The sequence below is a fragment of the Rhizobium sp. CFBP 13726 genome, from assembly GCF_014841925.1.
In the GTDB taxonomy this organism is placed as follows: Bacteria; Pseudomonadota; Alphaproteobacteria; order Rhizobiales; family Rhizobiaceae; genus Neorhizobium; species Neorhizobium soli.
In genome coordinates this window covers 173,015-379,257 of the sequence record NZ_JACYUU010000005.1, presented here as the reverse complement: position 1 = coordinate 379,257, position 206,243 = coordinate 173,015, and the positions used below count along the sequence as shown (strand labels likewise).

Genomic DNA, 206,243 nt, shown 5'->3' with positions numbered 1-206,243 from the left:
GTTTTCACCGAAACAAAGAAGTCCGTCGCTAGCAGCGCCGCCGCCCTCGTTCAGTGAGCGGGTTATAGATCCGACCCCCAGAACAAGTCAACAGGGGGCGTCGCAAAAACTTCAAGAAAACGGTAAGGTGCTGATATAGCGTGATAAAATCAGGATCTTCTGGAAAGAGGCCCCGGAACGGGGTATTTGGCGCTAGGTTTATGTGTGCAATCCACCCTGTCTTTGGCCCCGCCTTGAAACCGCCCCGACATCTTCACAATCGCATGGGAAGAGCTTTGCATATGAAGAGTGATTTCGCCCTTATAGAGTACGCGCGAAGGCCATGGGCTTCGACCCGCGAGCCGAGTTTGACTCATGTCGCTAGAACGGGCACATGTTTGGCCCAAGGTACTGCAGGCAGCATTCCCTTGCTGTCTATGGAAGAACACGCATCACGGGACTGGCAAAGACTGGCATGATGACGGCCCGCAGCATGATACGCACGCTCGGCAACGAACCGCCGATCCTCGCCGATGGCCGTCGCGCGCCGGACCGGCGCGAAATTTCCATGCGCTGGCTTTCCGGAACGTTCCTGACCGGCATTACATCGTCTCTCCTGATGGGCGTCGCGCTGTTTGCAGCGCTCGATGGCCGCCAGCAGCTTGCCACGCCTGCCGAAGCCTCTGCCGCGATCCCCTCGGATCATGACGACGACATCACGTCGCGCGGCAAGCGTCTGCTCGGTGGCAATATCGTCGCCATGCCCACCGACCGGCGGATCATGGAAGTGTCCACCGTCGTTCACGAGGGCAATAAGGAAGTCGTGCGCCGCCGGCCCTTCGCGCATGTGAAGATGAACCTTGCGGTCAACAACGTCGCGCCGGAAGCCTATCCGAAATTCGATCCGCTCAGCATCTTCTCTTCCAGCGAAGCGCCGCCGCCGCCCAACAGCCGCACCGGCGTGATCTACGGATCCAACGTGGAATCCGATGTCAGCCTGCAGACGGTGCCCTTCCCGGTCAAGGGCGGCACCTATGCCTATGCGGCGCCGATGACGCTCGAGGAAGTGGAAGAAAACGTCCGATCCAACGGCTCCGTGCTAACGTCAGGCAATACCCAGCTCTCGGCACTCTATTATGTCGACCCGCAGCGCTTCTCCTCCGAAGATGAGGATGTCGACCTGACATCGGGTCTGGCGGCCCGCATTGTCGAGCAGAACATGTCGGTCTCGACGCCCGAACCGTTTACGGCGCGCAGCCGCGAATATGCAGATGATATCATCCCGGTCCGTCAGCCGACCACGATCGCCCAGGCGATGACCTCCGTCGGCTACCCCGATACAAAGGCCCGCGAAATCGCCGGCTACCTCAAGTCGCGGATCGGCAGCGAGGATGTGGCCGCCGGCGACGTGATCCGCATCGGCGTGATCCAGGAGGGCCAGATGGTCCTCGTCGTGCGCGCTAGCATCTATCGCCGCGGCAATCACCAGATCACGGTTGCCGCCGACGACAAGGGCCATTTCATCGACGGCAAGGAACCGCAGATGCTGGATGCGGTCGCATCCGCGTTCAGCGAGCAACCGGCCATCGTCGCCGGCCGCGAATTGCCCGACGTCTATGACGGCATCTATCGCGCTGCCCTCTCCTACGGCATGAACAGTGACATGACGTCCCTGCTCGTCAAGCTTCTGGCTAGCAATGTGGATCTTCAGGCGCAGCTGCGCCCCTCCGACATGATCGAAGCCTTCTTCTCCGTCGCGGACGAAAAGGGCCAGGCCAGCCGGGATTCGGAACTTCTCTATGTAAACGCCCGGTTCGGCGACACGACCACCCGGTTTTACCGGTTCCAGGATCAGGATGACGGTTCGGTCGATTACTTCGATCAGGACGGCCGCAGTGTCCGTCAGTTCCTGTTGCGCAATCCCGTCCCGAACGGACGGTTCACGTCAGGCTTCGGCATGCGCAACCATCCGATCCTTGGCCGTGCCTTGATGCATACCGGTTCCGACTGGGCGGCCCCGCGCGGCACGCCGATCATCGCCACCGGCAACGGCACCGTCGAAAAGGCGGGCTGGGACAGCGGCGGTTACGGCAACCAGACGCTTGTGCGCCATGCCAATGGTTACGTCTCGTCCTACAATCACCAGAGCGCGATCGCCAAGGGTGTGCGCGAAGGCGCCAAGGTCACGCAGGGTCAGGTAATCGGCTATGTCGGCTCGACCGGCCAGTCGACCGGCGCCCATCTCCATTACGAACTCGTGGTCAACGGCACCAAGGTCGATCCGATGAAGGTGCGCCTGCCCGGCGGCAAGTCGCTCGACGGCAAGGCGCTGGCGCGGTTCGAGGAAGAGCGCACCCGCATCGATGCGCTGCTGAAGAGCACATCGAAGCCGGCCGAAGTCGCCAGCCGCTAATCTTGCCCCGATACGAAAAAGGCCGCCCCGTTTCCGGTGCGGCCTCATTTTTCGATCGCGGTTTGCGTTTATGCCGCTTCGCTCATGCTGCCCTTGATGCGAAACAGCAAGCGGTCTGAGCCTGATGTCACGTTGATCGTTGATCCGTCCGGGATCTGTCCGGCGAGGATCTGCTCGGCGAGTGGATCCTGCACGAACTTCTGGATCACCCGCTTTAGCGGCCGGGCGCCATAGACAGGGTCGTAACCCTTGTTCGCCAGCCATTCGCGGGCATCGCTGTCCAGGTCCAGTTCGACCTTGCGATCGGCCAGAAGCTTCAGCAGGCGCTGCAGCTGGATATCGACGATCGCACCCATCTCGTTGCGCTTCAGCCTGTGGAACAGGATGATTTCGTCAACGCGGTTGAGGAACTCCGGCCGGAACGAGGCCTTCACCACGCCCATCACCTGTTCGCGCACGCTTTCGGAATCCTCGTCCTCGCGAAGACCGGTCAGATATTCGGCTCCGAGATTGGAGGTCATGATAATCATCGTGTTCTTGAAGTCGACCGTGCGGCCCTGCCCGTCTGTCAGGCGCCCGTCGTCGAGAACCTGCAGGAGAACATTGAAGACATCGGGATGCGCCTTTTCGATCTCGTCGAACAGAACGATCTGGTAGGGCTTGCGCCTGATGGCTTCGGTCAGCGCACCGCCTTCGTCATAACCGACATAGCCCGGAGGCGCGCCGATCAGCCGCGAGACGGAATGCTTCTCCATGTATTCCGACATGTCCAAGCGCACCATCGCGGTTTCGTCGTCGAACATGAAGCGTGCGAGCGACTTGCTAAGCTCGGTCTTGCCGACCCCGGTTGGGCCGAGGAAGATGAACGAGCCGATCGGCCGGTTCGGATCCTGCAGGCCGGCACGCGAACGGCGCACGGCGCGCGACACGGCCTGCACCGCATCGCCCTGGCCGACGACTGATTTCGCCAACTCGTCTTCCATCCGCAGCAGCTTGTCGCGCTCGCCTTCAAGCATCTTGTCGACGGGAATACCGGTCCAGCGGGACACCACATGCGCGATCGCATCCGGATTGACCACTTCCTGCACCATCGCGTTGCTGGAACTGTCCTGTGCTTCCGCCTGTGCGAGCTCCTTTTCGAGATCGGGAATGACGCCGTAGGTCAGCTCGCCGGCACGCTGGTACTCACCCTTGCGCTGGGCAGTGGCCAGTTCGTTGCGTGCTTCGTCGAGCTTGCCCTTGAGATCGGCGGCAAGTCCGAGCTTCTGCTTCTCAGCCTGCCAGCGCGCGGTCAGCGCATCCGCCTGCTCTTCAAGCGACGTCACTTCGGACTCGAGACGGACCAGCCGGTCGGCCGAGGCTGTGTCGGTTTCCTTCTTCAGCGCCTCACGCTCGATCTTCAGCTGCATGATACGGCGATCGAGTTCGTCCAGCTCTTCGGGCTTGGAATCCACCTGCATCCGCAACCGCGATGCGGCTTCGTCCATCAGGTCGATTGCCTTGTCCGGCAGGAACCGGTCGGCAATGTAGCGGCTCGACAGGGTTGCAGCAGCAACCAGCGCCGAATCCGAGATGCGGACCTTGTGGTGCTGCTCGTATTTTTCCTTGAGACCGCGCAGGATCGAGATCGTATCCTCGACCGTCGGCTCCTCGACCATGACCGGCTGGAAACGACGGGCAAGAGCCGGATCCTTTTCCACATGCTTGCGGTATTCGTCGAGCGTCGTCGCGCCGACGCAATGCAGCTCGCCGCGGGCAAGAGCGGGCTTCAGAAGGTTGGACGCGTCCATCGCGCCATCCGCCTTGCCGGCTCCGACAAGCGTGTGCATCTCGTCGATGAACAGGATGATCTCGCCGTTTTCCGACTGCACCTCGTTCAGCACGCTCTTCAGCCGCTCTTCGAACTCGCCGCGATATTTGGCACCCGCAATCAGCGCGCCCATGTCGAGCGCCATCAGCTTCTTGTCTTTGAGGCTTTCCGGCACGTCGCCATTGACGATACGGAGCGCCAGTCCTTCGGCGATCGCCGTCTTGCCGACGCCGGGTTCACCGATCAGGACGGGATTGTTCTTGGTGCGGCGCGACAGAACCTGGATCGTGCGGCGAATTTCGTCGTCACGGCCGATCACCGGATCTAGCCGGCCATCGCGCGCTTCGGTCGTCAGGTCGCGGGCATATTTCTTCAGCGCCTCAAAGCCCTGTTCGGCGGTGGCGCTATCGGCGGTGCGGCCCTTGCGCAGGTCGTTGATGACCTGGTTGAGACCCTGCGCCGTCAGCCCCGCCTTCTTCAGGCTGGCCGATGTCGAGGCCGAGCTTTCGATCAAAAGCGCCAGCAGCAGGCGTTCGACCGTGACAAAGCTGTCGCCGGCCTTCTTGGCGGCTTCTTCCGCTGTTGAAAACACCTTTGCCAGCGGCTGCGAAAGATAGATCTCGCCATTGCCGCCCGATACCTTCGGAAGCTTGGAAAGTGCAGCGTCGTTTGCGATGCGCGCATCCTTGGCGCTGCCGCCAGCGCGTTCGATCAATGCGGAAGCCATGCCCTGGTCGTCGTCGAGCAGAACCTTGAGCAGGTGCTCTGGCGTAAACTGCTGATGACCAGCGGACAGGGCCTGGGTCTGGGCAGACTGAAGGAAGCCCCGTACCCGCTCGGAATATTTTTCGATGTTCATAAGATAAACCTCCTGAATCGCCCCGCCCTCCATGGAGGCACGGACCGATGATTGAGATGGGGCTCCCTTTAAAGGCGAACCCGGCCGGCCAACCGGCCTTGGTGAAGATATGGGAGCGCGATTTTGTGATTTAAAGACGCGGAGAAGAGGATTTAGGCGATATTGGCGCGGCGTCGATCGAGCCGGGATCGCGCGATGTCGTCGAGCCGACAACTCGCCGCCGCACCCGGGTAAGACCGGCAAGGTAACAGGTGCAAAACGTGCAAGGGACAGGATCCAAGACGAGCCAGGTGCAGCATGGCGATCTCCCGCACGAGCATTCGGCTACCCCTCAAAGAAAAACTCCGGCCTTTCGACCGGAGTTTTCATATCAATCGTAGTGTCAGACCGGCTTATTCGCCAGCTTCTGCCAGGGCCGGCTTGTCGTCACCGTCGCCGGCATCGCCGCCGTCTGCCGCATCGGCATCCTTGCGGGTCTGGCGACGTGGACGGTTGCCTGCCGTGCGGCGACGGCGTGGCGTGGCTTCCGTCTGCGATTCCTCTTCGACCGAAACCTCGACCGGAGTGCCCTCGATATCAGGCTGCGGGCCGGATCCATCGACCACAGGCGCAACGGCTACCGGAGCTTCCGTGACCTGAGGCGCGCGCTGTCTGGTCCGTGTCGGAGCGACCGGCTGTTCGGCAGCAGGTGCAGCAGGCTGCTCCATCGGCTGCTCGCTGCCCTGTTCAGGTGCGCGCTCTGCACGGTCCTGACGCTCTGGGCGGTCGGGACGTTCCGGTCGACGCTCGCGGCGCTCGTTTCGGTCACGCCGGTTTTCGCGCGGCTGCTGGTCCTGGCCGGACTGGCTGCCTTGGTTGTGCCCAGAGTTTTGACCCGGGTTCTGTCCAGAGTTTTGACCCGGGTTCTGTCCAGAGTTTTGACCGGAATTCTGGCCTGAGTGCTGTCCAGAGTTCTGGCTGGAGTTATGCTCGCGGCGTGGCTGCTCGTCCATCATCGGCTGTGGTGCGTAGCCCATATCGTCGCCGTCACCCTGATCCATATCGTCTTGATCGATCGAGTTGCCGTCGCGGTCCTGGTATTCGCCACGCTCCTGATGCTGGAAACGGTCCTGCATCTGTGCCTGCGCTGCAGCAATGATGCGGTAGTAGTGTTCCGCATGCTGCAGGTAGTTTTCGGCCATGACACGGTCGCCTGCGCTTTGCGCATCACGAGCAAGCGTCGAGTATTTTTCGGCGATGTGCTGAGCGGTGCCGCGGATTTTTACATCCGGGCCGGAGCTGTCATAGGACCGGCTGAGCGGATTGCCGCCCTTGCGATTGAAATTGTTGTTTCCACCGCCGCTGCCGCCGCCGCCATTGCTGCTGCCGCCATTGTTGCTGCCACGCCCCCGACCGCGCTTGTTTTGCTGTCCTGGCCTCATATATCGTTCACCAACTCTCTGTCTTCGCTGATAAAAGGCCACGCGGCCCGCCGGTCATCGCCGGAACAGGACTTCGCGTGCCATGCGCAGGTCGACCAAGGCGGCCTGCCGCTTTCAAAGTCAAATTACCTGATCACGCACTGGATCTGCTCAACCTGCTCGGTCTTCGAAAAGAGCCGGTTCTATGGTTGACCTTTTAGCGAGAACGAATCGTTGTTCACTCCCAGCCGCCCCGATGCGTGATTTACGCTAACTCGCTTCCTGAAGGATTCCAAGCCCTTTCTTTTGCTTTGCAACATCGAAAGCCTGGATAATCAAGGGCCACCTCTCGTAAAGACAAGCACGCGATCGTTGTTACCATAATCACGTCTTGCTTGCGTCAAGATGAAGCCTGCGTCCTCGAAGATACGCGTCACGGTGTCTCGCTGATCGAACCCGATCTCGACGCCGATCGACCCTTCGTCCTTGGGAAACGAGCCGTCTTCCTGTGGACCACGCAGTTCGAGAAAGTGCTCGGCCTGCGATGCGATTGCCCGGTAGGCATCCAGGCCATCGGGTCCGCCGTCCAACGCTGCCGGCGGATCGAAATCGCGAACTTCCGGCTCCAGGTCAGGAATGACATCGCTTCTGATATAGGGCGGGTTTGACACGATTATGTCGAAACGCCCGTCAATTGCGTCAAACCAGTGACTTCTGATGCCCTGAAACCGCTCGCCAAGAACAAGACGTTGCGCATTGCGCGTCGCCGTCAAAAGCGCATCGTCAGAGATATCGGAGCCGACGCCCGTCGCTTGCGGAACCTCGCTCAGCAGTGCCAGAATGATGGCGCCGGTCCCGGTGCCAAGATCGAGCACGCGGGCATGGCCCTTATCCGCAACGATCCGTCTGAGCACGGGCAGCATGCATTCGACCAGGAGTTCGGTATCCGGCCGCGGCTCCAGCGTCTCCTTGGACAGCAACAGATCCAGCCCGTGAAACGCCCGCATGCCGAGAATGCGGTGAACCGGCTCGTGGCCCAGGCGGCGCGCCACCGCGTCCGCAATCCGGGCCATGTCGAGGGCATCGACCACCCGGTCTCCGTCGACGAACACCTCGGTCGAGGAAAGTCCCAGCAAGCCGCCGATCAGAAGCCTTGCCTCGATGGCCGCATCGGCGATGCCTGCTGCGGCAAACTGCGCCCTTGCATCCGCCACCACCGCCTTCAACACAGACGCCGGTTGCTGGCTCATCCGTGCTGCTCGCCGAGCTGCGCCAGCTGTCCCGCCTGATAATCCGAGATCAGCGCATCGACGACTTCGTCGATCTCGCCGATCATCATCCGGTCGAGCTTGTAGAGTGTCAGGTTGATACGGTGGTCGGTCACGCGCCCTTGAGGGAAATTGTAGGTGCGGATGCGCTCCGACCGGTCGCCGGAACCGACCTGGCTCTTGCGGTCCGCAGAGCGTTCGCTGTCGGCTTTCTGGCGCTCCATGTCGTAGAGCCTCGAGCGCAGGACCTGCATGGCTTTCGCGCGGTTCTGGTGCTGCGATTTTTCCGAACTGGTGACGACCAGCCCCGTCGGCAGGTGGGTGATGCGCACAGCGGAATCGGTGGTGTTGACGTGCTGGCCGCCGGCGCCCGATGCCCGCATTGTATCGATGCGGATGTCGTCCGCCTTGATCTCGATATCGATCTCTTCCGCTTCGGGCAAAACCGCGACCGTCGCTGCCGACGTATGGATGCGCCCCTGCGTTTCCGTATCGGGCACGCGCTGCACCCGGTGCACGCCGCTTTCGAATTTCAGCTTGGAAAACACGCCGCGGCCAGTGACGGTGGCGATGACTTCGCGAAACCCGCCCGCTTCGCCGTCGCTGGCAGACAGCACTTCCACCTTCCAGCCATGGGCGCTGGCGTAGCGCTCGTACATCCGAAACAGGTCGCCGGCAAACAGCGCCGCCTCGTTGCCGCCGGTGCCGGCGCGGATTTCCAGGATAGCGCTGCGCTCGTCGGCTGCATCCTTGGGAAGGAGCAGGATCTGCATGTCCTTTTCCAGCTGCTCGATGCGCTCTTCCGCATCCGGCAGCTCCATCTCGGCCAGTTCGCGCATCTCGCGGTCGGTCGCCTTGTCGACAAGCATCGCACGCAGGTCTGCGACCTCAGCCAGTGTCTTTTCATATTCACGGATCTTGGTGACCACCGGCTGAAGTTCGGAATATTCCGACGCCAGTTTCACATAGACATCGGCAGCCGGACCCTCCGACATGCGCGCCTCGATCTCGCCGAACCGGCGTTCCAGTTCGCGCATCTTTTCGACAGGAAGCTTCGCCACCCAATCACTCCACTCTTGTTCTTTGTGTTTTTCTATACGGGAATGTTGTTGGTTTCCGCAAACCGCAACAGCAAATTGCGGATCGGCTCGTCCGAGCGCACGTCGTCGAGCGCGGCGTTCAGCTCCTCGGCCAACTGCCCTGCATCGAGACCAAGCAGCATCGCCTTGACCGGCCCGATCGAGGTTGCCGCCATCGAGACCGAGCGGAAACCGACGCCGATCAGCGCCATGGCCGAAAGCGGCTTGCCGGCCATCTCGCCGCACAAGGTCACCGGCGTGCGGTTCTTATCCCCGGCACGCGCGATGTCGCGCAGAATGCGCAGGAACGGCTTGCCCAGAATATCGAACCGGTCGGAGACGCGGGCATTGCCCCGGTCGGCGGCCATGGCGAACTGGAACAGATCGTTCGAGCCGACAGAGACGAAATCCACTTCCGCCATCAGTTCATCCAGCTGCCACATCAGCGACGGCACTTCCAGCATCGCGCCGAACTGCAGCTTGCGCGGCAGGCTGTGGCCGAATTTGGAAAGATGCTGGACTTCCTTCTGGAACAGCTCGCGCACCGCGCGGATTTCTGAAACCTCGGTGATCATCGGCAGCATCATGCGCAGCTCGGAACCCGCCGATGCCCGCAGCAGCGCGCGCATCTGGGTGCGCAGCAGGCCCGGCCGATCGAGAGACAGGCGGATCGCCCGCCATCCCAGCGCCGGGTTTTCCTCTTCCTGGCTACGAAGGTAGGACACGACCTTGTCGCCACCGATATCGAGCGTGCGGAACGTCACCGGAAGGCCAGCCGCCTGGCGGATCACGGCGCGATAGAACGCCTCCTGTTCCTCAAGCTTCGGCATGGTCGAGGCGATCATGAACTGCAGCTCGGTGCGGAACAGGCCGATACCCTGCGCACCGGATTCGGCAAGCTGCGGCAGATCCACCAGCAGGCCGGCATTCATGTTGAGGCTGATCGCCTTGCCATCCTTGGTCACCGGCTCGACCGAGCGCAGTGCCTTGAACTGCTCCTGGCGCCGGGCCCGCAGCTTGACCTTTTCCTCATAGGCCTTCTGCAGATCCGCCATCGGGCGCACATGCACCTGGCCGTCGTCACCGTCGATGATGATGGGATCGCCGTTTTCGGCAAGCGCAACCAAGCCCGTCGCCTGGCCGACAACCGGAATACCCATGGCGCGGGCCACGATCACCACATGGCTGGTGACCGCACCTTCTTCCAGCACCAGCCCGCGCAGGTTCTCGCGCGGATAATCGAGCAGTTCAGCAGCGCCCATGGCGCGCGCAAGAATGATCGCATCGAGCGGGAAGTTCTCGTCCGTTGCTCGGCCGGAATAGCCGGTCAGCTGGCGCAGCAACCGGTTGGCCAGATCGTCGAAATCATGCATCCGCTCGCGCAGATAAGGGTCGGTCAGGCGCATCATCCGCGCCTTGGTGTCGCTCTGCACCTTTTCGACCGCAGCTTCCGCCGTCAGACCGTTGTGGATCGCCTCTTCCATGCGGCGCACCCATCCCTGGTCGTGCGCAAACATGCGGTAGGTCTCGAGAACCTCGCGGTGCTCGCCCTCCTGCGCCACGTCGCGGCGCTGCAGCATGTCGTCGATCGAGATCCGGAGCGATCCGAGCGCTTCGGCCAGACGGAGGATTTCCTTGTCCGAATCCTCGTTGAGAAGATTGGTAACGACGATACGAGGCTCGTGCAGAACCACATGGCCAAGCCCGATGCCCTCGTTATAGCCGTTGGCCGCGATCGTGACGGCGCGGGTAAGGTCCAGCTCAAGCCCCGGTGCCGTGATCTTCTTCAGGTCGCCGGTCGCGATCATCTCGGCGATCACCATCGCCGTCGTCTCGAGCGCCTCCACCTCGTCTTCGCGGTAGTTGCGGCTGGCCTTGTTCTGCACGACGAGAACGCCAAGCGTGCGGCCGGCGCGCAGGATCGGCACGCCGAGGAAGGAATGGTAGATCTCTTCGCCGGTTTCCGGCAGGTAGCGGAACGCGGGATGCGCCTGCGCATCGGACAGATTGAGCGGCTGTGCCGAGGCGGCAATCGTGCCGACCAGACCCTGCCCCATCTTCAGCTGCGATGTATGGACAGCCTCCTTGTTGAGGCCCTCGGTGGCATAAAGCTCGAGCACACCATCGGAGCGCAATACATAGACGGAGCAAACCTCCGCCACCATGTTGCTGGCGATCTGGCGCACGATCCGGTCAAGCCGCTCCTGCGGCTCAAGTGGCTCGGCCATCAACTCGCGGAGCCGCTTCAGAAGAACGCGCGGCCCGGCCGACATGTCTCTCATCGGCATCATTGCTCCCGAATGCATCTTTAATCCGGAAGTGGCCGCGCGAGTTTCACACCCACGCGGCGAACCGGTTGACGATCAAGTCTTATCGAGACCGTAGGCGGAATGCAAAGACCGAACTGCAAGTTCCGAGTAGTCGCCGGCGATCAGGATCGAAATCTTGATTTCCGAGGTGGTGATCGCCTTGATGTTGATCGACTTTTCGGCAAGTGCCTTGAAAGCGGTCGCCGCAACGCCGGCATGGCTGCGCATGCCGATGCCGATCACCGACACCTTGGCGAGACCCGATTCGCTCTGCACGACGTCGAAGCCGATCTTGTCCTTGTTGTCTTCGAGAACGCTGATGGCCTTGGCCACGTCCCCGTAAGGCACGGTGAAGGTCATGTCGGTCTTTGATCCGTCCTCGGAAATGTTCTGGACGATCATGTCGACATTGATGTGATTTTCGGCCAGCGGGCCGAAGATGGCGGCAGAAACGCCTGGCCGGTCGGAGAGACGACGCAGGGAGATCTGCGCTTCATCCTTGGCGTAGGCGATGCCGGTGACGACTTCCTGTTCCACGATCTCTTCCTCGTCGCAAATCAAAGTACCGGGCGGGTTGATGAGGTCGCCCATGCCCGGTGCATCGGGATCCTCGAAACTGGAGCGCACGAAGGTGCGGACCTTGTGAACCATGGCAAGTTCCACAGAACGCACCTGCAACACCTTGGCGCCGAGCGATGCCATTTCGAGCATTTCCTCGAACGAAATCTTCTTCAGGCGCCGCGCCTTGGGCACGATGCGCGGGTCCGTCGTATAGACGCCATCGACATCCGTATAGATGTCGCAACGATCGGCCTTGAGAGCGGCAGCAATCGCCACCGCCGAAGTGTCGGAACCGCCGCGACCGAGCGTCGCGATCCGGTTGTCCGGGCCGATGCCCTGGAAGCCGGCAACGACGGCCACCTGGCCCTCGCCCATCCGCTTGATGATGTCGGAACCGTCGATTTCCTGAATGCGTGCCGCGCCGTGCGCATTGTCGGTGCGGATCGGCAACTGCCAGCCCTGCCAGGAACGCGCGTTGATCCCCATCGACTGAAGCGCGATCGCAAGCAGACCTGATGTCACCTGCTCGCCGGAGGCAACAACGGCATCGTATTCGCGCGCGTCGTAAAAGGGAGAGTCAGCACCATTGACCTTCGGCGTGTCCTGTACCCAGCCCACCAGCTCGTTGGTCTTGCCCGACATGGCGGAAACGACGACGGCCACTTCATGGCCCGCGTCGACCTCGCGTTTCACATGGCGTGCCACATTGTGGATACGGTCAAGATTGGCGACGGACGTGCCGCCGAACTTCATCACGATGCGAGCCATTCGACAAAAACCACTGTTTCGTCCCGGCACCATACGCTGGAACGTCTGCTTCCCGTTTCTCTGCTCTCCGGGCATGAACGCCTGGAGTCACAAAGTTGCGGGGGTCTCATAACGAAAAGGGGCTGGCGGTGCAATGGCCGGAACAGGCCAGAACGGTACGCCCGGCAAAAACCGGAGGCAGTATTTCGCGATTATCCGCGGAAAATCGCCGAACATGAAAAGGGCCGCTTTCGCGGCCCCCGACTATCATCAACTGTAACCGTTCACGGCGGAGCTCGTCCACCGTTATCGCCTTAGCGATTGCGGCAACCCGGGCCGACGCACTGCTCAGTTTCACCCTGCGGGGCGCGACGGTCGTTATTACGCTCTGCACGCGGTTCCTGACGACGTTCTTCTCTGCGTTCGTCATTGCGCTCGGCACGCGGCGGCGGGCGGCGATCGTCCCTGCGGTCATCGCCACGATCCATGCGCGGCGGTGGTGGGCGACGGTCGTCGTCGCGATCAATCCGCGGTGGTGGACGGCGGTCATCCCGGTCGCGGTCGATACGCGGTGGTGGAGGACGACGGTCGTCGTCACGATCGATACGCGGCGGTGGGCGACGATCGTCCCGGTCTCGGTCGACGCGTGGCGGGTCACGGCGGTCGCCGCGATCACGGTCCCAACCGGGACGGTTGTCCCAGCGGTCACGATCGCGGTCGCGGTCCCAACCCGGAGGCGGTGGCGGCGGACGTCTGTCACGATCCCAACGCGGCGGTGGCGGCGGCTGACGATCGGCGCGCCAATTGTAATCGCGCCAGCGATCACGTTCGCGATAGAAATTGCGCTCTCTGTAATGGCGGCCCCAGTAGTCGTTGACTTCGAAGGTCACCGTCGGGATGCCGAGACCCTGATAGTAGTCGGGCGCGACATAGACGCGGTTCGAACGGTACGCCGCCTGGACATAGTTTCCCGACACCCAGCCACGACCGCCGTAGAACGAAACGTCGCACCAGTTCACGCTGCTCATGCAGCCGTTGATGGTAACGGTCGCGCTGACCGGGATCACTGTAACCGCCGGATAGGCGGTGCTCGGACCAGACCGCATGTTCACGTTCGCGGTTGCGAATCCCTGCACGGCAGCCGAAGCAATCGACGGCGCCAGCATCAAGGCGCCGAGAGCGGCTACCCGTAAAAGTAACTTTTTCACCTGTTTCCTCCTGGAAAACATAAGCGGTCGGAATTGCTTCCGTTTTGCGCCCCGTAATTTTCAGCCTAAATGCTCGGAACGACCTATTGTTCCAGTTGTCGGCTGAATGGCGAATGAATGATGTATTTGACTGTCATTCACCCTTTTTCTCCTCGCCGTAAGCAACGGTTCATCCCGCCCGCTCACTGGAAAACAATGACTAAGCTGTCGCGCGACCTCCGCGGCGATGTCACCCCTTGACATCAACCCGGGATCGTCCGACTTCAGGCCCTAGTACGAGAGGATGACGATATGACCGAAACCACACGCAGCACAGTCGATAAGGACCAGGTTGAATGGTTCTCGAAAATGGCAGCCGAGTGGTGGAACCCGACAGGGAAGTTTCGGCCTCTCCACAAGTTCAATCCGGTCCGCCTCTCCTATCTTCGCGACCGGATCTGCGAGCATTTCGGCCGTGACCCCAACGGTCACCAGCCCCTTGCCGGTCTTCGCATCCTCGATATCGGATGTGGCGGCGGTCTGTTGTCGGAGCCGATGGCCCGCATGGGTGCGACCGTTGTCGGCGCGGACCCGTCTGAAAAGAACATCGGCATCGCTTCCACCCATGCCGCTGAAACCGGCGTTAGCGTCGATTATCGCGCAGTCACCGCCGAAGACCTGGCCGCATCGGGCGAGATGTTCGACGTGGTCATGAACATGGAAGTAGTCGAACACGTCGCTGACGTCGATTTTTTCATCACGACCTGCGCGTCGCTGGTGAAGCCGGGCGGCCTGATGTTCGTCGCGACTATCAACCGCACGCTGAAGGCCGGCGCGCTGGCGATCTTTGCTGCGGAAAACATTCTCCGCTGGTTGCCGCGCGGCACCCACCAGTACGACAAGCTTGTGCGCCCGGAAGAGATCGAAAAGCCGCTGTCAAAAAGCGGCATGGAGATCATTCACCGCACCGGCGTGTTCTTCAACCCGCTCAGCGACCGCTGGAACCTGTCATCCGACATGGACGTCAATTACATGCTTCTGGCGCGGCGTCCGGGCTGAGCTTCAGTTCTTGACGACAGCCGTGACGGGTGTTGCGGCGTCGACGGATCCACCCTTCCGGTGCAAAAGCGTGGCCCAACGGGGCCGCTCGAACAGGAAGTTGCCGATCCCTGTCGCCCTGACAATCGCGTAGAGGATGAGCGAGCTCACGATCGACACGATCATCACCGAAACGCTCAGCAGTCCTGTATCGGTAATCAGTCCGGTCTTGAGCGCTACTGCCCTGAACAGAGACATCGGGATGGTAAAGGCGAGGTAGACAACCAGCGAATGCTTGCCGAGCCAGACCAGCCAGCGCGAGAACGGCAGTTGGACGACGAGGCCGCAAGCGATGCAAAGCGCCAGCGTTCCAGCGACAGCAAGTACGAAATGCATCCCTGGCAACACCGCAGACCCCATCTGCATCCCGACCGGTTGAACCTCATAGCCGGGTGAAAACACGAGCACTCCGTTGACCAGCGCCCAGACGCACAGCGCAGCCCAGGCTCTCGCCGAATAGCGCTGGCAGAGATCGACCAGCTTCAAAATTGCGGGACCCGTCCGGAAGCCGAGGTAGAAGAAGATAAAATACGCGGCAAACTGCGTCACCACATAGCTCGCCGAATGGGGCGACAGGACCTCGAGGCCGATCGCGACCGGAAGAACCACCCAGGCCTGAACAGACAGCTGGTACAACAGCTTCGTCACCAGTCCGAAAATGGCAAGCAGATAGACGAACCACAAAACGCCGTAGGGCTGGACCATCGCAAACGCCAGCTCCTTCAGCATCTTGCTGAGATCGATTTCGTAGACCCCGATCTTGAGGCCAAGCATGATCGTGACCCAGAGCACGTAGAAATAAAGGTAATGGACCACCCGGCGGTCGACGAACTGCAACCACGGGCGGGCGATAACCTGCGACAGGAACAGACCCGAGATCAGGAAGAATTCCGGCATCCGGAATGGCGTGGCGAAACCGATGACATAGTGCAGAAAGCCGACCTGCCCGGTATATTCGCCGGTATTGTAGGCCGCGTACATCATCACAACCAGGATGATCGAGACACCTTTGGCGGCGTCGACCCACGCTAAACGATCAATCTTTTCCATGCTGCAGAGCACTTTCTGTCTGATCAAGGTTACGGGGACGCCCTTGCGCTGCGATCGCAACGATCCGGCCTGTTTGGTCTAAATCCAGAGGGTCATGTCGAATGCGATGTTGGTGTCGACGTCTGCCAATTCGTCGCCGGAGTGTGGTCCTTGGAGAACTGGGCAGGATTTGAACCTGCATGTACGGGCTTGCGGGCCCGCTCCATTTCAGTCTGGCACCAGTTCATCACGGACGGCTTTCGGCAGCCCGTCCGCAGAGATAGCGCAGTCAGGTTAGAGTTCGGTAAACCGGCATGGTAAAGATGCATGTCTTGGAAGAAATACTTACAAGATACTTCCGACATCGCTAATGAACTTGAAGACCGGCGTCAGTTGCCGTCTTCCGGGAGCGTCGGCAAGGGGGCGATGTCGATGCCCTCATCAATCAGCTCGCGCACGTCGTCGAAACTTGCCTTGCCGATAATCCCGCGCGCATCGGCCTCGCCGTAATGGATCTTGCGCGCCTCTTCCGGAAATTTCTCGCCGACATCTTCGGAACTGGCGCGGATACCGGCGACGGCTTCCTTGAGCTTCGCCATCACCTCATGGCGCGCCATATTCATCGCCAACTCCTGCTTGGCTTCCTTCTTCCGTGCTGTCGAAACGGAGGGCGCCATCAGGGATTTTGAGATCGCGGTGGAATTGCAGACCGGACAGGTTAAAAAGCCGCTTTCCACCTGGCGGTCGAAATCGGCGCTTTGGGCAAACCAGCCTTCAAACGCATGTCCGTTCTCGCAGCCGAGCGAATATTTGATCACGCCGCCTCTTCCCCGTCACCGCGGTCGGGGACGATCGCCACGGAAAACTCCCGGGCATTCTTGAGGTTGGGGATCTTCTGGCGTGCCGCCCGGACCTGGTCGAGATCGATCTCGGCGATCAGGACCTCTTCGCCGGTGCCGCCAGCCATCGCCAGAACCTTGCCCCAGGGATCGACGATCATCGAATGACCGAAGGTTTCGCGGCCATCTTCGTGGGTGCCGCCCTGTGCCGCAGCAATCAGGAACGTCCCGTTCTCGATGGCGCGGGCCCGAAGCAGGATTTCCCAATGCGCCTCGCCCGTCTGGCGGGTAAAGGCAGCCGGAACCGTGAGAATTTCGGCGCCGGCCAAGGCCTCGGCCCGGAACAGCTGCGGAAACCGCACATCGTAGCAGATCGCGAAACCGAGCCTGCCGAAACCGAGGTCGGCGACCCGCGCTTCGTTGCCGGGTTCATAGGCCGAACTTTCGCGCCAGCTTTCGCCATTGTCGAGATCGACATCGAACATGTGGATCTTGTCGTAGCTGCAGACGGTTGCGCCGTCTGGCGAAAACAGGAAAGCGCGGTTGGCGATCTTTCCGTCGTCGCGGGCAATGGCGGTCGAGCCGATATGCAGGAAGACACCAAGCTCTTTTGCGAGATCGCGCGCAGTCGAGACGATCACATCATCCGCCTCGCCCCGCAAGACCTCGCGGGCCGCCTTGCGGTCACGCTGCAGCATGCCGGTCATTTCGGGCGTCTGGATATAGGTCGCGCCATTGGCTGCAGCGTCACGGACAAGACGCGCCATGTCGGCCGCATTCCTGACCGGATCGACGCCCGAACACATCTGGATCGCTGCAACCTTGACCGCGGTCATCGAAAAATCTCCTCAGGCCGCCAGAAGCGGATCGAGCTTGCCGGCACGGTCGAGCGCATGCAGGTCGTCGCAACCGCCGACATGCCGACCATCGATGAAGATCTGCGGGAATGTCGAACCGCCGTTCGACTTCTGCACCATTTCGGCGCGCAGTTCCTTGGAATAGGTCGCGTCATGCTCGGTAAAGGCAACGCCCTTGGATTCGAGCAGCGCCTTGGCGCGGGCGCAGTAACCGCAATATTCGCGGGTGTAAATGATCACATCTGCCATGATTTTCTCCACGTACTGTCAGGACTTTGTGCAGCGCGTCACAATTGCCGTCTCTGTCATATAGGCCCGGCAATGGCCATTGCAAAGGTCAAAACCGTCACCTCGGCAGCCCCTGCCCGCTTCAGCGCCCGGGTTGCGGAAGACACTGTCGCGCCGGTCGTGAACACGTCGTCGACCAGTACGATATGCTTGCCGAACACGTCCTGTTCGCGACCCGCGGCCACCTTGAACGCGGCGCGGACGTTCTCCTCGCGGCCCCGCGCCGTCAGCCCCACCTGGCGCCGCGTGCTCTTCGTGCGCAGCAATGTTGCGGCAAGAAAGGGCTTTTCGGATTGAGCGGCGAGATGCCGCCCGAGCTCGGCTGCCTGATTGAACCGGCGCCAGAGCATCCGCCAGCGATGAAGCGGCACAGGGAGAATAGCGTCGCAATCGGCCACATGGGTCTCGCTCGCGCGCAGCATCCACCCGGCCATCATTGCGGCGAGGTCGGCGCGATCCCTATATTTCAGCGCATGGACGAGCGAGCGTGCCGCACCTTCGTGGATTGCCACAGCCCGCAGGCGGTCGAACACCGGGGGATTGGCGATCGCTTCCGGCGAGATCAGTAATTGCTCATCCAGAGCGGGATCGGAAGGATCATAGGAGAACGGAAGGCCTAGAACCTCGCAGTAAGGACGTTCGATGAAGCGCAGACCGCGCCAGCACTGTGCACAGAAACCGCGATGGCTGCCGGTGATCACCCCGCATCCGGGACAGGCTGGCGGGTAGACGACGTCGCCTATCCGGCGTGTCCAGACGGACGCGGCCGATACCATGCTCCTCAGCGATCGCAAGGCGGGGGACGAAGACATGCTTGACATTAATCGACGGAGAGCGACTTTGCGACCCGCGGAAATTGAGTGGAAAACATGGACATCATTTTTGACGCCGAACTGGTCGAAGCACGGCGCCGGCGTGCGATTACCGCTGGCGACCACAACGCGGCGTTCCTACTGGATATAGCCGGACGCGAACTGGCCGAGCGGCTGTCCGTGGTCGAGCGGCAGTTCGAACAGGGTGTCGAGTTGCATGGCGGTACGGGGACTGCAGCCCGCGAAGCGAAAGCAACCGGCAAGGTCGCCAACATGGTCCGGATCGAGAGCGATCCTACCTTCGCCGTCTCGGGCGAAGACATCACGGTCGCACCGCTCGACGATGTGCCGCTCGAGCCGGATACGGTCAACCTCGTCGTCTCGCCGCTTGCCCTCCACCTGATCAACGATCTTCCCGGCACGCTGGTCCGCATCCGCCGGGCGCTGAAGCCGGACGGGCTGTTCCTTGCCGCCATTCCCGGATCCGGCACGCTTGCCGAGCTGCGCGATGTCCTTCTGTCGTCCGAGGTGGAATTGACCGGTGGTGCTAGCCCGCGGGTCATTCCGTTTGCGGATGTGCGGGACGTTGGTGGGCTTTTGCAGCGGACGGGTTTCGCGCTGCCAGTAATCGATGCGGAAACCTACACGGTGCGCTACGACAACCTGTTTGCGCTGATGCGGGACCTGCGCGGCATGGGCATGACCAACGCGCTTGCAGGCCGCAGCCGCAAGCCGCTGACGAAGACCTTCTTCCTGAAAGCCGCCGAGCTTTATGCCGAGCGCTATTCGGATCCGGATGGCCGAATCCGGGCCACGTTTTCGATCATCTACGCATCGGGATGGGCGCCGCACGAAAGCCAGCAAAAGCCCCTGAAGCCGGGATCTGCCAAGATGCGGCTGGAAGATGCGCTGCGCGGATCGCAGAACGAAAACTGACAGGTCAGGGTAACGATCGGGGGAGGCTCAGGTAATCGGCTTGTCGACCTTGCCGCCGAGGAAGCTGAACATATTGCTGAGCGCCGAGGAAAAAGCGCCGAAACCGGCGAGCAAGGCGGCCGATATGATTGCAATGATCAGGCCGTACTCGACAGCCGTCGCCCCACATTCGTCGCGCATGAAGGAACGCAGGAGACGCATGACTTGCCCTTTATCCGGTAAACCGCTGATCTGTCGCCCGACTATAGTGACTAATCGTTAATTAGCAGCCATCGTTTGCGCCGTAGCCCTGTACGATGCAGACGGAGCCCGGCGTGTCCTGAAGGACGCTACGGCGGATCGTGTAGGTTTTCGTGCCCTTCTCGACCGGCTTGATCGAGCCGGTGGTGATCATGTCGAAGTCCTGCTTGACCGTTGCCAGCCGCTGCTGGTCATCGTGACCGGCGAGCATCGGCGTCACGATCAGCGCAAGCGCAACCGCAGCGGTGCCAAACAGCAGAGCAATATTGAGGGCGCCGGTCCTACCGGATCTGTGCTTTGCCCCCTGGCGGGCCTGCACAGTTTTCCAGAATTCGTCTTCCATCGCTGAAAAGCCTCGTCAACGCAGTCACTGATCCCCCTGACGATGCCACGATGGGCTGAATTAAAGGTTAACAGGCTCTGAATTCGACTGCGCTAATTCGATTGATCTCGATCAGACAAGATCCTGAATGATCGGGATCAGAGGCTCGTCGGCGGGCGGCATCGGATAGTCCCGAAGCGCGTTCGGCTTGACCCACTTGATCTCCTGCCCCTCGCGCCCGTGCGGAATGCCCTCGAAACGGCGACAGACATAGAGCGGCATCAACAGATGGAAGGTTTCATAAGTGTGGCTCGCAAATGTCAGCGGCGCAAGGCAGGCTTCCTTCGTCTGGATCCCGAGCTCCTCGTCGAGTTCACGAATCAACGTCTCCTCGGGCGTTTCGCCAGGCTCCACCTTACCCCCCGGAAACTCCCAGAGCCCGGCCAGCGACTTGCCCTCAGGGCGCTGCGCAAGCAGGATGCGGCCATCGGCATCGATCAGCGCGCAGGCTGCAACGAGAAGAATTTTCCTCGACATGAGATCGGTCACCCTTTGCGCCAGTAGTGGTATTCATAGACCTTGCGAAAGCCGAACTGGCGATAGAGGGCAATCGCCGGTTCGTTGTCTGCCTCCACCTGCAGCCATGCCGAACGGGCGCCGCTGACGCGGGCCCAGCGCAGTGCCGAGGCAAGTATTTCCGAGCCGATGCCCTGCCGCCGAACCGTTTGCGACACGGCAAACGACATGACGCCCGCAAGATCGTTGTCCTGCACGCAAAGCGCCACGGCGACGGCGCCGTGACGTGGGCTTTCCTTGATGAAGAAGCCCGATTGCGGCTTGATGGAACTGAGGATCTCCGCCAGTGCCGGCTTCAGCGCTGCGTCGTCCTGCCCCACTGCAATGCAGGCATCGACGAAACGGCCGATATCGTGGCTGGGAAGATGACCAAGCGTCGGCGGCAGCGGAAGGTGGGCGAGATCGCCGATCATCACATCTGCGGTCTCGAACATCTGCCAGCCATCATCCTCCAGATGACGGATCAGGTGGGGCGGTGCGAGCGGCGTTTCGCGCACCACCAGCGATCGTCCGTAATCGGCAAAACGCTTGCGGGCCTTCGACAACCGCAGGTCCATGTCCCGGTAATCCGACGGATCGAGCGGCACGATGCAGTTGAGACGCTTCGACGGATGGCTACCCGTCAACCGAACCTGCCAGCTGCCGTCATAGACCACGGAAGCCGCGGGCCAGGCCCGGAAGCCGACCGCTTCCAGTCTCCGAACCAGCGGCAGGTCGCCTTGCGCGAGAGATGCGGTCATATCCGTCATCAGCTCCGGTAATCGCCGTTGATGGCAACATATTCCTTGGTGAGGTCGCAGGTCCAGACGGTGGCCGTGCCGGAGCCGAGGCCGAGTTCGACCTTGACCGGAATGTCCTGCCCCTTCATCACGTTGGACGCGGCCTCTTCCGAATAGGAAGGATCGCGTTCGCCATTGACGGCAACGCGGACATCGCCGAACCAGATCGCCAGCTTGTCGCGGTCCGCCGCTTCGCCGGCCTTGCCGACGGCCATGACGATACGGCCCCAGTTGGCGTCTTCGCCGGCGGCGGCGGTCTTGACCAGCGGCGAATTGGCGATCGACAGCGCGATCGTCTTGGCGCTAGCATCGCTTTCAGCGCCCGTGACCGTGATCTTGAGCATCTTGGTGGCGCCTTCGCCATCGCGCGCAACCTGGATCGCCAGGTCCTTCAGAAGCGCGTTCAACGCATCCCGGAAAGACGACAGCGCCGGATCGGCGGGATCGGTGATCTGCGCCTGGCCGTCTGCAGCAGCAGCCCCCGTTGCAAACAGCATCAGCGTATCGGACGTGGACGTATCGCTATCGACCGTCATGGAATTGAAGCTTGGCTCGACGCCTGCAGAGAGAAGCGACTGCAGCACCGAAGACGAGATATCGGCGTCGGTGACGACGAAAGACAGCATCGTCGCCATGTCAGGCGCGATCATGCCAGCACCCTTGGCAATGCCGTTGATCGTAACCGCGACGCCGCCGATCTCCGCCATGCGGGTCGCGACCTTCGGATAGGTATCCGTGGTCATGATCGCCTTGGCAGCCTCCTGCCAGAAATCGCCCGTGGCCGACCCGTGCATATCGCCAAGCACGCCTGCAAATTTCGTGGCATCGAGCGGTTCGCCGATGACGCCTGTCGATGCGAGGTAAATTTCATTCTCGCTGCATCCGACAGCAGCCGCTGCCGATTGTGCGGTAAGTTCCGTTGCCTGGCGGCCCTTGGCGCCGGTAAACGCGTTGGCATTGCCGGAATTGACCACCACGGCCCGCGCAGTGCCATGGGCTAAGTTCGCGCGGCAGAAATCCACCGGTGCCGACGGGCATTTCGACTTGGTGAACACGCCGGCCACCGCTGCCGGTGCGTCGAACACCATCAACAGCACGTCGGTACGGTTCTTGTATTTGATGCCGGCGGCAGCTGTCGCCATGCGGACGCCGCGCAGGGCCGGCATTTCGGGATAGGACTTCGGGGCGAGCGGCGAGACGGAAGAGGACATCTGAACAACCTGGCTGAATAGGAAAGGGCCCGGATATACCGGGCCCAGATGCGAATTTTACTGCTGTGCCGGTGCCGGCGCTTCTGCACCGTCCTGCATCTTGCTCACGTCCTCGTAGCCCTTCTTCAGGCCCTCATCCATGATCTCGATCTTCTGGTCGGCCTTCGCCTTTTCGATAATGGCGACATACTTGTCGCGCATCACGAGCTGCTTGACCTGGTCCTCGACCTGGTCGAGTGCCGGCGGAGCGGCTTCGCGCTTGTCGAGAAGCTTGATGACGTGGAAACCGAACTGGGTCTTGACCGGGGTCTTGGTGTAGGCGCCCTTTTCGAGGGCAAACGCGGCCTGCTCGAATTCCGGAACCATGCGGCCCTGGGCAAACCAGCCGAGATCGCCACCTTCGTCCTTGTTCGAATCCTGCGACTTTTCCTTGGCAATGGCTGCGAAATCGCCACCCTTGTCGAGGTCGGCAATCACGGCCTTTGCTTCATCCTCGGTCTTTACCAGGATATGGGCAGCATTGACCTCTTCCTGCTTCGGGATCGACGCGATTTCCTTGTCGTAGCGTGCCTTTACTTCTTCGGGCGTCGTGGCATTGACCACGTGCTTGCGGAAGTAGGCGTTGTGCAGCTCGCGATCGCCGATATAGGCCATGCGCTTCTTGTAGTCCTCGGTGTTACCAAGGCCTTCGGCGGCAGCACCGCTTGCCAGAAGCTTCACGTCGATTGCGCCGGAAAGGGCCGCAACCTTCTTCTGTTCTTCGGGAAGCTGGGCCAGCTGCGGGTCGAGGTTCTGGACCGCGACGTCGAGTTCGGCCTGAGTGATGTTCAGGCTGCCCACCTTGGCGACGACCGTATCGTCAGCGGCGAAAGCCGGGGCCTGGACGAAGATCGCAGCGGCAAGAGCAGCCGATACGAGAAGTTTGTGGCGCAGCATCGAGTTACCTTTCGATTGGTGAACCGGATCCAGAACGTCTGGCACCGGCCGGAAAACCTTCACAAACACCGGATTGTGGCCATTCTGTATCGGCCGTCACCGTTGACATAATTCGGACCCCCTCTTATCTGTCACGCAACTTCGCGTCCAGAAGCTTTGCGGGCGCCACGGGTTGAATTGTCAGAGGCGCCGCCGGCCGACAAGCTCAATCGTGGTCTCGACGAGTGACATCAGGGACTGACATCAGAAAGGGCCATTCGTATGGTCAGCTTTGGCGGCATTGCCCGCAAACTGTTCGGATCTGCAAACGAGCGCCGCGTGCGGGGCTACAAGCCGATGCTCGAGAAGATCAATGCAATCGAGGAAGCCACCAAGGCGCTCACCGATGAGCAGCTCGCCAACAAGACGGCGGAGTTCCGCCAGATGCTGGCAGACGGCAAGACCCTGGAGGATATCCAGATCCCTGCCTTTGCGGTGCTTCGCGAAGCGGCCCTCCGCGTTCTCGGCATGCGACCCTTCGACGTCCAGCTGACCGGCGGCATGATCCTTCACGACGGCGCAATCGCCGAGATGAAGACCGGCGAAGGCAAGACGCTGGTGGGAACCCTGCCCGTCTACCTCAATGCACTGTCGGGCAAGGGCGTGCATGTGGTGACCGTCAACGATTATCTCGCACAGCGCGACGCCAGCATCATGAGCCGCCTCTACGGGTTCCTTGGCCTGTCGACCGGTGTCATCGTCCACGGCCTGTCGGACGACGAACGCCGCGAGGCCTATGCCTGCGACATCACCTATGCGACGAACAACGAGCTCGGCTTCGATTATCTTCGCGATAACATGAAATACGAGCGCGGCCAGATGGTGCAGCGCGGCCACAACTTCGCGATCGTCGACGAAGTCGATTCGATCCTGGTCGACGAAGCCCGCACCCCGCTGATCATCTCAGGCCCGCTGGACGACCGTTCCGATCTCTACAACACGATCGACGCCTACATTCCGTTGCTGTCTCCGGAAGATTACGAAATCGACGAAAAGCAGCGCTCGGCCAACTTCTCCGAAGAGGGAACCGAAAAGCTCGAAGGCCTGCTGCGTCAGGCCGGCCTGCTGAAGGGCGAATCGCTCTACGACGTCGAGAACGTGGCGATCGTGCACCACATCAACAACGCGCTGAAGGCCCACAAGCTCTTCACCCGCGACAAGGACTATATCGTCCGCAACGACGAGATCGTCATCATCGACGAGTTTACCGGCCGCATGATGCCGGGCCGCCGCTATTCCGAAGGTCAGCATCAGGCGCTGGAAGCCAAGGAAAAGGTGCAGATCCAGCCGGAGAACCAGACGCTCTCCTCGATTACCTTCCAGAATTACTTCCGCATGTACGACAAGCTTGCCGGTATGACCGGTACGGCGCAGACGGAAGCGGAAGAATTCGGCAACATCTACAAGCTGGAAGTGGTGGAGGTTCCGACCAACCTGCCGATCCAGCGTATCGACGAGGACGACGAAGTCTATCGGACGTTTGAGGAAAAGTTCAAAGCGATCATCGTGGAGATCAAGGCCGCCAGCGAACGCAACCAGCCGGTTCTGGTCGGTACGACCTCGATCGAAAAGTCCGAACTTCTGGCAACCATGCTGCGCGAGTCCGGTTTTGAGAAATTCCACGTTCTGAACGCCCGCTACCACGAGCAGGAAGCCTATATCGTGTCGCAGGCCGGCGTGCCCGGTGCCGTCACGATCGCCACCAACATGGCCGGTCGCGGTACCGACATTCAGCTCGGCGGCAATATCGACATGCGCCTTGAGCGCGAGCTCGAAGGCATCGAGGACGAGGGCGAACGCGCTGCCAAGGAGGCTGCCGTCCGTGCCGAGGTGAAGGTCCTGAAGGGCAAGGCTCTGGAAGCCGGTGGCCTTTACGTCATCGCCACGGAACGTCACGAAAGCCGCCGCATCGACAACCAGCTGCGTGGCCGTTCCGGCCGGCAGGGTGACCCGGGCCGCTCGAAATTCTACCTGTCGCTCCAGGACGATCTGATGCGCATCTTCGGTTCCGACCGGATGGATTCGATGCTGCAAAAGCTTGGTCTCAAGGACGGCGAAGCGATCGTCCACCCCTGGATCAACAAGGCGCTCGAGCGGGCCCAGAAAAAGGTCGAGGCGCGCAACTTCGACATCCGCAAGAACCTTCTGAAATACGACGACGTCACCAACGACCAGCGCAAGGTGATCTTCGAGCAGCGCATCGAGATGATGGATTCGGAAGACGTGTCCGAGACCATCGAGGACATGCGCAACGAAGTGATCGAGGTTCTCGTTGCCAAGCACATCCCTGAGCGGGCCTATGCCGAACAGTGGAGCGTCAAGGAACTGCGCGCAGACGTTGATCGCCTGCTGAACCTTGATCTTCCGATCGAGGACTGGGCGACCGAAGAGGGTATCGGCGAAACCGATATCCGCGAGCGGATCACTGCCGCCGCTGAAGCTTCCGTCAAGGATCGCCGAGAGCGGTTTGGTGCCGACGTGATGAACTACGTCGAACGCTCCGTGGTGTTGCAGACGCTGGACGCCCTGTGGCGCGAGCATATCGTCAATCTCGACCACCTGCGCTCCGTCATCGGGTTCCGCGGCTATGCGCAGCGCGATCCGTTGCAGGAATACAAGGCGGAAGCCTTCGAGCTGTTCCAGGCGCTGCTTGCGAACCTGCGCGAAGCCGTGACCGCCCAGATGATGCGCGTCGAGCTTGTGCAGAACCCCGAGCCGCCGGTACCGCCATCGGTGTTCGAGGAGCATCATTTCGACCCGACGACCGGCGAAGACCAGGTGTCGGGCGCAGACGGCAGCGACTTCATCGCAGCGCCTGCCGATCGTCATCCCGAAGACCAGTCTACCTGGGGGCGCGTCGGCCGCAACGAGGCTTGCCCCTGTGGTTCGGGCAAGAAATACAAGCACTGCCACGGCGCCTTCGAACAGGCCTGATCGGGCAACACCAGTGTTATCGATAGAACGCCGCCTTCGGGCGGCGTTTTTCGTTTGCGGGATCGTCGCCGTCTTAACGTTCGGGTCGGCTGAGCCAACCGTTTCTTAACCCTGCTGTGGCAGATTTGCGAGCATGGCTCCTGTAGCGTAACGAGTATTGCGTGCCCATCATGGCGGTGATCGAAACAGCGGAAAGACTGCTTCCGGCCGGTTTGCGTGCCAGAGTAGCACCGCTGACGGGCAGGATCAGAGCCACTGTGACCGAAAACAGCGATACGGCGCGGGCGCAACGCCAGGCCATGACCGCGTTTGCGATCCGCATTTTCAGCGCCGCTATCGCCTTCCTGTCCCAGATCGTCATGGCCAGGCTGATGGGCGAGTTCGAATACGGGTTGTTCGCCTTCGTCTGGGTGATTGTCATCCTCGTCGGCAATCTCTCCTGCCTCGGCTTTCACACCTCGATCATCCGCTTCATCCACCAGCATTCAGCAGAGGGTGAAAACGGCGAGATCCGCGGCTTGAGCCTTGCCGCCTGCCTTGTCGCGCTCGTCACCTCGACCGTGATCGGCGGCCTCGGCTTTGCCTTTCTCTGGGCGTTCGGCAGCAGCATCGAGCCCTACTACATCGTGCCGGTTTCGATCGCTCTTTTCATCATTCCGATGATCGGCATCGGCGACATCCTCGACGGGATTGCCCGTACCCATGGCTGGACGATATCGGCGCTGGCGCCAACCTACATCCTCAGGCCCATCCTGATCCTCACTTTCATGACGGCAGCCGTCCTGTCCGATGCGCCGCGCGATGCGCAGACCGCCATGCTGGCGGCGCTTGCCGCCACATACGCCACAACGTTTGCGCATCTGACGCAGCTCATACTTCGGCTGAAAGGCAGCTACGGCAATGCATCGCGGCGCTACCGGCTTGGCTCCTGGATCCGATACTCGATCCCGCTATTTGTAGTCGACGGCATCGGCTTCCTGCTGACCAATGCGGACGTGGTCGTGGTCGGCATCTTTCTGCCGCCGGACGATGTCGGGATCTATTTTGCGGCGTCGAAAACGATCGTCCTTGTGCAGTTCGTCTACTTCTCCATCAAGGCGGCCGCCGCTCCCCGTTTCGCCGCCATCATGGCGGAAGGCGACATGACGGCGTTGGCCACATTCGCGGGCCAGGCCGTCCGCTGGACCTTCTGGCCCTCGCTCGTCGTCGGGTTGACGACGCTTGCTGCGGGTGAACTGCTTCTGTCGCTGTTCGGCGACGCTTTCACTTCAGGCTATATCCTGATGGTGATCCTTTTTGCTGGCATTCTGTCCAAGTCGCTCGTCGGTCCCGGAGAAGTGCTGCTCAGCATGGCGGGCAGGCAAAAGCTCTGCGTTGCAGTCTATACGGCAACGCTTGCCGGCAGCATCGCTCTCAATGTCGTGCTGATATCACATTATGGGCTGGTCGGTGCGGCGATGGCGACCGCCGGCGCCATGATGATCGAGGCGACGTTGCTGCACATAGCAGTACGCCGCACGCTCGGAATCGTGCTATTCGCTTTTTCCGATCCACTGCCCAGACCCTCGTTCAAGGTTCGATAGACACAATGGCTCTTCCCCCGAACAGGAGCGAGAAGGAATACGACGACGTCACAATGCCGAACGTCGCGTCGCGTCTTCGTGCAGACCGCCCGGATGCCGATACACGGGTAGAAATCGGCCGGCCCGGCCGCGAATTTTGCCTCTATCCGGCAGGTCTCGGTTACGATCTGCAGGAAGAACTCGAATTTTTGTCTCACCGCGCGATGGAACCCAACATCTTCTTCTCGGCGCGGCTTCTTGCCCCCGCCATGCCGCGCATCGATGACCGCCAGGTGCGACTGGCGCTTATCCGTGACGAAGGCGAAAGCCATAGCCGCCTTCGCCTTTTGATGCCGTTTACCGTGGAGAAACCAGGCTTTGCCATGGGTGCCCCGATCATCCGCGTCTGGTCCAATCCGTTCGGCCCGCTCGGTACGCCACTGGTGGATGCCGAAGATGCGGCCGAAACCATCGACAACCTCCTGGAGGCCCTGACTGCCCGGGAAGCAAAACTTCCCTCCGTTCTCGTTCTGCCCGATGTGCGCTTAGGCGGCCGCTTTGCCCAGCTTGCGCGCGCCGTTGCCATCGGCCGCGACCTGCCCGTTGCCGTCACCGACAGCTTCCGCCGGCCGATGCTGGAAAGCCTTCAGGACGGCGAAACCTATATGAAGGCCTCCGTCTCGCCGCACCACTACCGCGAGATGCAGCGCCAGTGGCGAAAGCTCGGACAGCTGGGAAGGCTTGAATACGCCGTCGCCCGTCAGCCGGAAGAGGTGCGCCAGCGGATGGAGGAATTCCTGGCTCTTGAATCGACAGGCTGGAAAGGCCGCAAGCGTTCGGCCCTGATCAACGACCGTTACCGCGCAGCCTTTGCTCGCGAAGCGATCACCAATCTTGCCGAAGTGGACGCCGTGCGCATCCACACGATCAATCTCGACGGCCGCGCGATCGCCTCGATCGTGATCTTCTTGATGGCCGGCGAGGCCTATACCTGGAAGACCGCCTATGACGAGAGCCTCAGCCGCTATTCGCCCGGCAAGCTGTTGGTCATGAAGCTGACCGACTGGCACTTGGACGATGCCAACATCCTTCGCACCGACAGCTGCGCCGTGCCCGACCATCCGATCATGAGCAGGCTATGGGAAGAGCGCGAGGAAATGGGAACGCTGGTGATCGGCCTTGCCCGCAACAGCGACCGCGATGTGAGACAGGTCGCGACACAGCTTCACCTCTACCGCAACACCCGCAACATGGCGCGTCTGCTGCGTGAAAAGATCCTGGCGATTGCCGGACGCAATGCCTGACATCGCGGTTTGCAGCGATCCGAATAGTTCTTCTTGCATCCGCCGCCGAGGCCATGTTAGAGGCCTTCACCATACCCTCCGTGCCCCATTGGCGGAACTGGTAGACGCGCTCGACTCAAAATCGAGTTCCGAAAGGAGTGCTGGTTCGATTCCGGCATGGGGCACCACTCGCTCTAAAGAGCGTTGATTTCGTTTAGCTTTTCGCAATTTTCCCCGCACTCGGATCTAGGTGCGGGGAAAATTCGACCTTGATTTGTTCTGAAACCATTTTCGAAGCTCTGACTCCAAGACGCTTTCGATCCGCCTACTTTGTGTAGGTTCTAGCCTGGCGGGATGTTGCCCATCCATATTGTGCCATCAGCTCATGAGACGATGCGCCGGCATTGGCGGCCAAGGTTGCCGATAGTTTGCGCACTCCGTAAGCGCTCTTTTCGACGCCTGCTTTAGTGCAATGTTTCCGGAACCAGTTTCCGAACGACTCCGTCGTAGACGGTTGACCGTTCTCCCCACCGATAAAGGCGAGATCGCCAGTCTGTGTCTGAGCGATGACGCTCATCAGCCGGTCGGGAGACTCTACGGTTATCTCAGCACCCGTCTTCTGCGTTCGCATGCTGAAGGTATTGCCAACCATGTGCTGGCGCCCTGCCCTGACGATGTCCGATCGCCGGAGGCCCGAACACAGCAGTGGCTCGAAGGCCAGTCGCTGGCGGGTGCCTATCTGCCATGTGGTGCAGAACTTCGCAACGTCTTCCGCCACCCAAGGTTCGAAGGCATCCGACTTGTACTTGACTGCTTCAACACCGTGCGTCGGATCCTCGACGTTACGACGCGGCAAGGCTACTAAAGCTGATGTATGACGATCTGTCGAATACACAAGTCGCCGGCTCCCGCAAAGTGGGTTCGAATCTCCACGGGCATCAAGCTGTGATCGCTTGACAAGGTAAAATGGCCTCGGGCGGTCGACAGTCTTGCATCGTTGGCGGGCAAATCACCTGCCGCAATGACATTGCTCACCCCAACGCATACGTCCCATCGATCCGGCGTCCTTTCCATGTCCCCCCAGCTCCGATAGATGATTTCAAATGCGTAATCGCCGGAAGCCAAGCGAAGATAGGGCCCAAAGGTAAGGCAGCCCTTTGACTCCTTTCCGACCTCTGCAAACCGTTCAAGCCCGTCGATGATCTTACCGCCACGGGCTGGCAATTCGGACGCCCAGTAACGATAGAGCCGGTTGGCGCCATCGGCAGTCGTGCCGGCTTGCTTGTTGCGTACATCCATCAGGTCGGACGCACATTGGTCAATCAGACCCGAATGCACTTCTCCGCTGAATGGCCTTTTTGCATTGAACACAATAACGCGCCGCTGCGAACGACCGTCTCTGACAAAGAATTCGTCGGCAACTGGGTCCTCCGACAAATCGAGTTTAACATCGCGGAGGATTTGAGGGTGCAGGCAGTCCAGAACCAGTTTCCACGTCAGCGCGGATGGGACATATTGCGGCAGTTCGATGACGCACGCTTTTGCGTTCCCCATAATCTGGAGCATGCCCTTAAGCTCTGCACGGTAGACTTGGGTACTGTGGATATCGGCACTGATGTCCAAGCCAAGCCAGACGACATTATAGGCTCCGATATTGTCGATTTCCTCAATTGCCTGGGAAATCGGCCGCGATGAGAACATGAAGGCCATATCCTTACCAGCTGCCGTCTTGCTCACGCGCTCGATGTAATCAGCCGGTGTATAAGGATCAAACGCGATCACACGACGCGATTTGTCTAGAAAATCGACAACCGAGTTCGGAAAACCGCCGACTTCGATTACGGTCGCGCCCGGCTCATCGATGAGGTCCGCGGCGATCAGATAGCGGATACGGTATGCTGCGGTGCTGAGGTAATGCCAGCGCTCGAAGCTTGATTTCCTCCGACTAGCCTGAATCGCTTCGTCGACTTCCTCGGGCTTGCGGAACAGGACCTGCCGGTTTGTATCTGAAAAGGCTGCTCGGTTCTCAGCCAGCCGCGTAGGCGCGACTGTCGTTCGCCTTCGCATGAATGCGGTTCCCACGCCGACCTCTCCAAGCGTAAAGTATTCCCACTCCGGGTTGCGCAACCGAATTACGTCCATCGCTGCGGTAACACTTGGCATTGTCGTATCGTGAAGGCTCACGATCGCACGGGGGGACAAAACTGGAGCGAAGTCCTCGAAGTCGGCGATGACTCCCCGCTTCGAATGGTCCCCGTCGATGTGGAGATAGTCGATCAGCACGCCCTGATTAAAAAACAGGGCCGCGGCGTCCGTAGACAGCATCTTGAGGATGATAACGTCCCCTGCGCGCTTGGTGAAATCGTTGTTGACGTCGAGCCAGCCGCCACTCTGGCTGGGGCTGCCAAAGCCAAGGTCTGAAAGGTTTGCATCGATCAGATAGGTTGCGGCCGTGTCGATACCGTGATCGCGCTGGGCTTGCTTTAGGATTTCCGGCACAAACCCGCCACCGGATCCAATGCAAACGCTGACCTGACTGCGGATGGCGGCGGCGAGACCGTAATAAATGTATCCACAACCCAAAAAGCCGTCGAAAGCGCCATGGCTGTCACAAAAAATCGTACTTGTGAGCTGTGTCGCTCGCAGTTTGGAAAATAGCTCGCCAAGCGAGGTCGATAGAGCAGATGATGTGAGAGGCTCGCTCTCGTCGCTGGCGGAGATAGTCATCGGCTAGCTTCCGTTTTCGAGCATGCCGAGTTTGCGATCTCGCCTCGGATCGTCATGTCGATCGCGCCTAATATCGCCAGCTTCGCTGCCGACGCGCAAGCATTTTCACCGATCCGTTCCCATTTTGTTAACCGAGACAGGATCGCGTTTTGTTGTGAAATATCCTAAGCAGCCGCGCGATACCAATCGTCGTTGATCCTCGCTCTTGAGTTGTTCGAACATCTTCCAAAAAAACGTTATGCGTGTGCAGGCGAAAACTTGTCCAGATGCTCGCTGAAATCGTTGTCTCTCTTGGCTTCAGGTGCGCCAGCATGTGGCACCGCTCGCTCTCGAGAAAGTTGCTTTCGCCTCCTCTTTCATCACCTGCATTCCGGCGCGAAAAGTACTGTCGATTGACGTCAAGCTGTCTCGAACGTGAACGAACGCGCTGTTTCACTCGTCAAATCGAGCTAGCCTGAGCTTGCCCTTGCCAGCGTCCAGTCGGCATCTCTGCCTGTTTCCACTGCGTCGATACCGATCCCGGACCTTCATTCCGCTCTGGGTCGCCTATCCCGCCGCTTCTCAGGCAGCAGCAGCAAGCATCGCCTTCGCGGAAGCCGGGATGGCGAGGTGTTCGAAGCTTGGCTTGGCGAGCAGGTAGCCCTGGATGAGGGACACGCCCAGGTCCCGCAGGGCCGACATTTCGCCGACGGTTTCGACGCCTTCGCAGAGCGGCACGATGTTGAGTTCTTCGAGCATCCGCAACGTGTGCTTGACGATGGTGCGCCGGACCGGATCGGTGTCGATCCCTCTGATCATGTCCATATCCAGCTTGACGATATCGGGCTGGAAATGACTGAGGAGGCCGAGGCCGGAGTGGCCTGAACCGAAGTCGTCGATCGCAGTTTTGAAGCCCATATCCCGGTATGTCCGCAGGATGTGAAGGACGTGCTTGGTATCCAACTCCTCGTTCTCGGTGAACTCGAAGATGATGCGATCAAGCGGAAAACCCGTCTTCATGGCCGTGGCAAGCGTCAGGCGGATACACGCCCGCGGTTCGTAGACGGCGTTCGGCATGAAGTTGATCGACAGTTTCACGTCGTCAGCGGGGTCGTAGAGCTGCGCGGCAAGTTCGATCGCCTTGACCCGGCACTGCTGATCGAACGCATAGCGGTTGTCGGCCTGCACCTGCAATAGAACTGACCCGGCACCTTCTCCGTTTAGACCGCGAACAAGCGCTTCGTGGGCGAAAATCTTGCCTGTTGCGATGTCGACGATCGGCTGGAATGCCATCGAGAACGGTAGTTCGAATGCTGCGCCGTCGCGGCAGCCTTGGCAACTCGTCGTCATTATGGAAAAATCTCCGTTTGCATCAGACTTAAGGCTCATCGATTAAACTTCCGTTTCCCGCATGCGTCGAAACCAAAGCGCTTTTCTTGCGTCACACACCCCTGCGGTGATATCCGGGCGGTGCCGTTTTGCGGCCTCCCGCACCCAACTCTGGATCCGGCAGCCTCTTCAATCGCGTGCGGCTCTTGAACGAAACTGTTTGAAGGTCGCAGACCGGGGGTATCCCCAAGACGCAGGAAGCGTATCGCAAGAATGACACCAGCCATTGTCGAGGGCCGCGCGTGCGGAACCTGCACCCTTTGCTGCCGGTTGCCGGACATTGATGATCTCAACAAGCCTGCGGACGAGTGGTGCAGGCACTGCGTTGCCGGACAAGGCTGTTCCATCTACCAAGATCGACCGATGCTTTGCCGCGACTTCGTGTGCCATTGGCTAACGCGCGAAGGACTGGGCGACGAGTGGGCTCCTCAAAGATCCCACCTGATGGTCTATGGGGAAGGACAGCAGATTACGGTCCTTGCCGATCCCGACTATCCCGATCTGTGGCGTCATCCGCCCTATATGCCGCAGTTCAAGGCATGGGCATCCAACGCTGAAGCACGCGGCGGCTATGTTATCGTCTTCTGGCGCGACGAGGTTCTAAAAATATAAGGCCGGAGCATCTGTGGATGCTCCGGCCAGAGTTTTGCATAACGATGCCGAGCGGATCAGCCGACCTGCGGCATGTCCCGCAGCAGCTTGTCGAGCGTGACAGGGTAATCACGGATACGCACGCCGGTTGCGTTGTGCACGGCGTTCGAAAGCGCTGCCGCCACACCGCAAAGGCCGAGTTCGCCAACACCCTTTGCCTTCATCGGCGAGGTGGTCGGATCCGTCTCATCGAGGAAGATGACATCCTGATGCGGAATATCGGCATGGACAGGAACTTCGTAGCCGGCGAGATCATGGTTGACGAAGAAGCCGCGACGCTTGTCGACGGCCAGTTCTTCCATGAAGGCGCCGCCGACGCCCATCGTCATCGCACCGATGACCTGGCTGCGGGCCGTGATCGGGTTGAGAATGCGCCCTGCTGCACAGACGCTCAGCATGCGCCGAACGCGGATTTCAGCCGTGTACATGTCGACGCCGACCTCGACGAAATGGGCACCGAATGTCGATTGCTGCATCTCTTCTGCAAGATCGCCATACTCGATCGTATCTTCCGCAACGACACCATCCTTGCCAGCAGCCTCAGCGAGAGCAATGCTGCGGTTGCCGGAACGGATCTGGCCGTCGGCAAACGTGACATCTGCGGAGTTGAAACCGACCTTTTGCGAGATCGCATCCCGCAGCGCCACGCATGCGGCGTAGACGCCGGCGGTGGAGCTGTTTCCGCCCCACTGTCCGCCCGATCCCGACGACGCCGGGAAGCGGGAATCGCCGAGTTCTACGGCAACCTTGTCGATCGTTACGCCCATCATTTCGGCCGCGGTCTGGGCGATGATCGTGTAGCTACCCGTACCGATATCCGTCATGTCGGTTTCGACAGTCACGACGCCTTCGGAATCGAGCCGCACGCGGGCGCCAGACTTCATGTTCATGTTGTTGCGGAACGCTGCCGCAACACCCATGCCAACCATCCAGCGTCCGTCCTTGACGCGACCCGTCTCGGCGTTGCGCTTGTCCCAGCCGAAGGTTTCAGCACCCCGGCGAAGACATTCGACCAGCTGACGGTGCGAGAACTTCCGTTCAGGCTTTTCCGGATCAACCTGCGTGTCGTTGATGATCCGCAATTCGACGGGGTCGAGGTTGAGCTGCTCGGCCAGTTCGTCCATGGCGATTTCAAGCGCCATGAGGCCAGGCGCTTCGCCCGGTGCGCGCATTGCATTGCCTTCGGGCAGATCGAGCGCCGCAAGCCGCATGGAGGTCATCCGGTTTTCGCCGGCGTAGAGAAGGCGAGTCTGCGCCACGGCTGTCTCCAGGCTGCCACCCGGCAGGTTGCCGTTCCAGCTTTCATGGGCAATCGCGGTGATCTTGCCTTCCTGCGTCGTTCCGATGCGAATGCGCTGGATCGTAGCCGGGCGGTGCGTCGTGTTGTTCATCACGAACGGACGCGGAAGCGCGAGCTTGACGGGGCGTCCCGCCGCTTTCGCACCAAGCGCTGCAAGCACCGCATCCGACCGGAGGAAAAGCTTTGAGCCGAAACCACCGCCGACAAACGGCGACATGATATGGACCTTTTCCGGATCGATGCCGAGCGTGATCGCCATTTCGGACTTGTTCCATGCAATCATCTGGTTAGAGGTCCAGACCGTAACTTCGTCCCCGTCCCAAATGGCGAGAGACGAATGCGGCTCCATCATCGCATGTGACTGGTCGGGTGTCGTGTAGGTCTGGTCGAACTTGACCGCTGCCTCGGCGAACGCCTTGTCGAAGTTGCCGGCAGAAGTGTCTGCGTCTTCGCCTTCGGAGCCCTCCGGCTTCTTGGCCGTGTCCTTCGCTGCTTCCAGATCGTAGGAGCCGGGAGCGCGAACGTAATCCACCTTGATGAGGCTCGCTGCGGCGCGAGCCTGCTCAAAGGTTTCAGCGACGACGACGGCGATGGCCTGGTGATAATGCGAGATCTCGGGGCCACCGAGAAGCTTGGCCGCATTCATTTTGCCCTTGGAGAGCTTGCCAGCCGTTTCCGCCGTGACGACAGCCAGAACGCCCGGAGCGTTGCGGGCCGCCTGGATATCCATCGAGCTGATCCGACCCTTTGCGATGCCGGCGCCTACGGGATAGCCGTAGGCAACATTGAGGTTGGCGTGGTTCCATTCATAGGCATAGGTCGCCGTGCCGGTGACCTTCTTAGGGCCGTCGATACGCGTGATGTGCTGGCCGACCACCTTCATCTGGTCGATGGGATTGGTCGTGGCGGGACGATCGAATAGCATGGCTTACCCCTTTGTTTCTTCAAGGATGCCGGCGAGCGTGCGCTCCGCCAGTGTCACCTTGAATGAATTTTCTTCTGTTGGCTTTGCGCCTGCAAAGACCTTGGCCATCACGGCCTTGGACCCCTGCGGCAAGTCGGCTTCCGCCTCTTCGACGCGCCATGGTTTGGGAGCCACACCGCCGACCGCAACGCGACCGGTGCCATCCGGCTGGATGATCGCGGCAACCGACACAAGAGCGAACGCATAGGACGCACGGTCTCTCACCTTGCGATACACGTGCTTTCCACCCACAGGCGCCGGCAGCGTAACGGCCGTGATGATCTCGCCGCGCTCAAGCGTGGTTTCGATCTCGGGCGTATCGCCGGGCAGTTTATGGAAGTCGGCAATCGGGATCGCGCGTGTTGCGCCATCGGGCTTGACCGTCTCAACGGTTGCATCGAGGGCACGCATGGCAATTGCCATGTCGCCGGGGTGGGTGGCGATACAGGCATCGCTGACGCCGATCACGCCCAGCTGGCGGGTCACGCCGCCGATGGCTGAACAACCGCTACCGGGCTTGCGCTTGTTGCAAGGCTGGGCGGTGTCGTAAAAGTAAGGACAGCGCGTCCGCTGCAGAAGGTTGCCAGCCGTCGTTGCCTTGTTACGAAGCTGACCAGATGCGCCTGCGAGAAGTGCGCGCGAAAGCACGCCGTAGTCGCGGCGGATGCGCTCGTCCGAGGCGAGATCCGTATTGCGCACGAGCGCTCCGATCCGGACGCCGCCATCTTCGCTCTGCTCGATCTTGTCGAGGTCGAGACCGTTGACGTCGATGAGATGGGTCGGTGATTCGATCTCTAGCTTCATCAGGTCAAGGAGGTTGGTGCCTCCCGCGATGAACTTGGCGTTCTGGTTGTTGGCGGCCTTGGACGCAGCTTCAGCCGGTGATGCGGCGCGTTCATAAGTAAACTGTTTCATGCCTGCCTCCCCGAAACTTCCGTGATAGCCGCAACAATGTTCGGGTAGGCCCCGCATCGACAGATATTGCCGCTCATACGTTCGCGGATTTCCATCTCGGAAACCTGCGTGGGGGCGGTCAGGTCTTCCGTTACATGGCTCGGTATGCCGGCCTTGATTTCTTCAAGAACGGCGACGGAGGAACAGATTTGCCCAGGGGTGCAATAGCCGCACTGGAAGCCATCGTGCTTGACGAATGCCGTCTGCATCGGATGCATCTCGTCCGGTGTGCCAAGGCCTTCGATCGTGGTGATCTCGGAGCCCTCGTGCATGATGGCAAGCGACAGGCACGAATTGATGCGGCGACCATCGACCATGACAGTACAGGCGCCGCACTGGCCGTGATCGCAACCCTTCTTGGTGCCGGTCAGGTGCAGGTTCTCACGCAACGCGTCGAGCAGGGTCGTGCGGTTGTCGAGATCGAGATCCTGGCGTGTGCCGTTGACGACAAAACCCACCCGCGACGTCGCCGTCCCCGGCCGAGGAGGCGGTGTTGCCGCCTGCGCATTTGCAGCTCTGTTGCTATTTGCCACGGCCACAGAGCCGGCAGCGGTTGCGACGAGAAGATCCCGTCGTGACATTTCAAACGAATTCGGACTCGACATGGGGGCTCCATCTTGACGACTACAGTTGACCCAATAACCACCAACTGCCCGAGTCTGTTCCGTCCCAAAGACCATTTCACCGGCGCCTTTTGTCACAGGCGATCACCGCACTCGACGATTTATCGGCGCCGGCAACGCATGGTTAATGTTTGTTTTATATCCAAGGACGTTCGTGTCCCAGATTTGTTCATATGGTTTCATTGGTGGCAATGCGTCTCACAGGCCCGCAATTTCGCGAAACTGACAAGCTGGAAGCCCAGGCTTCCGAACTGCCGGATACCGGCCACTCTCACCCCATAAATCCGCCTGAGCCCCCGAATGCGGGGCAACAGGTGGCTTGCGACATCGTGTCGACAGTCCAGATGCAGGCTCACGAGATCGAGGCGCTGCCGGACTGGCAGAAGGCCTTCATGTTGGGCCCGACCGTTCGCTTCACCCGCACGCCGGAGAAGACCATCTCCAGGCGTGGGGCACCCTCCGGCCCGGAAGCGGAGGGCGAAGCCGTCGCTTCCCACGCCGTCCCCGAGGCTGTCATTCCCCCTATGGCGGCGCGAGCCGTTCAGGAGATTTCCGAGATTACTTTCACCCAAAGACATGACGGCGACGCGCTGTCGACCTCTATCGCCAGCTTCCTGTCGCCTGAACCCGGCGCCCGCAATCTCGTCGGCACTCTCGATCAGGCGCTGAGGGAACGCCGGGCCACGTTTGCCAGGGAAACCGTTGAACCGGTGCTGGTCGCAGTTGCGCCGCCGCAGCCTGAAGCAGTGATTGATGCTCCCGTGATTAGCACTGAAAGACAGTCTCCGATCGCCAACCTGCCGGATCATCTGTTCTTCGAGGTGATGAGCCTTGGAGAGGCCACCGGCGAAGAGTTCGCGCTGACCCCGCCTCCCCCGCCAAAGGTCGAGCAGAGACCTGTGTTCGTTGCTCAGCGTCCGCTCCCGACCTATCCGAAACAGCCGGTCCGGCCCGAACCTGTGCGGGTTGCCCTGAGGGCGCCGGTCATTCGCCAGCCGATCGAGACCCTGACCAAACGTCTGGTTGAAGAAATTCCGGTGGGGCCGTCGCCGCTTGATCTCTATCGTTCGATCACGTTGCGCCAGGCCGGCCACGATGCTGCGCCAAATCCGGTGGGGCCTCCAGTGGAGGATGCGCCCGTCATCGCTGCTGCTGCTCCGGTCGTTCCTGAGCCTGTCATTCCTGAGCCTGTTCTCGTTGCGCCCGTCATCGCTGAGACCGTCATCGAGGCCCCGGCGCCTGCGGTCGCCCCCGTTGTGCCAGTAAAGTCGACGCGGCAGGTTGTCATGGCCACCCGCGCGATCTCTCCGATCCGGCCGTTCAACACCGAACCGCTGCATGCGTCCGACGACTACGAGTTCCCGTCGATCGAATTGCTGCAGGCACCGGTGGACGACCAGATCAGCCCCGTCAGCCAGGAAAGCCTGGAACAGAGCGCCGGGCTTCTGGAAAGCGTGCTCGAAGATTTCGGCATTCGCGGCGAGATCATCGACGTTCGTCCCGGCCCTGTCGTGACGCTCTACGAATTCGCCCCGGCACCCGGCGTCAAATCCTCCCGCGTCATCGGCCTTTCGGACGATATCGCCCGCTCGATGTCGGCGCTTTCGGCGCGTGTTGCTGTCGTTCCCGGTCGCAACGTGATCGGTATCGAACTGCCAAACCCCGTGCGCGAAACAGTCTACCTGCGTGAGCTGATCGAAAGCGGCACCTATGCGGGTACCGGCTTCAGGCTTCCGCTTTGCCTTGGCAAGACGATCGGCGGAGAACCCGTCGTCGCCGAGCTTGCAAAGATGCCGCATCTGCTCGTCGCCGGCACAACCGGTTCGGGCAAGTCGGTCGCGGTCAACACGATGATCCTCTCGCTGATCTACCGTCTGCGGCCGGATCAATGCAGGCTGATCATGGTCGATCCGAAGATGCTCGAACTGTCGGCCTATGACGGTATCCCGCATCTGCTCACCCCTGTCGTGACCGACCCCAAGAAAGCGGTTCTAGCGCTGAAATGGGCGGTGCGCGAAATGGAAGACCGCTATCGCAAGATGTCGCGTCTCGGCGTTCGCAATATCGACGGCTTCAACGCCCGTGTGGCGGCCGCGTCCGCATCCGGCGAGGTCATTTCGATCAGCGTCCAGGTCGGTTTCGACCGTCAGACCGGCGAGCCGATCAACGAGCAGCAGGACATGGACCTGACGCCGTTGCCCTATATCGTCGTCATCGTAGACGAGATGGCCGACCTGATGATGGTGGCCGGCAAGGAGATCGAAGGTGCGATCCAGCGGCTTGCGCAGATGGCGCGTGCTGCCGGTATCCACCTGATCATGGCGACGCAGCGGCCTTCGGTCGACGTCATCACCGGTACGATCAAGGCGAACTTCCCGACCCGTATCTCTTTCCAGGTGACGTCCAAGATCGACAGCCGCACCATCCTTGGCGAACAGGGCGCGGAAAACCTGCTCGGTCAGGGCGACATGCTACATATGGTGGGCGGCGGACGCATTGCCCGCGTTCACGGTCCCTTCGTGTCGGACCAGGAAGTCGAGCGCATCGTTGCGCATCTGAAGACGCAAGGTCAGCCGCTCTATCTCGGCAGCGTCACGGAAGACGAAGAGGGTGAAGAGGTCGAGGAGGAAGACCAGGCGGTCTTCGACAGGTCCGCGATCAGCGAGGAAGACCGGGACGAGATGTACGAGCAGGCGATCAAGGTCGTCATGCGCGACAAGAAGTGCTCGACCTCCTACATCCAGCGCCGCCTGTCGATCGGCTACAACAGGGCCGCATCGCTTGTCGAACGCATGGAGAAGGATGGGCTGGTCGGCCCGGCCAACCATGTGGGCAAACGAGAGATACTCGACCAGCGCGGTCAGCCGACCGCGGTCGAAGAGCCTGAACAGTAATAGCTCAAAGATATGGCCGGGATTTCCCGGCCATATTGTTTTCGAACGCTAGTGGTGTTTTGTTCTGAAGAACCGCAGAACGATCCAGGTGGCAAGACCGCTGGCGAGACCCGAAAGCAAGGTACCCCAAATGATGTCGGCCACTGAAAGCAGCGTCGACCAGTTCTTCATGACCGCATGGTTGGTGAGATCGTAGGTCATGTACGACATGAACCCGATCGCCGCTCCCTGCCGCACCGCTGCTCCGACACCGCCTGCAATCAGGGCCGGACGCACTGCCATCAGCGTCAGTCCGCCGATATAGAGAAGGTAGAAGATCACGGCAGGCGCAAGACGGAAACTCGGCAGAAGCATGTCGCCCATGACCGGCCGGTAAAGCAGGCTTGTCATCGTGCTGAGCCAGACGGAGTCTATCGCGCCGAACACGATGAACGTGGTGATGTAGGCAAGAGCCAGCGTCTTCAGCGAGATCTTCGCCATGGGTTCGTTCCCTCTTTCTGTGTCAGTCGATGCGGGACCAGTTGACGGCACGGCAAAGAATACCGCCAGCAACGCAGCCTTTCGTCGTCATCTTCTTTTCCGCGACAACGACTGTGATCTTGAACGTCATGTTGCGTTGTGGATCAAAGGCGGTACCGGAATAGGAGCCGTCAGCTGTCCGGTCGATCGTCATGACCAGCTTGTCGCCGGCCTTCTCGCTCCCCGATCCGGGCTTGATCCATGTGTTGGTGGCGCAGATCTGGGCGCCGCAAGGCGCAATCTCGACCTTGGCATTGCCGTCGCCACGAGCCCAGTTGCCGTCCAGATCAGCGGCAAGAAGCGGCCCTGCCGACAGTGACAAGAGTGCTGCGACAGCACCGATTCGCAAACCCAGATTACGCATGTTCAATCGTATAGAAGCCAACATTGATCGCTTCCTCCTCGAAGCCAGCCTCGCAATAGCAAAGGTAGTAGTCCCACAACCTACGGAAACGGCCGTCGAAACCGAGTTCCGCAATCTTCGGCCAGGCGGCGTGAAACCGCGTCCGCCACTCGGCCAGCGTCCGCGCATAGGACGCGCCAAAATGTTCGATGTCGCTGACGACAAGCCCGGATTTCTCAACGGCTGCCGTGAACGCGCTGTCCGAGGGAAGAAATCCTCCCGGAAACACGTATTTCTGGATGAAATCCGGATTGCGCCGATAGGAATCGAAGCGGTCCTCGTTGATCGAGATCACCTGCAGAACCGCACGGCCACCGGGCTTCAAACAGCGACGGATGGTGTCGAAATAAGCTGGCCAATAGGCCTCTCCGACCGCTTCGAACATCTCGATCGAGACGATCCGGTCGAATTGCCCTGATGTATCGCGGTAGTCCTGCAGTCGGAGATCGATCTGCCCTTCCACGCCGGCCTGCCGGATGCGCTCGTTTGCAAAGGCCAGCTGCGAGGGAGAAAGAGTAAGGCCGGTGACCCGGGCATTGACGTTCTGTGCGAGGTCCAAGGCAAGAGCGCCCCAGCCGCAGCCGATCTCAAGCACGCTGTCGCCTTGGCTCATGGCGAGCTTTTCGCGGATACGCTCGAGTTTCTGACGCTGGGCATCTTCGAGAGACTGTCCCTGATGCTCGTAGAGCGCCGAGGAATAGAACATCGAAGGGTCTAGCCACTCAGCGTAGAACTCGTTGCCGAGATCGTAATGGGCCTCGATATTGCGTCGGCTGCCGCGCTTGGTATTGGCGTTGAGAAGATGCGACAGGCGAACCGCGATCCGGCCGAGATAGCCCCCATGGGTCGCAAGCGTCAGCCCATGCCGGTTGCGCGCAGCAAACCGGATCACATTGGTAAGATCAGGTGTCGTCCATTCCTGCTTGAGATATCCTTCCGCAAAACCGATGTCGCCCGCATGCAGAACGCGGCTCAGCATCCGCCAGCGCTTGATGACGATAACGGCGTCCGGCCCTTTTTCCGGCCCGGCCATCTCTATGGTGCGACCGGAAGGCAGCACAACGCGAATGGAACCGTAGCGGATACCGCTCAGCAGCCGGTTCACGACGCGCGCGCCGAAGCCGGCAACGCCAGCTCCGGGTGTGCGATCGGTCGTTACGGAGGTGAATTCGTCAGATTGGCTCATGGATTTCCACTTTGCGTAGGGGAACAGCAGGAGTGACGGAGACGGGGTTTTCCGGTGGCTTTGGACGCTTGCGCAAACGCACGCCCTTGAGCCAGATTTTCAGTGCCTCCCAATGGATGCCGCCGACGACCCGGAGCGTCAGGAAGGGAATGGCGAAGAAGGCCTTCAGAAGCGCCCGGTCTGTCAGATCACGGCGGTGGGCGAGATGACGGGCAGTCAGCATTGGCCCCTCGGCATCGAATGTATCGATCTTGATCGACAGCCGTTCGGACGGCGGCGTCACGCGAAAGGTATAGCGCTGGTCCATGTCCATGAACGGCGAGACATAAAATGCCTTGTCGCAGTGCTGGACGATCTCGCCGCCGACACGATTATCGGCCGGGATGAGGTAGCCATGGCGTTCCCCGAATGTGTTATCCACTTCCCACAGGATCGCCTCCACCTCGCCATCGCGTCCGTAGCAGAAGAAGATGCTGAGCGGATTGAAGGCCCAGCCGAGTATTCTCGGCATGGTGAGAAGCTTGATCGACCCGCCATCAGGCTCGAGCCCTGCGGCGCGCATCCATTGCTCTATCTGGCCCCGAAGATCGGATCCCGAGCGGTCGCCGCGATCTCTTTGCCGAAACGAGAATAGATTGAACCGGTCGACGGAAAACAGTTTCAGGCCGCGATCAAGCGCGTCGAGCTCGTCGAGATCGATCAGCAGCGAGTAGATCCTGTAGGCCAGCCGATGCTCTTTCGGCCGCATGCGTGCATGCGTGACATGACCAGGATAAATCGCCGACCGAAACGAAGCCGTCATGCCGTGACCTCGATCGGAACGGTAGCGCCGAGCGGCCGGCGCACGATCCGGGCGCTTTCCTCGGCGACCTTCCAGGGACGCCGAACGCCGCCAAGATCTTCCGCGACCGCCAGGCCTGCCTGGAGGCCGTCTTCATGGAAGCCCGAGCCGAAGTGGGCGCCGCAGAACCATGTGTTGCGCACACCCTGAAGCGACCAGATTTCCCGTTGTGCCCGCTCGGTTGCCATGTCGAAGATCGGATGCTCGTAGATCTCGCTCCGAATGACGGCGTCCTCGCGGGGCTGACGCGGGGGATTGAGTGTCACAAAGGTCGGCGGCGCATCGCCAAGCGGCTGCAGCTCATTCATCCAGTAGGTGATGGCAGGCTGGACCTGCGCCTCGCCGGTCTTTGCCGAGTAATTCCAGCTGGACCATGCGCCCTTGCGCTTCGGCATGAAGCTCTGGTCGCTGTGCAGGATCGCCTCGTTGCGGGAATAGCGGAAGGCCCCCAGAATGCGTGCCTCGTGGTCATCAACGTCCGACAGGAGACGACGTGCCTGATCGGCATGCGTTGCGATCACCACCTCGTCAAATGCCTGCCATCCGTCCGGTCCGGTGGAAATTTCAACACCGCCACCGGTTCGCCTGATCGCCTGGACGGGTGTCGACAGGCGAATGCGATCGCGAAAGTCAGCTGTCAGGCGATCCACATATTCCCGGCTTCCGCCCGTCACCGTGCGCCAGATCGGACGGTTCCAGAGTTCGAGCAGCCCGTGATTGCCACAGAAACGGACGAAGTTGACCGCGGGATACTCACCCACCTTACCCGCGGGCATCGACCAGATCGCAGCCGCCATCGGGTAGAGATGGTCGTCGCGGAACGCCCGTCCGTAGTGATATCGGTCGAGGTAGTCATCGAGTGACAAACCGCCCATCGTCGACAGATCACGGGGAGCATTGCGGTAGAAGCGGACGAGATCGCGCATCATCGACCAGAAGCGTGGGCTGACGATATTGGACTTCTGGGCGAACAGTCCGAACCCTGTGCCACCAGAATATTCGAAACCGCCATCGTCGAGCGAGACGGCGAAGGACATGCTGGAGGCCGTGGTTGGAACATCCAGATGACGGAACAACGCCGTCAGATTAGGATAGGTCACCTCGTTATAGACGATGAAGCCGGTGTCGACGGAAACGGTTCTTCCCGATGCGTCGAAATCCACGGTATGGCTGTGGCCGCCGATACGATCGGCTGCCTCGAACATGGTAACATCGTGGGCCTTGGCCAGAAGCCATGCAGCAGACATGCCGGATATTCCACTGCCGACAACTGCGATGCGTCGACGTCCCGAGGTCCTATGCGTCTCACGAAATGCCATACAATTCCCCCAGCTCCCAAAGCAATCGATCACCTGCCCTGTGGGCTCTGTAATCATTACGAGAGATTGAGATAGAGAGTTTCACGCAATATCACTTCTTTTTGCGACATTTTTTCCAAGTCCATGAAACTGATTGGCTATGTCAGCCGTAGAGGGACACAAAGAACGTGTCGGGCTTTCTACGTTCGAGGAGACCAATGGATTACATTCACCTCATTTTTCTGGCGATAGGCCTGTCGCTGGCCATGGCAATCTCCTGGGCCGTACAGCGCGCGACGGGTGCGAGCGGCTGGATAGACACGATCTGGTCGCTGGCGGTCGGCGTCGGCGGCGTGGCTGCAGCCTATCTGGCGGCCGGTCCCGTCGAGCGCCGCGTGACGGCAATCGTCATCGTTGCGGCCTGGTCGCTGAGGCTTGCCTTCCATATTGGCGCCCGCACGCGGCTCGGTGGCGAGGATCCCCGCTACGAAAAGCTTATCAAGGAATGGGGCGATCGCGCTTCCTTCCGCCTGTTCTATTTTCTCCAGATCCAGGCGGTCGCTGCCTTCATTCTTGTGCTTGCAGTCTACTGCGCCGCTTCGAACCCGGCAGAATACCCGCAGGTGGGCGATCTTCTCGCGCTTGCCGTGGCAGCGATTGCCGTTATCGGCGAGATGGTAGCCGACGTTCAGCTCTCGAGATTCCGCAAGACGCCGGAAGCCAAGCGGGAAATCTGCCAGAGGGGGCTGTGGGCCTATTCCCGCCACCCTAACTATTTCTTCGAGTGGCTGTTCTGGTGCAGCTGGCCGCTGATGGCGCTTCCGGCGCTGGGCTTTGCCGCGATCGCGCTTCTCGCGCCTGTGATGATGTACTGGCTGCTGGTGCACGTCTCCGGCATTCCGCCGCTTGAGGAACACATGCTGAAATCCCGGGGTGACCAGTTCCGTGCTGTCCAGGCACGCGTCAACGCATTTTTCCCCGGTCCGCGTCGATCCAAACTCTCAACACAATAAGGGAACGCCACGATGAACATGCTGGCCTTTGCCATCAATACGGCTGAACGAGCACCCTTAAGCGATGGCGTGACGCTTGCCGGGATCGACTTTCTATGCGGTCGCACCAAGCGGAAGCTGGCCTCCACGCCGGCAACCGCCGAGGACGCGTTCGCAAGGTCGATGGCCGACTTTCCGATCGCCACCCATACGGATGATGCCAACCGCCAGCATTACGAACTGCCGCCAGAGTTCTTCAGCCTCGCTCTCGGTCCACAGCGAAAATACTCCTGCGCATTGTATCTGGCTGACGATACCACGCTTGCGGAAGCGGAATCCTACGCGCTGGCCGAAACCGTGCGTCACGCGGAACTGAGCGATGGAATGGACATTCTCGAGCTCGGCTGCGGCTGGGGTTCGTTGTCGCTCTACATGGCCCAGCATTTTCCCAATGCCCGGATCACCTCCGTCTCCAACTCGGCCCCGCAGCGTCAACACATCCTCAGCGAAATCGAGCGGCTGAAGCTCGACAACCTCACCGTCATCACGGCCGACATGAACGACTTTTCGACGGATGAGACCTACGACCGGGTCGTCTCGGTGGAAATGTTCGAACACATGTCGAACTGGCGAGGCCTGATGGAGCGCACAAGAGGATGGCTGAAGCCTGACGGAAAGCTGTTCCTGCACGTGTTCACCCACAAGGATCGGTCCTACCGGTTCGAGCACGACAACCCAGCGGACTGGATCGCCCACCATTTCTTCACAGGCGGCATCATGCCCGCGCACGACCTGCCGCGTCGTTTCGATGATATTTTCACCGTCGAACAAGACTGGCGCTGGTCGGGTCTCAACTATCGCCGCACCGCGATGCATTGGCTTGAAAATTTCGATCGCGAGATCGGGCAAATCCAGCCGATCCTGAAGGATGTCTACGGCAAGGACGCCTGCCTCTGGCAGCGCCGCTGGCGTCTGTTCTTCCTTGCCACTGCCGGATTGTTCGGCCATGACAAGGGAGAGGTCTGGGGCGTTGGGCATTACCTGATGACACCCAAGCGGTAACATCTGCCGGGGGGTCGCGTTTGCGCACATCAAAGGTCATCCACATCGTCAGCTGCCATGCGGAGGGCGAAGTCGGGGACGTCATCGTCGGTGGTGTGCTGCCGCCGCCGGGCGATACACTCTGGGAACAGTCACGCTTCATCGCCCGTGACGAGACGCTGCGCAACTTCGTGCTGAACGAGCCCCGTGGCGGCGTCTTCCGGCATGTGAACCTGCTGGTGCCGCCGAAGGATCCGCGCGCCCAGATGGGCTGGATCATCATGGAGCCCGCCGACACGCCACCGATGTCCGGCTCCAACTCCATCTGTGTTGCGACCGTACTGCTCGACACCGGCATCATTCCCATGACCGAGCCGGTGACACGCATGACGCTCGAAGCGCCAGGCGGCTTGGTCGAGGTCACAGCGGAATGCCGCGACGGCAAGGCCGATCGGATCACGGTGCGCAACGTGCCATCCTTTGCAGACAAGCTCGCAGTGTCGCTGGAAGTGGGCGGCTTCGGAACACTGACGGTCGACACAGCCTATGGCGGAGACAGTTTCGTCATCGTCGATGCGGCTTCACTGGGGTTCGAGGTGAAACCCGACGAGGCACGCGAGATTGCAGAAGCAGGCGTGAAGATTACCGCGGCCGCCAACGAGCAGATCGGCTTTACCCATCCGGACAATGCCGGCTGGGACCACATTTCCTTCTGCCAGATCGCCGCTCCCCTTACCCGGGAAAACGACGTGCTGAGCGGCGCAAACGCCGTCGTCATCCAGCCGGGCAAGATCGACAGGTCTCCCACCGGTACGGGCTGCTCGGCGCGCATGGCGGTTCTCCATGCGCGTGGCGAGATGGCAATCGGCGAGACCTATATCGGCCGCTCGATCATCGGTTCGGAATTCCACTGCCGTATCGAGTCGACGACGCGTGTCGGTGATCGCGAGGCAATCTATCCGCTGATCTCCGGCCGCGCCTGGATTACCGGCACGCATCAATTGATGCTGGATCCGTCGGACCCTTGGCCGGGCGGCTATCGTCTTTCGGATACCTGGCCGAAGCTCGGAGCGTGAAGCGGCGTCAAAATACGACCGGATGGGTTTTGCCGGTCTGGACGTTGACGAGCCCCTCCGGCGCGTAATCGCTCGGGGCGACCAGAACCCAGCGCCAGGGCGCGCAGGTGAGCGTCGCAAAGGCGAGACGCTCCGGGAAGCCTGCAGACCAGCGCGGATGGAAGCTCGGCTCGAACATCCACTCGACCTTTTCACCCTCGGCATAGAGCGCCTGCATCTCCTCATGCAGAGCGTCGGCCGACCGGCAGCTCATCAGCCCCGCCACCTCGTAACGAACCCGCGCGACGACCTTTCCATCGCGAACCAGTGCCCAGCCACCATCATTGGCAGCGACGGCGTTGACAGCTGCGGCCATCGCTTCGTCCGATGAGCCGACGCACCAGATATTGTGCTTGTCATGCGCCATGGAGCAGGCAAGCGCCGTATCCGGCGTCCGCGGCCCGCAACCAAGCCAGAACATTTTCGACACCGCTCCCTTGCCCGAGAACCGGTCGATGATCGAGAACTTGGTGATGTTGCGATCGGCATCGCGCTGGACGAACCCATCTTCGACGGGAAGGTCGAAGGTCAGGAAATCATCGGTCCAGTGGAACGGCCGCAACACCGCAGCCGTCATTGTCTCGCGTCCGGGGCGAGCGGCAATCGCGAAATCTGCGGCCGTCAGCTCACGGCCGATATTGATTGTCTTCGTTGCCCAGTCCGGCCAGTCGATTTTGGGCACCTCGGGCAGATAGCGCTTGCCATCGGAAACCTGGATGCCATCGGCCCAGACCTTGGCGATCTGGAACTTTTCGACGTCGGACAGAAGCACGATATCGGCATAACGTCCCGGCGCGATCGTGCCCACCCAGGGCGTCAGGCGCATGTGACGGGCCGGATTGATGGTCACGCACTGTATGGCGATCTCGGGCGCAAGGCCTGCCTCGATGGCGAGGCGAACGTTGTAATCGGTGGCGCCGAGTTTCAGAGTATCGGAGGCGCTGCGATCGTCCGTCGTCAGCGCGATCTGCGACCAGTCGGCGAGGCCCTTCTTGAGGAGACCTGCGATGACCTCCGGCAAACTGTGCGGGCGCAGTTCCATGAACAGGCCGCGGGTCAGCTTGTCCCAGAACTCCTCGACCGTCCAGGCTTCGTGATCCGATGCCAGACCGGCCGCGGCGAAAGCGTTGATCGTTGGGATGTCGCGAATGCCCGCCGCGTGACCTTCAACGACTCCGCGCTTCTCAAACGTTGCTCGGATCATGCCCCAGAGGCGGTCGTAGGAAGGGCTGGTTCTGTCCCACACGCCCGGCCAGTCCATCACCTCGTCGAGGCCCGCAACCATCAGGCTTTCGGACATGAACTGCTTTTGCTCGTCATAACCGAGATACCCGCCGCCATGCTCATAACCGGTGGGCGGCACGGCCGATCCGGGCAGCGGGAAGATCTTGAGCGGCGAGCCGGCGGCGCGGGCCTTCAGCCAGAATTCAAGCGTCTTTGCGCCGTTGACGTTCGAAAACTCATGGCTTGCCTCGCAGGTCCAGGTATTGCCGCGGGGAAGAACGAGTGCTGCTTCCCATTCCGGTGTCAAATGCGAGCTTTCGATATGCTTGTGCACCTCTCCAAGCCCTGGAATGGCAGCCAGATCGGGTTCATGCACCCGGTGAGCGACGGTGCCCGGATAGGATCCCGCATCGCCGACATAGGCAATGCGGCGGCCCTTGATGATGATTTCCTGATTCGTGCGCCATGTCCGCGTGCTGACATCGAGCAGCCGGCCTACCCGGAGCGCCGTATCGGCTGGCAACTTGCCAAGTGCGACGAGCGTCAATTCCTGGCGAACCGCGATCTCGACATCAGAATCGAGGCCAATATCGTTGATGGCGGGAGTATCCAAGGCGCGTTCTCCTCAAGATGAAATCGTTGCGGATCAACCGGCCGCGCGCTGCAAGCGTCCGAAGAAGATCGCAGCACCGAGAGACATGATTGCGAGCGCAAACCAGGTCAGTGCGTAACTCAGATGACTGTTGGGAAATTGGATGACGGTCAGGCCGCCAACCGGATAGCCACCCGGGTTCGACGTTGCGTCCGCATCGATGAAATAGGGCATGACGCCCTGAAGACCGCGCGACGCGCTGATCGCTGCGACATCGCGCGAATACCAACGCTCGTTGCCCGGATCGTTCTCCCGCAGGAAGCCGCCGCCGGGTTCGGAGAGGCGGACAAGACCTGTGACGGCGGCTTCGCCGACGGTCTGGCTTTCAACCCGGGTTGAGGGATCCCTGCGGTCAGGGGGCACGAAGCCGCGATTGATCAGGATCGTCCTGCCGTCTTCAAGCTTCAGCGGCGTCACGACCCAGTATCCGGGCCCGAGCTTCGTCACGGCCTGAACCAGCGCTTCCTTCGTGTGATCGAAGGACCCGGAGATGGCGACGTGGAGATATTCGATATCGTCAGGTGACTGGCCGGCTGCCGGAGGTGCCACCGGCGTTGCATGCACACGGGCGTCGACCCTTGCGATAAGATCGAGCTTCCATAACAGGCGTTGCACCTGCCAGGATCCGAGCGCCACGAAAATCAGCGTCGCGAAGACCAGAAACGCCCGCATGATATGGGAGCGAGAACGGGAAAGTGGCGCGGAATGACCCGCGCCACTTTGATTGGTGTCTGTCTCAACCGGTCTCATGACCGCCTCAAGGCATGTTCTTCATCATCTCCGGCGACATGACCATCATGTTTGCATTGAGATGGTGCATGACCCAGAGCGAGCCGGAGAGAGCGATGACCACGATGACGATCGTGAAGATCAGTGCCATCGCCGTCCAGCCGCCTTCGGACTTGGTGTTCATGTGCAGGAAGTAGATCATGTGCACAACGATCTGGATGACGCCGAAGATCATAACCAGAGCGCCGGTGACAGCCTTGTTGTCGAAGACGTCGCCCATCACAAGCCAGAACGGTATCGCCGTCAGGATCACCGACAGGATGAAGCCGGTCGTATAGCTTTTCAGCGAACCGTGGCTCGCCTCGTGCCCGTGGCTATGGGCGTGATGCGCGGCGTGCGCATCTTCGTGCGCGGGTGCTTTGTCGGTCATCCGAGGACTCCCATGAGGTAAACGACGGAGAAGACGCCGATCCAGATGACGTCGAGGAAGTGCCAGAACATCGACAGGCACATCAGGCGACGGCGGTTTTCCGGGATCAGGCCATGCTTGGAAACCTGCACCATCAGCGTGACCAACCAGATAATACCGAAGGTAACGTGCAGACCGTGGGTTCCGACCAGCGTGAAGAACGCCGACAGGAACGCAGAGCGCTGCGGGCCGGCACCTTCGTGCAGGAGATGGCTGAATTCGTAGAGCTCGATGCCCAGGAAGGCGAGACCGAACACGCCGGTCACGCCCAGCCAGAACAGCGTCTCCGCCTTGGCGCCACGCTCCATCTGAAGCATCGCGAACCCGTAGGTGATCGACGAGAACAGCAGCATCGCGGTGTTGAGCGCGACGAGCGGCAGGTCGAACAGATCCGCCGGCGATGGGCCGGCCGCATAATTGCGGCCGACGACAGCGTAGGTGGCGAACAGGATCGCGAAGATCAGGCAGTCGCTCATCAGGTAGAGCCAGAACCCAAGATTGGTGCTGTTCTCCGGATGATGATCTTCTTCCAGGTAGAATTGCGGGTTTTCCGCCGTCTCTGTTTTAGAAGCACTCATGGTTATCACACCTGCCTAGCGAGCAGTTCGGTCCGCTTGTTCTCTTCCGCGACAACGTCGTCCGCCGGAATGTAGTAGTCGCGGTTGTAGTTGAACGTATGGACGATCGACACAACGATGATGGCGATGAAGGACAGGGCAGCAAGCCACCACATGTACCAGATCAGGCCGAAGGCGAGTGCCACGCTGATGCCGGAGAGGATCGCGCCGGTGCCGGTGTTCTTCGGCATGTGGATCGGCTTGAAACCCTGAAGAGGACGCGCATAACCGCGGTTCTTCATGTCGTACCAGCTGTCGTGATCGTGGACCACCGGAGTGAAGGCGAAGTTGTAGTCCGGTGGCGGCGACGACGTCGACCATTCCAGAGTACGGCCGTGCCATGGGTCGCCCGTTTCGTCCCTCAGTTCATCACGCTTCCAGACGCTGACGCCGATCTGGATGATGAATGAGGCGATACCGATGGCAATCATACCTGCACCGCATGCTGCGATGATGAACCAGATCTGCAGCGACGGATCTTCGAACTGCGATACGCGGCGGGTGACGCCCATCAGGCCAAGAACGTAGAGCGGCATGAAGGCGAAGTAGAAGCCGACGAACCAGAACCAGAACGATACCTTGCCCCAGAATTGGTTCAGCTTGAAGCCGAACGCCTTCGGGAACCAGTAGTTGACGCCTGCGAGAAGGCCGAACAAGACGCCGCCGATGATGACGTTGTGGAAGTGGGCGATCAGGAACAGGGAGTTGTGGAGCACGAAGTCGGCAGGCGGAACAGCCAGCATGACGCCGGTCATACCACCGATGGCGAAGGTCACCATGAAGCCGACCGTCCAGAGCATCGGGACGTCGTAGCGAATACGACCGCGATACATCGTGAACAGCCAGTTGAACATCTTGGCGCCCGTCGGGATCGAGATGATCATCGTGGTGATGCCGAAGAAGGCGTTGACCGAAGCACCCGAACCCATCGTGAAGAAGTGGTGCAGCCACACGAGGTAGGACAGGATCATGATCACGCAGGTCGCATAGACCATCGAGGCATAGCCGAACAGGCGCTTGCCGGAGAAGGTCGCAACGATTTCCGAGAAGATCCCGAAGACCGGAAGGATCAGGATGTAGACTTCCGGGTGACCCCAGATCCAGATCAGGTTCACGTACATCATCGGGTTACCGCCGAGGTCGTTCGTGAAGAAGTTGGTGCCGACGTAACGGTCAAGCGACAGCAGCACGAGGGTTGCGGTCAGGATCGGGAACGAGGCAACGATCAGGATGTTGGTGCAGAGTGCCGTCCAGGTGAAGATCGGCATCTTCATGAAGGACATGCCGGGAGCACGCATCTTCACGATTGTCGCGATCAGGTTGATACCCGACAACGTCGTGCCGACGCCCGCCACCTGCAGACCCCAGATGTAATAATCCACCCCGACGCCCGGGCTGTAGTCAGCGCCCGACAGTGGCGGATAGGCCAGCCAGCCGGTACGTGCGAACTCGCCGATGAACAGCGAGATCATGATGATGACCGCACCGGCCGTCGTCATCCAGAACGAGAAGTTGTTCAGGAACGGGAACGAGACGTCACGCGCGCCGATCTGCAGCGGCACGATATAGTTCATGAAACCGGTAACGAAGGGCATCGCCACGAAGAAGATCATGATTACGCCATGGGCGGTGAAGATCTGGTCGTAGTGGTGAGAGTTGAGGTAACCCTCGTTGCCGTTGAAGGCGATAGCCTGCTGTACGCGCATCATGATGGCGTCGGCAAAGCCGCGGAACAGCATGATGATGGCCAGCACGATGTACATGATGCCGATTTTCTTGTGATCGACACTGCAAACCCAGTCGCGCCAGAATGGCCCCCAGAGCTTGAAGTAGGTCATGAGACCCACCACGCCGATGCCGCCCAGACACACGGCCGCAAACGTCACGATCAGGATCGGTTCGTGAAACGGCAGTGATTCGAAGGACAACCTTCCGAAGATAAACTTCAGGATGTCAGGATTGGAAAACATGGGACAACCCGTTAATTGTTGATCTGCGCAGGCGCCGGATCGGCGTCGCCATTGTTCGTGTCCGGCATCGAGTGGTTGCCGTGACCTTGCTCATTGTGCGGCTGTTCATCGCTCTTGGCAGGTGTGCCAGTCGCGGGGAAAGTCGCGGCGTTTGTACCTTCCGCATCTCCGATACGACGATTGTCATACTGAAGTTTCGCGCGGTTCTCGTGGCTCTCGGTGCCGGCACCACCCATCATGTCGATATGCATCATCTCGTTCATGCACATCTTGCCCGGTTCGGCACACATGTTGAGGATCGCGCTGTAGAGATCCTTGTCGGCCGCCGCAAAATAGCGGATCGGCTCGCGCTCGGACGGCTTCTCAAGCTTCAGATAGGCATCGCGGTTGAGTGCGGTACCCTGCTGCTTGACCTTTGCGATCCAGCCGTCGAAGCCTTCGGCCGTGTAGCCGTGGAACTTGAAGCGCATGTGCGAGAACCCGGCACCGCTGTAGTTTGCCGAAAGTCCCTCGAACTCGCCTTCCTTGTTGATGACGGCGTGCAGTTTGGTCTGCATCCCCGGCATCGCGTAGATCTGGCCGGCGAGCGCCGGAATGTAGAACGAGTTCATCACCGAGCTCGAGGTGATCTCGAACGTGATCGGGCGATCGACCGGTGCGGCCATCTCGTTGACCGTGGCGATGCCGTATTCTGGATAGAAGAACAGCCACTTCCAGTCGAGCGCCACGACCTGAACCGTCAGAGGCCGCGTTTCGGCGGGAACCGGACGTTCCGCATCGAGGCGGTCGAGAGGACGATACGGGTCGAGACGGTGGGTGCTGATCCAGGTGATCGCACCGAGCGCCACAATGATCGCCAGCGGCGCGGCCCAGATAACCACTTCGAGCCGTGTCGAGTGATGCCATTCCGGATCGTATTTTGCTGTGGTGTTCGCATGACGATAGTGCCAGGCGAAGTAGAGCGTGAGAAACACGACCGGCACGATGATCAGCAGCATCAGAACGGTCGAGACGATAATCAGATCTGCCTGCTGCCTGGCGATATCGCCTGATGGCGACATCACGACGAGATTGCAGCCCGAAAGGGTGGCCAAAAGCGGCAGCAAAGCGATTTGGATGAGACGTTTCAACATTGGGAACATTGGTCTGCTCGAAACTTTCGATGTGTCCAGTCGGCCTAACGGAGCAAGCAACTGATCTCCATGAGGTGTTTCGTCGCAGTGCAATAACTTTTTCGCGCTGCAATGCAAGCGGGGTGTGTGGATTGATGATGGTCGTTGCAAAAACATCAACTCCGCCTCAATGTCCATCTGTTGCCATGGGTGCCTCAGAAAACACCAAAATCCGCCCAAAATATGCTTTTTGCGCGACGTCTTGATTGACAGCTGGTACGCCCGACATTCTCATGTGGAAACAGACGTGCAGGAGAACACATTCATGAGCCAACTTGCCAATCCTACATCCACAGAGATGGAACGGGATGCCCGGCAGATCCACGACGACAAGCCGGTCGAACCGAGCAATATTGCTATCGGGGTCGTCATCGGCAGAATGTCGGAATTTTTCGACTTTTTCGTGTACGGCCTCGCCTCGGTCCTGGTTTTCCCTCGAGTGGTCTTTCCGTTTGCCGGAGACCCGGTCACCGCCACGCTTTACTCGTTTGCGATCTTCTCGCTCGCGTTCATCGCGCGTCCTGTTGGCTCGGTGGTCTTCATGTGGGTCGACCGTACCTATGGACGCGGCACGAAGCTGACGATTGCCCTTCTCGTGCTCGGTGGCTCGACGGCCTCGATCGCCTTCCTGCCCGGCTATGAGACGATCGGATACTGGTCGCCGGCTCTGCTGGCGCTGTTCCGTCTGGGCCAGGGTTTTGCGCTGGGTGGAGCCTGGGACGGTCTTGCATCGCTGCTGGCACTGAATGCACCGCCGAACCGCCGCGGCCTTTACGCGATGATCCCGCAGCTCGGCGCGCCATTCGGGTTTGCGCTCGCGAGCGTCCTGTTCGGCTATTTCGTCTTCAATCTCTCCGACGCCGACTTCCTGAGCTGGGGCTGGCGCTATCCGTTCTTCGTCGCGTTTGCCATCAACGTTGTGGCCCTGTTTGCTCGTCTGCGTATTGTTGCATCGAAAGAGTTCGGCGATGCGCTCGAAGCGCACGAATTGCAGGCAAAGCCGGTTCTGGAAGTGCTGCGCGTTCACGGAGGCGACGTCGTTCTCGGCGCCTTTGCCCCGCTTGCAAGCTTCGCGATGTTCCACCTTGTGACGATCTTCCCGCTGAGCTGGGTGACACTTTTTGGTGGCCAGAGCGCCGGGAAATTCCTGTTCGTCCAGGTCATCGGTGCTTTGCTCGGTCTCGTGACGGTCGTGATCTCCGGTCTTCTTGCAGACAGGATCGGTCGTCGTCGCCAGTTGATCATTGGTGCGGTGATCATCGCCATCTTCAGCTTTACGGCGCCGTTCCTGCTGAATGCGGGCGGTACCGGCCAGGATGCATTCATCATCATCGGCTTTGCCATCCTCGGCCTTTCCTTTGGTCAGGCCTCCGGTTCGGTGTCGTCGCGCTTCAGCCAGCCTTACCGTTACACCGGTTCGGCCCTGACTTCCGACCTCGCATGGTTGGTCGGCGCAGGTTTTGCGCCACTGACCGCGCTCGGTCTCGCGAGCCAGTTCGGCATCATCTTCATCGGCGGATACCTGATTTCGGGTGCCATCTGCACGATCGTCGCCCTGATGCTCAGCCGTGCACCTGACAGGTCCGCCGACAGCCCGCAGGGTGTCGCGACCTGATCGAAGGGGTTAAAGCCGATAGACAGACTAAAAGGGTCAGCCAGCGCTGGCCCTTTTTATTTCGGGCACGGCGTACACGGCTAATTACCTTGCCAGGGCGACGGTCTTGATCACCGCATAGACGGGAAGTCCGCCTTGAAGTGCAAGACGCTCAACCGACAGGCCGGTGATCCGGGCAAGCACCACGTCTTCGCCACACCGGATCTTGACGCGCACCATGCCCTCCCCTTCGGCATCCATCTGGGCGATCTGCCCTTCCAGAATGTTGAGGGCGCTCAGCCCTTCGGGCTTCCTGGTGGCGAGCATCACATCTCGCTCCGGCACATGGAGCCTGACGCTCTGTCCTACCTGCGCCCGCGCGTTCGAAACGACGAGAACTTCGGACGAAAGCCGCACAGTCGCCAAGCCATGCGCCGAATCGATCGCTTCGACGGTTCCGGAAAGCACCACGCCGGCTTCGCGGCGCTCTGTGGCCAGCACTTGGCTGCCGGACAGCACGTCCGACGGTGTGCCTGATATCTCCACCCGACCGTCGCTCATCATCACGACGCGGTCCGAGAGCCTCGCCACTTCCGCGACCGAATGGCTGACATAGACGATGGGCATCGCGGTCTCATCGCGCATCCGCTCCAGATAGGGCAGGATTTCGGCCTTTCGCTCGTCGTCGAGCGCTGCGAGTGGTTCGTCCATCAGGAGCAGTCTGGGTGACGACAAAAGCGCTCGGCCGATCGCCACGCGCTGCTTTTCGCCACCGGAAAGGTTGCCCGGCCGGCGGTCGAGGAGCGGACCGATGCCGAGCAGTTCGACGACATGCGAGATATTTTCGACCTGCCCTGACTTGGGCGCGAACCATTTTCCGTAAAGAAGGTTCTGGCGGACGCTTAGATGCGGGAATAGCCGTGCTTCCTGGAAGACATATCCGAAGCGACGCCTGTGCATTGGCACGAAGATGCCACGTTCGGTATCAAGCAAGACATCGCCGTCGATCTCGATCCGTCCGCGCTGCGGTTTGGAGAGGCCGGCAATCGCGCGCACCAGCGATGTCTTACCGGATCCCGAGCGGCCGAACAGCGCCGTCACGCCGCCTGTCGAGGTGAAAGATGCGTCGAGCACGAAGCTCTTGAACGACTGCCGCACGTCCACGATCATCGTCATTCGACCGCCACCTTGCGTCCGACCAGATAGGCCATGAATTCGGACGCGAGCAGCGCCGCAAACGAGATCGCGATCGCCACGATGGTAAGACGCATGGCGCCGACATCACCGCCGGGAACCTGCGTGAACGTGTAGATCGCTGCCGACAGCGTCTGCGTTTCGCCGGGGATATTGGACACGAATGTGATCGTCGCACCGAATTCACCCATGGCCTTTGCGAAGGCGAGAATCATGCCGGCGATAATGCCGGGAAGAATGAGCGGCAGGGTAATGGTGAGGAAGACCCAGAGGGGACTGGCGCCAAGCGTGCCGGCCGCCTCCTCCAGCTTCCGATCCACAGTTTCGATCGACAATCGGATCGAGCGGACCATCAGGGGAAATCCCATCACCCCGCAGGCAAGGGCGGCACCCGTCCAGCGAAAGGAGAGGACGATGCCGAGATAATCCGCGAGGAACGAGCCCACCACGCCACGTCTGCCGAAGACGATGAGCAACAGGAATCCGGTCACAACAGGCGGCAGGATCAGCGGCAAAAGCACGATGCCGTTGAGGATCGATTTGCCCCAGAATTTTCCGCGCGCCAAGACATAGGCGACGAGAATGCCGAGCGGAAGGCTGACAAGGACGGCCACGCTCGAGACCCGAAGGCTCAGGCGCACCGCCGTCCATTCCTCCTCGCTGAGTACCAACCAGTCCAACGCTGCTTCCCTTCAGACATCAGCCCAAGGGGCCCAAGTCAAACTGGCTTACTTCAGAACCGTAAAGCCTTCCTTCTCGAAGAAAGGCGCGGCTTTGGCGGACTTCAGGTAATCGAGATAACCCGCGGCATCCGGCGATTTTGAATCCGAGAGAATCGCAATCGGGTAGATAATCGGCGCGTGGCTGTCCGCAGGGAAGGTTCCAACCACCGCGACACCCGGATCGGCAGCGGCATCGGTTGCATAGACGATGCCGTAAGGCGCTTCGCCGCGCGACACCAGCGCGAGCGCTGCCCTCACACTTTCGGCACCGGCGACGCTTTTTTCGACCGACGACCAGATGCCGAGCTTTTCCAGCGCCGACTTTGCGTATTTGCCCGCAGGAACCGAATTCGGCTCACCCATGGCAAGCTTGCCGCCGTTCAGAAGCCGGGCAAGGTCGAGACCCCTGATGATATCGACCGGTGCGGCATTCTCTTTGGGCGCGACCAGCACGATTTGATTTCCGAGCCAGTTGGACTTTGTGTCTTCCTTCACCAGAGCCTTGCCGGACAGATAGTTCATCCAGTCGAGATCCGCGGAGACGAACACGTCTGCCGGCGCACCGCTTTCGATCTGCTTGGCGAGCGCCGAGCTTGCCGCATAGGAGGCGGTCACCGGCTTGCCATAGGCCTTGTTGGCAGCGTCGAGCGCATTCTTCATGCTGGCTGCAGCAAACACCGTCACCTTCTCATCCGCCGCGGCCGGAGCAGCCAGCACGGCGAGAGACAGGGAGACTACGAGGACGGTCATCAACCCTTGAAAAACATAGGAACGTCGAGTCTTACCATTCATCCAATCGCGCTCCCAGGCATAAGCAAGATATCCATCTCGATATATCGTACGCGGAATTTTTGCCAAGGGATATATTCGGCGAAATATCTCGCCGGGTAAGCCAATCCAGAACGCTCCACAGCAATCGGCCCCAAGCACCAGCATCGAGTGCAGCACCGATGGTCTCTATCACCGGTGCTGCTTTGCGGGTTCAAACAACGCGACCGAGCCGGTGGTACAGGTTCGAGTATTTTACCGCTTCCGGCTGCTCCTTGATTTCCTGCAGATAGTGACTGATCGCGACCCGGATCAGTTCGAAGTCCTGGTTTGAGAAGACGGCTCTCGATCGTTCGGGTTGTGACGTCTTGGTCTCAGTATTTGTCGACATTTCAGCTCCTCCGTTGAAAGTGTACCTCGAAGGAGCATCGCTCCTTCGAGGCGTATGATCCTGCAGCTCAAGCTGCAAACTGGTTCATCGTGTTGTGCTCTCCAGCCGCCTTCAGCGCCGCATCGCCACCGAAGTATTCCTTGTGATCGTCGCCCAGATCCGAACCGGCCATATTCTGGTGCTTCACCGCTGCGATCCCCTGGCGAATCTCCTGGCGCTGAACGCCGGCGACGTAGCCAAGCATTCCCTGATCGCCGAAGTAATCCTTCGCAAGATTGTCGGTCGAAAGCGCCGCCGTGTGGTAGGTCGGCAGGGTGATCAGATGATGGAAGATGCCTGCTCGCTTTGCTGCGTCACGCTGAAATGTCCGGATGCGCTCATCAGCTTCTTTGCCGAGTTCCGTACCGTCGTAGTCGACGCTCATGAGCTTCGCACGGTCATACGCCGAAACGTCCCTGCCCTGCTCGACCCACACGTCAAAGACCTGTTGCCGGAAGTTCAGCGTCCAGTTGAAGGAAGGCGAGTTGTTATAGACGAGCTTCGCGTTCGGAACGACGTCGCGGATGCGGTCGACCATCCCGGCGATCTGCTCGATGTGCGGTTTCTCGGTCTCGATCCAGAGAAGGTCCGCGCCGTTCTGGAGCGCATTGATGCAATCGAGCACGCAACGATCGGCACCCGTGCCGGGTCGGAACTGGTAGAGGTTCGAGCGGAGGCGCTTCGGACGAAGAACCTTGTCGCCACGGGTCAGCAGGACGTCACCGTTCGATCGCTGGCCCGCGCCGACCTCCTCGCAATCCAGAAACGAATTGTACTGGTCGCCGATATCGCCTTCGGAGACCGAAAAGGCGATCTGTTTGGTCAGCCCGGCGCCCAAAGAATCCGTGCGAGCCACGATGACGCCGTCGTCCACTCCCATCTCGAGAAAGGCGTAGCGCAACGCACGGATCTTCGCGACAAAGTCTTCATGAGGGACGGTAACTTTACCATCCTGATGACCACACTGCTTCTCGTCGGAGACCTGGTTTTCGATCTGAAGAGCGCAGGCCCCTGCCTCGATCATTTTCTTGGCGAGCAGGTAGGTCGCTTCGGCATTGCCGAACCCGGCATCAATATCGGCTATGACCGGGACGACGTGCGTTTGGAAATCATCGATCGCGGAGGTGAGCTGCCGTTCCTTGACAGCATCGCCTGCCTCCCGGGCTTTGTCGATTTGCCGGAATATGTCGCCCAGTTCACGAGCATCGGCTTGCCGCAGGAACGTGTAAAGCTCGTTGATCAATGCCGGTACGGTCGTCTTCTCGTGCATCGACTGGTCTGGCAGCGGCCCGAACTCCGAGCGTAACGCGGCGACCATCCAGCCGGAGAGGTAAAGGTAGCGCCGCTCCGTGCTTTTAAAATGCTTTTTGATCGATATGATCTTCTGCTGACCGATGAACCCATGCCAGCACCCGAGCGACTGCGTGTACTTGGACGGGTCGTTATCATACGCGTCCATGTCTCGCCGCATGACCTTGGCGGTGTATTTGGCGATGTCGAGGCCGGTCTTGAACCGGTTCTGAAGCCTCATCCTCGCAACGGCCTCGGGTGTCATTCCAGTCCAGCATTCATTCCCACCAATCAGGTGCTCGGCTTCTTCGAGTAGCTTTTGATACGACATGAGACCCTCCAATGTTTCTGTCCATGGGAGGATAACAGCCGGTAAGGCCATGGCGAGCCACGCTGAAGTCAAGCTGTCAAACTTTACAGAAGTTCTTCGTAATGCTGTAATGCTTGTATGGATAATCGTGTTTACCTTGGGCCGCGCTTGCGAAGACTTCGCCGGGACTTGGGCCTGAAGCAGGTAGAGATGGCGAGCGACCTCGACATCTCGCCATCCTATGTCGCGCTGATGGAACGCAATCAGCGCCCGGTGACAGCTGAAATACTGCTGCGCCTCGCCAAGGCATATAAGATCGATTTTAGCGAATTTACCGCTGACTCAGGCCAGGATCTTGTCGCGCAGTTACGGCTTGCAGCACGAGACGCGATCTTCACTGACATCGATTTGAATGCGGTCGATATCGCGGATATCGCGCACAGCTTTCCCGGGTTTGCTGAAGCGCTGCTGCGACTTTACACGGCATACAAAGAGGAGCAGTTCGCTTTAGCCGACCGGCGCCAACACACGACAAACGACGGACGCCCGTTTGAAGGGGATTCCATCGCCGCCGTCAGAAGCTTTCTAGCCGCCCGAAAGAACTTCTTCCCGATTTTGGACACGCTGTCGGAAAAGCTGGCGGGCCGGGTAAGCCAGGGCGGCGGTTTGCCAGCCTTCCTCCAAAACGAGCACGGGTTTAAAGTCCGAAGGCTTCCCACAGAGGTGATGTCAGGATCCCTCCGGCGACTTGACTGGCATCGCAAAGAACTGCTGCTCAACGAAGCTCTGGATCATTCAAGCCAGAACTTCCAGATGGCGCAGCAGCTCGCCTACCTTGAGTTTGAGAACGAGATTGCAAGCACCGTTGCCGAAGGCAATTTCGAATCGCAGAATTCGGAGCGGCTTGCTCATCGAGCCATCGCTGCCTATTGCGCGGGGGCAATCCTCATGCCGTATGCTGCCTTTGCCAAAGCCGTGGAGGCTCGCCGATACGATATAGACTCATTAGCCCGTTTCTTCGGGACGAGCTTCGAGCAGACTGCACACCGGCTCACGACGCTCCAGAAGCCCGGACACGAGAGAGTTCCCTTCTTCTTCATAAAGGTCGACGTTGCCGGAAACGTCTCCAAGAGACTGAACAGCGGCGCCTTTCCCTTTGCACGACACGGCGGCGGCTGTCCGTTGTGGACGGTCCATCAGGTGTTTACCTCTCCAAGGCGGGTCGTGACACAATGGATGGAGCTGCCTGATGGCCAAAGGTTCTTCTCGATAGCTCGAACCGTGCACTCGGGCGGTGGCAGCCACGGCCTTCCGAGCGTCGACCGCGCGATCGCGATCGTCTGTGAGGCTCGATATGCAGACCGGCTTGTCTACGCCTCAGAGCACCCTCAGACACATAAGCCGACGCCTATCGGCATTGCGTGCCAGCTCTGTCAGCGCACAGAATGCACTTCTCGTGCCGAACCGCCGATTGGACGGCAGGTACTTCCGGACAACTATCGGAGGACGGAGGCTCCGTTTGGGTTCTCCGACGCGTAGCCCGACTTAGGACGCGTACGATGCGCTCTACATGAGTAAGAAGGGTAATGGCGCTTTGCAAACTAACGGATGCTGCGAACGTGTCGGCGAGCCGGGCATCCTAACTCGAAGGCTTTCCAACCCTGCTGAACACGGGTTCAGCAGGGCCGTTTTGACAATTGGGTTGGTCTTGCAAACCCATTGACAGGCCGGAGCAGCTCTCAGCCGGAACGCCTACTTCTTGGCGAAGGCCAGACCCGGATCGCCCTGTTTCTCGAAGGTCTGGATTTCCTTGTTGAAGTATTTGCCGTCTGCGCCTTTCTCGACGCTGCGCAGATAGATGTTCTGGGTGATGTGCCGGCTGGCCGGATCGATCGTCACAGGGCCGCGCGGACTGGTCCATGCCAGACCTTTGACGGCCTCGACTGCCTTGGCCGCATCCTGTTTGCCGCTCGTCGCCTCGATCATTTTTGCGATGACATGCATGCCATCGAAAGCGCCAACGGCCGGGAAGGAAAGTTCGGCGGGGTTGCCGATCGCCTTCTGCGCCGCTTCGACGAAAGCCTTGTTTTCCGCCGAGTCATGCGACACCGCATAGTGGAAACTGGTGGTGAGGCCGAGACCCGCCTCACCGAGAGCAGGCAGATCGGATTCCTGCGTCAGATCGCCCGTTGCGAAGAACTTGATCCCCGCAGCCTTGAGACCGGTGTCGTTATAGGCCTTCACGAAGGCAAGCGTCGGCGGGCCGGATGGCAGGAAGGTGAACAGCGCCTGCGCGCCGGAATCCTTGATCCGCTGCATCAGCGGTGCGAAATCCGTTGTCGAAAGCGGCATCCGGATGGATTCGACAACCTGCCCGCCCTCTTTCTCGAACGCGGTTTTGAAAGCCGTCTCGGCATCGGCGCCTGGGCCGTAATCGCTGACCAGCGTGATCGTCTTGGTAACGCCGCCGTCCTTGGCGACCTTGGCGAGCGGCGTGGCCGTTTGCCAGGTGGTAAAAGAGGTGCGGACCACATAAGGGCTTGCATTCACGATTGCGGACGTGGCGGCGTTCATGACAACCATCGGCACATTGCCCTGCTGCAGCATGGGGGCCGCCGCCATCGCGTCTGGCGTGAAATAATATCCGGCGAGATACTGGACCTTCTCGCGAACGATCAGCTCCTGCGACATCGCTTTGGACTTGGCGGGATCGGCGGTCGGCACGTCGCGATAGACCACCTCGATCTCGTTATCGCCAACCTTCTTGCCGTTCAGGGCAAAGAAGGCATCGATACCGGCTTTGAAGTTTTTTCCCTGCAGCGCGAAAGGGCCCGAGAAGGGACCGACGACGCCGACCTTGATGGTCTCGGCATAGCTCGCTCCCGACATCAAGGTCAGTGCGAAAACAGTTGAAATCAGCGTCTTCATTAGGCTCTCCCGTGCCATGTGTCGCATCGCCTCCCGATGTAACGTTGCGAGAAGATTGCATGCGGTGCTGCAATGTAAAACCGAAATCGGCGTGTCAGCCGATTGCTATTCGTCAAATATCGCGCGGGGCATCGCGGCCGAGCGCGGTGATGTTGAAAGCGAGCTCGCCGGCCAGCCGCAGGCCCGCACCCGCCGCCATTACGATATGCGGCAGGACCAGCCATTCCAGCGTCCAGGCAGCGCCCGAGCGTTCCTGCTCGTGGACCATGGCGAGTTGCATGCCGGAAAGCTGAACCGCTGTGTAGCGCGAAAGAGCGACAAGCGCTTCGGCCGCCACCGGGTTCTGCTTGTGCGCCATGGCCGATGAGGCACCACCGCCCGACAAGGTTATCTCGCCCCCCATTTGCGCGAGAAGGGCGATATCCTGTCCGAATTTTCCGAGACTTCCGGAAATGGTGGCAAGGATGCCGGCGAACTCGGCAAGCCTGCCCCGCTGGCTCTGCCATTGCGGAGCATCGGCAAGACCAAGCTCGGCGGCCATGATGGCGCGGACTTGAGCCGCGTGGTCCCCCAATTTTTCCAGCGTGCCGACGGCACCGCCAAACTGCAGCGCAAAGCCATCCTCGGCAAAGGCGGCAAGCAGATGTTTCTGGCGGATAAGCGGATGGCGCCAGGCATCCACGCGGTCCGATACCTTGATCGGCAAAGCCGCCTGCATGCGCGTATGCCCCATCATCGCGCGGGAACCGTGCGCCCGGTCAACTTCACCGAACCGCTCGGCCAGATCCTGCAGTCGCCCCGACAGAAGCGCGGCGACCGATTTCAGGCGCAGCATAAGTGCGGTATCGATCACGTCCTGGCTGGTCGCGCCGAAATGGATATGCGGGGCCGCCTCAACCCCGATCGCACCGCGCAGCTGTCGGACCAACTCCGGCACGACGACACCGTCCCTGGCTGTCGCCTGCTTCAACTTGGCGATGTCGGGCGAAAACGACGCGCATGCCGCAGCGATCGCCTGCGCGGATGCATCCGGTATCAGACCGCTTTTTGCCTGCGCGGTGGCGAGAGCCGCTTCGAACGCAAGCATCGCCGCGACCTCGGCCTCTGGAGACAGAAGACTTGCTACCTCCTCATCGCCGAGCAGACCGGACAGGAAGGGATGTTCGAATACGGAAACGGTCATGCCGGAATTGTCACCTTGCTGGTCTTTCTCGAAATTGGCCGTCAGATATCGAAGAATATCGTTTCCTTGTCACCTTGGAGGTGGATATCGAAGCGAACCGTATCGCCGTCGCGCTGACCGATCAGGGTCGGCACCCGTACGCGATGCTCGATGCGGGCAAGGACCGGATCCTCCGCATTGGCGGTTTCCTCGTCGGAGAAATACATCCGTGTCTGCAGGCCAAGATTGATGCCACGCGCCACGATCCAGAACGTGACATGCGGCGCCATCAGCCGGCCGTCCCGGAACGGCACGCGCCCGGGCTTGATCGTTTCGAAAGCGAACTCGCCGGTTGCCATATCGCCGGGACAACGGCCCCACCCCAGGAAATTGGGATCGGCTGCACCGCGCGTTTCCGACGGGCTGTTGTAGATCCCGTTCGCGTCGGCCTGCCAGATCTCGATCAGGGCGTCCTTCAGAGGCGCACCGGCACCGTCATAGACGAACCCCCTGATGGTGATTCGTTCGCCCTTGGTCTTGTCGCTGGCCATTGGCCCGGACCCGAGATCCTGGTCGTAGATGCCTTCAAGCCCTGCGAAATTCGGCGTGCAACCGATATGCACGTAGGGTCCGGCCGTCTGGGATGGCGTTTCCTTGAGGTAGTTCAGCGGCTGCGCCATGATCAATTGCCTTCCAGACGATTTTCGAAAAGGGTCGAGCGGCGCCCGCGCAGGATGATATCAAACTTGTAGGCCCGCAGATCGTGCGGGATCGAGGCATTCATGTCGAGCGGTGCGATCAGGCTTTCGATCGCGTGCCTGTCCGGGATCGTCTTGACGATCGGGCAGAGCCAGATCATCGGATCACCCTCGAAATACATCTGCGTGATCAGGCGCTGGGCAAAACCGTTCCCGAATACCGAGAAATGGATATGCGCCGGACGCCAGTCGTTGACGCCGTTCGGCCAGGGATAGGGACCGGGCTTTATCGTGCGGAAACAGTAATAGCCCTCTACATCCGCAATCGCCCGGCCGAAACCGCCGAAATTGGGATCGAGCGGTGCAAGATAGCTTTCCTTCTTGTGGCGATAGCGTCCACCCGCATTGGCCTGCCAGAATTCGACGAGAGCCCCCGCAACGCCCCTGCCCCGTTCATCGAGCACACGGCCATAGACCATGATGCGCTCGCCGATCGCGGATTCACCGGGCTTGGCGTAGTTGACGATCAGGTCGTTATCGAATTCGCCGAGAATGTTGTGACCGAACACCGGCCCGGTGATTTCGCTGCGCGTGCCTTCGAGCGAGATCAACGCCCGCTGCGGCGAGCGCAACACCGAGGTCTTGTAGCCTGGTGTGTATGCCGGAGGGTGCCGGTCCCTGTCGCGTGCGAAAAAGGGTGTCGTTTCTGGTGGTGCGTTGCTCATTTCTGCTCCTCCGCAGCAGGCTTTGCCGCATCGATTTCGGCATAGGTGGCCTTGGCGATCTTGAAAGCGTGGTTGGCGGCGGGCACGCCTGCGTAGATCGCCACATGCATCAGCGCCTCGCAGATATCGTCTCGCGTCGCTCCCGTATTGGCCGTGGCACGGATATGCATCGCCACCTCTTCATCATGGCCGAGTGCGGCCAGAAGCGCGATCGTCACCATCGACCGTTCCCGCTTCGACCATTGGTCCCGCGACCAGACCGAGCCCCAGGCGCCTTCGGTGATCAACTGCTGGAACGGCTGGTCGAACGGCGTCACGTTGGCAAGAGCGCGGTCCACATGCGCCTCGCCGAGAACCGAGCGGCGCGTCGCCAGTCCCTGCTTGTAGCGTTCCGAGGGGATGGAAGCTTCTGCCATGTCGTTCAGGACTCCAGTTCTTCGAGAAAGCCGCGGACCAAGGCCGCGTAGGCGCCGGGCGCTTCGATACAGGGTATATGCGCCGTGCCTTCGATGACTTCGTAACGTGCACCGGGAATGAGATCCGCAAGCGACCGCACCAGTTCCGGTGGGGTTGATCCATCCTGATCACCCGCGATGCACAGCGTCGGCACCGAGATCCGGGCTGCCTGCTCCGTGAAATCCGCCTTGCTGATCGCAGCACATGTGCCGCTGTAGCCGAGTGCGGGTTGGCGCACCAGCATGTTGCAATAGGCCTTGTAGACGGCATTTCCGGGCTCGCGGAACGACGCTGTAAACCACCGCTGCATGACAGGTTCGAGAATGCTGGCGATGCCGTTTTGCTCGACGGCGCCGATACGGTCAGCCCACATCTGCGGTGTCCCGATCTTGTGCGCCGTGTTGGAAAGGATCAGCGCGCGAACGAGATCCGGCCGCGACACGTAGAGGCTCTGGGCAATCAATCCACCCACGGAAAGGCCGCAGACGATGACATCGGACAGGCCGAGATGATCGAGCAGGGCTGCAAGTTCGCCGGAGAGATCCTCTATGGAATAAGGGGGATTTCCGAGATCCGACAATCCGTGACCACGCTTGTCATAGGTGAGAACCGTATAGTCACCCGCCAGCTTAGGGATGACGTGATGCCAGATGCGGCTATCCGTGCCGAGCGAGTTGACGAGCACCACGACCGGCCGGCCATCTCCCGCCCAGTCGATGTCATAGTGAACTGTGACGCCGCCAAGATCGACAAACTGCATGAACCAAATCCTCCCGGGCATAGTGTTCGCACTGGCATGCGGTTAAGTAAAATGATAATTTCTGCCGATTGCTTAACCCATGGGTTATGAATTTGGACAATCTCAAGATCAAGTTCCGCCACCTGCAGACCTTTGTCGAGGTCGCCCGGCAGAAGAGTGTCGTGCAGGCCTCCAAGGTGCTGAATGTCAGCCAGCCGGCGGTGACGAAGACCATTCGCGAGATGGAGGAGGCGCTTGGCGTGACGGTGTTCGAGCGCGAAGGCCGCGGTCTGCGCTTGACGCGATCAGGGGAAGTGTTTCTGCGCCACGCCGGAACCACGCTCGCCTCCTTGAAGAGGGGCATGGATGCCGTCTCCACCACCCGCTTTGGTGACACAATGCCGCTGCGGATCGGCGCGCTCCCGACGGTCGCCAGCAACATCATGCCGCTGGCAATGACGCTTTTCCTTGCCGAGAATGCAGGCGGCCAGGTCAAGATCGTGACGGGCGAGAATGCCGTCCTGATGGAACAGCTACGCCTCGGCGATCTCGATCTGGTGGTGGGACGGCTTGCGGCGCCCGAGAAAATGGCGGGGTTGAGCTTCGAGCATCTCTATTCGGAACAGGTCGTGTTTGCGGTCCGCACCGGGCATCCACTGCTCGAGGCGAAACAGTCGCTGTTTGAAACGCTGGGTCATTTCCCGATCCTGATGCCGACGCGCGGATCGATCATTCGGCCGGTCGTCGAACAGTTTCTGATCACCCACGGCATTACCGATCTCCCGGTCCAGATCGAGACGGTTTCCGATACGTTCGGTCGCGCCTTCGTCCAGACCAGCGACGCCATCTGGATCATCTCCCACGGCGTTGTGGCGGCCGATATCGCCCACGGCCTGCTGGCAACGCTGCCCATCGACACGGCGGAGACGAAGGGTCCGGTGGGGCTGACCCTCAAGGCCGAGGCCGGCGTCCCTGCGCCGCTCGATATTCTGATGCAGACGATCCGCCAGGCGGCGCGCGACATTGCAGGGGCGGCAGGCAAACGCGATTGACGACCGCAGGTCATCGTGATCGAACGGGCTAAAGAGGCATGAGGGAGCGGAGAATGCAGGATCGGGCGTTGTTGGAGGCGATGTTTCGTGCGGCGGTAAAGGCCGCCGATCCTCTGACCGGCATCAGCCGGCACCTGCCAGCGAAGCCGCAAGACGGCCGTACCGTCGTTGTCGGTGCCGGCAAGGGCGCGGCCCAGATGGCCGCTGCGCTCGAAACGATATGGCCCGGCGAACTCTTGGGCGTCGTCGTCACCCGTTACGGCTACGGTTGCGAAACACGGTTTATCGAGGTTCTGGAAGCGTCTCACCCGGTGCCCGATGCGGCCGGTCTCGCCGCTGCCGTCAGGATCATGGAGGCGGTCTCCAGCCTGACGGAACGGGATCTGGTGATTGCACTGGTCTGCGGCGGCGGCTCTGCCCTTCTGCCGGCGCCACCGGAGGGACTGACGTTCGATGACGAGATCGCGCTCAACGAGACCCTGCTGGCATCGGGCGCGCCGATTTCAGCGATGAACGTTGTCCGCAAGCATCTTTCGACCATCAAAGGTGGCCGGCTTGCAGCAGCAACCCGGGCCAGGGTCGTCAGCCTGATCGTCTCCGACATTCCCGGCGACAATCCAGCCTTTGTCGCGTCCGGCCCGACAATCCCTGACGAGAGCACGCGGCACGATGCGCTGGCCATCGTCGAAAACTACGGACTCAATCTCACGCGGGCCATGATGGCGCATCTGACGTCGCCCGCAGCCGATGCTCCCGATCCTTCAGACCCGGTTTTCGCCCGGAACGAGCATCACGTCATCGCCTCGGCCGGCGTTTCGCTGCAGGCCGCCGCCGAGATAGCGCTGGCACATGGCCTGACGCCGCATATCCTGTCAGATTCCATCGAAGGTGAAGCGCGCGATGTGGCGCTCGTTCATGCAGCGATTGCGCGGGAAATTGCAAAGCACGACCGGCCGTTCGCCAAGCCTGCCGTGCTTCTCTCAGGTGGCGAAACGACTGTGACGCTGCGCTCCGACGGCGGACGTGGCGGACGCAACGGCGAATTCGCACTGGCCCTTGCGCTCGCTATCGACGGCCTCGAGATCACTGCGCTCGCAGCCGATACGGATGGGATCGACGGCTCCGAAAACAACGCCGGCGCCTTTTGCGACGGCAGCACGACAAGGCGACTGATCGCGGCCGGACAGGATGGACGCGCGCTTCAGTCACGCAACGACAGCTATACCGGCTTCGAAGCGACCGGTGACCTGTTCGTCACCGGCCCGACGGGCACGAATGTCAACGATTTCAGGGCGATCCTGATCCGGTAATCCGGCTGTCGTTCACTGCAGCTGCGGTTTCAGAAGGAAGTCGTTGCGGTCCGCCGATTTCACGCGAAGCCAGGCTTCGCGGCCGTCACGGAGAACACGCATGGGAATTTCGGCACCGGGCGGTCCGCTTTCCCAAACCTTGCGGTAGAAGTCAGCCAACCCGTCGACCTCACCGTCGCGGATTTCCGAGATGACGTCGCCACGCTTGAGCCCTGCCTTTGCGGCCGGGCCATTTTCGGTGACGCTCATGACAACGACGTCGCCATTCGTTTCTGCCGAGAACGCGCCGAGCCAAGGGCGCGGCTGGCGCTTGAATTCGCCGCTGTTGAGCAGGTCATCCAAGATTGGAGCCAGTAGGTTGATCGGGACCACCATATTGATATCGGCGATCTCTCCGCCCTTGCTCATCTGCAGTCGTAGGGAGCCGACACCGATCAACCGGCCTTCGGCATCGACCATCGCGGCGCCTCCCCAGGAGGGATGCGCTGGCGTGATGAATATCGCCTCGTCGAGCAGGTACTCCCAGTATCCGGCGAACTCCTGCTTGGCGACGATATTGCCGCGCACATACTGGCCCTCCCCGTCCGCAAAAACGATCGGATCTCCGACAGCAGCATTGTCGGAATCGCCGATCTCGAGCGCCGGCAGTTCCAAGGGCGCCAAGGCCTGGACGAGACCGAAGCCGCTTTCCTGATCGTAGGCGAGTGCATGGCCCGGGACCTTGCGGCCATCACGGCTCGTGATCCACACGTCATCGGCCTCGGTAATCAGATAGCCGATCGTCAGGATAAGACCGTTTTCCCGGATGACCACACCGCTGCCTTCGCGCCGGACGCCGAGAGCATCGGCCGTGAACGCGTTATCGGGAATGGAGGCGCGTACCGCGACGACGGACGCCAAGATTTTCTCTATATCCATGATGCCGATCCTTATCTTGTCGCGGTAGGGGCGCGGCCGCCTAGCCGAATTGATTGATCGCAAACTGCACGCTGTTTCCAAGCGACAGGGTCAAAATATGATTTTGCGCGGACCGGTTCAAGAGGTTGCTACCAGACATGGAAAGGCCGCCGGAGTTACCCGGCGGCCTTCCAAATGACTTGACGTCTGGCCCATAGATCAGTTGGCTGGGGTCAGCGTAACCGAAGTACCTGTCGCAGCAACGTTCAGGCCGAGCTGACCGGTGATGCTGACGGTCTGGAGATGGATCGAACCGGATGTGCCGCCGACGAGAATGTTGGCGCCGATGCCGGCACCGACAGTCGCTTCAGCCGTTGCGCCCTGGTAGAGGCCGCCGAGCGAACCGTGGTGATAGCCAGCGGTCGGTGCGAAGACTGCCCAGATCAAGCGGCTGCGCGTGGTGAAGCCGAGATCGACACCCATCTTGCGAATGACGCCGGTGTACTGATCGATCGGCTCGCTGCCCATCGTGGACGAGAAGGTGCATTCGGCTTCCTTGGCGGAACCGATGACGTAACCGACGCCACCGCCGACCTGGCAATCGAGATAGCCGATACGGACGCCGCCGCGCTGGTCAGCTTCCTGGTATGGTGCATCCCTGCGCGAAATCACGTCAGCAGAAAAGGCGGTCGTTGCGGTGAGAACGATCGGCAGGGCGGCAACAGCCGCGGCGAAAGTCTTATTCATCCCTGTACTCCATTTAATTCTTCTTTTACCGCGACCTCACCTCTTGGTCGGTCGCAGGCAGCGAACATAAACGCACATGACTCCGAATCGATCCCGTCATCGCTACACGAAATGTCACGCCGGATTCCAGAACGTGAGTGGATTGCATTGGCGGCGCCCGTCGAAAAGCCATGATCGGCTGGCGGCGCCCGTTCAGGGATCGGTGAAGCTGATCGTCCGCAACCGGATCTGGTCCTGACGCGGCTCACGGGCGAAAAGGATGGCTCCCGAGGCTTTCGATTGCGCGGGAACGTAATCGAAGGTGACATCCGCCTGTTCGACGGCCGCATCACCATCCATGACCTCGCCGCGCACGACGACCGCTGCCGCCGTTCGGTTAGCGCTGTTGGAAACATCGAACCGGATGCGGTAGCCGCCCTCGACGGGCATGCGTTCGGTGATCTCGATACGGAACGCGGGCGGGACTTTCTCCTCACTTACGGCGCGCCAGCCAACCCAGCCAAGGACGCCCGCAACAATCAGCGTCGAAACGATCGCAGTGACCCATTCGATCCAGTGTGCCTCACCCTTTTCTGTGACCTTGCCGATATCGCTCGTGTCTTTCATCAGGGCCTCGCTAAAGGATCAGTCGGGCCGCGGCAGCGCCGATCGCCCCCGGGAATGAGAGGACGATGACCGAGATCAGCACCGGCGTTGCCGCCATGCCGTCCAGCCGGCCGAAGATCCACAGCACATAGAGGCTGACCAGCATCGCGACCATATAACCGGGAAGCGTGTAGCGGAAGAAGATAGGCCAGCGTGAGCTGTCTTCCGGCATTCTGTGCCCGCCGCGAAAAGACACCGCGTAGACGAAACAGTGCATGATGGCGATCGACACCAGGATTGTTACCACCCCGTGCCAGTTCATCATCTTGTAGGAAATCAGGACGACTTCTTCCGTCGGCGCGACATTGAGGTTGAGAAACAGTGCACCGATCGCCATCAGAAACAGCTCGCGCACGTAGTTCGTCGAAAGACTGTCGGGAACGGCATCTGATGACTGGGACGTCTCGTCGTCCTCGTCGTCAGCGTTATCCTCTCCACCCAGCTGGGAGCGCCCGAGCATGGCGCCGATGCTTGCCGGAACCGCCTGGATGGCGATCTTGCCGATGATCGTTGCCATGGGCATATCGGCCTTCAGCACGCCGAGCATCACAAGTGCCGCACCACTCATGACGATCCCGAGCGCGAAGGCCGTCAACGCGTCGCGCACGGCCTGCCAGAAGGTAGAGGTCCGCTCAAACCCGATGAGATGCGCAAGCACGATCAGGAGCGGGATGTTGACGAGGAGCAGGATCAGGAGCCGGGATTGCTCGATATAGAAACCCAGTTCCCACAGCTCCATCGTCATCAGCATGGGGATGCCGAACAGCATCGCGCCCGCGGCACCCCGGCCAAGGCCCACGAGAAAGCGCCGCAATTCGCCGTCGGCTTGCGTCTTGCTGTTTTCGATACTGGCAGTTCCGCCCAAACCGGTCGCTTTCGCTTACACGCCTGAATGGCATAGATAGGAACATGGCCCCGATTGGCTAGCTATCCCTCTGCCGATAAAAGGACTTATCCTCAGTTTGCGGAAGGGCTTCTTAACGATGGCGACACAATTTCTGATCGATGGACGACAAGACGCGCCGGTGACCATCCTTCTTGCGCATGGCGCAGGCGCCCCGATGGACTCAAGCGCGATGAAAGCGGTCACTGAGGCTCTCGCTGACGAAGGGTTTCGCGTGGCGCGGTTCGAGTTCGCATACATGGCGGCGCGGCGTGAAAGCGGCAGCAACCGGCCGCCACCGAAAGCCGAACGATTGCAGGAGGAATACCTAAAGGCAATCACCGACCTTGATGTGAAATCCCTTTTGGTGATCGGCGGAAAATCCATGGGCGGACGCGTCGCCAGCATGGTTGCTGACCAGGAGTTTGCCGATGGCAGGATTGCCGGTCTCCTCTGCCTGGGTTATCCGTTCCACCCGCCGGCCAAACCGGACAAGCTCCGCACCGCACATCTGAGCGACCTTAAGACGCCGACGCTGATCTGCCAGGGAACCCGCGACCCGCTCGGCAGCGAAGAGGAGGTCAAAGGCTACGATCTTTCGGACGCGATCGAACTCCTGTGGCTTCCCGATGGCGATCACGATCTGAAGCCGCGAAAAACCGTTTCAGGCTATTCCGCCGACGATCACCTGAAGACGGTTGCGGCCCACGTCAAAAGCTGGTCCGCGCGGCTTTGATGCTCACTACCCCGTCTTTAGTCTTAGTCTAACGGTCGAAAATGTCCTGCCACTGTTTCTCGCCCATCATGCAATCGCTCTTGGGCGCCGAAGCAATCTTCATGACTTTCTCCGGTGGCGTGATGCCGCTCACCTCCATCACCAGCTTGCGGCGCACCGCGACTGCGAAATCCTCGATGCGGTGAACCGGGAGAACGAAGGAGCCCGGACCACCCGTCACGCAATCCGAGTAATACTTGTCCAGGCCGCCCGGTGCACCAGACGGTCGCAGCATCAGAGCCAGACCGTTGATGACGATTCCGGCCTCGACCGCCTTGTTCCGTGCAGGCTCAACCGGGTTGCCGGAATTGTTGGGCCCATCGCCCGAGATATCGATGACCTGGCGCATGCCCCTCAGCGGGTTGGAGACGATCATCGTCGCCCCTTGCGTGATCGCCGCGGAAATCGACGTCCGCCTTTGTGTCTCGATCGGACGCGCTGCCAGTTTTTGCGTAAAGACGAGCGCATCCTGCGCATTTTCGATCACGTGCCAGTCGATGACCGACCCCGGCACGACCCCGCCAGCCCATTCGAAATAGCTGATCGCAATGCGGCCGGTCATGCCTGACCTGACCGCATCGAGAAATTCCCTGTGCTGGAGAGCTTCGATATAGCCTTCGCGCTGGATGGCGACCTCTTCGAAATCCATGGAACGGGAGGTATCGACGGCGAGGACGAGTTCGACATCGACCTCGCCGGACGGACCGCCCGCAGTGGCAGGCGATTGTACGACGAGCGTTGCAGCCGAAGACAGGCTGATCAGCATCGCGAGTGTTGCAAGCATCTGCACTCCAATCACTGCGTTTGTACTGGTGAAAACAGTAACACAGGATTGAAAAGCTTCGATGCAGTTGCGCGAACTCGACTTCAACTCTCAGTGATGAGACTCATTCTGCAGGCGTCACCTCCTGCTGGGCGCCTTGTGTGAGCGCTTCGACAAGGCAATCCATGATCGCTTTTCTGAGCGCGTAGGTGCTTGCGCTGGTTCGCTTGCGGTCAAGGCACTGCGCGGCTTCGATCAGGCTCATACCGTGGTGGACGACAATCTGATGGGCCCTGTTCATGGCCCAGTATTCGACTGAAGAACTCTGGTCTTCAAACCTGTGGCTTACTGCGTCCAATGTGGCCTCACTAAATAAATGCATCGTGACGGCGAATCATTTGCTGAGCAGAATCTAGCGCAACAGTATAGATTCGTGAATCCGGCACGGATTTGCTTCGCGGCAATAAACATTCCAAATTCTTAAGCGAAAACAATCACTGTTAGTTTTTATGAATGAGATCTTCCCCGTGATGTGAATATATATCACGTTTATGGCGCGAGGCTTGTCGGCATGCCGCCGGCATCGACCAGTTTACCGCGGGACGACCATCGGTTTTCCCGTCACCGGATCGGCAATGATCATTGATTTCAAACCGAAAGCCGCGTCGAGATTGGCTTCCGTCATGACCTGCTCGGGGCTTCCCACATCCACCAGTCCGTTACTGCCGAGCAACACGAGATGATCGGAAAACCGGACGGCTAGATTGAGATCGTGCAGTACGGCCACAACCGTCGTTCCGTGGTTGCGATTGCGCTCGCGCAGCACGGAAAGCACGTCCATCTGGTGGCTGAGGTCAAGCCATGTCGTCGGCTCATCGAGCAAAAGGTAGGGCGTATCCTGTGCGAGCACGAGCGCGATCCAGGCCCGCTGCCTCTGGCCGCCGGACAGTTCGTCGAGCGGCCTGTCGGCGAGATCGGCAAGGCCGACCTGTGACAACGCCCGTTCGCAGGCGATCGCATCGGTCTCGCTCCAGGGCGCGAGCAGTCCGCGCCAGGGTGTGCGGCCTCGCCGCACCAGATCAGACACACTGATGCCTTCCGGGGCCTTGGATGCCTGCGGCAGGATGGCGAGCCTTCGTGCGAGAGCTCTCGTGTCGATCTTCGCAATATCATCCCCGCCCAGCGTCACAGTGCCGTGCAGCGGCGGGATAAGCCGTGCCAACGCTTTCAGAAGCGTCGATTTTCCGCATCCGTTCGGCCCGAGAATGGTCGTGATCTTGCCGTCCGGCAGAGTGAGCGACAGATCCTGGATCACGATCCGGTCGCGATAGCCAAGGGTCAGGAGTTCGGTTTTCAGCGCCTTGCCTGTCACAGGTCTCCAGTCTCCATTTCACGCGAGAGCAGCCACAGTAGATAGGGCGCTCCCATGATCCCTGTCATCACGCCGACCGGTAGCTGCAGACCCGGCACAAGCGAGCGCGCGACGAGATCCGCGAGTACAGTGATTGTGGCACCTGTGACGGCGGCTGCCGCAAGCCGCGATCCCGGCCTGCTGGCCTTAGTCATCCGCGAGCCGAGCGGCCCGGCCATCAGCGCCACGAACGGCACCGGCCCCGCCACGGCGACACCGGCGCCGGCCAGCAGCACACCCGTGGTGATCAGCAGATATTTCGACCGGCGCACACGCGCGCCGAGACCCGTTGCAAGCTCATCGCCCAGTTCGAGCAGGCCGAGCGAGCGCACCTGAAAGGCCAGCAAAGCAAACAGAACGCCGCCGGTGGCGGAAACCTGAAGCGCATGTCCCCAGTTGCGGGCGGCCAGAGAGCCTGCAAGCCAGCGCTGCGCATCCGCAGCCTCCTGGAGCGGCAGGCGGGTCATCAGGAAGCTGCTTGCAGCAGAACAGAAAAAACCCATCCCGAGGCCGACGAGAATAAGTGTCAGCGCCGCCTGCGTACCGTGCCGCCGGTAAGAAAGTCCCGCAACAATGACAGCCGCAATCAATCCGCCGGCGGCGGCCAGAAATGGCAGCGGCAGGGAAAGGCCGAAGGCGACGCCGCAGATCACCGCAAGGCCAGCGCCTTGCATGAAACCCATCACATCCGGCGCCGCCAGCGGATTGCGCAGCAGGATCTGGAAGATCGTGCCGGACGCACCAAGAACTGCCCCGACACCGACTGCCGTCGCAATTCCCGGGCCTCGCAGGACACGCAGCGTCAGCGCTCCTGGCCCGGTCCCCGTCCATAGACCGGTCCACAGATCCTGCGGTGTCAAAAAGATCTGGCCGAGCATCAGCGATGCGAGAATGGAGGAAAGCAGCAGGCCAACCAGCAGGACAACGCCAGTCCTACCACCACCCCTCGCCCGACCATTGTCGCGCGCCGTCACGATGTCGCTCCGGGACGAAGCCGCCGTGCGATGATGACGAAAGCCGGAGCCCCGATCAGCGCCGTCATGATGCCGACGCGAATTTCCGATGGCGCGAGAAGGATACGCCCGAGCGTATCCGCATAGAGCAGGATCGACGCGCCGATGACAGCGGCCGCCATCAGCTCGAACCGCAGGGTGTGTCCGGCGACGCGCCGTGCGAGTGGCGGGACCAGAAGGCCGATGAAAGCGATGGGGCCCGCGACCGCGACCGCAGCACCCGTCGTCAGCGTAATCGCCACGAGAGCTCCGGCCTGCACGCGCGCCGGTTTCGTGCCCAGCCCGCGGGCAAGCGAAGACCCGAGTGAAAGTGCCTCGATGCGCGGCGCAATCAGGAGAGCCACCCCGATACCGATGGCAGCGGCGCTCCCCATGCCGGCGAGCGGACGCGCGCCAGCCTGTGCCAGCGATCCTGTGATCCAGAAACGGAGAATTTCGAGCGTCTCGTTGCGGGCAAGGACGATGGCCGAGACCAGAGACAGAAGCATCGCATTGAGCGCTGTGCCCGCGAGCGCCAGCCGGACGGGGCCTGCATCGCCGCGTAGTCCGCCGCCCAGCATGAACACGGCGGCGGCGGCGAGTGCTGCGCCCGGAAAGGCCATGGCAGACATCAAGCCACTATCGGACCGCCCTGTCAGCAAAGCCGCAATCACCACTGCGAAGGCGGCACCGGAGTTGACGCCCATGATGCCGGGATCCGCCAGCGGATTACGAGTGAGCGCCTGCATGATCGTGCCGGCGATACCGAGGCCCGCACCGGCGATCAGCGCCGCGACAAGGCGCGGCATTCGGACGGAACCGATGACGATATGGACCGGATTGCTCTCATCATATGCAAAGATTGCCTGGAACACATCGATAGGCGTGACATCGCGCACCCCGACGCCAAGTGTCAGCACCACGGCGAAGAGGAAAATCAGGCCAAGGACGGCGGCTGATTTCACGGGGCAAGCCCGGCGGCAACGCTTGACGGAACCTGTGTCTCGACTTTCCCGTCCAGAGCCAACCCGATCTCCGCTTCGAGCCGCTCGAGCGCGAACGGCAGGGAAAGAACGCTGCCGAAGGTCAACGCTCCGGCCAGAAGCGCTCCGGCCAGAACCTCACGACCCTCGACATGAGCCTTCAGCGTCTTGCGCATCGGCATTGAGACGATGTCCGGCACGGCATCGGACGTGGAGACCCAGATCAGCAGGTCCGCGTCGAGACTGGAAAGATCCTCCGGGGAAAGCCGGGCGTAAAAACCCTCGTTTGTTTCGAGGTTGGCGAGTGCTGGCGGCGGCCTGAAACCCAATTCCTTCAGGAACGTCGCGCGGGTATCGGTGCCGATGAAGGCACCGGTTTCTCCGCCGAAATTGTAGGCGCAGACAGCGGTCTGTTCCGCCCATTGCGGATGCCGTGTCCTGATGTCCGCAAACCTCGACTTGACGCCTTCGATGAGTTCCTCAGCCTTGCCAGTGTTGCCGACCGCGCGACCGATGACGCGGGTCTGGGCGTCCCAGGTGGTGCCATAGGCGAGATCGCCCTTTTCCTGCATCAGGACAGGCGCAATCTGGGATAGGATATCGTATTCGGCCTGCGAGATACCTGATCCGATGCCGATAATCAGGTCCGGTTGGAGCGAAGCGACGATCTCCATTGACACTTCACCCGAGATGACCTGCGGCTGGGCATCTCCCATCAGCGCCTGGGCCCAAGGCCAGACGTTGTAGGGATAGCCTCCGAACCACTGGCGCGTGGCGACAGGGACGACACCCAGCGCCAGGAGAGGATCATGGGTGGAATACCCGAGCGAGACCACACGCCTGGCCGGCTGCGGCAGTACCGTTTCACCGAAGGCATGGACAAAGCGAAGTTCGTCTTGCGCCATCGCGACACCAGGAAGGCCTCCGGTCGCCGCAGCGGCAAACCCCGACGCGATAGCCGTCAGAACCTGTCGTCTCGTGGGTGCAACGATACCGAAGCCGATCGCTGTCTGGCAGATAGGCATCTGTAAACGGTCCTTTCCACAGTCATGTCTTGGTATAATCAGGTTTCACAGTTCGAGTGCCCCATTGAGGCGAAGCCCGGTTACCAAGTGTATTTCAGCGTTGCGAGAACCGTACGGCGATCGCCGTAATAGGCGGTGTTGCTGAAGCCGTCGATCTGGCTGATATATTTCTTATCGAGCAGGTTCGTGACGTTCGCCGAGAGAGCGACGTTGTCGCGGATCTGATATTTCACGGCTGCGTCGAACAGGACCCTCGACGGAACGGGATCCGTGTTGGCGTTATCGGCATAGGAACTGCCGACCAGGCGTCCGCCAACGCCGAGCGTCAGATCGCCGCGCGCGCCGTTGCCGGGAAGCGTGTAGTCGAACCATGCCGACGCCATGTGCTTGGGAACCAGATACGGCCGGTTGCCGACGAGAGTGGGGTCGACATCCTCCTCGATCTCTGCATCCAGGTAGGAATATCCGGCGGTAAAGTTGATCCGATTGGACAGCGCGACCTTGGCTTCCAGTTCGAGACCGCGAACGTTGATCTTTCCGACCTGGTACTGTGCCGAATAGTCCGGTGCCCATTGTGCAACATTGGTCTGCGTCAGGTCGAACAGTGCCGCCGTGAAGAGCGCATCGATGCCGGTCGGCTCATACTTGATGCCAATTTCGTACTGCCTGCCTTCCTGCGGTTTAGGGGTGCCGATGAAGTAGCTGCGATTGGCCGCAACCGGAAGGAAGGATTCCGAGTAGTTGGCGTAGACAGAGACTTCGCTTGTGGCCTTGTACGTCACACCGGCGCGCTTGGAGAAATTCTCGTCGACCGCGTCGTAGTAGGTTCCGTAGGAGGTGTTTTCTGTCTCGGCGTGATCATAACGACCGCCAACAGTGAAGATCAGCCGATCGTCGTAGGTCAGCTCTTCCTGAATATAGAGACCCTTGGTCGTGAGATCGGACTCGGACGCAACGCCGGCACCGAATGACACGCAGCTTCGACCGCAGTATACCGGATTGCGGATATCGCCGATGCCGAGTGCAGTACCGTCAAACCGCATTTCCTCGTTGCTGTCGCGGCCGTAGTCGAAGCCGAGCAGCGTCCGGCTGTCGAAGGCACCAAAGCTCGCCTCGTATTGCAGCTGGTTGTCGATGTGGAAACGCGTGGATTCGCCGTAGACTGCAAGAGCGTTCCGGCTCGTGGCTGGATCAGCCGAATTGTAGACACTCTCGTAGGTGACATCGAGTTTGGTGTACCTGGCGTTCTGGCGGAACTCGAGACCATTGCCGAAATCGTGGCGGAACTGGTAACCGATATTCTTCTCGATTACGTCCATGTTGTCGAAATCTTGCTCGCCGAGATAGGTCTCGGAATCGATGCCGGAGCCGAGCGGAATGCCGTGAGACGTGCTGCCGTCACGCTTGTTGTAGTCCATCAGAAGCGTGAAGGACGTATCCGCGGTCGGAGACCAGGTCAGCGCCGGCGCGACGTAGATGCGATCGTCCTCGGTCTCGTCGATCCCTGCGTCGGCATTCTGCCACTTGCCGGTCAAACGATAGCTCCAGATACCGTCTGCATCCAGCGGGCCGCCGAAATCGGTTCCAGTCTCGACATGACCGTCGCCGAGTGTCGTGTAGACTTCGCCGAATTTCTCGTCCTGCGGAAGCTTGGTCACCGCATTGACGATACCACCCGGTCCCGACAGTCCGAACAGAGACGAGTTGGAACCCTTCAGCACTTCGATGCGCTGCATCGCATAGGGTTCGATACGGTTGGTCGTAAAATCGCCACCCGTGTACATCGGGAGACCGTCGCGATAGGTCGCGTTGCCGGTCGAGTAGAACCCGCGGATCAGATAGTGATCGTAGCGATTGTCGGAGCCGTAGATGTCGGTCGAAACACCCGGCGTGTAGGCCAGAGCCTCGTCGAGCGTCGTGACGCCGCGCTTTTCCAGTTCTTCTTCCGTCACGACGGAAACCGAAGCGGGCGCGTCGAGCAGAGGGGTATCGGTCTTGCTGCTGGAACGGGAAGCCTTGGCAACGATCGTCGCATCGGGACCCACTCCATTGCCACCGCTTTCGAGCACAATCGGGGCGAGCGTTGTGCCGGTGGCATCAGCTGTCTGTGCAAGAGACTGCAGCGGCAGCAGGATTGCCACACTGGAAAGAAGCGCTATCCGTTGGGCGCTTACCCGGCGCCCCATCGAAATCCGTGAAAAACGATTGATTTGAAAAGGTCTTGACCGAAACGCCACGCGAAATTCCCCTCGTACTAAAATTCCTGCCACGACGCCCCGCCGCTTCAGACCAAGCGGAAAGGAAATCATGATTATTTTGATCAGGAATTATCGGGAGGGCTTTTGCAAGTCAACGGCTGAACTCTTTTGCTCAAAGCAAGAGTTGCCCGGAACGGGAAAGCGGGGTCAAACTGTGGCAGGAATGTCATAGCGAGGGTGCTGGCTCTCCGTGTTTCCTGGATAGGACGGCGCTTTCTAAGCTAGCTCCGTTCAGCCAGCGCGTTCAGTTTCGCACCCTCGAGACGGTAGAAGATGTGGGTTTCCTTCCGCTCGCCGCCGAGGTCGTCGTAGAACTTCAAAAGCCGCTGGTTCGTGCGCGCCGCCGTCCAATCGACGCGGCCAAACTTCCGTTCGACGGCAATCGCTGCAAGCCGCTGCATCAGTTTGATACCAACCTCTTGGCCCCGCTCGGAAGCTGACACGAAAAGCTCTTTGAGGAACAGGCCCGGCACCAGGCCGGGACCGGGAAAGATCGAAGCGAAGGCGGCAAAGCCGATCACGCGGCTGGTTCCGGCGACGATGATCTCGGTATTGAGCGGCCGGTTGAGAATCCCCGCGACGATTGCGTCCCGCGGAGGGCAGAACACGCCGTAATAGTCCTGCATTTCCTCGAGCAGTCCCGCAAGTTCATCGGTGTCCCCGGCGCTAAACGGACGAATCTGCATGATTTTTGCCTTATTGCGATACGTGTGATCGTCCGGCAGAAAAATCAATCAGCTCGGATCCTGATATCCTTCCAGCCAAAGTGCGCGACGGTCAAGATCATCCGTGTAAGGGCAGGTGTCCAGCGTGTTGCCGCTTGCCGCGGACCTCCGGCCTTCTTTCAGGATGATCAGCCGTTCCGAATCCGTCAGTGTATCAGGCTGGACTGCGGTGCTGTCGATGGCTACTTCCACCCGCACCCCCTGTCCACGCAACGCATCGATCGAAGAGACGGCATCCTGCGCCGTTGCGAAACTTTCCCGAATGATCTGATCGCCTCGGACGGCCCTTAACTCGTAGGTCATGGCGCATCTCTCCTTGTTGTCAGAAACAGAGGAGATGCGGTTATTGTTCCGGCCGCCTAACGCTTCCGCTGAGCTAATTTTTCTGCCCGACTGAGCGGCCTGCCCCGTCCGGGAACGTTAGCTTGGCATGCGCCTGCGCAATCGGCGCAAGCTTTGCCATCACTTCCGGAGGAGCGGCAACGGATTTGCCGGCGCTTGCATCCACATGCAGCATCATCTGCTCTGCCGTCGCGATGATGCCGTCAGTCTTCGAGTCGTGAATGGTCGAGAAAAATCGGACGCGCTTTTCGTCGACGGAAAGGATCTGCAGTGTGGCGTAGATCGCCTGGCCGAGCTTTGCCTCGCCCAGATGCCGGATATGCGTCTCGACCGTGTAATAGCTGTGGCCCGCCTCGACATACGCGAAGTCGACGCCGATCAGGCGCAGCAGGGCATCGGACGTGTCGCCGAACACCTGGAGGTATCGGTGCTCCGTCATGTGGCCATTGTAATCGACCCAGGCGGCGTTGACCTTGGTATCGACCAGCCGCAGGGGAGCCGAGGTGTCGACGGACAGGCTTGTCCCCTTGCCGTTTCCGCCACCTTCGGACCAAAGATGCGTCTCGAACTCGGACAGGATTTTGCCCGCGCCCCAGCCCTTGCCGCCGTCGCCGGCCTTCAGCGCCTGCATGATGCCGACGAGGTTTTCATCCCGGATCCGCTCCAGATCACGGATGCCATAAGCGCCGGACTGGGCATCCGATTGGGCTGCGATCTTGTCGACCAGAGCGTCGTCGAGATCGACCACGTCGGTCAGCTTGGTCCAGGGCCAGGCGAGGCAGGGGCCAAACTGCGCCAGAAAATGCCGCATGCCCGCTTCGCCACCCGCAATGCGGTAGGTTTCGAACAGTCCCATCTGCGCCCAGCGCATGCCGAAGGAATAGCGGATCACATCGTCGAGTGTCTCGGTATCGCAAATATCGTCATGGATCAGCCACAGCGCCTCGCGCCAGAAGGCTTCCAGCAGACGGTCGCCGACAAAGGCTTCGATCTCCTTCTTGAGGATCACGCCCTTCATGCCAATCGGCGCCAGCCGCTCGCGGGCGAGAAGCAGGGTCTCCGGGCTTGTGCGTTCGCCGCCGACCAGTTCGGCCAGCGGCAGGAGGTAGACAGGGTTGTAGGGATGCGCGACGAACATACGCTCGGGATGCCGCATGTCGCGCTGCAGTTGCGTCGGCATCAGTCCTGAAGTGGACGATCCGATCAGCGCCTTCGGATCGGCGGCCGCATCGATTTTCGTCAGCACGCCACGCTTCAGGTCCAGCCGTTCCGGGACGCTTTCCTGGATCCAGTCGGCGCCTGCGACCGCCTCCTCAAGCGTCGCGCAGAACGTGAGTTTTCCCCGAGGCGGCAGCGGCGCCATGGTAAGCATGCCATAGGCGCGCTCCGCATTGGCAACCACTTCCGTGACGATGCGCTCGGCATCGGGGTGCGGATCGAAGATGGAAACGTCGATGCCGCCAAGCAGGAAACGCGCGGCCCAGGCGCCACCGATGACACCGCCGCCGATACAGGCTGCCTTCTTGATCTTGCTCATGCCGGTCACCTTTTCTGCAGCTTGAGTTTTTCGCGCACCTCGGCCGGGCCGATGATCTTTGCGCCCATGCCCTCGATCACACCGACCGCTTTTTCGACGAGCTGCGCATTGGTCGCGAGTTGCCCCTTGCTGGCATAGAGATTGTCTTCAAGACCGACCCGCACATTGCCGCCGGCCAGCACCGCTGCCGCCGGATAGGCAAGCGCGTTGCGGCCGATCGAGAAGGCCGAGAACGTCCAGGTTTTCGGAACGTTGTTGACCATGGCCATGAACGTGTTCAGGTCGTCGGGCGCGCCCCACGGAATGCCCATGCAGAGCTGGATCAGCACCGGATCCTCGATCAGGCCTTCCTCGACGAGCTGCTTGGCGAACCACAGATGGCCGGTATCGAAAGCCTCGATCTCGGGACGGACGCCGAGCGCCGTCATCTGCCTTGCCATTTCGCGCAGCATCGACGGCGTGTTGGTCATGACGTAATCGCCGAGCGAGAAATTCATGGTGCCGCAGTCGAGCGTGCAGATCTCCGGCAGGCACTCCGCCACATGCGCCACACGCTCGGTCGCGCCGGCCATGTCGGTTCCATCAGGATTGACCGGGAACGGCGCTTCGACATTGCCGAACACGAGATCGCCGCCCATGCCGGCGGTCAGATTAAGGACCACATCGACATCGGCCGAGCGGATGCGATCGGTCACTTCCCGGTAGAGGTCGATATTGCGGGCCGCGGCACCGGTTTCCGGGTTGCGCACATGGCAGTGAACCACTGCGGCTCCCGCCTTCGCCGCGTCTATCGCAGAATCGGCGACCTGCTTCGGCGTGATCGGCACGTGTGACGATCGTGATGTCGTATCTCCGGCACCCGTCACGGCGCAGGTTATGAAAACCTCGCGGTTCATCTCAAGCGGCATCATATGCTCCTTCTGATCGAGCGTATTACGACCGAGAGGCAGATGGAATGCTTTGCATTATCGGAGCCATTTCATACACTATCGGCAATCAGCACGGATTACGGTGAATGAGCCAAAAGGCCCCCAGTCAGCACTTCGATATCCTTCTTCTGCCAGAGACCAACCTCATACTTCTGGCGTCTGTGATCGAACCGTTGCGGGCTGCAAATCGCATTGCCGGGGGCGACCTCTATCGCTGGACACTGCATTCTCCTGATGGAACGCCGGTCGACACGACATGCGGAATACCGATCGCGGTGGCTGGCGCGTTTCGACCGGCAAGGGAAACGGACCCGCTGTTCGTCTTGTCGAGTTATGACTGGAAGAAAAGCGTTACGAACGACCTTAAGGCGCAGCTTGCTCGCACAGCGAGACATCGAAGCCTGATCGCGGGTATTGAGACCGGAACCTTCGTGCTGGCCGAGGCTGGCCTGCTGAACGGGTCGCGTGCAACCATCCACTGGGAGGATCTGGAGGCCTTTTCGCTGGTTTATCCGGAGGTCGAGCTTGTTCGAGACCGCTTCGTGATCGACAGCAAGCGCATTACGACAGGCGGACCGGTTCCGACGCTCGACCTGATGCTGGAACTGATCCGCAGGGCCCATGGCCATACGCTGGCGCTCGAAGTGTCCAGGCTGTTTCTCTATGAATACGGTCACCGCCTAGGCCGCGAGCATGGTTCAGCCGTCACTTCCGTCAGACAGGGACGCGACGCCAGAGTTCAGGCGGCGGTGCGATTGATGGAGGAGACTGTCGATGCTCCCTTGGTTCTCACCAGGCTCGCAAAGCGCGTAGGTGTAAGCGCCCGGCATCTTCAAGACATGTTCCAGACAACGATGGGTGTGGGACCACACACTCATTATATAGCCCTGCGTCTGAACGCAGCCCGACGAAAGGTCATCGAGACCTCAGGGACAATCGCCGACATAGCCGCCGAGACCGGTTTCAACTCGGCTTCCGCCTTATCGCGCAGCTACAGGGCGCAGTATCGCGAAAGTCCGAGTGAGACGCGACGGCGCGTCAAGCGCCGCGATCCTGTTATTTCTTCAGGATGACCCACAGCGCGTGCACGATACCCGGAAGAAAGCCGCACAGGGTGAGGAGGATGTTCAGCCAGAAGTGGAGGCCGAGGCCGACCTGTAGGAACACGCCGAGCGGCGGCAGGAGGAAGGCAAAAAGGATGCGGATGATGTCCAAAATTATCTCTCCGAATGATCAATGGCGCAAGACAACGTGCAGCGCAGCGAAAAGTTCATTTCCCCGCTCTGCGGTCGAGGTGCGTGGCGAGGCGCTTTCGAGCGCCTACCGGTTTAAATTGATGCTGCTGGTTACGACCGTCTTGCCCGTGCTCGGATCCTTGTCGACTGTCTGCAGACGCAGGCTGCCAGCACCGCGCGATTCGATTGTCATATTGGCAGTCCGATCGCCGTTGATGACACGTGCCCAACGGACGGACAGATTGATCCGGTTGCCGGATTGTCTTCCCGAAAGGGTCGAAGGCTGACCGGAAGGGCCGGTATAGGTGCCGCGGTAGCCATTGCCGCTTTCCTGAAGTGTGGCGGATATTTTGCGCTGGACGACCAGCAGGCCGCGGCAGGTGCCGTCCATCGAAAACGCCGTGCGCCCACCCGACATATCGAATTTGCACGTCACGTTGATCGGCTTTGCGCCGATGCGCGTCACGACGGTGCCGACGCCGGTCCAACTGCCCTTGAGCGTGGGAAGAAAGGAAGACTCCTGTGCCGATACGGGCAAGCTGAGAAGGCTGGCGATGCAGGCGATGATCGGGCGGCGAAAGCGCATGGGTTGGCTCCATCTGAGATTGCTACCCAACGTCGCAAACGCGTTTGGAGTTCCCCCCTCCAAAGCAGGATCCGGCGGAGCCTGAACGAGAACTGTGACGGGCTCGAATGCGGGACGCTGCCCTTGATCCTGGAGCTCCTGTTAAGAGACGCCGGCGACCGGGGTCTCTCCATGCGGTCACTTTTGACGTCCGGATTGGGAACCACGATTTACGTTTGCCGTTTGCCCTTCGCTGATTTTCGCGTCGCAGCAAGGAATGTGCTCATGGAATTGAAAACGCAGGTCGCACTGGTCACTGGCGCCGGATCTGGAATTGGCAAGGCGGCAGCGCTCAAGCTGGCCCAATCGGGAGCCAGAATCGGGCTTCTCGGCCATACGCGCAGCGAACTGGAAGAGACGGCTGACGAAATCACGGCCGGAGGCGGCGACGCCCTCGTGCTGGATGCCGACGTTGCGGACGAAGCCGCAATGAGAGCAGCGGTTGATCATCTGGTCGAAGCCTATGGCCAACTGGACATCGTTGTGATCAACGCCGGTATCAATGGCGTCTGGGCCCCGATCGACGACATGAAACCGGACGAGTGGGACACCACGATCCGCGTCAACCTGCGCGGCACCTACCTATCCTTTCACGTCACCGTGCCGCATCTCAAGAAACAGGGTGGGTCGGTCGTTGTAATCTCCTCGATCAACGGCAACCGCACGTTCACAACGCCGGGCGCTACCGCCTATTCGGCCACCAAGGCTGCCCAGGTTGCGATGGTGCAGCAACTGGCACTCGAACTTGGCAAGCACAGGATCCGCGTGAATGCGATCTGCCCGGGATCGATCGGGACAAGCATCAACGACAATACAAGCCTTCGCGGCAAGGACGAAACGGCTGTCCCTGTCGTTTTCCCGGCAGGTGAAATTCCGATCACCGGAGGAAAGGCAGGCGAAAGTGAGGATGTTGCTGACGTCGTGCTGTTTCTCGCGTCCAATCGCTCCCGTCACATCACTGGAACGCCGATCTTCGTCGACGGCGGGCAAAGCCTTCTTCGCTAAGATGTAAAGGCGTGGAACCAGTCGATGACATTCGCGTTACTGTCCGCCATCAAGGAGGGCAGGAAACGTGAAGAATTTTATTATCGCAGCCGCTATTGCTATTACATCGACTGTATCATTTGTACCTTTTGCACAGGCTCAGAGCGTTACGATCGTTACCGACGACCGCCGTGGACCGCCGCCGCCGCGCATGATGCGCGAACGTGACCGTCATCATCAGCGCCGCGGTTGCGTCGTGAAGAAGGTCAAGACGATGCGTCACGGTGCCGTGATCATCAAGGAAACGAAGGTTTGCCGCTAACACCAAGTGCTGGCCGCAGGTTTTCTGCGATACAGCGATAAGTCCTGCCGCGCTTCCCAAGAGCGCGGCATTTTCTATGGAATAGGCACGTCAGTATGGGAGCGGACACTCCGGACCCATGCAGCAGAACGGGGTCCGCATTGCGATAATGGCGTTGCTGAAGCCGGCAGACAGGGCGATCCCGACCTTGAACCGGAATAGTACGCATGCTAACTAATGGTCATCATAAACTTAGCACACTAACCTTTTATGGATCAGGATCTCGCAAGCTCTGATTTTCTGGAATCGCTTACCAAGGTAAGCCGGAAAATCCGCACGGCGTTCAATCAGCAGGTCACCGCCCACGGCCTGACCTATCCGCGCGCCCGTGCGTTGTTTCGGCTGACTAAAAAGCAGAGCATGACACAGACCGAGCTTGCGTTTGAGCTTGAGCTCGAGCAGGCGACACTGGTCCGGCTGCTTGACCGCATGGAACAGAACGGCCTGATCGAGCGCAGGCCCGATCCCGGCGACCGACGCGCGAAACTGATCTCGCTGACGTCCCACGGCAAGGAGCAGGCAGACTTCGTGCGCTCCCTCGCGGACCAGATCCGGAAACAGATTTTTGCAGGCCTCGACCACGACGATATCCGCCGTGCCAACGACCTCCTGGACGCGATCGGCACCAATCTTGCCGATCTGGAGAGCTTCAATGTCATCACGTGACACAACAGTCGTGAGAGACGACGTCGAAAATTCAGATGCGAGCCCCGATGCGGGGCGATCGGCCGCCTCAGCTGTGCAGGATGCGGCCCCTGCCGTTGCGCCGCCTGTAGCCCCCCCGGCTTTCGTTCCGAAACCGCTTCCGATTGCACTCCTCTATGCATTCGCGTCAATTGCCGCGGCGGTCATGCAAGGCCTGGGCACAAGTCTGATTTCGGCCAACCTCCAGCAGATCGCTGGCCCGATGGAAGCGACCCAGACCGAAGCGTCCTGGCTGGTGGCCGCCTATCTGTTTCCCAACGCCAGCCTTGGTCTGTTCCTGTTCAAGGTCCGCACGCAATACGGTATCCGCAACTTCTGCGAAATCGCCATTATCCCTTACGTGATCATCAGCCTGGCACATCTGTGGGTGAACGATCTCAGCGTTGCCATTGCCCTCCGGTTTTTTGCGGGAGCCGCGGCCGCGCCTGTCTCCTCCATCGCAATTCTCTACATGCTGGAGATCTTTCCGCCGGAGAAGAAGCTGAATATCGGTATCTGTCTGGCGCTGATCGGTCTGCTTCTGGCAACGCCGATTGCCGGTCTCGTGTCGCCATCGCTGCTCGACGAGCGCGACCTTCAGGGCCTCTACCTTCTGGAACTGGGCCTCGCACTGATCGTGTTCGGCCTTGTGTTCCTGCTGCCACTCACCTCGCCTCCAAGAGCCAAGGTGATCGCGCCGCTCGACTTTGTCAGTTATGCACTTCTGGCCACCAGCATGGGATGCCTTGCCGTCGTCTTCACCATGGGCCGCCTGTATTGGTGGTTGGAAGCGGACTGGCTCGGCTGGCTGCTTGTCGTCGCGATCGTCACCGGCGTTCTGATGACGATCATCGAACTCAACCGCAAGACAAACCTGATCGACGTGCGCTGGATCACCTCGCGCGAGATCATCCATTTTGCAGGCGTTCTCCTGGTCTTCCGCATGCTTTTGACCGAGCAATCCACAGGCGCGATCAACTTCTTCAAACAGCTCGGGCTGTTCAACGAACAGATGGCTGGGCTCTACTGGGCGATCCTGATTGCCAGCGTGATTTCAGGCCTCGTCTGCGCGCTTGTGATGAAGCCCGGCCGTGAAGGCTTCATCCACCTCGTCGCGTTGATCCTGATTGCGGCGGGATGCTACATGGACAGCCAATCCACGGTCCTGACCCGTCCCGAACAGATGTATGTCAGCCAGGCCATGATCGCTTTCGGAAGCGGTCTGTTTCTACCGCCGGCCATGGCGGTGGGTTTTGCCGCCGCGCTGAAGAAGGGCCTGACCTACGTCATCAGCTTTATCGCCGTCTTCCTGTTTACCCAGAAGGTCGGCGCGTTCCTCGGCAGCGGCTTGTTCGGCACCTTTGTCACCTGGCGCGAGCAATATCACTCGTCGATCCTGACATCCCGACTTCTGCCCACCGATCCGATGGTGACGGCGAGAATCCAGCAGTATGTCGGCGCCTACGCGCGGTCGACATCCGATCTGACCCAGCGCACGATCCAGGGCACCACGACCTTCGCCAAGGCCGTTCAGCAACAAGCCTATGTGCTCGCCTATAACGACGCCTTCTACGTGACTTTCCTGATCGCAATCGGCGCGATCGTGATGCTTGTATGCCATCTCGCGTGGACCCACCGCGATCGGCTCATACCGCATGCTTCTGCCTCCACGCAGGCCTGACCGTCAATTCGATACACTTTAGAAAAAGAACAGAGCTATGAACGCTGCCTTCAGATCCATTTCCACATACGTCGCGCTCATCGTCGGGATCGTCGGCGTGTTTATCGTGCTTTACGCCTGGAACCTGCCCCCCTTCCACGGCACGGTCGAGACCACGAACGATGCCTATGTCCGCGGACAGGTGACGTTGCTCAGTCCGCAACTGGCGGGCGTCATCGTCGACGTGCCGGTGCAGGACTACCAGAAGGTCAAGAAGGGCGATCTGATCGTCAAGATCGATGACCGCATCTATGCCCAGAAGCTCGAACAGGCAGAGGCGCAACTCGCCACCGCTGAAGCTTCGCTCGACAATTCCGAGCAAAGCCGCAAATCGGCGGAGGCCAATATCGTCTCGGCAAAGGCCGGCATCGAAAGTGCGCAGGCAGCACTGAACGCGGCCAAGCTGACCTATGAGCGCACCGAGACTTTGCTCAAAAACAACGTCACCACCCAAAGCGAGTCGGAGAAGAACCGCGCCGCCTATGACCAGGCGCAGGCGAGCCTCCACCAGGCACAGGCGACCGAACTGGTGGCTGAACAGGACCTCAACACGATCGTCGTCAGTCGTCGTTCGCTGGAAGCGAGCGTCGGAAGCGCCAAGGCCGCGGTCGAACTCACGCGGATCGACCTGCAAAACACCAGGATCATCGCACCGCAGGACGGAACCCTTGGAGAGGTGACCGGCCGTATCGGTCAATATGTTTCCGTTGGCACACAGGTCGCTTCGCTCGTGCCCAATCACGTTTGGGTGGTCGCAAACTTCAAGGAAACCCAGCTGGAGAACATGACCGTCGGCCAGCGCGTGACATTCACGGTCGATGCTCTGGGTCATCAGGCGTTCACGGGAACGATCGAGCGTTTCGCCCCGGCGACAGGCTCGGAATTCTCCGTGATCAAATCCGACAACGCGACCGGCAACTTCACCAAGGTCGCTCAGCGTATTCCGGTGCGCATTGCCATCGATACCGATCAGGCCCTGACGGACCGCCTTGTGCCCGGCATGTCCGTCGTGGCCAAGATCGATATCGCTCAGGAGGGTGCCGCAGCTGCGGAGGTAGAGACGCGCTAAGCCGAAGTGGCGATGGCGTCAGCGGAACCTGCATATCCCGGATAGCAAAACGCCCCGCATCAGACGCTGACGCGGGGCGCTCGCCGATTATCGTCTGAAGTCGATCCCCTCAGTTGCGGGCGACCCAGTCATGCCAATCACCCTCGCCGCCGCGGAAGACGTTGAGATCGATCTTACCCTCGACGCCCTGCGAGAGGCCGGATCCGGAATACTGCCAGAACACCCATCTGCGATCGGGATAGACCACCGACGGATGCTGAGCGACCGCGCGCAGCCAGAATGGGTAGTTGAGGAATTCGCCGCGCAGGTTGTCCTTGTAGAAATCCGGCGCCGTGTAGATCACCGGCCGCTTGCCGTAATGACGCTCCAGCATGTCCATGAAGACCTGCATCTTTTCGAGCACCTTGGCGCGCGATAGACGCATTTTGCAGCTCGACTCGCCGTTATATTCGACGTCGATCACAGGCGGCAGCGCGTCGGGATCTTTCGGAACATTGCGGATGAACCATTCGGCCTGGTCGCTCGCAACGCGGCACCAGTAGAAGAAGTGGTAGGCGCCACGCTTGACGCCGGCCTCCTTGGCCTTGCGCCAGTTGGTCTTGAACATCGGATCCAGATGATCGCCGCCGTCGGTCGCCTTGATATAGGCAAAGTTGGCGCCCTGCGTCCGCAGCTTTGCCCAATCGATATCGCCCTGCCAGCGAGAAACGTCGACGCCGTGAACGGACATCTTTCGTGGCGAGACCTTGCCGAAATTGATCGGTTTGGCATCGCGGAAGCTGTGGCTGTAGATCCGCGAGCGGCCACCCGGCGAAACCCCGAGGCCTGGCCTCATGTCGGGCAGGGAAACCGGAGTGAGCGCCGATACGGGCCGCTGAGCCGGCATCGGCATGCCGACGGTGGTGACCATCGGATTGCCTGGCGCTTCGACCGAAGGACCCGGCGCGATGTTGCGGAACGCCGGCGACTGCGGCACAGGCCCGCCCCACGCCAATGGCTTTTGCGGTGGTGACGGAATGCCGGCCGTCGTCCCGACGTCGACAGCGGGAACCAGCGGAGCCGTTCTTGCAGCCAGACGGGACGTCTTTGCAGACCCGGATGAAGCGGGCACAGCGGATTCCAGATCGCTGCTGGAGGTACATCCAGTCGCAGCGAGGGCCAGAACGAGCAGTGATACAGCCGTAAGACGCATAAGGAACCCGTACTCGATACAAAACGGAATCCGTGCAGCAGACGATCAGCGCCGCACGTTTACTAACGGGACCTTACCGGGAAATACTGAATGCAATCTTTACGGAGGTGCTCCAAGCCCTGCAGGATGACGTCTAGAGAGGCGAAATCGATAACACTTCAGTCACGAGGTCGTCAGGTGAGCGCAATGAGCCCGCGAAGGGCACCACACGATCGGTCAGGCAGTCTTGATTTAATCCTGAATACGCTCGTTTGGAACTCTCCATGCGGCGTTGGCGTTCGGTTGTCGAATATATCTCAAGGAGACGTGGATGGACCAGTTACGGGATCAGCTCGAGGATCAGCTGGCAGCACTTGTCCAGGAAGCGGCGCCACCCCTCGAACGGCAGTGGTGGCATAGCTCGACCGTCTACCAGATCTATCCGCGCAGCTTCTGCGATCTGAACGGTGACGGCATCGGCGATATTCCGGGCATTATCTCGAAACTGGATTATATCGCGTCCCTCGGCATCGACGTCATATGGCTCTCCCCGATCTTCAAATCGCCGATGGATGACAACGGTTACGACATATCGGACTATCGCGATATCGCGCCGGAATTCGGAACGCTTGCCGATTTCGATCTGCTGGTTGCCGAGGCTCGGCGCCGGGGCATCGGCATCCTGCTCGATCTGGTTGTCAATCACACGTCCGACGAACACCCGTGGTTTCAGAACTCACGAGCCTCTCTCGACAATCCGTTTCGTGACTTCTACGTCTGGCGCAAGCCGGGTCCTGACGGCGGACCGCCCAACGATCTCCAGTCGACATTCGGCGGCCCCGCCTGGACGCTCGACGAGACGACCGGCGAATACTACCTGCATCTCTTCTCGCGCCGCCAGCCCGATCTGAACTGGGAAAACCCGAAGGTCCGTGCCGAAGTTCATGAAATGATGAACTGGTGGCTGGAACGCGGCATTTCCGGTTTCCGGATGGATGTCATCGACTATATCGGCAAACAGGTGGACCAGGGCGTGGTGACCGACGGTGCGCACCTGCACGAATATCTGCAGGCGATGAACCGCGAGACCTTCGGTGGCCGCAACGTCCTGACCGTCGGCGAGGCGTGGAGTGCCACACCTGCATCGGCACTTCTCTATTCCGGTCGCGAGCGGCAGGAACTCTCGATGGTGTTCCAGTTCGAACACGTGACCCGCCAATGGGATGAAACCTACGGCAAATGGCAGCCGAAAACCTTCGACCTCGTCGAACTGAAGTCGGTGCTGAGCAAATGGCAGAACGCGCTGGCCGACGATGGCTGGAATTCCCTGTTCTGGGGCAATCATGACCTGCCGCGTGCCGTTTCTAAATATGGTGACGCTACGGGCTATCCCGTCGAATCCGCCAAGATGCTGGCGACGGTCCTGCATCTGCTGAAAGGCACGCCGTTCATCTATCAGGGCGAGGAAATCGGCATGACCAACATGCCGTTTAGCGCGATCGAGCAGTACCGCGATATCGAGACGCTCAACATGTATCAGCTGCATGTGGATGCCGGCCGTTCGCCTGAGGATTTCATCATGGGCGCCAACGCGAACGGCCGCGACAACGCCCGCACGCCGATGCAGTGGAACAGCGCAGCTTATGGCGGTTTTTCCACCGTAGAACCCTGGATCGGCGTCAATCCGAACTATGCGTCGATCAATGCGGACGTGGCGATGAGCGACGAGCGTTCGGTCTGGAACCATTACCGCCAGCTGATTGCCTTGCGGAAATCCCATCCGGTCATCGTCTACGGCAAATACCAGTCGTGGCTCGACGACAATCCCGACGTCTTTGTCTACACCCGCAAACTGGACAGGGACCTGCTGGTCGTCATCGGCAGTTTTTCAGCCCGCGAGGTAAGTCTGGATCTGCCGGAAGAGCTGCGCGTATCCGGCAGTTGCCTCATCTCCAACGAACAGCCGATCGAAGCGCTCTCGGAGACGATCGTTCTCAAGCCGTATGAAGCCTTCGCCATCCTGCACCGGATGCCATGACGAAAAGTTTTCAGTCTTAGAGAGCCCTGCGCCCGGAGGCGTAGGGCTCTCATCTACTTCCGCAACAGCCTCAGCGCATTGATCGTGACCAGCACGGTTGCGCCGGTGTCGGCGAGGATCGCCGGCCAGAGCCCGGTTATGCCGATCACCGTCGTCACCAGAAACACCGCCTTCAGACCGAGCGCGATGGTGATGTTCTGATGGATGTTGCGCATCGTCTTCTTCGACAGGGCAATCATTGCTGCGATATCGGCCACCCGGCCATGCAGCACAGCGGCGTCGGCGGTTTCGAGCGCAACATCCGTGCCGCCGCCCATGGCGATGCCGACATCTGCCGCCGCCAAGGCCGGTGCGTCGTTGATCCCGTCCCCGACCTTGCCGACGACGAAACCGTCACGCTTCAGTTCGCCGACGATACGGCTCTTGTCTTCCGGGAGCAGGTCAGCGCGGACCTCGATCCCCAGCTCCTGCCCGATTGCAACTGCCGTGCGCGCATTGTCGCCGGTCAGCATGACCGTTTTCACGCCCGCTTCGGTAAGAGCCAGAAGCCCAGCCTTGGCATCGGCGCGCGGCTCGTCGCGCATGGCGATCGCACCGGCGAGCACGCTGCCGACGATCAGCACGGAGACGGTTTTGCCCTCGTCGTTGAGCGCTGCGACCCGGCGGCTGTGCGCCATCGACATCGACACCCGCTCGGCGGCAGCCTTGGGAGAGCCGAAGAAGACGTCCTGTCCCTCGACCTCTGCTGTCAAACCTTTTCCGCCGAGCGCCTTGCCATCACTCGACTGCGGAATGACAACTTCGTCTTCTTCAGCTTTCGCGAGGATGGCCTTTGCAAGTGGATGGCTGGAGCCGATTTCCAGCGCGGCCGCAAACCGCAGCACTTCATCGGCACTGTGGCCGAAAGCAATGACATCGGTGACCTGCGGCCGTCCCTCGGTCAGCGTGCCGGTCTTGTCGAGGGCAACAACGGTCAGCTTTCCGAGTGTCTCAAGCACCGCACCGCCCTTGATCAGGAGGCCACGGCGGGCACCGGATGAAAGCGACGCAGCGATCGCCGCAGGCGTCGAGATGACAAGTGCGCAGGGGCAACCGATCAGCAGGATGGCAAGACCCTTGTAGATCCATTCGTTCCAGTCACCACCGGCAATGAGCGGCGGCAGGATGGCGACCAGAGCGGCAACGGCAACGACGCCGGGCGTATAGTAGCGCGAGAAGCGGTCGATGAAGCGTTCAGTCGGCGCCTTCTTTTCCTGTGCCTCCTCGACGAGGCGAACGACGCGGGCAATCGTGTTATCTTCGGCAGCAGCGGTGACACGCACCCGAAGCGCGCCATCGGTGTTGATGGTGCCGGCAAACACGACATCGTCGACGCCCTTGGCAACCGGCGTGCTTTCGCCCGTCACGGGCGCCTGGTCCACTGCGCTCTGGCCTGACATGATGACGCCATCGGCGGATATCCGGTCGCCGGGCCTGACCAGGATAATCGACCCGATCGCAAGGCTTTCGGCCGGTACAGTTCGCGTCTGGCCGCCTTCCTCCAAAAGTGCTTCCTTCGGCACCAGAGCGGAGAGGCTCCTGATGCTGTCGCGTGCCTTTCCGGCGGCAACGCCTTCCAGTAATTCGCCAACGAGAAACAGGAAGACGACGGCCGCCGCTTCTTCCGACGCATCGATCACCACCGCGCCGACAGCGGCGATCGTCATCAGCATTTCGATCGCGAACGGCGTGCCGGCCAGCGCTGCCATGATCGCGCGCCGCGCGATCGGCACCAGACCGATCAGCATCGCGGCGGTGAAGATATAGGTCTCGTAAGCGGGAAACAGGTGGCCGAGCCCATAGGCAACTCCAAATGCCAGGCCGGCCATAATGGTCAGTCGGCCCTTGGCAGATTTCCACCATGGGCCCTCCATCGGGCCGTGGTCATGGCCGTGCAGGCCTTCAGTGGCGGCTGTGTCCCGCTCATGATGGGAATGCTCATGCTTGCTTCCATGATCGTGATCATGATGGTCGCCGTGATCCGCAACGGGGATGACCAGCTCGGCCGAGCGGTTTCGCTGCGAAAGCTGTCTCAGCGGATAACCGAGACCGGAAACACGCTTTTCGACGGCGCTAAGATCGACGCTGTCATTGTGGCTGACCGTCATCGTGCCCGCGGCAACCGATACCGAAACATCCTCGACGCCGGGCATGCGGCGCACAGCCGTATCGATCTTGGTGGCGCAGCTGGCGCAGTCCATACCGCCAACCTTGTATCGCGCCTGATTTACTGCCGTCATCGTGCTGGTTCCCTGCCGTTCGTCTCAGATCACCTCTTGTGTCTACAACCTCTAGCCACTAGAGCTGCAAGAGGGAAAACGCCCACACGTGCGTTCTTATTGCAGTGCATATCCACATGGATATTGCGCGTGCACAATTATTGAGCTTGCGGGGAAAGCGATGAAAAAATACTGTCGTTCTACGCTCGGCGCTGTCCGAGCAGCCAATTCAACACCGATTGTTCGACAAAGGATCGCCTCATGAAGGCTCATCGCCTCACCAAGTTTGCAGCGCTTGCAATGCTTGCCACGTTTTCCAGCGTCGCCTCGGCCAGTGCCCAGACGAAGACCTTCACCATTTCCTGGTGGGGCTATAACGGCGACAAGATGAAGGCCAACATCATCGAGCCCTTCAAGAAGATCTGCGGCTGCGACATCGTGTTTGAAACCGGCAACAATGCCGACCGCTTGAACAAGCTGAAGCTGCGCGACGGCAAGGGCGTGGACGTGATCTACCTCTCGGACAGCTTCTCCCAGCTCGGCGTCGCACAGGGCCTGTTTCAGGAAGTCGATGCATCCAAGATCCCGAACCTTTCGGAAATCTACGAACTCGGCCGCAACCCGCAGGGCAAGTATGGTCCGGCCTACACGATCGGCCGCGTCGGTCTCGTCTATGACAGCGCCAAGGTCGATCCGGCAATCACATCCTGGGCCGATCTCTGGCGCGCCGACATGAAGAGCTCGGTCTCGTTGCCGGGCATCACCACCACGGCCGGCCCGATGGTCGTGTTGCAGGCCGGCAAGCATGCGGGCGTCGATGCCTACGAGGATTCCGAAAAGGCCTTCGAAGCGATCAGCGAACTGAAGCCGAATGTGGTCAAGAACTACAATACGGGTTCCGAACTGGTGAACCTGATTTCGACCGGCGAGGTGCGCGTTGCCCTGGCGCAGGATTTCACGCTTGCTTCGATGCAGGCAGCCGTCAAGACGATGACCTGGGCGACACTGAAGGAAGGCGATATCGCCACCCTCAACATGGTCAACATTCCCAAGGGCTCCGAAAATGTCGAGCTGGCGCACCAGTTCATCAACTTCGTTCTGTCGAAGGAAGTTCAGCAGAAGGAAGCCGAACAGGGCGTCGATGCGCCGATCAACAGCAAGGTCGAGCTTTCGCCGGAACAGGCCAAGATGTGGACCTATGGCGCAGACCAGGTCTCGAAGCTGGGCCGCATCGATTACGCCAAGCTGAACGACGCCAAGACCGACTGGATCGACCAGTGGAACGAGGTTTTCGGCCAGTAATCTCAGTCACAGACGACGAGCCCTCTCCTCGATCCAAGGAGAGGGCTTTTCCTGATCCGGGCGGGGATTGCGGAGCACATCCGCTGCCGGAACGCCGGTGCCTAAAAGGCGCAGGGCAGCCCGGAATTTGAAAGAACAGACATGAAGCGTTTTGCCAAATGGGGGCTGACGATGCCGGCGACGATTGCTGTCGTCGTCGCTCTCGTTATTCCGGTTCTCTTGACCATCGCCACCACGTTTGGTGAGCCGAAAGGCGCCTTTTCGACCTACACCGCCTTCTTCAACAGCGGCTTCCGCACCAATATCCTCTACCGTACGCTGCGTATCGCCCTGATCACCACCGCGATCTCGCTGGTCATCGGCTTTCTGACGGCTTACGTGATCGCCCGCATGCCGGGGCGGCTGAAGTCTGTCGCCATCATCGCTGCGGTTTTCCCGCTTCTGACCGGCGTCGTGGTTCGCTCATTTGCCTGGCTGATCATCCTCGGCAAGAACGGCATCGTCAACGACACGCTCATGTCGCTCGGCATCATCTCTGAGCCGCTGTCCATGCTCTATACCGAGGGATCGGTGATCGTTGCGATGGTCTATCTGTTCGTGCCGCTGATGATCCTCACCCTGACCGGTGTGCTCGAGGGCATTCCACGCGAAGTGGTCGAAGCCTCAACCTCTCTGGGTGCCACGCCGATCGCCACATTCTTCCAGGTCATCCTGCCGCTTGCCGTGCCGGGCCTCATCGTCGGCGCGGTCCTCGTCTTTACCGGCAGCTTCACCTCCTACGCGACGCCGCAGCTGCTGGGCGGCGAGCAGATGATGATGATGGGAACGCTGCTCTATCAGCGCGCCATGGTCACCTTCGACTGGGTGGGTGCGTCCACCATCGCAGCGATCATGGTGGTCATCACCATCGCCGTGGTGACGATCATGAGCCGCATGGCGCGGCGCCTCAACCCGATGGCGGTATGACAAGATGACCACACGCATCCATCCCGTCCTCGGCGTGTTCGCCGCCCTCGTCTTTCTTTTCCTGCTTGCGCCGCTCGTCATCATCGTCGGCGCATCGCTTTCAGACACGTCCTACCTCACGTTTCCGCCGCAGGGGCTGACGCTGCGGTGGTTTGCCAATATCTTTGAGATCTCCGCTTTCCGGAACACGGCGATTACCAGCTTCCAGGTGGCGATCCTCGGAACAGCGCTGTCGCTGCTGATGGGTATTCCTGCCGCCTATGCGCTGAACCGGTACCGCGTCGAACTGCCGAAATGGCTTTCCACGCTGTTCGTCCTGCCGATCTTGGTCCCGGAAATCGTGTTCGGCTTCTCGCTTCTGAAGTCGATTACCATCGGCTTCGGCCTGCCGGTCTATCCGAGCCTCATCCTCGGCCACGCGCTTCTGGTTCTGCCCTATTCCGTGCGCGTCGTCGGTGCGAGCCTTGCCGCCTTCGATTTCTCCGTGGAGGAAGCGGCGATCAGCCTTGGTTGCCCGCCGCTCAAGACCTTCCTGACGGTGGTGCTGCCGAACATTCGCGCCGGTGTCATCGCCGCCTTCATCCTCGCCTTCATCACCTCGATCAACGACGTGTCCATCTCGGTGTTTCTGACCGGTCCCGGCATTTCCACGCTGCCGATCCAGATTCTCGCCCATATGGAACAGTTCTTCGACCCCACCATCGCCTCCGTCTCCGTGCTGTTGATGCTGGTGACGGTTGGCGTCATGGCCATCGTCGAAGCCACGCTCGGCCTCACCTTCCTGACCAAGTAAGACGAGTAGAACCCTTTTGACCGTATCGCTCACCATCGAAAACCTTTCCGCCCATTACGGATCGACACAGGTGCTCAAGGACCTGTCGATCTCGGTCGCGGCCGGCGAACTCGTCTCGCTGCTCGGCTCATCCGGCTGCGGCAAGACGACGACGCTGCGGATCGTCGCCGGCTTCCTGGAACCGACCAGCGGCCGTGTGCGGCTTGGGGATCGCGACCTCACCACCCTTCCGGCGCATGCCCGCGATATCGGGCTTGTGTTCCAGAACTACGCGCTCTTCCCCCACCTGACCGTGATGGAGAACGTCGCCTTCGGTCTGAAACAGCGCGGCATTGCCAAACCCGATCGGGCCAAGCGCGCGGGAAGCATGCTGGACCGCGTCGGCCTTTCGCACCTGGCCGACCGCCTTCCGTCGGCACTATCAGGCGGCCAGAAGCAACGCGTGGCACTGGCCCGTGCGCTCGTCATCGAACCACCGCTCCTGATGTTCGATGAACCGCTTTCGAACCTCGATGCAAAGCTGCGCGTGGACATGCGCGTCGAGATCCGCCAGTTGCAGAAGGCGAACGGCACAACGTCGCTTTATGTCACCCACGATCAGGAAGAAGCCTTCTCGATCTCCGACCGCGTGGCGATCATGAATGCAGGCCGCATCATGCAGCTCGACACGCCCGAAGTCCTCTACCGCAAACCGGCCAACGCCTTCGTCGCCAGTTTTGTCGGCTTCGAGAACCTCGTTCCGATGAAGGTGGTCTCCCGCGACGGCGCAACCGTCACAGCCGAGGCTGCCGGCGGCGCGAAACTGTCGTTCTCGCAGGATGTCTTCGGTCCGATCAAGGACGATTTCGTTCTGGCCACCCGCGCCGACGGCCTTGTTGCCCGGCAGTCCGGCGAAGGTATTCCCGCGACCCTTGGCACCCGCACCTATCTCGGCCGAGCCTACCAATACAAGTGTGTGACCGTTGCCGGCGAGATCACGGCGAATGGAGCGCTGTCCGAACCATACGACCCTGGTACGAGCGCCGTTCTGGTGCCTGTCGCGGAACAATGCTGCATCCTCGATCCCGAAGCCTGAGACGCGCTTGCCGTTTCGCGGCATGCGTTTATTTTTCAGGCACGTCATTGAGGGACGAGCGATGTCTTCCACCAACCGCAAAGCTGCCAGTCTTTCACTTGATGCCGGGCTTATTATGGAGGCACAGGAACTGGCGATCGATCTCTCCCGCGCCGCCGAGACAGGCATTGCTTCAGCCATCAAGGCGGAGAAAGAGCGACGCTGGGGGCACGATCATGCGGAGGCGATCAAGGCTGAACAAGAATATATCGCAAAGCATGGATTGCCGCTGGCCAAGTACCGGCAATTCTGATGGCTCGCTGCGATGACATGACTGCTGCTACGGATTCTCTCTTCCAGGGATTCTAGTCGGTTACGACGCCAAGCCGCCCCTCAAAAGTATGACTTTTCGCAGCACTTGCTCTCGACAAGGCGGGCCTGCCCGCGCTATCGAAGGCCAAAATGTTCGGGGAGGAAACCGCGAGATGCCAGAGCCTAAGTCGATCATTCTAGATTGGGGCACGAGTTCGCTTCGCGCCGCGCTCGTATCTGAAACGGGCGAAACGCTCGACACCCGGGATACGACAAGCGGCGGCATCCAGTTCGTTAAGGATGGGGCCTTCGAGGCCGCCCTGATGGAAACGGTCGGGGCATGGTTCGACGCGCACGGCGCAATTCCAGTCCTCGCTAGCGGCATGATCACCAGCCGCAATGGCTGGATCGAGGTGCCTTACGTCGATGCGCCCGCGGGTCTTGCCGAACTGGCAGCCGGCACGCGGCAGATCACGCTTGCCAACGGCGCCATCGTCACCTTCCTGCCCGGCATGCGCGATCCCGCCGCAAAGCCGTTTCCGGACGTGATGCGCGGCGAGGAAACGCAGATCGTCGGCTTCGGGCTGGACAAGAACCGGACCCTGGTTCTGCCTGGAACCCACAGCAAATGGGCACGGGTCGAGAGTGGCCGGATCGCCGGTTTCCAGACCTATGCGACCGGTGAAATCTTCGCTCTGCTGACCAAGCATTCATTTATCGCCAAGGCATCCGAGCCGGCACCGGGCTCCGAGCCGCGCTGGGAGGCATTTGACCGTGGTGCCGGGTTTGCCGCAAGCGACGCGCGTGCCGCCGACGCGTTCCTGTCTGCCGTCTTCAGCGCCCGCACGGGCGTGCTCGCCGGCGTTCTGGCACCTGATGATATCGGCGACTACGTTTCCGGTCTTGTCATCGGTTCGGAGTTCCGTCAGGCCCGCGCGGCAGGCTGGCTGAAACCCGGTGAAGCCATCGGCATTGTCGGCAACAACGTGCTGAACAGCCGTTACAGCCGCGTCGCGCCGCTGTTTGATCTTGATATAGAGCCGGGCCCAACCGATGCCGCCAAGCGCGGCGTCCAGTTGATCGCCGGACAATTGCAACTGACGAATGAAGGATAGTTCGATGACGTTCCAAGACGCGCTGCAAGCCTGCAATCTGGTTGCCATCCTGCGCGGCATCACGCCTGACGAGGCCGAGCCGATCGGCGAGGCGCTGATCGAAGCCGGCTGGCGCATCATCGAAGTCCCGCTCAATTCGCCGGAGCCGCTGAAGAGCATCGAAAAACTGCAAAAGCGGTTCGGGGACAGGGCGCTGATCGGTGCGGGAACGGTGCTGACGACCGCTCAGGTCGCAGACGTTGCCTCGACGGGTGCAACTGTCATCATCTCGCCGAACGCGAACCTCTCGGTCATCGAAGCGAGCGTTTCGCGCGGCATGATCAGCCTGCCGGGCGTCGCAACGCCGTCCGAAGCCTTTGCGGCGATCGGCGCCGGTGCGACCGGCATCAAGGCCTTTCCTGCGGAAGCGATCCCGCCTCTGGTGATCAAGGCCTGGAGGGCTGTCCTGCCGAAGGATCTTCCGGTTCTGGCTGTCGGCGGCATCACGCCGGACAACATGAAATCTTTCATCGACGCCGGTACGAACGGCTTCGGCATCGGCGGGTCGCTCTACAAACCGGGCGACAATGTCGCGTCGGTGGCTGCCAAGGCCAAGCTGTTCATCGAGGCGATGCGCAACGTGTGATACCGATCGATGCCATGCGCCATTCAGCGCATGGCATTTTTCAACCAATCGGCGTAAAGGAGCGGTTCTGTCATCAGCAACGCACCGCATCCTTATGAAAACCCTTCCTGAAGAGCAGGTCTCCAAAGACGAACAGCAGTTCGAGGATGACATGGGCGAAGACGAACTTGTCCAGTCTGCGTATTTCCTGATCGAGGCGCTGACCTTCGCCCCGGCGGCGAAACCGGGTACGCCCGAAGGTCAGGCAAAACCATCGCCAAATCAACGCTTTCGGACCGATGGATCTGCATCCGATACGGCTTGCAACCGGTTGACGGTTCGTCGGAACTTGGCCTAGTCATAGTTCCCCGCACAGATTCAGCCGAGATTCGCATGACGATCATCCGACCCGACATCAGCGCCCGCGCTGCGGCCGCTCCGCGTAGCGGTATTGGCGAAATCGTCACCTATGCACGCGGTCGTGACAACCTCATGCCGCTGTGGATCGGCGAAGGCGACCTTGCGACGCCCGAGTTCATCACCCGCGCGGCCAGCGACGCGCTTCTCGCAGGCGAGACATTCTATACCTGGACGCAAGGGATCCCGGAGCTTCGCCAGGCAATCCTGCGCTACTACCAGCGCCACTACACGGCCGATCTCTCGGTCGACAACATCTATGTCACCGGATCGGGCATGCAGTCGATCGTGCTCGCGATCCAGACGGTCGCATCGGCCGGCGACGAGGTGATCTATTTGTCACCGGCTTGGCCGAACGCTGCCCATGCCGCAAGTGTTTCCGAGGCAAAGGCCGTGCCTGTCGTCCTCGATTTCATCGATGGCCGGTGGGTGCTCGATGCGGGCCGTCTCGAAGCTGCGATCACGCCGAAAACCCGGGCGCTGTTCATCAATACCCCATCCAACCCGACGGGCTGGACGGCAACGAAGGATGATCTCGAGGCAATCCTTAGCCTTGCGCGCCGCCATGGTCTCTGGATCATCGCCGACGAGATCTACGGGCTCTATTATTTCGAAGGCACGCGGGCGCCGTCGTTCATGGATGTCATGGACGGGGAAGACCGCATCATCTTTGCCAACTCGTTCTCGAAGAACTGGTGCATGACCGGCTGGCGTATCGGCTGGGTAGTGGCGCCGGCGGAGATCGGCCAGACGCTCACCAATCTCATACAGTATTCCACGTCAGGCGTTGCGCAGTTCATGCAGAAGGGCGCGATTGCGGCACTCGACCTTGGCGACGAGTTCATTCGCTCCAATGTCGAGCGTGCCCGAACCTCGCGCGACATTCTGTGTGACGCGCTGGTCGCCACCAACCGTGTCGAAACGCGAAAGCCCGAAGGCGCGCTCTACGCGTTCCTGAAGATCGACGGCGTGACCGACAGCCGCGCCGAAGCCTTCAGGATTGTCGACGAAACCGGCGTCGGCATGGCGCCGGGCACCGCATTCGGCCCCGGCGGCGCCCCCTTCATGAGAGCCTGTTTTCTGCGCGACCCGAAGCAGATCGAAGACGCGGCCGAGCGGCTATTCGCCTATATCCGCCGACGTTGACCGGACGAGCTCGTCAAGATCGGCGATGGGCGAATGCCGGTTTCGCCCTCCACCCATCAGAGATCTTAAGAGATCGACGTCAGTTGCACTGACCGGCCTGGTTGAGGGCTGCGGTCACGCCGCTGAGCGAGAACGTGTAGGATGTGCGGGTGCCTCTCCCCGAGACCGCCTGAAGCGTCATATTGCTTCCCGTACGCATGGCGTCGATCATCGCGGAATCATTGCTTTCCTGCTGCGTCCAGCCGGAGTTGCCCCGCGGCGTCATGGCAAAAGATTTGCCATCGATCGTGACCGTTATCTGTGAGCTGTTTTGAAGATCATATCCCATGATGGCCTGCGGATAATATCCGCTGCCCGAAGGCTTGGGCGCCACGAGGAAGAAGTTATCGCCGTGGTTGACGCTTGCGGGCGTCGCCTGTTTCGGAATGGTCAGGACGTAGCAGCTTTTCGAAGCTCCCGCCTGATAGGAATAGACGTTCCAGTCGCCGAACTGCCTCAGCATCGTCGGGCTCGGCTGGGCAAATGCCGGCAGGGCAATCACGGCTGCAAAGAGAGGCGCAAGGGCGAAAGGTTTGAAGGACATCTCGTCTCCTGTTGGGAATGGCAAGGGAAATACGGGTACGAATGCATCCGTATGTGATCCCATAGGGGGAGGAGGCGGTTACCGGAAAGTTAAAACTTTCACCTTCTGCGACGTCGCCTCCGCCAAATCCGGTCTGGAACCGGGCAGATGTGATCACCCGAAAGAGACGAAATATCGCGTTTCCGGTTCTTTAGCGCGATCGCTGCGGCCAGCCTCACGGCATCTTCACAAATGCGTCAAACCTGTAACGAAACCGAGGCTTTTTGCCGTGAGGCGATGCGGACAAGAAAAGTCGTGGCCGTTACAGTCAGATGAAATTCGACATCCGAATCGCCCGGATGCAGCAGGATCGCATCATAGGCGGCAAGCAATGTGCCATCTTTCAGCACCAAATCCGACGTCGGCAGAACCAGGGTCACGTCCGAACCGTTCGACGTAATGACGCGTTCACTGGCGGGGAGCATCGTCACGCCGTGAATAAACTTTCCGCGCCGGGTCATGACATTGAGATCGGTGATCGGGCCAGAGAGCAGCCTTGCGCTGGTCACTGCATCGGCCGGAAACGCGTGGGGCGGCGTGTCGGGGCGCAGGACACGATCGGGCTCGCCCTCGACCGAAAGCTCGATCCCGTCGCCCGTCAAAATGCTGAGGGTCCGGTCTATGTCCGCGAACACAGAGAACGGGCCGTCCTCGGCCACCGTCGCCATGCTGATACGCCAGTCGAAATCATCGACCGACGCAGCCTCGGGAAAGACGGCGATCTCCACCGTCTCGCCCTTGCCGTTTTTCCAGGGCATCCGCTTATGGTCCGATGCAGGCAGGATGCGCATGCGCGTCAGTTCCCGAGGATGCCGGGAAGGCGAAGACCCTTGTCTTCGGCGCAGTCGATCGCGATCTCGTATCCCGCATCGGCGTGGCGCATGACGCCGGTCGCAGGGTCGTTCCACAGGACACGTTCGATCCGCCGGGCTGCATCATCCGTTCCGTCGGCGCAGATGACCATGCCGGAATGCTGCGAATATCCCATGCCGACACCGCCGCCATGGTGCAGCGACACCCAGGTGGCGCCGGATGCGGTGTTGAGGAGCGCGTTGAGAAGCGGCCAGTCGGAGACGGCGTCAGACCCGTCCTTCATCGCTTCCGTCTCGCGGTTCGGCGAGGCGACCGAGCCGGAATCGAGATGGTCGCGGCCGATGACAACAGGCGCGGACAGTTCACCGCTTCTCACCATCTCGTTGAAGGCGAGACCGAGCTTGTGGCGATCCCCCAGACCCACCCAGCAGATCCGCGCTGGTAGTCCCTGGAAGGCGATGCGTTCTCGCGCCATGTCCAACCAGTTGTGCAGGTGGGTGTTGTCGGGCAGCAGTTCCTTTACCTTCGCATCCGTCTTGTAGATGTCCTCAGGATCGCCCGACAGCGCCGCCCAGCGGAACGGGCCGATGCCGCGGCAAAACAGCGGACGGATATAGGCCGGAACGAAGCCCGGAAAGGCAAAGGCATTTTCCAGGCCTTCGTCCTTGGCGACCTGGCGGATGTTATTGCCGTAGTCGAGCGTCGGCACGCCGGCATCCCAGAACGCGACCATCCCTTCCACATGCGCCCTCATCGATGCGCGGGCCGCGACCTCCACCGATTTCGGATCGCTTTCGCGCTTGGCTTTGGCTTCCTCGACGGTCCAGCCGACCGGCAGGTAGCCGTTGCGCGGGTCATGGGCGGATGTCTGATCGGTGACGATATCCGGGCGAGCGCCGCCGGCCTTCATGCGGGAGACCAGTTCGGGGAAGATTTCGGCAGCATTGCCGAGCAGGCCGACCGATTTCGCTTCGCCGGCCTTGGTCCACTGGTCGATCAGCGCCAGCGCTTCGTCCAGCGTCTTCGCCTTGGCATCGACATAACGGGTGCGCAGACGAAAATCGATGCGGGTCTCATCGCATTCGACGGCGAGGCAGCAGGCGCCGGCCATGACGGCTGCGAGCGGCTGTGCGCCGCCCATGCCGCCAAGGCCACCGGTCAGGATCCACTTGCCCTTGAGGCTGCCGTCGTAATGCTGGCGGCCCGCTTCCACGAAGGTCTCGTAGGTGCCCTGGACGATGCCCTGCGTGCCGATATAGATCCACGATCCGGCGGTCATCTGGCCGTACATGGCCAGGCCCTTCTTATCCAGTTCGTTGAAATGGTCCCAGGTTGCCCAATGCGGCACGAGGTTGGAGTTGGCGATCAGCACGCGCGGCGCATCCTTGTGGGTGCGGAACACGCCGACCGGCTTGCCGGACTGCACGAGAAGCGTCTCCTCCTCCGTTAGCGTCTTCAACGTCGCGACGATCTTGTCGAAGTCGTCCCAGGTGCGGGCGGCCCGGCCGATGCCGCCATAGACCACGAGTTCATGCGGGTTTTCCGCCACATCGGGATCGAGGTTGTTCATCAGCATCCGAAGCGGTGCTTCGGTCATCCAGCTCTTGGCATTGAGCTCGGTGCCCTTGGGCGAGCGGACATCGCGAATGTTGTGGCGTGGATTGGTCATGTCGTGGCTCCCCAATTTCTTCTGATGATCAAACTTCAAGGACCGGCAGGATGCCCGGCGAGATGGCGTGGGCGAAGGCACCGGACGCGACCAGTTCGCTTGCGGCCTTGAGATCCGGCGCTAGGTAACGGTCATCGTCGAGCGCAGGGACGGAAGCCCGCAGCACGGCAACGGCTTTTGCGAGCTCGGTACTGGTCTTGAGCGGCCCGCGCAGTTCCACGCCCTGGACGGCCGTCAGCGCTTCGATCCCGAGAATGCCGAACAGGTTTTCGGTCATGCCGAGCAGGCGTCGCGCGCCGTGGCAGGCCATCGACACATGGTCCTCCTGATTGGCGGAGGTCGGCGTCGAATCCACTGAAGCCGGATGCGACATCTGCTTGTTCTCGCTCATCAGCGCGGCCGACGTGACTTCGGCGATCATCAGGCCCGAGTTGAGACCGGGCTTTTTCGACAGAAATGCCGGCAGGCCGTAGGAGAGAGCAGGATCGACCAGAAGCGCGATACGGCGCTGAGCGATCGCACCGATCTCGCAGATGGCAAGCGCCGTCTGATCGGCGGCAAAGGCAACCGGCTCGGCGTGGAAGTTGCCTCCGGAGACGACGGAATTGTCTGACAGAACCAGCGGATTGTCGGTGACGGCATTCGCCTCGATCTCCAGCGTCCTTGCGACGGACCGCAACAGATCGAGGCAGGCGCCGTCGACCTGAGGCTGGCAACGGATGCAATAGGGATCCTGAACGCGCTCGTCGCCTTCAATGTGGCTCGCACGAATTTCGGAGCCTTCGAGAAGGTTGCGAAGTGCGGCGCCGGCATCGATCTGGCCCTTGTGGCCGCGCAGGGTGTGAATGTCAGGGTGAAACGGAGCGGACGACCCCATCGCGGCGTCGGTCGACAGGGCGCCCGTAACAAGTGCCGTCTGGGCTGCGCGATGCGTGCGAAACAGACCGGCGAGGGCCAGTGCGGTGGACGTCTGGGTGCCGTTGATCAGCGCCAGCCCTTCTTTTGCGGCGAGCACGACTGGTGTCAGACCCACCTTGGCGAGCGCATCGGCAGACGGTAGGCGTTCTCCGTGCAGGAAGGCCTCGCCTTCGCCCATCATCGTGGCGGCCATATGGGCAAGTGGTGCCAGATCGCCGGATGCGCCGACCGAGCCCTTTTCCGGAATGACGGGAATGACGCCCTTTTCCAGCATGCCCTCGATCAGACGGATCAACTCGAGACGGACACCGGAGGCGCCGCGGCCGAGCGAGATGAGCTTCAGCGCCATGATGAGACGTACCACATTTTCCGGCAGCGGCGCCCCGATGCCGCAGCAATGCGACAGGATGAGATTGCGCTGCAGGGTGGCGAGATCGGCACTGTCGATCTTGATCGAGGCAAGCTTGCCGAAGCCGGTGTTGATGCCGTAGACCGGTGCGTTTCCGGCAGCGATTTCCGCAATGCGTCGCGCCGCCTTTTCGATGCCGGCATCGAAGGAGCGATCGAGAACCGCCGAACCATTGTTCCAGTAGAGATCGGAAAGCTCGGCCAGCGTGACGCTGCCGGGGTGAAGCGTGATCGTCATAGCTGTTGACCTCTAAAGACGTTCGAATGAAGCGGGTTGAAGCCGATGCGGTAAACCAGCTCGGCCGGTCGCTGGATGTCCCAGATGGCGAAGTCCGCGGATTTGCCAGCCTCCAGCGTGCCGGTTTCGGAGAGAAGACCGAGTGCCCTTGCCGCCTCGCGCGTCGCGCCGGCGATGCATTCCTCGACGGTCAGCCGGAAGAGTGTCGCCGACATGTTCATCGTCAGCAGAAGCGAGGTGAGCGGTGACGTGCCGGGATTGCAATCGGTCGCGATCGCGATCCTGACGCCAACATCGCGCAGCATCTGCACCGGCGGCTTCTGCGTTTCGTTGATCGCATAGAACGCGCCCGGCAGCAGAACCGCAACCGTGCCTGACGCGGCCATCGCGGCAGCACCTTCGGCATCGAGATATTCGAGATGATCGGCGGACAAGGCACCGTAGGATGCCGCCATCGCGGCACCACCGAGATTGGAAAGCTGTTCGGCGTGCAGCTTTACGGGCAGGCCGAACGACGTCGCATGATCGAACACCCGCCGCATGTCCGCGACCGAGAACGCGATGCCTTCGCAGAACCCGTCGACAGCATCTACGAGGCCCTCCGCATGGGCAAGGTCCATAGCGGGCAGCACCACGTCGGTAATGTAGTCGCCGTTGCGTCCACGGTATTCGACGGGCGTTGCATGGGCGCCAAGGAACGACGTGACGACGCGGACCGGGCGGATCTTTTCGAGCGCCCGGGCGGCGCGCAGCATGTTGAGCTCGCCCTCGATCGACAGGCCGTAACCGGATTTGATCTCGAGCGTCGAAACACCTTCCGCGAGAAGCGCATCGACCCTTGGCAGGGCCGCCTTCACAAGCCCGTCGACGGAAAGAGCATTGGTCGCCTTGACGGAGGAGACAATGCCGCCGCCTGCGCGCGCGACCTCTTCATAGGTGGCCCCTTCGAGCCGCATTTCGAATTCCATCGCGCGATCGCCGCCGAAGATCAGATGCGTATGGCAGTCGATCAGACCGGGCGTGATTACCCTGCCCTCCACGTCGATGATCTCATCGGCTTCCAGAAAGGTTGACGGCAGAGCGGACTGGGGACCGGCGAAGATGATCCTGTCACCCTCCACTGCGAGCGCTCCGTCCTCAATGAGAGCAAGACCTTGTGCCTCGTCGGCAAGCGTGAGCAGCCGAGCGTTGCGCCATAGCGTTCTGGTTGGCACCACCGGTGAATTGTCGCTATTCTCGACCACGAAGCCTTCCTCTTTTTGTTTTAATGTATATACATAAAAAACCAAGGCAAGAAGAATTTTCAGGCGCCTGCTGACGCAGACGGGACCGACGAGTGGAGTTGGCAGTGAACACCATTTTTGCAGAAAGCGCACTGATCGGCGGGGAATGGGCGAGCAGCACTCGCCTGACGATAGAGCATGGCACCGTGCAGTCGATCGAGCCCGACGCGATCCCTGCCCGCAACGACGAGCGGCACCGGCTGATCGTGCCCGGCATGGCCAATCTCCACAGCCATGCTTTCCAGCGCGCCATGGCGGGACTGACGGAGGTTCGCGGATCGACAAGCGACAGCTTCTGGAGCTGGCGCACGCTGATGTACAAATTCGCCCTGTCCATGACACCTGACGATATCGAGGCGGTCGCAGCGCAGCTCTATATGGAAATGCTGGAGGCGGGCTTTACCCGCGTCGGCGAGTTTCATTACCTTCACCACGACCGCGATGGGCGCCACTACGCCAACATCGCCGAGCACGCGGCGCGGATTGGTGCGGCAAGTGCTGCGACCGGGATCGGCCTCACCCTGCTGCCAGTCTTCTACGCCCGCTCCGGTTTCGGGGGAATGGCACCGACGGAGGGCCAGCGACGCTTCATCAACTCGGTCGAAAGCTTTTCCACGCTGATGGAGGAATGCCGGAAGATCACGTCTGCGCTTCCCGGCGGCCAACTCGGCATCGCGCCGCACAGTCTGCGGGCCGCGACGCCGGAAGAACTGCGGGACGTTCTGCCGATGGCAGGTGGAGGCCCGATCCACATCCATATCGCCGAGCAAACGAAAGAGGTCGAGGACTGTATCGCGTGGTCGGGCGCACGTCCCGTCGAATGGCTGCTCGCCAACATGCCGGTCGATGAGCGCTGGTGCCTGATCCACGCTACCCATATGACCGACGCAGAAACGCGCGACATGGCACGCCGAGGGGCAATCGCCGGTCTCTGCCCCGTCACGGAAGCCAATCTCGGCGACGGCATATTTCCGGCACCGGCGTTTCTCGAGGACGGCGGCCATTTCGGCGTCGGCTCGGACTCGAACATCTCGATTTCCGTCGCCCATGAGCTTCGGCAGCTCGAATATTCGCAGCGTCTGGGACTACGCTCGCGAAACGTCGTGGCACTGCCGCAGCAATCGACGGGGACGCGCCTGTTCCAGGAAGCGCTGAAAGGCGGCGCCCGCGCGCTGCAGTCGCAGGACGACATCGTCGAAGGTGCATCGGCGGATTTCGTCTCGCTCGATCTTGGGGCCGCACCCTACCTTTCGGCAGATCAGGTTCTCGATCAGTGGATCTTCGCTGACACGATCAAGGTGGATTGCGTCTGGGCGGCGGGCAAGAAGCTCGTGACGGGCGGCCTGCATGGGAGCCGAGAGACAATCGTCCCGAGGTTCCAGGCCGTGATGGCCGCTCTGCTTGACGCCGGCTGACCGGCTATGGTGGAGAAGCCGTTTGATGCAGAAAGCCGAAGGACTTCGCCTTGACCGGAGAAAAAGACATCAAGGCGATGCGTGCGGTGGGCACACTGCACCAGAAGATCCTGGGCGACATCGAGAACAATATCGTCAGCGGCGAATGGCCCCCGGGCTACAGGATCCCTTTCGAGGTGGAGCTCGCCAAGCACTACAATGTCTCGCGGATGACCGCGAACAAGGTTCTGACCCAGCTTGCCAATGCCGGACTGATCGAGCGGCGCAAGAAATCGGGCTCCTTTGTTGCCCAGCCGCGCAACCAGGCTGCCATTCTTGAGATCTACGACATCGAAGATGAAGTCCGCGCGCTGAACAAGGACTACCATTTCCGGATGGAGGAATGCCGGGAGCGGAAGACTGTGGCAACGGACCGGCTGCGCCTGAGCGTCGCCGGCAAGGAAAAATCCATCTACGTCGTCTGCCTGCATTTCGCCGACGGGAAGCCGTTCTGTCTCGAGGAACGACTGATCAATCTGAAGACCGTGCCGCAGGCAAAGGACATGGATTTCTCGACGGTTTCACCGGGCAAGTGGCTGATCGCGCAGATACCATGGACCGCTGCGGAACATCGGATCTCGGCCCAGCTTGCGGACGAAGAGCTGGCAAGGCGGCTGGAAATCACGCCGCAGTCTGCCTGCCTCGTGGTAGAACGCAAGACCTGGGACGTTTCCGGCCCGGTGACGTCGGTGCGGTTCAGCTACCCTTCCGACAGCCATGCGATCACTGCGCGCTTTGCTCCGGCCTCGAGCTGAGACCGGCTTGCCCACCCCAAGCATCCCTTGCCAATTCAGGCTTAAAATGCGGTCTGTCGCAGCAGGCTCGCCATTTCGCGTTGGACTTCGGGGGCTCAACGTGACCTAGTCATATGGTTCGTCGGCATAGGATGCCATCGATCCGGCGTTTGGAAAATTGGCGGCGCTGCCTCAATACGGACTGCGGGACCAAAAAGCCGGTTACCTGCGAAACGTCACTGGGCTTGTTATCATCGACTAAGCGGATGGCAGCAAGATACCCGACATGCAAACGTGGTAGTCCGACATGCGGAGCCATGCTGACGACAGAGGCTGCCATGACACTTTCTTTCCCAAATCCCGCGCGCAGTTACGATGAATCGAAAAGACGCGTCCGCTTTCTGGGTCATGACGGCATGTTCGAGGTTCGGTTCTTCGTCGCTGCTGAAGTTCTCAGCAGCAACCTTGTTGAAAGAACTGCCGTCAGCGATGATTATCTTGCCTCTTTCGATGCGCTACGACCGAAGATCCTGAAGGCGGCCCAGGCTGCCTACAAGGCGAAAAACGCACAATCCATCATGCTAGATCTCGAGAATTTCAAATGAACAGACTTCTGCTGAGCGCCATCGCTCATCGTCCCGACATGATGTACTTTTCCGATCTGACCCAATGTCAGTCGAACTCGGCTCGGTGATCGCATGACGATCTTTTCGGTTCGTCACCTTACGTCCTACCAGTATCATAAGCCGGTCGAGTTCGGCGAACACAGGCTGCTGTTCCGACCAAGGGACAGTTTCGACCAGACGCTGCTCGTGTCGCGCCTCGAGGTCTTTCCAAAGCCTGCCTATGTCCGCTGGATCCATGACGTGTTTGGGAACTGCGTGGCGCTGGTCGGTTTTGAGGGTGCGTCTCAGAAGCTCCAGTTCGAAACGACCATCAGGCTCGATCATACGCCGCAGCTCGCGATGGATTTTCAGATCGACGAGGAAGCCCTCACCTATCCCTTCACCTATGACCCGGTGGAAGCGTTCGATCTGGAATGCACCATCCGTCGCCATTACCCGGATGCCAACGACGAGGTTGGCAAATGGGCGCGGCAGTTCGTGAAACCCGGCCAGCCGACCGAGACCGGCCGATTGCTGATGACGCTCTGCTACGCGATCCGTGAAAGCTTCGTCTATGCCCGTCGCCATGAGCACGGCACCCAGGCTCCGCTCGAGACGCTGCAGCTGCGTCGCGGGACCTGCCGCGACTTTGCGCTTTTGATGATGGAAGCAGCACGGGCCCTCGGCCTCGCTGCACGTTTCGTCACCGGCTATATCTACGTTCCCGATCGCGACGGATCGACGACGCTTGGAGGCGGATCTACCCACGCGTGGTGCCAGGTCTACCTGCCGGGAGCCGGATGGGTGGAATTTGATCCGACCAACGGCATTGTCGGTAACCGCGACCTCATTCGCGTCGGCGTCGCCCGCGACCCGAAACAGGCTATCCCGCTTCGTGGCAGCTATGACGGTGAGGCGGAAGATTTCAAAAGCATGTCAGTGCAGGTCAACGTCACGACCGACGAGTTCCAGGCCAAACTTCATGGCTAAACGGAACCGTATCAACGCCCGGGCATTGCCGCATTGCTGCCATCTCGTCAACGGTATTTAGGAGACATCGCTTCATGAGGATACGCGCCGGTTTTCATCTGGGCTATGAATGCCAACAGCCGACTGCCATGCTTCTGGCGTTGAATATCCACCCCTCCCGTCGCGTAGATCTATTGACCGAACAGGTGCTGACTTTTGACAGACCGATCGAAGCCTGGGGTTATCAGGATGTCTTCGGGAACGCCTGCAGCCGCATCGTTGCACCGCCCGGCCTGACGACGATCTCGACCGAGTTCGAGATCTATGACACCGGGCTTCCGGACCCGATCCCGGAAGATGCGCAGCAGCACCTCATCCAGGATCTACCCGACGACGTTCTGGTGTTCCTGCTGGGCAGCCGTTATTGCGATACGGACCGTCTGTCAGACTTCGCCTGGAACACGTTTTCCTCGACTGATCTGGGCTGGCCGCGCGTCAAGGCCATTCTTGATTTCGCGCATAACCGCATTGCGTTCAACTATCAGAACGCCGATTCGCTGCGGACCGCGTTCGGCGGCTTCAACGACCAGACGGGGGTGTGCCGGGACTACGCGCATCTGGCGATCACCCTTTGCCGGTGCATGAACATTCCCGCACGCTACTGCACGGGTTATCTCGGCGACATCGGTGTTCCCAAGGATCACAATCCGATGGACTTCAGTGCATGGTTCGAAGTCTATCTCGGCGGCCGCTGGCACACTGTCGATGCCCGTCACAACAAACCTCGTATCGGCCGGATCCTGATGGCGACCGGTCGCGATGCGACTGATGTCGCGTTATCCACGGCCTTCGGCCCGGCGATCCTGGCAAGGTTCGAAGTGATCACGGATGAACTGCCGCTGGGTGGCGACGGGCAGGCGTAATAGCCGCGCCGAGTTTCTGACCCTTTGAGCTTTATGACGTCGCGCCCGGTTGCGAGAGCAACTAGCGCGGCGACGTAAGCTTGCCGATCTGTTCCGCCAGCTGTGCCTGCGTATACGGCTTTCCGAGCCGCGCAACCTCAAGATCAACGCCAGGCGGAAGATCCGCGTAGCCGGAGGCGATCAGGATTGGCAATTCGGGCAGCAAGGCTCGTGCAGCCTTCGAGAGTTCGCCCCCGGTCATGCCAGGCATGGAGTAGTCGGTGATCATCAGATCGAACTTTGGTCCCTTACCCAGATGCTCCAGCGCCTCCTTGCCGGAATGGGCTTCGACCACGTCGTGTCCGAGATCCAGCAGCATGTCGGCGGAACTCATGGCGATGAGGACGTCGTCGTCGACAAGCAGGATACGCTTGGGACCACCCTGATATTCTGCCGGAGGCGATGGTGCCTCGGCCTGCTTCGGCTGCTCGGCAGCGGAAGAGACCGGAATCCACAATTCGGCGGTGGTGCCGGAACCGATCCTGCTCGACAACTTCAACTCTCCCTTTAACTGGGACGCCAGGCCGTGGATCATCGACAATCCGAGGCCCGTTCCCTTGCCCAGTTCCTTCGTTGAGAAAAACGGTTCGATGGCTTTCTGCAGCGTCGCCTCGTCCATGCCTTGGCCTTCGTCCTTGACCGAGAGCACGACGTAACGCCCGGCTGCAAGCGTATCGTTTGAGAACCTCTGCTCTTCCTGGCTGAGGCTGATCCGCAGCGTGCCACCGTCGGGCATGGCGTCACGCGAGTTGACGGCGAGGTTGAGAAGCGCCAGCTCGATCTGGTTGGCATCTGCGGAAACCTTCGGCAGATGATCCGGTATTGAGGTCTCGACGAGGATGGTCGACCCGACCGAGCGTTCGAGAAGGTCGCGCATGCCACCGATCAGGGCGCCAAGGTCAACCGGGCCGATCTGCAGATCCTGGCGGCGGGCAAAGGCGAGCAGCCGCTGCGTCAACGACGCGCCGCGTCTTGCACCCTGAAGTGCGCCATCGATCAGGCGTTCGGCTTTCGGATCGCCCGCAACGAGCTTGCGGAGCAATTCGAGATTGCCGAGCACTGCCATCAACAGGTTGTTGAAATCGTGGGCGACGCCGCCGGTCAGTTGGCCGATCGCCTCCATCTTCTGCGCCTGGCGCAGTTGATCTTCCGCCCGCTCACGCTGCGACACCTCGTCCATCACGACCGAATGGGCCTGTTCAAGTTCACGCGTCCGCTCGGCGACGCGCTCTTCGAGCAGTTCGTTGATCTGCCGCTGCTGCTTCTCGTTGATGACCCGGTCGGTAATGTCGGCGGATACGCCGACCAGCTTGACCGCCTTGCCCGAGTGGTCGCGGTAGAGCTGTGCCCGCACTTCTGCCCAGCGCACGGTGCCGTCGCGCCAGACGGTGCGGTATTCGACAGAATAATCCTCACCGCTCTCGGCTGTTGCCGTATGAGCATCCTGTACGCGTTGCCGGTCATCGGGATGGATGCTGGCAAAAAGGTCGTGATAGGTGAACGCCTCTTCCGGACCGCGCCCGAAAATGCTCTTGCAGGTCGCAGACGTGCTCAGGACATCGGTTGCAAGATCCAGTTCCCAGGCGCCGAGGCGACCGGCTTCGAGTGCTGTCTGCAGGCGGCGCTCTCCTTCGTCGAGAGCTTCCATCCGCAGACGTGCATCATATTGGCGCCGACGCCCGCGTGCGGCAGAACGGGCAACGCTGATGAATGTCGTTGCGTGGAAAGGGCGCTCGATGAAGCTGACATTGCCAAGGACTTCCGACAGCCGCGCAGCTGCGGGGTTACGCTCCGGACCACCGCCGCGGTTTGTCAGAATGACGAACGGTAGATCCGACCAGCTCGGCTGGTTCTCGATCCACTGGGAGATGGCGCGCAGGTCGGCGGAGCGTAGAGCTTCCTCGGTGATGACAGCGAGCGCGATGTTGTCGTCAAGGCTGTCGACGAAACCGGACAGGTCCGGGGCCGCCTTCGAAGCGATACCGGCTTCCTTCAGGAGGGATGCCGCAATCTGCGCATCGCGACCGTGTGGGGCGTGAATGAGGCCGACGGCATCTCTGTTAGGAATGGCTTTCGTCCTCGTTTGAAAGCTCCAGCAGTTGCTGCTTTTCGCCGACAAGCGTCGGTACGCCGCGCAACACGCCCTGGAAACCGGAAAGCGGATCGCCCAGTGTCAGCCCCGCATCGGTGATGCGAAACTCGCGGATGGTTTCTTCGTGCCGACCGGTTCGCTTCTTGATGACCGAAACTGCGCGCCGAACCCTGCCCAATGCCTCGAAATAGCGCAGCAGGATTACTGTATCGGCAAGGTAGGTGACATCGACCGGGGATTTCATGTCTCCGACGAGCCCGTGCTGGGCAACTGTCAGAAACGTATTGGCGCCTTGCCGATTGAGGTATTGCAGCAGTTCATGCACGTGCAGGATCAGCGCGTTTTCCTCGGGCATCGACGCCTGGTAGCCGTTCACGCTATCGATCACGACTGTCCCGGCCTTGAAGGTCGCCACGCGATCCCGCACGCGTTGCGAGAATTCCCCCGGCGAAAGCTCGGCCGCATCCAGCTGCTCGATGTGAATAGCGCCGTCGTCGCGCATCTTCTCGAGGTCGATCCCCATTGCTTTCGTACGCGAGAACAACAGGCCGAGCTCCTCGTCGAATATGAAGACGGCTGCTTTCTCACCGCGCTTCACGGCAGCTGCTACAAACTGGAGCGCGAACAGGCTTTTGCCGGTACCGGCAGGTCCGATGAGCAGCGTGCTCGACCCGCGTTCTATACCACCGCCAAGAAGATCGTCGAATTCGGCAATGCCGCTTTTCAAAATAGCTCGGTCGAATGCCGTCTTGTGCTCGATCGCACGCAGCCGCGGAAAGACCGAGACGCCTCCGGTCTTGATGACGAAATCATGATAGCCGCCGCGGAACGCCTGGCCGCGATATTTGATCACCCGCAGGCGGCGGCGTTCCGAACCATAGTCGGGAGCCAGCTGCTCGAGATGAAGAACGCCGTGAACGACGCTGTGGACGGTCTTGTCGAGATTGTCCGACGTCATGTCGTCGAGCAAAAGGACTGTGGCGTCGGATCGAGAAAAGAAATGCTTCATGGCCAGGATCTGGCGGCGGTAGCGGAGAGAACTCTGTGCCAACAGACGGATTTCCGACAGGCTGTCGATCACCACACGCTGCGGTTTCAGACGCTCGAAGGCCTCGAAGATCAGCTTGGTCGTCTCGCCGAGCTCCAGATCTGAGGAGTAAAGCAGGCTTTGCTGCTGGTCTGCGTCAAGCAGGCTTTCCGGGGGGACGAGCTCGAAGATTTCGATCGAATCCCCGAATTCGATACCGTGCGAAAGCGCGCTTTCCCGCAGTTCTTCTTCGCTCTCCGACAGGCTGATATAAAGACAGCGCTCCTTGAGTGTCGCGCCTTCCAAAAGAAATTGCAGGGCGATCGTAGTTTTGCCCGTGCCCGGCGTCCCTTCGAGCAGGAAAACATGGCGGCGAGTCAAACCGCCCGATAATACATCGTCCAGTCCCAGAACGCCTGTCCTCGCCTTTGTACTCAAGCCGTCGATCATGTTTTTTCCTTTTGCGACTTTTGACTTAGCGCAAACTGGCGTGGAAACAAGAGATGGACGGGTTGGGTACGGTAACTGTGACGAACGAGATGTTTCCGGCTGTCCTTCGATTCTAGCAGTTGCGCAGGTAAGCGGCGGCGCGAAGACCCGAAATGCGTCCGAGCGCCACTGCAGTCAGGAGACCGTTCCCGGACAGGTAGCCGCTCGCTTTGCTGCCCGATACGCCACAGGCGGCGCCTCCGGGGGCAAAAAGGTTTGCGATGGTCGAACCGTCGCGTCGAACCACACGTGCCTCGCCGTCAACAACAAGCCCGCCCTGGGTGTGGAAGAGTGCGCCGGTGACCCTTACCGCTTTGAAGGGCGCTCGAAGTGGCGGCACGTCTGCCAGAGAACGGCCGAAGGGGTCCGCCCCACCCTCGGCTTTGCAATTCTCGAAAGCACGGAAGCTTGCCGTCAGTTTCTCCGGCGAGACCTGCATCCGCTCCGCAAGCGCCTCGATCGTATCGGCCTCGATGATCGCATGCATACGCTCGGCGCTTCTGAAATCCTCGAACTGGGCCGCGATCGCGGCGATCCGCGTGTCGAACACGGTCCATGCGATCCCTTCCGGCTGAGCAAGCACGTTGGACGCCTGCTCCGAATACCCCTTCGCCTCGTTGGAAAAGCGTTCGCCTGCGACATTCACCTGGAAGCCGCCTTCCATCACGGTCGCCCAGGTGATCAGGATCCCGGCAGGATGGGCGACGGATCCATGTCCCTGATGACCGCTCAGATGCCGCGTCGCAGCACCCAGCGCCTCACCCCACACGATCGCATCGCCCTGGTTGCCCGGGTGGCCGAAATAAAGAGCATCCCGCATCTCCGGAATGTGGTGGGCGACCAGCGCCGGATTGCCGCCATAGCCATTGCAGGCAAGGATCAATGCCTCACAGCCGATGTCTTCGCGGGACCCATCCGGTCGCGACAGGGTCATGCCTCGCGGTTTGCCGTCGGAGCCAACGACGAGCGTGTCCACATGAGCTTCCGTCAGGATATCGATGCCGGCTTCTTCCGCGGCGTCGCGCAGACGATCGATCAACTCCTCGCCGGACCGGGAGGGAAGACCATGCATTCGAAGGTGCGAGTGACCGGGATAACGGAAGTTGTCGACCAGCGAAAACGCCAGGCCGTGGTCCTCGGCCAGCCATTCCAGCGTTGGGCCGACCGTTTCGGTCACCAGCCGAACGAGGCCCACATCCGGCTCGTCATCCGCCTTGTGCAGGATATCCGCCCCGAAGGTTTCCGGCGTGTCCTCGACGCCGATCGCAAGCTGCCAGCGCGTGCCTGCTGCCGGGATGAGGCCGGCTGACAGCGCCGTCGAGCCGCGCGGCAGCGGATCGCGCTCCAGCACAAGCACATCGACGCCGTCTGCCTTGGCCGACAATGCTGCAATCATGCCGGCGGCACCGGCGCCGATCACGACCAGCGGCACCGTCACCTCGAATTCCCGGTCCGAGACTTCGACCTTGCTCATCGGGCCTCGAACTCGGCGATCATGTCTGCGATCGTTGCGATCCGGCTGACGGGTTTCAGTGCTGCGATCGCGGTCTCGTGCGTTTCCTGCGAAAAAGCTGCCGAACCATCCGACAGGGTGATCGTCTCGAAATCGCGCACATGGGCGTCGCGAACGGTGGAGGCGACACCGCCATTGGTGACGATGCCGCCGACCACCAGCTTCTCGATGCCGCATTTGCGCAGGATCCATTCGAGCCGGGTCATGTAGAACGCCGAATAGGCGACTTTCTCGACAATGAGATCGGCCGGTGCCAGATCGTCGATCAGGCTGTTGCCCCAGGTGCCGGGCGCAAAATCGCCCTTGCCGAGAAAGGGCCGAAGTTCTCTTAAGTGCGGCGAGATGATCGGCTCGCCACCCTTGGCCGGCACCAGCGTGAACTGGGCCGAGATGATATAGCCGCCTTTTGCGCGCATCGCCTCCACAAGAGGCTTGATGCGCGCCGGCAGTGCCGCAATCTCAGGCGCGCCTTGACCGGCACGGCCATAGGCGCCGTCAGGGGCAAGAAAATCGTTGGTCAGATCGACGATGATCAGGCCGGTCTTTTCGATGGGGATCGAATGTCCGCTCATGCTTTCCGCTCCACGATGATATTTCCGTAGAGATCGACGCGCGCCTTGAATTCCGGCGACACGACGGTCGTGGCATCCGGCTGCTCGAGGATCGCCGGGCCCTGGATTTCCGAACTCTCCGGCAGTTGCAGGCGATCGTAGATCGTCGTTTCATGCCAGGCGCCGTCGAACCAGACCTGTCGCGAGCCGGTCGTTGCGGAGGCAACTGTCGTGTCGGTTGGTGCGGAAAGCGCCTTCAGATCGAAGCTCGGACGAATGCCGATCGCGCTGGTGCGAAGATTGACGATCCGCATCGGAACGCCCGGCAAAAGCCGGCTGAAGCTTGCCTGATAGGCATCCTCGAAAGCCTGCTGGATCATCGCCTCGCTGACATCGGTTTGGCTCCCGCTGATCGTTGCCGGCAGTGTGACCCGAACCGTATGGGTCTGACCGACATAGTGCATGTCGAGCTCGAACAGCGTATCGATCCGCTCGACCGTCAGATGCGCATCCTCGACGACGGCGCGCGCCTTGCCCGCCTCATCGACCATGCGGGCGTCGATCGCCGCAACGTCGATGCCCTCGAGCGAGAGGTTCAAGGTCTGCACCTGATCGTGGCGGATGTCGGCGATGACGCAGCCGAGAGCCGATGTCACACCCGGATAACGCGGCACGAGCGCCGCCTTCAGCCCGACTTCGCGGATCAGCGCCGAGACATGCAATGCCCCGCCGCCGCCAAAGGGAACGGCCGCGAACTTCTGCGGATCGTGACCGCGCTCGATCGACATCAGCCGGATCGCACCGGCCATGCGGCTGTCGGCGATCTTCACGATCGCTTCGGCCGCCTCCATCACACCGAGGCAGAGGGGCTTTGCCACATGCTGGTCGATCGCGGCCTTGGCGGCCTCAACGTCGAGACGGGCAAGCTTGCCGCCGATCGGCCGGTCGGCATTGATGCGGCCGAGCACGACATTGGCATCCGTCAGCGTCGGCCGGGTATTGCCCTGGCCGTAGCAGACCGGGCCCGGCCGTGAACCGGCACTTTCGGGGCCGACCTGCAGCAGGCCGCCGGCATCCACATGCGCAATCGAACCGCCGCCGGCACCGATCGTGGTGATCTCGATCATCGGCGTGCGGATGACGAGGCCGAAATCGATCTTCGTCTGGGCCGCGAGTGCCGCCTTGCCGTCGGCAATCAGCGAGACATCGAAGGACGTGCCGCCGAGATCGCCGGTGATGACGTTCGGGAAGCCTGCCGCCTTTGCGATCGCGGCTGCGGCGATGACGCCTGCCGCCGGACCGGACAGCGCCGTACGGGCCGGAAGCCTGCGCGCGGTTTCCGTCGACATGACGCCGCCGTTCGACTGGACGATATGGAAGCGGCCGGCGAAGTCCTCGCTTGCCAGTGCCGTTTCCAGCTTGCCGAGATAGGAGCCGACGACCGGCTGCAGATAGGCGTTGAGAACCGTTGTCGACGTGCGCTCGAACTCGCGGATTTCGGGCAGGATCTGCGTCGAGCAGGCGAGGTTCTCGTTGTCCCAGACGGCACGGGCGGCTTCCACCGCACGCTCCTCGTTTTCGGGATTGGCATAGGCGTTGACGAAGACGATCGCGAGCGCTTCAGCACCCATCGCCTTCAGCTTTTCGGCCGCGACGCGGACGGCATCGACATCGACGCCAAGACGGATCGTACCGTCGGCAAGCGTGCGTTCCGCCACTTCCAGACGCATGTCGCGTTCGACGACGGGTATGAAATCGCCCCACAGGCCCCAGGTATTGGGCCGGTCCCGGCGGCGCATTTCCAGAACGTCACGAAAGCCTTCGGTGGTGATCAGACCAACCCTGGCACCCTTGCGCTCAAGAAGAGCGTTGGTGCCGACGGTCGTGCCGTGCACGATCGAGGAGAGGTCAGCGATGGCGCCGAAACCCTTCAGACCATCGAGGAAGCCCACAGCTTCATCGCCGCGGTTGGAAGGGACCTTGTTGGTGCGGAATTTCGCCGAAGCTTCATCGAAATAGAAGAGATCGGTAAAGGTACCGCCGACATCGACGCCGACGATCCTGCCCAATCCCGACTGGCCCAGTTTTTCATTTTGTTGTTTTGTTGTTCCCAGATCGCTCACGCGGCCACTCCCTTGCGCAGCTTGTCGGTTGCTTCGTGGTCGATCTCGCCATCTGCGCCGATCACCACGCCGTAGAGGGCTTCCGCCTGGCCGGTGCTGACGAAGCCGAGGCGCACGTCATGCAGAACCTTGTCCGGATCGCGCCTGTGGGGATCGCCCCAGCCGCCGCCTCCAGGAGTTTCCAACCGGATCCGCTTGCCGGGCTTCAGCCTCAGATCGGTGATCTTCGATGCCATCGGCGGAACGGCTTCGCCGCCGTCTTCCGTCTGCCACGAGAACCTGTTCAATGCCGCTGACTCTCCGCCGACGACGCCGAACGGCGCGCGTCTGCCGCGTTCGCCGAGCAGCGCCACATCGGCGCCGGTGAGCAGCTCCATTTCATAGACGGAACCGACGCCGCCGCGATGGGTGCCGGCACCGGCCGAATCCGGCCGTAGCGCCCATTGCGTGAACATGACGGGATATGCGGCTTCCAGGATCTCAACCGGTGGAATGGTCGCCGTCGAAATCGGGTTGTTGGCGTGGTTCAAGCCGTCGGAGACCGGATTGCCGCCGAGGCCGCCGCCGAAGAAGGAGAACATGACCCATCGCTTGTGGTCTGCCCTGTAGCCGGCAAGCGACAATGCGTTGATCGTGCCGAAGGGAGCCGCAGTCGCACGCGCCGGATCGGCCTGGGCAATGGCGCCAAGAACGACGCCGATCAGCCGCAGGATGGTTTCCGTATAGCCGGCAACCGGCTTTGGAGCATTTGCGCCAAGCAGCGAATTGTCGACGATGTTGAACGAGATCGGGCGAAGGCAGCCCGCATTCGCCGGCACTTCGGTGAAGATATGCTTGAGCGCCACGTAGCAGGCGGCAATCGTCGTCGAGCGCGAAATGTTGATCGGACCCTGGGCCGACTGGGTGGAGCGCGAAAAATCAAGCGCCATCGTGTCGCCGGCAATTGTCAGGTCGAGCGCCACCGTCAGCATCTCGTCGATGATGCCGTCATTGTCGAGCACGTCCTCGAACGAATAGGTACCATCCGGGATCGACGCAATCGCCGAACGCATCAGCGCTTCGGCGCGGTTCGAGAATGCCTCGAAAGCCGCATCGACTGTCGCTGGACCATATTCGCCGAGAAGAGCGCCAAGCCGTTTCTCGCCAAGATCGAGCGCATTGAGCTGACCGTTGAGATCGCCCCAGTTCGACATCGGAACGCGGGAATTGGCGGAGAGGATCTCGATGATGTCGTTGTTCATCGTGCCTGCGGAGATCAGCTTGACCACCGGGATCCGCACGCCTTCCTGAAAGCTTTCGACCGCCTTCGGATTGTAGCTGCCGGCGACATTGCCGCCGATGTCGAGCCAGTGACCGACCGACGCCATCCAGCAGAACAGCTTTCCATCGCGGAAGATCGGCCGCACCAGACGGAAATCGTTGAGATGCGTCCCGCCTTCGTAAGGATCGTTGAAGATGAACGTATCGTTCTCCTGCAAGCCCCCTTCCCGCTCGACCTTGGAGATGACGGCGCGCACGGCAAACGCCATGGCCCCGACGAAGATCGGCAGGCCGGATGTGCCCTGCACCAGCGTGTCGCCGGTCGTGGCGTGATAGATGCCGTGGCAGGCATCCTTGGCTTCGGCGATTGTCGGGTTGAAAGCCGAGCGATAGAGCGTCGCATCCATCTCGTCCGCGATCTGTTCCAGCCGTCCCTTCAGCACCGCCAAAGTTACGGGATCAAGCGTCACGGCATCGGTCGTGACGGTAGCTTGCGAGCTCATGCCGCATCCTCTTCATGTCTGTCTTTTCCATCGGCATCTTCGTAGGTTCTGCCGAGCGCGAGCATGTCGGGCGTGCCGATCAGCGCATTGAGCCCGTTGAAATCGAACATCCGGTCGGCGAAAGGCGCGTTGGATCCGGCAGCGGCCAGCGAGGCGTAATAATCGACCGCGGTCTTCGCCATTGCCCGGACGATACCGCCCGGGAAGATGACGATCTGGAAGCCGAGGTCGGACAATTCAGCCGCGTTGTGGATCGGCGTCGTGCCGCCCTCGACCATGTTGGCGACCAGTGGCCTGACGCCCTTCAGCGCCCCGGCGATGTCGCCCAGCTGCTCGCCGCTCTTTGGTGCCTCGACGAACAGGATGTCGGCACCGGCTTGCGCATAAAGATGCGCGCGTTCCAGCGCCCGATCGATGCCTTCCATCTGCAGCGCATCTGTGCGCGCGATGATCAGCGTCTGTTCGTTGGCGCGGGCGTCGACGGCCGCCTTGATCTTTCCAACCATCTCTCCGGTGGAGACGACCGACTTGTCGTTCAGGTGCCCGCAGCGCTTCGGCGTGGTCTGGTCCTCGAGCTGGATGCCCTGGGCGCCCATCTTTTCAAACAGCCGCACGGTGCGCTGGACGTTGAGCGCATTGCCGTAGCCCGTGTCGGCATCGACGATGACAGGCACTGTCATCCGGTCGCAGATCATCGCGATCCGGTCGGCCACTTCCGCCATCGAGACAAGCCCGATATCCGGACGTCCGAGATGGGTATAGGCGATGGCCGCGCCGCTCAGATACACTGCGCGAAAGCCGGCGCCTGCTGCAATCGACGCCGTCAGCGCGTCAAACACCCCAGGCGCAACAATCGGAATGCCGCTCTTCAAATCCTGGCTGAGACTCATGGTATGTTTCCTTGTTCTTGCCGGCCTCTCTGGGCCGTGTTCTTGTCGCTCAAAGGCCGAGATAAGCCCGTTTCAATTCAGGATTGTCGCGAAGTTCGGCGGCATCGCCTGATAGTGCGACCGAACCGTTCTCCAGGATGTAGGCCCGGCTCGCGAGGTCCAGCGACTGCATGACGTTCTGCTCCACCAGCATGATCGGCAGGCCATCGTCGCTCAGGCGGCGGATGAGCGAGAACATCTCCTCGACCAGAAGCGGCGACAGGCCGAGCGAAGGCTCGTCGAGGATCAGCAGCTTCGGCTCGCTCATCAGGCCGCGGCCGATCGCCAGCATCTGCTGCTCGCCGCCTGAAAGCGTGCCCGCGTACTGCCGGGTCCGTTCCTTCAGCCGCGGAAAGATCGAGAACACCTTTTCGATATTGCCGGCCCGGACCCGCTTCGGCCGGCAATAGCCACCAAGTTCGAGATTTTCCAGAATGGTCAGGTTGGGGAAGATCTTGCGACCTTCCGGCACGTGGATGAGGCCGGATGCGACGATATCGCGGGCGCTGGTGCCAAGTATTTCACGGCCGTCGAAACGAACCGAGCCGCTGCGGGCGGGCTGTACCCCTGACAGCACCTTGTTGAGCGTGGTCTTGCCGACGCCGTTCGATCCGAGCACGGCAACCACCTCGCCCTTGCCGACGGAAAGGCTGAGGCCGCGAAGGACTTCGGTTCCGCCATAGCCGGCGCGCAGGTCTGCGATCTCAAGCATCGGCTGCCCCTTCCGCCTTGATACGCGCTGCAGCGCCGTGGCCGAGATAGGCCTCGATGACAGCCGTATCGGTACACACCACGCGCGGCTCGCCGCTTGCGATCATCTTGCCCTGCGAGAGGACGTAGACGGTGTCGCAGAGGTTCATCACCGCCTGCATGATGTGTTCGATCATCAGGATCGTGACACCCTCCTCGCGGATCTGCCGGATGATCGGCAAAACATCGCGGATTTCGGATGGATTGAGACCCGCCAGCACTTCGTCGAGCAGCAACAGCTTTGGCTTCGTCGCCAGCGCCCTTGCCAGTTCGAGCCGCTTGCGGCCGGCGATCGTCAGGCCCGAGGCAAGTTTGTCAAGTTCGTGGCCGAGACCGACTTTTTCGGCCGTCAGGGTCGCAAGACGCCTCGCCTCGGCCGGATCCTTCGTGTGCAGGAAGGCACCGACGGCGATGTTGTCGCGAACGTCGAGACCCGCAAAAGGCTGGACGATCTGGAACGTCCGCGCCAGTCCGCGTCGCGCCCTCAAATGCGGTTTCTCACCGGTAATGTCCTCGTTCTGAAACGTGACGGTTCCCGCATTGGGGTTGAGGAAGCCGGCGATCATTGCAAACAGCGTCGTCTTGCCGGCCCCGTTCGGACCGATCAGCCCGGTGATCGAACCCTCCGCCACGTCGATCGTCGCATCGTCGACGGCGAGAAGCCCGGAAAATCGCTTGGTGAGATTGTGCGCTTTCAACATGGTCATGCCCCTCACATCGCCTTGCCGCGGCTTTTGCGCCGATACCAGAGATCCGCCACGAAGCCTCTGATCCCGTTCGGTGCGAAAGCGACGCAGAGAATGAGGATGATGCCGAAGACGACGAGATCGACGCCGGCGATGCCGCCCGAAAACGACTTGGTGATTTCGCCAAGACCCAAGAGGAGGACCGAGCCGATCAGCGGCCCGAGCATCGTGCCTGCACCACCAACGATCGCCGCAAACAGCGCCTCGATCGAGATCCACGAGCCGTAGGCGACATTGGCATCGATGAAGAGGAAGTTCTGGACGTAGAGGCAGCCGGCAAGCGCGGTGATTGCGGCAGACAGAGTGATCGCCTGCATCTTGATCTTGAAGATATCGACGCCGAGCGCCTGCGCCGCCTGATCGTTTTCACGAAGCGCGATGAGATAGGCGCCAAAGGCGGATCGTTCCAGCCAACGGGTCAGAAGCAGGCCGCCTGCCACGAAGCCGATGAGGATCAGCAGGAACCAGCGGCGGTCGGAGAATTGCAGATAGGCAAAGCCGTTGTTGATCGACACAAGCATGCCGGCAGCGCCACCGGTGAAATCCCAGCTGTTGGCGAGGATGCGCAGCACTTCCGCAAATGCCAGCGTGATCAGCGCGAAATAGGATCCTTTCAGGCCTGCCCGGAAGCTCAGAAAGCCGATCATGGCGCCGACGGCCGCACCGAGAATGACACCGCAGACAAGGCCGACCCAGGCATTGATGCCGAAGCTGGTCTGCAGGATCGTCGTCGTATAGGCGCCGGTACCGAAAAAGGCCGCGTGTCCGAAGGAGGAGAGCCCGCCATAGCCGCCGAGAACATTCCAGCCCTGCGCCGTCAGCGCGATGATCATCATGAAGATCAGGAGATTGAGAATGTTGCCCGGCAGCCCGGCAATGGCTGCGATGCCGACCACGCCGAGAAAGGCAAGGGCCGCGATGAATTCGAAGTTCTTCTTCATGCGCGTGCTCCAAACAGGCCGGTGGGCTTCACCAGAAGCACGAGAATGAAAATGAGGAAGATGCCGATCTGGCCGAGGCTATCGCCGAGGAAGAGGCTGGAAATGGCTTCGACGACGCCGATCAGCAGGCCCCCGATCAGGGCGCCAGGGATCGATCCCATGCCGCCGAGAACCACGATGGTGAAAGCGACCAGAACGAATGCCGCCCCTGTCGTGGGGCTGACATAGAAGGAGGGCATCAGCAGCCCGCCGGCAATCGCCAGACAGGCGGTACCGATCGCAAATGTCATGGCATAGACATGCGCGACATTGATCCCGACAAGGCTGGCGCCGAGTTTTTCCTTGGCAACGGCGCGGATCGCCTTGCCGATATCGGTGCGGTTGAGGATCGCCCACAGAAGGACGGCGGTCACGACCGAGACTCCGAGCCCGATCACCCTCGGCAGTGAGAGGAGGAGCGGACCGAGCGGCACGATCTCGAACGCGTAATCTGTCGCAATAGTGCGGGTGTCGGAATTGAACCCGGCGAGAAGCAGGTTCTGGATGACGATCGAAAGACCAAGGGTGGCGAGCAGAATGCCGTTGTCGGAGCCGCGACTGGCCGGACCGATGATGAAACGCTGCAGACAATAGCCGATCGCGAACATTAACGGCGTGACGACGAGGATGGCCACGTAGGGATCAAGGCCGAACCTGTCAGAGGCCAGCCAGACGAGATACATCGCGACCGTCAGCAAGGCGCCGTGGGCGAAATTGACGATGTGCAGCACGCCATAGATGAGGGTGAGCCCGAGGGCGATCAGCGCATAGACGGCACCGAGCATCAGGCCGTTCATCAACGCTTCGAAAATGATTGTCGGCGAATACATGATTTTCCTTCGAAGAAGGGCTTGCCGGAATGGCCCGGGACAGAAACGCCGCCCCGGGCCTGCCGCACTCGCTGGGTATGGATTAGCCGTTGGCCGGGAACTTGGGCTTGGCCTGGGCGAACTGGTCCGGATAGATGACCTTGATCTGGCCACCATGAACCTGGGTATTGAGCGGAAGCGCGTTGACGTTCTGGCCCGTCGCATCGAACTTCGACTTGCCGTAGGGCATCACGCCGCTGTCGAACTCGTTCTTCTGCAAGGCTTCGATGATCGCGCCGCTTTCGGCACTCTTGGCAAATTCCAGCGCCTGCGCTGCGACCTTGACGACCGAGTAATTGATCGGCGCGTTGTAGGCGTAGAACTTGCCGGCGGCCTGAACGGCCTGCATCAGCTTGTCGTTGGTCGGGTTCTTGGGATCGCCCCAGTGGTTGACGTCCATCACGCCTTCAGCCGCTTCCGGGAATTCCTTGACGAACCGGTAGCTGGAGGCCGCACCACCGAAGAGAGCATAGATACCGCCCTTCGGCTTGACCCGCTGCTGTTGCAGTGTGCGGGCGAACAGCACAAATTCGTTGAAGTAATGCGAGGGAATGATGAGGTCGGGCTGCAGCGAACGCAGGCGGAGGACCACATTCGACATGTCGCGCGCCGGTGTCGGGTGCGAGATCGCCTCGACCACTTCGAAGCCGAGGGCAGGCAGGCGAGCCTGCATCAGCTTGGCGAGGCCCGAGCCGAGAAGACCGTCTTCATGGACGATCGCCACGGTCTTTGCGGCCTTGCCGGAAGCGTCGTTGATGGTCACGAGGTTCTTCAACGCGACGTCGGCCGCCATCGAGAAGCTCGGGTTAAAACGGAAGACGTTTTTCAGGTTGCGCGTCATCAGCGCGTCGGAGACGGCGCAGTCGATGATGAAGGGAAGCTCGTAGCGGGCCGCGGCCTGGGTCGCGGTCATGGAAATGCCGCTAGCAAAACCACCGACGACGATCGCAGCGCCATCCGCCTTCAGCTGTTCGGTCGCCTGGGCGCCGGCTTCGGCATTCGAACGGCTGTCGCCGATCAGAAGTTCGAGCTTGGCGCCGCCGAGCGACTTGATTCCGCCGGCATCGTTGATTTCCTTGATCGCATATTCCGCGCCGATCCGTGCCAGATCGCCGTCGCCGGCAAAGCCACCGGTCATCGGCTGCAGCAGGCCGATCTTGACCGTCGGCGCCTGTGCCCGGCTGAGACCGGGTGCCGCAAGGACCATCGCCGAGACACCGCCAACTTTCAGCACCGTGCGCCGGGAGACCGAGTTCGTGAGCTTCTTCATTCCTTCACCACCCTCTTAGGATTGCGGGGGCCGGATGCCCGCTCGTTACGGTAGACCTCGGACGTAGGGCTCCAGTGCCGGCTCCCTTCAGTGCCCTTGCGTACGAGGTTCATTTGCAGGCTGTATCTATCGGGACGGTAGAGCGCTTGGAGATACTCCATGCCGCGCCCTCCCTTGCCGTAGACGACGCGGGTCAGCGCGATGAGGGGCGAGCCCACACCGATACCCAGCGCCTCGGCCACTTCCGGATTGGCAAGAACCGCACCCACTTCCTGCCACGCCGTTTCAGCACGCAGGCCGGCTCTCTCCATCAGCTCAAGGAGAGCCATATGGGCAAGGTCTTCACGCGAATATTCTCGACCGACACGTTCGGGCACGTAGGCTGTCAGGTACGAGAAGGGAAGGTCGTCGAAGGAGCGCACGCGCACCGACTTCTGAACCCGCTCGTCGTCTTCGAGATGCAAGGCCTCGGCAACCTTCTCGGGCGCCTCGATATAGTCAAAAGAGATCAGCTTGACCGCCGTTGTCCGCCCCATTTCAATGAGGTGCGCAAAGGCATTCGACAGGTCGGCCGTGGCCATCTGGGCAAAGTTGGAGCCCCGCACATAGGTGCCGGATCCGACCCGCTTGTCGACCAGGTCTTCGGCGGAAAGTAGATCGAGCGCGAGCCGGACTGTGACCCGCGAAACCCCGTATTGTTCAGCCAACGCAAGCTCGCTCGGCAGGCGCATGCCGGCCTTCAGCTCGCCCGAAACGATCTTGTCCCGCAGCAGAAGATAGACCTTCTGAGTCTTCAAGGGTTCGGTCGCCGGCCTCAACGTGAGCTCCCAATCTATCTTATTTTTAATACAGGTTTTGTATAAAACGGCTGACAGATCTCGTCAATGCCCATATAACACTCAGCAGACGTATTTGCCTATATGCAGTGCAACATGCGAGATTGTGCGATGCAAGAGAGATCTGCCGGAACCGAGTTTTCACGTGCGATGGCGCCGCTTGCCGTGGGCAATCTCATGTTTCGCAACCGCATTCTCGTTCCGGCGCACACGACCAATTTCGGCGAAAACCACCTGCCGAGCGAGCGCCACCTTGCCTATCACCGTGAACGTGCGAGGGGCGGTGTCGGTGCGATCATCTTTGAATCCATCCGCGTTCACGCGAACTCGCTTGGCCGGCCGCAGGCCGTCTGTGGCTTCGACCCTGCCTGTATCGAACCGTTCCGCAGGATTACCGAGGCTGTCAAAGCGGAAGGCGCGCGGATCCTTGGCCAGATCATCCATCTCGGCCGGCAGGTTGAGGGCGATTTTGAGCGAACGGTCTCCTGGGGCCCATCGCCGATCCGGTGGGCGACATCCGCGCTGCCGCCACGCCCGATGGATCGCGCCGACATGGAAGCGGTCATCGAAGGACATGTGCTGACCGCGCGCCATCTCGTGGCGGCGGGCTTCGAGGGGATCGAGCTGCAGATGGCGCACGGCCATCTTCTGCAGCAGTTCCTGTCACCGCTTTCGAACAAACGTGACGACGCGTATGGCGGCTCGGCGGAAAACCGGATGCGGTTTCCGCTTGAGGTCCTGCAGGCTGTCCGCGCGGAAGTCGGTCGCGAATTCTGTCTGGGTGTTCGCCTCAGTGGCGATGAGTATGTCGAGGGCGGGATCACCATCGATCAGGCCGAGAGGACCGCGGTGTCACTTGCGGCGGCCGAGAAGATCGACTTCTTCAATGTCTCGCACTCCGCCTATCACGCCTCCTATTCGCTCGCTTCGCAGATGGCCGACATGGCAATCGATCCGGAGCCATTCCGGGCATTGCCGGCGCGGATCCGCATCGCTCTGCGCAGCCGGGGTCACGACATTCCCGTCTTCGCCGTCTGTCGATTCAACACACTGGCGGAAGCCGACGCGATCATTGCGGCCGGTGGCGCGGATGCGGTGGGTATGGCGCGTGCCCACCTTGCCGAGCCGGCCATCGTCAACAAGACGGTCGAAGCCCGAATGAACGAAATCCGCACCTGCATTGCCTGCAATCAGGGTTGCGCCGGGATGCTGGAAAAGAACCTGCCGATCCGCTGTCTGGTCAATCCCCGCGCCGGGCTGGAAGGCGAATGGCCGGAACTTGCCAAGACCGGCACGCAATCACCCAAACGCTTGCTCGTGGTCGGCGGCGGACCGGCCGGGCTGGAGGCGGCGCGTACGGCAGCGGAGCGCGGCCATATCGTGACGCTGTGGGAAAAGCAGGACGATCTCGGCGGGCAGTTTCGCGACGCGGTGAAGATGCCGAAGCGCGCTGAGTTCCGGACGCTGATGGCAGAGCAGATTGGCGATCTGGGTCGGTTCGGTGTGTCGGTGGTAACAGGCAAGCATGCCGATGCCGCATCGATTGACGATTTTGCCGCCGATGCAGTGTTTCTGGCGACAGGTTCGATACCGGTTCGCGCAGAGCTTGCCGGTGGCGGAAAGGCCTTCACGATCGTGGAGGCGCTGGACGATCCGGCAGCCCTCGGAAGCGACGTGGCCCTGTTCGACCGCACCGGCGAATGGGCGGCACTGACGCTTGCGGAATATCTCGCCGACCTCGGCAAAAAGGTGACGTTCTTTTCGCCGGCCGGCGGCATTGCCTGGCGCACGACCATCTACTCGACACTCGCAAACCTGAAACGGCTGCGCGAGAAAAAGGTAAGGATCGCCACGCTCCGGAAGGTTACAGGCTTCGACGGCAAGACCCTGACTGTCGAGGATCTCTCGACCGGCGAGAGCGAGTTGCATATGGGGTTCACCGGTCTCGTCGCCGCCGAGCACAATTTCGCGGACCAGTCTCTCTTCCAGCAGCTACGACATCTTGCCGTGCCCGTCCGGCAGATCGGCGACAACCTTGCGCCCCGCACGGTCCTTGAAGCCGTCTATCACGGCCATCTTGCCGCTCGAGAATTATGAGATCTGGAAGGAGGAACACTCGATGAGCATTCTGATAACGGGTGCCGGTGGCTTCCTCGGGCTGAACCTGATCGAAGTGTTGATCGCTCAAGGCAAACCTGTCGTTGCCCTCAACGATCGCGCCCTTCCCGCAACCTTTGCCGCAAAGCCGGGTGTCGCGGTCGAATTGGCGGACGTCCGCGATCGCGTGGCGATCGCTGACATTCTCTCGCGCCACGACATTAGCTGCATCATCCATGCCGCCGCGATTACCCTTGGGCCAAACAGCGCCATCGCATCGGCAAGCGACGCCTTCGACGTCAATACGGTCTCGGTCGCGATCCTGCTTGAGGAGGGTCGAAAAGCCGGCATCCGCCGCTTCGTCTACCCGAGTTCATCCGCCGTCTACGGCGCGGCACCCTTCGATGGTACAGCCGTGACCGAAGAGACGAACCCGATGCCCGCGACGCTTTACGGCTTTACCAAGCTTGCCAGCGAGAGACTGGTTGTCGAAGCGGGGAAAAGTTTTGGCATGTCCACTGTGCGGGCGCGCATCACGGCGGTGTTCGGGCCGCACGAGCATGAAACCGGCGTGCGCGAAACGATGAGCCCGCCGTTCCAGATCGCCGCCAAGGCCGTGGCGGGTGAGGATGTTCTCCTGCCTATAGGCGGTGCCCGAGACTGGACGAGCAGCCGAGACATAGCGAAAGCGCTTGCGCTGCTTGCAACGCGGGAAAGCCTACCGTCCGATCTCTACAATCTCAGTGTTGGCGAAACCTGGCATGTAAGCCGACTCAGTGCGCTTCTGGCGAAAGCCTATCCGGGCTGGTACTATGCTGACGGAAAGGCAGATGGCAGCGACAGCGCGATCGCCTTCAACGACGATCTCTCCCGACGTCGCCATGCGGTCTCGGCCAAGAAATTCGAAACGGATTTCGGCTTCCGCTTCATGGCGCCGGACGAGGCCTGCGCAGACTATGTCCGCTGGCTTGCCGATCAGACCAATGCCTCGTGAACTACCGCGCCGTATAACCGCCGTCGGCCAGCACGTCGGTGCCGGTGATGAAGCTTGCATCATCCGAGACGAGGAAAAGCGCCGTCGCGGCAATTTCCTGCGGTGTGCCGATCCGGCCGATCGGATGAAGCGGAGCAAGCGCTTCGATGACCGCCGCCTCGCTGCCGGCCTGTCGGGTGACGCGGCTCGTCAGCACCGCACCCGGCGAAAGACTGACGGCACGAATGCCCTGGTCGGCATGATCGAGCGCAAGACTGCGAGTGAGCGAATGCAGACCGGCTTTGCTGGCCGAATAAGCGGCACGCCCGGGCGTCGTCACATGGCCGAGCTGGGACGCGATATTGAGGATGACCCCGCCCTGTTTGCCGAGATGCGGCACGCCGTATTTGCAGATCAGGAAGGCGCCGGTGAGATTGACATCAAGCGTCTTGCGCCAGCTTTCGAAAGGTATGTCGCAGACGGTGCCAAGCGGGGTTTCGGTTGCGGCGTTGTTGACGAGAATGTCGATACGGCCGAAGCGGCTCGCGACCGCGTCGATGCAGGCCTCGACCGAAGCCGGATCGGCAACATCGCATGGCATTGCAAGGCAGCGATCCGGGTCAAAACCGTCGGTTGGAACGGCGTCGAGATCGAGCATTGCGACGCTTGCGCCCGCCCCGGCGAACCTCTTGGCGATCGCTCGCCCGATGTCGCCGCCGGCTCCGGTGATGATGGCGACGCGGCCTTCAAGGCATTGAGGAGAGAACATGCATCACCCTTCACGAGAATTCGAACACTTCGGATCGTCTGTCATCATCGCTTGATTTGCAAATTGAATCTGTCTTAATCTCAATACAGGTTTTGAGGGCCTTAGCCGGCCTTGAGGAGTTGATAATGCCGAGGGAACACCGTCCACAGACACTGTTCGACAGGATCTGGCAGAACCACGTGATCGCATCACAGACCGATGGTCAGCAGTTGCTGTTCATCGATCGGCACCTGGTTCACGAAGGGTCGTTCCACGGTTTCAACAAGCTGAAGGACAAGAACGCGCGGGTCTCCCGGCCGGACCTCACCTTCGGTATCGTAGACCATTACGCGCCGACGCGGGTACGCGACATGTCCAAGATCGATGCCGCCATCGCGGGGATGATTACCCAGCTGGAGGAGAACTGTCTTGCCAACGATGTCCGCATCTTCGGACTAAACGACCCGCGCCAGGGCATTGTCCATGTGGTCGGTCCGGAGCAGGCGATCACGCTGCCCGGCGCCACGATCGTTTGCGGCGACAGCCACACCTCGACGCATGGCGCTTTTGGCGCAATCGCGTTCGGCATCGGCGCTTCGGAAGTGGCGCATGTCCTGATGACCCAGACGCTGTGGCAGAAGAAGCCGAAATCGATGCGGGTCCGCTTCGACGGCAAGCTCGGGCCCGGTATCACCGCCAAGGACATGGCTCTGGCGATGATCGCCGCGATCGGTGCCGATGGCGCCCAGGGCCATGCGATCGAATATACCGGCTCGGCGGTCGAGGGGCTGTCGATGGAAGGCCGGCTGACACTCTGCAACCTCTCGATCGAGAGCGGCGCGCGCTGCGGCCTTATCGCACCCGACATGACGACGGTGAATTTCCTGCGTGACCGGCCGCTTGCACCGAAAGGCGATCTCTTCGAGCGTGCCACGGAAGCCTGGCTTTCCCTGCGCGGCGATGACGACGCCTCCTTCGAGCGCGAGCTGGTGATTGACGGCAGCGAGATTGCACCTGTTGTCACTTGGGGTATCAGCCCCGAAGACGCGCTGCCGATCACGTCCGCGGTGCCGTTGCCCGACGAATTGACCGACGAGTCACGCGCGGCCCATACGCGCGAAGCGATCGACTATATGGGTCTGAAACCCGGCATGCCGTTGACGGATATTCCGGTCGACCGCGTCTTTATCGGTTCTTGCACCAACAGCCGCATCGAAGACCTCAGAGCCGCCGCTGCCGTGCTGTCCGGCCGAAAATCTGCCGTTCCAGGCCTGGTATCGCCAGGATCGTCGCTTGTGAAACACCAGGCCGAGCAAGAGGGCCTCGACCGGATCTTCGTGGATGCCGGATTGGAATGGGTCGATTCCGGTTGTTCGATGTGTGTCGGCATGAATGGTGATCTCGTTCCGCCCGGTGAACGCTGCGCCTCTACCACCAACCGAAATTTCAAAGGCCGACAGGGGCCGAAGTCACGCACGCACCTGATGTCGCCGGCCATGGTCGCCGCGGCAGCGGTGACCGGTCACCTGACCGATGTTCGTGATCTGATGGGAGGCCGCAGTTGAGACCGTTCAAGACCCTCGACGCAAAAGCTGCGCCACTGCCTTTTGCAAGCGTCGATACCGATCAGCTGATCCCGGCGCGCTTCATGAAGCGCTCGCGATCGGAGGGATACGGCCAGTACCTCCTCTACGACATGCGGTTCGACGGGGAAGGATATCCGATCCAGGATTTCCCGTTGAACAACCCTGCCCGCGCAGGCGCCGAAATTCTTGTGGGACGCCGGAATTTCGGCGCGGGTTCCTCACGGGAGGCCGCCGTTTACGCGCTTGTCGACTACGGTTTCCGCTGTGTGATCGCGCCAAGCTTCGGCGACATCTTCGCATCGAACTCGGTCAACAACGGCCTCTTGCCGGCGCGGGTGACCGAAGAGGATGCGGAGACCATTCTTTCCCTGCTCGAAAATGGCCAGAACCGTGCCTTTGTCGATCTCGAAACCTGCGAGATCCGGCTCGCCAACCATGTCTTCCGCTTCGAGATAGAGCCCGTCTGGCGCACCAAGCTCCTCAACGGCTGGGATGATCTCGACCTCACGGCAAGCTATGCCGACGACATTGCCCGCTACGTGGTCTCGGACAGAGAACTCCACCCGTGGCTCCAGGAGATCCCGGCTTCGGTATGAGCGACTGCCTCAACTTCGGCACATGATCTGGATTGGTTCGTTGCGTTGGGTGGCGCTCGCAGGCAGCCAACAGTTACCCGTCAGGCCTGCTCGAACTCAATCAGCGTGCCTTGAAAATCCTTGGGGTGAACGAAGATCACCGGTTTTCCGTGGGCGCCGATCTTCGGCTGGCCGTCGCCCAGAATGCGTGCGCCCGTCTCGACGATCCTTGCGGAGGCGGCTTTGATGTCGTCGACCTCGAAGCACAGGTGGTGGATGCCGCCGGACGGGTTCTTGTCCAGAAAGCTCGTGATCGGTGACGTCTCTCCGAAGGGGTGGAGAAGCTCGATCTTGGTGTTGGGCAGTTCGACGAAGACAACGGTCACGCCGTGCTCGGCCAAATCCTGCGGTGCGGAGACCGACGCGCCGAGGCCGCGATACTGATCGGCTGCCGCTACCAGATCCGGCACCGCGATTGCCACGTGATTGAGCTTCCCGATCATCGTTCCTCACACATTTCTGCGCTTCCCTTCAAGGAGATCGATCACGGCGTTGGCGGCATCGAGGACGTTTGTACCGGGCCCGAACACGGCAGCGACGCCGTTTTGGAGGAGGTAGTCGTAGTCCTGTCGCGGAATGACGCCGCCGACTACCACAATGGTATCCTTCGCACCCTTGCGCCTGAGCGCCTCGACCAGTTGCGGGGCAAGCGTCCTGTGTCCGGCGGCCAGCGACGACATGCCGACCACCTGGACCTTTTGCTTTATCGCCAGATCCGCAGCTTCGTCCGGAGTCTGGAACAGCGGGCCGGCCAGAACCTCGAAGCCGATATCGCCGAAGGCCGAGGCGATGACCTTTGCGCCACGATCGTGGCCGTCCTGGCCAAGCTTTGCGACCATGATCCGCGGCTTGGAATTGGACGATGTGTATTCGGCAAGGCGCTTCGTCAGCGTCTCGTATTCCGGGTCGCCCTCATAGGCGGGGCCATAGATATCGCTGACCACGTCAGGCACGGCCGCATGATCGCCGAACGCCTTGCGCATCGCGTCCGACATCTCACCGACCGTGGCACGCGCGCGCGCTGCCTCGACGGCCGCCGCCAGAAGATTTCCTCGTCCCGACGTCGCCACCTCGCCAAGGGCTGCGAGAGTCGCTGCTACCTCTTGCGGATTGCGCTTGCGGCGCACCTCTTCCAGCCGCTCGATCTGGCCGTTGCGCACGGCCGTATTGTCGATGGCGAGGATGTCGATATCGTCTTCTGTCTCAAGCCTGTATTTGTTGACGCCGACGATGATTTCCTCGCCGCGGTCGACCTTGACCTGGCGCAGCGTCGCCGCCTCCTCGATCAGCCGTTTCGGCAGACCGTCGGCCACAGCCTTGGTCATGCCGCCGAGCGCCTCGATCTCCTCGATCAGCGCCCAGGCCTTTTCCGCAAGCTCGCTGGTCAGGCTTTCGACATAATAGGAGCCGGCCAGCGGATCGACGACCTTGGTGACGCCTGTCTCGTGGGCGAGGATCAACTGCGTGTTGCGCGCGATGCGGGCTGAAAATTCGGTCGGCAGCGCCATCGCCTCGTCGAGCGCGTTGGTGTGCAGCGACTGGGTGCCGCCGAGCACGGCCGACATTGCCTCGTATGCCGTGCGGATGACGTTGTTGTACGGGTCCTGCTCTGCAAGAGAGACACCTGACGTCTGGCAATGGGTGCGCAGCATCAGCGAGCCCGGCTTCTTCGGCGCGAACTCCTCCATGATCCTCGACCATAGAAGACGGGCGGCGCGCAGCTTCGCCGCCTCCATGAAGAAGTTCATGCCGATGGCGAAGAAGAAAGACAGGCGTCCGGCAAACTCGTCGACATCGAGGCCCTTGGCGATCGCGGCGCGCACATATTCGCGACCGTCCGCCAGCGTGAAGGCCAGTTCCTGAACCAGCGTCGCACCCGCCTCCTGCATGTGATAGCCAGAAATGGAGATCGAGTTGAAGCGCGGCATTTCTCTTGCGGTGTATTCGATGATGTCCGCAACGATCCGCATCGAGGGTTCGGGCGGATAGATATAGGTGTTGCGGACCATGAACTCCTTGAGGATGTCGTTCTGGATGGTGCCCGAAAGCTGCGAGCGCTCGCATCCCTGTTCCTCGCCGGCGACGATGAAGGCGGCAAGAATCGGGATCACCGCGCCGTTCATGGTCATCGAGACGGACATGTCTTTCAGCGGAATTCCGTCGAACAGGACTTTCATATCCTCGACCGAGTCGATCGCCACGCCGGCCTTGCCGACATCGCCCTCGACGCGCGGGTGGTCGCTGTCGTAGCCGCGGTGGGTGGCAAGGTCGAAGGCGACGGACAAGCCCTTCTGGCCGGCAGCCAGATTACGCCGGTAAAAGGCATTGGAAGCCTGCGCCGTCGAAAAACCGGCATATTGGCGAATCGTCCAGGGTCGACCGGCATACATGGTCGCCCGCGGACCGCGCACGAAAGGCTTGATGCCCGGCATCGTATCGAGATGCGAGATCCCCTCGAGATCGTCTGCCGTATAAAGCGGCTTGACGTCGATCCCTTCCGCCGTGTGCCAGACCAGCGTGTCAGGTGAAGCCTTCAGCTCCCGTTCCGCAAGCGCTTTCCAGGCCTGCGTCTTTTCCCCGGCATCTTTTGACAAAAGCATCCCCCTCAGCGCTTCGTTTCAATCGACAGCCTATCAGGTATCGCCTCAGCCAGCCGGGTCAAGCCTTTCCAAAGAACTACGGGTTCAGCTTTTCGAGATGAAGAAGCAATCCGCTGTGATCGAGCGGCCCGCCGCCGTCCTCGACGAAATCCGTGAACTCCGCCCTGACCCCGCTGGTCAGTGGCAGCGTGAGGGAAAGGGCGTCGGCAACATCCATCACGGCGTTAAGATCCTTCAACTGGTTCTTTGCCGTGCCACCGGGGTCGAACGTCCGCTCCACCATGCGGCGACCATGAATGTCGAGGATGCGACTGTCGGCGAAACCGCCGCGGATCGCGTTGCGGAAGGCTTCGCGCGAGGCGCCACCGGCCTCGACAAGGATCATGGCCTCTGCCACCGCACCGATCGTGACTGCAACGATCTGCTGGTTGGCGAGCTTGCAGATCTGTCCCGCGCCGCTCGGGCCCACATGCGTCACCCGACCCATTGCCGAAAACACGTCGTGGAGGCTTGCGACCACATCCGCATCGCCGCCCGCCATGATCGCCAGCGTGCCAGCCTCCGCTCCGACGACACCACCGGACACCGGCGCGTCCACATGGGCAATTCCCAATTCCTCAAGCTTTGCTGAATGCTCCTTGGCTATGGCTGGGGCAATCGAACTCATGTCGATCACCTTGGCGCCCTTGGCCAGACGCTCGGCACAACCGCTTTCGAACAGGACGTCGCCAACGGCCTTGCCATCCGTCAGCATGGTGATGACGATATCGGCGCCATCGATGGCCTCTGCTGGAGACGGCGCGACCGTCGCGCCATCGCTCTCCAGCGCTTTCGCCTTCTCCGGATTGCGGTTCCAGACGGTGAGAGAATATCCCGCCTGAAGCAGCCGGCGCGCCATCGGCGCACCCATCAGACCTGTTCCGAGGAAGGCGATCTTTTCCGAGGGGTTCGCAGCAGTCATGGCAGCTTTCCTCCCAGTTCATCCTCGATATGGACCTGGATGATCTCGTCGAAGTTCTTCTCTGCCGTAAACCCCAGTTCGATCGCGCGTTTTGCCTCGAAACCCGGAGCCCAGCCTGCGACCATCTTCATGATCATCTCGTTCGGCTCGCGCCGGATGAGGCTGACCGCCTTGTCGCCCGCAATGCGCCGCAATGCTTCGATCTGCTCGCCGACCGTGGCGCTGACGCCGGGCATGGAAAGGCTTCTCTGCGACCCGAGCTGCGCCAGATCGAGATCCGCCGCATGGACAAGATACCCGACCGCCGAGCGCGGCGACGTGTGCCAGTGGCGGGTGCTTTCAGGCACCGGCAGAATGGCTTCCTCACCGATCAGCGGTTCGCGCAGGATGTTCGAGAAGAAGCCGGATGCGGCCTTGTTCGGCTTGCCCGGGCGAATGCAAACGGTCGGCAGGCGAATGCCGATGCCGTCGAAAAAACCACGGCGCGAATAGTCTGCCAGAAGCAGTTCAGACATCGCCTTCTGGGTGCCGTAGCTGGTGAGCGGCGTCAGGTGGAAATCGTCCGGGATCGACAGCGGCAAGGGCGCGCCGACCACGGCGATGGACGATGTGAAGACCACGCGCGGCTTGTAGCCGTCAGCCTGGTGGGCCAGGCGGATCGCATCGAACAGATAGCGCGTGCCGTCGAGATTGATCCGGTAACCCTTGTCGAAATCGAGTTCGGCTTCGGCCGAGACGATGGCTGCGAGATGATAGATCAGATCCGGGCGACCTTCGACCAGGGTTTCGGCGACGCCCGGCGTCGACAGATCCACCGCGAAACTGTCGATCGCCACGGTGGTTTCGGGTTTTTCCGGACTGACCACGTCGACCAGCGTCAATTTTTCGATCGCGGCGCCACCGACCGCTCCCTCCCGAAGCAGCCGCGTCGTCAGTTTGCGCCCGACCATTCCGGCCGCGCCGATAATCAAGATATGCATGGAACCTCCCTTTTCCGAAGAGTTCGCAGAGCGTTGCGAACCCGGCATGATTTTTCTTGTACGGTTGTCTGATAACCTTATATGGTTTGTCCAGCCTTACCGGGTGAAAAAGAGGTTATCAAGAAGCCGCGCCTTTCCAAAGAGCGGACGGATGAGCCCAAGGGAGAGACATCATGGCATTGGATCTTGAGGATAGCCCGGCCATGTCGCTGACCGCCTCGTTGGGCAGCGATATCGTGATCCGCGACGAGACCGAGATTGCCCGCTACTGCCGCGACTGGCACGGCGACGTTTCCAGCAGCGCCGTTGCCGTTCTTCGGCCCCGCTCGACGCAGGAGGTCGCCGCCTGTGTAAATGCCTGTCGTGCGCTGAACCTGGCAATCGTTCCGCAAGGCGGCAATACCGGCCTCGTGCTCGGCGGTACGCCTGATGATCCGGCCCATCAGGTCGTGATCAGCCTTGAGCGGATGAATGCGATCCGCAATATCGACGCTGACGATTTTTCCGCCGTGGTGGAGGCCGGGTGCATCCTCTCCGAACTCAAGGACGCGATCGCCGACAGGGCGATGTTCTTCCCGCTCGCACTCGGCGCACAGGGCAGTTGCCGGATCGGCGGCAACGTCTCAACCAATGCCGGCGGCATCAACGTGCTGCGCTACGGCATGACCCGCGAGCTTGTGCTCGGGCTTGAAGTGGTGCTGCCCGACGGCTCGATCCTCAACGGGCTCTCGACCCTGCGCAAGGACAACCGCGGCATAGACCTCAAGCAACTGTTCATCGGTGCCGAGGGCACGCTCGGGATCATCACCGCCGTTTCGGTCAAGCTTTCCCCCTACCCCGATCAGGTTGCGACTGCGCTGCTCGGCCTCACCTCACTCGAAGACGTCATTACTCTTTATCGGCGGGCGCGCCGGGATTGCTGCGATCTGATGTCGGCCTTCGAATTCATGCCGCCGCTCGCCATGACACTCGCGAGAGAAGCGATCCCCGACCTGCCCTTGCCGATGTCGGGCGATTATCCCGCCTATGTCCTGATGGAGATTTCCGGATCCGGCCTTGTCGATATCCAGGACCTGATGGAGCGCTTTCTGGAAGGCGTGATGGAGGACGGTCTTGTTCTCGACGGGACGCTGGCATCCTCTCAGGCGCAGGCGAAAAACCTCTGGCTGATCCGCGAAGGCATGAACGAGGGGCAGGCAAAGCGCGGCGCGCATATGCGAAGCGATGTCTCCGTGCCGCTTTCGAAGCTGCCGGCCTTCGTTCACGATGCGGAACAGGCTATCCATGCCGCCCTGCCCGATTGCATCTGCGTGTCCTACGGACATGTCGGCGATGGCAATGTTCATCTCAACTGTTTGCCGCCTTCGGATCTTTCGGCAGCGGAAAAAGCTGAACGGATCTATCGGTCAAAGACCGTGCTCAATGAGGTGGTGGACCAATATGCCGGCAGCATCAGCGCCGAACACGGCATCGGCCGCCTGAAGCAGATGGATTTCGATACCAGACTGCCCGATGTAAAACGCAGGTTGCTCACTGCGATCAAGCGGGCGATCGATCCCGACCTCGTGATGAACCCGGGATGCCAGTTGAATTTATCGGCAGAGTCGTAGAAACCATCCGGAACAGGAAGGCGGCCTTGGCTTTGACGGATTTCAACCAGATCAGGCGCAACGCGCATCTACCGGCCCGGATCGCCGCGGAAATCGGACGCGAGATCGTCGAGGGACGGATCGCGTCCGGAGAAAAGCTGCCGACCGAACATCTGCTTGCCCAGACATTCGGCGTCAGCAGATCGGTCGTGCGCGAAGCCATTGCACAGTTGCGCAATGAAGGACTGGTGGAGACACGCCAGGGCGTCGGTGCCTTTGCAACGGAAAAGGATCGTCGCCAGATGATCCGCGTCGAGCCAGCCGATCTGACCGATCCGGAAAATTTCCGAGACCTGTTCCAGCTGCGTCTGGCGCTTGAAGTCGAGGCGGCGGCGCTGGCGGCCGTCAGCCATACGCCCGACGATCTGAAGCGCCTCGACGAGGTTCTGGCGCAGATGACCGGTGCCGCCAAATGGACCGAGGAAGGCATCGCTGCCGATCTTGCCTTCCACCGCGCTGTCGCCGCTGCGACCCGCAATGATTATTTCATCCAGTTCATCGGCTTCATCGCCGAGCGTATCCAGCTCACCATCAACGCCGCGAGGGCCAAGGCCGTGCTGGAGGAGATCGTGGAAGTGACGATCGCCGAACATGTGGCAATCCGCGACGCAATTGCGGCTCGCGACGCATCCCGGGCCAGAAGCGCCATGCGCGATCATCTCGATGGCGCGTCCGGCCGTCTCAATCTGGAACTCACCGTTCCCTGAGGGCAGACATCAGAAGGCCAGAGCGGGGAAGTGTCCCTCCCCCGCTCTGCCCGACGTTATTCTGCCGCGATAGCTGCGGTGCGGTCGTTCAGGGCCATAAGGCCTTTCGCGCGTTCCAGACTTGCAGGCTGTTCGGCATGGTAGCGGCGTCCGATTTCCATCATCAGCACGGTGCCGGGCAGGAAGGTGAGTTCCGAGAAGATATCTTCCCAGTCGATATCGCCCCAGCCGAGCGGCATGTGCAGATCGCCGATGCCGAGCGCGGTATTTTCCTGCACGTGATGACCCTTGTAGAAAGCCTGCGGGCGGCCGAAGCTGTCATGGACATGCAGATGGCCGGCAACAGACGCCATGGCACGCAGCTCCTCACGGAAGTTCAGGCCGCGATAGGTCGACTCGATATAGGCGTGGCTGAAGTCGATCAGTGCCACGAGGTTCGGATGCCCGATCGTCTTGACCGTTTCGGCGATCTGTGTCGGTGTCTGGCGATACTGGCCGGGCTCCGTGGTGAAGATGTTTTCAAACGCGACCCGAACACCGTAAGGCTTGCAGAATTCGGCGAGTTCGAACAGCGCTTCGCGTTCTCGGGCGTCGGCTTCGGCGCGCTCCATGATCTGTTCGGCGCGCAGGTTACCGCCGTGCTGGACCAGGATGCCGGCACCGATGCGGTCGCAGATCTGCGCAAGCGCCTTAGCGGCGTCGAGCTGGTAGCGGCAGGTTTCCGGCTCCATGAAGTTCGAGGAGACGAGGCCATGAACCGTGTAGCGGAAGTCGAACTGCTTTGTCAGCGCCACAAGCCGATCGGCGCGCTCTTCGATGATGCGTCCGCCAGCGATGAGATCGAGGCTGGTCAGGCCGAGTTCGACGGTATCGACGCCGATCTCGCTCAGGATGCGAAGTTCCTTTTCTAGGCTTTCAAACTCTCCATTGGTGGAGCCGGCATTGAAGCCTGTGCCGATGATGTTGCTCATTGTCGTATTCCTTTTCAGGCAGGTTCGGATTGGAACTGGGTTTCGCGTCTCAGCTTGAGTGCGAGGTCCGGGCTGTCGGAGGTCAGGTGACCGATGCCCCGTTCGAGCCAGCGCCGGATCAGCGCCTCGTCGTTCAGGGTCCAGACGCAAAGGCGCTCGAGCGGAAGCCTGCCGGTGATGAGCGCCCATTCGGCATCCATCAGCTCGTGATGGACAGCGATGATATCGCCAAGATCGACGACCTTCTCGAGAAAGCGTTCGAGGCCGCCTTGTTTGTCGGCCCATTCCGCATTGACGGACACGAGGCGCGCAATATCAGGAGCAATGCGCTGGCATTCCTCGAGAACGGAGAGGTCGAAGGAGGTCAGATGGCAGCGCTCGGCAAGCCCGAACCTCTCGATCTCCGCCACGACTTTCTCGGCAATGCCCGGATAGGGCTGCTTGGATTCGTCGGACTTGATTTCGACATGCAGCTGCTTGCCCTCGGATTTCGAAAGGACGGCGAGGACGTCGGCCAGCGTCGGCACCGTGTCATCGGAACCGTCGAGATGCGTTTCGCCACGCATCTCCGGTGTCAGCAAGCGGACCGGGCCGGTCTTGTCCGTCGTGCGATCGAGCGTCGCGTCGTGGATGACGACCAGTTCGCCGGCATCGGTCAGGTGTACGTCGAATTCGATCGCATCCACACCGAGATCCAGCACGTTGCGAAAGCCGGTCATGGAGTTTTCGGGCCAGAGATTGCGGGCTCCCCGGTGGCCGGTGATCTTCGTCATTGTGGTCTCCTGAAGTGTGATCAGCGAAGGGTCGGATCGAGCTTGTCGCGCAGCCAGTCACCGACGAGCGAGATGGAAAGTGTCGTCACCATGATGACGAAGGCCGGCGCCAGCATGATCCACGGCGCCCGTGTCAGGTATTCGCGGCCGAAGCCGACCATGTTGCCAAGGCTGGTTTCCGGCGGCTGCACACCGAGCCCCAAAAACGAGAGCCCGCTTTCCATCAGGATAATTTCCGGAAAGGTCAGAGTCATCGAGACAATCAGGGTCGAGGCCACGTTCGGCAGAATATGGTGCAGGTAGACGCGTCCAGGCGTGGCACCGAGCTGCACGACGGCAGACGCATAGCCTTGCGCGCTGGCCGAGATCGCGAGACCGCGGGCTATACGGGCATAGCGCTCCCAGCCGTAAAAACCCATCAAACCGATCAAAAGCGGCATCGACGAACCGGAGAAGGCGAGCACGGCGAGCGACATGATGAGGAACGGCAGAGCGGCCTGGAAATCGGCGAGCACCAGGACGAGATGCTCGACCGCTCCCCGAAACTTTGCCGCGGCAAAGCCGAGCACGGTACCGAACACGGCGGAGATGATCGTTGCACCAAAGGCGATCGCAAGCGACACACGGATCGACTGAAGCAGGCGCGACAGGACATCGCGGCCGAGTTCATCCGTGCCCAGCAGATGCGCGGGATTGCCCGGCAGCGACAGACGGGCGCGCAGATCCATGGCGGTAATGCCATAGGGGCGGATGATGTTTGCGAACACGGCAACCACCACCATTCCGATCAGCCAGACGATGCCGAAGGAAACCGAGAACGGGACCTTGCGGACCTGCTTGATGAAGCGGGTGAAGAGAGACAGGTTGGGCGATTGTGGGCGGGCGATATCGGTAACAGTCATGACCGGCCTCCTCTCTAGTGAGCGCTCTGGGCGCGAAGCCGTGGATCGAGAAAGCCGTACAGCAGGTCGACGATGAGGTTCGACACGACCATGGTGGCGGCGACCAGGAGCAGGATGCACTGGACGACAGCGAGATCCCGGTTGCTGACCGAGACAACGAGCAGACGGCCGATGCCGGGCCAGGAGAAGATCGATTCCACCACGACGGCGCCGGCGATCAGCGTGCCGACCATGAACCCGACGATGGTGACGATGGGAACTGCCGCATTCGGCAGCGCATGCTTCCAGACGACGTCCTGCCACTTCATTCCCTTGGCAGATGCCGTGCGTATATAGGGCTGGCCCATCACCTCGATCATTGCACTCCGGGAGAAGCGCGCGAGAATGCCGATACCGCCGATGCTCATCGTCAGCGTCGGCAGGATGCCGTGCTGCCAAGTGTCCTGACCGCCGGATGGAAGCAGCCCGAGCGTGATCGAAAAGATCAGCACCAGCAGCAGGCCCATGACGAAGGAGGGAATGGTGAAGCCGAAGATGGCGGCGAGGATAACGCCGCGATCGATCGCGCTCTGGCGATGCAGGGCCGCATAGACGCCGGCCGGGATGCCGATCACGACCTTCAGGAACAGCGCCGGGATCGTCAGCTGCAGGGTCGCCGGAATGCGCTCGATCACCAGCTGCATGGCGGAGGCCTTGTCACGCATGGAAACGCCGAAATCGCCCGTGAAAATCGCCCGGATGTAGGACAGGTACTGGATCCACAGCGGCTGATCGAGGCCCCAGGCCTTGCGGAAGGCATCAACGGATTCTTGCGGAACATCGGGACCAAGCATGACCTGGGCCGGATCACCAGACAGCCGCAACACGACGAAGGCAAAGGTGATGACGGCAAGGATGGTGATCAGCGCGCGAAGAAGGCGAATGGAAGCGAAACGAAACATCGGGAATTCCTTTTAGGCCGCGACCGACGTCTCGGCGCGGGTCACCATGTGACAGGCCGCGGTTCGGCCCTCGGCAACCGACAGAAGCTGCGGCACGCTGGTACGGCAGATATCGGCGGCAAGCGGGCAGCGGGGATGGAAGGCACAGCCGGATGGGCGGTTGGCAGGGTTCGGCGGCTCTCCCTGCAGGATGACGCGGCCTTGAAGTAGCTTGCCCGGCACCGGCACACTGGAAACCAGCGCCTTGGTATAGGGATGCAGCGGCGTCTTGAAGATGACGTCCGAGGATGCTTCTTCGACGATACGGCCGAGATACATGACGGCGACGCGGTCGGCGATATTGCGGACCACCTTCAGATCATGGCTTATGAACACCATTGCGATGTGGTTTTTCTCCTGCAGGTCGCGCAGCATGTTGACCACCTGCGCCTGGATCGACACGTCGAGCGCCGAGACAGGCTCGTCGCAGACCAGAAGCTTCGGCCGCGATGCAAGCGCCCTGGCAATCACGGCGCGCTGACGCTGACCGCCCGAAAGCTCATGCGGATAGCGACCCGCCTGATCGGGTCTCAGACCCACAGCCGACATCAACTCGGCGACGCGCGTTTCCCGATGGGGCTTCGGCACGAGATTGTGGATGGCGAGCGGCTCGCCGATCTGCTCGGCAATCGTCAGACGGCGATCGAGCGCAGCCAGCGGATCCTGATAGACGAACTGCATTTTTGCGCGCAATGCACGCCATTCCGGCGTTGCGAGCTTCGGCATCGGTTTGCCTTCGAAGAGAGCCTGCCCTTCCTGCGGCGGATCGATGCCGAGCAGCATGCGGCCGAGCGTCGACTTGCCGGAACCGGATTCGCCCACGATGCCGAGCGTCTCTCTCGGCATGACCTTCAGATCAATGCCATCGACGGCGCGCACCGGTGTCGCGCGTCCGAACATGCCCTGGCGAACCTCGTAGGTTCGGACCAGACCTTTCGCTTCGATGAGCGGCGTTTTGAAACGGTCGTTCATGACAGCGGCTCCAGAACGCGTGCCTCGACGGGATGCGTGACGCCGATCGGAGGATGGGAACCGACGGGATGGTGACAGGACAGAAGCCGCCCATCATCCGTGGACTGAAGAGCCGGCATGCGGGTCCGACAGTCGATTGCGGCATGCGAACAGCGCGGCGAGAAAGCGCAGCCTTCCGGCAGGTCGCGTGGATTGGGAACCGTGCCGGGAATGGGGATCAATCGGTCGCGCGGACCATCCAGACGCGGAATGGCATCGAAGAGACCGCGCGTGTAAGGATGGCGCGGGTTGTCGAACAGGGCCTGGATTGTCCCCTGCTCCACGATACGGCCGGCATACATGACGCAGGCGCGCTCGCAGACCTGCGAGACAGCGCCCAGATCATGGCTGATAAAGATGGTCGCCATGCCGGTTTCGGCGCGCAATGCGATGAGAAGATCAAGGATCTGAGCCTGAATCGTCGCGTCGAGAGCCGTTGTCGGCTCGTCGGCAACGAGCAGATCCGGCTCGCCGGCAAGCGCCATGGCGATCATCACGCGCTGACACTGGCCGCCCGAGAATTCGTGCGGAAAGAGATCGATGCGCCGCCCTGCATCCGGAATGCCGACCATGTCGAGCAGCCGCAGCGCTTCCGCCTTTGCAGCCTCCCCGTGAAGGCCGCGATGGATCGCCAACGCCTCGGTGATCTGGCGACCGACGCGCAGAACCGGATTGAGCGAGCTGGACGGATCCTGAAAGATCATTGCGATCCGCTTGCCGCGCACGCCTTCGAGCACGTGTCGTGGCTGTGCGAGGATTTCCTGTCCGTCGACGCGGACTGATCCGCTAACCGTTGCTTTTCCGGGCAAAAGCCCGAGTGCTGCAAGCCAAGTGACGGACTTGCCGCATCCGGATTCACCCACAAGGCCGATCGCCTCTCCGCGGGCGATATCGAGATCGATACCATGCAGTACCTGAACGCCGTCGAAAGCGACCTTCAGGCCGCGCAGTTCCACAAGGTTTTTCACCATGGAACGCACCTCCATTTTATAAGCAGATGCGCCGGCCGCGAATTCCGCGGCCGGCGTGAGACATCAGAACGATCAGGCGTTCCAGTTGGCTGTGCGGAAGTCCATGGCGAAGGCAGGTGCTGCCTTCCACTTCAGAGACTTCTTCATGCCGGTAAAGACGGCGTTCTGGTGCAGGACCTGATAGGCGGGGTCTTCGCGTTCGCAGATTTCCAGCATGCGGGCAAAAGCCTTGTGGCGCTGGGCGCGGTCAGTCGAGGTTTCCATGATGACGGAAAGCTTGTTGACCTCCTCGTTCGTCCAGTCCTTCTTCTGCTGCGCTTCGCCGTTTGGTCCGAACTGGACGACGAGTGGTGTGATCGGATCGTTGATCGAGTTGGAAGCGGACCAGTCTCGGACACCCTTGACGCCTGCCGGATCGTGGATCTGCGCCCAGTTTTCCTTCATCTGGATCTCGACGTTGAGGCCGACCTGCTTCCACATCTCAACCATGATCTGCGCGTTCGCAGTCTGGTTGGTGTAGTAGTTGTTGAGAAGGCGATACGGGATGGCGTCGCCCTTGTAGTTGGCTTCCTTGAGAAGCTTGCGAGCAAGCTCCGGGTTGAATTCCGGCGCAGCCCAGCCTTCGACATACATGTTGGATGTCTTGAAGGAGTCGAACTGAAGTCCGGCCGGAACGACTGTCTGGCCAGCCCACAGTGCTTCCACGATCGCCTGACGGTCGATCGAATGCGTCATCGCGCGACGGACCAGCGGGTTGGCAAGAACCGGGTTCTGCGTGTTGAACGTGGAAATGCGGTGGTTCCAGATGGTCGAGCTCTGCACTTCGAGGCCAGGAGCCGCTTTGATCGCCGAGATCTGGTCTGGCGGCAGGTCGCAGGCAAAGTCGTATTCACCTGAGAGCAGGCCGTTGACGCGGGAAGCGACTTCCGGAACCTCGACGAAGCGGATCTGCTGCAGCGGCGGACGGCCACCCCAGTATTCGTCGAAAGCGACGAGCGTCAGCGACACGTCTGGCTTGAATTCCGAGACCATGTAAGGACCGGTCGTGACCGGCTTGCGGGCCCAATCCGTATAGCTCTTGGCTTCGTCCCAAGCGCGGCGGTTGGTGATCTGGCTGCCGAAGGAATAAAGGCGGCCTTCGAGCGTGATGTCAGGCGTTGCATTGTGGAAACGCACGGTGTGCTTGTCGACGACTTCGACACCGGCCAGTGCCGGCCAGAGGCGACGAGCGACACCGGGAACGATCGCCGGCAGTTCCTTGACCGTGGTCGGCTTGTTGTCGGCTTCAAAGACGGTCTTGCCGCCCTTCGGCTCGGTATTACCAAACAGGCGTTCCTTGGAGAAGGAGAACGCAACATCTTCAGCGGTCAGTTCGTCGCCGTTGTGGAATTTCACGCCCTGACGCAGCTTCAGTTCGAGCGTCTTGTCGTCGATGCGCTTCCATTCGGTCGCGAGACTGGCAACAGGCCCCTGATTGCCCATCCAGTCGCGGCCGATCAGGCCTTCCCAGAGGTTGGGGAAGAACACGCGTTCGCCAACGTTCGACTGTTCGTTCCAGACGTCCAACGTATTGTTGTTGGTGATCTTCTGAACGGCAATCGTCACCGATGGGCGTGTCGACTGGCTAAAGGACATGCGTGGAAGGACAATGGTGCCTGCTGCGGCTGACATCAGCGCCAAAGCGTGGCGACGGTTGATAGAAGGCATTGGATCTCTCCTGTGGGCGAGTGAATGCGTTCACGGAAAACACAATGGTTTCCGCGTCAGATGCCACTCGAAATCGACAAACAAATTTGAGCCGGCTGGCCGCGTGTTTCGGGAGGACCTCAACCGCGCCGCTGACTTGGCGTAGCTCTAGGGGACCAATGTTACGCGGATGTGACGTTTGTCTGTGTGTTCGATTTCCACTCGTTGACGCGATCTCCAGACGCGCTGGCCGTGAGCTAGGAGAGGTTTCTCTTTGTTTCACAAACTCCGAACGATGGTTCTGCGGACCTTTTGGCGACGGGGATCGAGCCAAAATTCCCCGATGTCATCATCAGCAAACCCAAGCGGTTTTGGTCGGCCCTTGTCGGGGTGAGGTTGTGCTTGGGTATGTTTCAGGCTTCGATCGACTGCCTCTCATCAGAGCCATCAGCATCGGCGCGGTCGCGAATTCACCCTTCTCTGCCCGGCGGGTCAGGTCTCTCAGATAGCCTCCAGCAGACGTGATTTGCTCAGCGCGTTCGAGCATGCAGGCAAGCACTGTTGCGGCGTTCTCAGGCCCCATCACGATTGCTGCGCGTTCATAGACAGCTGGCGTGATGTCGAGAGTGGAACGAACAACATAGGCTGCCGTAATCAGATCCCTCCAGGACGCGATCCCACCTCTTGGCCCATAATCGTTGATCTGGGTGCAGGCTTGCAGGACGAATGGGAGTGGTAGAGCTTTGTGTGTGGTGATCGAGCTCAAACGAGGGCCCTTTTGTCGAGTATCGCGTTGATCGTCAATCTCTTCGATTGCTGTGCCGTTCGCCAGAGTGTGTTCCGGTGCTTGTTCGGTTGAAAGCCCTTTCGACACCTGTTCAGATTCAGAAATGATATTTGTTTTTGAATCCTGTATGTGGCGCTCACTTTGAGATTCATTGGCGCTCATCTCTGGTGATTTCATATTTAATTTCAATTGGTTGACGACTTCTTCACGAAGTACCGAGAGTTTTGTGATGAGCGGCTCTGCGATATCGAGAGTGAGGACGCGCGGAATTGCCTGTAGGACGCATTGCAGATTTGTCTGTGCCTGCTCCCAGTCACCGGAAATCTTTTCATCCACGGCAAAAGTAATCAGCTTTGCGAGATCTCTTCGGCAAAGAGTAATTCTCTCTTTTGCAGCTTTGAGTTGTTCACGGCTAAGAGCGATCTCCGCTGCCATCGTTTCGATCTCTCGTGCGCGTGCCAGAAGTGGTGCGAGACTGAAGCCGAAGGCATCATCGAGTTTGCCACCTGAACTGCGGCGCGCATAGCGTTTGCCGTTCGGGCTGTCCTTGCGCAGGATTAGTCCGGTTTCCACCAGCACCGAGAGATGGCGCCGAAGGGTTGCCGGTGCCATTCCACGCGCTCGAAGCGACAACTGGGCATTCGACGGGAAGACAATGAGATTGCCATCTTCGAAAAGTTCGTCGCCCGGATAGAAGGTCAGGAGAGCGTCGAGCACGGTCAGTGCCCGGTCACTGATCCCAAGGGACGACCGTGATTCGCATATCGACCGAAACAGTTTCCACTTCGACCGCTTGATTCCCGATGCGATTTCGCTGGCTTTTTGGTGGTTTGCCAACAGCCCATACGACATCGTCCGCCGCCCAAAGGGCGTCGTTAAAGTTCCACTCTCCATTTTCTCTCACCTTTTTTCAGGCAAAAGAAAGCCGCTCACCGAAACGGTGCCAAAGACTCTTGACTGTGATTCATGGAAGTGCGATTCTCGATCTTGCTAGAAATCGGAGAGAGGCTTCCACGACCTTGGTCGTTCGGGGGCCTTTTTCTTTTGCTGATCAAACTCCCTTGTTGCGTTTAAATTCTGCGAAAAGCTCTGTGAGCCGTTCGCTGACGAAGTCGTCAAAACCCGGCGCGCTTTTCGCATCGAACACGAATGTCGACCGGTTTCCCGATTTGCGCATGACAACGGGCAGACCCCTCAGCTGTGCTTGAGCCGGCTTGCCACTATCCTCAGGTTTCACGGACAACTGTGTAAACGCGAGCTGGAAACGCTCGTCGCTTGTCTTTCCCTCTGCCCTGCCCTTCTGAAGGCACGAGAGCAGCCTTGGAATGTTTCCGGCATTGAGCTTTTCCGACAGCTCCGTCCACCGCCTGCGGCCAACCTCAGGTGCCGGACCGATCGCATCGATGATTTCCATCGGAATCGCCCGGACCAGGCTGATCATTTTTGACAAGGCTGCCTTGTCGACGCCAAGCGCTGCCATGATGATATCGCGCGTGAACGAACGATCCTCGAGACGGGTGGCGAACAAGGCGCGTTCGATATGCGAGAGGTTCGTGCGGGCGTTGTTTTCCTGACCCTGGCTGACGACCAGCTGGTCATCGGTCAGAACGCGGACAACCGCCTTGACCTTGAGGCCCAGCTGTCTGACGGCTGCAAGTCGGCGGTGACCGTAGGCGACCTGGAACCGGCCCGACTGGTCGGGATGAGGCCGCACGAGGATCGGCACCTGCTGTCCATGCTCGCGAACCTGCTCGACCAGTTGGGAAAGCGCTTCGCCATCGATCAGCATACGGTCGGAAACAAAGGAACTGTCGATCAGCGATGGATCCAGTTCAACGACGGAAAGACCTTCCGAAAGCTGCCGCTCGAGATCCTGCGCCCTTTCCATCTTCTGCGTGATGCTGCCAAGCGTTCTCGTGATGCCACCAACGGGGACACCGCTGCGGACGGCCGGTGCCATTCCGGCCAATGGACGTGACGATTGAGCAGCCGGGGGTGCGGCAGGTGTTGGCGCTGAACTGTTGTCCGGCGCCGGAGGCTCGAAGATGCCGATCAGGTTTTTACGTGCCATCTGTTAGCGCCTCCCCCACACGGACCGGATCAATTCTTCAATCTCGAGGTTCACGGCATTGAGCGAATCCATCGCGCGGTCGTAAGTGCCGCGGGTGAACTGATTGCGCTCGACCTCATACAGTGTCTGTTTCGTGACGCCGGCATCGGAGATCGCTGTCGACTTCAACATGGCGTTGTGAAGCATACGATTGCCGAAGATGGCGCGCATAAAGCCCGTCATCTGGCTCTGTGGGCCGTCATTGGGTTCAAACCGCGTCACAAGATAACGCATCCAGTCATAGCTTGTCCGCCCCCCTGCCCGCTCGACAACCGACATCAGTTCGCTGGTCATCGAGAGAAACTGCGACATCGACATGACGTCGAGCATTTGCGGGTGAACGGTAATCAAGGTCGATGTCGAGGCGCAAAGCGCCGACATGGTCAGGAAGCCGAGCTGCGGCGGGCAATCGATGACGACGACATCGTAAAGGTCTTCGATATCGGCAAGAACTTCGCCGATGCGGGCAAAGAACATCGTCGCAACCTGTCCCGACGCCATTGCCTTGGGCGTTTCGTGCTCGAACTCCATTAGTTCGAGGTTGCCCGGCAGGATATGCAGGTTCGGTGTGTAGGTGGAGCGGACAATTTCCGAAATAGGGCGCGGATCCTCATAGCGGATCGCACCATAGAGCGTCTCGCCTTCGCCCACATCGAGCTCGGGTTGATGCCCGAACAACGCCGACAGAGACGCCTGCGGATCGAGATCGATCGCGAGCGTCTTGTAGCCACGAAGGGCAAGATATTGAGACAGGTGCGCGGACGTCGTCGTCTTGCCGCTTCCGCCCTTGAAGTTCATGACGGAAATGACCTGCAGCTTTTCGCCAGGACGGCGGGCCGGTACGTATTTCGCCACGCCGTTCTTTTCGTCGAGAACCTGACGAATACGATCCATGTCGGTCGGTAGGTAAACACGCCGGCCGTTCGCCAGCGGCTCGGGTCCGTATCCTTCTGCGGCAACCTGACGGAGATATCCTTCTCCGATCCCGATGAAGCTCGCGGCTTCGGCTGGCTGGAAGGGCCGGATCGTCTTTTGAGATGTCGGTGCGAAGATTTTCGCTTGATGCATCTGAAGTTGATGCGCAAGCTCCTGGGAATCTGTTGCCAGAGTCGTTGGCAAGTGCTCCTGAGGTTCGTCGACTTTCAAGCTTGGCTGCGGCATCTTTCTCTCCAACTGCGCAATTGGCGAAGTTCTTCGGAAAACTGCGCAGTTGAATATGCCCCGATTCGCACGAGTTGTACAAATGATTCAATGCAAATGAATTTTGCGCCTGTGGAGAGCAAAAGTCGCGCTCGTTGTCCGCGGACAACGGGAAGTGGGGCAGGGTAAGGTATCAAATTCTGCTCAGTGGATCGCTAAACGTTTGCCATCTTTAACCTGTCAATAAGTGTTTATGGTGCTTGCTTATCACCATACAGATGCTAGCTTGATCCATCACGCCAGAAGCTGAACGGTTCCGTCAAACGGACGGATCCACCTTGTGTCCGGTAGCGAAACCGAACGTGACGCTAGCTTTCACAACGGCATTGAACTATAACGCTTTCAATGCGTTACGATTTCTCAAAAATTGACTTTGGTGAGTTGTTCGGACCGATCTCCGCAGCGACTGCCGGCGTTGTACGACTCGATGAGCGGATCGCTAGTTCCCCCGTACGGCAAGGCTGGATCGATCGCGCCCAATTCTTGGAAGCCTGCTCGTCCCTGTGGATCGATGGGGAACTTGTCCATATCGAAGACCTTGTTCTCCATGACGCAGGGATGGCAGTTCGAGCCTCCACTCACGAATTGACAGTTGCCCATGACGTACTGCGAACGCGCCGGCGAATTGCGGCGAGCGAACCGGAATGGGCCTTGAGCGCCGCTGGTCTTGCCGCGCTGAGGTCCGGTCGTCATGACGAGGCTCAAGACATTGAGATCAAGGCGGCACCGAGAGGGCTCGCAACGCTCTCGCGTGACGATGATTTCGAGGATCCCTTGGCAGCTATCGATGCTGTTCTCGCGCGAAGCCAGGCGTTGCTTGCGGACGCCGTAAGCGTTCGTTCGATGAAGATACCAGGCCGGGACGCTCTCATCTATGACGAGGACTGGGACGAGGACGCTCGTCTGTCGGAATGGCGGGTGGTGTTGGACGAAACGCAGTCCATGCCGCCCCTCCTCAGGGCCGCCGTTGCGTGGGACGCTTGGTCTAACCTGCAGGTGTCGAAGCATGCGCCATGGCTTGGACGTTTGCTGGCGAGCGCGGTGTTGCGCGAAGCCGGGTTAACCGAAACGCAGTTGTCCGCGGTCAACTTCGGTCTCCGGCAGGTGTCGCGGGAGCGCAGAATGACCAGGAACCGCATGGTGAGGCTTCTCGCGTTCACGGAAGCAATTGCGCTCGCGTCCGAGCATGGCATGAAGGAGCACCAGCGGTTGTTCCTCGCCAAGCAGCAGCTCGAGCGCCGTCTGGTGGGCCGGCGACAGTCGTCGCGGCTTCCCCAGCTAATCGAACTTGTCTTGTCGCGCCCGCTTGTTTCGAGCGGGATGATTGCCGACACACTGGAGATAACCCCGCAGGGCGCGCTGAAGATTGCTGCCGAACTTAATCTTCGCGAATTTACCGGGCGAGGGCGCTTTCGCGCCTGGGGAATACTTTGATCTGACGGGTTAACGCGTTGCAAATAAAGACAAAAGCGAACTGAAACGAGTGTTCCCGGCCTTTCTATCGTCCAAACGATCCCTTAATGATGAGGGTATGTCGTGGAGGACATTAAGGGAGGTATCAATGAAGATCACGAAACTCGAAACCGTGCGAGTTGCAGAGCGCGCAAACCTGATCTGGGTTCTGGTTCATACGGATGAAGGTCTGACCGGTCTCGGCGAGACGTTCTTCGGGGCAGAGACGGTCGAAAGCTACATTCACGAATATGTTGCACCGCGGGTGCTCGGCCGCGATCCGCTTGCCATCGATCTTCTCGCACAGGACCTCGTGGGCTATGTCGGGTTCCGATCCTCGGGTGCCGAGGTGCGTGGCAACTCGGCTTTCGACATCGCGTTGTGGGATCTGTTCGGGAAGGTCACGGGCCAGCCGATCGCGCAGTTGTTGGGCGGCTTCAGCCGCAAGGAAATCCGCACCTACAATACCTGCGCCGGCACCGAGTATATCAAGAAATCCACTGGCCAGACCACGGGCAACTATGGCCTGTCGACCGGCTCGGACTACGACGATCTCAACGGGTTTCTCAACCGGGCGGACGAATTGGCACATTCGCTGCTGGAGGAGGGGATCACGGCGATGAAGATCTGGCCCTTCGATGCCGCCGCCGAAAAGACGAGGGGACAGTATATTTCACCTTCCGATCTCAATGCAGCGCTTCAGCCATTCGAAAAGATCCGCAACGCTGTCGGCGACAAGATCGACATCATGGTGGAGTTTCACTCCATGTGGCAGCTCCTGCCCGCGATGCAGATCGCCAAGGCGCTAACGCCCTACAGCACGTTCTGGCATGAAGACCCGATCAAGATGGATAGCCTGTCGAGTCTGCGTCGTTATGCCGAAGTATCGCCCGCACCAATATCAGCATCTGAGACCTTGGCAACGCGCTGGGGTTTTCGGGATTATCTCGAAACGGGCGTCGCCGGCATCGTCATGCTTGATATTTCCTGGTGCGGCGGACTTTCTGAAGCGCGCAAGATCGCCTCGATGGCGGAGGCTTGGCATTTGCCGATCGCTCCGCACGATTGCACAGGCCCGGTTGTCCTCGGCGCATCGACGCACCTGTCGCTTAACGCACCCAATGCGCTGGTGCAGGAAAGTGTGCGCGCCTTCTACAAGACGTGGTACCGCGATCTCGTCACCGCACTGCCTGAGGTGAAGAACGGCATGATCACGGTTCCGCCTGGTCCTGGCCTCGGAATGGACCTCAATCCAGACCTGGACAAGGTCTTCACCGTAACACGGCGTTTCTCAAACCTCGCAGACATGTAGGGCATCGCGGCATGATCGCATCCATCTCCAAGCAAATCGTCTCGGCGCGCATGGCCGGGCCCCTCATCATGCTGCTCGGCATGGTCATGTTCGCCCTTAACGACGCCATGGGGAAGTGGCTCGTTTCGAGCTACGGCCTTGGACAGGTCGTGCTTCTGCGCAGCCTCGCCGCGCTTGTCATCCTGCTGCCCTTCCTGTTCTTTCAAGGATTCGGCTCGCTGCTGAAGGTCGAACGACCCGGCATTCAGGCGCTTCGGGTGTTCTGCTCCACCGCCGAGGTTTTCTGCTTCTACTATGCCGTGATGTATCTTCCGCTCGCAGACGTCATGACCTACTGGCTCGCAGCACCGATCTATGTCGCCGCGGCCTCGCCACTGCTACTGGGTGAAAAAGTCGGCTGGCGTCGGTGGACTGCAATCGGCATCGGCTTTATCGGTGTCGTCATCACGCTCGAACCGTCGAGCGCGATGATCAGTCCGCCAGCGATCGTATCCATCTTCGGCAGTGCCGCCTTCGCGTTCATGATGATTTCAGGTCGTTTCCTGAGGGCCACCCCAGACCGGACGCTTGTCTTTTTCCAGATCGTCGGTGCGGCACTTGCAGGCCTTGCTTTCGCGCCTTTCGACTGGTCGCCGATCGCTTCTACCCGCGATTTTGGCCTGCTCGCATTGCTCGGTATAGTGGCAATGACGGCTCACGTTCTCGTAAACAGAGCATTGAAGATCTCGGATGCGGCAACGGTCGCTCCCCTACAGTACACGCTTTTGCTCTGGGCGGTTCTGTTCGGCTGGCTGTTCTTTGGCGATATGCCGAGATTCGGAATGCTGATCGGTGCAGCACTGATCGTCGGTTCCGGCGTCTTCATCTTCCTGCGTGAGCAGACGCTGAAGAAGCGCCAAAAGGTGCAGCCGATCGCGCTCGAATAGCCATGAAAAAAGCCCGCGACGGTAACGTCGCGGGCTCGTCTGCCGAAGGCTGATGCTTACTTACGGACTTCCTTAAGTTCCGCCAGGATGCCATCAACCACATCGGCACCAATCTGGTCCTTGTGCTTTTCATAGACAGCAAGCGACTTTTCACGAATGCGAGCCTGCTCCTCAGGCGACAGCGTGTTCACCTCCAGGCCGGCGGCCTTGATCTTTTCCAGCGACTTCTTGTTGAGATCGCCGATCACCTGGCGCTCCACATCGCGACCGACCACTGCGCATTCACGCAGTGCAGTCTGTTCTTCCGGCGAATAGGTGTTGAAGATCGCCTTGGAGAAGAGGAAGAGGAACGGCGTATATGCGTGGTTGGTCTCGGTGACGTATTTCTGCACTTCGAAGAACTTCGAGGTGTCGATCGTCACATAGGGGTTTTCCTGCGCGTCGATCGCGTTGGTTTCCAGAGCCGAATAGACTTCGCCGAAGGCCATCGGGGTCGCGTTTGCACCAAGGTTCTGGAAGGTGTCGAGGAAGATGTTGTTCTGCATGACGCGAACCTTCATCCCCGAGAAATCTTCCCACTTGGTGACGGCGCGCTTGGAGTTCGACAGGTTGCGGAATCCGTTTTCCCAATAGGCAAGATTGACCAGACCGGCGCCATCGAGCTTCTTGTTCATCTCGTCGCCAAATTTGCCGTCGAGCACCTTGTAGGCCTCAGGGGCATCGCGGAACAGGAACGGCAGGTCGAAAACGCCGAGTGCCGGAATGATGCCGACGAGCGGAGATGAGGATGTGACGACGGCTTCCTGAACGCCCGAGCGCAGCGCCTGGGTTGCCTGAAGGTCGCCGCCAAGAGCGCCGCCCCAGAAAGCGGTCAGCTTCAGCTTGCCGCCGGACTTCTGGTCCAGGCATTCCTGCATGGCTTTGATTCCGTTACCGACCGGATGGTCGGCATTGATGCCGTTAGAAACGCGAATGTTGCGGCTCTTGAATTCGGCGAAGGCCGGTGCCGCTGTGGAGCAGGCAAGCGCGATCGCTGTAGTGGCAAGAAGCAGTCTCTTCATAGTAGTCCTCCCAGTTGGACGTTGATGTGAACAGGTTGAATGGCAGGCCGTCAATGCAACCAGCGTGCGGGCACGATCACAAGATCGGGAAACAGCACGAGCAGGAAAAGCACGAGCGACTGCGCAAGAAGGAACGGCCACACGCCGGCCGTCACCTTGCCAAGCGGTATTCTCCCGACACCGCTGACGACGTTGAGCACAACACCGACCGGTGGCGTGATGAGGCCGATCGAGTTGTTGATGATAAAGAGCACGCCGAAATAGACCGGATCGATTCCCGCCTGCTTGATGATCGGCATGAGAACCGGCGTCAGGATCAGGATGGTCGGCGTCAGATCCAGTGCCGTACCGACAACCAGAACCAGGATCATGATGACGAACATCAACAGCGTCGGGCGATCGATCAACGGTTCGATATAGCCGGCGATTTCTGCCGGAATATTCGCAGCCGTGATGAGCCATGCCGATACGAGTGCCGCGCAGACGAGGAACATGATGACCGAAGTCGTCTTGGCGGCTTGCAGAATGACGTGCGGAAGGTCTCTTGGCTTCAGTTCCTTGTAGATTACCATGCCGACGAACATCGCATAGACGGCGGCAACGACGGCAGCTTCGGTCGGCGTCACGATGCCAATCTTGATGCCGCCGAGGATGATCACAGGCATGCCGAGCGCCCAGGCAGCGCGTCCGGTTGCGTGCAGGCGTTCCTTGTAGGTGGTTTTTGGAAGCGCCTGGACGTTATCTTTGCGCACCACGATCAGCCAGGTGATGATCAGTGAGACGGCCATCAGGATGCCGGGGAAGATGCCCGCCATGAAGAGCTGGGTGATCGACACGTTCGCGGCAACGCCGAACACGATAAACGCCATCGACGGCGGAATGACCGGGGCGATGATACCGCCGGCAGCGATCAGACCGCCAGAGCGGGGAATATTATAGCCTGCCTTGGCCATCATCGGGATGAGGATGGCGGCAAGGGCGGCCGTATCGGCAGCGGCTGAACCCGAAATGCTGGCCATGATGAGCGCTGCAAAAATCGCGACGATCCCGAGACCACCTCTGATGTGACCGACGCAGGCGATCGCGAAATCGATGATACGCTTCGACAAACCGCCGGAATTCATCAATTCGCCGGCGAGAATGAAGAAGGGGATGGCGAGCAGGGTGAATGTATCTGCACCGGCAATCATGTTCTGCGCGATGATCTGGCTGTTGAACATGTCCATGTACCACATGAGCACGACGCCGCAGAAAATCAGCGAGAACGCGACGGGGACGCCAACGGCCATCGCCCCAAGCAGCGATCCAACAAAGACGAAAAGTGTCATTTAGGTCCGCTCCGCCAGTTGTTCGATCGTCATGTTTTCACCCGTGAAGGCTGCGATTTCCGCGTCGGTGACGCGACCCGTGATCAGGCGGAACAGACGTTCGAGCGCGATCAGCACGCATCCTCCACCGGTGAAGAAGCCGATGCCGTAGACCCATGCCATGGAAAGCCCGGTCACAGGCGCGACCATGCTGGCGTTGATCGGCAACTGGACCCATGTGCCCCAGAAGAAAATTGCCGAACACAGGATGATCAGCAGGTTCGAAATGATCATGCAGGCGATACGGCCCGAGCGGCCGAGCATGGCGACCAGCGACTCCACACCAAGGTGGGAATGTTCGCGAAACGCCACGACTGCACCGATGAAGGTCAGCCAGACGAAGAAGTAGCGCGATAGCTCTTCCGATATGTTGAGGCCGGAGTTGAAACCGTAGCGCAGCACCACGTTGAGGAACACCATGATTGCCATGCCTGCCAAAAGCAGGATCAGCAGCAGTTCCAGAAAGCGGTAAAAGAGATCGTTTATTCGTTGCATCGGGTTCCTCCTCCCATCAACCGCGGCGGCTACAAGAGCTTGCGCTTCGCGAGGTTCTTCATCAAAGCCGTCAGCCCGAAGTCCCAGGGCGGGCAGGCTTCACTATTTTCCACCCAATTCACCAGGCGCCCGAGCCTTGGCGACGATATCTCGACGCGGTCGCCAATTTCGTGGGTAAAGCCCAGACCCTTGCCGCGCCGATCCTTGACCGGCGCAAACATGGTGCCGAGAAACAATACGGCGCCATCAGGGTATTGATGGTTGCGGTTGAGAAGCTGCGAGACGAGATCTTCCGGCGTGCGGCTAATTGCCTGCATCGGGCTGACGCCCGTCATCTCGAAACCTTCAGGGCCCTCGACTACAAGCGAGATCTCCGACTTCTTGACGTCTTCGAGCGAAAATTCGCCGTCGAACAGTCGGATGAAGGGACCGAGAGAACAGGATGCGTTGTTGTCTTTTGCCTTGCTGAGAAGGAGGGCGGACCGTCCTTCGAAATCGCGAAGATTGACGTCATTGCCAAGCGTCGCACCGACAATCGCACCCGTGGATGTGACAGCAAGCACCACTTCCGGTTCGGGATTGTTCCAATCCGACTTCGGGTGAATCCCGACCAGCGACCCGCAGCCGACGGCCGACATGGGCTGGGCCTTGGTGAAGATTTCCGCATCCGGACCGATCCCGACTTCGAGATACTGCGACCAAAGCCCCATATCCTGCAACAGCGCCTTCACGCTTGCTGCCTTTTCCGAGCCGGCCACAAGCCCCTTGAGGCTGTCGCCCAGTACCGGCGCCAAGCGACCACGGATCTCCTGGGCCCGAAGCGGATCGCCCTTGGCCTGTTCCTCGATGACCCGTTCCAGCATGCTGTCTGCGAAAGTTACGCCCGCGGCCTTGATCGCCTGCAGGTCAACTGGCGCCAGCAGCGTTCCGGCAGTGCCGTCTAGGAAGTCATCGAGAGAGCCGAGATCCGTCCAATCGGTGGCTGCCGTCAGGCGCTCCACCAGGCCGTCGATCTCAAGCAGTGCTGACAGCGTCGCAGCGAGCGACGAAAGATCCAGAAGCCTACCATTCCGGTAAAGGACAGGGCAGGGGCCGTCCGCAGCCTTCGACCAGACACGACCAACCAGAGTGGCGGTCTCGCTATCCTGCGGTAAAATCAGTTCGGGCGTCAGCCCGCCATGTATAGTCATTATGATCCTCCAAGCGGCCGATCGATCAGGCCTCCACCCGTCGATCTGTTGTCCGATGTCTGACAACGTCGCTTGAGCTTTCTACTGAGTGTTTTTCTTTGTGTCCAGTACTGCAACCCTGTCAATTCTGGGGATCATCTATACAATATACGCGGGCAAAGAACGCCGACGCACGGTGTCGTTCCGGTGCGCCCCAATGAAGTCGATGCAAGCTGACCAGGCGACGGATGAACGATCATCCTACGTCGAGCGGTGACGGACGATCCAAAAGGATCCCAGTAAAACCTGCGGCTGTTTGCGCACTGGCGCGGATCTGGAGCGGGGCAACGGCGTCGGTAAACTTCATTTGAAATCGCTCGGCGCTTGCTAGGACGGAGGTTCAGCCTAAGTGTTGCGCATGGGCAATTTAAAAGAAGGCGTTCTCAACGCGATGGCTGCCGACCAAAGTGCAACGGGCTGGCAGTCGGATCCCGATCGAAGTCCCGACTTCCAGTATTCCGGACTTCCAGTCCGGTGGCGCCGTCGTATTGTTCTGGCGCTCAATCTCGCAACGATCGCGGGGCTTGGGTATGTCGTCTACCGACTTCTTTCCCCAGGTGGCATTGATGGTGCGGAAGCCGTCATGCTGATCGGGTTCATGCTGGCAACGCCGTGGACGGTGCTTGGGTTCTGGAACGCCGTGATCGGGATCGTCCTCCAGCACGGCCCCGGCGACCCCTCCAAAAGCATCTACCCCTTCTATCCGCAGGGTCAGGGAAGCCAGCCGATCGCTTTGTCGTCGCGGACAGCGCTGACGATATTCCTGCGCAACGAAGATCCGCGGCCCGTCTTTGCCCGGATAGAGGCGATGCAGAAGAGCCTTCAGGCGACCGGCCTTCAACGCCACTTTCGGTTCTTCGTCCTCAGCGACACGTCCGAGCCCGACATCATCCAGTTGGAAGAAGCGGGCTTCGATCTCGTTGCCGCTCATGTCGTGGCGGATGGCGGTAACCGGCCGGTCTATCGTCGTCGTGCTGACAATGCCGGTTACAAGGCGGGCAATATTCAGGACTTCCTGAAGGAACACGGAAGCCGCTACGACTTTTTCCTGCCGCTGGATTCCGACAGCGTCATGTCCGGCGACGTGATGATACGGCTGGTGGCTGCCATGGAGGCACGACCTGAGCTCGGGATTCTGCAGACCCTGGTCGTCGGAGTGCCCGCCGAAAGCGGCTTTGCCCGGATGTTCCAGTTCGGTATGCGTCACGGAATGCGGTCTTTCACGCTCGGCTCCGCATGGTGGAGCGCTGATTGCGGGCCTTACTGGGGGCACAACGCCCTGATCCGCGCCGCGGCATTTAAGGCCCACTGCAATCTGCCCGTTCTCCCGGGATCGCCGCCATTGGGCGGCCATGTGCTGAGCCACGACCAGCTGGAAGCGACCTATATGCGTCGGGGCGGCTACGAAGTTCGTGTGCTGCCTATCGAGACAAAGAGCTTCGAAGCCAACCCACCGACATTGCTGGAGTTTGCCAAGCGAGATCTGCGATGGTGCCAGGGCAACATGCAGTATTGGCGTTTCCTTTTTGAGCCGGGCCTCAAGCCGCTGAGCAGGTTCCAGCTTTTTCAGGCGGTCCTGATGTATGTCGCACCGCCGGCCTGGATCGTCGCGACGTTTGCCGCCGCATGGAAGGGTGTGACCGGCGGCTTTGATGCGACCTACATCGAACTCGGCTTCTGGTCGTTCATCACCATCTTTCTTCTGTCGGTCACCCCCAAGATCGCCGGCGTCGTCGATGTGCTGCTTACCCCCGGCGCGATCCGCTCCTATGGCGGACCATTGCGCTTCGGTCTGTCGGCGGTGATCGAACTCCTGGCCTCGATGATCATGGCGCCCATCGTTGCCGTCTATGTCTCGGTGTTCCTGATCGGTCTTCTGTTCGGACGTTCGGTCACCTGGAGCGGTCAGAACCGCGACCGGCTCGGCGTTACGCTTTACACAGCCATCAAGGCGATGGGCCTTCAGACATTGATCGGCGTTGTCCTTGCTACGATCATCACGGGCCTGATCGGTGGGTACGCGATCTTCTGGGCTCTACCTGTGGTCGCCGGTCTCTGTCTGGCGATCCCGTTCACGGTCTTCACGGCCTCGCAGCGGTTCGGTTACTGGACGACCCGTCTCGGACTGTTCGCAATTCCCGAGGAAGGCTGTCTTCCGCGGGTCCTCACCCGCCTCGTTCCGCATGAAGCCCGTCTCTGGCGTCGTCCGTCCGTCAGAGTCGAAGGCAAGTTTCCCAAGCCGGCACGCGATGGCCAGGCATGACGATAGCGCAAGCCTTGTGGCTGGTGCGAGAAAACCAGCCTGAAGTGCGGGAGACGCCGCTTGGTCCGCTCGGGCACGGCGATGTCCTGGTGGAAAGCCTGTTCGGCGCCATCAGCCGCGGTACCGAGTCCCTGGTGGCAGCCGGCTCGGTCCCCGAAAGCGAATACGACAGCATGCGGGCGCCGTTGCAGGATGGAGAATTCCCGTTTCCGATCAAGTACGGCTACGCGGTGGTCGGAACCGCAAAGGACGGCCCGGAAGCGCTTGTCGACCGGACAGTATTCTGCCTCTATCCGCATCAGGATGCCTTCCACGCCCCCGCTGAGATGGTCGTGCCGGTTCCAGCAGGCGTGCCCGCCTCGCGCGCCGTCCTTGCAGCCAATATGGAGACGGCCCTCAACGGCGTTTGGGATGCCGGCATTCTTCCCGGAGACAAGGTCGCGGTCGTCGGTGCAGGGCTCGTCGGGCTTCTGATTGCCTATCTCGCCGCAAGGATCCCGGGCACCGAAGTCACCGTCGTGGACGTCAATGGCGATCGCCGTGGTCTTGCCGAAGATTTCGGATGCCGGTTTGCATCACCCGAACAGGCGAACGACCGTGCCGGCGGATGCGATGTGGTGATCCACACGTCGGCCACGGCCGCAGGTCTTGCCACATCCATTGCGCTCGCCGGCTTCGAGGCGCGGATCGTCGAGATGTCGTGGTATGGCGAAGGCAGCGTGAAGATTCCGCTGGGCGGTCGTTTCCACAGTCAACGCCTGTCGATCGTCGCTTCGCAGGTCGGCAACGTACCGGTTCAAAGGCGCGCAAGGTGGCCGTTTTCGCGACGTCTGGCCGCGGCACTTGCATTGCTTGCGGATGACCGCCTCGACAAACTCTTCTCCGGCGAGACGGACTTTCCCGACCTTGCCCAAGACTATTGCCAAATTCTCGCCGATCCCGGCACCCTTTGCCACCGTATCCGATACCGTTAGTCTGAAAGGACATTCCCCGCATGTTTGCAGTTGAAGTTCGCGACCACATGATGATTGCCCATAGCTTGCCACGGGAGGTATTCGGCCCGGCCCAGGCGATGCATGGCGCGACCTTTATTGTCGATGCCGCCTTCATGACCGAAGATCTCGACGAAAACGGGCTCGGCGTCGATATCGGCCTTGCAACGACGGTGCTGAAAGCAATCGTTGCGCCGCTCAACTACCAGAACCTCGACGAACTCGAAATCTTTCGCGGCAAGGTCACCACGACGGAGGTGCTCGCCAAGCACGTCTTCGATCAGCTGAAAGCCGGTATCGCTGCCGGCGATCTTGGTCCGGGTGGCGTGCGCATCCGCCGCCTCAAGGTAACCCTGCATGAAAGCCATGTGGCCCGAGCCTGGTACGAGGCTGCGATTTGAACGCCGCATCAAGGGAGCGACGGCTGGTATTCGCCATCCCCGGCGATATCGACACCCGCAGCGGCGGGTATGGCTATGACCGGCGGATGATCGAGGAGCTTAGGGCAATCGGCTGGACAGTCGAGCACCTGCAGCTTCCCGGCGGCTTTCCGGAACCGAGCGAAAGCGAGCTTGCCGAAACAGCTGAAAAACTCGCAGCCCTCGCCGACGATAGTCTCGTTCTGGTCGATGGCCTTGCATTTGGGGCAATGCCGGCAATTGCCATGGAGGAGGCGACCCGCCTCCGCATGATTGCGCTCGTCCATCATCCGTTGGCACTCGAAAGCGGCATTCCGGCCGGGGTTGCCGAGCGGTTGCGAAAAAGCGAGATGACAGCGCTAGGTGCAGCTAAAGGTGTCGTCGTCACAAGCCCCAGCACGGCGCGAACTCTGGTATCGCAATTCCGCGTGGCGCCGGATCTCGTGCGTGTCGCCGTGCCTGGAACGGAGCAGGCAAAGCCTGCATCGGGCAGCACGGCCGGGGACGGGGTGATAATCCTGTCGGTCGGATCGCTGACGCAGCGCAAGGATCATGCGGCGTTGATTTCAGCGCTCGAGCGCATCTCCGATCGCCCATGGCAGTGCCGGATAGCAGGCAGCGATGACATGGATCGTCAATGCGCTGCCGATCTGCGACGACAGATCGAGGCGTGCGGGCTCTCCGACCGGGTGACTTTGACGGGCGCGCTTGATGATGTGGCGGTCGAATATGCCCAAGCGGATATTTTTGCACTCGCCAGCCAATATGAAGGCTACGGCATGGCCTTTGCGGAAGCCATGGTGCGCGGCCTGCCGATCGTTGGCTGTCGCGGCGGGGCGATACCGGATTTGGTGACTGACGATGCCGGGATCCTCGTGGAACCGGGCGACATTGCCGGGCTCGCCGAAGCTCTGGCGCTGCTGATCGACCAGCCGGAAACGCGACAAGCTTATTCTGCGGGCGCACTTGCCGTGGGCCAGCAGCTGCCCGATTGGCCCGCAACGGCAAAGGTGCTTTCCGACTTCCTGGAGGAAATGCGATGAGTGGCTTCGACACAGTCTGGCTCGATCTGCGCGAGCCCGCGGACAATGCTGCCCGCGATCGCGACCTCCGGCAGGCGGCAATCGAAAGCGTTGTTGTCGCTGGCGACGGTGTGAGGGTCGTCGATCTCGGCTGCGGCACCGGCTCCACCGTTCGAGCGCTAGCGCCCCAGAGCTCGTCCTGGCATTGGCGCCTCGTCGACAACGATCCGCAACTGCTCGAAGAAGCAGCAAACAGGCTCGGCATGTCCGGCCGGGTGGAATGCCTGCAGGCCGACCTCAGCCAGTTGGGACCGGAGCTCTTCACGGGCTCGCGGCTGGTCACCGCGTCGGCGCTTTTCGACCTCGTCTCGGCCGAGTTTCTGGAGCGCCTTTTGCATCTCCTCCGGGAGCGCGACATCGGCCTCTATACGGCGCTCAATTACGATGGCGTCTGCAGCTGGGACATCGCACACGAAGCCGATGCGCTGGTTGTCGAGGCGTTCAATGCGCATCAACGCCGCGACAAGGGCTTTGGACCGGCGCTTGGTCCAACGGCGGAACCGGTCTTGTCCAGACTGGCAGAGGAGGCGGGTTTCAAGGTTCTCACCGGTCAGAGCCCCTGGCATCTCGCCGGAGATCAAGCCGAATTGCAGCGGCAGTTCATTTCAGGCTTGGCAAACGCTGCGGCTGAGACAGGCCGACTGGACGAAAGCGTTCTGGAAGACTGGAGACGGATGCGTCTCGAGATGGCATCCCGTTCCGGCTGCAAAGTCGGGCACTGGGATATGCTTCTCCTCCGCTAAGGCGTCGCCGCCCAGATCACCCCACTGTCGGGGTCGAGAGCAGCCAGAGGCCGAACACGGTATAGCCGACCATCGCGAAGACGAGAAAGATCTGGCTGATCGTCGCGCTTGCCGGCTTCGCGAAATGCTTGAGCGCGATCATGTGGGCGATCAGAATGCCGATGCAGTGCCCGGTGACGATGATCGCGGTCTGTGCGATCCAGAGCTTTTCGACACTGTTGATGTCGATCAGCATCGATGCCGTGACGTGGCGATCGGCGGTGCCGAACAGATCCCAGCCAAGCGCAAAGGGATCCGAGACCGCAGAGTAGAGATATTGCCCGTTGATCAGAAGCAGGCTGAGATAGTGGGCTGCATGGAAGGCAATCGCTATCGGAATGATCGAATAGACCAGATGCGTGATCAGCCCTCGATCAGCGACTAATCGTGCCTCTCCGGCAAGCCGGGCTCCTGATATGACAGCCGTAAAATAGATCACTGCGAGCACCACCGGAGCGGCGATCAAGCCGAACGTATTCGGCAGGGTCACAGCGCTGCGGCCGGGAAATTCCAGCGGGTTCACCCCGATCATCCAGAGCCAGGTAAAGGTCTCTGCAAAGCCATCGAAGGACGCCGTTCCGAGCGTCAGCAGCAGGAATACGGCCGCGCTGATCGGCGGCGGCTCCGCCGCGACGCAGTCTTGCCCCGGCCAGCGGAACCGGACACTCGCCCATATTCCGGATTTCGGCGGCGTGATTTCAAAGGGCGCGATCATGCCGATCATGCGGAAATACACCGAGAAGGGTTCGCCCCGCTCTGTCCAATCTCGCTCTCCGAAAACCAACATGGCGATGAAATTGAGAATCCAGTAGACCGAGACGGCGATGGCGAGACGGGGAGGGTCCTCCGGGGCGAGCGAAACCAGCTCGTACCAGGCAAACATCAGGAACAGGAGGATCGCGGGGATGTAACCGACGGCCTCCGGCAGCTTCAACAGGGGAGCTTCGCCAAGCCTGCCGCCCGTCGCTCGCCGCAGGAGGCGAAGAGGACCCGTCCAGGGATTGAGCCATGGCCACAGGTTTCCAACCAAGGCCTGCACCAAGGTCAGGCCGACCCAGAACAGCGTCCAGACGACAAGCGGCAGCGGATTTTCGAGCGGATCGGCTGTCGAATAGCGGCCGGCGGCGATCAGTACCAGCAGAAGCACGAAGCTCAGAGTGCTGACCATCACGATCGGCGGCACCGGCCGGCGATCGAGCGTGATGGAGGCACTGCCAGCATGTGTGAACCAGCGCGACGGAACCAGCAGCAATGCGACGAAGGTAACTGCGACGACGATCGCGCCGCCTGTCAGGTAATATTCGGTCGGCAGCAGCATCACCAGCCCGCGTTCCGTCCCGTGCGCGCTGGCCGTGCAGGGCATGAGCGTCCACAAGAGAGCTGCCGTCGCCGATGGACAGGCCGGCAACCGGTGTTTTCGGGGAAATGACGGCAACGGGTTCATCCTGCGTCTGGTGGCGTAATCGGCTGAAACATCATGCCGGGATGGAGAAGCGTATTCCATACCACGACATCTTCGCTCAGACTGGGCCTCGTGCCGCTCCTGTCAGGTCTCCTGATCAGCGGAATTCTTTGCTATAGGACATGGTAGGGCTCTTATTGTCGGTGGCACCTGGTAGACCATCGACTATCGCATCAGCATGATGGGCGTCAGTACCGTTGAGAGGAAAATTTCGAATGACCGACAAGACTTCAGCACCGAAATCCTCGGTGACCCGCCGGACGACCCTTCTTGGAATGGGCGCGGCAACGGGTGCGGGCATTCTGTCTTCCGTCTCACCGGGTTTCGTCCGCTATTCGCATGCGCAGACATCCGCCCCCATCAAACTCGGCTTTGAATGCCACCGCACCGGTATCGGCGCATCCTACGGTCGCTGGTACGAGCGTGTCGCACGGGCTGCCGTCAAGATCATCAATGAGGAGGGCGGCATCAACGGTCGTCCCGTGGAACTGATCGTTGAAGACGATGGCACGGATCCGAAACGAGGCGCCGAAGTCGTCGAGAAGTTCGCGACCCAGCATAAGGTCGATGCTGTGTTCGGGACGCTGTTTTCACACGTTGTCGTCGCCGCCGCGCCGCGGGCGGGCGAATTGAAAATGCCCTATCTGGTGGTGTCGGAAGGCACGCACGTATCCTCGGGCAGCCTCAACCGCTATTGCTTCCAGCCCGGCATAACCGACGTCCGCAGCCAGGTGACTTCAGTGGCACCCTGGATCACGAAAAACCTCGGCAAGAAGGTCACGATGATCTTCCCGGACTACGCCTTCGGCTATGACCACCGCGATAATCTTCCGCCCGCCATCAAGGCGCAGGGTGGTGAGGTCGTGGAGATGATCGCCGTTCCCCCGACGGAAACATCGTTCACGCGCTACCTGCCGCGTATTCCCGCAGATACCGACGTGCTCTACCACATCATGGTCGGTCCGGCGGTTCTCACCTTCGTCACCGAGCTCGGTCAGTTCTACGGCTCGCAGCGACCCCAGATCTTCGGCTTCATCGATAGCGTCGAGGCCGTCGATCTTTCGACGCCGCAACTGAGCTTCCTCGATGGGACCTATTTCTGGGAGGGCATGCCCCGCTACGCCCAGAAGGACCAGAGCGAATGGGACAAGTTCTATCGCACGGCAGTCGGCGTCAACGAGAATGGTGCAAGCATCGCCGATCCGAAGGACATCGCCACCTACGCCCATATGTACGGGGTCTGGGAAACGCTGTTCACCATCAAGCAGGCGATGCAGGCAACCGGATATAGCGGCCCGCAGGACAAGGCCAAATTCATCGAAGCCCTGGAAGCGATCGAGACATTCCAGGAAGGCCGCGACCATCCGCAGGGCAACAAGATCTTCAACGGCAAGAACCATCAGGTCTACGGCCATCAGAACATCTCGAAGGTCGAAGGCGGCCGGATGGATGTCGTGCACCGGACCTCGATCGAAGACGGCATGTACGAGGTGACGGCGGACTACACGAAAATGTCGCTCTGACCGGTCTTGTCCGGAGGGATCGGCTGTCAGGTCCCTTCGCTCTTCACCCCGCGTCGTTTTTCCTGTCTAACCGCAGCAAATCAGGCAAGGGGACAGTCGTGTCCGTGCATAGGAGCTAGGGTTTGGCGTTCGGTCCGTTTCTGCTGCTGGCGACATTGGAAGGACTGCTGCAGGCCGCGGTCCTCACATTGACCGCACTCGGCCTGTCTCTGGTGTTCGGCGTCATGCGCGTCGTCAATGTCGCCCATGGCGAATTCTATATGCTCGGCGCGGTCGTTGCCTGGTGGGTGGCGTCGATGTTCTCGCTGCATCCGGCAGTCGGTTTCTTCGCAGCGCTCGTCATCAGCCCGCTGATCGTCGGCGCGATCGCGTTCGCCAGCGAGCGGCTGATCCTGAAGCGCCTGAACTACGATCCGGAATCGACCATCGTCGCCACGATCGGCATGCTCTATATCATCCAGCAGACGGTCCTTTTGACCTATGGTCCGGATGCGCGTCCGGTGTCGGCTCCATTCTATTACCGCATCCAGCTGCCGTGGTTCGGCTATTCCGGTTACAACCTGTTCGTCATTGCAGCGGCGATCGTCTTGCTGCTGGCGGTCTGGTTCGTGCTGAGCCGCACCCGGCTCGGCCTCATCATGCGCGCAACGCAGTTCGATCGCGAAATGGCGCAGGCTTTCGGCATACCGATCGAACGCGTCTATGCCTTCGTCTTTGCCGCCGGCGCCATGCTGGCGGCGGTCGCTGCGGTGCTGATCGTGCCGATCCGTCAAGCCCATTATCTGATGGGGCTCGATCCGTTGCTTCTCTCCTTCATCGTCGTCATCCTTGGCGGCCTTGGCAGTCTGCGCGGCACCGTCATCGCAGCCCTCCTGATCGGACTGAGCGACGGCATCATTTCGATGTTCTTCTCACCAACGCTTGCAAAGATCATCTCGACCCTGCTTGTCGCCCTTGTGCTGGTGTTCAAGCCGGAAGGTCTGTTCGGGGCAAAGGCGCGATGAGAAGCGAAAACACCATCCGCGTCATCGCGCTTCATGTCGGCGTGCTGGCAGCTCTCTTTCTTGTCCAGTTCGTGCTGCCCGATTATCACCACCTCGCCCTGACCCGCGTCATGCTGTTGGCGATCTATGCCATGGGCTACAACATGCTGTTCGGCTATACGGGCCTGCTGAGCCTCGGACATGCGATGTTCTTTGCCGCCGGTCTCTACGGCGCCGGCATGACGGCCTATTACACCGATCTCGGCGTGCCGCTCGCGTTTCTCATCGGAATTTGCTGTGGTGCAGCCCTGTCGCTCGTCATCGGCGTGATCGCGCTGCGCACGACAGGCGTGGCCTTCATGATTGTCACCATGATGTTCGGCCAGGTTGCCTATCTCACGATCACCTACTTCACCGACTATACCCGCGGCGAAGAAGGCCTGACGATGCCGACCTCTGCGCGCAGTTTCGATCTCCTCGGTCTCCACGTCGACCTGACGAATGCCGTCCAGCGCTACAATCTGGCGCTCGGCCTTCTGGCTTTGACACTGCTCGTCATCTTCGTCGTCGTGCGGGGACCAATCGGCAGGGTGCTGATCGCGATCCGCGAAAACGAGACGCGCACGCTGATGCTGGGCTTTGACACATTCAAGCTGAAGCTCGGTGCGCTCGTCCTGTCAGGCACGATATCCGCCATGGCCGGTGCCGCCTACGGGCTGATGTTCGCCTATGTCGGCGCTACCTTTGCCACCATCCAGTATTCGATCGAGGCGCTGCTCTTCACATTGCTCGGCGGTGCCGGAACCGTCCTCGGGCCGCTGCTCGGCTCGATCCTGATGTTCGACATGATCGACATCACCAGCGAATACACGCAGGCCTATCTGCTCGTGACCGGCGTGGCCCTGGTCGTTCTGGTCCTCTTCTTTCCGAAAGGCATTCTCGGGACGATCCGCGAAAGGTGGCTGCCATGGCTTCCGTGAGCCTGCTTTCGACCAAAGGTCTCAGCCGTCATTTCGGTGGTCTGAAAGCCGTCGACCATGTCGATTTTACCATCAGGGAAGGCGAGATCCGCGCGCTGATCGGTCCGAACGGTGCCGGAAAGACGACTTTCGTCTCGCTGCTCGCCGGCCGTATCGCCCCGAGTGCCGGGTCGATCGAGTTCCTGGGCAAGGACATTACCGACCGACCTGCACATAAGCGCGTGCGCGACGGCATCGCCTATACATTCCAGATCACCAGCATCTATCCGACGCTGACCGTGTTCGACAACGTGGCGCTGTCGGCACAAAGCGCTTTAAGGCGTCACCCCGGCTCGAAACGGTCTGATATTGCCGAGAAGGCGCATGAAGCTCTAGGCCGCGTTGGACTTGCGGATCGCAAGGGAGAGAAGGCCGGGACCATGGCCTATGGCCACCAGCGGCTTCTCGAAGTCGCGATGGGACTGGCGCTGGAGCCGAAACTCCTGATCCTGGATGAGCCGACGCAAGGCTTGTCGGATAGCGAGATCGAAAGTTTCTGCCGGCTGGTCAAGGAAATCGCCACGTCTGCAACGGTCCTTTTGATCGAGCACAACATGCCCGTCGTCATGCAACTCGCCGACACGATCACGGTTCTCAACCACGGTCAAATCCTCGCCGAGGGGTCGCCCGGAGACATCCGTGCCAACGCAGCCGTGCAGGCCGCCTACCTGGGAACCGGTTGATATGCTCGAAGTCTCCAATCTCGATGTCTATCACGGCAGCAGCCAGACGCTGCAGGGTATGTCGCTTACGGTGGAGAAGGGCGTGGTTCTCTGCCTGCTCGGCCGCAATGGTGCGGGCAAGACGACGACCCTGCGTGCCATCATGGGTCTCGCAAAGACCGGTGCCGGTAGTATCCGGCTGGATGGTACCGAAATTTCGGCGCTGCCGGCGCATGAAAGGCCACGCCTCGGCATCGGCTATGTGCCGCAGGGCCGCCGGTTGTTCTCCGAGCTGACCGTGCGGGAAAATCTCGAAATCGGCATGATGACGCGGCGCAGTCCGCAGCGCGTGCTCGACGAAACGCTTTCGCTGTTTCCCCGGCTGCAGGAGCGCCTCGGCCAGGTTTCCGGAACGCTGTCCGGCGGCGAACAGCAGATGCTGGCGACCGCGCGCGCCTTATGTCTCGATCCGAAGGTCATCCTTTTGGACGAACCGACCGAAGGCCTGATGCCCTCGATGATCGCCACGATCCGCGATGTCGTGTTGACGCTGCGCAATCAGGGGAAAGCAATCCTGCTGGTCGAGCAGCGGGTCGAGGCCGTGTTATCGATCGCCGACCGCGTCTGTTTCGTCGAGAACGGCAAGGCGCAGGCAGTCATGCCGGTTGAGGCGCTGAGGGCCGATCCGTCTCTTCTGTCCCGCTACGTCGGTGTCGGCTAAAGTTCGGCGATCTTGAGCGGCTCGATCGTGATCACCAGTCAGACCATGCCGACCTGGCCGGAATGCAGCCGGTTGTATGCGCCCCGACGTTCGATGAGGTCCTGATGGGTGCCCTGTTCGGCAATACCAGAATCGTCAATGACGACGATTCGATCGGCGCCCTGGATCGTGGCGAGCCGGTGGGCGATGATCAGCGTGGTCCGCCCCTGCGATAGTTCGGCAAGCGAACGCTGTATCGCACGCTCGGTTTCCGTATCGAGCGCGGAGGTCGCTTCGTCGAGGATCAGGATCGGTGGGTTTTTGAGGAACATGCGGGCAATCGCCACCCGCTGCTTCTGGCCGCCGGACAATTTCACGCCACGCTCACCGATGACCGTATCGAGACCCTCCGGCAGGTTTGTCAGCATGTCCTCCAGACGTGCGCGGTGCGCCGCTTCGACAATGTCGGCCTCGGAAGCACCCAGTCTCCCATAGGCGATATTTTCCCGCAGCGTACCACCGAACAGGAAGACATCCTGCTGCACGATGCCGATCTGCTGGCGAAGGGAATCCTTCGTCATCTTTCGGATGTCGATCCCGTCGATCGCAATGCTGCCCGACACGACTTCATAAAAGCGCGGAAGAAGCGAGCATATGGTCGTCTTGCCGGCGCCAGAGGGGCCGACGAATGCAATCGTCTCGCCCGCACGGATGTCGAGGTTGATCTCCTCGAAGACAGTCTTTGCCGCGGTGTATCCGAAGGTCACGGACCGGTACGCGATCTCGCCTTTCAGGTGATCAACGGCGACCGCATCCGGTGCATCAGCAATATCGGGCTCCGTATCGATCAGTTCGGTAAAACGCCTGAAGCCTGCGATCCCCTTCGGATAGGTCTCAATCACCGAATTGATCTTTTCCACCGGACGAAAGAAGATGCCGACGAGAAGCAGGAAGCCGATGAAGCCGCCCGCCGTCAGCTCGCCTGCCAGCACGAAATAGGCGCCGGTCACCATCACGACCATCTGCGTCAGCCGCATGCTGAGGTAACTCATGGAACTGGTTGCGGCCATCAGCTTGTAGGCTTCCAGCTTTACGCGGCGATAGCTTTGGTTGTCCTTTTCAAACAGCGCGCGCTCGTGACCCTCGTTCGCGAAAGCCTGCACGACGCGCATACCACCGACATTTTCCTCGATGCGTGCGTTGAACTCGCCGATCCGGCTGAAAAGCCGATGGAAATTCTCGGTCATGCGGCCGCCGAAATGGCTGGTTGCCCAGGCGGTCACAGGAACGATGGTCGCCGTGATGACCGCCATCTGCCAATTGACCGAAAACATCAGCAGCAGAGCGCCAATAAAGGTCATCAGCGCAATGAACAGGTCTTCAGGACCGTGATGCGCGACTTCGCCGATTTCCTCCAGGTCCTTGGTCAGGCGCCCGACGATATGTCCGGTTTTCTGATTGTCGAAATAGCCGAACGACAGCTTCTGCAGGTGGTTGAACGCCGCCCGCCGCATGTCTGTCTCGATATTGATGCCGAGCATATGGCCCCAATAAGTGACCACGGCCATCAACCCTGTGTTGAGGACATAGATGACGAGAAGGCCAGCGGACGCGAGGATGATCAGCAGCCATTCCTGGCTCAGCAGAAGCCTGTCCACAAACAGCTTCACCGCCATGGGAAATCCAAGCTCGAGGAGGCCGGACACGATGGCGCAGCCGAAGTCGAGGAGGAATAGGCCTTTATAGGGCTGATAATAGGAGAAGAAGCGGCGAAGCATGCTGACCTGCAGACGATGTCACATCTGGCCTGCAGCGATGCAGGCCAGATGTGAGAACATGAGTAGCCTTCTCATATTCGAAAAGCCGCCGGAAAGGATAGTGCCGTTATGCCACGGCACGCCATTCACTTCGTTCAGGCGGTCTGCATAGTTGTGATCAGCCGCGCCCGAACTCGTCGACGATACGGATGATGTCGTCTTCGCCGAGATAAGATCCCGTCTGAATTTCAATCATTTCAAGCATAATCTTGCCGGGGTTGGCCAGGCGATGGACTTCACCTTGTGGAATGTAGACGCTCTCGTTCTCGCGAACCGTCTGTACGGTGTCGCCAATCGTCACCTCGGCCGTGCCCTTGACGCAGATCCAGTGTTCGGAGCGGTGGTGATGCTTCTGAAGGGAAAGCTTCTTGCCGGGCGTTACGAACAGCCGTTTTACCTGGAAACGATCGCCGTTGAGTATCGAAGTATAACCACCCCACGGGCGATAAGAGGTTGGATGTGTCTCCGTGAGAGCGGAAGTCGCCTTGGCGGCGGCGAGTTGCTTGACGATGTTGCCGACGTTCTGACTGTCGTCGAGGCGGCCGACATAGACGGCATCCTCGCTGGCGATAACGGCAATTCCATCCAGACCCTGTACCGCCATGTGACCATGGCGCGAGAGGACGAGCGAGTTCTTCGTGTTGATCAGCGTCGCGTTGCCGAGCGCGACATTGCCATCGGTATCCTGCTCGCCCAGCTTCCAGATTGCATCCCAGCTGCCCATGTCGGACCATGTGAAGGACGCCGGCACGACGGCGGCATTTGCCGTCTTTTCCATGATCGCATAGTCGATCGAGATATTCGGGCTGGCCGAAAACGCGGCCTCGTCGAGGCGCAGGAAATCCAGGTCACCGGATGCCTTTGCAACGGCAGCGCTTGCCGCTTCCGCAACGGCTGGCGCAAAGCGGTTGAGTTCTGACAGAACCGTGCCGGCCTTGAACATGAAGATGCCGGAGTTCCAGACAAAGCCGCCAGACGCCAACATCTTTTCGGCTTCGGGCAGAGCAGGCTTTTCGACGAAGCGCTTTACTGTGTTCGCGCCGGTCGAAAGCTGGTCACCGATCTCGATATAGCCATAGCCGGTCGAAGGCTCGGTCGGTGTAATGCCGAAGGTGACGAGCTTGCCGCTTGCTGCCGTCTTGCGTGCGGTCTGAATGGCATCGAAATAGGCGTTGCCCGCTTCGATTTCGTGGTCGGAGGCCAGCACCTGCAAGATAGCATCGTCGCCGAACTTCTCGGCGACGAAGGCAGCGGCTGCGGCAACGGCCGGTGCCGTGTTGCGTGCGGACGGCTCCAGCATGATCGCCGTGAGTGGCAGGCCAAGCTCGCGTGCCTGTTCGGCGGCAAGGAAGCGGAAATCTTCGTTGGTGATGACGATTGCAGGCTCATAGAGCGTCTCGTCGGCAACACGCGCAAGCGTGGACTGGAACAGCGTCTGGTCGCCGACGAACTGTATAAACTGCTTTGGTGCAGAAGACCGTGACAACGGCCACAGCCGCGTGCCCTTGCCGCCTGCCATGATTACGGGAATGATCTTACCAACCATAGTCTCGTCTCCACTGACGCTTTTGCTTTTTCGATTTTTCATGAGTTGCGTTCTGCCGCCCAGCGCCGAATGAGATCGAGACCTTGAGCCAACAATTTCGAGGCTTCCTGTTCGTCTTGGGCTTCGACGTAGCAGCGCATTTCCGGAGCATTTCCGGAAGGGCGAAGATGGATGATACGCCCGTCTTCGAGTGTCGCGCGAAGCCCGTCGATGTCGCTTTTCGAAACGACCGAGCCGATCGGTGCAAGGAAAGCCGCGAGGTTTTCGTCGGATGCCCGCAGATTGGCCATCAATGCCGCACTCGTTTCCACCGGGAAGTTTTCCAAGCGGTCTGCCGCTGCAAACGCAAGCGGATGATCGGCAACGATACGCGATAGCGGTTGCTTGGCTTTCGCGAGAAGCGAAAGCGTCGCGATTGCCGGAAGAAAGCTGTCTCGGGTCGGCAACGCCTTCAATGTGCCGCCAGCGACTGTGAAATCGGAGCCGGTCAGTGTTCCGCCATTTGCCTCAAACCCAACGATCTCCGTATCACCGGCGTCGGCGGCCGACTGCATTGCCGCGATCACGAAGGGAGAGCCGACTTTCGTTCTCAAAACTCTGTAGTCGCCGGCGGCTTCTATCTGAGAGTTGGACGTGACCGGCGTGGCGACGACCTTGGCATGAAGAAAGTTCGCCGTGATCAGGCCCAACAGGTCGCCTCTGAGCGGTTGCCCTTTTTCGTCAGAGACAAGCGGACGGTCGCCGTCCCCGTCCGCTGACACGATCGCGTCAAGACGGTGCTGCGGGGCCCAGCTGCGAAGGAAATCAATCGTTTCGGCGGAAACGGCTTCCGTATCGACCGGAATAAAACGCTCAGAGCGTCCAAGCGGTACGACACGCGCCCCCAGCTTTTCTAGGATCTGGACGAAGAGATCGCGTGCGACCGTCGAATGCTGATAAACGCCGATAGTCAATCCGGCCAATGCGTTCGGAGCAAGCAGCATGGCATTGCGTTCCACGAAAAGCGCTTCGGCCTCCGCCCGCTGATCTGCAGCTTCGCCCGCCGTGTCGTCGATCTCTTCGCCAACCATAGAGCCGGCGATCGCCGTGATTCGGATCTCGTCCTGTTTGTCGATCTCGCCATCGGCACGGTAGAATTTGATGCCGTTGCGATCATCCGGGATATGCGATCCTGTGATCATCAGGCAGGCAGCCGAGAGCTTCATACCGTATAGTGCAAGCGCGGGTGTGGGAACGGCACCGCAGTCGATCGCGCAGAGTCCGGCTCGCTGCAGGGCGCCGATACATGTTGCCGATATACCGGGGCTCGAAGCGCGAAAGTCACGACCAACCAAGACCGGATCACCCGGTTTCGCAAGGCCGGCCTCAAGAAGATGGCGCGCGAACGCCGTCGCATAGAGCGCCGAGGCTCTCCCCTCAAGGTCAACGACAAGACCGCGAAGGCCGCTTGTTCCAAATTTCATGATGCGTCTGTTTCGATCGGATGGGTCAATGGTTGCGGGAGCCAATACCATAAAAATATGGGAGGTAGCTATAGACGCCTGCTCGTTAAAAGCCAGAGTATATATTCACATATAGTTAACCGCATTGAGGCGCCGATCTCCACTGTCCATGCAATTTTGCTCATTTTCTAAAGTATAGTTCGAGGGATGTATCGTATGCGTATCAGTGCTATCGAGTATCGCGAGGTTAGAGCTGGGAGCACTCATGCAAGATCGTCAGAAAATTTCGCCGCAGAGGGATTTAAGCTATCAATCGATCGTCGTTTTGCACTGGTCAGCATTCGCGTTGGTGCTTTTGAATTTTGGCGCCGTGCAAATTTCCACTCTCGCGATCTACGGATTAGCAAGTGCTCTCCTGCTTTGTATCGCCGTCTTCGTCCGAGGGATCCCCAAGGCAGGGGAGCCGGCAGTGAAAGCGGCTATCGTATTGGCTCTGGTCGCCTTCGCATGGGTAATGTTCCAGACTACTCCGCTGCCTGAAGCAATCTTCAGTCAACCGTCGTGGAGAGACCTCGTCGAGTTTCAGCTCGATGCTTCCCCGGTAATATCCTTGACGCCTGCGGATGACTGGGCATCGTTTCTTCGTTTCCTCGTGCCGGTTGAGGTCTTTCTGATCGGGATTATTCTGTGCGACAGCGACGAACGAGCGATCGCCACCCTCAGAGGCCTGGCGATAGCAGGAGCAGGTGTCGCTCTTCTCTCCATCGCCCAATTCCTGATCGCACCCAAGACACTCCTCTTCATCGCAAAGACGGCTTACCTCGACAGCCTGACCGGCTTCTTTGTCAATCGGAACACCGCCGCAACCTATTTCGGGATTGTCGCCATCCTGAACTATGGGATCCTTTCGTCTCACCTGCGGTGTGTTGAGGTCCGGCGAATTCTCGCGTCGCTGGATCAAGGCAGGGGTCTTCCATTCGATCAACGAAAGGCAGTTCGAGGAGCACTAAGCTTTGCGATACTGTTTATGGTACCGGTCACGGCTCTTGTGCTGACGAAGTCCCGGGCCGGGGTTGCGGCAAGTTTTGCCGCGCTTCTGTTGATGACCCTGTTGTTCGTGTTCAGATCTTCGCAGAACAAGCATCCTGTCCCTGCGCTTCGAGGTACCGGACTTAGATCCATCCGCGTAGGCGCATTTCTTACAGCGATTGCACTAACCGGCTTATTCGCAGCAGGCTTCCTGTCGCTTTCTGGCAGAGCTTTGCTCCGAGCAGAAGTGCAGGGCGCAAGCGACGGCCGCTTCTGCATCATGCCGGGATTGGTCTCGGGGGTATCCGATCATTTTCCGTTCGGGACCGGACTGGCAAGTTTCGAAACCGCTTTTACAGCGTATCGCGATCCGGACTGCGGCGTCTACACGGTTTGGAATCGTGCCCACGATGTCTATCTCGAAGCAGTCTTCACGTTGGGCGTCGCTGGCATACTCATTATCGCGTTTGGACTGGCCTTTATCTTATCGTGCCTCGTTAGAGGAATGGCAGCGAGGCGTCGCCTTCGTTATGTCCCAGAATCCGGCTTCGCGGTGGTGTTGCTGCTTGTCGTTCACTCCGCTTTCGACTTCTCGATCCAGATCTCCGGCCTCGCCATTTTCGTGGCTGCGACCTTGGCGCCGATCGTCGTTGTCTGCGTTGCCGATCCAAAAGTCGGGTCGAAAAACAGGCGAAATCGAACGATCCAAACAAGTGTGGCGGGGCAATTGTCGTCGGCGCCCAGCCTGCGAGATAAACAGTTGTCTCCTGCTTGAGATATGAAGTTTATCCAAAGCATCTACATTAGTAAGATAAATTCGATTGTAATATTTTATAGCTTAGGCACAATTAATATATATAATTATCAGTTAAATCTGTGATTTATCAGCAACAAAGATTCGTTTCGTTCTGGATTCATTTGTTACTTTCCAATCTAAACTAGAAATAAATAATCTCGTGTGCAAGTTTCGCTTGGGGCTTCTAAGGGGACACACGTGAAAATCAAAACCGCATCGACTTTTGTTCTTGTGGCGACGTCATTCCTGTCGGGATGCACGGCGCTGCCAAACTCTGGACCAGATTCTCGGCAGGTGGAGGCGCAGGCAACTGCAAAGGTTACATCAGCCAAAAAGGCACAGGCCGTCGGGATCGACTATGCTCTCGTCGACATTAGTAAATCTGTGCTTGCTTATGTAGAGGATACAAAGGCGACCTCCCTCAAAGGGGGGTTCGGCGGCGGTCGTGGCGGAGCCCCGAGCTTGCCGCTCGGCGTTGGTGACGTCGTTCAGGTCTCCGTCTTTGAATCCCAGTCCGGCGGCCTGTTTATTCCCAACGACGCCGGGAGTCGTCCTGGTAACTACGTGTCGCTACCGAACCAGACAATCGATCGGGAGGGTACGATCAGCGTCCCTTACGCCGGTCGTATCCCGGCCGCCGGGCGTCCGGTGGAGGACGTCCAGCGACAAGTTGAGGATGCACTCGCCAATCGCGCGATTGAGCCGCAGGTGTTGATCACGAAGGTCAGCAGCCGATCTGCTCAGGTCGCGGTTCTGGGCGACGTACGCTCGCCTGCGAAGATAGAGTTGACGGAAGCTGGTGAGCGCGTGCTTGACGTCGTTTCCGAAGCCGGCGGCCTGAGCTCGCCCGGCATCGAAACCTACATTACGCTGCAAAGACGCGGAAAATCGGCGACTGTCCTTTACGATTATCTGGTCGCCACGCCGTCTGAAAACATCTATGTCGCACCTGGCGACACCATTCTGGTCGATCGTGAACGTCGAACCTACCTTGCATTTGGCGCCTCGGGTCTCAATGGCAGGTTTGACTTCGAGGAATCGAAGCTGACCCTTGGTGAAGCACTGGGGAAGGCGGGCGGATTGCTGGACTCGCGTGCAAATCCGGCGCAGGTCATGCTCTACCGCACAGTCAAGAAAGACTTCCTGGCTAAGCTGGGCGTAGATACCAGTCGGTTCAGCGGCGAAGTGGTTCCCGTCATCTTCAGAGCCAATATGAGAGATCCTTCGGCTCTCTTCGCTGTCCAGAAGTTCCCGATGCAGGATAAGGACACGATCTATGTGTCCAACTCCGACTCCGTCGAAACGCTGAAGTTCCTCAACATCCTGAATTCTGTGACGTCGACTGTCGCTGGTGTTCCGTCGGATGCCATCGCCACCCGCGATGCTGTTCGAGAACTCGCCCCGTGAGTTTTGGCCTCAAATTCACAAGTTAACAGTAATTTAATCTCTCTATTGATGATTTTTTACTTCTGTGCGATGGATTGATTAGTTTAGTAATATTCGGGAGACAGTCATGCATAAGGTTTTTATAAGTAATATTGCAGGTATCGCGCTTGTCACTGCTCTAGTTTCAGGTATTGCTGACCTTTCTTCGGCTCATGCACAGTCGGCTTTGCCAACGGCGGGATGCTTCGTCGCGCCGGCCCGGATGTCTGATGCCGAGATCAGCGCGTTTCTCGCAGCTCCAGAAAGTCTGTTGTCGCAGTTCTCGTCTGGCGGACTTCCACTGTCCAATCAGGCTCGTTCGCTCGCCGGATCCAGCGCCGACGCACTGTCCCCGCTGATTGCCATCGCTGCAAAGGCCAATGCCGGTCAGGCTGCCGCGATCGGCGCGGGGCTTGCTCGTGCCGCAAGGGCCTGCGCTACCGTCAATCCCGAATATGCCTCCCGTATCCAGGACGCTATCGCGGACAGCGGCAATCGCGCCCTCGAGACAGCGTTTCTCGCGGCCAACAGCGAAACGCAGACTGCGTCTCTTGGCGGCGGCCTCAGCGGTGGCGGCTCGGCAACCGGTGGCGCTGGCGCGATTGGCGGCGGCGGCACGCCGGGTGGCGGCAGCAATGGTGGCGCGGGAACGACTGCGTCGACCGGCTCGGGCTCGTCCAGCTTCTCTTCCGGCGGCGGTAGCGGATATTACGCGAGCGAAGACGGCGGCTCGACGACGATCGTCGAAGGCAGTTCGACCACGGCGTCGTTCTGAGGCGGCTACTGTCTGGCATTTCATTGAGCGAGGTTTTTCTTGCAGATTCATAACAAGAGTTTCTCTGGTGGCCTGCAAGGCGACGATGTCGATTTAGAGCGCTCCGTTCAAGGAATTGATTTCGACGCTGTTTTAGCGATCGCCAGACGACAATGGATGATCGTAGCGGCCGCAGTGGCGGCCGCTATTGTCCTAGGATTGGCGTATATATTCACGGCAGTTCCTCTTTATACGTCCAACGTCAGCGTCTTGATCGACCAAGGCAATAGAGAAGTCGTTCAGCAGCTTTCGACAATTGGTGGCGTGGTCGACGACGAGGGTTCCGTTCTCAGTCAAGTTGAACTCCTGAAATCGGACACGATTGCCATGTCCGTCGTGGATAAGCTCGACCTTACGAATGATGCGGCGTTTGCGAGTGCCGGAGGGTCTGTCATTGGAACAATGGCCGGAACGCTCCGGTCGCTGGCAAATGTCTCTTCGTGGTTCGTTGTTGAACCCGAAACCAGCGATCAGGTGGAGGCGAAACGCCGCGCCGCTGCGAACACGCTCCTTTGGAGCATGGAGATCAGCCGCGTTGGTCGCACTTATGTTTTGAGCATCAGCTACACCTCTCCATCGTCTTCTCTCTCTGCGAAGATCGCCAACGCGATCGGAGAGGCCTATCTGGTTGACAAGCTCAATTCGAAATATGAGGCAACCAGGCGCGCAAGCGGCTGGCTGCAGGATCGCATAGCCGAACTGCGCCAGAAGGCTTTGGACTCGGATCTTGCCGTCCAGAAGTTCCGCAGTTCCAACGGCCTCGTTGCTGCCGGCTCGGTTCTGGTTGCTGACCAGCAGTTGTCCGAACTCAACAGCGCATTGATCGTCGCGCAGTCCGATACCGCAAAAGCTGAGGCGCGCCTGCAGCGGATCGCGCAGATCATCGCTTCGGGCCAAGGAGACGCGATCGTTACGGATGTTCTCGACAGTTCCATTTCCAACGAACTGCGCCAGAAATATCTCGATGCCTCCAAGCGGGAAGCGCAGATATCCGATCGTCTCGGAGTGAATCATATTCAAGCGATCAGGCTGCGCAGCGAAATGACGGAATACAACCGTCTGATGTTCGAAGAGGTCAATCGTATCGCCGAAAGCTACAAGAGCGATCTCAACGTTGCCAAGGCCCGGGAAAAGAGCCTGACGGATTCGGTCGCGCAGGCCACAGGCATCAGCGCCACCGCGAGCGAGACCCAGGTACAGCTGAGAGAACTCGAGCGGGAAGCTGACACCTACAAGAACATGTACCAGACCTTCCTGCAGCGGTATCAGGAGGCCATACAGCAACAGTCCTTCCCGGTCACCGAAGCACGTATCATCACGCGAGCGGCTGCACCCGACAGTCCGAGCCATCCCCGCAAGCCATTGGTACTGGCGCTGTTCGTGATCATCGGTGCCGCGGTCGGGAGTGGCCTTGGCGCGTTTCGCGAGTTCCGGGACCGTTTCTTCAGAACCGGCGAACAGGTTCGCGACGTTCTCAATCTGGAGTTTCTGGGCATCGCGCCAATAGTGGCTCCCGGAAAGGCCGTCGATGCTCCGGATAGCTCTGACGGTCGTGGCTTTGGCCAGGTTCGAAAGACCCATGCCGTTTCGAATTACGTCATCGATCACCCACTCTCCGCCTTCGCGGAAACGCTTCGAAGCGCCAAGATTGCTGCAGACCTCGCGCTTACCGGCAAGAGTTGCAAGATCATCGGCGTCGTTTCGTCATTGCCTGGAGAAGGCAAGTCAACGATTGCGGTGAATTTTGCCGAGTTGCTGGCGGGGCAAGGAAACAGAACCGTCCTGATCGACGGCGATTTGCGCAACCCGGGCGCGACGCGGGCGATCGGGAGACATGCGGAATCCGGCCTTCTCGAAGTGCTCATCGACAACAAGGATCCGCAGTCGCTTTTCCTCCGAAACGATCGGACTAAACTTGCGTTCTTGCCTGCAGTTGTCCGTCACCGCATTCCGCATTCGTCCGAACTGCTGTCGTCCGCGCGCATGCGTCAGGTGCTCGCAGACATCAGCAATACCGCAGACTATATCATTATCGATCTGCCGCCTCTTGGCCCGGTCGTCGATGCCCGCGCCATTGCAGGCCGAATTGACGGGTTCATCTTCGTCACCGAATGGGGCAAGACAGCACGCCGGGTCGTTCGTCAGGTTCTCGCTTCCGATCCCTATGTCCGCGACAAGTGTCTTGGTGTCGTGCTGAACAAGGTCGACCAGGAACGGATGAAGCTCTACCGAGCCTATGGCTCCAGCGAATATTATTACTCGCGATACTCCCAGTACTACCAGGAAGGCTGAGAATGACGCGGCGTGGTCGCAGACCGCTTCTCATCGGAGCGGTCGTCCTGCTCTGCATGGGAAGCCTGGCGATCTCGGTAACACAGGTCTCACGCTACGCCCGGTTCGGGACCATGCGACACATCGCGGCCCAGATTGAACGCGACAGACCGGTCTCGCGGGAGTTGCTCGAAGGAACTCTACCGCAGATGAGACTGCTTCTCAGAGACGATGTTTGCCAAAGCGAATTCGTCAAAGCAGCTGTAACGGTTGCGCTCGTCCGGCTGGATACGCAAAGCCCGGATGTCGATTACGACAACTGGTCGAGCGCGCTTGGGGAGGCAGAGACCGTGGTGCGCTTTGCGCTTCACTGTCGCCCGAGTGATGGAAATTTCTGGGTCCGGTATGCGATGGTCAGGCAAGCGGTCGGGGAACAGCCAGAGGAAATCGCAAAGCTCGTCACGCTGTCGCAGCTTTACGCCCCCGCAGAAGAAAACACGATTGCGGCGCGGTTCCGATTGTACAATCGCCTGACGCAGCCGAGCCTTACCCTCGCGGCAGCACCGCTGAAAGCGGATCTTGCGGTGGTATGTTCCTTGAAAGGCGCTGCCCTGCGGCGGCGTTTGCCTTTGGCGAACCCAGTCCTTGCCCTTGAGGTCCTATCTTACGCGCAAGATTGTCATCTCGGTCGATCGTTGCGCGACAAAACGGGGAGATAGATTCGTCCATCCGGACCGGGCGTCAGATCGTTCGAGGACGGTCGGTCGCGACCAGTTCTAGAAGGAACAAGTGAACCCGGTTCGCCTCCGCCCTGTTTTTCCTTCCGAGAGCGGAGGACCATTCCGCATGATCCCGGCTCACTCTTGGGGGTAGAGACACGGACCTCGTCAGCGATCAGATCCATTCATTCTGCGGGGGGCGCTCCTCAGATGCTCCGTCGCCGGCCTATTTCCACACGGTCAAACACGGCTTCCGTCATCCAGTTTCCCGAGAAATGCAGAAGCACTGTTGCGATAGGCCTGCTGCGTTCCTGCCGACATCCGTCGCCATGACGCATACATCTGCGCCAAACGGTGGTTGCCCGACAGTGACTCGGCATTACGGGCGAGGAAATCCCAGTACAAGGCGTTGAAGGGACAGGCTTTCTCGCCAGTTTTCTGCGACACGTCATACCGGCAGCTTTCGCAGTAATTGGACATACGAGAAATATACGCGCCGCCTGCGGCGTATGGCTTGGAGGCCATAAACCCACCGTCGGCAAACTGGCTCATTCCGATCACATTGGGCAGTTCAACCCATTCGTAGGCGTCGGCATAGACTTCCAGATACCAGCGATGGACCGCGTAGGGATCAAGACCTGCCAGCATCGAGAAATTTCCGACCACCATCAGACGCTGGATATGATGCGCGTAGGCATGGGTAATCGTCTGTTTGATCACTGTGGACATACAGGCCATGTCCGTTTCACCGCTCCAGAAAAAGTCCGGCAGGGGACGGGATGCGGCGAAGAAATTGCTTGTCTCGTATCCCGGCATTTTCAGCCAATAGATGCCGCGGATATATTCGCGCCAGCCGATGATTTGGCGGATGAAAGCCTCGACCGCATTCAGCGGCGCGTGTCCTTCGAAATACGCGCGCTCCGCAGCCCGGCATAGTGCGAGCGGATCGAGCAGTCCAACATTGATGTAGAAGGAGAGAAGCGCGTGGTTCAGGAACGGCTCTTCGGCCAGCATCGCGTCCTGCGTTTCGCCGAAATTCGGTAGGAAATCGCGGATGAATCCATCGGCTGCCTTCTCCGCATCGGTGCGGGTCACTGCAAAAGAGAAATTCTCCGTCGAACCCATATTGTTCGGGAACGTGCGCTCGACGAGCGCAAGAACCTCCTGCGTTGCTGCGTCGGGCGGAAAGACATGATGCTTCGGGCGAAACAGGTCGGGTTTGGCAGGTTTGCGATTTTGACTGTCGAAATTCCACCGGCCACCTTCGGGGTGGTCACCGTTCATCAACAGGCCGGTCTTGCGCCGCATGTCCCGATAGAAATACTCCATCGTCAGAGCCTTGCGGTCCTTGGCCCAGGCTTTGAACTCCGTCGTCGAACAAATAAACCGCGTGTCCTGCCGCACCTCTACCGGCAGATTTACCAAACCTTGCCAGTCTTCCATGGCCGAAAGAACGCGCCACTCGGCAGCTTCGGTGACGATGATCGATCGGGGTGACGTCTCTGCAATCGCGCGCAAAAGCTCGGTCGTGAAGGAGCCTGAATTGTCGCGATCATCAAGCCGCACGTACCGGACGCAGAAGCCTTTCGCACGCAGCTCATCGGCAAAATGGCGCATTGCGGAAAAGATGAAGGCGAGTTTCAGTTTGTGATGCTCGACATAGGTCGCCTCCTCCACCACCTCGCACATCAGGACCATATCCTGCGTGGGATCGGCACCCTCAAGGCTCGATACCGACAAGGATAGCTGATCGCCAAGAATGAAAATGAGGTTGCGGGTTGGATTCACGGCTCCTTTGATCCTCTCCTATAGTGACGGATACCGTGCCTTTCCGCCAAACCCCTGCAAGAGCAGAGGTCGGGATCGAAGAGGGAGCATGTCGATCTTGTCTATCCGGTGAATGCCGACGGGGTCGAAGCGTTGCATTGCTATACGCGAAAATCACAGGCCAATGATGACGGCGCGAGTGTACGCGCCGCCGCCTCCCATTTCGCTCGTCGATTGTCCATTCTCTGATCGGACCGCGAGCTGTGCGCAGACAGGCTTGCCCGTCGGTCCAGCCCCGAGTTCGAACGCTCCTCACGCCGCCCCGCTTTATTCGCGAAGGCTACTGGTCCAGCACCTTCCGTATTTTATCGGCAAGCTGATCGAGGCTGAAGGGTTTTTGCAAGAGGTGCGTTCCCCCCTCCAGCACGCCGTTATGGACAACGGCGTTGCGGGTGTAGCCAGTCGTATAGAGAATATTCAATTCCGGCATCAGAACCTTGGCGGCGTCGGCCAATTCTCGGCCTGTCATCCCCGGCATCACGACATCTGTAAACAACAAGGTCGGCTTGAGACCTGCCCTGATCAAGGTGAGCGCCTGCTCGCCCGATGCGGCTTCGACGACGGTATATCCCAGTTCCCGAAGCGCCTCGGTGGAGAAAACGCGCACGCGCTGGTCGTCCTCTACGACAAGGATCGTCTCGGAAACGCTGCCCCGGCCCGGCTGCTTGACGACGCCCTGGATGTTTACGGGGGCTTCAACCTCACCGTGATGCCGCGGCAGGTAGATCTTGATAGATGACCCGACGCCCTCTTCCGAATAAATTTTGACGTGCCCGCTCGACTGCCTGACGAAGCCGAAGATCTGGCTTAGTCCCAGACCCGATCCCTTGCCGACCTCCTTGGTGGTGAAAAACGGATCGAAAGCCTTCGCCATAACCTCGGGCGTCATCCCCGTTCCGGTATCCGATACGGCAATCATGACATATTGCCCGGCTGCCACTGCATTGTCCTGCGCGTATTCGTCGGAAAGATACGAGTTTGCGGTTTCGACCGTCAGGTTGCCGCCGCGGGGCATGGCATCGCGGCCATTCACGGCGAGGTTGAGAATGGCGTTTTCCAGCTGACTGCTGTCGGCATAGACTTTCCACAGTCCGGCCGCCAAGACGGTTTCCACGGAAACATGCTCCCCGAGCGTGCGGGTCAGCAATTCCGACATTCCGGCAATCATGCGATTGGGGTCGATCACCTCCGGCTGAAGCGGTTGCCGTCGCGAGAAAGCGAGCAGGCGGTGCGTCAGTGACGCAGCTCTCGTTGCGCCATCCTTTGCGGCCTCGATGTAGCGGCCGACATCGACCTCACCTCGCGCCAACCGCTTTTCGAGCAGGCTGATCGAACCCAGTATGACGGCAAGCATATTGTTGAAGTCATGCGCGATGCCGCCCGTGAGCTGGCCAACGGCTTCCATTTTCTGCGCCTGGCGCAACTGGTCCTGCGCGTCGACCAGCTTCGCGGTTCTTTCTTCCACTTCACGCGCCAGTTCCTCGCGGGACTTCGACAGAATATCGCGTGCATCGACGATGTCCTGGATATCGGTGCATGTCCCGAACCAGCGGCTGATTTCGCCATCCTCCTTCCGCACAGGCTGCGCGCGGCCGAGAACCCATCGATAGTTACCGCTACGATGTCGGAGGCGGTACTCGATGTGGTAGGGCTCTCCTGTGACGAGGCTGCGACGCCAGGTGGACCAGGCGCGATCCTGATCGTCAGGGTGGAAAACGCCGTTCCATTCCTCGCCGTCTGTCGAGCCTTGCGGGACGCCCGTGAAGTCGTACCAACGCTGGTTGTAATAATCGTGGTGGCCGTCGGGTTGCGTGGCCCAGATCATCTGGTCGATCGAATTGGTGATCGCACGGAAGCGTTCCTCGCTCTCCCGCAGCGCGATTTCGACAACGCGGCGATCGGTGATGTCAAATGACACACCCGGAAACCGCAATGGTGTACCGTCCGGCGCAAGCGTGACGCGGCCTTGGGCAGTCACCCACCGGACGGAACCATCCGCGTCGACGAGCCGGTATTCCTGCGAAAATATAGTGCCCGTCTTCAGCGCTTCGTCGATCGCGGATTGAAGGGCCGGCAGATCATCGGGATGAACCAGACGGAAAAAAGCACCGATCGGAGCGCCGCTGGCGGCAACGCTCCGCTCAACGCCGTAGATCTTGGCAAATCGCGCGTCGGCCACCACGCTGTCGTTCGGGATGTCCCAGTCCCACGTCCCGACAGTCTCTGAGGCGCCGAGTGCGTATTCCAGTCGCTCTTCGCTCGCCCGCAACGCCCGTTGCGCAGAGAGGCGGGCGGTCGTCTCGGTACCTTGGTTGAAAACCCCGACGACACGACCTTCCGCCGAAAAGATCGGTGCGAAGCTGTAGTCCCAATGCGTATGCTGAACGCGTCCGCCGCGAAGCATCGGCAGCATTTGATCGGCCACACGAAAACCCTTGCCCGTCTCGACGACGGCCATGAGTTGCGGTTTTATGATATCCCAGATGTCCGCCCAGACGGTCGACGCGGGGCGACCCAATGCCCACGGGTGTTTCTCTCCAGCGATCGGCGACCACGCATCGTTATAAAGGAGACGCATTTCGTCTCCCCAGTAGATGGCAGTTGGCAGATCGGTATTGAGGCACAAGGCCAGCGTGGTCTGCAGCTCTATCGGCCAGTCCTCGATAGGTCCTAAGCTGGTTGTGCTCCAATCGACCGCGCGAATCCGCGAAGCCATTTCGCCTTCTATCTCTGAAAGGATCTGCATCACGTCAGAGGCTCACTGGCTGTTCGGCACATGAAGGCTACGCTCATTTCAGTTTAATGGCTTCAGTCTGGAGATCGGGTCTAACAGAAAACGGGAGGGGTGGGGAGACGGTGTTTGACGCGTGGAGGATAGTGGCCACAGTCTGTGTTCAACCTCTAAGGCGAAGCGTTGTTTCCGCAGAATATTCCCGAGAAGCCGGTCTTCTCGCGCAACTGCTGTATCCAGAAAAACCAGAGGCGGCGTCTTGCCGGACCGGTATGAGTCAGCAAGCCTTCGGTACGGCGCAAGAGGTCACCGAATTAACCACACCGCCAAAAGACCAACAGCGACGACTGTTGTTGCGGCACCGTAGCCGTAAAACGATTCAAGCAATTTGCGGTGCATGGGTTTCGTATCTCCATCCCGTGCGTCGGACGGGGCCCCGGTCATTGTCATTTATGCAAAGGTCTCAGTCGAATTCGTCGCCTCAAGCAACCCTCGCGTCGTAACGGTAAAGGCGGAGTCATCCCTTGGTCGCTCTGCAAAACGTCGTTTGTGCAAAATGGTTCCATACGAGCATGTCAAAACATACACTCTCTGATGGTCTGGAGAAGTACGCCCGGCCCATGGGGTTTCGGGATAAAACGTTCTGCGAACGTAAGCTCGGATTGTTGAAGCGTCCAGTTTCCCGACGTGAGGATGATCCGGATCGGTGGCCATCTATCGCGCACCATCCGAGCGAGTTCCACGCCTTCACCCTCGGCAAACAGGTCGATATCCGTCAGGAGAAGTTGGATATCGAAGTTGCTCTCCAGGATGTCTATGGCTTGGGCTGCATCGACCGCGGCAAACACCTCGTACCCGGCATCCTGCAACTCCTCCACCAATATGAATCGGAGGACGGGCTCATCTTCAACGACGAGAATAACTCCGGCTTGGCTCATTTCGGACCTCGGCATCACATTCTCTGTACGTTACCGTACAATTGAACATTTTGGCGAGGCATCAGTTCCGACTTTTACACAGGGCGTTGTCTGAATCTGAGCCGAACTCTCATTCACATCCTCTACGGCTTGATGATGGGGCGAACGAGAAGTCGCGACAAGACGTTTCGGCCGCGTGTGTAAGGCGCGAGATCGACGTCGCTAACCAGCCTTGCCCCGCCTTCCCGGCGCTCGAGCGTGATCTTCCGGCTGTGAAACTGTTCAAGCTCTACGCGGTGTGCCACGCTCAGGATTGTGGCGTTGGGCAGCTCGTCGATCATCATCTCCATGATTTTGTCCTGCGTCTTTTCGTCGAGAGCGGAGGTCGCTTCATCAAGGACAATGATGTCAGGGTCGTTGAGGAGAAGCCGGGCAAACGCCAACCTCTGCTTCTCTCCTCCTGACAGCGTGTGGTCCCATGGCGCTTCGTCCTCGATCCTGTCGCGCAGGTGCCCGAGCCCGACTTTATCGAGGGCAACATGAATTTCTTCTGCCGACCACGTGTCTGCCGGTTTCGGGTAGGCGACGGCGCGACGCAGAGTGCCCGAGGGGATATATGGTTTCTGGGGCAGCATGAACAGTTCCTGGCCCTTGCGGAAGTTGACACTTCCTTCTCCCCATGGCCACAGCCCCGCAATGGCTCGCACCAGCGTACTCTTGCCGGATCCGGATTCACCCGCTACGAGGACGCGTTCGCCGGGCCCGATCTCCACCTGCGTTTCCTTGACAACGGCAGTGCCGTCGCCAAGCGAGACGGAGACCTCGTTCAGGCTGAGCATGGTGTCACCCTCAGTTTCGCCATGCTTGATCCGTCCGACAGTTTCGTTCTGTTCGGCCTGTTCCAAACCATCAAGCGAAACCATCAGCGAGGCTACGCGACGGGCGCAGGCATTCCAGTCGGCGAGACGGGGATAGTTGTCGACCAGCCATCCAAACGCACCTTGAACGATTGTGAATGCCGACGCCGCCTGCATGACCTGACCCAGTGACATGCTGCCATCGAGGAACTTTGGCGCACAGAGCAAGACCGGAACGACCGGTGCAATGAGCATCGATCCGTGTGAGACCAAGGACGTGCGCATATATTGCCACGCAAGCAGCCGCCACTGCTGACGGACATTAGCGAAGGTCCGATCGAGATCGTTGCGCTCTTCCTCTTCGCCGCCCAGCAGCGCGATGCTCTCGCCGTTTTCGCGCACGCGCGTCAGCGTGTAGCGGAACTCCGCTTCGACCTGGTTCTTATTCTCGGACACTTTCACAAAGTTCCGGCCGATGACCGCGATCGAACTCGATGTGATGATGGCATAGACGACCGCCGCAATCACGAGGAAGCCAGGTATGGTGACGTAATTTCCGGCGATCGGAATCGTCAGCGCGCCACCGATCGTCCACAGGACGACGATGAAGGTCGACGCCGACACGAAAGCCGAAATCACCCCTGACGTGAAATCCACGGGCGATTCCGTCGCGATCCGCATATCCTCGGAGATGCGGGCTTCCGGGTTCTGGTGATCGCCGCCGATCAGGTTCAGCTGGTAGTAGCGTCCATTCGTAAGCCACCGCGAGATCAATGATTTCGTGAGCCACGAGCGCCAGCGGCGCTGCATCAGCATGCGCAGATAGACCTGCGAACTGACGAGCGCGACGCTTCCAAGCACGAGCGGCGGAAACAGAAGGCCTAGCGAATAGACCTGATCGGCATTCCGCTGTTCGATCGCATCGAATAGTCCGCGGTTCCAGACGTTGATACCATACTGGAAAGCGACGTTGACACCGATGAGCGCGAGAAGCGTTATCGAGCATACCCAGGCGATCTTGTCGCCATCGCGACCCCAATAGCCGCGAGCGCTGACCCAGAAACGTTTGAGAAGATAGGCGCGTCGTGCCTGTTCTGCCTGTTCCGGGGTAAGGGTGGCGGCTGTTGCGCCTGGCTTGGTCGAGGTGGTTTCTGACATTGACACTCCGGTCGAGATCGTCCGCTGGGCAGCGCACTTAGAAACTGTAGAAAGATTGACGGAAACGGAAAGCAGGTGGGGTAGGTGTGGCCTATGCCTGCGGATCGAATGGCGCGGCTAAAGCGACAAGCTGCGCTGCGGCCATCGCTCTCGTGTCAAACATGATTTGCTTTGCTGGAGTGCCAAAGTGGCGTTGTGCGAAAACGCTATGTTCAATCATCGTTTCTCCTCCCCTGATACCCGCAGGTGGCGCAGAAACGTAGTTTGGAACATTAAGGTTCCTACCGCCGGAAAGACGATAGACACTAGGATTTTTGAGGGGTGTGGGGACTAGGTTTCCAGTCGCCCGTAGGCCTGCCCGTTGAGCGAGCTTCGACGGGGTATGGCCGCGGAAAAGGACACGTGAATCTTGTGTCGACATCTGTCAGTCGGGGAGGAGGGCGTGACCGGACATTGTCCGGTCACGGAAAAGGTTCAGCGGGCGTTGTACTTCCCGTCTACCTCGTTGATCGCCTGGACATTTCCGGCCGAGCGACCGTTCTCGTCAAAAGTCTGCGCCAGAAAGGCGTCCGCAATCGCCTTGGCCAGTTCGGTGCCGATCACGCGGGCGCCCATGGTAATGATCTGGGCGTTGTTGGAGAGGGCGGCGCGTTCAGCCGAATAGGTATCATGTGTCAGTGCGGCGCGGATGCCGGGGACCTTGTTGGCCGAGATGCAGACACCGATGCCGGTTCCGCAAACCAGGATGGCCTTGTCATAGGTGCCGTCGATGACACCGGAGGCGACCCGGTCGGAAAGCGTCGCGTAGAACGCATCGGGACCGGCATCGGTACGCGATACTTCGTGCACGTCGAAACGGTCCTTCAGATGATCAGCGAGAACCTTTGCCAGGCCTTCGCCGGCGCTGTCTCCTGCAATTGCAAGCTTCATGGTCATGTCTCCTCAGAGTTTGGCGGCACATTTTGCCAGGATGTCGAGATAGCCCTCGGCATTCCAGGCGGAACGGCCAATGAAGAGCCCGTCGATATGAGGGCTCGAAATCAGTTCTTCGCAATTGCCGGGATTGACCGACCCGCCATAGAGGCAGGGGATGCGGCGTCCAAGGATGGACTGCGCCACATCAATGATCTCGGCATGGCGGGCGGATGCGTAATCTGCGGTGGCGGGAATGCCATTCTCGCCGATCGCCCAGACCGGTTCGTAGGCGAGCAGGATCTCGGCATTCTTCTGGTCGCCCGACAGTTTGGAAAGGGCACCGCGAACCTCATCCGCAAGGACCTGCTGTGCGTTGCCGCTATCGCGATCAGCGAGCGTCTCTCCGATGCAGATCAGCGGGATGAGCCCGTGGCGAACCGCTGCTTCGGTTTTCAGCCCGACTGTTTCATTCGTCTCGCCGAAATGCTCGCGCCGCTCGGAATGGCCGAGCTCGACGATGTCGAGCTTGCAGTCCTTCAGCATCAGCGGCGAGATCTCGCCGGTCCAGGCACCCTGATCGGCCCAGTGCATGTTCTGCGCGCCGACTTTGATGGAGGTTCCGGCAAGGGCAGCTTTGACCTCGCGCGTGGCGGTAAATGGCGGAATGACGAAGCGCTGGATGCGTGAATCCCTGTCTTCATCGGCTGCCTTCACGGCGGCCGCGAACTCCAGAGCTTCGGCGAGCGTCTTGTTCATCTTCCAGCTGGTGCCGATCCAGAAGCTTGGCGATGTGGTCATGGATGTGATCCTCCCGACGATGCGATGGTCAGTGTGACGCCCGTGTCTTCGATGTCTCGAAGCAGTTGGGCCTCAGGCTGATGGTTGGTGATGACGGCGGCGAATTGATCGAGACCGGCGAGGACATGCAGCGCCGTGTGGCCAATCCGCTCGTGGTTGACGAGCAGGTAAGCGCGCGCCGACGATTCCATCATCGCCCGTTTTACCCGGACCACGGCGTCGTCCATGTGATAGGCCTGCCCCGATGCGACGGCCGGGGTTGAGATGAACGCAACGTCGGCTCGCAGCCGCGACAAAGCCTCTTCCGTGACCACGCCGAAGAATGCGTTGAACTTGGGCGAATAGACGCCGCCGAGGGCGATCAGCGTGATGCCCGTCTCGGTTTTCAGCCGCTCCATGACGGCCGCGTTGTTGGTGATAACCGTCAGCGGACGTTTGTCGGCCAGTGCCTCGCCGAGCACGGCCGCCATCGATCCGTCATTGACCATGACGGTCATACCGGGTTCGACCAGATCGACAGCCGCCTTGCTGATGGCGTGCTTGGCGGCATGATCCTGACGTTCGCGGATCCGAAAATCGCTTTCGAACTGGGTACCTGCGTCGATCGTTGCGCCGCCGCGCACTTTACGCAGCACCCCTGCCTGCTCAAGCTCATCCAGATCACGGTGAACGGTCATCTTGGAGATGGCAAAAAGCTCCGCCAGATCGTCGAGATCGACGGTTCGCTTTTCGATCAGCAGATTGATGATCCGTTGGTGTCGTTCTTCGCGCTTCATCCGAGACCGTCCGCGTGGGATGAAACGGATATAACACCTATATTGTTATAATCAACATTATGGATGTGATTTTGTGGCAGCCATGTTGGCTCTGGAGATTTCGACTTGCGCTATATCGCGTCTTTGACGCGCTGCCACGCATTGAGCAAATGAAGCCCCAATACCTTGGACAAGGTTTCTCCGTCCCGCGCTTCGAGCGCGACGATCATCTCCTCATGCTCGGCCATGGCCGCCGACCACTTGTCCGGACCCTCGTGGCCGATGAACCGGATTCTCTTCAAGCGCGACTGCAGTTGCGCTTGAACGCTGCTAAGTGCCTGGTTGTCCGCGATCCGACAGATTTCGGTATGGATGGCCTGGTTGAGCTTGTAGTAGCGCAGGCGATCCTTCACGTCGTAGCAGGCCCGCATCTCGTCATGCAGTTGCCTGACCCGGGCGATATCGTCATCCGTCGCGGTCTCGCAGGCAAGGCTTCCGGCAAGCTCCTCCAGGTTCTTCAGAACGATGAGCATGTCGTGCACATCCTTGCCGCTGAACCTTTTGACGATCGCGCCGCGGCTTGGAATGAGTTCGACGAGCCCTTCGCTGGCAAGGTACTTGATCGCTTCCCGCAGCGGCGTGCGCGAAACGCCCAGCTGTTCGCCGAGCTGGCTTTCGTGCATCCGCGAACCGGGGGCAAGCTCTCCCTCGATGATCATGTCGCGCAACCGAGTGACGAGCGTGTCGTGCAAGGCCGTCCGCCGGATGGGGCCGGATGGCGAGACAGGCAATTCGGGCAGTGTATCACTCATTTTGAAAGCTCGATTTCTGGACCGCCGTGATGATCAAAGCGTCTCGCCAGGATTATACCAGAACCCGAACGGCACCAAACGTAAAAATGCTGCATACAAAATGCAAAAGACTTGTCCTGCGATTCCGGATGGCTTAGAAACGTCCTCACCGAGGTAGGAGAATTGACCCATGGATATCACCCAGCATCACGATCGCCGTCCCACCATTGCGCTTGCGATGGGAGACCCGGCCGGTATCAGCCCCGAACTGACCGCACAGCTTCTGGCTTTGGATGACATCAGAGAGCAAGCCTATATCGTTGTGATCGGCGATCGGCGCATTCTCGATAAGGGCGCGCAAGAAGCAGGCGTTCAGCCAGATCTGATCTCGGCTTCGCTCGATGATCTTTCGGGTCTCGATCGCTCGAAGCACGCTTTTGTCGATTTGGGCCATCTCGCTCCGGAAGAGGTTGAGCGCGGCGAAGCGACGCTGGCCGGCGGCACGTTCGCCACGCGCAACTTCCGCACCGCCCTTGAGCTCGCCCATGCCGGAAAGGCCGATGCGGTCTGCTTCACGCCGTTCAACAAGAAGGCGATGCGCTTTGCCTACCCGGGCTACGACGACGAAATCCGTTTCGTGTCGGACGTTCTGTCGTTCACCGGCAAGATCCGCGAATTCAACGTTCTTGAGAAGATCTGGAACGCGCGCGTCAGCTCGCATATCCCGCTCAAGGAAGTGGCTGCCAACCTTTCCGTAGACCGGCTTCTGTCGGAGCTCGAACTGACAGTTTCCTGCCTGAAGGCATCCGGGATCGAGGAGCCGCGCGTCGCGGTCGCCGGTCTTAACCCGCATGCAGGCGACGGCGGCAGCTTCGGGATGGAAGAAATCGAGATCATCGAGCCCGCCGTTGCCGAAGCCAAAGCGCGCGGCTATGGCGTCGAGGGTCCGTTCCCGGCCGATACCGTGTTCCTTCGCGCGATGAAGGAAGGCTATCACGCGGTCCTCACCATGTATCATGACCAGGGTCAGATCGCCATGAAGCTGATCGGCTTCGACAAGGGCGTGACGATGATGGGTGGCCTGCCGTTTCCGCTTTGCACGCCGGCACATGGCACGGCCTATGACATTGCAGGCAAGGGCATTGCCGATATCGGCGCGACCCGTGAAGCGATCCTGCTTGCGACCCGTATGGCAAAGCGCCAGCGCCAGGCAGCCCAGGCCGCCTGATCACTTGATCATAAATGACCGGCCGTGAATGGCCGGTCATCTCAGCCCGAGAGGACGCGGGCTTGGCGCATGTCGGTCGGCTTGAACGCCGGCTGCCAACTGTCAGAGTGTGCGGCTTCCCTGCGCCATCAAGAGCGCGGTGGCGTCGCGGTTGGAGGACGACAATGACAAGTTCAGCTCCCAAGTGGACGCGTGAGACCTGGCCGATCGCGGCCGCAATGATTCAATACCCCAATATGTTGCCGGACGGTCGTTCGGTTCAGGATCAGACCGTCGAGGAGTGGGCCAATACTGTCGGTGAAGTTGCAGATGCAGGCTTTACCGAAATCGATCCCACAGACAGCTGGCTCCGCGTCGCCGATCTTTCGGCGGATCGTCGCCGTGCGTTCTGCGAGGTCGTGAAAGATGCAGGCATGACCATCCCGGCGATCTCGACATCGCGGCGCAGCGTTATCGACGAAAAACACGGCGACGATTACCTCGCCTACAGCCACCGCGTCATCGACACAGCCGCCGAGATCGGTGCGCAGAGCGTTTCCTTCGGCTTTTTCGAACCGCTGACGGACAAGCAGAAAAGTGCATTGTGGTTCTGGACCGAACAGGGCGCCAAGAACCCGGATGACCCCGCAACGTGGAACAAGGCGGTGGCTCGCATTGCCGAACTCGGCAGGCATGCCGCTGAGGTCGGCATCGAGGTCTCCCTGGAAATGTACGAGGACACCTATCTTGGAACGGCTGACAGTTCTGTCCGCTTCGTCGAGGAAGTCGGTCTCGACAATGTCGGCATCAACGCCGATCTCGGCAACCTCATCCGTCTCCACCGGCCGGTCGAGCACTGGCTGCAAATGATGACGAAAGTCGCGCCGTTCGCCAAATACTGGCACGTCAAGAACTACATGCGGATCGAGGACGAGCATGCGGGCCTGATCGCCAGCCACCCTGTTCCGCTCGAATCCGGCTTGATCAACTATCGCACAGCAATCAAGCTTGCGCTGGAACACGGTTTCAACAGCCCGTTCCTGTGCGAGCATTATGGTGGCGACGGCCTTTCCGTCAGCGCGACCAACCGCGACTATCTCCGGCGCATTCTGCCGCGTAATTGAGGACCGCTTACATGACGACGATCTTTGATGCCCCAGACGAATTCGCCTCGACTGCGCTTGCCGGCTTTTGCCAGATCTATCCTAACCATGTGCGTCTCATTGCCAACGGTGTCGTGCGTGCCACGAAGGTCCCTGACGGCAAGGTTTCCGTCGTTGTCGGCGGCGGCTCGGGTCATTATCCGGCTTTCGCGGGCTATGTCGGTCAGGGCATGGCCGATGCAGCGGTCGCCGGTGACGTGTTTGCGTCTCCATCGACGGCAGCGGTTGCACGTGTCTGCCGCCATGCCGACAATGGCGGCGGCATCATTCTCGGCTTCGGCAATTATGCAGGCGACGTGCTGAACTTCGGGGTCGCCGCAGAGCGCCTTCGTGCCGAAGGCATCGATGTGCGCATCATTGCCGTGACCGATGACGTTGCGAGTGCGTCGGCTGACGAACACGCCAAGCGCCGCGGCATCGCCGGCGACCTCATGGTCTTCAAGATAGCGGGAGCGGCGGCGGAAGCGGGGCTTTCGCTGGATGAGGTGGAGCGTATCGCCCGGCATGCCAATGAGCGGACAGTGTCGTTCGGTGTCGCCTTTGCAGGCTGCACCCTTCCAGGTGCAAAGCAGCCGTTGTTCACGGTCCCCAAAGGCCGGATGGCACTCGGTCTCGGGATCCATGGCGAACCTGGCATCAGCGAGCAGGATATCGCGAGCGCGACGGATCTTGCAGATGTGCTCACGGACAAACTGCTGGCCGAAAGGCCGCAGGGCTGCACGCGCGTCGCGGCCATTCTCAACGGTCTCGGTTCGACAAAATACGAAGAACTCTTCGTGCTGTGGACCGCCGTCCAGAAGAAACTTACCGGGTCCGATCTTCAGATCGTCCTGCCGGAAGCCGGTGAGTTCGTCACCAGCCTCGATATGCAGGGTTGCTCGCTGACGCTGACTTGGCTCGATGAAGAGCTTGAGCGCTATTGGGCGGCACCCTGCGATGCGCCGGCATTTCGTCGCGGACGGCCTGAAGTCGCCGAATTGCGCACCGATGTCATCACCGATGAGGAAGCTGCCCCAGTGATCCCGGCGGCCTCCGAAGCGTCGCAGACGTCGGCTGCCTGCATATCCGATCTGTTTGGCAGGGTTGCCGCCATGCTCAGGGATAAGGAGTCCGAGCTTGGCCGCATCGATGCGATCGCCGGCGACGGCGACCATGGGCAGGGAATGCAGCGTGGTTCAGATGCCGCGGCCAAGGCGATGGCCGCTGCCGTATCGGCTGGCGCCGGCGCCCAGACGACGCTTGCGTTGGGCGGCGATGCCTGGGCTGACCGGGCCGGCGGCACATCCGGCGCGATCTGGGGGTTGTTGCTGCGGTCGTGGAGTAGCGCACTGAGCGACAACGACGTGCCTGATGAAGCAGCGATTGCCGAAGGCGCGCGCAGGGCGCTCGATGCCGTCACCAGTCTCGGCCGCGCCCGGATCGGCGACAAGACGCTCGTGGACTCGCTTATTCCGTTCGTCGAGACGCTGACGGAGAAGACCGCGGCCGGCAAGTCACTGCCGGAAGCCTTCAAGGCTGCAGCCGACGCTTCGAGCGCGGCTGCCGAAGCAACAGCTGCACTGACGCCGCGGCTGGGCCGTGCGCGTCCGCTTGCGGAAAAGAGCATCGGCCATCCGGATGCTGGCGCTGTATCGCTGTCCATGGTAGCGCAGCTTGCTGCCGGCTTTATCGCCGACCGCGGCTAACCCTGAAAAGGTCTGTTCGGTTTCAGCCGAACAGACCGACACATGTGAGCCACAGGCCGGATGCCAGGGTAATGGCATCCATCATCAGGCCAAACTTGCGCTCTGACATGCTGACGACATAGCGTTTTGCAAAGAACGTTCCGGCCATCAGTGACGAACCAATCACGAGACCGCTGATCACGAGATCATGGGTCAGCGCACCTGCCTGATAGAACGTGAAAACCTTTGCCGCCTGCACGAAAATCGAGGCTGCGGCTTCCGTCGACAGGAAGGCGCCCTTGGTCAGCCCGAAGGCCATAAAGGCTGGAATGCTGAGTGGGCCGGTGGATAGGAACATCCCGGTCAGAAACCCGATACCGGCACCGGCGATCGACATTCCACCCAGCCCGATGGTCATGTTGCGGTGGCGAATGTATCGCCGGAACGGGACGAGCAGCATGATGAAGAGGCCGAGCAGGGTGCCGCTGACCGCTGCCGGCAGATGGACCAGGCTGACAGCGCCCAAGGACGCTGCCGGCATGCCGGGGAGCGCATAAGCGAAAACGGCGCGCCAATTGACATGCCTGTGCCAAGCCATCACACGCGCGGCATTCGCCATCAACCCGGCGATCGCCATGACGGGAATGGCGCGAGCGGGATCAAACATCGGAACAAGAACGGGCAGGAGAATGAGGCTTGCGCCCGTGCCGATCACCCCACTCAGGCAACCGGCGACGAAACCTATGGCGCAGACGAGGATATAGGAAAACAAGGCTTATCCTCGACGCGAGTTCGGCCACAGGGCCTTTGAGAGCGCGCGGCCAGCGTTCGCGCCGGCCGCGGATTGCCTGGGAGGCTTAGAAGAATGCCTTGTCCTGCTCGCGCCGCAGTTCGAGCAATGCCGATGTCTCGTCGAGTTCGACATCGCCGCAAAGGATCGGCTGGCCCGCCTTGACGGCCCTTTTCAGCGTGCGATTGGCAGCCAGGTAGAAGGGAACTGCCCTGTCCTCCAAGAGCGGACCGGCCGGTATCATCCGCGCTGAAACGTTGACGATCGAATGATGGTGGCCGCTTGCCGTCAGAACTGTTCCAGCTTCGATATCGGCATCCGCATGCGCGACGAGGTCGATCACCGGCCGCGGCTCGGCTGCACCACTGGAGACGCCGCGCAGGCCGACTTCCAGAATGCTCGTCGCAGCCTCGACGCCCAGAAGATGGCGTGGAATGTAGAGCATGGCGACATCGCCCTTGCGGCTCACGACATGGCCTTTTTCCGCCAGCATCTGCCAGGTCTCCGCGTCGTCGCAACGCACCGTCACGAAGACGCCGCCGGCAAAGCTCAGTTCGCCGGGAAGCCGCAGGCAGTGGAAGACGTCGAGCACCTTCGGCGTGCCGAGCAATCCGCCGCTCGAACGCTCGGAAAAGAAATCGGCAACTTCGGTGATCCGCGCGATCGGAACATGCAGGGCGGCCCGGTCGACCACGAAGCCCGTGGCATTGGCAACCAGCGTCATTTCACACAAGTCCGGAACTGCCCGCTGCGGAAACTCCGCTGCGATTTCCGATCGTCTTGCTGCGATGGTCGACAGGTCCAGTGTTGCCGGTTCGATCCAGTCGCCAAAATCAGGTGCAGACGCAGTCTTGCCGTTGGAGCTCAATGTCTTCTGTTTTGGGTCGTAGACGAAATCGTATTCGCTGGCCTTGCCGGCGGCGATGATATCCAATCCGAGCACTTCTGCCCAGGTGACCAGACCCATCAACAGGCTCGGCTGATCGCCATCGACGGGGGTGACGATCACATTGTTGTTGCGGGCGCGGAGAGCAAGGCCGGGACCGACGACGCTATCGACTTCCTTGGAGACGAGCGCGACATGCTTGCCCGCATCGATCGCAAGCCGGCAGTGTTTCGCCCCGGCTTCCGGATGACCGGTGGCTTCGACAACCACGGAGATCGGAAGGTCGAGGACGACGGAAAGGTCACCCGCCGCAATATAATGGCCGTTCTCCCAGGCCGTCTTCGCCTCGCTCGCGGTTGCGCATTGGGCAATCCTGGACGGATCGATCCCAAGACCCCGCAGAACGTCTGTCGCGGTTTGCGCCTTCAGATCGACGGCAACGCGGGTGCTGATCAGTGGCGTCTTCAAACTCTGCGCGATGAAGCTGCGGCCGAAGCCGCCGGTGCCGACGATGCAGCATTCCACCGGGGCGGACTCTCTGCCGAAATAGGTGTGATAGTTCATGGTGTTCCCCTCCTAAACCGAAACGAAAAAGGCGTGGGCGCGGCTTATGCCGCCGCGTCCACGTTCTTGTGGCTTCTGAGGTACTTGATGAACTTCAGGCTCTGCGGAATGATGAGAAGCGCGAGTGCCACTGTCATGATCGAGCCGACCAGATAGTTCGAGAAGAAGATCCCGAGCGATCCGTCGGAGGCGATCATCGACTGGTGGAACGAGCTTTCCGCCTTGCTGCCGAGAACCATGGCGAGAACCAATGGTGCCAGCGGAAATTCCAGCTTGTTGAAGACGAAACCGACGACGCCGAAGATCAGTACGAGCCAGAGGTCGGAGGTCGAATTCGCCACCGTATAGGCGCCAACGAAGCAGATCGCCACGATCATCGGACCAATGATTGCAAACGGGATGCGAAGCAGCGCTGCAAAGAATGGAACGGTCAACAGGACCAGAATGACACCGACGAAGTTGGAGATATACATGCTGGCGATCAGGCCCCAGACGAAGTCTGGCTGCGTGGTGAAAAGCATCGGGCCGGGCGTCAGGCCCCAGATCATCAGGCCGCCCATCATCACGGCGGCGGTTGCAGAGCTTGGAACGCCCAAGGCAAGCATTGGCAGCATGGCGCAGGTGCCGGCCGAATGGTCGGCGGTTTCCGGTGCAACGATACCTTCCGGACGGCCGGTACCAAACTTTTCGCCCGGCTTCGACCACTGGCGTGCGAGACCATAGCTCATGAACGATGCTGCGGTCGGGCCGCCGGGCGTGATGCCCATCCAGATTCCGACGGCAGACGAGCGCACGATTGTGGTGAAGTATTTCGGCAGCTCCAGCATGGTCTTGAAGACGTCGCGCGGATCGATGCGCGACGCGACTCCGCGGAATTTCAGCCCGTCCTGAACGGTTGCCAGAAGCTCGCCGATCCCGAACAGACCGATGACGACGACCAGGAAGCTCACGCCGCTCAAGAGTGCTTCGATGCCGAATGTCAGGCGAAGCGATCCGGTAACGGTATCCATTCCGACAGTGGAAAGGAGAAGGCCAAGGCTGAGCGAGACGGCCGTCTTGATCGGCGAAGCGCTGCCCATGCCGACGAAAGCGCAGAAAGCGAGGAAATAGACGGCGAAATATTCAGCCGCGCCAAACCGAAGCGCAAAACGCGCCGCCCAGGTGGACAGAAGTGTGATGACGACGATACCGACGAAGGCGCCGATGCCGGCCGACATGAAGGCAAGCGTGAGAGCGCGGGTCGATTGCCCGGATCGCGCCATCGGATAACCATCGAAAGTGGTCGCCACCGAACTCGGCTCGCCGGGAATGTTAAAAAGGATCGAGGTCGTCGAGCCGCCGAACAGCGCGCCCCAATACATCGACGCCAGAAGGATGATCGCCGAAACCGGGTCCATCGTAAAGGTCAGCGGAATGAGCAGCGATACGCCGTTCGGAGCCCCGAGGCCGGGGAGGACGCCGACGATCAGCCCGAGAAGGACGCCGA

General features: G+C 60.3%; 182 protein-coding genes and 2 tRNA genes (1 of these 184 cut by a window edge). 65 read left to right on the top strand and 119 right to left on the bottom strand.

All coding sequences use genetic code 11. The features are described from left to right. The first annotated feature begins 454 nt into the window (after positions 1-454). Entirely contained in the window at positions 455-2,392 is a 1,938-nt protein-coding gene (locus tag IFT66_RS20825) for a M23 family metallopeptidase (RefSeq protein ID WP_192078774.1), read from the top strand. Positions 2,393-2,460: 68 nt separating this feature from the next. Here the strand turns inward: IFT66_RS20825 and clpB are convergent, their stop codons facing one another. From clpB to IFT66_RS20790, 7 genes are all read right to left on the bottom strand, one after another. Continuing rightward, entirely contained in the window at positions 2,461-5,061 is a 2,601-nt protein-coding gene (gene clpB / locus IFT66_RS20820; protein WP_192078773.1) for an ATP-dependent chaperone ClpB, read from the bottom strand. Positions 5,062-5,453: 392 nt separating this feature from the next. Beyond that, a complete protein-coding gene (locus tag IFT66_RS20815) occupies positions 5,454-6,482 on the bottom strand; it encodes a DUF4167 domain-containing protein (protein ID WP_192078772.1) in 1,029 nt (342 codons plus the stop codon). A gap of 314 nt (positions 6,483-6,796) precedes the next feature. Further along, positions 6,797-7,711 carry a peptide chain release factor N(5)-glutamine methyltransferase gene (prmC, locus tag IFT66_RS20810; protein ID WP_192078771.1) on the bottom strand — a complete coding sequence of 305 codons (915 nt, stop codon included), beginning with the start codon at positions 7,709-7,711 and terminating at the stop codon, positions 6,797-6,799. Continuing rightward, positions 7,708-8,790: a peptide chain release factor 1 gene (gene prfA, locus IFT66_RS20805; protein ID WP_062454274.1), complete on the bottom strand. Its 1,083-nt coding sequence runs from the start codon at positions 8,788-8,790 to the stop codon at positions 7,708-7,710. Before prfA ends, prmC begins: the two co-directional genes overlap by 4 nt. Positions 8,791-8,822: 32 nt before the next feature. After that, positions 8,823-11,090 carry a phosphoenolpyruvate--protein phosphotransferase gene (gene ptsP, locus IFT66_RS20800; protein ID WP_192078770.1) on the bottom strand — a complete coding sequence of 756 codons (2,268 nt, stop codon included), beginning with the start codon at positions 11,088-11,090 and terminating at the stop codon, positions 8,823-8,825. Between the two features lie 81 nt (positions 11,091-11,171). Next, positions 11,172-12,446 (bottom strand): aspartate kinase, encoded by a 1,275-nt coding sequence (locus IFT66_RS20795; RefSeq protein ID WP_062577503.1) that lies wholly within the window; start codon positions 12,444-12,446, stop codon positions 11,172-11,174. A gap of 293 nt (positions 12,447-12,739) precedes the next feature. After that, positions 12,740-13,633, bottom strand: coding sequence for an SH3 domain-containing protein (locus IFT66_RS20790; protein WP_092664587.1), 894 nt, complete (start codon positions 13,631-13,633; stop codon positions 12,740-12,742). Between the two features lie 291 nt (positions 13,634-13,924). Between IFT66_RS20790 and ubiG the strand changes: the two genes are divergently transcribed. Continuing rightward, positions 13,925-14,671: a bifunctional 2-polyprenyl-6-hydroxyphenol methylase/3-demethylubiquinol 3-O-methyltransferase UbiG gene (ubiG, locus tag IFT66_RS20785; protein ID WP_192078769.1), complete on the top strand. Its 747-nt coding sequence runs from the start codon at positions 13,925-13,927 to the stop codon at positions 14,669-14,671. A 3-nt stretch (positions 14,672-14,674) separates the two neighbouring features. Here ubiG and IFT66_RS20780 read toward each other — a convergent pair whose 3' ends face one another. The 6 genes from IFT66_RS20780 to IFT66_RS20755 all read right to left on the bottom strand — a co-directional run bounded on the left by IFT66_RS20780 (position 14,675) and on the right by IFT66_RS20755 (position 18,499). Further along, positions 14,675-15,760: an acyltransferase family protein gene (locus IFT66_RS20780; protein ID WP_192078768.1), complete on the bottom strand. Its 1,086-nt coding sequence runs from the start codon at positions 15,758-15,760 to the stop codon at positions 14,675-14,677. Between the two features lie 151 nt (positions 15,761-15,911). Next, positions 15,912-15,985 (bottom strand) — tRNA-Ala (locus IFT66_RS20775). 143 nt (positions 15,986-16,128) lie between these two features. Continuing rightward, entirely contained in the window at positions 16,129-16,557 is a 429-nt protein-coding gene (locus IFT66_RS20770) for a DUF1178 family protein (RefSeq protein ID WP_062454278.1), read from the bottom strand. Continuing rightward, positions 16,554-17,414 (bottom strand): carbon-nitrogen hydrolase family protein, encoded by an 861-nt coding sequence (locus IFT66_RS20765; RefSeq protein ID WP_192078767.1) that lies wholly within the window; start codon positions 17,412-17,414, stop codon positions 16,554-16,556. The genes IFT66_RS20770 and IFT66_RS20765 overlap by 4 nt, the downstream gene beginning before the upstream one ends. Before the next feature lie 12 nt (positions 17,415-17,426). Continuing rightward, a complete protein-coding gene (gene grxC, locus IFT66_RS20760) occupies positions 17,427-17,684 on the bottom strand; it encodes a glutaredoxin 3 (RefSeq protein WP_062454280.1) in 258 nt (85 codons plus the stop codon). Between the two features lie 56 nt (positions 17,685-17,740). Next, positions 17,741-18,499 (bottom strand): ComF family protein, encoded by a 759-nt coding sequence (locus IFT66_RS20755; protein WP_249406525.1) that lies wholly within the window; start codon positions 18,497-18,499, stop codon positions 17,741-17,743. Positions 18,500-18,592: 93 nt separating this feature from the next. Here IFT66_RS20755 and IFT66_RS20750 point away from each other — a divergent pair, with 93 nt between their 5' ends. Beyond that, entirely contained in the window at positions 18,593-19,471 is an 879-nt protein-coding gene (locus IFT66_RS20750; protein ID WP_192078765.1) for a methyltransferase domain-containing protein, read from the top strand. Positions 19,472-19,498: 27 nt separating this feature from the next. Here IFT66_RS20750 and IFT66_RS20745 read toward each other — a convergent pair whose 3' ends face one another. The 6 genes from IFT66_RS20745 to IFT66_RS20720 all read right to left on the bottom strand — a co-directional run bounded on the left by IFT66_RS20745 (position 19,499) and on the right by IFT66_RS20720 (position 23,535). Further along, the gene (locus tag IFT66_RS20745; protein WP_062454283.1) at positions 19,499-19,672 is read right to left on the bottom strand and encodes a Flp family type IVb pilin; all 174 of its coding nucleotides are present in this window, start codon (positions 19,670-19,672) and stop codon (positions 19,499-19,501) included. A gap of 61 nt (positions 19,673-19,733) precedes the next feature. Continuing rightward, positions 19,734-20,054, bottom strand: a complete 321-nt coding sequence (locus IFT66_RS20740; protein WP_192078764.1) for a hypothetical protein — start codon at positions 20,052-20,054, stop codon at positions 19,734-19,736. 111 nt (positions 20,055-20,165) lie between these two features. After that, the gene (gene mutT / locus IFT66_RS20735) at positions 20,166-20,570 is read right to left on the bottom strand and encodes an 8-oxo-dGTP diphosphatase MutT (RefSeq protein WP_192078763.1); all 405 of its coding nucleotides are present in this window, start codon (positions 20,568-20,570) and stop codon (positions 20,166-20,168) included. A gap of 8 nt (positions 20,571-20,578) precedes the next feature. Continuing rightward, positions 20,579-21,349 carry a GNAT family N-acetyltransferase gene (locus tag IFT66_RS20730; RefSeq protein WP_192078762.1) on the bottom strand — a complete coding sequence of 257 codons (771 nt, stop codon included), beginning with the start codon at positions 21,347-21,349 and terminating at the stop codon, positions 20,579-20,581. 8 nt (positions 21,350-21,357) lie between these two features. Beyond that, the gene (gene argJ, locus IFT66_RS20725; RefSeq protein WP_192078761.1) at positions 21,358-22,599 is read right to left on the bottom strand and encodes a bifunctional glutamate N-acetyltransferase/amino-acid acetyltransferase ArgJ; all 1,242 of its coding nucleotides are present in this window, start codon (positions 22,597-22,599) and stop codon (positions 21,358-21,360) included. Positions 22,600-22,656: 57 nt separating this feature from the next. Next, positions 22,657-23,535, bottom strand: coding sequence for a peptidylprolyl isomerase (locus IFT66_RS20720; RefSeq protein WP_192078760.1), 879 nt, complete (start codon positions 23,533-23,535; stop codon positions 22,657-22,659). Between the two features lie 261 nt (positions 23,536-23,796). Between IFT66_RS20720 and secA the strand changes: the two genes are divergently transcribed. From secA to IFT66_RS20700, 4 genes are all read left to right on the top strand, one after another. Next, positions 23,797-26,508: a preprotein translocase subunit SecA gene (gene secA / locus IFT66_RS20715; RefSeq protein ID WP_192078759.1), complete on the top strand. Its 2,712-nt coding sequence runs from the start codon at positions 23,797-23,799 to the stop codon at positions 26,506-26,508. 161 nt (positions 26,509-26,669) lie between these two features. Next, a complete protein-coding gene (locus tag IFT66_RS20710; protein ID WP_342344803.1) occupies positions 26,670-28,091 on the top strand; it encodes a lipopolysaccharide biosynthesis protein in 1,422 nt (473 codons plus the stop codon). Positions 28,092-28,144: 53 nt separating this feature from the next. Next, positions 28,145-29,374 (top strand): GNAT family N-acetyltransferase, encoded by a 1,230-nt coding sequence (locus tag IFT66_RS20705; protein WP_244631559.1) that lies wholly within the window; start codon positions 28,145-28,147, stop codon positions 29,372-29,374. An 82-nt stretch (positions 29,375-29,456) separates the two neighbouring features. Continuing rightward, positions 29,457-29,541 (top strand) — tRNA-Leu (locus IFT66_RS20700). Between the two features lie 137 nt (positions 29,542-29,678). On the opposite strand, the gene IFT66_RS20695 is transcribed toward IFT66_RS20700, so the two are convergent. From IFT66_RS20695 to IFT66_RS20685, 3 genes are all read right to left on the bottom strand, one after another. Next, the gene (locus tag IFT66_RS20695; protein WP_192078758.1) at positions 29,679-30,248 is read right to left on the bottom strand and encodes a tyrosine-type recombinase/integrase; all 570 of its coding nucleotides are present in this window, start codon (positions 30,246-30,248) and stop codon (positions 29,679-29,681) included. Next, positions 30,215-32,080 (bottom strand): class I SAM-dependent methyltransferase, encoded by a 1,866-nt coding sequence (locus IFT66_RS20690; protein WP_192078757.1) that lies wholly within the window; start codon positions 32,078-32,080, stop codon positions 30,215-30,217. Before IFT66_RS20690 ends, IFT66_RS20695 begins: the two co-directional genes overlap by 34 nt. Before the next feature lie 561 nt (positions 32,081-32,641). Further along, entirely contained in the window at positions 32,642-33,409 is a 768-nt protein-coding gene (locus IFT66_RS20685) for an EAL domain-containing protein (protein WP_192078756.1), read from the bottom strand. A 252-nt stretch (positions 33,410-33,661) separates the two neighbouring features. Between IFT66_RS20685 and IFT66_RS20680 the strand changes: the two genes are divergently transcribed. After that, positions 33,662-34,060 (top strand): hypothetical protein, encoded by a 399-nt coding sequence (locus tag IFT66_RS20680; protein ID WP_062577462.1) that lies wholly within the window; start codon positions 33,662-33,664, stop codon positions 34,058-34,060. Positions 34,061-34,116: 56 nt separating this feature from the next. Here the strand turns inward: IFT66_RS20680 and paoC are convergent, their stop codons facing one another. The 3 genes from paoC to paoA are packed head-to-tail and all read right to left on the bottom strand — an operon-like array spanning position 34,117 to position 37,922. Continuing rightward, positions 34,117-36,324, bottom strand: a complete 2,208-nt coding sequence (gene paoC, locus IFT66_RS20675; RefSeq protein WP_192078755.1) for an aldehyde oxidoreductase molybdenum-binding subunit PaoC — start codon at positions 36,322-36,324, stop codon at positions 34,117-34,119. Between the two features lie 3 nt (positions 36,325-36,327). Next, entirely contained in the window at positions 36,328-37,278 is a 951-nt protein-coding gene (locus tag IFT66_RS20670; protein WP_062577460.1) for an FAD binding domain-containing protein, read from the bottom strand. Beyond that, entirely contained in the window at positions 37,275-37,922 is a 648-nt protein-coding gene (gene paoA / locus IFT66_RS20665) for an aldehyde dehydrogenase iron-sulfur subunit PaoA (protein ID WP_062454375.1), read from the bottom strand. The genes IFT66_RS20670 and paoA overlap by 4 nt, the downstream gene beginning before the upstream one ends. Positions 37,923-38,131: 209 nt before the next feature. Here paoA and IFT66_RS20660 point away from each other — a divergent pair, with 209 nt between their 5' ends. Next, positions 38,132-40,834, top strand: coding sequence for a DNA translocase FtsK (locus IFT66_RS20660; RefSeq protein WP_446737939.1), 2,703 nt, complete (start codon positions 38,132-38,134; stop codon positions 40,832-40,834). Positions 40,835-40,882: 48 nt separating this feature from the next. Here the strand turns inward: IFT66_RS20660 and IFT66_RS20655 are convergent, their stop codons facing one another. Genes IFT66_RS20655 through IFT66_RS20635 form a run of 5 tightly spaced genes read right to left on the bottom strand, consistent with a single transcriptional unit; the run spans position 40,883 to position 45,102 of the window. Then, complete coding sequence (locus tag IFT66_RS20655) at positions 40,883-41,299, bottom strand: DUF2177 family protein (RefSeq protein ID WP_062454982.1); 417 nt, start codon at positions 41,297-41,299, stop codon at positions 40,883-40,885. Positions 41,300-41,336: 37 nt separating this feature from the next. After that, on the bottom strand, positions 41,337-41,717 hold the full coding sequence (locus tag IFT66_RS20650; protein WP_192078754.1) for a DUF2147 domain-containing protein: 381 nt from the start codon (positions 41,715-41,717) through the stop codon (positions 41,337-41,339). After that, the gene (locus IFT66_RS20645; protein ID WP_192078753.1) at positions 41,710-42,942 is read right to left on the bottom strand and encodes an SAM-dependent methyltransferase; all 1,233 of its coding nucleotides are present in this window, start codon (positions 42,940-42,942) and stop codon (positions 41,710-41,712) included. The genes IFT66_RS20650 and IFT66_RS20645 overlap by 8 nt, the downstream gene beginning before the upstream one ends. Next, complete coding sequence (locus IFT66_RS20640; RefSeq protein ID WP_192078752.1) at positions 42,929-43,744, bottom strand: DUF1365 domain-containing protein; 816 nt, start codon at positions 43,742-43,744, stop codon at positions 42,929-42,931. The genes IFT66_RS20645 and IFT66_RS20640 overlap by 14 nt, the downstream gene beginning before the upstream one ends. Next, a complete protein-coding gene (locus IFT66_RS20635) occupies positions 43,741-45,102 on the bottom strand; it encodes an NAD(P)/FAD-dependent oxidoreductase (RefSeq protein ID WP_192078751.1) in 1,362 nt (453 codons plus the stop codon). Before IFT66_RS20635 ends, IFT66_RS20640 begins: the two co-directional genes overlap by 4 nt. Before the next feature lie 197 nt (positions 45,103-45,299). Between IFT66_RS20635 and IFT66_RS20630 the strand changes: the two genes are divergently transcribed. The 3 genes from IFT66_RS20630 to IFT66_RS20620 are packed head-to-tail and all read left to right on the top strand — an operon-like array spanning position 45,300 to position 48,190. Beyond that, positions 45,300-46,094, top strand: coding sequence for a DUF1295 domain-containing protein (locus IFT66_RS20630; protein WP_192078750.1), 795 nt, complete (start codon positions 45,300-45,302; stop codon positions 46,092-46,094). A 12-nt stretch (positions 46,095-46,106) separates the two neighbouring features. Continuing rightward, positions 46,107-47,135, top strand: coding sequence for an SAM-dependent methyltransferase (locus tag IFT66_RS20625; protein WP_062577449.1), 1,029 nt, complete (start codon positions 46,107-46,109; stop codon positions 47,133-47,135). A 20-nt stretch (positions 47,136-47,155) separates the two neighbouring features. Further along, the gene (locus tag IFT66_RS20620) at positions 47,156-48,190 is read left to right on the top strand and encodes a trans-3-hydroxy-L-proline dehydratase (RefSeq protein WP_192078749.1); all 1,035 of its coding nucleotides are present in this window, start codon (positions 47,156-47,158) and stop codon (positions 48,188-48,190) included. Positions 48,191-48,197: 7 nt separating this feature from the next. Here IFT66_RS20620 and IFT66_RS20615 read toward each other — a convergent pair whose 3' ends face one another. The 6 genes from IFT66_RS20615 to cyoA are packed head-to-tail and all read right to left on the bottom strand — an operon-like array spanning position 48,198 to position 55,023. Further along, on the bottom strand, positions 48,198-50,066 hold the full coding sequence (locus IFT66_RS20615) for an adenine deaminase (protein WP_192078748.1): 1,869 nt from the start codon (positions 50,064-50,066) through the stop codon (positions 48,198-48,200). Positions 50,067-50,099: 33 nt separating this feature from the next. Next, a complete protein-coding gene (locus IFT66_RS20610; RefSeq protein ID WP_174197371.1) occupies positions 50,100-50,855 on the bottom strand; it encodes an SURF1 family protein in 756 nt (251 codons plus the stop codon). Positions 50,856-50,862: 7 nt separating this feature from the next. Continuing rightward, positions 50,863-51,264, bottom strand: coding sequence for a cytochrome o ubiquinol oxidase subunit IV (gene cyoD, locus IFT66_RS20605; protein WP_062454400.1), 402 nt, complete (start codon positions 51,262-51,264; stop codon positions 50,863-50,865). Next, the gene (cyoC, locus tag IFT66_RS20600) at positions 51,261-51,881 is read right to left on the bottom strand and encodes a cytochrome o ubiquinol oxidase subunit III (RefSeq protein ID WP_062454402.1); all 621 of its coding nucleotides are present in this window, start codon (positions 51,879-51,881) and stop codon (positions 51,261-51,263) included. The genes cyoD and cyoC overlap by 4 nt, the downstream gene beginning before the upstream one ends. A 5-nt stretch (positions 51,882-51,886) precedes the next feature. Further along, on the bottom strand, positions 51,887-53,890 hold the full coding sequence (gene cyoB, locus IFT66_RS20595; protein WP_192078747.1) for a cytochrome o ubiquinol oxidase subunit I: 2,004 nt from the start codon (positions 53,888-53,890) through the stop codon (positions 51,887-51,889). A gap of 11 nt (positions 53,891-53,901) precedes the next feature. Then, on the bottom strand, positions 53,902-55,023 hold the full coding sequence (gene cyoA / locus IFT66_RS20590) for a ubiquinol oxidase subunit II (RefSeq protein ID WP_244473942.1): 1,122 nt from the start codon (positions 55,021-55,023) through the stop codon (positions 53,902-53,904). A gap of 304 nt (positions 55,024-55,327) precedes the next feature. Between cyoA and IFT66_RS20585 the strand changes: the two genes are divergently transcribed. Then, the gene (locus IFT66_RS20585; protein WP_062454408.1) at positions 55,328-56,677 is read left to right on the top strand and encodes an MFS transporter; all 1,350 of its coding nucleotides are present in this window, start codon (positions 55,328-55,330) and stop codon (positions 56,675-56,677) included. A gap of 84 nt (positions 56,678-56,761) precedes the next feature. On the opposite strand, the gene modC is transcribed toward IFT66_RS20585, so the two are convergent. From modC to IFT66_RS20560, 5 genes are all read right to left on the bottom strand, one after another. Continuing rightward, positions 56,762-57,832: a molybdenum ABC transporter ATP-binding protein gene (gene modC, locus IFT66_RS20580; protein ID WP_192078746.1), complete on the bottom strand. Its 1,071-nt coding sequence runs from the start codon at positions 57,830-57,832 to the stop codon at positions 56,762-56,764. Continuing rightward, complete coding sequence (gene modB / locus IFT66_RS20575; RefSeq protein WP_174197373.1) at positions 57,829-58,530, bottom strand: molybdate ABC transporter permease subunit; 702 nt, start codon at positions 58,528-58,530, stop codon at positions 57,829-57,831. Before modB ends, modC begins: the two co-directional genes overlap by 4 nt. A gap of 48 nt (positions 58,531-58,578) precedes the next feature. Next, complete coding sequence (gene modA / locus IFT66_RS20570) at positions 58,579-59,322, bottom strand: molybdate ABC transporter substrate-binding protein (RefSeq protein WP_184656013.1); 744 nt, start codon at positions 59,320-59,322, stop codon at positions 58,579-58,581. Between the two features lie 232 nt (positions 59,323-59,554). Beyond that, complete coding sequence (locus tag IFT66_RS20565) at positions 59,555-59,731, bottom strand: hypothetical protein (RefSeq protein WP_174197375.1); 177 nt, start codon at positions 59,729-59,731, stop codon at positions 59,555-59,557. 67 nt (positions 59,732-59,798) lie between these two features. After that, on the bottom strand, positions 59,799-61,391 hold the full coding sequence (locus tag IFT66_RS20560) for an isocitrate lyase (protein ID WP_062576778.1): 1,593 nt from the start codon (positions 61,389-61,391) through the stop codon (positions 59,799-59,801). Between the two features lie 117 nt (positions 61,392-61,508). Here IFT66_RS20560 and IFT66_RS20555 point away from each other — a divergent pair, with 117 nt between their 5' ends. Then, entirely contained in the window at positions 61,509-62,909 is a 1,401-nt protein-coding gene (locus IFT66_RS20555; protein WP_192078745.1) for a helix-turn-helix domain-containing protein, read from the top strand. A 213-nt stretch (positions 62,910-63,122) separates the two neighbouring features. Here IFT66_RS20555 and IFT66_RS20550 read toward each other — a convergent pair whose 3' ends face one another. The 6 genes from IFT66_RS20550 to pcaD form a co-directional block, all read right to left on the bottom strand. After that, entirely contained in the window at positions 63,123-64,298 is a 1,176-nt protein-coding gene (locus IFT66_RS20550) for an ABC transporter substrate-binding protein (protein WP_192078744.1), read from the bottom strand. Positions 64,299-64,410: 112 nt separating this feature from the next. Continuing rightward, positions 64,411-65,481, bottom strand: coding sequence for a 3-carboxy-cis,cis-muconate cycloisomerase (locus IFT66_RS20545; protein WP_192078743.1), 1,071 nt, complete (start codon positions 65,479-65,481; stop codon positions 64,411-64,413). A 41-nt stretch (positions 65,482-65,522) separates the two neighbouring features. Beyond that, a complete protein-coding gene (gene pcaG, locus IFT66_RS20540; RefSeq protein ID WP_192078742.1) occupies positions 65,523-66,140 on the bottom strand; it encodes a protocatechuate 3,4-dioxygenase subunit alpha in 618 nt (205 codons plus the stop codon). Positions 66,141-66,142: 2 nt separating this feature from the next. Then, positions 66,143-66,883 (bottom strand): protocatechuate 3,4-dioxygenase subunit beta, encoded by a 741-nt coding sequence (gene pcaH, locus IFT66_RS20535; protein WP_192078741.1) that lies wholly within the window; start codon positions 66,881-66,883, stop codon positions 66,143-66,145. Continuing rightward, a complete protein-coding gene (gene pcaC / locus IFT66_RS20530; protein WP_192078740.1) occupies positions 66,880-67,299 on the bottom strand; it encodes a 4-carboxymuconolactone decarboxylase in 420 nt (139 codons plus the stop codon). Before pcaC ends, pcaH begins: the two co-directional genes overlap by 4 nt. A 5-nt stretch (positions 67,300-67,304) precedes the next feature. Beyond that, positions 67,305-68,099, bottom strand: a complete 795-nt coding sequence (gene pcaD / locus IFT66_RS20525; protein ID WP_192078739.1) for a 3-oxoadipate enol-lactonase — start codon at positions 68,097-68,099, stop codon at positions 67,305-67,307. Positions 68,100-68,185: 86 nt separating this feature from the next. Here pcaD and pcaQ point away from each other — a divergent pair, with 86 nt between their 5' ends. Continuing rightward, the gene (gene pcaQ, locus IFT66_RS20520) at positions 68,186-69,130 is read left to right on the top strand and encodes a pca operon transcription factor PcaQ (RefSeq protein WP_430249552.1); all 945 of its coding nucleotides are present in this window, start codon (positions 68,186-68,188) and stop codon (positions 69,128-69,130) included. Between the two features lie 53 nt (positions 69,131-69,183). Beyond that, entirely contained in the window at positions 69,184-70,440 is a 1,257-nt protein-coding gene (locus IFT66_RS20515; RefSeq protein WP_192078737.1) for a glycerate kinase type-2 family protein, read from the top strand. Positions 70,441-70,452: 12 nt separating this feature from the next. Here the strand turns inward: IFT66_RS20515 and IFT66_RS20510 are convergent, their stop codons facing one another. From IFT66_RS20510 to IFT66_RS20495, 4 genes are all read right to left on the bottom strand, one after another. Further along, the gene (locus IFT66_RS20510; protein WP_062454437.1) at positions 70,453-71,358 is read right to left on the bottom strand and encodes a S1C family serine protease; all 906 of its coding nucleotides are present in this window, start codon (positions 71,356-71,358) and stop codon (positions 70,453-70,455) included. Between the two features lie 198 nt (positions 71,359-71,556). Further along, positions 71,557-72,084, bottom strand: a complete 528-nt coding sequence (locus IFT66_RS20505; RefSeq protein ID WP_062454438.1) for a DUF992 domain-containing protein — start codon at positions 72,082-72,084, stop codon at positions 71,557-71,559. Positions 72,085-72,276: 192 nt separating this feature from the next. Beyond that, complete coding sequence (locus IFT66_RS20500) at positions 72,277-72,690, bottom strand: TIGR02588 family protein (RefSeq protein ID WP_062454440.1); 414 nt, start codon at positions 72,688-72,690, stop codon at positions 72,277-72,279. A 10-nt stretch (positions 72,691-72,700) separates the two neighbouring features. After that, entirely contained in the window at positions 72,701-73,594 is an 894-nt protein-coding gene (locus IFT66_RS20495) for a TIGR02587 family membrane protein (protein WP_244473913.1), read from the bottom strand. Positions 73,595-73,712: 118 nt separating this feature from the next. Here IFT66_RS20495 and IFT66_RS20490 point away from each other — a divergent pair, with 118 nt between their 5' ends. After that, complete coding sequence (locus IFT66_RS20490) at positions 73,713-74,348, top strand: alpha/beta hydrolase family protein (protein ID WP_062454442.1); 636 nt, start codon at positions 73,713-73,715, stop codon at positions 74,346-74,348. Positions 74,349-74,376: 28 nt separating this feature from the next. Here IFT66_RS20490 and IFT66_RS20485 read toward each other — a convergent pair whose 3' ends face one another. The 11 genes from IFT66_RS20485 to IFT66_RS20435 all read right to left on the bottom strand — a co-directional run bounded on the left by IFT66_RS20485 (position 74,377) and on the right by IFT66_RS20435 (position 85,331). Further along, positions 74,377-75,171: a DUF1194 domain-containing protein gene (locus IFT66_RS20485; protein ID WP_192078736.1), complete on the bottom strand. Its 795-nt coding sequence runs from the start codon at positions 75,169-75,171 to the stop codon at positions 74,377-74,379. Between the two features lie 103 nt (positions 75,172-75,274). Beyond that, positions 75,275-75,451 carry a hypothetical protein gene (locus tag IFT66_RS20480; RefSeq protein ID WP_192078735.1) on the bottom strand — a complete coding sequence of 59 codons (177 nt, stop codon included), beginning with the start codon at positions 75,449-75,451 and terminating at the stop codon, positions 75,275-75,277. Between the two features lie 291 nt (positions 75,452-75,742). Then, positions 75,743-76,522 carry an ABC transporter ATP-binding protein gene (locus IFT66_RS20475; RefSeq protein ID WP_062454446.1) on the bottom strand — a complete coding sequence of 260 codons (780 nt, stop codon included), beginning with the start codon at positions 76,520-76,522 and terminating at the stop codon, positions 75,743-75,745. Then, complete coding sequence (locus IFT66_RS20470; protein WP_192078734.1) at positions 76,519-77,535, bottom strand: iron chelate uptake ABC transporter family permease subunit; 1,017 nt, start codon at positions 77,533-77,535, stop codon at positions 76,519-76,521. The genes IFT66_RS20475 and IFT66_RS20470 overlap by 4 nt, the downstream gene beginning before the upstream one ends. Beyond that, positions 77,532-78,518 (bottom strand): iron chelate uptake ABC transporter family permease subunit, encoded by a 987-nt coding sequence (locus IFT66_RS20465; protein WP_192078733.1) that lies wholly within the window; start codon positions 78,516-78,518, stop codon positions 77,532-77,534. The genes IFT66_RS20470 and IFT66_RS20465 overlap by 4 nt, the downstream gene beginning before the upstream one ends. After that, positions 78,515-79,561, bottom strand: coding sequence for an iron-siderophore ABC transporter substrate-binding protein (locus IFT66_RS20460; RefSeq protein ID WP_082476207.1), 1,047 nt, complete (start codon positions 79,559-79,561; stop codon positions 78,515-78,517). The genes IFT66_RS20465 and IFT66_RS20460 overlap by 4 nt, the downstream gene beginning before the upstream one ends. A gap of 80 nt (positions 79,562-79,641) precedes the next feature. Then, entirely contained in the window at positions 79,642-81,747 is a 2,106-nt protein-coding gene (locus IFT66_RS20455) for a TonB-dependent siderophore receptor (protein WP_192078732.1), read from the bottom strand. Between the two features lie 293 nt (positions 81,748-82,040). After that, complete coding sequence (locus IFT66_RS20450; RefSeq protein WP_249406523.1) at positions 82,041-82,505, bottom strand: GNAT family N-acetyltransferase; 465 nt, start codon at positions 82,503-82,505, stop codon at positions 82,041-82,043. A 48-nt stretch (positions 82,506-82,553) separates the two neighbouring features. Beyond that, positions 82,554-82,847 (bottom strand): Rmf/CrpP family protein, encoded by a 294-nt coding sequence (locus IFT66_RS20445; protein ID WP_092664492.1) that lies wholly within the window; start codon positions 82,845-82,847, stop codon positions 82,554-82,556. 73 nt (positions 82,848-82,920) lie between these two features. Continuing rightward, positions 82,921-84,423, bottom strand: a complete 1,503-nt coding sequence (locus IFT66_RS20440) for a carnitine 3-dehydrogenase (protein ID WP_192078731.1) — start codon at positions 84,421-84,423, stop codon at positions 82,921-82,923. A gap of 5 nt (positions 84,424-84,428) precedes the next feature. Next, positions 84,429-85,331 (bottom strand): 3-keto-5-aminohexanoate cleavage protein, encoded by a 903-nt coding sequence (locus IFT66_RS20435; RefSeq protein ID WP_192078791.1) that lies wholly within the window; start codon positions 85,329-85,331, stop codon positions 84,429-84,431. A 107-nt stretch (positions 85,332-85,438) separates the two neighbouring features. On the opposite strand from IFT66_RS20435, the gene IFT66_RS20430 reads away from it, so the two are divergent. Continuing rightward, positions 85,439-86,425: a GlxA family transcriptional regulator gene (locus IFT66_RS20430; protein WP_192078730.1), complete on the top strand. Its 987-nt coding sequence runs from the start codon at positions 85,439-85,441 to the stop codon at positions 86,423-86,425. On the opposite strand, the gene IFT66_RS20425 is transcribed toward IFT66_RS20430, so the two are convergent. Then, positions 86,409-86,567 carry a YqaE/Pmp3 family membrane protein gene (locus IFT66_RS20425; protein WP_082471680.1) on the bottom strand — a complete coding sequence of 53 codons (159 nt, stop codon included), beginning with the start codon at positions 86,565-86,567 and terminating at the stop codon, positions 86,409-86,411. The genes IFT66_RS20430 and IFT66_RS20425 overlap by 17 nt on opposite strands. Positions 86,568-86,672: 105 nt before the next feature. After that, positions 86,673-87,173, bottom strand: a complete 501-nt coding sequence (locus tag IFT66_RS20420; protein WP_192078729.1) for a hypothetical protein — start codon at positions 87,171-87,173, stop codon at positions 86,673-86,675. Between the two features lie 264 nt (positions 87,174-87,437). Here IFT66_RS20420 and IFT66_RS20415 point away from each other — a divergent pair, with 264 nt between their 5' ends. The 5 genes from IFT66_RS20415 to IFT66_RS20395 all read left to right on the top strand — a co-directional run bounded on the left by IFT66_RS20415 (position 87,438) and on the right by IFT66_RS20395 (position 92,030). Continuing rightward, a complete protein-coding gene (locus IFT66_RS20415; protein WP_192078728.1) occupies positions 87,438-88,217 on the top strand; it encodes an SDR family oxidoreductase in 780 nt (259 codons plus the stop codon). Positions 88,218-88,284: 67 nt separating this feature from the next. Further along, positions 88,285-88,518, top strand: coding sequence for a hypothetical protein (locus IFT66_RS20410; RefSeq protein WP_113110177.1), 234 nt, complete (start codon positions 88,285-88,287; stop codon positions 88,516-88,518). Positions 88,519-88,767: 249 nt separating this feature from the next. Beyond that, entirely contained in the window at positions 88,768-89,223 is a 456-nt protein-coding gene (locus IFT66_RS20405) for a MarR family winged helix-turn-helix transcriptional regulator (RefSeq protein WP_062576743.1), read from the top strand. Continuing rightward, a complete protein-coding gene (locus IFT66_RS20400) occupies positions 89,210-90,922 on the top strand; it encodes an MFS transporter (RefSeq protein WP_192078727.1) in 1,713 nt (570 codons plus the stop codon). The genes IFT66_RS20405 and IFT66_RS20400 overlap by 14 nt, the downstream gene beginning before the upstream one ends. Before the next feature lie 37 nt (positions 90,923-90,959). Continuing rightward, the gene (locus tag IFT66_RS20395; protein WP_113167453.1) at positions 90,960-92,030 is read left to right on the top strand and encodes an HlyD family secretion protein; all 1,071 of its coding nucleotides are present in this window, start codon (positions 90,960-90,962) and stop codon (positions 92,028-92,030) included. A 109-nt stretch (positions 92,031-92,139) separates the two neighbouring features. On the opposite strand, the gene IFT66_RS20390 is transcribed toward IFT66_RS20395, so the two are convergent. Continuing rightward, positions 92,140-93,222: a glycoside hydrolase family 25 protein gene (locus tag IFT66_RS20390; RefSeq protein WP_062576737.1), complete on the bottom strand. Its 1,083-nt coding sequence runs from the start codon at positions 93,220-93,222 to the stop codon at positions 92,140-92,142. 310 nt (positions 93,223-93,532) lie between these two features. Here IFT66_RS20390 and IFT66_RS20385 point away from each other — a divergent pair, with 310 nt between their 5' ends. Then, positions 93,533-95,239 carry a glycoside hydrolase family 13 protein gene (locus tag IFT66_RS20385; protein WP_192078726.1) on the top strand — a complete coding sequence of 569 codons (1,707 nt, stop codon included), beginning with the start codon at positions 93,533-93,535 and terminating at the stop codon, positions 95,237-95,239. A 53-nt stretch (positions 95,240-95,292) separates the two neighbouring features. Here IFT66_RS20385 and IFT66_RS20380 read toward each other — a convergent pair whose 3' ends face one another. Next, complete coding sequence (locus tag IFT66_RS20380; RefSeq protein WP_192078725.1) at positions 95,293-97,518, bottom strand: heavy metal translocating P-type ATPase; 2,226 nt, start codon at positions 97,516-97,518, stop codon at positions 95,293-95,295. Between the two features lie 240 nt (positions 97,519-97,758). Here IFT66_RS20380 and IFT66_RS20375 point away from each other — a divergent pair, with 240 nt between their 5' ends. The 9 genes from IFT66_RS20375 (at position 97,759) to IFT66_RS20335 (ending at position 105,206) form a co-directional block, all read left to right on the top strand. Further along, on the top strand, positions 97,759-98,799 hold the full coding sequence (locus IFT66_RS20375; protein ID WP_192078724.1) for an ABC transporter substrate-binding protein: 1,041 nt from the start codon (positions 97,759-97,761) through the stop codon (positions 98,797-98,799). A gap of 141 nt (positions 98,800-98,940) precedes the next feature. Beyond that, a complete protein-coding gene (locus IFT66_RS20370; RefSeq protein WP_092664465.1) occupies positions 98,941-99,765 on the top strand; it encodes an ABC transporter permease in 825 nt (274 codons plus the stop codon). 4 nt (positions 99,766-99,769) lie between these two features. Next, the gene (locus IFT66_RS20365) at positions 99,770-100,558 is read left to right on the top strand and encodes an ABC transporter permease (protein WP_184655336.1); all 789 of its coding nucleotides are present in this window, start codon (positions 99,770-99,772) and stop codon (positions 100,556-100,558) included. 16 nt (positions 100,559-100,574) lie between these two features. Then, positions 100,575-101,633, top strand: coding sequence for an ABC transporter ATP-binding protein (locus tag IFT66_RS20360; protein WP_184655335.1), 1,059 nt, complete (start codon positions 100,575-100,577; stop codon positions 101,631-101,633). A 61-nt stretch (positions 101,634-101,694) separates the two neighbouring features. Beyond that, positions 101,695-101,925, top strand: a complete 231-nt coding sequence (locus IFT66_RS20355; protein ID WP_192078723.1) for a type II toxin-antitoxin system CcdA family antitoxin — start codon at positions 101,695-101,697, stop codon at positions 101,923-101,925. A 172-nt stretch (positions 101,926-102,097) separates the two neighbouring features. Then, complete coding sequence (locus tag IFT66_RS20350; RefSeq protein WP_062458447.1) at positions 102,098-103,039, top strand: 2-dehydro-3-deoxygalactonokinase; 942 nt, start codon at positions 102,098-102,100, stop codon at positions 103,037-103,039. Positions 103,040-103,043: 4 nt separating this feature from the next. Further along, positions 103,044-103,664, top strand: a complete 621-nt coding sequence (locus IFT66_RS20345; protein ID WP_192078722.1) for a 2-dehydro-3-deoxy-6-phosphogalactonate aldolase — start codon at positions 103,044-103,046, stop codon at positions 103,662-103,664. Between the two features lie 94 nt (positions 103,665-103,758). Next, complete coding sequence (locus tag IFT66_RS20340) at positions 103,759-104,001, top strand: hypothetical protein (RefSeq protein ID WP_192078721.1); 243 nt, start codon at positions 103,759-103,761, stop codon at positions 103,999-104,001. A 35-nt stretch (positions 104,002-104,036) separates the two neighbouring features. After that, positions 104,037-105,206 carry a pyridoxal phosphate-dependent aminotransferase gene (locus IFT66_RS20335; RefSeq protein WP_192078720.1) on the top strand — a complete coding sequence of 390 codons (1,170 nt, stop codon included), beginning with the start codon at positions 104,037-104,039 and terminating at the stop codon, positions 105,204-105,206. 79 nt (positions 105,207-105,285) lie between these two features. Here the strand turns inward: IFT66_RS20335 and IFT66_RS20330 are convergent, their stop codons facing one another. From IFT66_RS20330 to hutI, 5 genes are all read right to left on the bottom strand, one after another. Continuing rightward, positions 105,286-105,789: an invasion associated locus B family protein gene (locus IFT66_RS20330; protein ID WP_062576716.1), complete on the bottom strand. Its 504-nt coding sequence runs from the start codon at positions 105,787-105,789 to the stop codon at positions 105,286-105,288. A gap of 236 nt (positions 105,790-106,025) precedes the next feature. Continuing rightward, positions 106,026-106,619 (bottom strand): HutD/Ves family protein, encoded by a 594-nt coding sequence (locus IFT66_RS20325; protein WP_192078719.1) that lies wholly within the window; start codon positions 106,617-106,619, stop codon positions 106,026-106,028. 5 nt (positions 106,620-106,624) lie between these two features. After that, on the bottom strand, positions 106,625-108,310 hold the full coding sequence (hutU, locus tag IFT66_RS20320; protein WP_192078718.1) for a urocanate hydratase: 1,686 nt from the start codon (positions 108,308-108,310) through the stop codon (positions 106,625-106,627). A gap of 28 nt (positions 108,311-108,338) precedes the next feature. Then, positions 108,339-109,874 carry a histidine ammonia-lyase gene (gene hutH, locus IFT66_RS20315; RefSeq protein WP_192078717.1) on the bottom strand — a complete coding sequence of 512 codons (1,536 nt, stop codon included), beginning with the start codon at positions 109,872-109,874 and terminating at the stop codon, positions 108,339-108,341. Next, a complete protein-coding gene (gene hutI / locus IFT66_RS20310) occupies positions 109,871-111,118 on the bottom strand; it encodes an imidazolonepropionase (RefSeq protein WP_192078716.1) in 1,248 nt (415 codons plus the stop codon). Before hutI ends, hutH begins: the two co-directional genes overlap by 4 nt. A 104-nt stretch (positions 111,119-111,222) precedes the next feature. Between hutI and IFT66_RS20305 the strand changes: the two genes are divergently transcribed. The 5 genes from IFT66_RS20305 to IFT66_RS20285 all read left to right on the top strand — a co-directional run bounded on the left by IFT66_RS20305 (position 111,223) and on the right by IFT66_RS20285 (position 115,842). Next, the gene (locus IFT66_RS20305; protein WP_192078715.1) at positions 111,223-112,572 is read left to right on the top strand and encodes a formimidoylglutamate deiminase; all 1,350 of its coding nucleotides are present in this window, start codon (positions 111,223-111,225) and stop codon (positions 112,570-112,572) included. A 77-nt stretch (positions 112,573-112,649) separates the two neighbouring features. Beyond that, positions 112,650-113,366, top strand: coding sequence for a histidine utilization repressor (gene hutC / locus IFT66_RS20300; RefSeq protein WP_192078790.1), 717 nt, complete (start codon positions 112,650-112,652; stop codon positions 113,364-113,366). Positions 113,367-113,683: 317 nt separating this feature from the next. After that, positions 113,684-113,950 (top strand): DUF1488 domain-containing protein, encoded by a 267-nt coding sequence (locus tag IFT66_RS20295; RefSeq protein WP_062458477.1) that lies wholly within the window; start codon positions 113,684-113,686, stop codon positions 113,948-113,950. Between the two features lie 93 nt (positions 113,951-114,043). Continuing rightward, positions 114,044-114,940, top strand: a complete 897-nt coding sequence (locus tag IFT66_RS20290) for a transglutaminase family protein (protein ID WP_062458480.1) — start codon at positions 114,044-114,046, stop codon at positions 114,938-114,940. Positions 114,941-115,014: 74 nt separating this feature from the next. Continuing rightward, entirely contained in the window at positions 115,015-115,842 is an 828-nt protein-coding gene (locus tag IFT66_RS20285; protein WP_174197404.1) for a transglutaminase-like domain-containing protein, read from the top strand. A 61-nt stretch (positions 115,843-115,903) separates the two neighbouring features. Here the strand turns inward: IFT66_RS20285 and IFT66_RS20280 are convergent, their stop codons facing one another. The 13 genes from IFT66_RS20280 to IFT66_RS20220 all read right to left on the bottom strand — a co-directional run bounded on the left by IFT66_RS20280 (position 115,904) and on the right by IFT66_RS20220 (position 131,780). Then, a complete protein-coding gene (locus tag IFT66_RS20280; RefSeq protein WP_199864892.1) occupies positions 115,904-118,000 on the bottom strand; it encodes a hybrid sensor histidine kinase/response regulator in 2,097 nt (698 codons plus the stop codon). Further along, positions 117,942-119,450 carry an ATPase domain-containing protein gene (locus IFT66_RS20275; RefSeq protein WP_113110162.1) on the bottom strand — a complete coding sequence of 503 codons (1,509 nt, stop codon included), beginning with the start codon at positions 119,448-119,450 and terminating at the stop codon, positions 117,942-117,944. The genes IFT66_RS20280 and IFT66_RS20275 overlap by 59 nt, the downstream gene beginning before the upstream one ends. 112 nt (positions 119,451-119,562) lie before the next feature. Beyond that, a complete protein-coding gene (locus tag IFT66_RS20270; RefSeq protein ID WP_192078714.1) occupies positions 119,563-120,963 on the bottom strand; it encodes an FAD-dependent oxidoreductase in 1,401 nt (466 codons plus the stop codon). Continuing rightward, positions 120,960-121,574: a cysteine hydrolase family protein gene (locus tag IFT66_RS20265; RefSeq protein ID WP_192078713.1), complete on the bottom strand. Its 615-nt coding sequence runs from the start codon at positions 121,572-121,574 to the stop codon at positions 120,960-120,962. The genes IFT66_RS20270 and IFT66_RS20265 overlap by 4 nt, the downstream gene beginning before the upstream one ends. Beyond that, entirely contained in the window at positions 121,571-123,667 is a 2,097-nt protein-coding gene (locus IFT66_RS20260) for a hydantoinase/oxoprolinase family protein (protein WP_249406531.1), read from the bottom strand. Before IFT66_RS20260 ends, IFT66_RS20265 begins: the two co-directional genes overlap by 4 nt. Positions 123,668-123,672: 5 nt before the next feature. Further along, on the bottom strand, positions 123,673-125,439 hold the full coding sequence (locus IFT66_RS20255) for a hydantoinase B/oxoprolinase family protein (protein ID WP_192078712.1): 1,767 nt from the start codon (positions 125,437-125,439) through the stop codon (positions 123,673-123,675). Beyond that, the gene (locus IFT66_RS20250) at positions 125,436-126,329 is read right to left on the bottom strand and encodes an isocitrate lyase/PEP mutase family protein (protein WP_092664431.1); all 894 of its coding nucleotides are present in this window, start codon (positions 126,327-126,329) and stop codon (positions 125,436-125,438) included. Before IFT66_RS20250 ends, IFT66_RS20255 begins: the two co-directional genes overlap by 4 nt. A gap of 49 nt (positions 126,330-126,378) precedes the next feature. Then, positions 126,379-127,080 carry an ABC transporter ATP-binding protein gene (locus IFT66_RS20245; RefSeq protein ID WP_192078711.1) on the bottom strand — a complete coding sequence of 234 codons (702 nt, stop codon included), beginning with the start codon at positions 127,078-127,080 and terminating at the stop codon, positions 126,379-126,381. After that, positions 127,073-127,819 (bottom strand): ATP-binding cassette domain-containing protein, encoded by a 747-nt coding sequence (locus IFT66_RS20240; RefSeq protein WP_192078787.1) that lies wholly within the window; start codon positions 127,817-127,819, stop codon positions 127,073-127,075. Before IFT66_RS20240 ends, IFT66_RS20245 begins: the two co-directional genes overlap by 8 nt. An 11-nt stretch (positions 127,820-127,830) precedes the next feature. Then, the gene (locus IFT66_RS20235) at positions 127,831-128,805 is read right to left on the bottom strand and encodes a branched-chain amino acid ABC transporter permease (RefSeq protein ID WP_192078710.1); all 975 of its coding nucleotides are present in this window, start codon (positions 128,803-128,805) and stop codon (positions 127,831-127,833) included. After that, on the bottom strand, positions 128,802-129,674 hold the full coding sequence (locus tag IFT66_RS20230) for a branched-chain amino acid ABC transporter permease (protein WP_062458510.1): 873 nt from the start codon (positions 129,672-129,674) through the stop codon (positions 128,802-128,804). The genes IFT66_RS20235 and IFT66_RS20230 overlap by 4 nt, the downstream gene beginning before the upstream one ends. Positions 129,675-129,756: 82 nt before the next feature. Next, the gene (locus tag IFT66_RS20225; RefSeq protein ID WP_192078709.1) at positions 129,757-130,983 is read right to left on the bottom strand and encodes an ABC transporter substrate-binding protein; all 1,227 of its coding nucleotides are present in this window, start codon (positions 130,981-130,983) and stop codon (positions 129,757-129,759) included. Further along, positions 130,980-131,780 carry a GntR family transcriptional regulator gene (locus IFT66_RS20220; protein ID WP_244473911.1) on the bottom strand — a complete coding sequence of 267 codons (801 nt, stop codon included), beginning with the start codon at positions 131,778-131,780 and terminating at the stop codon, positions 130,980-130,982. The genes IFT66_RS20225 and IFT66_RS20220 overlap by 4 nt, the downstream gene beginning before the upstream one ends. 150 nt (positions 131,781-131,930) lie before the next feature. On the opposite strand from IFT66_RS20220, the gene IFT66_RS20215 reads away from it, so the two are divergent. Both IFT66_RS20215 and IFT66_RS20210 read left to right on the top strand, forming a co-directional pair. After that, on the top strand, positions 131,931-133,916 hold the full coding sequence (locus IFT66_RS20215) for an oxidoreductase (protein WP_192078708.1): 1,986 nt from the start codon (positions 131,931-131,933) through the stop codon (positions 133,914-133,916). A gap of 22 nt (positions 133,917-133,938) precedes the next feature. Further along, positions 133,939-134,910 (top strand): NAD-dependent epimerase/dehydratase family protein, encoded by a 972-nt coding sequence (locus IFT66_RS20210; protein ID WP_192078707.1) that lies wholly within the window; start codon positions 133,939-133,941, stop codon positions 134,908-134,910. A 1-nt stretch (position 134,911) separates the two neighbouring features. On the opposite strand, the gene IFT66_RS20205 is transcribed toward IFT66_RS20210, so the two are convergent. Then, the gene (locus tag IFT66_RS20205; RefSeq protein ID WP_192078706.1) at positions 134,912-135,658 is read right to left on the bottom strand and encodes an SDR family NAD(P)-dependent oxidoreductase; all 747 of its coding nucleotides are present in this window, start codon (positions 135,656-135,658) and stop codon (positions 134,912-134,914) included. Positions 135,659-135,783: 125 nt separating this feature from the next. Between IFT66_RS20205 and leuC the strand changes: the two genes are divergently transcribed. Both leuC and leuD read left to right on the top strand, forming a co-directional pair. Continuing rightward, a complete protein-coding gene (gene leuC / locus IFT66_RS20200; RefSeq protein ID WP_192078705.1) occupies positions 135,784-137,202 on the top strand; it encodes a 3-isopropylmalate dehydratase large subunit in 1,419 nt (472 codons plus the stop codon). Continuing rightward, entirely contained in the window at positions 137,199-137,819 is a 621-nt protein-coding gene (gene leuD / locus IFT66_RS20195; protein ID WP_192078704.1) for a 3-isopropylmalate dehydratase small subunit, read from the top strand. The genes leuC and leuD overlap by 4 nt, the downstream gene beginning before the upstream one ends. 80 nt (positions 137,820-137,899) lie before the next feature. On the opposite strand, the gene mce is transcribed toward leuD, so the two are convergent. The 4 genes from mce to denD all read right to left on the bottom strand — a co-directional run bounded on the left by mce (position 137,900) and on the right by denD (position 142,399). Beyond that, a complete protein-coding gene (gene mce, locus IFT66_RS20190) occupies positions 137,900-138,301 on the bottom strand; it encodes a methylmalonyl-CoA epimerase (RefSeq protein ID WP_184655316.1) in 402 nt (133 codons plus the stop codon). Positions 138,302-138,307: 6 nt separating this feature from the next. Beyond that, positions 138,308-140,452: a methylmalonyl-CoA mutase gene (gene scpA / locus IFT66_RS20185; protein ID WP_249406521.1), complete on the bottom strand. Its 2,145-nt coding sequence runs from the start codon at positions 140,450-140,452 to the stop codon at positions 138,308-138,310. An 82-nt stretch (positions 140,453-140,534) separates the two neighbouring features. Further along, positions 140,535-141,419: an NAD(P)-dependent oxidoreductase gene (locus tag IFT66_RS20180; RefSeq protein ID WP_192078702.1), complete on the bottom strand. Its 885-nt coding sequence runs from the start codon at positions 141,417-141,419 to the stop codon at positions 140,535-140,537. Further along, complete coding sequence (denD, locus tag IFT66_RS20175) at positions 141,416-142,399, bottom strand: D-erythronate dehydrogenase (RefSeq protein WP_192078701.1); 984 nt, start codon at positions 142,397-142,399, stop codon at positions 141,416-141,418. Before denD ends, IFT66_RS20180 begins: the two co-directional genes overlap by 4 nt. A gap of 173 nt (positions 142,400-142,572) precedes the next feature. On the opposite strand from denD, the gene IFT66_RS20170 reads away from it, so the two are divergent. Further along, positions 142,573-144,009: an FAD-binding oxidoreductase gene (locus IFT66_RS20170; protein ID WP_192078700.1), complete on the top strand. Its 1,437-nt coding sequence runs from the start codon at positions 142,573-142,575 to the stop codon at positions 144,007-144,009. Between the two features lie 26 nt (positions 144,010-144,035). Continuing rightward, positions 144,036-144,755 (top strand): FadR/GntR family transcriptional regulator, encoded by a 720-nt coding sequence (locus IFT66_RS20165; protein WP_113110145.1) that lies wholly within the window; start codon positions 144,036-144,038, stop codon positions 144,753-144,755. Between the two features lie 56 nt (positions 144,756-144,811). Here the strand turns inward: IFT66_RS20165 and IFT66_RS20160 are convergent, their stop codons facing one another. The 10 genes from IFT66_RS20160 to repA all read right to left on the bottom strand — a co-directional run bounded on the left by IFT66_RS20160 (position 144,812) and on the right by repA (position 156,107). Next, positions 144,812-145,726, bottom strand: a complete 915-nt coding sequence (locus tag IFT66_RS20160) for a TIM barrel protein (RefSeq protein ID WP_192078699.1) — start codon at positions 145,724-145,726, stop codon at positions 144,812-144,814. A gap of 14 nt (positions 145,727-145,740) precedes the next feature. Next, positions 145,741-146,499 carry a glycerophosphodiester phosphodiesterase family protein gene (locus IFT66_RS20155; RefSeq protein WP_192078698.1) on the bottom strand — a complete coding sequence of 253 codons (759 nt, stop codon included), beginning with the start codon at positions 146,497-146,499 and terminating at the stop codon, positions 145,741-145,743. A gap of 20 nt (positions 146,500-146,519) precedes the next feature. After that, positions 146,520-147,401 carry an ABC transporter permease gene (locus IFT66_RS20150; RefSeq protein ID WP_192078697.1) on the bottom strand — a complete coding sequence of 294 codons (882 nt, stop codon included), beginning with the start codon at positions 147,399-147,401 and terminating at the stop codon, positions 146,520-146,522. A gap of 14 nt (positions 147,402-147,415) precedes the next feature. Continuing rightward, the gene (locus IFT66_RS20145) at positions 147,416-148,342 is read right to left on the bottom strand and encodes an ABC transporter permease (protein WP_062458560.1); all 927 of its coding nucleotides are present in this window, start codon (positions 148,340-148,342) and stop codon (positions 147,416-147,418) included. A gap of 12 nt (positions 148,343-148,354) precedes the next feature. Beyond that, positions 148,355-149,353, bottom strand: coding sequence for an ABC transporter ATP-binding protein (locus tag IFT66_RS20140; protein ID WP_192078696.1), 999 nt, complete (start codon positions 149,351-149,353; stop codon positions 148,355-148,357). Further along, entirely contained in the window at positions 149,350-150,363 is a 1,014-nt protein-coding gene (locus IFT66_RS20135) for an ABC transporter ATP-binding protein (RefSeq protein ID WP_062576657.1), read from the bottom strand. Before IFT66_RS20135 ends, IFT66_RS20140 begins: the two co-directional genes overlap by 4 nt. Positions 150,364-150,435: 72 nt before the next feature. Then, complete coding sequence (locus IFT66_RS20130) at positions 150,436-152,070, bottom strand: ABC transporter substrate-binding protein (RefSeq protein WP_192078695.1); 1,635 nt, start codon at positions 152,068-152,070, stop codon at positions 150,436-150,438. Between the two features lie 331 nt (positions 152,071-152,401). Next, positions 152,402-153,730 (bottom strand): plasmid replication protein RepC, encoded by a 1,329-nt coding sequence (gene repC / locus IFT66_RS20125; protein WP_192078694.1) that lies wholly within the window; start codon positions 153,728-153,730, stop codon positions 152,402-152,404. 157 nt (positions 153,731-153,887) lie between these two features. Next, a complete protein-coding gene (gene repB / locus IFT66_RS20120) occupies positions 153,888-154,907 on the bottom strand; it encodes a plasmid partitioning protein RepB (RefSeq protein ID WP_192078693.1) in 1,020 nt (339 codons plus the stop codon). Between the two features lie 3 nt (positions 154,908-154,910). Continuing rightward, positions 154,911-156,107, bottom strand: a complete 1,197-nt coding sequence (repA, locus tag IFT66_RS20115) for a plasmid partitioning protein RepA (protein WP_192078692.1) — start codon at positions 156,105-156,107, stop codon at positions 154,911-154,913. Between the two features lie 384 nt (positions 156,108-156,491). Here repA and IFT66_RS20110 point away from each other — a divergent pair, with 384 nt between their 5' ends. From IFT66_RS20110 to IFT66_RS20100, 3 genes are all read left to right on the top strand, one after another. Further along, positions 156,492-157,580, top strand: coding sequence for an RHE_PE00001 family protein (locus tag IFT66_RS20110; protein ID WP_192078691.1), 1,089 nt, complete (start codon positions 156,492-156,494; stop codon positions 157,578-157,580). A gap of 127 nt (positions 157,581-157,707) precedes the next feature. Further along, positions 157,708-158,910: a mandelate racemase/muconate lactonizing enzyme family protein gene (locus tag IFT66_RS20105; RefSeq protein ID WP_192078690.1), complete on the top strand. Its 1,203-nt coding sequence runs from the start codon at positions 157,708-157,710 to the stop codon at positions 158,908-158,910. An 11-nt stretch (positions 158,911-158,921) separates the two neighbouring features. Then, positions 158,922-159,836 carry a DMT family transporter gene (locus tag IFT66_RS20100; protein ID WP_249406520.1) on the top strand — a complete coding sequence of 305 codons (915 nt, stop codon included), beginning with the start codon at positions 158,922-158,924 and terminating at the stop codon, positions 159,834-159,836. Positions 159,837-159,892: 56 nt separating this feature from the next. Here IFT66_RS20100 and IFT66_RS20095 read toward each other — a convergent pair whose 3' ends face one another. From IFT66_RS20095 to IFT66_RS20080, 4 genes are read right to left on the bottom strand one after another with little or no spacing between them, the layout of a single operon-like run. Continuing rightward, a complete protein-coding gene (locus IFT66_RS20095; protein WP_062458586.1) occupies positions 159,893-160,897 on the bottom strand; it encodes a TRAP transporter substrate-binding protein in 1,005 nt (334 codons plus the stop codon). 50 nt (positions 160,898-160,947) lie between these two features. Next, the gene (locus IFT66_RS20090) at positions 160,948-162,225 is read right to left on the bottom strand and encodes a TRAP transporter large permease subunit (protein WP_062458589.1); all 1,278 of its coding nucleotides are present in this window, start codon (positions 162,223-162,225) and stop codon (positions 160,948-160,950) included. After that, positions 162,226-162,759: a TRAP transporter small permease gene (locus tag IFT66_RS20085; protein ID WP_062458592.1), complete on the bottom strand. Its 534-nt coding sequence runs from the start codon at positions 162,757-162,759 to the stop codon at positions 162,226-162,228. A gap of 29 nt (positions 162,760-162,788) precedes the next feature. Continuing rightward, a complete protein-coding gene (locus tag IFT66_RS20080; protein WP_092664385.1) occupies positions 162,789-163,949 on the bottom strand; it encodes a fumarylacetoacetate hydrolase family protein in 1,161 nt (386 codons plus the stop codon). A 397-nt stretch (positions 163,950-164,346) separates the two neighbouring features. On the opposite strand from IFT66_RS20080, the gene mdoH reads away from it, so the two are divergent. Genes mdoH through IFT66_RS20055 form a run of 5 tightly spaced genes read left to right on the top strand, consistent with a single transcriptional unit; the run spans position 164,347 to position 169,487 of the window. Further along, complete coding sequence (gene mdoH / locus IFT66_RS20075) at positions 164,347-166,251, top strand: glucans biosynthesis glucosyltransferase MdoH (RefSeq protein ID WP_192078689.1); 1,905 nt, start codon at positions 164,347-164,349, stop codon at positions 166,249-166,251. Beyond that, positions 166,248-167,225, top strand: a complete 978-nt coding sequence (locus IFT66_RS20070) for a zinc-dependent alcohol dehydrogenase (protein WP_192078688.1) — start codon at positions 166,248-166,250, stop codon at positions 167,223-167,225. Before mdoH ends, IFT66_RS20070 begins: the two co-directional genes overlap by 4 nt. A gap of 20 nt (positions 167,226-167,245) precedes the next feature. Beyond that, complete coding sequence (locus tag IFT66_RS20065; protein WP_062458601.1) at positions 167,246-167,644, top strand: 6-pyruvoyl trahydropterin synthase family protein; 399 nt, start codon at positions 167,246-167,248, stop codon at positions 167,642-167,644. Beyond that, positions 167,641-168,705: a glycosyltransferase family 4 protein gene (locus IFT66_RS20060; RefSeq protein ID WP_249406519.1), complete on the top strand. Its 1,065-nt coding sequence runs from the start codon at positions 167,641-167,643 to the stop codon at positions 168,703-168,705. The genes IFT66_RS20065 and IFT66_RS20060 overlap by 4 nt, the downstream gene beginning before the upstream one ends. After that, on the top strand, positions 168,702-169,487 hold the full coding sequence (locus IFT66_RS20055; protein ID WP_192078687.1) for a class I SAM-dependent methyltransferase: 786 nt from the start codon (positions 168,702-168,704) through the stop codon (positions 169,485-169,487). The genes IFT66_RS20060 and IFT66_RS20055 overlap by 4 nt, the downstream gene beginning before the upstream one ends. 16 nt (positions 169,488-169,503) lie before the next feature. Here IFT66_RS20055 and IFT66_RS20050 read toward each other — a convergent pair whose 3' ends face one another. Next, positions 169,504-170,934, bottom strand: a complete 1,431-nt coding sequence (locus IFT66_RS20050; protein WP_207105890.1) for a hypothetical protein — start codon at positions 170,932-170,934, stop codon at positions 169,504-169,506. Positions 170,935-171,203: 269 nt separating this feature from the next. On the opposite strand from IFT66_RS20050, the gene IFT66_RS20045 reads away from it, so the two are divergent. The 5 genes from IFT66_RS20045 (at position 171,204) to IFT66_RS20025 (ending at position 175,896) form a co-directional block, all read left to right on the top strand. Further along, positions 171,204-172,511: an ABC transporter substrate-binding protein gene (locus IFT66_RS20045; RefSeq protein ID WP_192078685.1), complete on the top strand. Its 1,308-nt coding sequence runs from the start codon at positions 171,204-171,206 to the stop codon at positions 172,509-172,511. A gap of 122 nt (positions 172,512-172,633) precedes the next feature. Continuing rightward, entirely contained in the window at positions 172,634-173,515 is an 882-nt protein-coding gene (locus IFT66_RS20040; RefSeq protein ID WP_192078684.1) for a branched-chain amino acid ABC transporter permease, read from the top strand. After that, positions 173,512-174,474, top strand: a complete 963-nt coding sequence (locus tag IFT66_RS20035) for a branched-chain amino acid ABC transporter permease (protein WP_192078683.1) — start codon at positions 173,512-173,514, stop codon at positions 174,472-174,474. Before IFT66_RS20040 ends, IFT66_RS20035 begins: the two co-directional genes overlap by 4 nt. Then, on the top strand, positions 174,462-175,196 hold the full coding sequence (locus tag IFT66_RS20030) for an ABC transporter ATP-binding protein (RefSeq protein ID WP_113110128.1): 735 nt from the start codon (positions 174,462-174,464) through the stop codon (positions 175,194-175,196). Before IFT66_RS20035 ends, IFT66_RS20030 begins: the two co-directional genes overlap by 13 nt. A 1-nt stretch (position 175,197) precedes the next feature. Beyond that, positions 175,198-175,896 (top strand): ABC transporter ATP-binding protein, encoded by a 699-nt coding sequence (locus tag IFT66_RS20025; protein WP_192078682.1) that lies wholly within the window; start codon positions 175,198-175,200, stop codon positions 175,894-175,896. A gap of 38 nt (positions 175,897-175,934) precedes the next feature. On the opposite strand, the gene IFT66_RS20020 is transcribed toward IFT66_RS20025, so the two are convergent. The 3 genes from IFT66_RS20020 to IFT66_RS20010 form a co-directional block, all read right to left on the bottom strand. Further along, positions 175,935-177,653, bottom strand: a complete 1,719-nt coding sequence (locus IFT66_RS20020) for an ABC transporter ATP-binding protein (RefSeq protein ID WP_192078681.1) — start codon at positions 177,651-177,653, stop codon at positions 175,935-175,937. Between the two features lie 157 nt (positions 177,654-177,810). After that, positions 177,811-179,238: a mannose-1-phosphate guanylyltransferase/mannose-6-phosphate isomerase gene (locus IFT66_RS20015; RefSeq protein ID WP_192078680.1), complete on the bottom strand. Its 1,428-nt coding sequence runs from the start codon at positions 179,236-179,238 to the stop codon at positions 177,811-177,813. A 38-nt stretch (positions 179,239-179,276) separates the two neighbouring features. Then, positions 179,277-180,701 (bottom strand): phosphomannomutase, encoded by a 1,425-nt coding sequence (locus tag IFT66_RS20010; RefSeq protein WP_192078679.1) that lies wholly within the window; start codon positions 180,699-180,701, stop codon positions 179,277-179,279. Between the two features lie 244 nt (positions 180,702-180,945). Between IFT66_RS20010 and IFT66_RS20005 the strand changes: the two genes are divergently transcribed. The 5 genes from IFT66_RS20005 to IFT66_RS19985 all read left to right on the top strand — a co-directional run bounded on the left by IFT66_RS20005 (position 180,946) and on the right by IFT66_RS19985 (position 187,734). Then, a complete protein-coding gene (locus IFT66_RS20005) occupies positions 180,946-182,484 on the top strand; it encodes an O-antigen ligase family protein (RefSeq protein WP_192078678.1) in 1,539 nt (512 codons plus the stop codon). A 225-nt stretch (positions 182,485-182,709) separates the two neighbouring features. Next, positions 182,710-183,912 (top strand): polysaccharide biosynthesis/export family protein, encoded by a 1,203-nt coding sequence (locus IFT66_RS20000; RefSeq protein ID WP_192078784.1) that lies wholly within the window; start codon positions 182,710-182,712, stop codon positions 183,910-183,912. 241 nt (positions 183,913-184,153) lie between these two features. After that, complete coding sequence (locus IFT66_RS19995) at positions 184,154-184,705, top strand: hypothetical protein (RefSeq protein ID WP_062458645.1); 552 nt, start codon at positions 184,154-184,156, stop codon at positions 184,703-184,705. Between the two features lie 72 nt (positions 184,706-184,777). Then, entirely contained in the window at positions 184,778-187,036 is a 2,259-nt protein-coding gene (locus IFT66_RS19990; RefSeq protein WP_249406530.1) for a polysaccharide biosynthesis tyrosine autokinase, read from the top strand. A gap of 2 nt (positions 187,037-187,038) precedes the next feature. Next, positions 187,039-187,734 carry a hypothetical protein gene (locus IFT66_RS19985; protein WP_192078676.1) on the top strand — a complete coding sequence of 232 codons (696 nt, stop codon included), beginning with the start codon at positions 187,039-187,041 and terminating at the stop codon, positions 187,732-187,734. 240 nt (positions 187,735-187,974) lie between these two features. Here the strand turns inward: IFT66_RS19985 and IFT66_RS19980 are convergent, their stop codons facing one another. The 9 genes from IFT66_RS19980 to IFT66_RS19945 form a co-directional block, all read right to left on the bottom strand. Beyond that, positions 187,975-189,522 carry a cryptochrome/photolyase family protein gene (locus IFT66_RS19980; RefSeq protein WP_192078675.1) on the bottom strand — a complete coding sequence of 516 codons (1,548 nt, stop codon included), beginning with the start codon at positions 189,520-189,522 and terminating at the stop codon, positions 187,975-187,977. Positions 189,523-189,841: 319 nt separating this feature from the next. Next, complete coding sequence (locus IFT66_RS19975) at positions 189,842-192,277, bottom strand: PAS domain-containing protein (RefSeq protein ID WP_192078674.1); 2,436 nt, start codon at positions 192,275-192,277, stop codon at positions 189,842-189,844. Between the two features lie 590 nt (positions 192,278-192,867). Beyond that, entirely contained in the window at positions 192,868-193,230 is a 363-nt protein-coding gene (locus tag IFT66_RS19970; RefSeq protein WP_192078673.1) for a response regulator, read from the bottom strand. A gap of 122 nt (positions 193,231-193,352) precedes the next feature. Then, the gene (locus IFT66_RS19965; RefSeq protein WP_062458656.1) at positions 193,353-195,224 is read right to left on the bottom strand and encodes an ABC transporter ATP-binding protein/permease; all 1,872 of its coding nucleotides are present in this window, start codon (positions 195,222-195,224) and stop codon (positions 193,353-193,355) included. Positions 195,225-195,315: 91 nt separating this feature from the next. Beyond that, complete coding sequence (locus IFT66_RS23785) at positions 195,316-195,444, bottom strand: hypothetical protein (protein WP_274604884.1); 129 nt, start codon at positions 195,442-195,444, stop codon at positions 195,316-195,318. A gap of 254 nt (positions 195,445-195,698) precedes the next feature. Next, a complete protein-coding gene (gene derI, locus IFT66_RS19960; protein ID WP_062460374.1) occupies positions 195,699-196,154 on the bottom strand; it encodes a D-erythrulose-4-phosphate isomerase in 456 nt (151 codons plus the stop codon). A 12-nt stretch (positions 196,155-196,166) separates the two neighbouring features. Further along, entirely contained in the window at positions 196,167-196,937 is a 771-nt protein-coding gene (locus IFT66_RS19955; protein ID WP_192078672.1) for a triose-phosphate isomerase, read from the bottom strand. Then, positions 196,934-197,713, bottom strand: a complete 780-nt coding sequence (locus IFT66_RS19950; protein ID WP_192078671.1) for a DeoR/GlpR family DNA-binding transcription regulator — start codon at positions 197,711-197,713, stop codon at positions 196,934-196,936. The genes IFT66_RS19955 and IFT66_RS19950 overlap by 4 nt, the downstream gene beginning before the upstream one ends. Positions 197,714-197,823: 110 nt before the next feature. Beyond that, positions 197,824-198,504 (bottom strand): GntR family transcriptional regulator, encoded by a 681-nt coding sequence (locus IFT66_RS19945; RefSeq protein ID WP_062458664.1) that lies wholly within the window; start codon positions 198,502-198,504, stop codon positions 197,824-197,826. Positions 198,505-198,673: 169 nt separating this feature from the next. Between IFT66_RS19945 and IFT66_RS19940 the strand changes: the two genes are divergently transcribed. The 3 genes from IFT66_RS19940 to IFT66_RS19930 all read left to right on the top strand — a co-directional run bounded on the left by IFT66_RS19940 (position 198,674) and on the right by IFT66_RS19930 (position 202,538). Beyond that, complete coding sequence (locus IFT66_RS19940; protein WP_192078670.1) at positions 198,674-199,711, top strand: 4-hydroxythreonine-4-phosphate dehydrogenase PdxA; 1,038 nt, start codon at positions 198,674-198,676, stop codon at positions 199,709-199,711. A 164-nt stretch (positions 199,712-199,875) separates the two neighbouring features. Then, positions 199,876-200,814: a sugar phosphate isomerase/epimerase family protein gene (locus tag IFT66_RS19935; protein WP_192078669.1), complete on the top strand. Its 939-nt coding sequence runs from the start codon at positions 199,876-199,878 to the stop codon at positions 200,812-200,814. Positions 200,815-200,825: 11 nt separating this feature from the next. After that, positions 200,826-202,538 carry a dihydroxyacetone kinase family protein gene (locus IFT66_RS19930; RefSeq protein ID WP_192078668.1) on the top strand — a complete coding sequence of 571 codons (1,713 nt, stop codon included), beginning with the start codon at positions 200,826-200,828 and terminating at the stop codon, positions 202,536-202,538. Positions 202,539-202,560: 22 nt separating this feature from the next. Here the strand turns inward: IFT66_RS19930 and IFT66_RS19925 are convergent, their stop codons facing one another. From IFT66_RS19925 to IFT66_RS19915, 3 genes are all read right to left on the bottom strand, one after another. Beyond that, positions 202,561-203,289, bottom strand: coding sequence for a sulfite exporter TauE/SafE family protein (locus IFT66_RS19925; protein WP_192078667.1), 729 nt, complete (start codon positions 203,287-203,289; stop codon positions 202,561-202,563). A gap of 85 nt (positions 203,290-203,374) precedes the next feature. Then, entirely contained in the window at positions 203,375-204,757 is a 1,383-nt protein-coding gene (locus tag IFT66_RS19920; protein ID WP_192078666.1) for an NAD(P)H-dependent oxidoreductase, read from the bottom strand. Positions 204,758-204,801: 44 nt separating this feature from the next. Continuing rightward, positions 204,802-206,243, bottom strand: the 3' portion of a protein-coding gene (locus IFT66_RS19915; protein ID WP_092664340.1) for a tripartite tricarboxylate transporter permease. It continues 73 nt past the right edge of the window; 1,442 of the gene's 1,515 nt are visible here — the last part of the coding sequence; the start codon falls outside the window, past its right edge — the gene reads right to left on this strand; it ends in the stop codon at positions 204,802-204,804.

What these genes read in the sequence shown, in the direction of transcription:
- IFT66_RS20400 (WP_192078727.1), top strand. Translation starts at nt 89,210, where the DNA reads ATGTCATCACGTGACACAACAGTCGTGAGAGACGACGTCGAAAATTCA.
- IFT66_RS20780 (WP_192078768.1), bottom strand. Translation starts at nt 15,760, where the DNA reads ATGGAAAAGATTGATCGTTTAGCGTGGGTCGACGCCGCCAAAGGTGTC.
- IFT66_RS20230 (WP_062458510.1), bottom strand. Translation starts at nt 129,674, where the DNA reads ATGTATTCGCCGACAATCATTTTCGAAGCGTTGATGAACGGCCTGATG.
- pcaQ (WP_430249552.1), top strand. Translation starts at nt 68,186, where the DNA reads ATGAATTTGGACAATCTCAAGATCAAGTTCCGCCACCTGCAGACCTTT.
- IFT66_RS20070 (WP_192078688.1), top strand. Translation starts at nt 166,248, where the DNA reads ATGACGATAGCGCAAGCCTTGTGGCTGGTGCGAGAAAACCAGCCTGAA.
- IFT66_RS19995 (WP_062458645.1), top strand. Translation starts at nt 184,154, where the DNA reads ATGTCTGATGCCGAGATCAGCGCGTTTCTCGCAGCTCCAGAAAGTCTG.
- IFT66_RS20355 (WP_192078723.1), top strand. Translation starts at nt 101,695, where the DNA reads ATGTCTTCCACCAACCGCAAAGCTGCCAGTCTTTCACTTGATGCCGGG.
- IFT66_RS20180 (WP_192078702.1), bottom strand. Translation starts at nt 141,419, where the DNA reads ATGACTGCTGCGAACCCCTCGGAAAAGATCGCCTTCCTCGGAACAGGT.
- IFT66_RS20140 (WP_192078696.1), bottom strand. Translation starts at nt 149,353, where the DNA reads ATGAACGACCGTTTCAAAACGCCGCTCATCGAAGCGAAAGGTCTGGTC.
- IFT66_RS23785 (WP_274604884.1), bottom strand. Translation starts at nt 195,444, where the DNA reads ATGATTGAACATAGCGTTTTCGCACAACGCCACTTTGGCACTCCAGCA.
- hutC (WP_192078790.1), top strand. Translation starts at nt 112,650, where the DNA reads ATGCGTGCGGTGGGCACACTGCACCAGAAGATCCTGGGCGACATCGAG.
- IFT66_RS20235 (WP_192078710.1), bottom strand. Translation starts at nt 128,805, where the DNA reads ATGAAGAAGAACTTCGAATTCATCGCGGCCCTTGCCTTTCTCGGCGTG.
- IFT66_RS20170 (WP_192078700.1), top strand. Translation starts at nt 142,573, where the DNA reads ATGGCATTGGATCTTGAGGATAGCCCGGCCATGTCGCTGACCGCCTCG.
- IFT66_RS20255 (WP_192078712.1), bottom strand. Translation starts at nt 125,439, where the DNA reads ATGAGCTCGCAAGCTACCGTCACGACCGATGCCGTGACGCTTGATCCC.
- IFT66_RS20370 (WP_092664465.1), top strand. Translation starts at nt 98,941, where the DNA reads ATGAAGCGTTTTGCCAAATGGGGGCTGACGATGCCGGCGACGATTGCT.
- IFT66_RS20585 (WP_062454408.1), top strand. Translation starts at nt 55,328, where the DNA reads ATGAGCCAACTTGCCAATCCTACATCCACAGAGATGGAACGGGATGCC.
- IFT66_RS20100 (WP_249406520.1), top strand. Translation starts at nt 158,922, where the DNA reads ATGATCGCATCCATCTCCAAGCAAATCGTCTCGGCGCGCATGGCCGGG.
- IFT66_RS20640 (WP_192078752.1), bottom strand. Translation starts at nt 43,744, where the DNA reads ATGACGGCTTCGTTTCGGTCGGCGATTTATCCTGGTCATGTCACGCAT.
- IFT66_RS20625 (WP_062577449.1), top strand. Translation starts at nt 46,107, where the DNA reads ATGAACATGCTGGCCTTTGCCATCAATACGGCTGAACGAGCACCCTTA.
- IFT66_RS20335 (WP_192078720.1), top strand. Translation starts at nt 104,037, where the DNA reads ATGACGATCATCCGACCCGACATCAGCGCCCGCGCTGCGGCCGCTCCG.
- IFT66_RS20245 (WP_192078711.1), bottom strand. Translation starts at nt 127,080, where the DNA reads ATGCTTGAGATCGCAGACCTGCGCGCCGGCTATGGCGGAACCGAAGTC.
- IFT66_RS20045 (WP_192078685.1), top strand. Translation starts at nt 171,204, where the DNA reads ATGACCGACAAGACTTCAGCACCGAAATCCTCGGTGACCCGCCGGACG.
- IFT66_RS20030 (WP_113110128.1), top strand. Translation starts at nt 174,462, where the DNA reads ATGGCTTCCGTGAGCCTGCTTTCGACCAAAGGTCTCAGCCGTCATTTC.
- IFT66_RS20740 (WP_192078764.1), bottom strand. Translation starts at nt 20,054, where the DNA reads ATGGAAGACGAATTCTGGAAAACTGTGCAGGCCCGCCAGGGGGCAAAG.
- IFT66_RS20330 (WP_062576716.1), bottom strand. Translation starts at nt 105,789, where the DNA reads ATGTCCTTCAAACCTTTCGCCCTTGCGCCTCTCTTTGCAGCCGTGATT.
- IFT66_RS20460 (WP_082476207.1), bottom strand. Translation starts at nt 79,561, where the DNA reads ATGCCTATCTGCCAGACAGCGATCGGCTTCGGTATCGTTGCACCCACG.
- IFT66_RS20205 (WP_192078706.1), bottom strand. Translation starts at nt 135,658, where the DNA reads ATGTTCTCTCCTCAATGCCTTGAAGGCCGCGTCGCCATCATCACCGGA.
- IFT66_RS20705 (WP_244631559.1), top strand. Translation starts at nt 28,145, where the DNA reads ATGCCGAACGTCGCGTCGCGTCTTCGTGCAGACCGCCCGGATGCCGAT.
- modC (WP_192078746.1), bottom strand. Translation starts at nt 57,832, where the DNA reads ATGACGATGATCGTGGACGTGCGGCAGTCGTTCAAGAGCTTCGTGCTC.
- IFT66_RS20135 (WP_062576657.1), bottom strand. Translation starts at nt 150,363, where the DNA reads ATGGTGAAAAACCTTGTGGAACTGCGCGGCCTGAAGGTCGCTTTCGAC.
- IFT66_RS20385 (WP_192078726.1), top strand. Translation starts at nt 93,533, where the DNA reads ATGGACCAGTTACGGGATCAGCTCGAGGATCAGCTGGCAGCACTTGTC.
- IFT66_RS20445 (WP_092664492.1), bottom strand. Translation starts at nt 82,847, where the DNA reads ATGACCTACGAGTTAAGGGCCGTCCGAGGCGATCAGATCATTCGGGAA.
- IFT66_RS20145 (WP_062458560.1), bottom strand. Translation starts at nt 148,342, where the DNA reads ATGTTTCGTTTCGCTTCCATTCGCCTTCTTCGCGCGCTGATCACCATC.
- IFT66_RS20025 (WP_192078682.1), top strand. Translation starts at nt 175,198, where the DNA reads ATGCTCGAAGTCTCCAATCTCGATGTCTATCACGGCAGCAGCCAGACG.
- clpB (WP_192078773.1), bottom strand. Translation starts at nt 5,061, where the DNA reads ATGAACATCGAAAAATATTCCGAGCGGGTACGGGGCTTCCTTCAGTCT.
- IFT66_RS20435 (WP_192078791.1), bottom strand. Translation starts at nt 85,331, where the DNA reads ATGCCGCTTGAGATGAACCGCGAGGTTTTCATAACCTGCGCCGTGACG.
- IFT66_RS20285 (WP_174197404.1), top strand. Translation starts at nt 115,015, where the DNA reads ATGAGGATACGCGCCGGTTTTCATCTGGGCTATGAATGCCAACAGCCG.
- IFT66_RS20650 (WP_192078754.1), bottom strand. Translation starts at nt 41,717, where the DNA reads ATGCGTAATCTGGGTTTGCGAATCGGTGCTGTCGCAGCACTCTTGTCA.
- IFT66_RS20110 (WP_192078691.1), top strand. Translation starts at nt 156,492, where the DNA reads ATGCGTTACGATTTCTCAAAAATTGACTTTGGTGAGTTGTTCGGACCG.
- IFT66_RS20055 (WP_192078687.1), top strand. Translation starts at nt 168,702, where the DNA reads ATGAGTGGCTTCGACACAGTCTGGCTCGATCTGCGCGAGCCCGCGGAC.
- IFT66_RS20610 (WP_174197371.1), bottom strand. Translation starts at nt 50,855, where the DNA reads ATGAGACCGGTTGAGACAGACACCAATCAAAGTGGCGCGGGTCATTCC.
- IFT66_RS20130 (WP_192078695.1), bottom strand. Translation starts at nt 152,070, where the DNA reads ATGCCTTCTATCAACCGTCGCCACGCTTTGGCGCTGATGTCAGCCGCA.
- IFT66_RS20090 (WP_062458589.1), bottom strand. Translation starts at nt 162,225, where the DNA reads ATGACACTTTTCGTCTTTGTTGGATCGCTGCTTGGGGCGATGGCCGTT.
- mdoH (WP_192078689.1), top strand. Translation starts at nt 164,347, where the DNA reads ATGGGCAATTTAAAAGAAGGCGTTCTCAACGCGATGGCTGCCGACCAA.
- paoC (WP_192078755.1), bottom strand. Translation starts at nt 36,324, where the DNA reads ATGCTATTCGATCGTCCCGCCACGACCAATCCCATCGACCAGATGAAG.
- derI (WP_062460374.1), bottom strand. Translation starts at nt 196,154, where the DNA reads ATGAAGCTTGCAATTGCAGGAGACAGCGCCGGCGAAGGCCTGGCAAAG.
- IFT66_RS20825 (WP_192078774.1), top strand. Translation starts at nt 455, where the DNA reads ATGATGACGGCCCGCAGCATGATACGCACGCTCGGCAACGAACCGCCG.
- IFT66_RS20395 (WP_113167453.1), top strand. Translation starts at nt 90,960, where the DNA reads ATGAACGCTGCCTTCAGATCCATTTCCACATACGTCGCGCTCATCGTC.
- IFT66_RS20020 (WP_192078681.1), bottom strand. Translation starts at nt 177,653, where the DNA reads ATGCTTCGCCGCTTCTTCTCCTATTATCAGCCCTATAAAGGCCTATTC.
- IFT66_RS20365 (WP_184655336.1), top strand. Translation starts at nt 99,770, where the DNA reads ATGACCACACGCATCCATCCCGTCCTCGGCGTGTTCGCCGCCCTCGTC.
- IFT66_RS20405 (WP_062576743.1), top strand. Translation starts at nt 88,768, where the DNA reads ATGGATCAGGATCTCGCAAGCTCTGATTTTCTGGAATCGCTTACCAAG.
- IFT66_RS20420 (WP_192078729.1), bottom strand. Translation starts at nt 87,173, where the DNA reads ATGCGCTTTCGCCGCCCGATCATCGCCTGCATCGCCAGCCTTCTCAGC.
- IFT66_RS19950 (WP_192078671.1), bottom strand. Translation starts at nt 197,713, where the DNA reads ATGAAGCGCGAAGAACGACACCAACGGATCATCAATCTGCTGATCGAA.
- IFT66_RS20430 (WP_192078730.1), top strand. Translation starts at nt 85,439, where the DNA reads ATGAGCCAAAAGGCCCCCAGTCAGCACTTCGATATCCTTCTTCTGCCA.
- pcaH (WP_192078741.1), bottom strand. Translation starts at nt 66,883, where the DNA reads ATGAGCAACGCACCACCAGAAACGACACCCTTTTTCGCACGCGACAGG.
- hutU (WP_192078718.1), bottom strand. Translation starts at nt 108,310, where the DNA reads ATGACCAATCCACGCCACAACATTCGCGATGTCCGCTCGCCCAAGGGC.
- IFT66_RS20660 (WP_446737939.1), top strand. Translation starts at nt 38,132, where the DNA reads ATGCGTCTCACAGGCCCGCAATTTCGCGAAACTGACAAGCTGGAAGCC.
- IFT66_RS20505 (WP_062454438.1), bottom strand. Translation starts at nt 72,084, where the DNA reads ATGAATAAGACTTTCGCCGCGGCTGTTGCCGCCCTGCCGATCGTTCTC.
- IFT66_RS20455 (WP_192078732.1), bottom strand. Translation starts at nt 81,747, where the DNA reads ATGGGGCGCCGGGTAAGCGCCCAACGGATAGCGCTTCTTTCCAGTGTG.
- IFT66_RS20690 (WP_192078757.1), bottom strand. Translation starts at nt 32,080, where the DNA reads ATGACTATCTCCGCCAGCGACGAGAGCGAGCCTCTCACATCATCTGCT.
- mutT (WP_192078763.1), bottom strand. Translation starts at nt 20,570, where the DNA reads ATGTCGAGGAAAATTCTTCTCGTTGCAGCCTGCGCGCTGATCGATGCC.
- prmC (WP_192078771.1), bottom strand. Translation starts at nt 7,711, where the DNA reads ATGAGCCAGCAACCGGCGTCTGTGTTGAAGGCGGTGGTGGCGGATGCA.
- denD (WP_192078701.1), bottom strand. Translation starts at nt 142,399, where the DNA reads ATGCATATCTTGATTATCGGCGCGGCCGGAATGGTCGGGCGCAAACTG.
- IFT66_RS20065 (WP_062458601.1), top strand. Translation starts at nt 167,246, where the DNA reads ATGTTTGCAGTTGAAGTTCGCGACCACATGATGATTGCCCATAGCTTG.
- paoA (WP_062454375.1), bottom strand. Translation starts at nt 37,922, where the DNA reads ATGTCGAGTCCGAATTCGTTTGAAATGTCACGACGGGATCTTCTCGTC.
- IFT66_RS20265 (WP_192078713.1), bottom strand. Translation starts at nt 121,574, where the DNA reads ATGAGCGGACATTCGATCCCCATCGAAAAGACCGGCCTGATCATCGTC.
- IFT66_RS20210 (WP_192078707.1), top strand. Translation starts at nt 133,939, where the DNA reads ATGAGCATTCTGATAACGGGTGCCGGTGGCTTCCTCGGGCTGAACCTG.
- IFT66_RS20010 (WP_192078679.1), bottom strand. Translation starts at nt 180,701, where the DNA reads ATGAAATTTGGAACAAGCGGCCTTCGCGGTCTTGTCGTTGACCTTGAG.
- IFT66_RS20150 (WP_192078697.1), bottom strand. Translation starts at nt 147,401, where the DNA reads ATGACTGTTACCGATATCGCCCGCCCACAATCGCCCAACCTGTCTCTC.
- IFT66_RS20250 (WP_092664431.1), bottom strand. Translation starts at nt 126,329, where the DNA reads ATGAGTCTCAGCCAGGATTTGAAGAGCGGCATTCCGATTGTTGCGCCT.
- IFT66_RS20350 (WP_062458447.1), top strand. Translation starts at nt 102,098, where the DNA reads ATGCCAGAGCCTAAGTCGATCATTCTAGATTGGGGCACGAGTTCGCTT.
- IFT66_RS20795 (WP_062577503.1), bottom strand. Translation starts at nt 12,446, where the DNA reads ATGGCTCGCATCGTGATGAAGTTCGGCGGCACGTCCGTCGCCAATCTT.
- pcaC (WP_192078740.1), bottom strand. Translation starts at nt 67,299, where the DNA reads ATGGCAGAAGCTTCCATCCCCTCGGAACGCTACAAGCAGGGACTGGCG.
- IFT66_RS20680 (WP_062577462.1), top strand. Translation starts at nt 33,662, where the DNA reads ATGACACCAGCCATTGTCGAGGGCCGCGCGTGCGGAACCTGCACCCTT.
- IFT66_RS19930 (WP_192078668.1), top strand. Translation starts at nt 200,826, where the DNA reads ATGACGACGATCTTTGATGCCCCAGACGAATTCGCCTCGACTGCGCTT.
- IFT66_RS20345 (WP_192078722.1), top strand. Translation starts at nt 103,044, where the DNA reads ATGACGTTCCAAGACGCGCTGCAAGCCTGCAATCTGGTTGCCATCCTG.
- IFT66_RS20485 (WP_192078736.1), bottom strand. Translation starts at nt 75,171, where the DNA reads ATGCTTGCAACACTCGCGATGCTGATCAGCCTGTCTTCGGCTGCAACG.
- IFT66_RS20380 (WP_192078725.1), bottom strand. Translation starts at nt 97,518, where the DNA reads ATGACGGCAGTAAATCAGGCGCGATACAAGGTTGGCGGTATGGACTGC.
- leuC (WP_192078705.1), top strand. Translation starts at nt 135,784, where the DNA reads ATGCCGAGGGAACACCGTCCACAGACACTGTTCGACAGGATCTGGCAG.
- IFT66_RS20160 (WP_192078699.1), bottom strand. Translation starts at nt 145,726, where the DNA reads ATGAGCAACATCATCGGCACAGGCTTCAATGCCGGCTCCACCAATGGA.
- mce (WP_184655316.1), bottom strand. Translation starts at nt 138,301, where the DNA reads ATGATCGGGAAGCTCAATCACGTGGCAATCGCGGTGCCGGATCTGGTA.
- IFT66_RS19985 (WP_192078676.1), top strand. Translation starts at nt 187,039, where the DNA reads ATGACGCGGCGTGGTCGCAGACCGCTTCTCATCGGAGCGGTCGTCCTG.
- IFT66_RS19920 (WP_192078666.1), bottom strand. Translation starts at nt 204,757, where the DNA reads ATGAACTATCACACCTATTTCGGCAGAGAGTCCGCCCCGGTGGAATGC.
- IFT66_RS20730 (WP_192078762.1), bottom strand. Translation starts at nt 21,349, where the DNA reads ATGACCGCATCTCTCGCGCAAGGCGACCTGCCGCTGGTTCGGAGACTG.
- IFT66_RS20035 (WP_192078683.1), top strand. Translation starts at nt 173,512, where the DNA reads ATGAGAAGCGAAAACACCATCCGCGTCATCGCGCTTCATGTCGGCGTG.
- IFT66_RS20105 (WP_192078690.1), top strand. Translation starts at nt 157,708, where the DNA reads ATGAAGATCACGAAACTCGAAACCGTGCGAGTTGCAGAGCGCGCAAAC.
- IFT66_RS20515 (WP_192078737.1), top strand. Translation starts at nt 69,184, where the DNA reads ATGCAGGATCGGGCGTTGTTGGAGGCGATGTTTCGTGCGGCGGTAAAG.
- ptsP (WP_192078770.1), bottom strand. Translation starts at nt 11,090, where the DNA reads ATGAGAGACATGTCGGCCGGGCCGCGCGTTCTTCTGAAGCGGCTCCGC.
- IFT66_RS20290 (WP_062458480.1), top strand. Translation starts at nt 114,044, where the DNA reads ATGACGATCTTTTCGGTTCGTCACCTTACGTCCTACCAGTATCATAAG.
- IFT66_RS20545 (WP_192078743.1), bottom strand. Translation starts at nt 65,481, where the DNA reads ATGACCGTTTCCGTATTCGAACATCCCTTCCTGTCCGGTCTGCTCGGC.
- IFT66_RS20645 (WP_192078753.1), bottom strand. Translation starts at nt 42,942, where the DNA reads ATGAGCCAATCTGACGAATTCACCTCCGTAACGACCGATCGCACACCC.
- IFT66_RS20225 (WP_192078709.1), bottom strand. Translation starts at nt 130,983, where the DNA reads ATGAAGAAGCTCACGAACTCGGTCTCCCGGCGCACGGTGCTGAAAGTT.
- IFT66_RS20295 (WP_062458477.1), top strand. Translation starts at nt 113,684, where the DNA reads ATGACACTTTCTTTCCCAAATCCCGCGCGCAGTTACGATGAATCGAAA.
- IFT66_RS20095 (WP_062458586.1), bottom strand. Translation starts at nt 160,897, where the DNA reads ATGAAGAGACTGCTTCTTGCCACTACAGCGATCGCGCTTGCCTGCTCC.
- IFT66_RS20085 (WP_062458592.1), bottom strand. Translation starts at nt 162,759, where the DNA reads ATGCAACGAATAAACGATCTCTTTTACCGCTTTCTGGAACTGCTGCTG.
- IFT66_RS20815 (WP_192078772.1), bottom strand. Translation starts at nt 6,482, where the DNA reads ATGAGGCCAGGACAGCAAAACAAGCGCGGTCGGGGGCGTGGCAGCAAC.
- IFT66_RS20215 (WP_192078708.1), top strand. Translation starts at nt 131,931, where the DNA reads ATGCAAGAGAGATCTGCCGGAACCGAGTTTTCACGTGCGATGGCGCCG.
- IFT66_RS20440 (WP_192078731.1), bottom strand. Translation starts at nt 84,423, where the DNA reads ATGAGCAAGATCAAGAAGGCAGCCTGTATCGGCGGCGGTGTCATCGGT.
- IFT66_RS20685 (WP_192078756.1), bottom strand. Translation starts at nt 33,409, where the DNA reads ATGACGACGAGTTGCCAAGGCTGCCGCGACGGCGCAGCATTCGAACTA.
- IFT66_RS20270 (WP_192078714.1), bottom strand. Translation starts at nt 120,963, where the DNA reads ATGAGCAAGGTCGAAGTCTCGGACCGGGAATTCGAGGTGACGGTGCCG.
- repA (WP_192078692.1), bottom strand. Translation starts at nt 156,107, where the DNA reads ATGCCGCAGCCAAGCTTGAAAGTCGACGAACCTCAGGAGCACTTGCCA.
- IFT66_RS20560 (WP_062576778.1), bottom strand. Translation starts at nt 61,391, where the DNA reads ATGTCGTATCAAAAGCTACTCGAAGAAGCCGAGCACCTGATTGGTGGG.
- IFT66_RS20080 (WP_092664385.1), bottom strand. Translation starts at nt 163,949, where the DNA reads ATGACTATACATGGCGGGCTGACGCCCGAACTGATTTTACCGCAGGAT.
- IFT66_RS19940 (WP_192078670.1), top strand. Translation starts at nt 198,674, where the DNA reads ATGGATATCACCCAGCATCACGATCGCCGTCCCACCATTGCGCTTGCG.
- IFT66_RS20390 (WP_062576737.1), bottom strand. Translation starts at nt 93,222, where the DNA reads ATGCGTCTTACGGCTGTATCACTGCTCGTTCTGGCCCTCGCTGCGACT.
- IFT66_RS19975 (WP_192078674.1), bottom strand. Translation starts at nt 192,277, where the DNA reads ATGGCTTCGCGGATTCGCGCGGTCGATTGGAGCACAACCAGCTTAGGA.
- IFT66_RS20450 (WP_249406523.1), bottom strand. Translation starts at nt 82,505, where the DNA reads ATGCAGATTCGTCCGTTTAGCGCCGGGGACACCGATGAACTTGCGGGA.
- IFT66_RS19965 (WP_062458656.1), bottom strand. Translation starts at nt 195,224, where the DNA reads ATGTCAGAAACCACCTCGACCAAGCCAGGCGCAACAGCCGCCACCCTT.
- IFT66_RS19945 (WP_062458664.1), bottom strand. Translation starts at nt 198,504, where the DNA reads ATGAGTGATACACTGCCCGAATTGCCTGTCTCGCCATCCGGCCCCATC.
- hutH (WP_192078717.1), bottom strand. Translation starts at nt 109,874, where the DNA reads ATGACGATCACGCTTCACCCCGGCAGCGTCACGCTGGCCGAGCTTTCC.
- IFT66_RS20670 (WP_062577460.1), bottom strand. Translation starts at nt 37,278, where the DNA reads ATGAAACAGTTTACTTATGAACGCGCCGCATCACCGGCTGAAGCTGCG.
- IFT66_RS20015 (WP_192078680.1), bottom strand. Translation starts at nt 179,238, where the DNA reads ATGGTTGGTAAGATCATTCCCGTAATCATGGCAGGCGGCAAGGGCACG.
- grxC (WP_062454280.1), bottom strand. Translation starts at nt 17,684, where the DNA reads ATGGCAGATGTGATCATTTACACCCGCGAATATTGCGGTTACTGCGCC.
- IFT66_RS20415 (WP_192078728.1), top strand. Translation starts at nt 87,438, where the DNA reads ATGGAATTGAAAACGCAGGTCGCACTGGTCACTGGCGCCGGATCTGGA.
- repC (WP_192078694.1), bottom strand. Translation starts at nt 153,730, where the DNA reads ATGGAGAGTGGAACTTTAACGACGCCCTTTGGGCGGCGGACGATGTCG.
- IFT66_RS20550 (WP_192078744.1), bottom strand. Translation starts at nt 64,298, where the DNA reads ATGAAGACGCTGATTTCAACTGTTTTCGCACTGACCTTGATGTCGGGA.
- cyoC (WP_062454402.1), bottom strand. Translation starts at nt 51,881, where the DNA reads ATGAGTGCTTCTAAAACAGAGACGGCGGAAAACCCGCAATTCTACCTG.
- IFT66_RS20635 (WP_192078751.1), bottom strand. Translation starts at nt 45,102, where the DNA reads ATGGCATTTCGTGAGACGCATAGGACCTCGGGACGTCGACGCATCGCA.
- IFT66_RS20155 (WP_192078698.1), bottom strand. Translation starts at nt 146,499, where the DNA reads ATGACGAAGATCACCGGCCACCGGGGAGCCCGCAATCTCTGGCCCGAA.
- IFT66_RS20275 (WP_113110162.1), bottom strand. Translation starts at nt 119,450, where the DNA reads ATGATCGACGGCTTGAGTACAAAGGCGAGGACAGGCGTTCTGGGACTG.
- IFT66_RS20490 (WP_062454442.1), top strand. Translation starts at nt 73,713, where the DNA reads ATGGCGACACAATTTCTGATCGATGGACGACAAGACGCGCCGGTGACC.
- IFT66_RS20745 (WP_062454283.1), bottom strand. Translation starts at nt 19,672, where the DNA reads ATGCGTCTCCTGCGTTCCTTCATGCGCGACGAATGTGGGGCGACGGCT.
- IFT66_RS20240 (WP_192078787.1), bottom strand. Translation starts at nt 127,819, where the DNA reads ATGTTGAAAGCGCACAATCTCACCAAGCGATTTTCCGGGCTTCTCGCC.
- ubiG (WP_192078769.1), top strand. Translation starts at nt 13,925, where the DNA reads ATGACCGAAACCACACGCAGCACAGTCGATAAGGACCAGGTTGAATGG.
- IFT66_RS19935 (WP_192078669.1), top strand. Translation starts at nt 199,876, where the DNA reads ATGACAAGTTCAGCTCCCAAGTGGACGCGTGAGACCTGGCCGATCGCG.
- cyoD (WP_062454400.1), bottom strand. Translation starts at nt 51,264, where the DNA reads ATGACCGACAAAGCACCCGCGCACGAAGATGCGCACGCCGCGCATCAC.
- IFT66_RS20510 (WP_062454437.1), bottom strand. Translation starts at nt 71,358, where the DNA reads ATGGATATAGAGAAAATCTTGGCGTCCGTCGTCGCGGTACGCGCCTCC.
- IFT66_RS20720 (WP_192078760.1), bottom strand. Translation starts at nt 23,535, where the DNA reads ATGCTGCGCCACAAACTTCTCGTATCGGCTGCTCTTGCCGCTGCGATC.
- IFT66_RS20005 (WP_192078678.1), top strand. Translation starts at nt 180,946, where the DNA reads ATGCAAGATCGTCAGAAAATTTCGCCGCAGAGGGATTTAAGCTATCAA.
- IFT66_RS20565 (WP_174197375.1), bottom strand. Translation starts at nt 59,731, where the DNA reads ATGTCGACAAATACTGAGACCAAGACGTCACAACCCGAACGATCGAGA.
- IFT66_RS20630 (WP_192078750.1), top strand. Translation starts at nt 45,300, where the DNA reads ATGGATTACATTCACCTCATTTTTCTGGCGATAGGCCTGTCGCTGGCC.
- IFT66_RS20755 (WP_249406525.1), bottom strand. Translation starts at nt 18,499, where the DNA reads ATGGTATCGGCCGCGTCCGTCTGGACACGCCGGATAGGCGACGTCGTC.
- IFT66_RS19955 (WP_192078672.1), bottom strand. Translation starts at nt 196,937, where the DNA reads ATGACCACATCGCCAAGCTTCTGGATCGGCACCAGCTGGAAGATGAAC.
- secA (WP_192078759.1), top strand. Translation starts at nt 23,797, where the DNA reads ATGGTCAGCTTTGGCGGCATTGCCCGCAAACTGTTCGGATCTGCAAAC.
- cyoA (WP_244473942.1), bottom strand. Translation starts at nt 55,023, where the DNA reads ATGTTGAAACGTCTCATCCAAATCGCTTTGCTGCCGCTTTTGGCCACC.
- cyoB (WP_192078747.1), bottom strand. Translation starts at nt 53,890, where the DNA reads ATGTTTTCCAATCCTGACATCCTGAAGTTTATCTTCGGAAGGTTGTCC.
- IFT66_RS20750 (WP_192078765.1), top strand. Translation starts at nt 18,593, where the DNA reads ATGGACATCATTTTTGACGCCGAACTGGTCGAAGCACGGCGCCGGCGT.
- IFT66_RS20340 (WP_192078721.1), top strand. Translation starts at nt 103,759, where the DNA reads ATGAAAACCCTTCCTGAAGAGCAGGTCTCCAAAGACGAACAGCAGTTC.
- IFT66_RS19970 (WP_192078673.1), bottom strand. Translation starts at nt 193,230, where the DNA reads ATGAGCCAAGCCGGAGTTATTCTCGTCGTTGAAGATGAGCCCGTCCTC.
- IFT66_RS20555 (WP_192078745.1), top strand. Translation starts at nt 61,509, where the DNA reads ATGGATAATCGTGTTTACCTTGGGCCGCGCTTGCGAAGACTTCGCCGG.
- IFT66_RS20325 (WP_192078719.1), bottom strand. Translation starts at nt 106,619, where the DNA reads ATGCGCATCCTGCCTGCATCGGACCATAAGCGGATGCCCTGGAAAAAC.
- IFT66_RS20480 (WP_192078735.1), bottom strand. Translation starts at nt 75,451, where the DNA reads ATGAACAGGGCCCATCAGATTGTCGTCCACCACGGTATGAGCCTGATC.
- argJ (WP_192078761.1), bottom strand. Translation starts at nt 22,599, where the DNA reads ATGTCCTCTTCCGTCTCGCCGCTCGCCCCGAAGTCCTATCCCGAAATG.
- repB (WP_192078693.1), bottom strand. Translation starts at nt 154,907, where the DNA reads ATGGCACGTAAAAACCTGATCGGCATCTTCGAGCCTCCGGCGCCGGAC.
- pcaD (WP_192078739.1), bottom strand. Translation starts at nt 68,099, where the DNA reads ATGCAGTTTGTCGATCTTGGCGGCGTCACAGTTCACTATGACATCGAC.
- IFT66_RS20500 (WP_062454440.1), bottom strand. Translation starts at nt 72,690, where the DNA reads ATGAAAGACACGAGCGATATCGGCAAGGTCACAGAAAAGGGTGAGGCA.
- pcaG (WP_192078742.1), bottom strand. Translation starts at nt 66,140, where the DNA reads ATGGCGCAGCCGCTGAACTACCTCAAGGAAACGCCATCCCAGACGGCC.
- modA (WP_184656013.1), bottom strand. Translation starts at nt 59,322, where the DNA reads ATGACCGTCCTCGTAGTCTCCCTGTCTCTCGCCGTGCTGGCTGCTCCG.
- IFT66_RS20375 (WP_192078724.1), top strand. Translation starts at nt 97,759, where the DNA reads ATGAAGGCTCATCGCCTCACCAAGTTTGCAGCGCTTGCAATGCTTGCC.
- IFT66_RS20765 (WP_192078767.1), bottom strand. Translation starts at nt 17,414, where the DNA reads ATGACCGCGGTCAAGGTTGCAGCGATCCAGATGTGTTCGGGCGTCGAT.